The organism is Sphingomonas sp. Mn802worker (assembly GCF_000382485.1).
Classification (GTDB): Bacteria; Pseudomonadota; Alphaproteobacteria; order Sphingomonadales; family Sphingomonadaceae; genus Sphingomonas.
Map to the genome: position 1 here is coordinate 112,172 of NZ_AORY01000012.1, position 228,390 is coordinate 340,561.

Annotated in this window: 212 protein-coding genes, 4 tRNA genes and 3 pseudogenes (2 of these 219 only partly in view); 101 read left to right on the forward strand and 118 right to left on the reverse strand. The window is 65.4% G+C overall.

From position 1 onward, the window contains the following. The 4 genes in view from SMN802W_RS0110515 to hisI are tightly spaced (at most 32 nt apart) and all read right to left on the reverse strand, a layout consistent with a single transcriptional unit that may run on beyond the window. Window positions 1–1,201 carry the 5' portion of an acyl-CoA dehydrogenase C-terminal domain-containing protein gene (locus SMN802W_RS0110515; RefSeq protein ID WP_020424625.1) on the reverse strand. 602 nt of this gene lie to the left of the window's left edge, so the window shows 1,201 of its 1,803 coding nt (coding positions 1–1,201); it begins with the start codon at window positions 1,199–1,201; its stop codon lies off the left edge, out of view. Window position 1,202: 1 nt separating this feature from the next. Then, window positions 1,203–1,634, reverse strand: a complete 432-nt coding sequence (locus SMN802W_RS0110520) for a MerR family transcriptional regulator (protein ID WP_019516868.1) — start codon at window positions 1,632–1,634, stop codon at window positions 1,203–1,205. Between the two features lie 32 nt (window positions 1,635–1,666). Then, on the reverse strand, window positions 1,667–2,161 hold the full coding sequence (locus tag SMN802W_RS0110525) for a hypothetical protein (protein WP_019516869.1): 495 nt from the start codon (window positions 2,159–2,161) through the stop codon (window positions 1,667–1,669). Continuing rightward, window positions 2,158–2,514 (reverse strand): phosphoribosyl-AMP cyclohydrolase, encoded by a 357-nt coding sequence (gene hisI, locus SMN802W_RS0110530; RefSeq protein WP_019516870.1) that lies wholly within the window; start codon window positions 2,512–2,514, stop codon window positions 2,158–2,160. Before hisI ends, SMN802W_RS0110525 begins: the two co-directional genes overlap by 4 nt. A 119-nt stretch (window positions 2,515–2,633) precedes the next feature. Between hisI and purF the strand changes: the two genes are divergently transcribed. Continuing rightward, entirely contained in the window at window positions 2,634–4,091 is a 1,458-nt protein-coding gene (gene purF / locus SMN802W_RS0110535) for an amidophosphoribosyltransferase (protein ID WP_019516871.1), read from the forward strand. Between the two features lies 1 nt (window position 4,092). Then, entirely contained in the window at window positions 4,093–4,803 is a 711-nt protein-coding gene (locus SMN802W_RS0110540) for an SDR family NAD(P)-dependent oxidoreductase (protein WP_019516872.1), read from the forward strand. Window positions 4,804–4,806: 3 nt separating this feature from the next. On the opposite strand, the gene SMN802W_RS0110545 is transcribed toward SMN802W_RS0110540, so the two are convergent. Genes SMN802W_RS0110545 through SMN802W_RS0110555 form a run of 3 tightly spaced genes read right to left on the reverse strand, consistent with a single transcriptional unit; the run spans window position 4,807 to window position 8,342 of the window. Next, entirely contained in the window at window positions 4,807–6,030 is a 1,224-nt protein-coding gene (locus SMN802W_RS0110545) for an SAM-dependent methyltransferase (RefSeq protein ID WP_019516873.1), read from the reverse strand. A gap of 12 nt (window positions 6,031–6,042) precedes the next feature. Beyond that, window positions 6,043–7,395 (reverse strand): cryptochrome/photolyase family protein, encoded by a 1,353-nt coding sequence (locus SMN802W_RS0110550; RefSeq protein WP_019516874.1) that lies wholly within the window; start codon window positions 7,393–7,395, stop codon window positions 6,043–6,045. Next, entirely contained in the window at window positions 7,392–8,342 is a 951-nt protein-coding gene (locus SMN802W_RS0110555) for a histone deacetylase family protein (RefSeq protein WP_019516875.1), read from the reverse strand. Before SMN802W_RS0110555 ends, SMN802W_RS0110550 begins: the two co-directional genes overlap by 4 nt. 61 nt (window positions 8,343–8,403) lie before the next feature. Between SMN802W_RS0110555 and SMN802W_RS0110560 the strand changes: the two genes are divergently transcribed. From SMN802W_RS0110560 to SMN802W_RS0110590, 7 genes are all read left to right on the forward strand, one after another. Continuing rightward, entirely contained in the window at window positions 8,404–9,414 is a 1,011-nt protein-coding gene (locus tag SMN802W_RS0110560) for an alpha/beta hydrolase (protein WP_019516876.1), read from the forward strand. 64 nt (window positions 9,415–9,478) lie between these two features. Further along, window positions 9,479–9,958: an RNA pyrophosphohydrolase gene (locus SMN802W_RS0110565; protein ID WP_019516877.1), complete on the forward strand. Its 480-nt coding sequence runs from the start codon at window positions 9,479–9,481 to the stop codon at window positions 9,956–9,958. 73 nt (window positions 9,959–10,031) lie between these two features. Continuing rightward, entirely contained in the window at window positions 10,032–10,919 is an 888-nt protein-coding gene (locus SMN802W_RS0110570) for a DUF481 domain-containing protein (protein WP_037523937.1), read from the forward strand. Between the two features lie 59 nt (window positions 10,920–10,978). After that, window positions 10,979–12,184, forward strand: coding sequence for a hydrolase (locus tag SMN802W_RS0110575; protein WP_019516879.1), 1,206 nt, complete (start codon window positions 10,979–10,981; stop codon window positions 12,182–12,184). Further along, the gene (locus tag SMN802W_RS0110580; protein ID WP_019516880.1) at window positions 12,181–13,197 is read left to right on the forward strand and encodes an arginine N-succinyltransferase; all 1,017 of its coding nucleotides are present in this window, start codon (window positions 12,181–12,183) and stop codon (window positions 13,195–13,197) included. The genes SMN802W_RS0110575 and SMN802W_RS0110580 overlap by 4 nt, the downstream gene beginning before the upstream one ends. 2 nt (window positions 13,198–13,199) lie before the next feature. Next, complete coding sequence (locus SMN802W_RS0110585) at window positions 13,200–14,453, forward strand: N-succinylarginine dihydrolase (protein ID WP_019516881.1); 1,254 nt, start codon at window positions 13,200–13,202, stop codon at window positions 14,451–14,453. A 65-nt stretch (window positions 14,454–14,518) separates the two neighbouring features. Then, entirely contained in the window at window positions 14,519–14,737 is a 219-nt protein-coding gene (locus SMN802W_RS0110590; protein ID WP_026326010.1) for a hypothetical protein, read from the forward strand. 110 nt (window positions 14,738–14,847) lie between these two features. On the opposite strand, the gene SMN802W_RS0110595 is transcribed toward SMN802W_RS0110590, so the two are convergent. Next, window positions 14,848–14,924 (reverse strand) — tRNA-Arg (locus tag SMN802W_RS0110595). Between the two features lie 84 nt (window positions 14,925–15,008). Here SMN802W_RS0110595 and SMN802W_RS0110600 point away from each other — a divergent pair. Beyond that, entirely contained in the window at window positions 15,009–15,524 is a 516-nt protein-coding gene (locus SMN802W_RS0110600) for a hypothetical protein (protein ID WP_156818831.1), read from the forward strand. Window positions 15,525–15,528: 4 nt separating this feature from the next. On the opposite strand, the gene SMN802W_RS0110605 is transcribed toward SMN802W_RS0110600, so the two are convergent. The 3 genes from SMN802W_RS0110605 to hemB form a co-directional block, all read right to left on the reverse strand. Beyond that, on the reverse strand, window positions 15,529–17,727 hold the full coding sequence (locus SMN802W_RS0110605; protein WP_026326012.1) for a fused MFS/spermidine synthase: 2,199 nt from the start codon (window positions 17,725–17,727) through the stop codon (window positions 15,529–15,531). Window positions 17,728–17,803: 76 nt separating this feature from the next. Continuing rightward, window positions 17,804–18,343 carry a GNAT family N-acetyltransferase gene (locus SMN802W_RS0110610; RefSeq protein WP_037523940.1) on the reverse strand — a complete coding sequence of 180 codons (540 nt, stop codon included), beginning with the start codon at window positions 18,341–18,343 and terminating at the stop codon, window positions 17,804–17,806. Window positions 18,344–18,351: 8 nt separating this feature from the next. Beyond that, window positions 18,352–19,344, reverse strand: coding sequence for a porphobilinogen synthase (gene hemB / locus SMN802W_RS0110615; RefSeq protein ID WP_026326013.1), 993 nt, complete (start codon window positions 19,342–19,344; stop codon window positions 18,352–18,354). 95 nt (window positions 19,345–19,439) lie between these two features. On the opposite strand from hemB, the gene SMN802W_RS0110620 reads away from it, so the two are divergent. Further along, window positions 19,440–20,327 carry a diacylglycerol/lipid kinase family protein gene (locus SMN802W_RS0110620; protein ID WP_019516887.1) on the forward strand — a complete coding sequence of 296 codons (888 nt, stop codon included), beginning with the start codon at window positions 19,440–19,442 and terminating at the stop codon, window positions 20,325–20,327. 11 nt (window positions 20,328–20,338) lie between these two features. Here the strand turns inward: SMN802W_RS0110620 and SMN802W_RS0110625 are convergent, their stop codons facing one another. Continuing rightward, entirely contained in the window at window positions 20,339–21,799 is a 1,461-nt protein-coding gene (locus SMN802W_RS0110625) for an MATE family efflux transporter (protein WP_019516888.1), read from the reverse strand. 123 nt (window positions 21,800–21,922) lie between these two features. On the opposite strand from SMN802W_RS0110625, the gene SMN802W_RS0110630 reads away from it, so the two are divergent. Beyond that, window positions 21,923–22,666 carry an SIMPL domain-containing protein gene (locus SMN802W_RS0110630; RefSeq protein WP_019516889.1) on the forward strand — a complete coding sequence of 248 codons (744 nt, stop codon included), beginning with the start codon at window positions 21,923–21,925 and terminating at the stop codon, window positions 22,664–22,666. Window positions 22,667–22,706: 40 nt separating this feature from the next. Here the strand turns inward: SMN802W_RS0110630 and SMN802W_RS0110635 are convergent, their stop codons facing one another. From SMN802W_RS0110635 to SMN802W_RS0110655, 5 genes are read right to left on the reverse strand one after another with little or no spacing between them, the layout of a single operon-like run. Then, window positions 22,707–25,331 (reverse strand): valine--tRNA ligase, encoded by a 2,625-nt coding sequence (locus SMN802W_RS0110635; RefSeq protein WP_019516890.1) that lies wholly within the window; start codon window positions 25,329–25,331, stop codon window positions 22,707–22,709. A gap of 53 nt (window positions 25,332–25,384) precedes the next feature. Continuing rightward, window positions 25,385–27,427, reverse strand: a complete 2,043-nt coding sequence (locus SMN802W_RS0110640; protein WP_019516891.1) for a S9 family peptidase — start codon at window positions 27,425–27,427, stop codon at window positions 25,385–25,387. Between the two features lie 56 nt (window positions 27,428–27,483). Further along, window positions 27,484–28,035 carry a DUF2497 domain-containing protein gene (locus tag SMN802W_RS0110645; RefSeq protein WP_083925717.1) on the reverse strand — a complete coding sequence of 184 codons (552 nt, stop codon included), beginning with the start codon at window positions 28,033–28,035 and terminating at the stop codon, window positions 27,484–27,486. Window positions 28,036–28,076: 41 nt separating this feature from the next. Then, entirely contained in the window at window positions 28,077–29,588 is a 1,512-nt protein-coding gene (locus tag SMN802W_RS0110650; RefSeq protein WP_019516893.1) for a TolC family outer membrane protein, read from the reverse strand. Between the two features lie 10 nt (window positions 29,589–29,598). Continuing rightward, the gene (locus SMN802W_RS0110655; protein WP_019516894.1) at window positions 29,599–30,267 is read right to left on the reverse strand and encodes a protein-L-isoaspartate O-methyltransferase family protein; all 669 of its coding nucleotides are present in this window, start codon (window positions 30,265–30,267) and stop codon (window positions 29,599–29,601) included. A 146-nt stretch (window positions 30,268–30,413) separates the two neighbouring features. On the opposite strand from SMN802W_RS0110655, the gene SMN802W_RS0110660 reads away from it, so the two are divergent. Then, window positions 30,414–30,487 (forward strand) — tRNA-Cys (locus SMN802W_RS0110660). A gap of 4 nt (window positions 30,488–30,491) precedes the next feature. Here SMN802W_RS0110660 and SMN802W_RS0110665 read toward each other — a convergent pair. After that, window positions 30,492–30,899: a tyrosine-type recombinase/integrase gene (locus SMN802W_RS0110665; RefSeq protein ID WP_019516895.1), complete on the reverse strand. Its 408-nt coding sequence runs from the start codon at window positions 30,897–30,899 to the stop codon at window positions 30,492–30,494. A gap of 62 nt (window positions 30,900–30,961) precedes the next feature. Here SMN802W_RS0110665 and SMN802W_RS0110670 point away from each other — a divergent pair, with 62 nt between their 5' ends. The 4 genes from SMN802W_RS0110670 to SMN802W_RS18290 all read left to right on the forward strand — a co-directional run bounded on the left by SMN802W_RS0110670 (window position 30,962) and on the right by SMN802W_RS18290 (window position 32,564). Continuing rightward, window positions 30,962–31,348, forward strand: a complete 387-nt coding sequence (locus SMN802W_RS0110670; protein ID WP_156818832.1) for a hypothetical protein — start codon at window positions 30,962–30,964, stop codon at window positions 31,346–31,348. Beyond that, entirely contained in the window at window positions 31,345–31,941 is a 597-nt protein-coding gene (locus SMN802W_RS0110675; protein WP_019516897.1) for a hypothetical protein, read from the forward strand. Before SMN802W_RS0110670 ends, SMN802W_RS0110675 begins: the two co-directional genes overlap by 4 nt. Beyond that, on the forward strand, window positions 31,938–32,159 hold the full coding sequence (locus tag SMN802W_RS0110680; protein ID WP_019516898.1) for a hypothetical protein: 222 nt from the start codon (window positions 31,938–31,940) through the stop codon (window positions 32,157–32,159). The genes SMN802W_RS0110675 and SMN802W_RS0110680 overlap by 4 nt, the downstream gene beginning before the upstream one ends. A gap of 240 nt (window positions 32,160–32,399) precedes the next feature. Further along, window positions 32,400–32,564, forward strand: a complete 165-nt coding sequence (locus SMN802W_RS18290) for a hypothetical protein (RefSeq protein WP_156818833.1) — start codon at window positions 32,400–32,402, stop codon at window positions 32,562–32,564. 41 nt (window positions 32,565–32,605) lie between these two features. Here the strand turns inward: SMN802W_RS18290 and SMN802W_RS18295 are convergent, their stop codons facing one another. The 8 genes from SMN802W_RS18295 to mobV all read right to left on the reverse strand — a co-directional run bounded on the left by SMN802W_RS18295 (window position 32,606) and on the right by mobV (window position 43,361). Continuing rightward, a complete protein-coding gene (locus tag SMN802W_RS18295; RefSeq protein ID WP_156818834.1) occupies window positions 32,606–34,069 on the reverse strand; it encodes a nucleotidyltransferase domain-containing protein in 1,464 nt (487 codons plus the stop codon). Between the two features lie 276 nt (window positions 34,070–34,345). Beyond that, window positions 34,346–36,367, reverse strand: a complete 2,022-nt coding sequence (locus tag SMN802W_RS18300; protein WP_156818835.1) for a GAP1-N1 domain-containing protein — start codon at window positions 36,365–36,367, stop codon at window positions 34,346–34,348. Then, window positions 36,367–37,227 (reverse strand): TRAFAC clade GTPase domain-containing protein, encoded by an 861-nt coding sequence (locus SMN802W_RS0110705; protein ID WP_156818836.1) that lies wholly within the window; start codon window positions 37,225–37,227, stop codon window positions 36,367–36,369. Before SMN802W_RS0110705 ends, SMN802W_RS18300 begins: the two co-directional genes overlap by 1 nt. Then, the gene (locus SMN802W_RS18305) at window positions 37,224–38,144 is read right to left on the reverse strand and encodes a TRAFAC clade GTPase domain-containing protein (protein WP_156818837.1); all 921 of its coding nucleotides are present in this window, start codon (window positions 38,142–38,144) and stop codon (window positions 37,224–37,226) included. The genes SMN802W_RS0110705 and SMN802W_RS18305 overlap by 4 nt, the downstream gene beginning before the upstream one ends. A gap of 109 nt (window positions 38,145–38,253) precedes the next feature. After that, entirely contained in the window at window positions 38,254–39,348 is a 1,095-nt protein-coding gene (locus SMN802W_RS18310) for a GTPase-associated system all-helical protein GASH (RefSeq protein ID WP_156818838.1), read from the reverse strand. A 2-nt stretch (window positions 39,349–39,350) separates the two neighbouring features. Next, the gene (locus tag SMN802W_RS18315; protein WP_156818839.1) at window positions 39,351–39,560 is read right to left on the reverse strand and encodes a hypothetical protein; all 210 of its coding nucleotides are present in this window, start codon (window positions 39,558–39,560) and stop codon (window positions 39,351–39,353) included. Window positions 39,561–39,762: 202 nt separating this feature from the next. Further along, entirely contained in the window at window positions 39,763–41,598 is a 1,836-nt protein-coding gene (locus SMN802W_RS17945) for a patatin-like phospholipase family protein (protein ID WP_156818840.1), read from the reverse strand. Between the two features lie 449 nt (window positions 41,599–42,047). Next, window positions 42,048–43,361 carry a MobV family relaxase gene (mobV, locus tag SMN802W_RS17950; RefSeq protein WP_083925722.1) on the reverse strand — a complete coding sequence of 438 codons (1,314 nt, stop codon included), beginning with the start codon at window positions 43,359–43,361 and terminating at the stop codon, window positions 42,048–42,050. Between the two features lie 994 nt (window positions 43,362–44,355). Here mobV and SMN802W_RS0110745 point away from each other — a divergent pair. Both SMN802W_RS0110745 and SMN802W_RS16880 read left to right on the forward strand, forming a co-directional pair. Then, complete coding sequence (locus SMN802W_RS0110745; RefSeq protein ID WP_019516911.1) at window positions 44,356–45,012, forward strand: hypothetical protein; 657 nt, start codon at window positions 44,356–44,358, stop codon at window positions 45,010–45,012. A 68-nt stretch (window positions 45,013–45,080) separates the two neighbouring features. After that, window positions 45,081–45,335 carry a hypothetical protein gene (locus SMN802W_RS16880; RefSeq protein ID WP_019516912.1) on the forward strand — a complete coding sequence of 85 codons (255 nt, stop codon included), beginning with the start codon at window positions 45,081–45,083 and terminating at the stop codon, window positions 45,333–45,335. A gap of 16 nt (window positions 45,336–45,351) precedes the next feature. On the opposite strand, the gene SMN802W_RS0110755 is transcribed toward SMN802W_RS16880, so the two are convergent. Genes SMN802W_RS0110755 through SMN802W_RS0110790 form a run of 8 tightly spaced genes read right to left on the reverse strand, consistent with a single transcriptional unit; the run spans window position 45,352 to window position 52,817 of the window. Continuing rightward, a complete protein-coding gene (locus SMN802W_RS0110755) occupies window positions 45,352–46,485 on the reverse strand; it encodes an alcohol dehydrogenase catalytic domain-containing protein (RefSeq protein ID WP_026326016.1) in 1,134 nt (377 codons plus the stop codon). 53 nt (window positions 46,486–46,538) lie between these two features. Then, a complete protein-coding gene (locus SMN802W_RS0110760; RefSeq protein WP_019516914.1) occupies window positions 46,539–47,393 on the reverse strand; it encodes an isocitrate lyase/PEP mutase family protein in 855 nt (284 codons plus the stop codon). Continuing rightward, a complete protein-coding gene (gene leuD / locus SMN802W_RS0110765; protein WP_019516915.1) occupies window positions 47,390–47,989 on the reverse strand; it encodes a 3-isopropylmalate dehydratase small subunit in 600 nt (199 codons plus the stop codon). The genes SMN802W_RS0110760 and leuD (SMN802W_RS0110765) overlap by 4 nt, the downstream gene beginning before the upstream one ends. After that, window positions 47,986–49,362, reverse strand: a complete 1,377-nt coding sequence (gene leuC, locus SMN802W_RS0110770) for a 3-isopropylmalate dehydratase large subunit (RefSeq protein ID WP_019516916.1) — start codon at window positions 49,360–49,362, stop codon at window positions 47,986–47,988. Before leuC ends, leuD (SMN802W_RS0110765) begins: the two co-directional genes overlap by 4 nt. A gap of 2 nt (window positions 49,363–49,364) precedes the next feature. Further along, window positions 49,365–50,294 (reverse strand): polysaccharide deacetylase family protein, encoded by a 930-nt coding sequence (locus SMN802W_RS0110775; RefSeq protein ID WP_019516917.1) that lies wholly within the window; start codon window positions 50,292–50,294, stop codon window positions 49,365–49,367. Then, a complete protein-coding gene (locus SMN802W_RS0110780; RefSeq protein WP_019516918.1) occupies window positions 50,291–51,184 on the reverse strand; it encodes a polysaccharide deacetylase family protein in 894 nt (297 codons plus the stop codon). The genes SMN802W_RS0110775 and SMN802W_RS0110780 overlap by 4 nt, the downstream gene beginning before the upstream one ends. Then, window positions 51,184–51,864 (reverse strand): isochorismatase family protein, encoded by a 681-nt coding sequence (locus tag SMN802W_RS0110785; RefSeq protein WP_019516919.1) that lies wholly within the window; start codon window positions 51,862–51,864, stop codon window positions 51,184–51,186. Before SMN802W_RS0110785 ends, SMN802W_RS0110780 begins: the two co-directional genes overlap by 1 nt. Continuing rightward, window positions 51,861–52,817 carry a hydroxymethylglutaryl-CoA lyase gene (locus SMN802W_RS0110790; protein WP_019516920.1) on the reverse strand — a complete coding sequence of 319 codons (957 nt, stop codon included), beginning with the start codon at window positions 52,815–52,817 and terminating at the stop codon, window positions 51,861–51,863. Before SMN802W_RS0110790 ends, SMN802W_RS0110785 begins: the two co-directional genes overlap by 4 nt. 83 nt (window positions 52,818–52,900) lie before the next feature. Between SMN802W_RS0110790 and SMN802W_RS0110795 the strand changes: the two genes are divergently transcribed. The 6 genes from SMN802W_RS0110795 (at window position 52,901) to SMN802W_RS0110820 (ending at window position 58,799) form a co-directional block, all read left to right on the forward strand. Next, window positions 52,901–54,142 (forward strand): CaiB/BaiF CoA transferase family protein, encoded by a 1,242-nt coding sequence (locus SMN802W_RS0110795; protein ID WP_202951018.1) that lies wholly within the window; start codon window positions 52,901–52,903, stop codon window positions 54,140–54,142. Next, window positions 54,139–55,584: a 3-isopropylmalate dehydratase large subunit gene (locus SMN802W_RS0110800; RefSeq protein ID WP_019516922.1), complete on the forward strand. Its 1,446-nt coding sequence runs from the start codon at window positions 54,139–54,141 to the stop codon at window positions 55,582–55,584. Before SMN802W_RS0110795 ends, SMN802W_RS0110800 begins: the two co-directional genes overlap by 4 nt. Beyond that, the gene (gene leuD, locus SMN802W_RS0110805) at window positions 55,581–56,195 is read left to right on the forward strand and encodes a 3-isopropylmalate dehydratase small subunit (RefSeq protein ID WP_019516923.1); all 615 of its coding nucleotides are present in this window, start codon (window positions 55,581–55,583) and stop codon (window positions 56,193–56,195) included. Before SMN802W_RS0110800 ends, leuD (SMN802W_RS0110805) begins: the two co-directional genes overlap by 4 nt. A gap of 98 nt (window positions 56,196–56,293) precedes the next feature. Then, window positions 56,294–57,190 (forward strand): VOC family protein, encoded by an 897-nt coding sequence (locus SMN802W_RS0110810; protein ID WP_019516924.1) that lies wholly within the window; start codon window positions 56,294–56,296, stop codon window positions 57,188–57,190. A 28-nt stretch (window positions 57,191–57,218) separates the two neighbouring features. After that, on the forward strand, window positions 57,219–58,052 hold the full coding sequence (locus tag SMN802W_RS0110815; protein ID WP_019516925.1) for an alpha/beta hydrolase: 834 nt from the start codon (window positions 57,219–57,221) through the stop codon (window positions 58,050–58,052). Window positions 58,053–58,082: 30 nt separating this feature from the next. Further along, window positions 58,083–58,799: a hypothetical protein gene (locus SMN802W_RS0110820; protein ID WP_019516926.1), complete on the forward strand. Its 717-nt coding sequence runs from the start codon at window positions 58,083–58,085 to the stop codon at window positions 58,797–58,799. A gap of 43 nt (window positions 58,800–58,842) precedes the next feature. On the opposite strand, the gene SMN802W_RS0110825 is transcribed toward SMN802W_RS0110820, so the two are convergent. Genes SMN802W_RS0110825 through SMN802W_RS0110840 form a run of 4 tightly spaced genes read right to left on the reverse strand, consistent with a single transcriptional unit; the run spans window position 58,843 to window position 64,326 of the window. Further along, on the reverse strand, window positions 58,843–59,658 hold the full coding sequence (locus tag SMN802W_RS0110825) for a cupin domain-containing protein (protein WP_019516927.1): 816 nt from the start codon (window positions 59,656–59,658) through the stop codon (window positions 58,843–58,845). Beyond that, a complete protein-coding gene (locus SMN802W_RS0110830; RefSeq protein ID WP_019516928.1) occupies window positions 59,658–61,271 on the reverse strand; it encodes an FAD-binding protein in 1,614 nt (537 codons plus the stop codon). The genes SMN802W_RS0110825 and SMN802W_RS0110830 overlap by 1 nt, the downstream gene beginning before the upstream one ends. Then, entirely contained in the window at window positions 61,265–62,611 is a 1,347-nt protein-coding gene (locus tag SMN802W_RS0110835; protein WP_019516929.1) for an MFS transporter, read from the reverse strand. The genes SMN802W_RS0110830 and SMN802W_RS0110835 overlap by 7 nt, the downstream gene beginning before the upstream one ends. Continuing rightward, window positions 62,608–64,326: an alpha/beta fold hydrolase gene (locus SMN802W_RS0110840; RefSeq protein WP_156818842.1), complete on the reverse strand. Its 1,719-nt coding sequence runs from the start codon at window positions 64,324–64,326 to the stop codon at window positions 62,608–62,610. The genes SMN802W_RS0110835 and SMN802W_RS0110840 overlap by 4 nt, the downstream gene beginning before the upstream one ends. A gap of 127 nt (window positions 64,327–64,453) precedes the next feature. On the opposite strand from SMN802W_RS0110840, the gene SMN802W_RS0110845 reads away from it, so the two are divergent. Then, a complete protein-coding gene (locus SMN802W_RS0110845; RefSeq protein WP_156818843.1) occupies window positions 64,454–65,722 on the forward strand; it encodes an MFS transporter in 1,269 nt (422 codons plus the stop codon). 204 nt (window positions 65,723–65,926) lie between these two features. Beyond that, window positions 65,927–68,293: a TonB-dependent receptor gene (locus SMN802W_RS0110850; protein WP_238560187.1), complete on the forward strand. Its 2,367-nt coding sequence runs from the start codon at window positions 65,927–65,929 to the stop codon at window positions 68,291–68,293. 84 nt (window positions 68,294–68,377) lie between these two features. Here the strand turns inward: SMN802W_RS0110850 and SMN802W_RS0110855 are convergent, their stop codons facing one another. Next, window positions 68,378–69,301, reverse strand: a complete 924-nt coding sequence (locus SMN802W_RS0110855) for a LysR substrate-binding domain-containing protein (RefSeq protein ID WP_019516933.1) — start codon at window positions 69,299–69,301, stop codon at window positions 68,378–68,380. A gap of 11 nt (window positions 69,302–69,312) precedes the next feature. Here SMN802W_RS0110855 and SMN802W_RS16885 point away from each other — a divergent pair, with 11 nt between their 5' ends. From SMN802W_RS16885 to SMN802W_RS0110885, 6 genes are all read left to right on the forward strand, one after another. Continuing rightward, the gene (locus tag SMN802W_RS16885; protein ID WP_019516934.1) at window positions 69,313–69,651 is read left to right on the forward strand and encodes a hypothetical protein; all 339 of its coding nucleotides are present in this window, start codon (window positions 69,313–69,315) and stop codon (window positions 69,649–69,651) included. Window positions 69,652–69,662: 11 nt separating this feature from the next. Beyond that, window positions 69,663–70,805: a class I SAM-dependent methyltransferase gene (locus SMN802W_RS16890; protein ID WP_019516935.1), complete on the forward strand. Its 1,143-nt coding sequence runs from the start codon at window positions 69,663–69,665 to the stop codon at window positions 70,803–70,805. Window positions 70,806–70,820: 15 nt separating this feature from the next. Then, on the forward strand, window positions 70,821–71,402 hold the full coding sequence (locus tag SMN802W_RS0110870) for a hydrolase (RefSeq protein ID WP_019516936.1): 582 nt from the start codon (window positions 70,821–70,823) through the stop codon (window positions 71,400–71,402). A 184-nt stretch (window positions 71,403–71,586) separates the two neighbouring features. Beyond that, on the forward strand, window positions 71,587–72,354 hold the full coding sequence (locus SMN802W_RS16895) for a GntR family transcriptional regulator (RefSeq protein WP_202951019.1): 768 nt from the start codon (window positions 71,587–71,589) through the stop codon (window positions 72,352–72,354). A 118-nt stretch (window positions 72,355–72,472) separates the two neighbouring features. Then, window positions 72,473–73,489: a zinc-dependent alcohol dehydrogenase family protein gene (locus tag SMN802W_RS0110880; protein WP_026326017.1), complete on the forward strand. Its 1,017-nt coding sequence runs from the start codon at window positions 72,473–72,475 to the stop codon at window positions 73,487–73,489. Next, window positions 73,489–74,847: an MmgE/PrpD family protein gene (locus tag SMN802W_RS0110885; protein WP_019516939.1), complete on the forward strand. Its 1,359-nt coding sequence runs from the start codon at window positions 73,489–73,491 to the stop codon at window positions 74,845–74,847. The genes SMN802W_RS0110880 and SMN802W_RS0110885 overlap by 1 nt, the downstream gene beginning before the upstream one ends. A 24-nt stretch (window positions 74,848–74,871) precedes the next feature. Here the strand turns inward: SMN802W_RS0110885 and SMN802W_RS0110890 are convergent, their stop codons facing one another. Beyond that, window positions 74,872–75,708: an SDR family NAD(P)-dependent oxidoreductase gene (locus tag SMN802W_RS0110890; RefSeq protein WP_019516940.1), complete on the reverse strand. Its 837-nt coding sequence runs from the start codon at window positions 75,706–75,708 to the stop codon at window positions 74,872–74,874. Continuing rightward, complete coding sequence (locus tag SMN802W_RS0110895; protein ID WP_019516941.1) at window positions 75,705–76,019, reverse strand: hypothetical protein; 315 nt, start codon at window positions 76,017–76,019, stop codon at window positions 75,705–75,707. The genes SMN802W_RS0110890 and SMN802W_RS0110895 overlap by 4 nt, the downstream gene beginning before the upstream one ends. 83 nt (window positions 76,020–76,102) lie before the next feature. On the opposite strand from SMN802W_RS0110895, the gene SMN802W_RS0110900 reads away from it, so the two are divergent. From SMN802W_RS0110900 to SMN802W_RS0110940, 9 genes and pseudogenes are all read left to right on the forward strand, one after another. Continuing rightward, window positions 76,103–77,317 carry a class I SAM-dependent methyltransferase gene (locus SMN802W_RS0110900; protein WP_026326018.1) on the forward strand — a complete coding sequence of 405 codons (1,215 nt, stop codon included), beginning with the start codon at window positions 76,103–76,105 and terminating at the stop codon, window positions 77,315–77,317. Then, window positions 77,317–77,676 (forward strand): hypothetical protein, encoded by a 360-nt coding sequence (locus tag SMN802W_RS0110905; protein WP_019516943.1) that lies wholly within the window; start codon window positions 77,317–77,319, stop codon window positions 77,674–77,676. Before SMN802W_RS0110900 ends, SMN802W_RS0110905 begins: the two co-directional genes overlap by 1 nt. Continuing rightward, window positions 77,673–79,076 (forward strand): FAD-dependent oxidoreductase, encoded by a 1,404-nt coding sequence (locus SMN802W_RS16900; RefSeq protein WP_019516944.1) that lies wholly within the window; start codon window positions 77,673–77,675, stop codon window positions 79,074–79,076. The genes SMN802W_RS0110905 and SMN802W_RS16900 overlap by 4 nt, the downstream gene beginning before the upstream one ends. 82 nt (window positions 79,077–79,158) lie before the next feature. Next, the gene (locus tag SMN802W_RS0110915) at window positions 79,159–80,781 is read left to right on the forward strand and encodes an FAD-binding oxidoreductase (protein WP_156818846.1); all 1,623 of its coding nucleotides are present in this window, start codon (window positions 79,159–79,161) and stop codon (window positions 80,779–80,781) included. Beyond that, the gene (locus SMN802W_RS0110920; RefSeq protein ID WP_019516946.1) at window positions 80,778–81,797 is read left to right on the forward strand and encodes a zinc-binding dehydrogenase; all 1,020 of its coding nucleotides are present in this window, start codon (window positions 80,778–80,780) and stop codon (window positions 81,795–81,797) included. Before SMN802W_RS0110915 ends, SMN802W_RS0110920 begins: the two co-directional genes overlap by 4 nt. An 11-nt stretch (window positions 81,798–81,808) precedes the next feature. Then, window positions 81,809–83,893 (forward strand): hydantoinase/oxoprolinase family protein, encoded by a 2,085-nt coding sequence (locus tag SMN802W_RS0110925; RefSeq protein ID WP_019516947.1) that lies wholly within the window; start codon window positions 81,809–81,811, stop codon window positions 83,891–83,893. A gap of 10 nt (window positions 83,894–83,903) precedes the next feature. Next, window positions 83,904–85,780, forward strand: a pseudogene (locus SMN802W_RS16905) (hydantoinase B/oxoprolinase family protein). Window positions 85,781–85,797: 17 nt separating this feature from the next. Next, window positions 85,798–86,601, forward strand: coding sequence for an aspartate/glutamate racemase family protein (locus tag SMN802W_RS0110935; protein WP_019516948.1), 804 nt, complete (start codon window positions 85,798–85,800; stop codon window positions 86,599–86,601). A gap of 45 nt (window positions 86,602–86,646) precedes the next feature. Beyond that, the gene (locus tag SMN802W_RS0110940) at window positions 86,647–88,080 is read left to right on the forward strand and encodes an aldehyde dehydrogenase family protein (RefSeq protein WP_019516949.1); all 1,434 of its coding nucleotides are present in this window, start codon (window positions 86,647–86,649) and stop codon (window positions 88,078–88,080) included. Window positions 88,081–88,253: 173 nt separating this feature from the next. On the opposite strand, the gene SMN802W_RS0110945 is transcribed toward SMN802W_RS0110940, so the two are convergent. The 4 genes from SMN802W_RS0110945 to SMN802W_RS0110960 form a co-directional block, all read right to left on the reverse strand. Continuing rightward, window positions 88,254–89,774: an MDR family MFS transporter gene (locus SMN802W_RS0110945; RefSeq protein WP_019516950.1), complete on the reverse strand. Its 1,521-nt coding sequence runs from the start codon at window positions 89,772–89,774 to the stop codon at window positions 88,254–88,256. Window positions 89,775–89,806: 32 nt separating this feature from the next. Then, window positions 89,807–91,285 (reverse strand): OprO/OprP family phosphate-selective porin, encoded by a 1,479-nt coding sequence (locus SMN802W_RS0110950; RefSeq protein ID WP_162140013.1) that lies wholly within the window; start codon window positions 91,283–91,285, stop codon window positions 89,807–89,809. Window positions 91,286–91,348: 63 nt separating this feature from the next. Continuing rightward, window positions 91,349–92,680 (reverse strand): MFS transporter, encoded by a 1,332-nt coding sequence (locus SMN802W_RS0110955; RefSeq protein ID WP_083925726.1) that lies wholly within the window; start codon window positions 92,678–92,680, stop codon window positions 91,349–91,351. Then, a complete protein-coding gene (locus SMN802W_RS0110960; RefSeq protein ID WP_083925728.1) occupies window positions 92,677–93,495 on the reverse strand; it encodes a substrate-binding domain-containing protein in 819 nt (272 codons plus the stop codon). The genes SMN802W_RS0110955 and SMN802W_RS0110960 overlap by 4 nt, the downstream gene beginning before the upstream one ends. A gap of 229 nt (window positions 93,496–93,724) precedes the next feature. On the opposite strand from SMN802W_RS0110960, the gene SMN802W_RS16910 reads away from it, so the two are divergent. Next, entirely contained in the window at window positions 93,725–94,945 is a 1,221-nt protein-coding gene (locus SMN802W_RS16910) for a cation:dicarboxylate symporter family transporter (RefSeq protein WP_019516954.1), read from the forward strand. Here SMN802W_RS16910 and SMN802W_RS0110970 read toward each other — a convergent pair. Continuing rightward, window positions 94,916–95,818, reverse strand: coding sequence for a LysR family transcriptional regulator (locus SMN802W_RS0110970; RefSeq protein WP_019516955.1), 903 nt, complete (start codon window positions 95,816–95,818; stop codon window positions 94,916–94,918). The two genes, SMN802W_RS16910 and SMN802W_RS0110970, sit on opposite strands and share 30 nt — an antisense overlap. Before the next feature lie 127 nt (window positions 95,819–95,945). Then, a pseudogene (locus SMN802W_RS16915) lies at window positions 95,946–97,234 on the reverse strand (Hsp70 family protein). Window positions 97,235–97,278: 44 nt separating this feature from the next. Here SMN802W_RS16915 and SMN802W_RS16920 point away from each other — a divergent pair. Next, a complete protein-coding gene (locus SMN802W_RS16920; RefSeq protein WP_051083584.1) occupies window positions 97,279–98,385 on the forward strand; it encodes a glycosyltransferase in 1,107 nt (368 codons plus the stop codon). Here SMN802W_RS16920 and SMN802W_RS0110985 read toward each other — a convergent pair. The 7 genes from SMN802W_RS0110985 to SMN802W_RS0111015 all read right to left on the reverse strand — a co-directional run bounded on the left by SMN802W_RS0110985 (window position 98,275) and on the right by SMN802W_RS0111015 (window position 105,378). Beyond that, window positions 98,275–98,856 (reverse strand): SAM-dependent methyltransferase, encoded by a 582-nt coding sequence (locus SMN802W_RS0110985; RefSeq protein WP_019516957.1) that lies wholly within the window; start codon window positions 98,854–98,856, stop codon window positions 98,275–98,277. The two genes, SMN802W_RS16920 and SMN802W_RS0110985, sit on opposite strands and share 111 nt — an antisense overlap. Beyond that, on the reverse strand, window positions 98,846–99,586 hold the full coding sequence (locus SMN802W_RS17620; RefSeq protein ID WP_238560197.1) for a PIG-L deacetylase family protein: 741 nt from the start codon (window positions 99,584–99,586) through the stop codon (window positions 98,846–98,848). The genes SMN802W_RS0110985 and SMN802W_RS17620 overlap by 11 nt, the downstream gene beginning before the upstream one ends. Further along, a complete protein-coding gene (locus SMN802W_RS16930; protein WP_156818847.1) occupies window positions 99,586–100,725 on the reverse strand; it encodes an acyl-CoA dehydrogenase in 1,140 nt (379 codons plus the stop codon). The genes SMN802W_RS17620 and SMN802W_RS16930 overlap by 1 nt, the downstream gene beginning before the upstream one ends. Window positions 100,726–100,737: 12 nt before the next feature. Further along, the gene (locus tag SMN802W_RS0111000) at window positions 100,738–102,138 is read right to left on the reverse strand and encodes a PepSY domain-containing protein (protein ID WP_019516960.1); all 1,401 of its coding nucleotides are present in this window, start codon (window positions 102,136–102,138) and stop codon (window positions 100,738–100,740) included. Window positions 102,139–102,143: 5 nt separating this feature from the next. Beyond that, complete coding sequence (locus SMN802W_RS0111005) at window positions 102,144–104,336, reverse strand: TonB-dependent receptor (RefSeq protein WP_156818848.1); 2,193 nt, start codon at window positions 104,334–104,336, stop codon at window positions 102,144–102,146. Between the two features lie 77 nt (window positions 104,337–104,413). Further along, the gene (locus SMN802W_RS0111010; protein ID WP_019516962.1) at window positions 104,414–104,854 is read right to left on the reverse strand and encodes a hypothetical protein; all 441 of its coding nucleotides are present in this window, start codon (window positions 104,852–104,854) and stop codon (window positions 104,414–104,416) included. Window positions 104,855–104,937: 83 nt separating this feature from the next. Beyond that, window positions 104,938–105,378, reverse strand: coding sequence for an NUDIX domain-containing protein (locus SMN802W_RS0111015; RefSeq protein ID WP_019516963.1), 441 nt, complete (start codon window positions 105,376–105,378; stop codon window positions 104,938–104,940). Here SMN802W_RS0111015 and SMN802W_RS0111020 point away from each other — a divergent pair. Together SMN802W_RS0111020 and SMN802W_RS0111025 are read left to right on the forward strand one after the other, a co-directional pair. Further along, window positions 105,352–105,597: a Flp family type IVb pilin gene (locus SMN802W_RS0111020; RefSeq protein WP_238560189.1), complete on the forward strand. Its 246-nt coding sequence runs from the start codon at window positions 105,352–105,354 to the stop codon at window positions 105,595–105,597. The genes SMN802W_RS0111015 and SMN802W_RS0111020 overlap by 27 nt on opposite strands. Window positions 105,598–105,715: 118 nt before the next feature. Next, complete coding sequence (locus SMN802W_RS0111025; protein ID WP_019516965.1) at window positions 105,716–105,916, forward strand: Flp family type IVb pilin; 201 nt, start codon at window positions 105,716–105,718, stop codon at window positions 105,914–105,916. 82 nt (window positions 105,917–105,998) lie between these two features. On the opposite strand, the gene SMN802W_RS0111030 is transcribed toward SMN802W_RS0111025, so the two are convergent. Genes SMN802W_RS0111030 through SMN802W_RS18840 form a run of 4 tightly spaced genes read right to left on the reverse strand, consistent with a single transcriptional unit; the run spans window position 105,999 to window position 109,787 of the window. Further along, window positions 105,999–106,946 (reverse strand): acetyl-CoA carboxylase carboxyltransferase subunit alpha, encoded by a 948-nt coding sequence (locus SMN802W_RS0111030; RefSeq protein ID WP_019516966.1) that lies wholly within the window; start codon window positions 106,944–106,946, stop codon window positions 105,999–106,001. 9 nt (window positions 106,947–106,955) lie between these two features. Beyond that, window positions 106,956–107,891 (reverse strand): tyrosine recombinase, encoded by a 936-nt coding sequence (locus SMN802W_RS0111035; protein WP_019516967.1) that lies wholly within the window; start codon window positions 107,889–107,891, stop codon window positions 106,956–106,958. Continuing rightward, the gene (locus SMN802W_RS0111040; RefSeq protein WP_019516968.1) at window positions 107,888–109,663 is read right to left on the reverse strand and encodes a hypothetical protein; all 1,776 of its coding nucleotides are present in this window, start codon (window positions 109,661–109,663) and stop codon (window positions 107,888–107,890) included. Before SMN802W_RS0111040 ends, SMN802W_RS0111035 begins: the two co-directional genes overlap by 4 nt. Further along, window positions 109,653–109,787, reverse strand: a complete 135-nt coding sequence (locus tag SMN802W_RS18840) for a hypothetical protein (protein ID WP_019516969.1) — start codon at window positions 109,785–109,787, stop codon at window positions 109,653–109,655. The genes SMN802W_RS0111040 and SMN802W_RS18840 overlap by 11 nt, the downstream gene beginning before the upstream one ends. Before the next feature lie 85 nt (window positions 109,788–109,872). Here SMN802W_RS18840 and SMN802W_RS0111050 point away from each other — a divergent pair, with 85 nt between their 5' ends. From SMN802W_RS0111050 to SMN802W_RS0111060, 3 genes are read left to right on the forward strand one after another with little or no spacing between them, the layout of a single operon-like run. Then, on the forward strand, window positions 109,873–110,412 hold the full coding sequence (locus tag SMN802W_RS0111050; RefSeq protein WP_026326022.1) for a shikimate kinase: 540 nt from the start codon (window positions 109,873–109,875) through the stop codon (window positions 110,410–110,412). Further along, window positions 110,409–111,509 carry a 3-dehydroquinate synthase gene (aroB, locus tag SMN802W_RS0111055; RefSeq protein WP_019516971.1) on the forward strand — a complete coding sequence of 367 codons (1,101 nt, stop codon included), beginning with the start codon at window positions 110,409–110,411 and terminating at the stop codon, window positions 111,507–111,509. Before SMN802W_RS0111050 ends, aroB begins: the two co-directional genes overlap by 4 nt. A gap of 60 nt (window positions 111,510–111,569) precedes the next feature. After that, window positions 111,570–112,391 (forward strand): alpha/beta fold hydrolase, encoded by an 822-nt coding sequence (locus SMN802W_RS0111060; RefSeq protein ID WP_019516972.1) that lies wholly within the window; start codon window positions 111,570–111,572, stop codon window positions 112,389–112,391. Between the two features lie 36 nt (window positions 112,392–112,427). Here SMN802W_RS0111060 and SMN802W_RS0111065 read toward each other — a convergent pair whose 3' ends face one another. Beyond that, window positions 112,428–112,742, reverse strand: a complete 315-nt coding sequence (locus tag SMN802W_RS0111065) for an FtsB family cell division protein (protein ID WP_026326023.1) — start codon at window positions 112,740–112,742, stop codon at window positions 112,428–112,430. Between the two features lie 43 nt (window positions 112,743–112,785). Continuing rightward, the gene (gene eno, locus SMN802W_RS0111070; RefSeq protein ID WP_019516974.1) at window positions 112,786–114,066 is read right to left on the reverse strand and encodes a phosphopyruvate hydratase; all 1,281 of its coding nucleotides are present in this window, start codon (window positions 114,064–114,066) and stop codon (window positions 112,786–112,788) included. Window positions 114,067–114,182: 116 nt separating this feature from the next. Between eno and SMN802W_RS0111075 the strand changes: the two genes are divergently transcribed. From SMN802W_RS0111075 to SMN802W_RS0111095, 4 genes are all read left to right on the forward strand, one after another. Beyond that, on the forward strand, window positions 114,183–114,710 hold the full coding sequence (locus tag SMN802W_RS0111075) for a hypothetical protein (protein WP_019516975.1): 528 nt from the start codon (window positions 114,183–114,185) through the stop codon (window positions 114,708–114,710). A 52-nt stretch (window positions 114,711–114,762) separates the two neighbouring features. Then, window positions 114,763–115,098, forward strand: a complete 336-nt coding sequence (locus tag SMN802W_RS0111080; RefSeq protein ID WP_026326025.1) for a phage holin family protein — start codon at window positions 114,763–114,765, stop codon at window positions 115,096–115,098. Between the two features lie 344 nt (window positions 115,099–115,442). Then, a complete protein-coding gene (locus tag SMN802W_RS16935) occupies window positions 115,443–115,919 on the forward strand; it encodes a hypothetical protein (RefSeq protein WP_019516978.1) in 477 nt (158 codons plus the stop codon). A 39-nt stretch (window positions 115,920–115,958) separates the two neighbouring features. Next, the gene (locus SMN802W_RS0111095; RefSeq protein ID WP_019516979.1) at window positions 115,959–116,183 is read left to right on the forward strand and encodes a DUF4170 domain-containing protein; all 225 of its coding nucleotides are present in this window, start codon (window positions 115,959–115,961) and stop codon (window positions 116,181–116,183) included. Window positions 116,184–116,396: 213 nt separating this feature from the next. Here SMN802W_RS0111095 and greA read toward each other — a convergent pair whose 3' ends face one another. The 3 genes from greA to carA all read right to left on the reverse strand — a co-directional run bounded on the left by greA (window position 116,397) and on the right by carA (window position 121,844). Further along, window positions 116,397–116,873, reverse strand: coding sequence for a transcription elongation factor GreA (gene greA / locus SMN802W_RS0111100; RefSeq protein ID WP_019516980.1), 477 nt, complete (start codon window positions 116,871–116,873; stop codon window positions 116,397–116,399). 77 nt (window positions 116,874–116,950) lie between these two features. After that, entirely contained in the window at window positions 116,951–120,304 is a 3,354-nt protein-coding gene (gene carB, locus SMN802W_RS0111105) for a carbamoyl-phosphate synthase large subunit (protein ID WP_019516981.1), read from the reverse strand. Window positions 120,305–120,653: 349 nt separating this feature from the next. Next, window positions 120,654–121,844: a glutamine-hydrolyzing carbamoyl-phosphate synthase small subunit gene (gene carA / locus SMN802W_RS0111110; protein ID WP_019516982.1), complete on the reverse strand. Its 1,191-nt coding sequence runs from the start codon at window positions 121,842–121,844 to the stop codon at window positions 120,654–120,656. A 127-nt stretch (window positions 121,845–121,971) separates the two neighbouring features. Here carA and SMN802W_RS0111115 point away from each other — a divergent pair, with 127 nt between their 5' ends. Beyond that, on the forward strand, window positions 121,972–122,439 hold the full coding sequence (locus SMN802W_RS0111115; RefSeq protein ID WP_019516983.1) for a GatB/YqeY domain-containing protein: 468 nt from the start codon (window positions 121,972–121,974) through the stop codon (window positions 122,437–122,439). 35 nt (window positions 122,440–122,474) lie between these two features. Here the strand turns inward: SMN802W_RS0111115 and serB are convergent, their stop codons facing one another. Beyond that, window positions 122,475–123,353, reverse strand: a complete 879-nt coding sequence (serB, locus tag SMN802W_RS0111120; protein ID WP_026326026.1) for a phosphoserine phosphatase SerB — start codon at window positions 123,351–123,353, stop codon at window positions 122,475–122,477. Between the two features lies 1 nt (window position 123,354). Between serB and miaA the strand changes: the two genes are divergently transcribed. The 6 genes from miaA (at window position 123,355) to SMN802W_RS0111150 (ending at window position 129,327) form a co-directional block, all read left to right on the forward strand. After that, entirely contained in the window at window positions 123,355–124,263 is a 909-nt protein-coding gene (gene miaA / locus SMN802W_RS0111125) for a tRNA (adenosine(37)-N6)-dimethylallyltransferase MiaA (protein WP_019516985.1), read from the forward strand. A gap of 81 nt (window positions 124,264–124,344) precedes the next feature. Then, the gene (gene ilvB, locus SMN802W_RS0111130) at window positions 124,345–126,105 is read left to right on the forward strand and encodes a biosynthetic-type acetolactate synthase large subunit (RefSeq protein ID WP_026326027.1); all 1,761 of its coding nucleotides are present in this window, start codon (window positions 124,345–124,347) and stop codon (window positions 126,103–126,105) included. A gap of 55 nt (window positions 126,106–126,160) precedes the next feature. Then, a complete protein-coding gene (gene ilvN, locus SMN802W_RS0111135; protein WP_019516987.1) occupies window positions 126,161–126,676 on the forward strand; it encodes an acetolactate synthase small subunit in 516 nt (171 codons plus the stop codon). Window positions 126,677–126,678: 2 nt separating this feature from the next. Further along, entirely contained in the window at window positions 126,679–127,752 is a 1,074-nt protein-coding gene (ilvC, locus tag SMN802W_RS0111140; RefSeq protein WP_443208871.1) for a ketol-acid reductoisomerase, read from the forward strand. Between the two features lie 78 nt (window positions 127,753–127,830). Then, on the forward strand, window positions 127,831–128,613 hold the full coding sequence (locus tag SMN802W_RS0111145; protein WP_019516989.1) for a hypothetical protein: 783 nt from the start codon (window positions 127,831–127,833) through the stop codon (window positions 128,611–128,613). 93 nt (window positions 128,614–128,706) lie between these two features. Beyond that, the gene (locus SMN802W_RS0111150) at window positions 128,707–129,327 is read left to right on the forward strand and encodes a YceI family protein (protein WP_019516990.1); all 621 of its coding nucleotides are present in this window, start codon (window positions 128,707–128,709) and stop codon (window positions 129,325–129,327) included. A gap of 35 nt (window positions 129,328–129,362) precedes the next feature. On the opposite strand, the gene SMN802W_RS0111155 is transcribed toward SMN802W_RS0111150, so the two are convergent. Continuing rightward, window positions 129,363–129,752, reverse strand: coding sequence for a BLUF domain-containing protein (locus tag SMN802W_RS0111155; RefSeq protein WP_019516991.1), 390 nt, complete (start codon window positions 129,750–129,752; stop codon window positions 129,363–129,365). A 289-nt stretch (window positions 129,753–130,041) separates the two neighbouring features. On the opposite strand from SMN802W_RS0111155, the gene leuA reads away from it, so the two are divergent. Next, window positions 130,042–131,700, forward strand: coding sequence for a 2-isopropylmalate synthase (gene leuA, locus SMN802W_RS0111160; protein ID WP_019516992.1), 1,659 nt, complete (start codon window positions 130,042–130,044; stop codon window positions 131,698–131,700). Between the two features lie 45 nt (window positions 131,701–131,745). Here leuA and SMN802W_RS0111165 read toward each other — a convergent pair whose 3' ends face one another. The 6 genes from SMN802W_RS0111165 to SMN802W_RS0111190 form a co-directional block, all read right to left on the reverse strand. Further along, window positions 131,746–132,813 carry a catalase family protein gene (locus tag SMN802W_RS0111165; RefSeq protein WP_019516993.1) on the reverse strand — a complete coding sequence of 356 codons (1,068 nt, stop codon included), beginning with the start codon at window positions 132,811–132,813 and terminating at the stop codon, window positions 131,746–131,748. 57 nt (window positions 132,814–132,870) lie between these two features. Further along, window positions 132,871–133,671: an SDR family NAD(P)-dependent oxidoreductase gene (locus SMN802W_RS0111170; RefSeq protein ID WP_019516994.1), complete on the reverse strand. Its 801-nt coding sequence runs from the start codon at window positions 133,669–133,671 to the stop codon at window positions 132,871–132,873. A gap of 21 nt (window positions 133,672–133,692) precedes the next feature. Beyond that, complete coding sequence (locus SMN802W_RS0111175; RefSeq protein ID WP_019516995.1) at window positions 133,693–134,457, reverse strand: SDR family NAD(P)-dependent oxidoreductase; 765 nt, start codon at window positions 134,455–134,457, stop codon at window positions 133,693–133,695. A 17-nt stretch (window positions 134,458–134,474) separates the two neighbouring features. Next, window positions 134,475–135,458: a phosphotransferase family protein gene (locus SMN802W_RS0111180; protein WP_083925756.1), complete on the reverse strand. Its 984-nt coding sequence runs from the start codon at window positions 135,456–135,458 to the stop codon at window positions 134,475–134,477. 62 nt (window positions 135,459–135,520) lie between these two features. Further along, window positions 135,521–136,609, reverse strand: a complete 1,089-nt coding sequence (locus tag SMN802W_RS0111185; RefSeq protein WP_019516997.1) for a Zn-dependent alcohol dehydrogenase — start codon at window positions 136,607–136,609, stop codon at window positions 135,521–135,523. 83 nt (window positions 136,610–136,692) lie between these two features. After that, window positions 136,693–138,000: an acyl-CoA dehydrogenase family protein gene (locus tag SMN802W_RS0111190; RefSeq protein WP_019516998.1), complete on the reverse strand. Its 1,308-nt coding sequence runs from the start codon at window positions 137,998–138,000 to the stop codon at window positions 136,693–136,695. Window positions 138,001–138,157: 157 nt separating this feature from the next. On the opposite strand from SMN802W_RS0111190, the gene SMN802W_RS0111195 reads away from it, so the two are divergent. Further along, window positions 138,158–139,387 carry a TetR/AcrR family transcriptional regulator gene (locus SMN802W_RS0111195; protein WP_019516999.1) on the forward strand — a complete coding sequence of 410 codons (1,230 nt, stop codon included), beginning with the start codon at window positions 138,158–138,160 and terminating at the stop codon, window positions 139,385–139,387. A gap of 40 nt (window positions 139,388–139,427) precedes the next feature. Here SMN802W_RS0111195 and SMN802W_RS0111200 read toward each other — a convergent pair whose 3' ends face one another. From SMN802W_RS0111200 to SMN802W_RS0111225, 6 genes are all read right to left on the reverse strand, one after another. Continuing rightward, the gene (locus SMN802W_RS0111200; protein WP_083925732.1) at window positions 139,428–140,267 is read right to left on the reverse strand and encodes an AraC family transcriptional regulator; all 840 of its coding nucleotides are present in this window, start codon (window positions 140,265–140,267) and stop codon (window positions 139,428–139,430) included. Window positions 140,268–140,355: 88 nt separating this feature from the next. Next, window positions 140,356–141,645: a spinster family MFS transporter gene (locus SMN802W_RS0111205; protein WP_019517001.1), complete on the reverse strand. Its 1,290-nt coding sequence runs from the start codon at window positions 141,643–141,645 to the stop codon at window positions 140,356–140,358. Window positions 141,646–141,827: 182 nt separating this feature from the next. Beyond that, window positions 141,828–144,668: a TonB-dependent receptor gene (locus SMN802W_RS0111210; protein WP_019517002.1), complete on the reverse strand. Its 2,841-nt coding sequence runs from the start codon at window positions 144,666–144,668 to the stop codon at window positions 141,828–141,830. A 136-nt stretch (window positions 144,669–144,804) separates the two neighbouring features. Then, window positions 144,805–145,869 (reverse strand): acyl-CoA dehydrogenase family protein, encoded by a 1,065-nt coding sequence (locus tag SMN802W_RS0111215; RefSeq protein WP_019517003.1) that lies wholly within the window; start codon window positions 145,867–145,869, stop codon window positions 144,805–144,807. A 148-nt stretch (window positions 145,870–146,017) separates the two neighbouring features. Beyond that, window positions 146,018–147,238: an acyl-CoA dehydrogenase family protein gene (locus tag SMN802W_RS0111220; RefSeq protein ID WP_026326029.1), complete on the reverse strand. Its 1,221-nt coding sequence runs from the start codon at window positions 147,236–147,238 to the stop codon at window positions 146,018–146,020. 86 nt (window positions 147,239–147,324) lie between these two features. Continuing rightward, a complete protein-coding gene (locus tag SMN802W_RS0111225; protein ID WP_026326030.1) occupies window positions 147,325–148,110 on the reverse strand; it encodes an SDR family NAD(P)-dependent oxidoreductase in 786 nt (261 codons plus the stop codon). Window positions 148,111–148,182: 72 nt separating this feature from the next. Here SMN802W_RS0111225 and SMN802W_RS0111230 point away from each other — a divergent pair, with 72 nt between their 5' ends. The 6 genes from SMN802W_RS0111230 to dcd all read left to right on the forward strand — a co-directional run bounded on the left by SMN802W_RS0111230 (window position 148,183) and on the right by dcd (window position 154,062). Continuing rightward, entirely contained in the window at window positions 148,183–149,724 is a 1,542-nt protein-coding gene (locus tag SMN802W_RS0111230) for a class I adenylate-forming enzyme family protein (protein WP_026326031.1), read from the forward strand. Beyond that, the gene (locus SMN802W_RS0111235) at window positions 149,721–150,506 is read left to right on the forward strand and encodes a thioesterase family protein (RefSeq protein WP_019517007.1); all 786 of its coding nucleotides are present in this window, start codon (window positions 149,721–149,723) and stop codon (window positions 150,504–150,506) included. The genes SMN802W_RS0111230 and SMN802W_RS0111235 overlap by 4 nt, the downstream gene beginning before the upstream one ends. A 264-nt stretch (window positions 150,507–150,770) precedes the next feature. Next, a complete protein-coding gene (locus SMN802W_RS16940; RefSeq protein WP_162140019.1) occupies window positions 150,771–151,169 on the forward strand; it encodes a hypothetical protein in 399 nt (132 codons plus the stop codon). An 89-nt stretch (window positions 151,170–151,258) separates the two neighbouring features. Then, window positions 151,259–151,978 carry a response regulator gene (locus tag SMN802W_RS0111245; RefSeq protein ID WP_026326032.1) on the forward strand — a complete coding sequence of 240 codons (720 nt, stop codon included), beginning with the start codon at window positions 151,259–151,261 and terminating at the stop codon, window positions 151,976–151,978. A gap of 53 nt (window positions 151,979–152,031) precedes the next feature. Beyond that, window positions 152,032–153,321 (forward strand): sensor histidine kinase, encoded by a 1,290-nt coding sequence (locus tag SMN802W_RS0111250; protein WP_019517010.1) that lies wholly within the window; start codon window positions 152,032–152,034, stop codon window positions 153,319–153,321. A gap of 186 nt (window positions 153,322–153,507) precedes the next feature. After that, window positions 153,508–154,062, forward strand: a complete 555-nt coding sequence (gene dcd / locus SMN802W_RS0111255; protein WP_019517012.1) for a dCTP deaminase — start codon at window positions 153,508–153,510, stop codon at window positions 154,060–154,062. 85 nt (window positions 154,063–154,147) lie between these two features. On the opposite strand, the gene SMN802W_RS0111260 is transcribed toward dcd, so the two are convergent. The 5 genes from SMN802W_RS0111260 to SMN802W_RS0111280 form a co-directional block, all read right to left on the reverse strand. After that, on the reverse strand, window positions 154,148–154,489 hold the full coding sequence (locus SMN802W_RS0111260; protein ID WP_019517013.1) for a tetratricopeptide repeat protein: 342 nt from the start codon (window positions 154,487–154,489) through the stop codon (window positions 154,148–154,150). Window positions 154,490–154,761: 272 nt separating this feature from the next. Next, the gene (locus tag SMN802W_RS0111265; protein ID WP_037523888.1) at window positions 154,762–155,190 is read right to left on the reverse strand and encodes an ExbD/TolR family protein; all 429 of its coding nucleotides are present in this window, start codon (window positions 155,188–155,190) and stop codon (window positions 154,762–154,764) included. A gap of 24 nt (window positions 155,191–155,214) precedes the next feature. Next, window positions 155,215–155,688: an ExbD/TolR family protein gene (locus SMN802W_RS0111270; RefSeq protein ID WP_026326034.1), complete on the reverse strand. Its 474-nt coding sequence runs from the start codon at window positions 155,686–155,688 to the stop codon at window positions 155,215–155,217. Between the two features lie 89 nt (window positions 155,689–155,777). After that, on the reverse strand, window positions 155,778–156,572 hold the full coding sequence (locus SMN802W_RS0111275) for a MotA/TolQ/ExbB proton channel family protein (protein ID WP_019517016.1): 795 nt from the start codon (window positions 156,570–156,572) through the stop codon (window positions 155,778–155,780). Window positions 156,573–156,619: 47 nt separating this feature from the next. After that, window positions 156,620–157,297 carry an energy transducer TonB gene (locus SMN802W_RS0111280; RefSeq protein ID WP_019517017.1) on the reverse strand — a complete coding sequence of 226 codons (678 nt, stop codon included), beginning with the start codon at window positions 157,295–157,297 and terminating at the stop codon, window positions 156,620–156,622. A 224-nt stretch (window positions 157,298–157,521) separates the two neighbouring features. Here SMN802W_RS0111280 and SMN802W_RS16945 point away from each other — a divergent pair, with 224 nt between their 5' ends. Further along, window positions 157,522–158,421: a hypothetical protein gene (locus SMN802W_RS16945; RefSeq protein WP_238560191.1), complete on the forward strand. Its 900-nt coding sequence runs from the start codon at window positions 157,522–157,524 to the stop codon at window positions 158,419–158,421. On the opposite strand, the gene SMN802W_RS0111290 is transcribed toward SMN802W_RS16945, so the two are convergent. Continuing rightward, window positions 158,396–158,767, reverse strand: coding sequence for a dihydroneopterin aldolase (locus SMN802W_RS0111290; protein WP_019517019.1), 372 nt, complete (start codon window positions 158,765–158,767; stop codon window positions 158,396–158,398). The two genes, SMN802W_RS16945 and SMN802W_RS0111290, sit on opposite strands and share 26 nt — an antisense overlap. A gap of 141 nt (window positions 158,768–158,908) precedes the next feature. On the opposite strand from SMN802W_RS0111290, the gene SMN802W_RS0111295 reads away from it, so the two are divergent. The 4 genes from SMN802W_RS0111295 to SMN802W_RS0111310 are packed head-to-tail and all read left to right on the forward strand — an operon-like array spanning window position 158,909 to window position 161,832. After that, complete coding sequence (locus SMN802W_RS0111295) at window positions 158,909–159,415, forward strand: GNAT family N-acetyltransferase (RefSeq protein ID WP_019517020.1); 507 nt, start codon at window positions 158,909–158,911, stop codon at window positions 159,413–159,415. 55 nt (window positions 159,416–159,470) lie between these two features. Continuing rightward, window positions 159,471–160,040: a DUF1285 domain-containing protein gene (locus tag SMN802W_RS0111300; RefSeq protein ID WP_026326035.1), complete on the forward strand. Its 570-nt coding sequence runs from the start codon at window positions 159,471–159,473 to the stop codon at window positions 160,038–160,040. Between the two features lie 29 nt (window positions 160,041–160,069). Continuing rightward, window positions 160,070–160,645 carry a CoA pyrophosphatase gene (locus SMN802W_RS0111305; protein ID WP_156818850.1) on the forward strand — a complete coding sequence of 192 codons (576 nt, stop codon included), beginning with the start codon at window positions 160,070–160,072 and terminating at the stop codon, window positions 160,643–160,645. Further along, window positions 160,633–161,832, forward strand: coding sequence for a CCA tRNA nucleotidyltransferase (locus tag SMN802W_RS0111310; protein ID WP_019517023.1), 1,200 nt, complete (start codon window positions 160,633–160,635; stop codon window positions 161,830–161,832). Before SMN802W_RS0111305 ends, SMN802W_RS0111310 begins: the two co-directional genes overlap by 13 nt. On the opposite strand, the gene SMN802W_RS0111315 is transcribed toward SMN802W_RS0111310, so the two are convergent. Both SMN802W_RS0111315 and parC read right to left on the reverse strand, forming a co-directional pair. After that, window positions 161,829–163,400, reverse strand: coding sequence for an EAL domain-containing protein (locus tag SMN802W_RS0111315; protein ID WP_019517024.1), 1,572 nt, complete (start codon window positions 163,398–163,400; stop codon window positions 161,829–161,831). The genes SMN802W_RS0111310 and SMN802W_RS0111315 overlap by 4 nt on opposite strands. 183 nt (window positions 163,401–163,583) lie before the next feature. Further along, window positions 163,584–165,842 carry a DNA topoisomerase IV subunit A gene (parC, locus tag SMN802W_RS0111320; protein WP_019517025.1) on the reverse strand — a complete coding sequence of 753 codons (2,259 nt, stop codon included), beginning with the start codon at window positions 165,840–165,842 and terminating at the stop codon, window positions 163,584–163,586. A 109-nt stretch (window positions 165,843–165,951) separates the two neighbouring features. Between parC and SMN802W_RS0111325 the strand changes: the two genes are divergently transcribed. The 5 genes from SMN802W_RS0111325 to purQ all read left to right on the forward strand — a co-directional run bounded on the left by SMN802W_RS0111325 (window position 165,952) and on the right by purQ (window position 169,514). Further along, complete coding sequence (locus SMN802W_RS0111325; RefSeq protein WP_019517026.1) at window positions 165,952–166,701, forward strand: AcvB/VirJ family lysyl-phosphatidylglycerol hydrolase; 750 nt, start codon at window positions 165,952–165,954, stop codon at window positions 166,699–166,701. Further along, window positions 166,698–167,648, forward strand: coding sequence for an alpha/beta hydrolase (locus tag SMN802W_RS0111330; RefSeq protein ID WP_019517027.1), 951 nt, complete (start codon window positions 166,698–166,700; stop codon window positions 167,646–167,648). The genes SMN802W_RS0111325 and SMN802W_RS0111330 overlap by 4 nt, the downstream gene beginning before the upstream one ends. Before the next feature lie 130 nt (window positions 167,649–167,778). Beyond that, window positions 167,779–168,558, forward strand: coding sequence for a phosphoribosylaminoimidazolesuccinocarboxamide synthase (gene purC / locus SMN802W_RS0111335; protein WP_019517028.1), 780 nt, complete (start codon window positions 167,779–167,781; stop codon window positions 168,556–168,558). A gap of 63 nt (window positions 168,559–168,621) precedes the next feature. Continuing rightward, window positions 168,622–168,852, forward strand: a complete 231-nt coding sequence (gene purS / locus SMN802W_RS0111340; protein WP_019517029.1) for a phosphoribosylformylglycinamidine synthase subunit PurS — start codon at window positions 168,622–168,624, stop codon at window positions 168,850–168,852. Next, window positions 168,849–169,514, forward strand: a complete 666-nt coding sequence (gene purQ, locus SMN802W_RS0111345; protein ID WP_019517030.1) for a phosphoribosylformylglycinamidine synthase subunit PurQ — start codon at window positions 168,849–168,851, stop codon at window positions 169,512–169,514. The genes purS and purQ overlap by 4 nt, the downstream gene beginning before the upstream one ends. Before the next feature lie 31 nt (window positions 169,515–169,545). Here the strand turns inward: purQ and SMN802W_RS0111350 are convergent, their stop codons facing one another. Further along, complete coding sequence (locus SMN802W_RS0111350; RefSeq protein WP_019517031.1) at window positions 169,546–170,307, reverse strand: queuosine precursor transporter; 762 nt, start codon at window positions 170,305–170,307, stop codon at window positions 169,546–169,548. Window positions 170,308–170,366: 59 nt separating this feature from the next. On the opposite strand from SMN802W_RS0111350, the gene SMN802W_RS0111355 reads away from it, so the two are divergent. Continuing rightward, window positions 170,367–170,443, forward strand: a tRNA-Arg gene (locus SMN802W_RS0111355). Window positions 170,444–170,455: 12 nt separating this feature from the next. Here the strand turns inward: SMN802W_RS0111355 and SMN802W_RS0111360 are convergent. The 3 genes from SMN802W_RS0111360 to modA are packed head-to-tail and all read right to left on the reverse strand — an operon-like array spanning window position 170,456 to window position 172,483. Continuing rightward, a complete protein-coding gene (locus tag SMN802W_RS0111360; RefSeq protein ID WP_026326038.1) occupies window positions 170,456–171,052 on the reverse strand; it encodes an ATP-binding cassette domain-containing protein in 597 nt (198 codons plus the stop codon). Next, complete coding sequence (gene modB, locus SMN802W_RS0111365; RefSeq protein ID WP_019517033.1) at window positions 171,042–171,725, reverse strand: molybdate ABC transporter permease subunit; 684 nt, start codon at window positions 171,723–171,725, stop codon at window positions 171,042–171,044. Before modB ends, SMN802W_RS0111360 begins: the two co-directional genes overlap by 11 nt. Further along, window positions 171,722–172,483 (reverse strand): molybdate ABC transporter substrate-binding protein, encoded by a 762-nt coding sequence (gene modA, locus SMN802W_RS0111370; RefSeq protein ID WP_037523975.1) that lies wholly within the window; start codon window positions 172,481–172,483, stop codon window positions 171,722–171,724. The genes modB and modA overlap by 4 nt, the downstream gene beginning before the upstream one ends. Before the next feature lie 149 nt (window positions 172,484–172,632). Between modA and SMN802W_RS0111375 the strand changes: the two genes are divergently transcribed. Beyond that, entirely contained in the window at window positions 172,633–173,151 is a 519-nt protein-coding gene (locus SMN802W_RS0111375) for a hypothetical protein (protein ID WP_019517035.1), read from the forward strand. 21 nt (window positions 173,152–173,172) lie between these two features. Here the strand turns inward: SMN802W_RS0111375 and lepA are convergent, their stop codons facing one another. From lepA to pnuC, 3 genes are read right to left on the reverse strand one after another with little or no spacing between them, the layout of a single operon-like run. Continuing rightward, window positions 173,173–174,984 (reverse strand): translation elongation factor 4, encoded by a 1,812-nt coding sequence (lepA, locus tag SMN802W_RS0111380; protein ID WP_019517036.1) that lies wholly within the window; start codon window positions 174,982–174,984, stop codon window positions 173,173–173,175. A 60-nt stretch (window positions 174,985–175,044) separates the two neighbouring features. Beyond that, entirely contained in the window at window positions 175,045–175,557 is a 513-nt protein-coding gene (locus tag SMN802W_RS0111385; protein ID WP_019517037.1) for an AAA family ATPase, read from the reverse strand. Beyond that, window positions 175,557–176,135 carry a nicotinamide riboside transporter PnuC gene (gene pnuC / locus SMN802W_RS0111390; protein WP_019517038.1) on the reverse strand — a complete coding sequence of 193 codons (579 nt, stop codon included), beginning with the start codon at window positions 176,133–176,135 and terminating at the stop codon, window positions 175,557–175,559. Before pnuC ends, SMN802W_RS0111385 begins: the two co-directional genes overlap by 1 nt. Before the next feature lie 147 nt (window positions 176,136–176,282). Here pnuC and SMN802W_RS0111395 point away from each other — a divergent pair. Next, window positions 176,283–176,359 (forward strand) — tRNA-Pro (locus SMN802W_RS0111395). A gap of 91 nt (window positions 176,360–176,450) precedes the next feature. Here SMN802W_RS0111395 and SMN802W_RS0111400 read toward each other — a convergent pair. Continuing rightward, complete coding sequence (locus tag SMN802W_RS0111400) at window positions 176,451–177,104, reverse strand: epoxyqueuosine reductase QueH (RefSeq protein WP_019517039.1); 654 nt, start codon at window positions 177,102–177,104, stop codon at window positions 176,451–176,453. A 98-nt stretch (window positions 177,105–177,202) separates the two neighbouring features. Between SMN802W_RS0111400 and dinB the strand changes: the two genes are divergently transcribed. Further along, window positions 177,203–178,288: a DNA polymerase IV gene (dinB, locus tag SMN802W_RS0111405; RefSeq protein ID WP_019517040.1), complete on the forward strand. Its 1,086-nt coding sequence runs from the start codon at window positions 177,203–177,205 to the stop codon at window positions 178,286–178,288. A gap of 125 nt (window positions 178,289–178,413) precedes the next feature. Here dinB and glgX read toward each other — a convergent pair whose 3' ends face one another. The 14 genes from glgX to SMN802W_RS0111470 all read right to left on the reverse strand — a co-directional run bounded on the left by glgX (window position 178,414) and on the right by SMN802W_RS0111470 (window position 195,328). After that, entirely contained in the window at window positions 178,414–180,177 is a 1,764-nt protein-coding gene (gene glgX, locus SMN802W_RS0111410) for a glycogen debranching protein GlgX (RefSeq protein ID WP_037523891.1), read from the reverse strand. Beyond that, window positions 180,164–181,786 (reverse strand): alpha-D-glucose phosphate-specific phosphoglucomutase, encoded by a 1,623-nt coding sequence (locus SMN802W_RS0111415; protein ID WP_026326041.1) that lies wholly within the window; start codon window positions 181,784–181,786, stop codon window positions 180,164–180,166. Before SMN802W_RS0111415 ends, glgX begins: the two co-directional genes overlap by 14 nt. Continuing rightward, entirely contained in the window at window positions 181,783–183,231 is a 1,449-nt protein-coding gene (glgA, locus tag SMN802W_RS0111420; protein ID WP_019517043.1) for a glycogen synthase GlgA, read from the reverse strand. Before glgA ends, SMN802W_RS0111415 begins: the two co-directional genes overlap by 4 nt. 12 nt (window positions 183,232–183,243) lie before the next feature. After that, window positions 183,244–184,512: a glucose-1-phosphate adenylyltransferase gene (glgC, locus tag SMN802W_RS0111425; protein WP_019517044.1), complete on the reverse strand. Its 1,269-nt coding sequence runs from the start codon at window positions 184,510–184,512 to the stop codon at window positions 183,244–183,246. A 34-nt stretch (window positions 184,513–184,546) separates the two neighbouring features. Continuing rightward, window positions 184,547–186,712, reverse strand: a complete 2,166-nt coding sequence (gene glgB, locus SMN802W_RS0111430; protein ID WP_019517045.1) for a 1,4-alpha-glucan branching protein GlgB — start codon at window positions 186,710–186,712, stop codon at window positions 184,547–184,549. After that, on the reverse strand, window positions 186,709–189,144 hold the full coding sequence (locus SMN802W_RS0111435; RefSeq protein ID WP_019517046.1) for a glycogen/starch/alpha-glucan phosphorylase: 2,436 nt from the start codon (window positions 189,142–189,144) through the stop codon (window positions 186,709–186,711). Before SMN802W_RS0111435 ends, glgB begins: the two co-directional genes overlap by 4 nt. Before the next feature lie 90 nt (window positions 189,145–189,234). After that, on the reverse strand, window positions 189,235–189,591 hold the full coding sequence (locus SMN802W_RS0111440; protein WP_019517047.1) for a HesB/IscA family protein: 357 nt from the start codon (window positions 189,589–189,591) through the stop codon (window positions 189,235–189,237). A gap of 10 nt (window positions 189,592–189,601) precedes the next feature. After that, window positions 189,602–190,066 (reverse strand): SUF system Fe-S cluster assembly protein, encoded by a 465-nt coding sequence (locus SMN802W_RS0111445; protein WP_019517048.1) that lies wholly within the window; start codon window positions 190,064–190,066, stop codon window positions 189,602–189,604. After that, complete coding sequence (locus SMN802W_RS0111450) at window positions 190,063–191,274, reverse strand: cysteine desulfurase (protein WP_019517049.1); 1,212 nt, start codon at window positions 191,272–191,274, stop codon at window positions 190,063–190,065. Before SMN802W_RS0111450 ends, SMN802W_RS0111445 begins: the two co-directional genes overlap by 4 nt. 76 nt (window positions 191,275–191,350) lie before the next feature. Then, window positions 191,351–192,412, reverse strand: coding sequence for a SufD family Fe-S cluster assembly protein (locus SMN802W_RS0111455; protein ID WP_037523893.1), 1,062 nt, complete (start codon window positions 192,410–192,412; stop codon window positions 191,351–191,353). A 2-nt stretch (window positions 192,413–192,414) separates the two neighbouring features. Beyond that, a complete protein-coding gene (gene sufC, locus SMN802W_RS0111460; RefSeq protein ID WP_019517051.1) occupies window positions 192,415–193,170 on the reverse strand; it encodes a Fe-S cluster assembly ATPase SufC in 756 nt (251 codons plus the stop codon). Beyond that, window positions 193,157–193,408, reverse strand: coding sequence for a hypothetical protein (locus SMN802W_RS18325; RefSeq protein WP_156818851.1), 252 nt, complete (start codon window positions 193,406–193,408; stop codon window positions 193,157–193,159). Before SMN802W_RS18325 ends, sufC begins: the two co-directional genes overlap by 14 nt. Next, window positions 193,401–194,885 (reverse strand): Fe-S cluster assembly protein SufB, encoded by a 1,485-nt coding sequence (gene sufB, locus SMN802W_RS0111465; protein WP_019517052.1) that lies wholly within the window; start codon window positions 194,883–194,885, stop codon window positions 193,401–193,403. The genes SMN802W_RS18325 and sufB overlap by 8 nt, the downstream gene beginning before the upstream one ends. Beyond that, a complete protein-coding gene (locus SMN802W_RS0111470) occupies window positions 194,885–195,328 on the reverse strand; it encodes an SUF system Fe-S cluster assembly regulator (protein WP_019517053.1) in 444 nt (147 codons plus the stop codon). Before SMN802W_RS0111470 ends, sufB begins: the two co-directional genes overlap by 1 nt. 318 nt (window positions 195,329–195,646) lie before the next feature. Between SMN802W_RS0111470 and SMN802W_RS0111480 the strand changes: the two genes are divergently transcribed. Further along, entirely contained in the window at window positions 195,647–196,675 is a 1,029-nt protein-coding gene (locus tag SMN802W_RS0111480; RefSeq protein WP_019517055.1) for a quinone-dependent dihydroorotate dehydrogenase, read from the forward strand. Here SMN802W_RS0111480 and SMN802W_RS0111485 read toward each other — a convergent pair. After that, window positions 196,616–198,418 (reverse strand): gamma-glutamyltransferase family protein, encoded by a 1,803-nt coding sequence (locus tag SMN802W_RS0111485; RefSeq protein ID WP_037523895.1) that lies wholly within the window; start codon window positions 198,416–198,418, stop codon window positions 196,616–196,618. The genes SMN802W_RS0111480 and SMN802W_RS0111485 overlap by 60 nt on opposite strands. Window positions 198,419–198,634: 216 nt before the next feature. On the opposite strand from SMN802W_RS0111485, the gene SMN802W_RS0111490 reads away from it, so the two are divergent. After that, complete coding sequence (locus tag SMN802W_RS0111490) at window positions 198,635–200,368, forward strand: AMP-dependent synthetase/ligase (protein WP_051083615.1); 1,734 nt, start codon at window positions 198,635–198,637, stop codon at window positions 200,366–200,368. A gap of 49 nt (window positions 200,369–200,417) precedes the next feature. On the opposite strand, the gene SMN802W_RS0111495 is transcribed toward SMN802W_RS0111490, so the two are convergent. Next, a complete protein-coding gene (locus SMN802W_RS0111495; RefSeq protein WP_019517058.1) occupies window positions 200,418–203,366 on the reverse strand; it encodes a M16 family metallopeptidase in 2,949 nt (982 codons plus the stop codon). Window positions 203,367–203,590: 224 nt separating this feature from the next. On the opposite strand from SMN802W_RS0111495, the gene SMN802W_RS0111500 reads away from it, so the two are divergent. The 14 genes and pseudogenes from SMN802W_RS0111500 (at window position 203,591) to SMN802W_RS0111565 (ending at window position 216,294) form a co-directional block, all read left to right on the forward strand. Further along, window positions 203,591–204,445 (forward strand): aspartyl/asparaginyl beta-hydroxylase domain-containing protein, encoded by an 855-nt coding sequence (locus SMN802W_RS0111500; protein ID WP_019517059.1) that lies wholly within the window; start codon window positions 203,591–203,593, stop codon window positions 204,443–204,445. Between the two features lie 110 nt (window positions 204,446–204,555). Then, a complete protein-coding gene (locus tag SMN802W_RS0111505) occupies window positions 204,556–205,128 on the forward strand; it encodes a NifU family protein (RefSeq protein ID WP_026326045.1) in 573 nt (190 codons plus the stop codon). A gap of 42 nt (window positions 205,129–205,170) precedes the next feature. Then, the gene (locus SMN802W_RS0111510; RefSeq protein WP_019517061.1) at window positions 205,171–205,764 is read left to right on the forward strand and encodes a malonic semialdehyde reductase; all 594 of its coding nucleotides are present in this window, start codon (window positions 205,171–205,173) and stop codon (window positions 205,762–205,764) included. A gap of 60 nt (window positions 205,765–205,824) precedes the next feature. Continuing rightward, window positions 205,825–206,472 (forward strand): tRNA (adenosine(37)-N6)-threonylcarbamoyltransferase complex dimerization subunit type 1 TsaB, encoded by a 648-nt coding sequence (tsaB, locus tag SMN802W_RS0111515; RefSeq protein ID WP_019517062.1) that lies wholly within the window; start codon window positions 205,825–205,827, stop codon window positions 206,470–206,472. Continuing rightward, window positions 206,469–206,942 (forward strand): ribosomal protein S18-alanine N-acetyltransferase, encoded by a 474-nt coding sequence (gene rimI, locus SMN802W_RS0111520; protein ID WP_019517063.1) that lies wholly within the window; start codon window positions 206,469–206,471, stop codon window positions 206,940–206,942. Before tsaB ends, rimI begins: the two co-directional genes overlap by 4 nt. 58 nt (window positions 206,943–207,000) lie before the next feature. Then, window positions 207,001–207,423 (forward strand): Fur family transcriptional regulator, encoded by a 423-nt coding sequence (locus tag SMN802W_RS0111525; RefSeq protein ID WP_019517064.1) that lies wholly within the window; start codon window positions 207,001–207,003, stop codon window positions 207,421–207,423. A gap of 10 nt (window positions 207,424–207,433) precedes the next feature. Next, window positions 207,434–208,150, forward strand: coding sequence for a lysophospholipid acyltransferase family protein (locus tag SMN802W_RS0111530; protein ID WP_019517065.1), 717 nt, complete (start codon window positions 207,434–207,436; stop codon window positions 208,148–208,150). Window positions 208,151–208,185: 35 nt separating this feature from the next. Then, complete coding sequence (gene miaB, locus SMN802W_RS0111535; protein WP_019517066.1) at window positions 208,186–209,520, forward strand: tRNA (N6-isopentenyl adenosine(37)-C2)-methylthiotransferase MiaB; 1,335 nt, start codon at window positions 208,186–208,188, stop codon at window positions 209,518–209,520. Between the two features lie 82 nt (window positions 209,521–209,602). Beyond that, entirely contained in the window at window positions 209,603–210,604 is a 1,002-nt protein-coding gene (locus SMN802W_RS0111540) for a PhoH family protein (RefSeq protein ID WP_026326047.1), read from the forward strand. Then, complete coding sequence (ybeY, locus tag SMN802W_RS0111545; RefSeq protein ID WP_019517068.1) at window positions 210,601–211,113, forward strand: rRNA maturation RNase YbeY; 513 nt, start codon at window positions 210,601–210,603, stop codon at window positions 211,111–211,113. Before SMN802W_RS0111540 ends, ybeY begins: the two co-directional genes overlap by 4 nt. Window positions 211,114–211,123: 10 nt before the next feature. Continuing rightward, complete coding sequence (locus SMN802W_RS0111550; protein ID WP_019517069.1) at window positions 211,124–212,038, forward strand: hemolysin family protein; 915 nt, start codon at window positions 211,124–211,126, stop codon at window positions 212,036–212,038. A 147-nt stretch (window positions 212,039–212,185) separates the two neighbouring features. Further along, a pseudogene (gene katG / locus SMN802W_RS16950) lies at window positions 212,186–214,404 on the forward strand (catalase/peroxidase HPI). Window positions 214,405–214,687: 283 nt separating this feature from the next. Next, window positions 214,688–216,034 (forward strand): PQQ-dependent sugar dehydrogenase, encoded by a 1,347-nt coding sequence (locus SMN802W_RS0111560; RefSeq protein WP_019517070.1) that lies wholly within the window; start codon window positions 214,688–214,690, stop codon window positions 216,032–216,034. Window positions 216,035–216,063: 29 nt separating this feature from the next. Then, window positions 216,064–216,294 carry a hypothetical protein gene (locus SMN802W_RS0111565; RefSeq protein ID WP_156818853.1) on the forward strand — a complete coding sequence of 77 codons (231 nt, stop codon included), beginning with the start codon at window positions 216,064–216,066 and terminating at the stop codon, window positions 216,292–216,294. Window positions 216,295–216,554: 260 nt separating this feature from the next. Here SMN802W_RS0111565 and SMN802W_RS0111575 read toward each other — a convergent pair whose 3' ends face one another. Then, entirely contained in the window at window positions 216,555–216,857 is a 303-nt protein-coding gene (locus SMN802W_RS0111575; RefSeq protein ID WP_019517073.1) for a polyhydroxyalkanoic acid system family protein, read from the reverse strand. Further along, window positions 216,854–217,288 carry a VOC family protein gene (locus SMN802W_RS0111580; protein ID WP_019517074.1) on the reverse strand — a complete coding sequence of 145 codons (435 nt, stop codon included), beginning with the start codon at window positions 217,286–217,288 and terminating at the stop codon, window positions 216,854–216,856. Before SMN802W_RS0111580 ends, SMN802W_RS0111575 begins: the two co-directional genes overlap by 4 nt. A gap of 129 nt (window positions 217,289–217,417) precedes the next feature. On the opposite strand from SMN802W_RS0111580, the gene lnt reads away from it, so the two are divergent. Beyond that, window positions 217,418–218,959, forward strand: coding sequence for an apolipoprotein N-acyltransferase (lnt, locus tag SMN802W_RS0111585; RefSeq protein WP_019517075.1), 1,542 nt, complete (start codon window positions 217,418–217,420; stop codon window positions 218,957–218,959). A 48-nt stretch (window positions 218,960–219,007) separates the two neighbouring features. Then, window positions 219,008–220,225 (forward strand): methionine adenosyltransferase, encoded by a 1,218-nt coding sequence (metK, locus tag SMN802W_RS0111590; protein WP_019517076.1) that lies wholly within the window; start codon window positions 219,008–219,010, stop codon window positions 220,223–220,225. Between the two features lie 33 nt (window positions 220,226–220,258). On the opposite strand, the gene SMN802W_RS16955 is transcribed toward metK, so the two are convergent. Genes SMN802W_RS16955 through SMN802W_RS0111605 form a run of 3 tightly spaced genes read right to left on the reverse strand, consistent with a single transcriptional unit; the run spans window position 220,259 to window position 222,413 of the window. After that, on the reverse strand, window positions 220,259–220,876 hold the full coding sequence (locus tag SMN802W_RS16955; RefSeq protein ID WP_019517077.1) for a phosphatase PAP2 family protein: 618 nt from the start codon (window positions 220,874–220,876) through the stop codon (window positions 220,259–220,261). Further along, complete coding sequence (locus tag SMN802W_RS0111600) at window positions 220,873–221,706, reverse strand: formate/nitrite transporter family protein (RefSeq protein ID WP_019517078.1); 834 nt, start codon at window positions 221,704–221,706, stop codon at window positions 220,873–220,875. Before SMN802W_RS0111600 ends, SMN802W_RS16955 begins: the two co-directional genes overlap by 4 nt. 23 nt (window positions 221,707–221,729) lie before the next feature. Next, window positions 221,730–222,413 (reverse strand): hypothetical protein, encoded by a 684-nt coding sequence (locus SMN802W_RS0111605; protein WP_019517079.1) that lies wholly within the window; start codon window positions 222,411–222,413, stop codon window positions 221,730–221,732. 152 nt (window positions 222,414–222,565) lie between these two features. On the opposite strand from SMN802W_RS0111605, the gene trmB reads away from it, so the two are divergent. After that, window positions 222,566–223,246, forward strand: coding sequence for a tRNA (guanine(46)-N(7))-methyltransferase TrmB (trmB, locus tag SMN802W_RS0111610; RefSeq protein ID WP_019517080.1), 681 nt, complete (start codon window positions 222,566–222,568; stop codon window positions 223,244–223,246). A gap of 297 nt (window positions 223,247–223,543) precedes the next feature. Here the strand turns inward: trmB and SMN802W_RS17955 are convergent, their stop codons facing one another. From SMN802W_RS17955 to metF, 4 genes are all read right to left on the reverse strand, one after another. Continuing rightward, window positions 223,544–223,693 (reverse strand): DUF2256 domain-containing protein, encoded by a 150-nt coding sequence (locus SMN802W_RS17955; protein WP_019517082.1) that lies wholly within the window; start codon window positions 223,691–223,693, stop codon window positions 223,544–223,546. A 21-nt stretch (window positions 223,694–223,714) separates the two neighbouring features. Further along, window positions 223,715–226,387 carry a methionine synthase gene (metH, locus tag SMN802W_RS0111625; protein ID WP_019517083.1) on the reverse strand — a complete coding sequence of 891 codons (2,673 nt, stop codon included), beginning with the start codon at window positions 226,385–226,387 and terminating at the stop codon, window positions 223,715–223,717. Between the two features lie 69 nt (window positions 226,388–226,456). Beyond that, window positions 226,457–227,503, reverse strand: a complete 1,047-nt coding sequence (locus tag SMN802W_RS0111630; protein ID WP_019517084.1) for a homocysteine S-methyltransferase family protein — start codon at window positions 227,501–227,503, stop codon at window positions 226,457–226,459. Further along, a protein-coding gene (gene metF / locus SMN802W_RS0111635) for a methylenetetrahydrofolate reductase [NAD(P)H] (RefSeq protein WP_037523981.1) crosses the window boundary here: on the reverse strand, window positions 227,500–228,390 show its 3' portion. The gene runs 63 nt beyond the window's last position; the window shows 891 of its 954 coding nt (coding positions 64–954); its start codon lies beyond the right edge, outside the window; the stop codon is at window positions 227,500–227,502. Before metF ends, SMN802W_RS0111630 begins: the two co-directional genes overlap by 4 nt.

Below are 228,390 nucleotides of genomic sequence, written 5' to 3' on the forward strand. Positions count from 1 at the left end.
CGACGCCCTTGATGACTGGAGTCAGCAGCCCGATCAGGTCGCCGGCGAGCTGGCGCTCCTCCTCACTCTCCGCATTGTGCTCGAGATCGACCTGCAGCGCCCCCCACAGACACAGTGCACGCAAGCCCTCGATCCACGCCTTCGCATCCATCAGCATGCGACGCACATCCGGGTGGACGAACAGCGTGTCGGCCTTTTCGTTCGGCTCGGCCGGACCGGTCAGTGCGCGGCCTTGGCGGCGATCCTTCGCGTACTGCACCGCATTCTGGTACGCCGTCTCCGCGACGCCGAGACCCTGCAGGCCGACACCAAGGCGCGCCGCGTTCATCATGATGAACATCGCCGCCAAGCCCTTCATCTCCTCGCCGACCAGCCAGCCGGTCGCCCCGTCATAGTTCATGACGCAGGTGGCGTTGCCGTGGATGCCCATTTTGTGCTCGATCGAGCCGCACGACACCGCGTTGCGCTCACCCAACGAGCCGTCTTCATTGACCAGCACCTTGGGCACGACGAACAGCGAGATGCCCTTCGACGTGTCGGGCGCGCCCGGCGTCTTGGCGAGCACGAGGTGGATGATGTTGTCCGTCAGGTCGTGCTCACCCGCCGAGATGAAGATCTTCGTACCCGTGATCTGATAGCTGCCGTCCGCCTGCGGCTCGGCGCGCGTGCGGATCAGGCCCAGGTCAGTGCCGCACTGCGGCTCGGTCAGGTTCATGGTACCGCCCCACTCGCCCGAGATCATCCGCGGCAGGTACTTCTCCTGCTGCTCGGGGCTGCCCTTAACGACCAGCGCGGCGATCGCGCCGTGCGCGAGGCCGGGATACATCGCGAACGCCATATTGGCGCTGATCATATATTCCTGGAACGCGGTCGAGACGACGTGCGGCATCCCCTGTCCGCCGAACGCCTCCGGCGCGCTGAGCGTACCCCAGCCCGACTCGACGAACTTGTCGTAGGCGTCCTTGAAGCCCTTAGGCGTCGTGACCGACCCGTCCTCGTGGCGGGTGCAACCCTCCAGATCGCCTGACTGGTTAAGCGGGAATAGCACCTCGGCAACGAAGCGGCCGCCCTCTTCCAACACGGCATCAACCGTGTCGGGCGTCGCGGCGGCAAAGCCTGACACGTTGGCATAGCGGTCGAGGCCGACGACATGCTCCAGCACGAAGCGCGTGTCGCGGACGGGAGGCGTATATTGCGGCATGTCAGGCTTCCTTGGTCAGATCGGGTATCGGATGAGAGGTCTCGATCACCGCGACGAACTCCTCGAGCTCGAGGATCGCGGCGTCGATGTCGGTGCGCTGCGCCTGAAGCGTTGCGATGCGCTCGCGGCAGCGTTCGATCGTGATCGCACGCTGCGCCCGCCGGCCATCTCCCAGATCGTAAAGGTCGATCATCTGCCGTATGTCGGCCAAACTGAACCCGACGCGTTTCCCGCGCAGGATCCAGGCGAGCCGCGCACGGTCACGCTGCGAGTAGATGCGCGCAAGCCCACGTCGCTCGGGGCTGATCAACCCCTCGTCCTCGTAGAATCGCAACGCACGCGGCGTGATGCCGAACTCGGTCGACAGATCGGAGATGCTGAACTGCTCGCGATCATCGCGCGGCGGGACGACGGCATGGGCAACAGCGCTCATGCAACGAAAGGTACCTTCCCTTTACGTGAACGTCAACCGCCGCAAAGCGGCTTGCCGTCCGATCCCTCGACACGCGTTGCTTCGGACAGGCTGTCGCTCAATCGTGCAGCGGAGAGTGCGGCAAGCGTGGCACGCCCCTCGCACATCGTGTCGCACGCGGCCGGCAAGACGGCTGGGAACGCGATCGTATCGCCGTCGAGCGAGGCAACGAACTCGCATCCCCCACCCATCCGCACGTCAAGCTTCTCGCGTCCGCGCGCAATCCCGCGCCCGGCGCAACGTTGCTGCTCCCCTAGGTCGACCGAGACCCCGATACGGTACCGGCCCTCGCCTTGCGGAACCATGCATACCTTGTCCTCGCCGCTGCCGTAGACACCGGTCGGCACCACGCGCGCTGGATCCGACACCATCCCGTTCGCACGTGCAGCGCGTTCAAGCGCGGCACCAGCCCCGCTCGTCTGCTCCGCCGCTGGCTGCTGCCCGCACGCGCAAAGCAACACCGCGACCGCTAGCCCGACCAGCCTCATTCGATCCGCTCAAGCGTCTCGCCCGTGACACGGCGATAAAAACAGCTGGTCGCGCCGGTGTGACAGGCGGGACCCGCGGGCTCGACGATCAGCCACAATGCGTCCTGATCGCAATCGACGCGCATCTCGAGCACGCGCATGACATTGCCCGACGTCTCACCCTTCTTCCACAACCGTTCGCGGCTGCGCGACCAGAACGTCGCCTCGCCGCTCGCCTGCGTCGCGGCTAACGCCTCCGCGTTCATGTGCGCCACCATCAGCAGTGCGCCGGCAGGGTCGCTCACCACCGCGGTGACGAGCCCATTTGCGTCGAACCTGGGTTGAAAGGTGCTGCCCTGCTCTCGATCGTCCATCCGCGAGCGATAGCGGCGATCGATACCGGGCAACAGAGCGGCGGTGCAGGATGACATTTCCACGACACCCGCTATATGCGGCCCCGCACCCCGCGAGCCCCCTAACGCGAGCTTCAGCCATGCTGACCACAAACCCGTTCGACGACGACCATCTGCACGAAGAGTGCGGCATCTTCGGCGTGTCGCAGACCGAAGGGGCCGCCGCGCTGGTCGCACTTGGTCTCCACGCGCTCCAGCACCGCGGACAGGAAGCCGCCGGCATCACGACGTTCGATGGCGCGATGTTTCACACCCACCGCGCGATGGGTCATGTCGCGGGCAATTTCGACCGCGACGACGTGATCCGCTCGCTCCCGGGTGAGATCGCCTGCGGCCACGTCCGCTATTCGACCACCGGAGAGACCGCGCTGCGCAACGTGCAGCCGCTCTATGCCGAGCTGTCGTCGGGCGGGTTCGCGATCGCGCACAACGGCAATCTGTCCAATGCGATGAAGCTGCGACGCGAGCTGGTGCGACGCGGTTCGATCTTCCAGTCGACGTCGGATACCGAGACGATCATCCACCTGGTCGCGACTTCGAGCTATCGCACCCTGCTCGACCGCTTCATCGACGCGTTGAAGCAGATCGAAGGTGCCTACGCGCTGATCGTGATGACACCCGAGGGCATGATCGCCTGCCGCGACCCGCTTGGCATCCGCCCGCTGGTCATGGGCAAGCTCGACGACGCAATCATCTTCGCTTCCGAGTCGGTCGCGCTCGACGTCGTTGGGGCCGAGTTCGTGCGCGAGGTCGAACCCGGCGAGCTCGTCATCGTTCAGGGCAGCGAGATGCGCTCGGTTCACCCGTTCGCGCCACTATCGCCACGCCCGTGCATCTTCGAATGGGTCTATTTTTCGCGTCCCGACTCGATCGTCGACGACCAGTCGATCTACTCGGTGCGCAAGAACATCGGCGCGCAGCTGGCGATCGAGGCGCCGGTCGAGGCCGACCTCGTCATTCCGGTGCCCGATTCCGGCGTGCCCGCCGCAATCGGCTATGCGCAGGAGAGCGGAATACCGTTCGAGCTCGGCATCATCCGCTCGCACTATGTCGGGCGCACCTTCATCCAGCCGGGTGACAAGGTTCGCCACCTGGGCGTCAAGCTGAAGCACAACGCCAACCGCGCGCTGATCAAGGGCAAACGGGTCGTGCTGATCGACGATTCGATCGTGCGTGGCACGACCTCATTGAAGATCGTCCAGATGATGCGCGATGCCGGCGCGGCGGAGGTACACATGCGGATCGCCTCGCCCCCGACACGCCATTCCTGCTTCTACGGCGTCGACACCCCTGAGCGCGCCAAGCTGCTCGCCGCCAAGCACGATCTTGGCGGCATGACAGAGTTCATCCACGCCGACAGCCTCGCCTTCGTGTCGATCGACGGTCTGTACAAGGCCTTGGGCGAGACGCACCGCGCCGACATCCGTCCGAAATATTGCGATGCGTGCTTTACCGGCGATTACCCAACCAGCCTCACCGATCACGACGACACGACGGCGGTCGACCAATTCGCGCTTCTGGCAGAACGAGTGAACTGATTTGACCAAAGGACTGGAAGGCAAGCTCGCGCTGGTGACCGGCGCGAGTCGCGGTATCGGTGCGGCCACTGCGATCGCGCTGGCGGCAGAGGGGGCGCACGTCGTCATCACCGCGCGTACCGCGAAGGACTTGGAATCGGTCGAGGAGCGGATCTTCGACGCCGGCGGCTCGGCGACGATCGCACCGCTCGATCTGACGCAGACCGACTCGATCGCTCGGCTGGCGACGGCGGTGGCGGACCGCTGGGACGCGCTTGACGTAATGGTCCTGAACGCCGGGATGCTCGGGCAACTCGCCGCCGTCCCCGCGATTGATCCCAAGGAGCTGGCACAGGTCCTGACGCTCAACGTCTCGGCGCAGGTCGCGATGATCCAGGCGTTCGATCCGCTGCTGCGTCGCTCGGCCGGCGCCCGCGTCATTGGCGTCACGTCATCGGTCGGCGCGAAGCCGCGCGCCTACTGGGGCGCTTACGGCGCGTCGAAGGCCGCGTTCGACACCATGCTCGGTGCTTACGGTGACGAGATGGCCGAGATCAGCAAGGTGCGCATCGCGGTGCTCGACCCCGGCGCAACGCGAACGAGAATGCGGGCGCGCGCTTATCCGGGCGAAGACCCCGCTTCGGTCAAGCCGCCAGAGGTAGTTGCAGACCGGATCGTGCGTCTGACGATCGACGGCTTCCCCGCCGGCCACCGCGAGCGCGTCGACGCCTGACGTTCAACGCTTGACGAGGGTGACCTGCGCGACATCGATCCCGCCGCCGCGAAAGCCGCCCTCGCAATACATCAGGTAGAAGCGCCACAAACGTTGGAACCGCGCGTCGAAGCGCGGCGGCAGCCGACCTTCTTGCGCGGCGGAATCGAACGACACGCGCCAGCGTCGCAAGGTCTCTGCATAGTCCAGCCCAAAGGCGTGATGCTCTTGCCATTCGAGCCCGCTCGCCTCCGCCAAGCGGCGAAAGCGACTCTCGCAGATGAGAAGTCCGCCGGGAAAGACGTAGCGCTGAATGAAGTCGACGCTGCCGGCGTAGGCGTCGAACACGTCGTCAGCGATCGAGATGTACTGGATCGCGGCGCGCCCACCAGGTTTCAGTACGCGCGCGATCGTCTGAAGGTAGACCGGCCAATATGCCTGTCCGACAGCCTCGACCATCTCGATGCTGGCGACTGCGTCGTACGTGCCTGTCACGTCGCGATAGTCGGTCAGTGACACCGCGGCATCCGGCAGGGCGCGCGCGGCAACGTGATCGCGCTGTTCAGTCGATAGCGTCAATGCGTCGACATGCACGCCCGCCGCCGCAGCGGTCGCCGCGAACGACCCCCATCCGCAGCCGATCTCCAGCACCCGCTCACCCGCCTTTACACGCGTCCGATCGAGGATCGCGTCCAGTTTGCGCTGCTGCGCGTCGGCAAGCGACTCGCTGCCATCGGCGAAGATCGCGCTCGAATAGGTCAGCGTCTCGTCGAGCCACTCGCGATAGAAATCGTTGCCGAGGTCGTAATGCGCGGCGATGTTGCGCCTCGCTCCGCGGCGATCGTTGCGGCGGATGGCGTGGAACACGCGCGCAGCGATCTTTGCACCCCGCTTGGCACGCGCCGTGTCGCCCAGCGCGACACGATTGCGCATGAACAGATCGAAGATCGGCACCAGGTCAGGGCTCGACCAGTCGCCCGCCTCCCAGCCTTCGTACCAGCCGATTGAGCCCGCCGAGACGAGCCGCCACAGCGCACGCCAGCGATGCACCGCCACGATGGCGACAGGCCCTTCGCTGCGTCCGCCGAGCAGCCGTCGCGAACCGTCAGGCAGCTCCGCCTCGATCGCTCCGGCCTCCAGCCCGGCATCGACCCGGTCGAGGATGCGATGGAACAACGGCGCGATCACGCCGGACAGGCGCCAGTTGTGCGAGCGTGAGGCAGGGGATTGGCGAACGGGTGCGTCCATGGGACGCGGCGGTTATCGCAACCGCGCCGCCGCCGCCAGCGCGCGTTCGCGTGCCTCCCGATGCCCGATGATCTTCGACGGGTAATCGTTAGGCTTGCACCCGGCTTCCTCGGGATCGTGGATCGCGTCATCAGACACATCAGCCAGTTCCGGCACCCAGCGGCGGATGTAGTCGCCAGCGTCGAACTTCTCCGACTGGGTCAGCGGCGCCATAATGCGCGAGAACATGTTGGCGTCGATGCCGGTGCCCGCGACCCATTGCCAGTTGACCGAATTATTGCCGTAATCGGCGTCGACCAGACAATCCCAGAACCAGCGCTCTCCCTCGCGCCAGTCGATCAGCAGGTGTTTGATCAGGAAGCTCGCCGTGATCATGCGCAAACGGTTGTGCATCCACCCGCTGGCCCACAATTGCCGCATGCCGGCGTCAACGATCGGATAGCCGGTGTGGCCTTGCTGCCAGGCTTTCAGATCGGCCGCCGCTTCCTTGCCGGTGCGCCACTTAAGCTTGTCGTACTTGGGCCGGCCATTCTTCTCGGCGTAGTCGGGCAGGGCCATCACCACGCCGTCGGTGAAGTCTCGCCAGGCGAGCTCCTTCTGGAACTTGATCGCATCGTCGTGGTCGCTGACCATGTACCACAGCTCACGTGCCGAGATTTCGCCGAAATGAAGATGCGGCGACAGCATGGAGGTCCCCTCCTCCGCCGGCAGGTTGCGCATCGCTTCATAGTGATCGACCCGTTTGGTGAACGCTTTCGCCTTCTTCCGCGCCTCGTCCTCGCCCGGCGTGCCGTCGAAGTCTACCGACCAATCGGGTTTGGTCGGTAGCAGATCGAGCTCAGCAAGCTTCAGCGTGCTCGGCCAGTGATTGGGCGTGTCGATCTTCCGCGGCGCGGCGACCGGCTTCTCGGGCGGCATGAACGATTGCAGCGCCTTCCAGAACGACGAATAGATGCGAAACGGCTTGCCGCTGCCCGTGCGCACGTCCTCCACGCGGGTCAGATGATTCCCGTCGTGCAGGCACAGTCGGTCGCCGAGCATGTCCTCCGCCTTGCGCCACCACGGTTCGTAGTGACGCAGCGCGTGCACGCGCTCCGCCCCGCTTTCCTCCAGCACCTCCTGCAACACCTTGTCCGCGGCGCCTCGACGGATGATTAGTCTGCTGCCGTGATTCCGCAACGCGGCATCAAGCGAGGCGAGACTGGCATGCAGCCACCAGCGCTGCGCGCCGCCGATGAGCCAGTCCCCCGGCGTCTCGTCGTCAAGGATGTAGAGCGGGATCACCGCTCCATCAGCTGCAGCGGCGCGCAGCGCGGGCTGGTCGTGGAGGCGGAGGTCTTGGCGGTACCAGAGGATGCTCGTCACGCGTCGACTACGCCGGCTCCGCGTTCTTGTTCCGCGATCGCAACGGGCGGCTGGGTCAACAATCCGCCCAGTGTCATGATGACACGAACGTGGCGCGCGGCGATCGCCATCACGTCATCGCCGTAGCCGCCACCGACGGTGCAGGCGACCGGAAGCGCCCGCGCGGCGGAGAGCCGTGCGATCAATTGTTCGCGGCGCACCAACCCGTCCTCGCTCAGCGCCAACCGGCCGAGCCGATCGTCGACGAACGGATCGACGCCGCCCTGATACAGGATCAGATCGGGCCGGTGCGCGTCGAGAAAGCCGGACAATGTCGTATCGAGCGTGTCGAGATAGTCTTCGTCACCGATCCCGTCCGCCAGCGCGACGTCGAGCGTCGACTGCGCTTTGCGCGCAGGAAAGTTCTTTGCCGCGTGGATCGAGTAGGTCGTGATCTGGGGATGCCCGGCGGTCAACGCCGCGGTTCCGTCGCCCTGATGCACGTCGCAATCGACGATCGCGACGCGCTCCACTCTGCCTTCCTCGATCAAGCGATGCGCCGCGATCGCCAGGTCGTTGAAGACGCAATAGCCCGCGCCCGTATCGGCGAGCGCATGGTGGCTGCCGCCGGCGGTGTTGGCGGCAAACCCATGTTCAAGCGCGAGCAGTGCAGCGAGGTAGGTACCGCCCGGCACCATTGCGGCACGACGCGCCACGATGGCGGTGATCGGAAAGCCCGTCCGTCGCTCCTTCTCGCGCGGCACCTGCGCGGCGAGTACTTCCGCGACATAGTCGGGGTCGTGCACCGCCTCCAGCCAGGCGCGTGGCATAGCGACAGGTTCGTGCCAGCCGACGCGGTCGCCCTCTGCTTGCAGCAGATCGCGGATCGCGCCGTTCTTGCCCCAGCGATAGGTGCTGCGGGCGGGTGCTTCGGTGACGTAATCGGGATGGTGGACGACCGCGATCATCCCGCTAAGATAGGTTGCAAACAGCGACGCGCCACTCGGGCGTGCGCAGCAGGAGAGTTGCGTGACCGACACCATCATCGATCGCCCGGCAGATGCCGTCGCAGCCGAACCGTTCGTCCGACCCGACGTACGCGCCTTCCTCGCCTATCTGAACAGCGTGCCTGGTCCAAAGATGCACGAACGGACGCCGGGCGAGGCGCGTGCCGTGTTCCACGCGATGAAGGACATCGCCGATCCGCCCGTCGGCGTGCTGGCGACGATCAAGGACCTGTCGATCCCGGTCGAGGGCGGCAGCATCGCCGCCCGTCTGTTCGACCCCCGTGAGACGCGTGCGCCGGGGCCGGTCGTCGTCTTCTTCCACGGCGGCGGCTTCGTCATCGGCAACATCGACACGCACGCGAGCTTCACCGCGGAAATGGCACGGCAGCTCGACCTGCCGGTCGTATCGGTCGACTATCGCCTTGCGCCCGAGGCGAAATGGCCGGCAGCGCCCGACGACTGCGAGGCGGCGGCGCGCTGGGTCGCGTCCAATCCGGCGGAACTCGGCCGCATTGCGACTGCCCTGGTGTTGTCAGGAGATAGCGCGGGTGGCACGTTGACGATCACCACCGCCATCGCGCTGCGCAACCATCCCGCCGACGTGCCGGTGATCGTACAGGCGCCGATCTACCCGGCAGCCGACATGATGAAGGAATATCCCTCCTTCAACGACTTCGCCGACGGTTTCCTGCTGACCCGCGACGGCATGATGTGGTTCGGCGAGCATTACGCGCCGCAAGCCGATCACGTCAAAGCCTCGCCGATGAGCGGGTCGCTCGCCGGTTTGCCGCCCGCCGTGATCGTCACCGCCAGCCTCGATCCGATCCGCGATCAAGGACGCGCCTATGCCGCCGCGCTGATCCAGGCGGGCGTTCCCGTCACCTTCCGCGAGGCGCGTGGCAACATCCACGGGTTCGTCACGCTGCGACAGGCGGTGCCTTCAAGCGCGACCGACGTGGCCGGCTATCTGGCAGCGGTAAAGAGCGCGGTCGCCGAGGCGGAGGCGCAACGCTCGGCACAGCCGAAGAGCTGAACCGATGGCCGCGCCGTCGCACTGGCGGTAGAGTTGATGCGGAACGGCTGTTAGGGAAGCTGTCATGACCGATCCCTCCACGCTCCCCTATCGTCCGTGCGCCGGCGTCATGCTGATGAACCGCGACGGCCGTGTCTTCGTCGGCCAGCGGATCGACAGCACGCTGGAGGCTTGGCAGATGCCGCAGGGCGGGATCGATCCGGGTGAGGACGCGCACACGGCTGCGATCCGCGAACTGGGCGAAGAAACCGGCGTCACCCCCGACAAGGTGTCGCTGGTCGCAGAGGCCCGTGACGAGCTGTTCTACGACCTGCCACCCGAGCTGGTCGGCAAGGTGTGGAAGGGGAAGTACCGCGGACAGCGCCAGCGCTGGTTCCTGTTCCGCTTCGAAGGCGAGGACAGCGACATCCGCATCGATACCGCGCATCCCGAGTTTCGCGCCTGGCGCTGGGCCGAGCCCGCTGACCTGCCGCAGCTGATCGTTCCGTTCAAGCGCGCGCTCTACGAGCAGGTGCTCGCCGCCTTCGCCGATCATCTGAACTGACGGGCGGTTCGTCGACACGCGCGGACGCGTGGCGTTCAAGCCACCGCGCTTTTTGGTTAAAGTCACCTACCCGATGATCGTCGCCCTGCTCCTCTCGATCGCCGCCGCCGACGCGCCCGACCCGCTGGCTATTCCGCCGACGATCCGCGCGATGCTCGACGCTGCCATGGCGTCGGGCGACGAAAATGCGGTCAACACCATCGTCAAATACGCTCGCGTCGCCGATCCGGCCTCGGGCGACGCATCGCTCAAGCTGGCGAGCGAGTGGAAGGAGGTGCGCGCGCGCGAACGCAACGAACGGCTGCGCGAGGCCACCGCCTTCGAGCTCTGGACCGGGCGGATCGAGGCCGGCGGCTTCGCCTCGACCGGCAACACGCAGGTGACCGGGATCACCGGCACCGCCAACCTGCAACGCGAGAGCCTGAACTGGCGGCACAAGCTGCGCCTGCAGGCCGATTACCAGCGCAACGCCGGCGTCACCAGCCGCGAGCATTACCTCGCCGCCTATGAGCCCAACTACAAGATCGACGATCGGCTTTACCTGTACGGCAGCGCGCAGTTCGAAGCCGACCGCTTCTTCGGCTATAACCAGCGCTACTCGGCCTCGTCAGGTGCGGGCTACAACGCGCTGCGTTCTTCAGCGTTGACGCTCGACATCGAACTCGGGCCGGCGTTCCGCTACACCGACTTCACCGATGGTCGCCTGCAAAGTAGCCCCGCGCTGCGCGGCAGCATGGACCTCAACTGGAAGCTTTCGTCGGGCGTCACGGTCAAGCAGAATGCGTCCGCCTATGCCGAGCGGTTCAACAGCACGGTCAGCAGCAACACCGCGCTTGCTGCCAAGCTGATCGGGCCGCTGTCGGCGCAATTCTCCTACATGGTCCAGTACGAAAGCGCACCGCCCGAAGGCCGCGTCTCAACCGACACCACCAGTCGCGCATCGCTGGTCTACAGCTTCTAGCCGGGTAGGCCGCGACGCGAAGGTCGCAATTGTAACTTGATCGCGCTACGCTCCCGCTCGTGACGGAAAGCAACAAAACGGATCGCGCGTTGATCGATCGGCTGGATGCTACAGCGATGCTCGCGCGAACCTGCGCGTGGAGCGAGATCAACAGCGGAACGCGTAACCTGTCCGGGCTTGCGACGATCGCCGGCCTGCTCGCGGATGCTTTCTCGGTCTTGCCGGGATCGCTCTCGTTGGTCGACGGCGACGAGGCGGAGAATGTCGGCATAGACGGCGGCGTGACCCGACTGGCGCACGGACAGCATCTTCGCCTCACCGTGCGGCCCGAGGCACCGGTGCAGATGCTCTTAACCGGCCACATGGACACCGTCTATCCGGCCGGCCACGCCTTTCAATCGCTGACGTGGCGCGACGCCAACACGCTCAACGGGCCCGGCGTCGCCGACATGAAGGGCGGTCTGTCGGTCATGCTCGAAGCGTTACGCGTTGTCGAAGACGCGGGCACCCCATCGCTCGGCTACGAGGTGATCATCAACTCCGACGAAGAGACGGGGTCCTTCTCCTCTGCGCGGCTGATCGCGGACGCAGCCCGGGGCAAGCATGCCGCGCTCACCTACGAGCCCGCGCTGCCCGATGGGACGCTGGCGGGCGCGCGTGGCGGCACCGGCAATTTCTCGATCCTCGTACGTGGGTGTGCGGCGCATGCCGGGCGTAACCCGGAGGATGGCCGCAACGCCATCGTTGCGGCGAGTGAGATCGCGCTGCGGCTGCACGAGGCACGCTCGCCGCGCCTTTCGGTCAATCCCGCACGCGTGGACGGCGGCGGCCCGAACAACGTCGTCCCCGACTTGGCCGTGCTGCGCGTCAACTTCAGGCCAGGCGACGCTGGCGAGATCGAGCGCGCACGTCGCCTGATCGCGGACGTGACCGCCGCCGCCGCGACGCGGCATGACGTCCATGTCGAGGTGCACGGCAGCTTCAACCGCCCGCCCAAGCCGATCGACCACGCCGCCGCGCGCCTGTTCGCGCTGGTGAAGGACGCAGGATTGACGCTCGACCTCAACGTCGCCTGGCGCGACACCGGGGGGGTGTGCGACGGCAACAACATCGCCGCGGCAGGTGTGCCGGTGGTCGACACGATGGGGGTACGCGGGGGCGCGATCCACTCGAGCGACGAATTTCTGCTGGTCGACAGCCTGACCGAGCGCGCCGCCTTGTCCGCGCTGACCATCAAACGCATTGCCGAGGGGGCTCTTCTTTGACGTTCGTTGTCCGTGCCGCGACCGAGGCCGACCTGCCGCATCTGTATGAGATGGCAAAACTGACCGGCGGCGGTTTCACCAACCTGCCGCCCGACCGCAAGGCATTGTCCGCGAAGCTCTCCCGCAGTCGTGAGGCGTTCGCGCGCGACGGTGGAGCGATGCTTGACGAACTGTTCGTGCTGGTGCTGGAAAACACCGCCACGAAGGAGGTGCGCGGCACCTGTCAGCTGTTCACGATGGTGGGGCAGCAGCATCCGTTCTACAGTTATCGCATCGGCACGCTGACGCAGCATAGCCGCGAACTCGACCGGACGTTTCGTGCCGAGATGCTGACGCTCACCACCGATCTGGAAGGGTCCAGCGAGGTCGGCGGCCTGTTCCTGCACCCCGGCGAGCGTGCCGGCGGATTGGGCATGTTACTCGCCCGCGCGCGGTATCTGTTCATCGCCGCCCACCGCGCCCGCTTCGCGCCCCGCATCCTGGCGGAACTGCGCGGCATCATCGACGAAGCGGGCGGCTCGCCGTTTTGGGACGGTCTCGCCGGGCGCTTCTTTGGGATGAATTTTCAGGCCGCGGACGAGTTCAACGCGATCAACGGCCATCAATTCATCGCCGATCTGATGCCCAAACATCCGGTCTACACCGCGATGCTGTCGGAGCACGCACGCGCCGCGATCGGCCTGCCGCACCCAAGCGGACGCGCCGCGATGCGGATGCTCGAGAACGAGGGTTTCGCGTTCGAGAATTATGTCGACATCTTCGATGGCGGCCCGACGATGACCGCGCGGACCGATGCGGTGCGCAGCATTCGTGACGCTCAGGAAACTCGGGTGGCGGCGATCGACGGAGACGGCGGCGAGCAGGCGTTGGTCGCGACCGGACGGCTGGCCGATTTCCGCTGCGCCTACGGGGCGGTGCGCGAATGCGGCGACGGCGTGGTGCTGGCGCGATCATGTGCCGACGTGCTCGGGATCGCGGAAGATGCGACGATCAGCCACGTCGGACGGTTGTGACAATGCTGCACGAGATCAACTTCGACGGCATCATTGGCCCGACGCACAATTACGCCGGGTTGAGCCCGGGCAACCTCGCCGCCACCAGCAACGCCGGTGCGGTCGCGCATCCACGCGCCGCGGCGTTGCAAGGCATTGCCAAGATGCGTGCGAATCTGTCGCTTGGTCTGACGCAGGGCGTGTTGCTGCCGCATCGCCGGCCGGATCATCGCTGGCTCGCCTCGCTCCACACCGACTATACCGCAGCCGAGCCGCACCTGAAGGCGCGCGCGCTGTCGGCGTCATCAATGTGGGCGGCGAACGCCGCAACCGTGTCGCCCGCGCCCGATTGCGCCGATGGACGCTGTCACCTGAGCGTCGCCAACCTCGTCACCATGCCGCATCGCAGCCACGAATGGCCCGAAACGCTGGCGCAACTGCGCCTCGCCTTTGCGCACGATGCCTTTCGGGTCCACGCACCCGTGCCGTCACCATTCGGTGACGAGGGCGCTGCCAACCACATGCGCCTGTGCGCGTCGCATGGCGCTGCCGGGGTGGAGATCTTCGTCTACGGCGTCTCGGGCGGGCCCTTCCCTGCCCGTCAGCATCTCGAGGCAAGCCGCGCGGTCGCGCGTGGTCACGCGCTCGATCCAGCGCGCACGTTGTTCGTCGAGCAGTCGCGCGAGGCGATCGCCGCTGGCGCGTTTCACAACGACGTCGTCGCGGTCGCGAACGAACGCACCCTCTTCGCGCACGAACAGGCGTTCGCGGACCCTGACGGCTTCTACACGCAATTGCGCGCGATGATACCCGAGGTCGAAATCGTCGAGGTACCCGCGTCGGCGGTCAGCCTGTCCGATGCAATCGGCTCCTACCTGTTCAACGCGCAGCTAGTGAGCACACCCACGGGCGACCAGACTTTGATCGTGCCGCAGGAGGTGCGCGATCACTCGCGCACCTGGCAGTGGTTGCAGCAACATCTCGCGAGCAACGGTGCAATCCGCCGGGTCGAGGTTGTCGATGTGCGCGAATCGATGGCGAACGGCGGCGGCCCCGCCTGTCTTCGCCTCCGGGTCGTCTGCGATCCAACGACGATCGATCCACGCTTCCTCGTCGACGATGCGCGGCTCGACAGGATCGCCGACGTGGTGGCGCAGGATTGGCCAGAGACGATCGAGCCGGGGCAGATCGGCGACGCCGCCTTCATTCGGCAGAGCGAGCAGGCACGCGAAACGCTGCTGCGTGCGCTCGATCTTGTCGGGTTAATTGACAATTAACCTTTAACGATCCCGCCATAATGGCGGAAAACGGCGGCTGGCGCGGCTTTTGCGTAAACACAGGCATGTGGAGCCGCATCGCACGCCTGTTCGTCATCAAGACCAAGTTCGAGGCGTTCCTCGTCATCTATGGCCTCGGCACCGGTGCGGTCGAGCGCGGCATGCACTACCGTGCGCAATATCCCGGCACGCAGGGCTGGGTCTTGTTCGCCGCGTGCACGCTCGCCGTCTTCATGGCCGGCGCGAAGATCATCGAGGCAGTCGAGATCGGCATCAACGACTAGGCCATTGCAGCACGCAACCAGGCTCGACAAACACGAAAAAGCCGGGCCACTGCTGACCCGGCTTCGTCCATCCTGCGATGGTTTTTCCACCCACTCTTCGTTCGAAAGAGTGGCGCGCCCGGAACGATTCGAACGTCCGACCCTCAGATTCGTAGTCTGATGCTCTATCCAGCTGAGCTACGGGCGCCCTGTGGAGGCGCGCTGATACGAGGGCTTTTCTGATCGCGCAAGTGCGTTGCGCGCTTTTCGCAAAGAATTTATCGCAGGCCACATGCCGCATCGCTCCAACCGTCTGCTCCCGCTGCTCTGTGCGGCGCTCGTTCCTCTTGCGGGCTGCGCCGTGCCTGAGGGTCCCTACCCGTCGCTCGCCCCTCGGCCGGTGGAGAAGCTTGGGTTCGCCGAGCCGGCGCCGCCTGCTCCCGCGCCTGTGCGACCCGACCCGGCGCTCGATGCCCGTCTCGCCGACAATGCGCGCGAGCGAGCAGCCGCCGTCGCTGCGTTCGACATCGGTGCGAGCCGGGCCGAGCGACTGGCCCGCGCCGCGCGCGGCGCAAAGGCCGGTAGCGAGCCCTGGCTCGACGCGCAGACTGCACTGGCCGAGCTGGACACCTTGCGTGCCCGTCATCAGGACGCGCTGAGTGTGCTGGAAGATATGGCATCAATGCGCGCGCAGGCGCTGGAACCTGCCTATCCGGCGTTAGAGGCCGCATTGAAGACGGCGCGCGACACCAGCACCGCGCAAACGCGCCGGATCGACGCGATTGCGGGAAGCCTCGCGTCCGCCTGATCGATCAAAGGCGGAGCAGCGGCAGGATCGACCCGTAATCGTCCGTCCACGCCGCGAAGCCCACACGTGGACGAAGTGCCCGCCAGTGCGCATCGCGGCGCGTGACCGCCTCATAGACCGACCGATCGCGCGTCAGCATAACCCAGGAGGACTTGGTGGCATCCTCCTCGAACGGATCGGGCGTGTGGTTCAGCACCGCGGCATGCCAGCCGCCTGCCTTTGCCGCTGCCGCCACGACGGGCGCGAGATTGAGGTAGCGGTTGGAGACGTGCACCACGAGCACGCCGCGTGGGCTCAGCACGCGACCGTAGCCCGCGAACGCTTCCAGCGTCAGCAGGTGCATCGGCACGGCATCCGAGGAGAAGGCGTCGAGTGCGAGGATGTCGAGCGTGTTACTACGCTCGCGCGACAGGCTGAGACGCGCGTCGCCGACGACGATCTGCGCGTCGGGTGAGCAACGCCGCAGAAAGGTGAAATGACCGGTGCGCGCGATCTGCACCATCGTCGGATCGATTTCGTAGAAGCGCCAGCGCTGGCCCGGCCGATGATAACAGGCAAGCGTTCCCGCACCCAGGCCAACAACCCCGATGCGTGCCGTGTCGCCGTATAGCGCCGGCGCCAGCGTCATCACCCTCCCGACCCCCGACGTAGGAACGTAATAGGTCGTGGGTGTGCGTTCACGCGTCGGACTGCCGACCAATTGCACGCCGTGAATGGTCGTGCCGTGCACCAGCTTTCGCTGTCGCGCACCCTCAGCCAGCGTGTAGACGCCGAAGTAACTCCGCACGCGCGCACCAGGATCGAGCGAGAGCACCAGCGAGCGCGTACCACCGAACAGCAGCAGCCCGCAGACGAGGACGCTCAGATAGGCGGCGCGGCGACCGACCGACAGGATGCCGAAGACGGTAACCGCGACAAACGACGCACCCAGCCATCGCCCTTCGACAGCACTGCCGAGATCACGCGCGCTGAGGATCAGCAGGACCAGCAATATGCCCGCCATCGCCGCGATCAGCATCAGGCGATAGGCACGCGTGAACCACAAGCGCGCAATCTGTTGCGCCAGAAACGACTGCGGCATCAACGCGCCGGTCGCAACGAGCAAAATCGGATATTCCCACGTCCAATCAAAGACGATCGGCGCGATCAATCCGGCGAACACGCCGCCGAGCGCACCGCCGGTCGACATCGCGAGATAGAAGCTCGTCAAATGCTCGGGCGCCGGACGCAGGCGATACAGCTTGGTATGCAGCGCGACAGACGCGACGAAGAGCACGGCCGCCGCGACGAACACCGCCAGCAACGATGTGTTCGTGAACCCGCCCATCAACATGCCGCCGAACACGACCAAAGTGATGGGCGCGTAGCGCGTGATCGCGTCGGCTGCGGTCCGGCGCGCCGCAAATGCGACCGAGAAGCTCAGCAGGTAGAGCGACAGCGGCACGACCCACAACAGCGGCAACGCGAGCAGATCGGTGCTGATGAAGGTGCTCGTCGCCAGCATCAGCCCCGACGGCACGAAGCCGAGCGTCATCCACGTCAGCCAAGACCGCGGGTCCGGCGCACGCGTCCGTCCGGCGACGGGTCTGTCCTCCTGCTCGCGTCGTTCCGGCAGCGCCCGTACGCAGATAAGGACAAGGCCTACGAGCAGAACATACCCCGCGCTCCACAGCCAGCGCTGCGCCGTGACGGGCAGCAGCGGCTCGACCACGAGAGGAAAGGCAAGCAGCCCCACGAAGCTGCCGATATTGGACGCGGCGTAAAGCGCGTACGGGTCCTGCTGCGGCTGCGACAGCGCGAACCAGCGCTGGATCAACGGCGCCTGCGCCGACACCGCGAAGAACAATGGCCCGATCGAGACGATGAACAGGTACGGCACCCAGAGCGCCGGCTCGGCACCTGCAGGCATCACGCGGTCGGCGAGCCCGATCGGCAGGAAGATCGCGGCGGCGACTAGCACGCCCAAGTGGATCAGCCCCTGCGCGCGTGCGCGAACGCGTCCGAGCAGGTGCGCATAGGCATATCCACCTAGCAACAGCGCCTGGTACACCAGCATCGCCGAGTTCCACACCGCCGACGCACCACCCAGTCGCGGCAGTGCGATCCGCGCGATCATCGGTTGCACCAGAAAGAGCAGGAACGATCCTGTCAGGATGGTGGCAACGAACAGCCATCGTGTCCCCCGCGCATCGTCGGCGATCATCGGCACCACTCTGGCTTGGCGCGCAACTGACACGCGTGGGATCGATCAGCGACAGCCATTCTCACCATGGTTCCAGCTAGCCCAGCGCGGGTTGCTGGCGATCCAGCACGTAGATGACTGCGGGCGCGAGTGGATCGTCGGATGCGAACCTGGGATGGACGAAGTCGAGCGCCGGCCGGTGCGTCATGCCAAGCCGCTCCATCATGCCACGGCTCTTTGCGTTGCGCTGCGCCGTGATCGCGACGATGCGCGGCGCGGCCGTGTTCGCCCAACCCCAGTCGAGCAGCGCAGCCATCGCCTCCAGCGCATAACCCCGCCGCCAGTGCGCGCGCGCGATCATCCAGCCGCATTCCAGTTCCCCCGCGACGGGCGTGTCGTCACCGGCGATCTTCAGCCCGCAAAATCCCACCACCGCATCATCAACCCGGCGCACGACCGCGCGATAACCAAGGTCTGGACCGTAGGAGGCGTGGCGCGCCAGCGCAGCATCGGTCTGCTCCGCGGTGTTTACCGGTCCGAGATCGGCCATCGCGACCGGGTCCGCCCACATCGCATGAATCGCGGCGCGGTCAGCGGGCTGCGGCGGTCGCAGGATCAGGCGCTCAGTGAGGATCATGCGGCTCGTCAGCGCGCCAGCAGACGCGCGGCGTGCAGCGCGTGATAGGTCAGCACGCCCGAGCAACCCGCACGCTTGAACGCCAGCAGCGTCTCCAGCACCATCGCGTCACGGTCCGCCGCGCCCGCCGCGACAGCCGCCTCGATCATCGCATATTCGCCCGACACCTGATAAGCGAACACGGGCACCGCGAACGCGTCCTTCACCTCGCGGACGATGTCGAGATACGGCAGCCCCGGCTTCACCATCACGCTGTCCGCGCCTTCCGACAGGTCGAGCGCGACCTCGCGCAATGCCTCCTCGCGGTTGGCCGGGTTCATCTGGTAGGTCGTCTTGTCGCCCTTCAACAATCCGCGGCTACCGACCGCATCGCGGAACGGGCCATAGAAAGCCGAGGCGTATTTGGCGGCATAGGCCATGATCTGGACGTTGACGTGCCCCGCCTCCTCCAGCGCCTCGCGGATCAGCCCGACGCGGCCGTCCATCATGTCCGACGGCGCGATGATATCCGCGCCCGCCTCGGCCTGGTTGAGCGACTGACCGATCAGCAACTCGATCGTGCGGTCGTTCAGCACATATCCGGCATCGTCGACGATCCCGTCATGACCGTGCGCGGTGTAGGGATCGAGCGCGACGTCGGTCAGCACGCCGATATCGGGAACCGTCCGCTTGATCGCGCGGATCGCACGACACATCAGATTGTCGGGATTGAGCGCCTCGGCCCCGTCGTCGCTGCGCCGCTCCTTTTGCGTGTTGGGAAACAATGCCAGGCAGGTGATGCCGAGATCGCGTGCTTCCTTCGCCCGCGCAACGACCTGATCTACCGACCAGCGCGAGACCCCGGGCAACGTCGAGATCGGGTCCTCGACCGCGTCCCCGTCGGTCACGAACAGGGGCCAGATCAGGTCGGCCGCGGTCAGCACGTTCTCGGCGTGAAGTCGGCGGCTCCAACCGGTGGCACGGGTACGACGCAGGCGGAGCGCTGGGTAAGGAGCATGCATCGTCGCCATGTCGGCGATGCGCGCGGCGGGTGCAAGTATTTGACCTTGCCCGAGCGTTACGGAAGCGAAACCCACCCTGACGCGTTCGACACGGTATGACACAAAAGCGCATCACGTCCGCTGCCCTGATCGTGAACGCGAAATCGCGCCGGGGCCAGAAACTGTTTGCGCAAGCGTGCGAGGCGATGCGCGCCTTGCCCTTCCCGGTCGATGCACATGCGGTCGAGGACCCGGAAGATCTCGAAGCGACCGTTCACCGCGCATTGGCGAAAAAGCCCGACCTCGTGGTGCTGGGCGGCGGCGACGGCACGATCAGCGGGCTGGTCGACCTGCTGGTCGGCCAGGACGTGATCCTGGGTGTTCTGCCGCTCGGCACTGCCAACAGCTTCGCCCGCTCGCTCGGGCTCCCGCTCGACGTCGCGGGCGCGGTGCGCGTTTTTGGCGACGGTACCCCGCGCCGGATCGATCTTGGCATGATCGATGGTGATTATTACGCCAATTGCGCGGCGATGGGGATCAGCCCGCAGATCGCCGAAACCGTGCCGCACCTGCTCAAGCGCGTCGCCGGACGTGTCGGGTACCTCAGCTGGGCGACGCTGCAATTCTTTCGTTTCCACTCCTTCACGCTGATCATCGGCGAGGGTGCGGACGCAGCGCGGATCAAAGCGGTGGAGGTTCGTATCTCAAACGGTCCCTTCCACGGCGGCACCGATGTCGTCGAGGGGGCTGAGGTCGATTCGGGCGAGATCGTCGTGCAGGCGGTGAAAGGTCCGTTCAAGCGCAACCTGGTCAAGAACTGGGCCGCAGCATTCTTCGGTCACGAGGCGCGGCGCGAACACACCGTGTCCTTTACAGGCAAGAGCATCCGCATCGACACCGAACCGTCGGGCATGCCGATATCGATCGACGGCGAAGTGCTTGCGCACACGCCGGTTACGGCACGCATTGCGGCCGGCGCGATCGAGGTGATGGTGCCGCGCTGAGCCCGTTCGGGTCAGCTTGCAGGACGCATCACGCCACCGGGCTCGACATCGGCATGGCTGCGTTCTTCACAATGCTGCTCGGGCGCGAGTAGCGCACCCTTGCGCCAATCGCCGTGGCGATAATAAAGCGCTGCGAGCACTAACGTCGTCGCGGAACCGAGCGGAAAGCTCCACCACAAGGCGTCGACGCCAAGCGTCGGGCGCAACAGCACCGCGACACCCAGCCGCACCGGAAACATAGCGATGAACAGGATCGCGAGCGGTCCCCAAACCGCACCGTTCGCACGCACCACCCCAAACAGCACCATCGTCACGCCAAACAGCACGAAGCCCCAGGTCGAGACCAGGTTGACGTGCTCGGCAATCCCCAGCACCGACGAGTTTTCGGGCACGAACAGCGACAACAATGGCCGATCGAACAGCAACGCGACCACGATGATCGCGCCGGTGATCGCCAGATTGTAAAGCACGCCGCTTCGCGTGATCGCACCAACCCGGTCCCAACGTCCCGCGCCGATGTTCTGCGCCGCCATTGCGCTCACCGCCGCACCGATCGCCATCGCCGGCATCTGGATATAGGTCCACAGCTGCTGCGTGATGCCGTAGGCGGCCGTCGTGTCGACCCCGTTGCGATTGACCAGCCCGACCATCGCCAACCCGGCACTGGAGATCACGAGCATCTGTGCACCGATCGGCAGTCCCTTGCCGACGATCGTGCCGATTAGCCCGCGCTCGGGCAGGATGTAGCGGAGCTCGTCCCCGATCAGCCGCAACGGCAGACGACGTGCGTAGATGTAGCCGATCAGCACGACGCAGGCGACGACATTGGCAATTAGCGTCGCTGTCGCCGACCCTGCGATGCCAAGCTTGGGCGCGGGCCCAAGCCCGAGGATGAAGACCGGATTAAGTCCAGCGTCGAGCATCACCGACAATCCCATGAACCACAATGGCGTCAGAGAATCGCCGATGCCGCGCAGCCCCATGAACATCAGGACGAGGAGCATCGACGCTGGTAGTCCAAGGAAGATCACGCGCAAGTAAGCCAGCGCCTCGCCGTACGCGTCGCCGGGTGTCGCCAGCAGCGTCAGTATCTGCGGCGCGAAGATCCAGCCGAGCGCGCCCGTCACGACCGAACCGGCAAGCACCAGCCCGATCGCGGAGCCGAACGCGCGCCTTGCTGCATCGTGGTCGCGCCGCCCCCATGCCTGACCGACGATGATCGTCGCTGCCATGCCGAAGCCGAACACCATGCCGAACATCAGGAACATGATGATGTTGGCGTTGCTGGTCGCGGCGAGCGCATTCTCACCTAGGAAGCGCCCAACCCAGATCGTGTTGATCGATCCATTCAGCGACTGCAGCACGTTGGAGCCGAGCGTCGGCAATGCAAAGGCGAGCAGCGTCGCGCCGATCGGCCCGCGCGTCAGGTCGCGTTGCGTCCCGTGAATGGCTGAGGGAGAGGCTTCGTCCATGTCGCTGCCCTACCCTTGCCGACCCGATCCGTTCCGCACGGTGGCGCGAATATGCGTCAGCGTCCAGCCACTGCTTGGAAGCGTCACCCAGTCGCGCTAGCGTGTTCGCGAAGGGGACACGATATGCCGTTTGCCGCATCCTGGTTGACGATGCTCTTGCTGCTACAAAGCGGTAGCGGTGCTCCGCCAACGCCGCAGATCAGCGTCACCGGCAGCGGCAGTGTGTTTACTCCGCCCGATCTCGCGGTCGTCAGTTGGACCGTTCATGGCGAAGGACCGACCTCCGACGCCGCATTGACGCAGCTCAATGCCACACGCCGCGCGGTCGATGGCGGCGTGCGCTCGCTTACCGACGCGGTTCCGAAAGGCGGCAACGTCTCGATCCGCGCCGTTCGCGCGCGTGAATGCAACGACAACGATTACGATCCCCCGCGCCTCGACACCGGCGCGTGCGTCATCATCGGTTATGTCGCCGATCTGTCTTTGGAGTTGCGGACCGAGCAAGTCGCAAAGGTCGGGACGATCACGGGGTTGGTCGGTCGACTGGGTGCGCGCAACCCGCGTGTTTCATCGTTCCTGCTCGCCGACCCACGCGCGGCGCAGCGGCGAGCGATGGCAGCGGCGCTGACGGACGCGCGTACCCGCGCGGAGGCGATCGCGCAGGGCGCGCAGGTGAGACTCGGCGCGATCCTCTACGCCTCCGACAGCGGCGATCGTGACACGCCGGACGAGATCATGGTGACGGGGTCGCGATTGGCAGCTCCTGCACCCCCGCCGCCGCCCCCGCCGCCGATCGACGTCGCGGTCGCGCCGCGCCCGATCGAGACGCAGGCGAGTGCGCGCGTAACGTACCAGATCATCCCGTGAGCCTTAAGTGGCGGGGTGCCGGAGCGCCCCGCCATCAATATCAACCAAGCCGGGCGAGCGCCGCCGCGAACCGCTCCGCATCGGCAGACTTCTCGGCGTGATCGGCCTTGGCCTTTTCGACCGCCTCCGGCTTGGCGCGTTCGACGAAGCTCGCATTTCCAAGCCGGCTGGCAAGCGCATCGCGCTCCTTCTCCGCCGCGACGAGCGACTTGGTCAGCCGCGCGCGCTCGGCGTCCAGGTCGATCACGCCTTCGAGCGCGAGCGCGAACGTCTCAGCCCCCCACAGGATCGGCGCACGCGCTCCCTCCGCCTCGCCCGCCGTCACCGCGACACGCGCCAGTCGCTCGACATAGGGCACGATCTCGACCGGCACCGTGCTCGTGCCGGTATGGAGCGCGATCCGCGTGCCCGGCGGCACGTTCAGCTCGGCACGCGCGGCGCGCACCGCCTCGATCAGCTCGATCAGCCCCGACACCTGCGCGCCCGCCGCTGGCTCGAGCGCACGCGCATCCGCCATCGGCCAGTGCGCGACGATCAACTCATGCTTGCGGGGCGCCAGCGCATGCCACAACTCCTCGGTGATGAACGGCATGAATGGGTGGAGCAGCACCAGGATCTGGTCGAGCACCCAGCCTGCGACCGCCTTGGTCTCGTCGTCGATCGCGCCCTTGATGAGCTCGAGGTACCAGTCGCAGAACCGGCTCCAGGTGAACTGGTAAATCGCGTTCGCCGCCGCGTCGAACCGATAGTCGGCCAGCGCCAGGTCGACCGCCTGCACGGTCGCGACCGCCTCCGCCACGATCCACTTGTTGACCGCATTGGTCGCGACCGGCGGGTCGAGCGTGGTCGAGCCGCCGATGCCGTTCCCTTGCGCGAAGCGGCTGGCGTTCCACAGCTTGGTCGCGAAGTTGCGATATCCCTCGACCCGCTTCTCATCCATCTTGATGTCGCGACCCTGGCTTTCCATCGCCGCCATGAAGAAGCGCAGCGCATCAGCGCCATATTTGTCGATCAGGCCGAGCGGATCGACCGTATTGCCCTTCGACTTCGACATCTTCGCGCCGTCCGCCGCACGGACGAGGCCGTGCAGGTAGAGCGTGCGGAACGGCACATCGCCCATGAAGTGCATTCCCTGCATCATCATGCGCGCATCCCAGAAGAACAGAATGTCGAAGCCTGAGATCAGCACGTCATTGGGATAGCGCCCGGCAAGCGTGCGATCCCCGCCCTCCGGCCATCCAAGCGTCGCAAACGGCCACAGCGCGGAGGAGAACCACGTGTCGAGCACGTCGGGGTCTTGGCGTAGCTCGACCCCTTCGCCAGCCTGTGCCTGTGCGTCTTCCTGCGTTTCGGCGACATAGACGTCGCCATCCTCAGCGAACCACGCCGGTATGCGATGCCCCCACCACAATTGCCGCGAGACGCACCACGGCTGGATGTTCTCCATCCAGTTGAAGAAGGTCTTCTCCCACGTCTTCGGCACGATCTTGATACGGCCATCACGCACCGCCTCTATCGCCGGCTGCGCCAGCGTCTTCGCGTCGACATACCATTGGTCGGTCAGCCACGGCTCGATCACCTGACCCGAGCGATCGCCGTAGGGCGTCTGGATCACGCGGTCCTCGACGCGTTCCAGATACTCCTGCGCCTGTAACGCCTCGACGATCTCGCGCCGCGCCTCGAACCGGTCCATGCCGAGCAGGTAATCAGGCACGAGGCCATCAGCGGTCTGGGTGATCCGCGCCTGCGCATCAAGCATGTTGAGCATGTCGCGCGCCTCGATGCCGGCCCTGCGGCCGACCTCGAAATCGTTGAAGTCGTGGCCGGGCGTGATCTTCACCGCGCCCGATCCCAGCGCTGGGTCGGCGTGCTCGTCGGCGATGATCGGAATCGTGCGCCCGGTGATCGGCAGGCGGACGAACTTGCCGATCTTGTCGCGGTAACGCTCGTCGTCGGGGTGAACCGCGACCGCCATGTCGGCGAGCATCGTCTCCGGCCGCGTCGTCGCGACCGAAATGAACCCCATCCCGTCCTCGAGAGGATAGCGCAGGTGCCAGAACTTGCCCTGCGTTTCGCGCGTCTCGACCTCAAGGTCGCTGATCGCGGTGCCGAGGCCGGGGTCCCAGTTGACCAGCCGCTTGTCGCGGTAGAGCAGCCCTTCGCGGTGGAGCTCGACAAAGACCTTGAGCACGGCCTTTGAGAAGCCCCCGTCCATCGTGAACCGCTCGTTGGCCCAGTCCATCGAGCAACCGAGCCGGCGCAGCTGCTGCGTGATCTGCCCGCCGCTCTCCGCCTTCCAGTTCCACACCCGCTCGACGAACTGCTCGCGCGACAGGTCGGTGCGCTTTTCGCCCGCCGCGTTCATCTGCCGCTCGACCACCATCTGCGTCGCGATACCGGCATGATCGGTGCCGACGACCCACAGCGCATCCTTCCCCTTCAACCGCGCGTGGCGGGCGAGAATGTCCTGTAACGTATTGTCGAGCGCGTGGCCGATGTGGAGCGAGCCGGTCACGTTGGGCGGCGGGTTGACGATCGTCCACGGCTCCACGTTCGGCCGCTCGGGCCGGAACAAGCCCTTCTCTTCCCAATGGCGGTACCAGCGGGTCTCGATCGCGGCGGGGTCGAAGGTCTTGGCCAACGTGTTCTGGGGAAGTTCGCTCATGCGACTGCCCTTAGCCAACCGACCCCGCCGAAGTCACGTTTCAGTTGCGGTGTTCAGCGCTGCGCGCCGCCCTTGGTCCAGCGGTTCATCCAGCCGAGCACCTCACCATACCATTGCCGCGAGTTCTTGGGCTTCAGCACCCAATGGTTCTCGTTCGGGAACACCAACAGCCGCGACGGGATGCCACGACGCTGTAGCGCGGTGAAGGCGGCAATCCCCTGCGTATAGGGGATGCGGAAATCCTTCTCGCCCGTGATGACAAGCTGCGGCGTCTTCCACTTGGCGACGTAGTTGACCGGGTTCCAACGCTCGAACGCCTGCGGATCCTCGTAATACGCCTTGCTGCCGTGTTCCCACTCGTCGAACCACAGCTCCTCGGTTTCGTACGCCATCGCGCGTGCGTCGAATACGCCATCGTGCTGCACGATGCACTTGAACCGGTCGGGCCAGCGTCCCTCGATCCAGTTCATCATGTAACCGCCGTAGGATGCGCCGAGCGCGCAGGCATTGTTCGCGTCGAGCCACGGGTATTTCGCGGTTGCAGCGGCGAGGCCCTTCTGCAGGTCTTCGAGCGGCCAGCCGCCCCAGTTGTTGCTGATCGCATCGGTGAATGCCTGACCGTACCCAGTAGAGCCGTGAAAATCGACCGCGACCAGGCCGTAGCCTGCGCCGGCGAATACCGCCGGATTCCAGCGGTAGGACCAGCTGTTGTTGCTCGACCCTTGCGGCCCGCCGTGCACCATGAACGCGACCGGCACCTTGCCGCTGCTCCCGGACGGCTTGACCGCATAGCCCCAGACGGTGTCGTTGTTCGCGCCCTTGAAGCTGAAGCGGTCGACGCTCGGCATGTCGATGCCGGCAAGTTTGGCCGCGTTTACCTGTGTCAGTCGCTGCGGCGTACCGCCTGCGATGCGATAGAAATCGTCCGGCGAGGTCAGGCTGTTCATCGACACGACCGCTCCGCCCGCTCCGACCGCCACCCCGGAAACGTTGCCCGCCTGCGTCAACCGCGTCACCTGCCCGCTCGCCGCGTCGACGCGCCACAGCGGGTTCTCCTGCGTGTCCTCCGCGGTCACGTACAGGCTACGCGAATCGGGCGCCCAGGCGATCGACCCGATCGAGCGATCCCAGCGTTCGGTCAGCGAGACGGTGTTGCCGGTGGTAAGGTCGCGGACCGTCAGCACGTAGCGATCGGCCTCGAACCCCGGACGCCGCATCGCGAGATAGGCGAGCTTGCGCCCATCGGGCGAGACGCTCGGCTGCGTGTCGGTAGCCTTGTTGGCGGCGGTCAGGTTGGTCGGTGCCGCAGAGCCGTCCGCGGGCGCGGAAAAGATGTCGAGGTTGGTCGACAAGGGTTCAATCCGCCCCGCCTCGCGCAGCGCGAAGTAGACGGTGCGACCGTCCGGGCTCCAGCTGACTTCCTCGCCGCCACCGAACGGCTTCGACGGCGTGTCGCCGACCAGAGCCCCTTCGATCGCGACGCCGTTGCCCGGCGCGCCTGCGCTCGTCAGCGGAAGCACGAACAGCTGCGAGCGCGTCCCATCCGCCCACGTGTCCCAGTGCCGCACGAACAACTGATCGTAGGTGCGGCCTGATCCGGCGAGCGGGTCCTTCTTGACCATCGGCAGCTCAAGGCTCGGCGCGCCCGGCTTCCGATCGGCCCAGACGACCAGGCGATCACCAGTCGGTGCTACCTTGAAGCCGTTGAAGCCGCCCTTGAAGTTGGTCAGCCGTCGCGGCGTGCCGCCCGTGACCGGGACCGACCAGATCGCATCGTCGGCAGAGAAATAGACCGTCGCGCCGACCATCTGCGGATCGTTCTCGTCGAGCTTAGGGTCCGCCGCAAGCTTCTCGGGCGCCGCACTCGCCCTTGATAGGTCAAGCCGCCACAGGTTGTAATGGCCCCGATCGGCCGCGACATCCGCCTCACGCTGCGCCCAGACGAGCCAGCGCCCATCTTTCGACATGGTCGGTGCGCCGACCCGCGACAGCGAGATTACGTCGTCGATCGTCAATTGTCGCGCGGCAGCAGGCGCGGCAGCGATCGACAGGGCGGCGGTGGTGGCGAACAGCGTCGCCGCAATGATGCTCTTCATGCGGCCGGTTAAGCAGATCGTCGCGCGCGAAACAATCGCGCGAACGGTGCCGGGCGTTACTGCTGCCCGGCGGTAATCTTGGCGATCTCGCGCGCGACCAGTTGCTCGACGATCGCGGGCAGGTTGCGGTCGAGCCAGCTGGACACCATCGGGCGCAGCATTTCGCGCACCAGCCCCTCCAGCGTGCCGTCGCTCTCAGGCTCGGGCTTCACCAGCAGCCGCGACAGCGAGTCGAGCGCGCCGCGGGTCGCCTCGACCGTGGCGGCGGAAACATGGGCGGCCGAAGCGTGGGCGGTGTGCGGCTCGTGATGATCGGGCATGGGCGCCTGCATCGCGGCGGCATGCGGAGCCGCGCTCTGCGTGCGCGTCGGAGCAGCGGCCGGGCGTGCGTCGAACGTCGGGGTTGCTGCCGCAGGCGGAGCCGGTGGCGAGATCGGGTCGCTCAATTCGAGCACCTCGTCTTCATCCTCTTCGTCGCGGCTCATAGGCAGCGGCGCCGCGCGACCCTGACCGTTGCGGCGTTGACGCGGCGTACCGGCGTCGCCCTCTTCCGCGATGATGCGCTTGATCGAGGAAAGAATGTCCTCCATCGAAGGCTCCGCGCTCATGTCGCCCATCGTAACCCCGTTTGCCCGCCCTTCGGCTCCCGTCAGGGACGCCGCGTGTCCGCACCTGTGGTTAACCGCGTGCTTCTGTCAACATCGCTCTGCAACATCGGCTCGAGCGGACGCGTGACGACCGCATTCTGTGCCGGCACCAACTTCGTTGACGAAGCCGCGGTCGTACCCGCGATATCGGTGTCGAAGTCCGATATGCTGCCGCGGTAACGCGCGTAATTGACGCTGGGATCGTAGAGCGGTCCGCCTTCGAGCCCGAGATCGCGCGCCTCGGCCTCGCCCATCGCGGCGAGCAACGCAAAGCCCGCAACATACGCGTCGCGCCGCGCAGTCACGAGCGTGACTTGGCTGTTGAGCAATTCCTGTTCGGCGTTCAGAATGTCGAGGATGGTGCGCGTCCCGACGCTGTTCTCCGCGCGGACACCCTCCAGGCTCAGCTTGTTCGCCGCGACCGCCGCCTCGGCCGATGCGATCACCTCTTGCGAGGAGCGCCATACCGCGTAAGCCGAGCGCGTCTGCGCGATCACCTGCCGCTCGGCGAGCGTCGCCTGCTCAATCGCCTGCGAGCGAAGCTCCTGCGCCTGCCGGATCAGCGCCGCCGGGCGACCCGCCTGAAACAGCGGCAGGCTAAGCGACAGTCCCGCCGCGGTCGAGGTGCCCGACTGCGTTCCTTGGTAGCCCTGCCCCGAGCCGAGCGTGCCGAGATAGTTGGAGTAGTTCTGCCCCACGGTCACGCCGACCTGCGGCAGACGGCTCGCCCGCGCGACCTTGATGTCGTAATCGGTCGCATCGCGGCTGCGTCGCGCCGCGAGCAGCTGCGGATTGTCACTCAACGCGACCTCCACCGCCGCATCGGGCGTCGCCGGCAGATGCGGCAGCACCGGAGGCGCGGCAAGCGTGCCGGGCGCTTCGCCGACCAGGCTAACATAGCTTTCCCGGCTGGTGATCAGATTCGCCTGCGCGGTTTGCAATTGCGCACGCGCGAGGCTGAGACGTGCCTCGGATTGCGCCACATCGGTCCGGGTCAGATCGCCGACCTCGAACCGGTCGCGGCTCGCGCGCAGGTTGGTTTCCAGCACGCGCACGTTCTGCGCGTTCAGCCCGACGATCGCTTCGTCGCGCAGCACGTTGTTGTACGCGCTGACCACCGCGGTGAACAGTTGAGCCTCGGTTTGGCGCAGCGTCGACTGCCCTGCCTCGACGCGGATTTCCGCCGCGCGTACCGAGTTGCGCACCGCACCGCCCTGGTACAGCGGCACGGTAACCCCGATCGTGCCGTTCAGCGATCGCTCCGGTGAGGTGAAGCTGTTGCCACCCCGAATAAAATTCTCGTTCAACCCGCCCGACGTCGCGACTGTCGGCCGGCCCGCCGCGCGCGCGAGCGGCACGTTTTGATCCGCCGCGCGCTGTCCGGCGCGCTGTCCCGTCAGCGTCGGGTTGGTCTGGTACGCCTTGAGCAGCGCGTCCTGCAGCGTCTCGGCCGACGCAGTGGCGACACTGGTGCCGGCAAGGATCGTCCCGAACAGGAGAAAGGAAGCGCGCAAGAAGTGATCCTTAAAAGGTGAAGGAACGCGGTTTCGCAAACCCGGGCAGGCGGACGCTGTCATAGTCGGCGAACGGCAGGAGACCGATCACGTCGGCATCACGCGCCCCGGCAGCCAAGCGCGACACGCCGCGATCGACCAGCCCGGTCACCACGCGCCCGCGCTCGACCAATTGGGTGTAAAGCGTGGCAGGCACAGCCTCGACCGCGCCGTCGATCACCAGCACGTCATAGGGGGCGTCTGACGGGTGGCCGTGCTCCAGCGCTCCCTCGACCACGGACACGTTGGCGAAAGCGCGCAGATTGTCACGCGCCGCCGCGGCGAGCGCGGCTGTGCTCTCCACTGCCACCACCTCTCGAGCGATCTGCGCGATGATTGCGGCGGTATAGCCGGTCCCTGCGCCAATCAGAAGCACACGGTCGTCGCTGCGCAGCCGCGCCTCCACCAGCAACCGCGCGGTGGCGAGCGGCGTATTCGCACGCCGGCCCTCGCCCAGGTCGATCGTCGTGTCGCGGTAAGCGAGTGCCTCCATGCCTGCGGGGACGAACCGCTCGCGCGGCGTCTCCGAGATTGCGGCGACGACACGCGTGTCGATCACGCCGCTGGGGCGCAGCTGGCTGGCCACCATCGCCATGCGCATGGCTTCGAATTGGTCGGAATGGAGCGTCGTCGCGGTCATTGCGGTTCCTGTGCCATGGCTGTCATAGTAAGACAACACACTTCTTCAGTGACGCTATGTATCGGACCATCGGCCGCTCGCCAACTCTTGCAAGGCTTGACACGCGAACGCTGCCCTGCGCATTGGCGCGCCTCTCCCGACGTCGAGGCCCGATGGCGGAGTGGTGACGCAGAGGACTGCAAATCCTTGCACCCGGGTTCGATTCCCGGTCGGGCCTCCAAACGCTAAGCGGCTGATTTTGCGCTGCTAATTGCCACAACCGTCGCGACCTCAGAAGCACTTGGCATAGTCGGCGTGTGTAATCCCAGTGTAACCGCGCCAGGAAGCACCGCGTCGAGAGCCGTGATTGATGCGTCCACGTGATCGAATTGCATGTGGACGTAGCGCAGCACCATCGCGAGTGTCTTATGCCCGCTGATCTTCTGGATCGTTGGCAAATCAACGCCGGCACGCACCAGTTTGGTGATCGCTGTGCGGCGCATGGTGTGTGGTGTCACCTTGTCGGGATCGAGCTGTGCCCGAACGACGGCGCGGGCGAATGGACGGGCCATATTTGTGCGGTGTCCCGCCTTCGACTGCTTCTCGTTCAAGGTCGGGAACACCCAGCCGTCACGCCTATCCTTGTTTTCCATTGCGCGCTGACACGATCCCGCACACGGAGGTGCAAGGCGTCTGCAAATACGACGGCGGCCCTATGGAATGGTCGACCAGCCAGACCAGCCGCGTCGCCAGTGCGCGCCGCGACGTGCGCAGCAAGCGCCGGTTCGCTGGCGCTGGTGCAGAGGATGCACGCGCGTTCTATCAGGCACAACGCCGCTTGGTTGCCGCCGCTATGTGGCGCGACCGCAAGGTTGGACAGGCGATGAAAGTCACTGGCTACGACGCCGCGTTCGACAAGAGCGACCGGTTGGAGTGGGTAGCCGATGAAGCCGCCACGCGGGTATATGAGTATCCGTTCACCAACGCGGTTGAATTGCGCGCAGCCCTCGACTTCGCGGAGGAACGCGGCGCGGGCCATGCGGTGCTGTTGCCGCTGCTAACGGCTGGCGTTCGTCGCCTTGCCGGTGAGGTGCGCGCATGAGCCGCGTTGCACGGCGCGGCAATGTCCGCGCGATCCGCCCCGGCATCGCCATCCCCACCAGCACGGACGAGCATAAGCACACGTACCAAGACGCGATGATCGCCGCCATTTGGCAGAAGCAGGCGCACGACCTCGCACAGACGGCACCGAACAGCGACGCGCATCTGCTCGCGTTGCGGCTGGCGACGATGGACCGAAAGCTACCCCGCAACAACCTGCGCCTGATCGTCACGCCCGTTACGCCGCGGTCAGAGTGGTTCACCGAGGCACAGCACCGCGTCCATGTCGCCACCAAGGCGCAGGAGCTTGCGGCAAGCCGTTGGGCGCTGGCCTATTTGCTCGACAAGCAGGACGGCGGCACCCGGCACGATGCCGCCAACGTGGAACGCGAACGCGCGCAAGCCGAACTGGATCAGGCGATTGAGGACGCGTTGCGGACGCCTACAACCCGCAGGTGCGATGCCGCGGCAAAGCAACGCATGGTTGGCAGGCGCGAGTGGGCTGAGAAGTACCGCCCAGACTGGCAGGCGATGGTTGACGAGGACTTGGCCCGCTACGCCTCCAAGAGCCGCAAGGCGGAGGTGCGGGCATGACGCACCAGCAACAGGGGGCGACGATGGCCGCTCCCACCATCCGCTGCCTTGTCCACGCTGCCATGCAGGCGATTGAGCCGTGGTACGACTTCGGCCCCGCCGGCATCGACAGCGTGCAGCACGAGGTATCCGGCGAGGGACGCTACTTCTCACTTGATTGGTTCGGCCTGCACCTCACGGTATTCTATGGCCGCACGCCCAAGCGGGAGGGCTGCTGATATGGCGACCCGTACCAGCTTCGACCCGGCCGCGTGGTTTGCGATGTGGTCCGATCACGGCGGCGTCGCCATGATGATCGGGGATCGGTTGTGGGTCGGACGCACCCAGCCACTCGAACAGGAGTCCGTACAGACCCTCAATGCGATCAGGGCGCGTCTGCACGCTCCCGGCGCAACAATGGCGCTGGCGAGCCTCCTACGGGCTTCCTCGCCTATCCTTGACCACGGGGAGAGATGAACATGACCCGCCTCGCAATCGCGTTCGCTTACGTGCTCTCGTTCTTAGGGGTGGCGGTACTGCTGTTCTTGTCGTTCCGCGCCAGCCCCAGCCTTGCCTATACCGGCGTGCTGTTGTTCGCGTTGGAAAAGGCGATCAATCTCGCCCTCCCTAATGAGCATCAGTGACGCGATAGAACCAGGGAGCAGGAAAGCCATCGAAGTGACCGTCAGTCATCAAGCATGTCTTGATTGACGCTTACCGTATAGCCGGTGGATCGATCGAGAAACTCTGCATGACACCTTCTAAAGGGCCTTAAGACATCATTGATCGGAGCAGTTAATAACGTCGGCACTCTCGCAAAACTGAAATCATTGTATCTCCCATAGCGCTGCGTGATCCTCGACCGATCAGGACCTTTAATCTCGATTGAGATTTCTATTTTTTCGTCGTCTTCATTTCGGCCTGCCCACAGAGCAGCGAGTGCCGACAGAAGCGATGCTTCGAGCGGTTGAAAATTGGGATACCCCTTAGTCTCCACGGGCCTGTCTTCAGATCTGACATGAGTCCACGTTCTTACGTAAAGATTTGCGATCCTACTCTTCATCCGCGTGCGCCATTCGAAGGCTACGACAGAGATTGCCATCATTGTTTTTATTGTTGTTGGCTCAGAATGGTGGATGCGGGCATCTCGGGCCGAGTAACGGGTGACGCGGCCGAGGAGGTCAAATGTGTCGGCGTCGTAAGCTCGCACCTCAACCGAGTCCCACCCTCGCCCCAGCTTGACAGCGACTGTAACTGAGAAAGTGCACTCATCCGGCAAGGTCTTTCGCACGCAAGCCGACAGCAGGCCTTCTACTTTAGCAGGCTTCACATTGGGTGCTGCTCGGCTCGCCAAGTAGACAGTGATGTCAGCAGGCGTGGCTCGGAGCTGCTCCCCTATGGCATCAGCCGTAAGGCCATTCTGCCAAAGGTGCTGAGCCTCGTAACCGTCAGCGCTATCCAGCGTTGCCCGCTCATCCTCTTCAGCGATGGGCCACGGCCGCGGCAAACGGGTAAACGGCTTAGCAACCGGATCGCACGGCGTGTCTTGTCCCCTGAGCGGCTCAGCGTGGATCTTCTCACTAGCGTCGAACGGGATTTCGCGCTCACGCTCGACATCAAAGGCGTAGATTTGGCGGAAGCGAACGCCTGGCAGGCGCAAGTCCATGCTGTCGTGTAGCGATACCGCACGTGCTATCTTATTGAGACGCGAGCCGATGATTAGCGACCCTCGACTCCAGCGGTTGATTCCCCAAGACTCTCCGACCTGCTCGGCCTCTTCAAGCTTTTCGCGTTCGCCAACGGGCAGATTTCGGCGTTTTGTTTCTACGACGATGTCGATGTCGCCGATCGTGCCATCTTCTGACCCAGTATGAAGGCTTCCGAAAAGGTATATTTCCGCGATCCGCTGCGATCGCTCTGGATCCGAGTTGATCAGTCGAGCTTCAGCAATCAATTTGTCAAGGATCACGAGTCCTTGCTCAGCAGATATACGCTTCAAGACCTTTGTCGCTGTAAGCCGGTGCCCCTTTCTAGTGGCGATCCATTGATCCCTGTCATTAGTACGGCCGGCGTAGACCAGCCAGCCTTCGTGCTGCAGCTCGAGCAGCTTATTTGTGATGTCTGGCTCGTCAAGCTCGAGGGCGGGCATGGCCGAGATGGTCTCAAATCGTTCCCGTCGTAGAAGCTTGCGTAAGGCTACGGCGCGTACGCCACACACACGGCCATCGGTTTGTAGTCGCATGGAATGACAATGATCACACCATATGCTTACGGCAAGCTTTCAGTTGGCATCACTCCCACTTCATCAGGTTAGTCTCGAACGCACCATTTACATTCACTTACCAAGTGATATCCGCACGAGAATAAGCCGAAAAGCTGGAACTTTTCCGAATCTTAAGCGCGGCACAAAGCTCATGAGCACAACTTATTTGACTTTTTTTGATATGTATTCTCCTCTTGCCCGAAGCCCCTTGTCCTCGGAGTGCCGGATCGATTGTCGCACTTCTCGAAGGTATCGACGACCTCGACTGCTACGGGCCGCCTCTTCAATCAACGAATTTGCAAGCGCCCCATCGTCGGTCAGCCTTCCGAAGGTGTCCGGGTCAAGATGACCATCTACGAACATACGTACCGTGGTCTCTCGCAGACGGGAGCAATTGTCCCACTCAAACCAAGACCCCCAATCCAGACGCCGAGTCACCAGTCTTTCGATTTCCCAGGGCAATCGAGATTGTTGGAACGCACGGTACAGCCGTCCATAGCCAAACCGAAAAAGAAAAGCCTTTGAACGAGATCGACCCCCCAATGCCCGTGAGACCATAAAGGCAGCCAAAAAGTCATGATCAGGTTCAAGCAGGGAACCCCCAGCGCGGCTTAGGGCCAAGGCCCAAGGGTCTTCACCGTAGTCATTTGGAACAACATCCGGCTCGCTCATCCGGGCGAGTAGATGGACAGTTGAGAGTTTCGCTATTTTGCCCGAAGCAAGCGCGGAAGCTAGCTTGTTCGGCTGCCATGCTAACGTTTTAAGCCATTGCGACAGGACCCCTGTAGCCGCGTCCGCTACCTCTAAACCGGCGACGAGATCCGCCGGATCTGCCAAGTTGGCCAAAAGGGTGGCTGGCCCTGTTCTTCCGGCGGTCGCAAGCGCCAATGCGACTTGAGTTGCCGATCCCTCATGCACGCTGTTGGCTAATTCATCGCCAATACCGGCTATACGCCAGAAGTCTGCCACTTCCAGGACGTCCGGTCTAAATGCAACGATGGACGCCGCTATGGAAGGATAAGAGTTTAAAGCGCTAACAATCTCGACAGGCGTCATCGAGCCGAGTGCCTCTCTGCAGGCTAAACCCATTGGTCCATTGGCAGTCAAGTAGTCGAGAAAGCGATTTGGAACTCTGAGCCAGAGCTCGCGAGCTAAAGATCGGCCGAGGCGACGATCGTCAGTCGGCAGTACCTCATCGGAAGATTTTATAACAAATTCGAATACTAGATCATCTACGATCCCAATCTGCTCTATCGCACGCCTTGCTACGAGAGTTCGAATGTTTCTTGCGGATCTCTCGCCAAGCCCACCTAATTCGCCAAGCGCCTGAACAGCCTCAGTTAGCTTCGGCGCGGACGCGGCGAACAAAGCTGTATGAAGGCGGCAAAGAGGGGCCATCGCACGACGCCCGCCATCAACGTCCCCTCCGACACGGCGTAAAAACTCGCGTATATTAGTGGCGTCATTTCGAAACAAATCTTTGACAAGTGGCTCTAGTGCTTCTTGATAGAAGACCTCGCTTGGCAACACTGAACTTGGAAAGCGCGATCGCACATGCCGGTCAGAGATTTTCGCCATTTGAAGATCAAGCGGGACGCCCTTGGCGGAGCGATCCATGCCAGATAACGTGCAGAAACCAAACGCTCGTCGCAGACGAGGCCACTGCTGCATCCAAATTGCAACAACTAAGGTTTCGTCTTCATCACCATCTTCCGCCTCTACGAGGATCGGGCGGTCCGGTGCTCCGTAAATGGCGTTGACCACTTCAAGAGCGCGCTGAGACGTAGTTGGAGTCTCGACCGCAAGCCTTTGAGCGATTTCGATGTCAACACCGTATGCCGAACGTGCGAAAGTATCTGTCGGTCTCTGAAAGGCATCCAAGAGACCGGCAGTTGAAGTTAGCGCAGCTAGATCGGCATTATCGATCAGCAGAGAATGCGTCCATACACAACCCGGCCGTGACATCTCAGGAGCTGCCCAAGTTCGAGCAAGAACATACTTTCCTGCGTCATCGAGCCGATAGCCGGTAAGGTAACCGCTTGGTCCCGGCCTCACACCACTGCCAGAAAGATCGCTCATCACCAGCATGGTGCGTGAATCAACATTTTCCAGTTTCAATGAGCCTGCAATCAGACGATGACCGTCATTGTACCCATGCAGTGTCTGGTGGACGAAAAAACCCATTACTTCATCAACCACGCCAGAGGCAAAGTGATGTCTGAGGTTACCGCCGCATCTCGCACGATCTTGATGCGGTCTGAAGGGCGGTCGAGATCTCGCAGCGCGTCCGTTACAGCGAAATGCTGATCCTTCTCCGGGTCTTCGTAGTCACCACCTTGAGCACTGACTCCCCACACCTCCCAATCCCAAGGATCTCGGCCACTTTGAAGGTATTGAAATAAGAGGGGCAGCTTGGTCGACATGATTTCTGTCGGAGACAATTGCTCGCCTTCGACCTTGTCCCAAGCCGAAATCAGGATCGCGACACGTCTAGGACCAACGTTAAGTGTCTCAGACATAAGAAACTGAAGAAGTGCAACTAGCTTCACTTGGGTAGGTGAAAAATTCGGACTCCAATCGACTGGCTCGTTATCGATTATCGGTAATCCGGCATCCTGTGTCATCTTGTTGCGCTCGGCTACCCAAGCAGGTAGCTTGATTGTGTCGCCGTTAACTATCAAAACGATATCGCGGGCAGAAAGCGTTTTGCGGACGCTTTCATCAACCTCTCTCTTTTCCCACATGTCGCTGAAATCTTCTCCCGGGATATCAGGGAAAGAGATCTCGACTTCGCGCCCCTCGGCATTGCCAAGCGTCATTATAACGGTTCTAAGACCTGATGTCTGAGTGCGCTGTTGGATCTTACCGGAGCGCCAGAGCTTTGCCAAAGTGTTTAGGTGTTCATAGTTGCTGGTTTTCAAGCTGGTGAAATGCAAATTAGTGTTTGCGCCTGGTTCACGCACCATGTGCCACAATGCCGCAAGATAAGTCGTTTTGCCCGAAGCTGGGAGGCCAACGATTGAAATGTGCGCATCTTCGTTCATCCAAAAGATTCCTGATTTGGCGCAAGCAAATCCATCATCCGGCTGGATACACCTAGTCCGATTGCAGAAGCCGACGTTGAGTTGCAAGTCGGGCTCAACCAGTATCGCAGCAGATTATCAACCCCATCACCGCGCTTCAAACCCGAGACTGACTTTGGCGAAGCTGCAATAACGAACGGTTTAACTTCAGAGAGATGTGATGAATGCCGCTCGGCGATTGTCGCCACGATTTCCGCAAAATCGCGCCTAGTGCGTTCGGCGTTAGTGGTCCCCACCACTACATCGTTCTTGGTAAGAACTACCGCCAATCGACAGTGTTCGCGGATAGCACCTCCTTCAACGAGGGCTTCGATCAGTTGCGGGCTTACAGCCCTGACCTCGTGCCGATGCTCGGTCCCGGTCAGGTGCTCGCCATTTACCAGCAATGTTACTGTGTCGGCTCTCCGCAGCTCGATAAAGTCGTCAGCACGTGCAACATCGTCGGCAGCCCCCAAGTAATCCTCTCCCGATCTATCGCCGAGGAAAAGTGACACCACGTCTTGCCCTTCCGCCTTTAGGTCGAGGTGGAAAAAGGTAGCCTCGGCGCCCACAATGGTTCTTTCCATGTGCGGTAGTCCACGCCTCGACGCAGCTCGTGCATCATGGCAGACCTTTTCAAAACCTATCAGCGTAGTCGAACCGGCGAATCCGATGTCGCCGACGGGCCCTTCCTGCAGCAGATCATACACGCTCGCGATCAGGCTGGTCTTTCCCGCGTTGTTGGGGCCAACGAGGCCAACCACTCGGGACAGGAGACGACGTTGCAGAGCTGCAGCGTTCATCGTGTCGAGGGCCTCGCCAGAAGCCAGACTAATCATCCTGGTGGCCTCTTTAATGGAGGGCGCCTCTACTATCTCCTCAAAGTCATCGATCGTCATCGTCGCAAGATGAGGGCATTCTTCTAGTTCATATCCCTCTACACACCTTCCATTGTTAGCGTAGTCGCACTGCTCATTTGAGCAACTCTTCGGCTGGGACGCCATGGCGTCATGCGCCTACATTGAGGAAAAGGTATTCGCGGTAGAACAACTCGGCCATCCGCGCGGCCGGTATTGAGAGGTTTGCCTTCAGGCCGGTTAACCCCGTCCAGCCTGGCTGCCATGTGTCGTCAGAGCCAAGCTCAGCGCGCTTTTCTAAAGCGAAGTGAAGCGGCGTGGTCATTGCAGAGACAAATGCGCTTTCCGTTACCTTTTTTGCCCACTCGAGATCGACGGCGTTAACGGCGTCTTCTACGGTGCACTCCTCAGAACCAACGCCGGCTCGAGTAAGGAGCGCGCCGATTGAGGCAGGCCCTGGTGAAATCTGGGTCATCTCCCCTAGTTCGCTCGCAATGCGAAGCGGGCGCGCTTCTCGATCGATGTCCTTGAACGGCATGTCGAGATGGCGACTAAAGCCTCCTATAAGCCACCACAGGATCTGAAGCTCTTCTTCATCAAGCGCTAGGCGCCGTTGTAGGAGATTGATCGTCCTGTCATGTTCTCTAGCCAACGCGGCGATTGCGGCACCGGCAGAGTCGCGGAGGCGGGTTAACTCGCTTGACCAAAGTGCTGCGTCCATGACTTGCATCGCTTCTGCTGAAACAGAGAAGTCCAGTTTTTTGGTCGTGCTTTGAGAGGCTTTGGGGTCAGCTCGAACATGCTGACGCCCCGAGAGCGCGACAAGTGCCTTCTGGGCAAGGCCGACAAGATCCATTGGAAGTTCTGGCTTACGGGCCCCCGCAAAGGCTGCAGTAACCACGCCGATCGCTGCATCGACCTCACCAGCGAACATTCGGGAAAGTGCCGCTGCTGCCAAGACTTGCAGCTCTCGTCCTGAACCAGACGGGTCGAAAGAACTATCAGTTCCTCCAAGCATGGAGACGACTGTAGCGTGCGCTTCCGTTAAGTCTTCGCTCTTCAAGCCAGCAGCAGGAACGTTGGACGAGAACGCCAGACGGATACAGACCTCGACCGTCTTCAACGATGGCTTAGTCGACGTTGCAACCACCCCCTCCCACCGCAGATTCCTAGTCTCCCCAGAGTCCATGAAGCTGTCAGTATACCAGCGGGCAAAGTCGGGGCTCATCTCTGGTGGCGTCGCCATCGCTAGTTCTCCATTGTGGCGACCGCAGCCGCTAATTCGCCTAAAATCTTTCGACTACCCGCACGCGCGAGAGCACGTCTATAACGTTCGGGTTCGAGCAAGCGGATTTCTCCTTCCTCAAGCAAATCGAACCTCTGCGCAATTTCGCGTCGCTGACTGCTGCTCAGCAGCCAGAAGCGATGGATCAAGTCACGCAAATCGGGCTCGACCATCTCACTCTCCTCACCCTGCCCGTCGCGCACGCGTTTCCACGTGGCGCGCGCTCTCGACATGACATCGGATATGTCGTCCGGCGTTATCGCAGTGAGACGTTGCGAGGTCTGAGATCTCGTAGGACCGCCGTCGGCCCGATCGATTGTGCGCGACTTGGCCGCGGCAGCACGAGCCTCTTGAGCCGATGCATACGTGACCTCCTTAGCCATCCATCAGGTCCTTAAGCATCGTCTGCGCGAATACCACGGCTTCCGTGTTCAACCAATCAAGGAACACCGGATCATCAAAATCCGACTGGAGCTGGTCACTGCTGTCGAGACACAAAGCCTTCTGGACTGGGACTCTCTGACCATAAATTTGCCGTGCTTCTGGATTGGCGAACACCGGTATCGCAATGATGGACCGCCGGTCCTGGCTTGCAAGAGCCCGTTCATATTTCGTCATCCAAAGCGCGGCGGGATTAGCAGCATACTCGCTGTATATAGGCCTTCTTTCTACGAAGGCTCGCGGTCCGAGCTTGCTTCTAGCGTCGTATTCCATTCGATCGTCCGAGTCAGCGTCCATTGACACCGAGTCGGACACCTTGAAAGATCCACCTCGAAGCGATTGTAGAAGATATAGCCTTAAACGGGGCGGCGGTTGCTCAACAGAGCTTTTATTCCGACGTTTAAAAGATACGACCTCTTGGAAGCTGCGTTTTTTGACCACCTTCTCGGCCGCTACCTGTGCTCGTCGGGCTGCAATCTTATCAGCTGTTCGCTCAAGAAGGTCAGCGAGAAGACCGTTGACTAGGTCGCTCATGAGAGCGGCTCCATGAAGTTCAGTATGCGCCTGATTAAGCCCTGCATCAAACGCCTGACCTGCTTCAACGCGCCCGCACCCGAAGTCCAGAGTCCCAAGCGGACTTTGCAGCTCCACCACAGTTAAATCAGGAATGAAGTCCTGTATAATCGACTGGCTGCCGAAAACACCCGTTTCTATTACTGAACTCGCATGACTCAGAAAGTCGTGAAATGGAGACCACAGACGCGCTAGAGGAGCGAGGATATGGGTTCTTACGCGCGATAGTTTTGCTAACAGTGCATTAAAAGAACGACCCTCAATCTTGTCGTTATTCTGTACACCAGTTTCCTCTGTTTTCCCCCCCAGCGTGAATGCAAAAATCGGTATCGGAGAACCTTGCTGCTCCCTCTCAAGCGCACGCTTTTCAGCCGCAAACGCCCAGACAGGCAGGTTAGATATAAGACCTCCATCGACATAGATTGGGTCGTTATCCGCGGCTGCTCCCCGGACGTGGGCAGGCCTAAATACGAACGGGATCGCAGCAGATGCCGCCACGGCGTCGGCCACAACGACGTCCGGTGTGCTTTGATCAAATTGCACTAACGAGTTATTTCGAGCATCGGAGACTATTATCTTCAGCCCTGAACATTGTGGAATGATTGCTGGATCTATGTGAGAAAACCTGATGTATCGAGGCGGCTCGACTTCAATCCCAAGATTGATGTAGTGCTCCTTGAGACGATCACGCAGGATGTCGTTGAGCTTCTCACGCATTTGCTTTGTTGAGAGAAATCCACGTCCAAATAGCACTGGTATAGTTAGCAAAAGAGAGGGAGACAGCAACAAGCCAATAAGTAGTAGACTTGAATAACTAGACCTAACCTCTAATATCATAGAGCTGACTACTATAAGTATAGCTAGTCCCAAGCCCCATATAGCGGACTTCCGTAGAAGGTTGAACCACAACCATTTACGGGGTCCTAATAGATCGAGTGGCTTAAGCCCATAAGATTGTAGCAAGTCACTGTCGGAATACCGATCGAATAGTTCGTCAGCGGTGTACCCTATCGCAGTTAGCGCTGCGATGATTGCGCCGGCAGAGGCGCCTGCTGCACCGACGAGTTCGTAGCCGTTTTGCTCAAGTGCCTTCAATGCACCTATATGAGTAATTCCTTTCGCTCCGCCTCCCTCGAAAATCGCAAATGCAGGCTTGACTCGCTTTTGGACTCCCTCACTTTCTGCGATGCGATTCACCCCTAAGTTTCCTTGCGCCTTTGGTTACTACCACTCGACAATCGGAGCGGCAGAGAAACTGACGTTTGTCATTAGCGCGAAAAAGTTACATCAATCCAGCGTCGCCCGAGATCCGCAAAAGAATGCGGTATCGCGAAACTGTCTGTTGATGTCGGTATTCGACAGAGACGGCGTTGCAGTGTCAAAAGGTGTAGCCTGCCGCAAAGTCAGGTATGACGTGACGTTGGTCGCCGCCAATCAAGCTTTGAAGTCGGATGAGTAGCGTTAAGGCGTATGGCGCGCCACGGCGCCGGAGGGCGCCTCTGCGGTAGGCCTGGCAACGAAAACAGCGCTTTGGAAGCACAGCGCTGCTGTCGGTAGCGGTACACGGCTTAAAGGACTGATTGCAGCACGCTTACCTTCATCTGAAGTTAGTAGGGGAAAAATCAGGGGGAAGTATCTGACCACCTTCACCTCAATGCCGCACCCTGCCGCTGAATTTGGGCGTAATGTGCGATCATGTCGGGCCGCCTTTCATGGTCCGGCGGAGACACTGTTGCGGCGGCAACGGCGAGCGCATCTGCAGCCGCACAGGTCGCTGAAGCAACGGGAGAAAGTGCTTGGCCCTTCAGAGCCGCGATCTGTTCACGGAAATCGCGTGCCGCCCGGAACGTAGGAAAGAGCCGTTCCTGATGCTCTTGCAGCTTCGCGGCACGCTGGCGAACCGAGGCGAGCTCCGCTGCAACTGCCGATCGTTCAGCTTCGGCATCGCGGCGCGCAGCCATCATCGCCTCCCTTTCCAGCGCAAGAGCAGCAGTTTCGGCGCGCTGCTCATCCATGTCGTGCTGCAGCTCACGCTCCATCTGCGCCATAACTTCGAGGTGCTCACGCACGGACTCGCGATCAGCCGCCAAGCGGTGATCGTCGAACGCGACCGTTGCGGCATGATCCGCGATAGCCCTATCCAACTCCGTACGCTCGGCCGCAATTCTGCGGCGCTCAGCTGCCGTCTCAGCGATTGCCGACTGACGTTCAGAAACGAGCCGCTCTCGAACTTGTTCGATGTCGCGAAGCTGCGCGGTCATAGCAGCGTCGTGGGCTAGCTTGGCTGTGTCCAGCAGCCGCTGAGCGTTCTCCACCGCTGCTTCCTTCTCCGCCATTCGAGCGACAAAAACCGGCACGGGTTCGTGCTTGCGTCCGCTTCCTTTGATGCCGCGCATCAACCCGAACCGCGCCATGCCCTGACTGTATGCGTCTTGAGCCTCTTCGAAACTTCCTGGACCAGAGATCGTGCGCCCGACGAGCTTCCAACGCAGGACAGTGTCATCAGTGCAGCGCCGATCCGGCTTCTCCTCTAGAGGCAGGATGACGAGGTGCACGTGAGGTGTCTTCTCGTCTTCGTGAAGCACCATAGAGACCACGCGATGCGCGCCGTACTGCTTCAGCGCCCATTTTACCTGCGCTTTTGTCCACTCATGCAGTCGCTGATCGCGCTCGTCGGCTGTGCCCCGTTCAAAGAACTCAGCGGACGCCGTCAAGATCGCTTCATAGGCGATCACGCCGTTCTTACGCAGCTGACCTGGATCGATATTGGCGGCGCGTAGCTGGCGCTTCACATCCTGTTCGAGGTTGTTGGTGCCGATCAGATATGTCGGCGGCGGGGCGCCGGGTATCGCGTGAGGAAGCGGCTGAGTCCGAGCATTGTGAACGTTTGCAGCTCGGACAGCCTGCCAGTTCTTCAAGGGACCGTCATGGCGGAAGGTGATAATCGCGAACATCGACATCGTAGCGTCACCCGGCAGAGCGTAGTAAGCTAATTGTCACTCGATCACCGCAAAAACACAACTGTTTAAGCAAACACCCAGGACCTAGGGAGCCGGAAACGGCAACTTGCCTAAACGTACCTAAAGACTACCGCCGTCTCTTACATGGTTGTACCAGTTTTTGTATTTACGTAGCCTAGTAGCGAATTGCATCCATCTTGGTAGCACCCCCATATGGCCCACGGATGCGCCTGTATAATGGAAGCGTTATCGGATCCGGTCCGCTTGCCGGTTCCGTGACGTTAACGGCGGCATCATAGCAGTAGCCGTAGTCGCTAGTAGCGTGATGCCGCCCTACCCTGACCCTGCCGTAGTCGGCGGGACGCCGTCTTCTAGCCAAGCAGCGAGCGCGTTCGATCCATTCGAGCTCGTAGCCGCTGCAATGAGCACAACTTGGCTTATGGCTGCTTTGGTGCTGGTGGTCGTAGCCTACCTCCTCCTCACGCTGCCGCGCCGGTAAACGCGCCCCTCTCTACCGCTGTAATTCGTGTGTAATCACGACCGGAATTACACGGAACGTTCCGGCATCTTCTAGCCTCGGAACAGGTGCGGAACTCGGTGTTATCTCAGTGACTTAGGGCAGTCCCAAAGCATCCCGGTACGCTGCGCTCAGGGACTGCAAATCCTTGCACCCGGGTTCGATTCCCGGTCGGGCCTCCAATACGCTGTCTGCGCCGACCGAAAGTTTATTTCGGATGTCGGCGCCGCTGGCAAAAGCCCGCAAGCGGATAACAGCTTCCGACATCGGTTTGATGCAGGCTCGCAATGTGATCGGTATGTGCCTGAACTGCAGGTGAGGCTATACCCACGTCCGCTTAATAACGGGACAATTAGCCTGCGGGCGTCCTAACGCAAGGTCAGGTTGGCGACTCTCGACGTCGACCAACTCTCAAATTGACCGCCTCAGCACGCATGCAGCATCGCCACCACGACATCAGGTTGAGGAGGTCCGTTCGTGACGGTGGCATTGTTGACGTTTCTGCATCTTCTGGTGTTCGTCTACTGGCTGGGCGGCGATCTCGGCGCCTTCTACGTGTCCAACTTCATGACCGACCCGCGCCGCTCCGTACCCGAGCGGATGATGGCGTTGAAGATCCTCAACAACATCGACATGGCGCCACGCACCACGTTGATCCTCGCCTATCCGACCGGCCTCGCGCTCGCCTGGGCGAAGCACTGGGTCGACGTGCCGGGCTACATGCCGGTGATCGCGGCCGTGCTGTTCCTGTCGTGGCTGGCGCTCGCGTGGTTCGTACACCTGCGCCATGGCAGCGGCTCCGAACTGGCGCGCCGCCTTGACCTCGCGATACGGTACCTGTGCGTCGCCGCCTTCGCGGTTGCGGGGATCGCCGGCATTGTCGGGCTGCGCGACATTCCGCTGTTCATCGCGCTCAAGCTCTGCGTGCTCGCGGGATGCATCGCGCTTGGCCTGCTGGTGCGCAAGCAGATCGTGCCGCTGTTTGGCGCCATCAGAGAGATGAACGCGACCGGGCCGACCGCCGCCACCGATGCCGCGATCATCCGCGCCAACGGCAACGCGCGCATCTCCGTCCTGGCACTCTGGGTGCTCGTCATCGCCGCCGCGTTGCTGGGGATCGTCAAACCGACCTGAGCGTCACGACGGCGCTTGCCTCATTTGTTATATGTACATAACATTAGAGGGAGGCAGGGAGCGCACCGATGCGGCACGAGGTCAGCACGAGATCACCGAAGTGGGCGGCATCCCCTGGCAGAGGCTGCCGCACGGTCGACCCCGCGCTCATCGCCCGACTGGAAGCGACGGTTGATCGACGCACCGACACCGCGCTGACCGCGCAATTCGGCATCAGCTACAATACCTGGCGAAAGATGATCGCCGGTCAGCCGGTCCGCGCCTCGGTGCTCGACCGGCTTGAGGCGCGGCTGGAGCAGGACGACGCGTCGGCGAACCGCTGACGCGCTGCGCAGGCGATCAGGCGGCGTCGGGCACGATCACCTGACGTATCGCCTGCCCGTCGGCCAGTCCGTCTAGCAGTGTATTGATCTGCGACAGCGGACTGATCGAAGTGAGCAGTTTCTCAACCGGCAAGCGTCCCGCACGCCACATCGCGATGTAACGCGGAATGTCGCGCGCTGGGATTGACGACCCCATGTACGATCCGATCACCGTCTTGCCGTCCGCCACCAGCGACACTGCCGGGATCGTGAACGCCTCTGCCGGGTTCGGCAGCCCCACCGTCACAATGCGACCGCCGCGCCGCGCCGCGGCATAGGCGGTCTTCAGCACAGCCGCGCGGCCGACCGTCTCCACGACCAGATCAGCGCCGCCGTTCGGGAACAGCTCAGGGAGGCGGTGCGCCTCCTCGATGTCGAGCGCTTCCGCGCCGAGCTCGGTCGCGATCGCGCGCTTCTCCGCCGACGGGTCGATTGCGACCAGGGTGCCGGCGCCGCTCGCCCGCGCCGCCAGCAGGCTGGCGAGCCCCACCCCACCCAGCCCGTAGATCAGCACGTTCTCGCCCGGTCGCATCGCGGCGGAGTTGATGACCGCCCCCGCCCCCGTCAAAACCGCGCAACCGAACAGCGCGGCGATGTGCGCAGGAATATCGCGGTCGACCTTCACCGCGGAGCGGCGGTCGACGACGACATGGCTGGCGAAAGCCGACACGCCCAGATGGTGGTGCACCTCGTGCCCGCAAGCGTCATGCAGCCGCCGGGCGCCCGACAACAGCCGCCCCTCGCCGTTCGCCGCCGCGCCCGCCGCGCACATATACGGCTCGCCCCCCTTGCACCGGACGCACTCGCCGCATGACGGCAGGAAGGCGAGGATGACGCGATCGCCGACCGCGAACTGCATGTCGTCGCCTGGTCCCAGCGCCTCGACGATACCGGTCGCCTCATGCCCCAGCGCCATCGGCATCGGACGCGGGCGATCGCCATTTACCACCGACAGGTCGGAATGGCACAGCCCTGCGGCATCGATCCGCACCAGCAACTCACCCGCCTGCGGCGGATCGAGCGTCAGTGTCGCCAGCTCAAGCGGGCGATGTTCACCATAGGGGCGTGGATTGTCCCCGGTACGCGCGAGGACCGCGGCGGTGATCTTCATGGTCATCCGATCTTAATGCTCAGGTCAGAAAGGCTCGCGCGTCGCCAATCGCGTCAACGCGCCCACTTCTTCTCGAAATCCCACACTTCCTGAAATCCGATCAGGCCGCAGAAGGTCTTGAAGTCGAACATCAGCAGGTCGGCGGGCTCGCCATCACCCTCGTCGCGCAGCCGGGTGAAGGCGGTCTCGATCGCCGATGCCGCGATCAGGCTCGACAGCGACGGGTAGATCGCAAAGGCATAACCGACGTCGGCCAGCACGCTGCCGTTCAGCATCGGCGTCGAGCCGCCATTGGCCATGTTCGCCATCACCGGCTGCTCGAACGTGGCGCAGGCGAGCCGCATCTCCTCCTCGCTCTCCATCGCTTCAGGAAACAGCACGTCGGCCCCTGCCTTGGCATAGGCTTCCAGCCGGCGCAGCACCGCGTCCATGCCCTCGGCCTGGCGCGCGTCGGTGCGTGCGATGATCAGCATGTCGTCGCGAGTCTCGGCGGCGACGCGGATTTTTTGCACCATGTCCTCGACCGGGATCACGCGGCGGCCCGGCGTGTGGCCACACTTTTTGGGAAACTCCTGATCCTCGATCTGGATCGCGGAAATGCCCGCTGCCTCATAGCCGCGCACGGTATGCTGGACGTTCAACAGCCCGCCGAAGCCGGTGTCAGCATCGGCGATCAGCGCCGCCTTGCTGGTGCGCATGATCGTCGCGTGGCGATCGAGCATCTGCGTGTAGCTGACCAGCCCGGCGTCGGGTAGCCCATAGCCTGACGCGGTCAGCCAGTAGCCGGTGCCATAGACGATATCGAATCCGACGCGGTCGGCGATCACCGCGGTGATCATGTCGTGGATCCCGGGCACCACGAAGAACTGCTTGGTCGCGAGCTTGTCGCGCAGGCGGGTGTCAGTCACGTATCCATGTCCTCTTTTGTCCAGAGCCACGCGGCGCTCCGCCGTTGCCCTTGCTCGAACCGCGCTATGTCATCGCCGTGCAGTGCGAGGATGCGGCGCGTGTCGTTCCACCCGTTCAGCAATGCCTCGCGTCGGTCCTCGGCGATCTCGAACGTGAACAATCCCGACGGCGTCGCCACGGTCTGCGCGGTCAGATCGACGCGGATCACCGCATCGCGCACGGCCTCGCCGCGCAACTCCGCTACGATCGCGGCACCAAGCCGGATCGGCAGGATGCCGTTGCGGAAACAATTCCCGTAGAAGATTTCACCGAAACTCTCCGCGATCAGCACGCGAAAGCTCAAGTCGTCCAGCGCCCAAGGCGCCTGTTCGCGGCTCGATCCGCAGCCGAAATTTGGCCCGGCGATCAGAATCGGTCGCGTATTGTCGGTGTGGATCGGAAATTCAGGGTCGGTGCGCCGATCGGCAAAGGCATAGGCGCCCAATCCCTTCTTGGCGGTAATCAGCAGGAACCGCGCAGGGTAAATGATGTCGGTGTCGACATCAGCCTCTGGCAGCGACACCGCCTGCCCTTCGACGACCGACAGCGCCCTCATGTCACCACGTCCCGCACGTCGACGATCCTCCCGGCCAACGCGGCCGCCGCGACCATCGCCGGGCTCATCAGGTGCGTTCGCGCGCCGACACCCTGCCGTCCCTCGAAATTGCGGTTCGAGGTTGAGGCGCAGCGCGCACCCGGCGGCAGGCGGTCATCGTTCATCGCCACGCACAGCGAGCATCCGGGCTCCCGCCATTCAAAACCGGCGCGCAGGAAAATCTGGTCGAGCCCCTCCGCCTCTGCCGCCGCCTTGACCCGCATCGACCCCGGCACGACCATCGCGCGCACGCCGGGTGCGACTTGACCATGTTGAGCGATCGCGGCGGCGGCGCGCAGGTCATCCAGCCGCCCATTGGTGCAACTGCCGATAAACGCATGGTCGATCGCCAGTCCGACGATCGGCGCTCCCCGCTCTACCCCCATATAGCGCATTGCTTTCGACAACTGCTCGCCCGCGGGCAGGGTCGCGCCGACGGGCAGGACCTGATCCGGGCTGGTGCCGAAGGTGACATGCGGTGCGATCCGCTCGACCGCGATCGCGATCTCGCGGTCGAACGTCGCATCCGCGTCGCTGGACAGCGTGCGCCAATATGCCAGCGCTGCGCTCCAATCGTCGCCGGCGGGTGCCCGCGGTCGGTCGCGCAGATACGCGAATGTCGTCTCGTCCGGTGCGACGATCCCGGTGCGGGCTCCGGCTTCGATCGTCATGTTGCAAAGCGTCATGCGACCTTCCATCGACAAGGCCCGGACCGCCTCGCCGGCATATTCGACCGCGTAACCGGTCGCACCCGACGCGCCCACCGCCGCAATGAACGCGAGCGCCATGTCCTTCGCGCTCACCCCGCGCGGCAATCGCCCGGTGAAGCTGACGCGCATGGTCCGCGCTCTGGACTGCCACAGCGTCTGCGTCGCCATTACGGTGCTGCACTCCGACGCACCGATCCCGAACGCCAGCGCGCCGAACGCGCCGTGCGTGCTGGTATGGCTGTCCCCGCATACCAGCGTGATACCGGGCAGCGTGAAGCCCTGTTCCGGGCCGATCACATGGACGATCCCCTGATCGTCGCCGGCCAGCGGCAGATATTCGATCCCGAACGCGGCGCAATTGCGCTCCAGCAGCGCGACCTGCGCTGCCGCCTGATCGTCCTCGATCGGCGCATCGCGATCGTGGGTCGGCACGCTGTGATCGGCGACCGCCAGTTGCGTCACCGGACGGCGCACACGCAGATCGTCCTCGCGCAGCGCCTCGAAACTCTGCGGCGTCGACACTTCGTGCAACAGGTGGCGGTCGATGTAGAGCAGCGCCTTGTCGCCCGCCTCCGCCACGACATGCGCATCCCACAATTTGTCGTACAGCGTGCGCGCCATCATCGTCAGTCCAGCTGCGCGCCCGCCGCCGCCGCAATTTCGGCACCGGTCGCGAACGCGTTGCCGGGCTGCTCGGCCAGCCAGCCGATCAGCGCGTCGAACTCGTCCATCCGATACGGCAGCCCGGTGATGTACGGCGTCACGTTCAACGCCAGCATCCGCCCGCCTCCAGTCGCGGCCGCCTCGTCCCGCAACCAGGTGAAGGCATCGCGCATCTGCTCGCAGTAGCTCGCCATCGATTGCTGCTGTACGGTCAGGATCTGCCGGTCGGACAGTTCATGGTTCAGCGGCAGGTTGAGGATTGGCCCTCTACGCGTCGTCATGCGATACGGCAGGTCGTCGTTGACCCAGTCGCATTGATAGGCGAGCCCCGCCTCCGCGAGCAGCGCGGACGTGTTGAAAGATTGCGACCGCGCGATCGACAGCCAGCCGCCCGGCCGCGTTCCCGTCACGTGCTCGATCCCGTCCAGCGTTGCGGCGATCATCGCACGTTCCTCGTCCTCAGGCACGCCGGTCGCGATCGTCGCGTTCATGTCGGTCGCATGCGCGACGATCTCATGCCCACCCGCCACGATATCGCGCACCAGTGTCGGATACCGCGCCGCGATCGCGCTGTTCATTGCGACACTCGCCCGCGCGCCGACCCGTCCCAGTGCGTCTAGGAGGCGGTAGATGCCGACGCGGCTGCCGTAATCGCGCGAGGTATAGTGGCGGTAATCGGGATAGGCGGTCTGCATGTGCCCGGGCGCCAGGAACGGCTTGGCATCGGGCAGGATCGGGAACCATTCCAGATCGATGACAACCCAGGTCACGACCGTGCTGCCGTTCGGCCAGCTGATCGGCGGACGCTTGAACAGGTTGGACCAGCGATACAGATCGTGATCCATCCCCTCGCGGCGGTGCGGATAGTCGAAATAGGTCGGATCGAGCGTCATGCCTGCGCTCCTGCGCCGCGGGCGAGATAATGGTCGGCGATGTCACCCGACCGCGTGATCCAGGCACGACCATCGGCGGCGATATGGCGCAGCACCTCCTCGAACGCGCCGATCCGATGCGGCTGGCCGATCAGGTAGCTGTGCAGCGGGATGCACATAACAGTGCCGCTTTCCGCTCCTTCGGCGGCGAGCCGATCGTATTGCCGGATCAGCGTCTGCGCATATTCGCGCGGGCTCATGTTGTAGACGAAGAAGCCGTAATGGTCGTTGACCTCAAGGCTGTACGGCATCGAGATCAACCGCCCGCTCTTCGTCACAACCGGCATGGGCTGATCGTCGTGATACAGGTCGCAGGTATAGCTCATGCCGTATTCGGCGATCAGGTCGAGCGTGCGCGTCGTATGTGTCAGCGCCGGCGCCAGCCAGCCCTTGATCGTCTGCCCGGTCGCCTCGCGCACCGTGCGGATCGAATCCTCGATGATCAGGCGCTCCTGCGCCTCGTCCATCCCGTAGCTGTAGCGCGTGTTGTAGATGCCGTGTGAGAAGAACTCCCAGCCGAGCTGGTTGGCGTGCGCCACCACTTCGGGGATGTGCTGGCACAAGGCGACCGACAGCGAGACCGATCCCTTGAACCCGTGCTTTTCCATCAACTCGGCCATGCGCCAATGACCGACGCGGTTGGCGTAATCGCGGTGCGAATAACCGACCACGTCCGGGTGCGGCTTGGGCCAGCTCTTGCGATGCGGGTTGGCGGGCGGGGCCAGCTCGTAGAATTCGAGATTGGGCGACACCCATACCGCGACCGACTTTCCATCGGGCCATTCGATCTTCGGGCGCCCACGGTACGGTTGGTAATCGTACAGGCCGGGGTCCGCCGCATGCTCGTGCATCAGCGTGCCTCCAGCCAGTCGATCACCGTGTGCACCGGCTCGACATCGGCATATTTGATCGCGAGGTCGGTCAGGTTCGCGAAGTGGAAGCTCTCGTGCTTGTCGGCGCAAGTCTCGATCGGCACGATCGTGCGATATCCGCGCGACAATGCATCCACCGCGGTCGCGCGCACGCAGCCCGACGTGGAGCCGCCGGTCACGACCACGGTGTCGACGCCGTGGAAGACGAGCAATGATTGCAGCGGCGTCTCAAAAAAGGCGGACGGCATCCGCTTGTTGTAGACCGCATCCGCCGGATCGATCGCGCAACGGTCGTCAAAGGCGTGGCGGCGACTGCCGTATTTGATGTTCTGCAACGAATCGGGCGTGTCGGTGCGCGTGCCCCACACGCCGCAGTCCGACCCGTCCTCCGCATAAGCGACGCGCGTCCACACGACCGGCATCCCCTTTGCGCGGGCCAGGTTCGAGATCGTGTTGGTGTGCTCGATCTGCCGCGGATCGGTTTCGTACGCGGTCGCGAACTCGTCGATGCGGGTGTAGGCGCACTGGAAGTCGACGTTGACGATCGCCAGCTTGCTGCCGAACCCGAACTTGGCCCGACCGGGCTTGGCGATCGTTTCCTCGAACAACTGACGCGCGGTCTTGTTGTCGCAAACCATCTTTGTGCCGACGATTGTCACGCGCGTGCTCCTTCGTTGATCGAACGATTGCTGCTAGCGGGCCGGAAACCGAGCGGCAGGCCGGCAAGCGGGGTAAAGCCGTAAAGCGGCTCGTCGCCCAGCGCCGCCGCCACCTGTTCGCGCACCGCAAACAGTTTCTCCAGGTCGATGCCGGTGCGCACGCCCATCGCTTCGAACATGAACACCAGATCCTCGGTCACGATGTTGCCGCTCGCACCCGGCGCGAACGGGCAACCGCCGACCCCGCCCAGCGAACTGTCGAACGTAGTCAGCCCAACCTCGTAGGCCGCCAGCGCGTTGGCGAGGCCGAGTCCCCGCGTGTTGTGCAGGTGAATACCCGTCAGCGCGCCCCGACCGAGCGCCGACCATAGCGCGGCGATCATCGACTTGACCGCGGCGGGATCAGCATAGCCTGTCGTGTCCGCCAGCCCGACTTCGTCGCAGCCAGCCGCCATCAATGCCTCGGCCAGCGCCACCACCTTCACCTGCGGCACCTCGCCCTCGATCGTGCAACCGAACGCGGTCGACAGGCTTCCTTCAAAATGCGGCCGCCGCTCCGCCGGCAGATCGCGGATCAGCGCCGCAATGCTACGCGCCTCCTCGATCACCTGCGCGTGCGTACGGCGCAAATTGGCTAGGCTATGCGACTCGCTGCACGACAGCGGCAGCGTGATCTTATGCGCACCCGCTGCGATCGCGTTTTCCGCACCGCGCGCATTGGGCACCAGCGCTGCGACCGTAAGTCCGGGAATGCCGACCGCGTAGCGGACGATTTCCGCCGTGTCCGCCAGTTGAGGCAGCAGTTTCGGCGGTACGAAACTGCCGACCTCGATCTCGGACACGCCCGCTGCGACCGCGCCGTCGATCCACGCCTTTTTCGCCGCCGTGGGGATCGTCGCATCGATGCTCTGCAATCCGTCGCGCGGACCGACTTCGCTGATCAAAACGTCCATGGCGACATTCCTAGCTTGATCCCAATTGTATTGTCCATATATCAAATGTGCCTGACGGCGGGGCGTCGTTCGGGAGGGGCATGATGGTGGCAGACGATCTAAAGGGGCTCCCCCTCGCGGGGATCAAGGTTGTTGAATTCAGCCACATGGTAATGGGCCCGCTGACGGGCGCGGTGCTGGCCGACCTTGGGGCCGACGTGGTGAAGGTGGAGCCGATCGGCGGCGACAACACGCGTCGTCTGCTGGGTTCGGGTTCGGGTTATTTCCCGATGTTCAACCGCAACAAGCGCAGCATCTGCATCGACCTGAAAAGCGTTGCCGGGCGCGATGCCGCGATCCGCCTGGTGCGCGGGGCGGACGTGGTGATCGAGAATTATCGACCCGGCGCGCTCGACAAGCTTGGCCTTGGGGCGGAGGCATTGCGCAAGGTCAACCCCGACCTGATCTATTGTTCGACCAAGGGGTTCCTGACCGGCCCGTACGAGCATCGTTCGGCGCTTGATGAAGTCGCGCAGATGATGGGCGGTCTCGCCTACATGACCGGGCCGCCGGGTCGTCCGCTGCGTGCGGGCGCATCGGTGATCGACATCGCAGGCGGCATGTTCGGCGCGATCGGCATCCTTGCAACGCTGCTCGCGCGCACCAGGGGCGACGGCGGCGCATCGGTGCGCGCGTCGCTGTTCGAGACCACGGCCTTCATGGTCGGGCAGCATATGGCGCAGATGGCCGTCACCGGTCAGGCCGCCGCTCCGATGCCCAACCGCATCTCTGCCTGGGCGATCTATGACGTGTTCGAGACGCTCAATCCCGACGAGCTGCTATTCGTCGGCGTGGTCAGCGACGGGCAGTGGAAAAGCTTCACCGCCGCGTTCGATCTGGGCGAGGTCGGCCGCGACCCGCGCTTCGCGACCAACAATGAACGCGTGCTCGCCCGCGAAACGATCGTACCGGTCGTGCGCGCGATCATGGCGCAGCACAGCCGCGCCGAGCTGCTCGATCGCCTGGAGCGCGCGGGCGTCGCCTTCGCACCGATTGCCCGGCCGCAGGACCTGTTCGACGATCCGCACCTCAACGCCAGCGGCGGACTGGTCGACCTGACGCTCAACGATGGCCGCGCGATCCGCTTGCCCGCGCTGCCGCTGGAGATCGATGGTCGCATTCCGGGCGTCCGCCGCGACCTGCCGCATCCCGGTGAAGACGGCGAGGATGTCCTGCGTGACTTCGGTTTCGGCGCGACCGAGATCGCCGCCCTGCACGAAAGCGGTGCGATCGGTACTCTGGCTAAGTCTGTTCGCGATCTCGCCGGGCAAGAGCAGACCGCATGACGGCAGCGCCGCATGGCGGCGACGGCGGGACACCGCGCACGCTGGCCGGAATGATCTGGGACGCGCACGTCGTCTGCCCGTTGAGCGGCGATACCGCGCTGCTCGCGATTGATCGCTTGCTGCTGCACGAGCGCACCGGCGGGGTTGCGCTGCGCAGCCTGGACGAGGCCGGACGAAGCGTGCTGGCGCCGGCGCAAGTGTTCGCAACCATGGACCACATCGTCGATACCTTCCCCGGCCGTAGCGACGATACGCTGATGCCGACCGGCAAGGCGTTTTTGACGATCACACGCGACGGCGCGCGGCGGCACGGCATCACCCTGTTCGACCTGCACGATCCGCGTCAGGGCATCGTCCACGTCATCTCGCCCGAGCAGGGCATCGTGCTGCCCGGCGCAACGCTGACCTGTCCCGACAGCCACACCTGTACGCAGGGCGCGTTCGGCGCGCTCGCTTGGGGAATCGGCTCCAGCGAGGCGGAACATGCGCTGGCGACCATGACGCTCCGGGTCGAGCGGCCGCTGGACATGCGGATCACGATCACCGGACAACTTGGGCTTGGCGTGACCGCAAAGGATCTGGCGCTCCATATCGTCCGCCGGCTCGGCTCCGGCGGCGCGAAGCGGCACGTGGTCGAGTTCGCCGGTCCGGCGGTGACCGCGCTCAACATGGAAGCGCGCATGACCTTGTGCAACATGGCGACCGAGCTTGCCGCCTTCGGTGCGATCATCGCCCCCGATGACAAGACCTTCGCCTATCTGCGCGATTGTCCGTTCGCGCCCAAAGGCGCTGCGTGGGATGCCGCCGTCGCCGAGTGGCGCCTGCTCGCCAGCCAGGACGGCGCACCGTTCGCGGTCGAGCACGTGATCGACGCCGCCGAGGTCGCGCCGATGGTCACCTGGGGCACCAGCCCGCAGCACGGCGTTCCGCTCGATGCGGCAGTGCCGGTGTTCGAGGCGCTCGACGGCTCGGTGGGACGCAGCGACTATGACCGTGCGATCGCCTATATGGACGTGACGCCCGGGCGACCGGTTGAGGGGCTGCCGATCGATGCCGCCTTTATCGGCTCGTGCACCAACAGCCGGCTCTCCGACCTGCGCCGCGCCGCTGCGATCCTTGACGGGCGCACGGTCGCGCCCGGTATACGCGCGATCTGCGTACCCGGCTCGACGCAGGTGAAACAGGCCGCCGAACGCGAAGGGCTCGACGCGATCTTCCGATCCGCCGGGTTCGAGTGGCGCGAGGCGGGATGCTCGATGTGCTTCTTCGCCGGTGGCGAAAGCTTCGGCGCACAGGAGCGCGTGATCAGCTCGACCAACCGCAACTTCGAAAGCCGCCAGGGGCCAGGCACCCGCACGCACATCGCCTCGCCCGAAACGGTCGCCGCTTCCGCCATCGCCGGCGTGATCGCCGATCCGCGTAAACTGGAGCCGCTGGCATGACGCCGCTAGTACGCCTGACATCGATCGCGGCGCCGCTGCTGCGCGACAATGTCGATACTGACGCGATCATTCCGTCGCGCGAGATGAAGTCGGTGTCGAAGACGGGACTGGCCGACGGCCTGTTCGCCGGTTGGCGCTACCGGACGCCCGGTTCGCGCGATCCCGATCCGGCCTTCGTTCTCAACGCCTCGCGCTATGCGGGCGCGAAGATATTAGTGTCCGGCGCGAACTTTGGCTGCGGATCGAGCCGCGAACATGCCGTCTGGGCGCTGGCCGAATACGGCTTTCGCGTCGTGATCGCACCGTCGTTCAGCCCGATCTTTCAGGGAAATTGCGTGCGCAATGGCCTTGCGCCCGTCGTGCTGCCGAACGACGCGGTCACGGCGCTGGCGATGCTTGCAGAGGCCGGCACGCCGGTCGACGTCGACCTGTCGCGGATGACGGTCTCGGCCGGCGAAACGTCGTGGTCCTTCAGCCTTGAGGACGAGCCCCGCGTCATGCTGATGGAAGGGCTCGACGCGGTCGAGCTCACGCTCAAGAACCGCGCGGCGATCCAGGCTTTCCGCGCGGCCGATCGCACGGCGCGACCGTGGATCTATTTGGGCGAATAAGCCGCTACGTCGCACATGACGCTTGCAATATGTACTAATTGTATATCAAATCACAGCACGGTTGATCGTCGGTCGGCCTCGTCGGGGAGAGAAGGCGCGTGACGCTTCTGAAATGTGCGACCCACACGGTTTACGACGTAGCGGCAGCAGTTGATCGCTACACACGCGAACTCGACTATCAACTGGTCGATCAGGGAAGTGTGTCGCCAGAGCTCGCCGCGGCCTGGATGACGCCCGCAACTGCCGGGCGCGCCTATGCCGTGATGCAGCCGTCATCGGGCACGCCGGTGTTCCTGCGCTTCGTAGAGGGCGCGGTCGAACCCGACTACAAGCCGATCCGAACTCACGGCTGGGCCGCGATCGAGATCTGCGTGCAGGATGTGGAGGCGGTGAACACGCGCATGATCGCGTCGCCCCACTTCGACGTGATCGGTCAGCCCAAGCCGCTCGAAGGCTTCCCGACCGTCAAGCCTATGCAGGTGCGCGGGCCCGACCTTGAAACCGTCTATCTGACCGAGATCAAGACCGATGATCCCGGCAGCGGTTTGCCGGTGCCGAGATCGCTGGTCGACCGGCCCTTTATTCTCGTGCTCGCTTGCCCCGATCTGGAAGCGACAAGGGCGTGGACTCGCGACGTGCTGGGGCTTGAGGTGACCGATCCGGTGTCGATCCGTTATTCGATGATCCAGCTCGCCTTCGGCCTCAATGCCGAGGACAAGACGTCGCTGTGCCTCGCGCGTTGGAACGGTAAGACCTTTATCGAGCTCGATCAATATCCTGCTGCAGCTGCGCCCCGGACCGGGCACGACGGCGCCCTGCCGCCCGGCGTTTCGATCATGACGATGATGCATCCCGATTTCGATCGCTTCGCCGACCACTGGCTGACGCCGCCGCAGCGCCGTGACGGACCATTGTACGATGGACGCCGCACCGGGGTGCTGAAGACACCCGAGGGCGCGCTGATCGAGATCATCGAAGGCGACGCCATCGCCTGACCACGCGATCCGAAAAGGGTTCACCAGCATGACCGACGTTAAGCGCGCCTTCGCCGACCTGTCGCACGGACAGGTTCATTACCGCCACGCCGGCGCGGGCCGCCCGTTGCTGATGCTGCACGCCTCGCCGGGCAGCTCGCGGCAGCTGTTGGGCTTCATCACCGAATTTGCGCGCACGCACCGCGTCATCGCGCCGGATACCGCCGGCAACGGCGACAGCGTTCCGTTGTTCGACCGCGAACCGACGATCGTCGACCTGGCCGACGTCGGCACGCGCTTCCTTGATGCGATCCAGGTCGACCGCGTCGACCTGTACGGCTCGCACACCGGCGCGGCGATTGCGGCCGAGCTCGCCATTCTGGCGCCCGATCGCATCAACGCGGTGGTGCTCGACGGCGTCAGTCAAATGACGCCTGCAGAGCTCGAGGACGTGCTGGCGAACTACGCCTTCCCCTTCCCCGCCGACCGCGATGGCGCGTACCTCGCGCGCGTGTTCCAGTTCTGTCGCGACCAGTACCTCTTCTTCCCGTGGTACGATCGCACGCGCGGCGGACGGCGCGATAATGGGCTGGGCAGCGCGGCCGACATCCACGCCTGGGTGGTAGAGGTGCTGAAGGCGAACGAGACCTATCACCTGAACTACCGTGCCGCGTTCAAATGGGATGCGGAGGCGCGGCTGCCGCTGCTGACCCGCCCGACGCTGCTGATCGCGGGCGAGAACGATCCGCTGCTCGACAGCACGGCCGCGCTCGCCGCGTTTGTGCCCGATCAGCGCTACGTCGCGCTACCGCGCTTCGACGCGCCCGATTTCGCCGCCACGCGCGCGGCCGCGATCCGCGGCTTCCTCGCCGACCATGCCTGATTTTTCAACCCTTCACAGGAGAGAGCATCGATGAAGCACACCGTGATCATGGGGACGATCCTCTACACGTCCCGCAAACCCGGGCGCGAAGGTGAGGAGCGCGGTCGCGAGTTCTTCACTTTCACCAAGCACACCGATGGCAGCCGGACGATGCGTGCCTTGTGCGAGATCGAGGAGCCGGAGCCGACGGTGATGCGCGACATCGTCTACAGCCTCGATGCGAACGACATGCCGACCGACTGCTACGTCCGTTTGATGGTCGGCGATCAGTTCATGGGCGCCGGTCTGTTCCGCATCACCGACACGCATGTGGAGTGCGAAAGCTTCGGTCCGGCGATCGGTCGGGTGTCGCAAAAGGTGCCGTTCGGCGGCGACTTCGACGGGTTCGGCACGCACCCGATCGCGGGCGACGCCTATATCACTAAAAAGATGGACAAGACCAAGGGGCCGCATTCGCGCAAGTTCCGCACTTTCCTGCCATCACCCGACCACCGCGGCGCGACGCCGCCGATCATCGCGGAAACCAACCTGACGCTCGAATATGTCGGTGACGAGACGGTGACCGTGAAGGCGGGAACGTTCGATGCCTCGCACTACAAGTTCACCGATCCCGAGGCGACGATGGCGGGCGGTCACCCCGATTATCACGTCTGGGTAACGGCGGACGACGACGCGATCTTCCTGAAAGGCGGTGTCGATGGCTACATGATGACGTGGTATGAGCTGGTCGAACTGACCCGCCGCTGATCGCTTGGGCAAACCGGCGGCGCAGGACGCCGCCGGTCGAGACCTAGAACGCGCCGCCGCCGCTCCATGGCCTGGTCCAGCCGGCCGGCGTACCCTCGGGTATCTTGGGCGCATAAGGCTGGCCGATCGGCAACGGCAGCGGATCGGTCCAGGTCGTGCGGACATAGTTCGCGCCCGCACGCATGATCTGAAAGAACCCCGCTTCGGACACGTGCGGGCCGTGGACGATCTCTGCCGGGCGGTAGAAATAGGCGCCGGGACGAATCAATCCTTCGGGCGTCCACATCTCGCCCTGCAGCATGAACATTTCCTCGAAATGGTCATGGATCTCCGCCGGCATTTCGGGTCGGTCGGGGATGCCATGCGGCAATCCGATCAGCAGAAACGTGCGCGAGCTGTCGTTGGGGCCCAGCCGCAAGACCTTCCGCGCCAGCCGCAGGTGCGCGATATGCGCGACGCTCGGCGACATGTCCCACGCGAGTGTCGCCGGGTCGACGGCCAGCGCCTCCGACGCGCCGCTTGCACTGTTCGGGTCGCTACGGCCATAGCGGAAGACGAGCAGCGTCGCACCGCCCTCCGTTTCCCGCCCGCCCGCACTTTCCCCACGCGGCGTGAACCCGTAGCAATGGTACCGCTGCATCCTTCCGCCGACGCGGATGTCGCCGTCGAGCACGAGATATTCTTCGGCGCGGTCCTCGAGGCCGCGGTCGGCGGCGGCGTAGCCCGCGGGATAGCGGACGATGTACGTTTCCTCTCCATCGACGGGATCAACGTTCAGCCGCTTGATCTCGCTGCCGTCCGATTGCAGCTCCCAGTCGACGTTCTGGGTTTGCACGAATTCGATATACGAACGTGCCATCATGCTTCTCCCAGACCGAGTACGCCGGGATTGACGCGGTTGTGCGGATCGACCGTTCGTTTCACGCCGTGCAGCAGCGCCAGGGCCTCTGGCCGCAGCACCGATGCATAAGGATAGGTGCGGCCGATCTGGTTCGATTGCGCGCCGACCTGCGCGAACAGGTCGATCAACTCGGCCCGCACGCGCATCACCAGCTCGCGTGCCGCGGCGGCATCGGTCGGCTCGGTCAGCCGGGCGCGGGTATCCTCGCCGATCGATGCATGATGCATCGGCAACCAGGCATCGTGCCAGTTGAAGACGGGTTCGTAGCTGAAGACGTGGTTGCTGATGACCGTCAGCAGTCGCGACACGACGACGCCGTGGTCGTCGAGCGCGCGCTTGTGCCGCGCGAGCAGCGCCTCCGCCGCGTCGACCAGCGGCTTTGCATCGCGGTGCGCGACCTTCGCGTTCAGCGCGATCCAACGATCGCCGGTATGCCCGAGCACAGCATCAAGCGGCGAGAACGGATCGGCGCGACCGGCCTTCGGGATCGAATTCGGCAATTCACTGCCGCCGGCCTGCGCAACCAGTTGCCGTGCCAGCGCCATGTCACCTTCCACCGCGCCGCGCGTCCGGCCGGCGAGCACGAGGTGGAGCGAGAAGCAGCCCGCTTCGACAAAATCGCGCCCTGCCATCGCCAGCTGCGCGCCCGCCTTCAATCCACGCAGCAGCCCCTTTTCCTGCGCGACGACCTTCAGCAGTGTCTTGGCGTCACGAACGAAATCGCCCGGCGCGGCAAGTGCCTGACGCGTCTTGTCGGGGTCCATCATATAGCAATCTTCGGCCAGCTCGGCGCGGCCGACCTCGCACAAAGCCCGCACCGCGGCGTCGCGATCCTGAAAACCGAACGACAGGTAATCGGTATGGGCTGGCGCGCGGATCATCCGCAACGTCACCACCGCCTTGATCCCCAGCGCGCCGGCATCGTGGGTGAACAGCCCCGTCGTGTCGGGCCCGAAGGTGCGCGTGAAGCTGCGCGTCGCGGCGCGAACCGCCGTTTGACCGGTGTGCAGCACCGATCCGTCCGCCAGCACCAGCTGCATCCCCAGCACGATCTCCGCCGCGGTGCCGTAGCGCGCGGTGCCCAGGAACAGCGCGCCGTTCGACAGTCCGCCGCCGACGGTCGCACCACGCCCGGAGAAGGTGCCGAAGAACGGCAGACGCAGGCCCAGTGGACGCAACGCCTCGTAGATCTGCATCCAGGTCACGCCCGCTTCGACCGTCAGCAGCATGCTGTCGGTGTCGATGTCGATGATCCGGTTCATGCGGCGCAGGTCGACCGCGACGCCACCCTCGTCCGGCGAGACATAGCCTTGCACGTAGGTCAGCCCGCCGCCACGCGGCAGCAGCGGCAAGCCGGTCGGCGCGATCGCACGCACCGCCGCGCTCAACTCCTCGATTGAGCCGGGCCGTATTACCGCCGACACCAGCCCGCCCGCACCGTACAGGTCGGCGGAATACAGGCGCCGGTTCTCCTCGCCGAACAGGAGCCCTTCCTCACCAAGTAGGTCTCGCAACCGCTCGGTCAGGTTGTCGGTGGCGCTGCGTTCAATCACTGCATCCTGGGTCAACATGCTTGCCTTTCGCTATACGCCTGCACCGCGTCGCGGAACGCAGCCCGCCCGAACGCGAGCAGAACCGCGGCGCACAGGCCGAAGAAGAGGAAGACCAGGCCGAGCGCGTAGGAAATCCCGCCTGCCTGGTGGAAGATCGTGTCGGACAGAAAGCCGACGATGAAATTGCCAGCGGTCAGCGCGATCAGGCCGGAGCAGATGTTGTGCAACGCCATCACCTGTCCGCGCAGCTCATTGGGCGTGATCTGCGATATCCCGGAATAGACCGCCGAGATGTTCCAGTTCACAAACAACGCGTTCAGGCCGTAGAGCGCCAACGCGAGCGCCGCGGAGGGAACGACGCAGCCGAGCGCGCCAAATACCGCCATCGAGCATCCGCAGGTGATTGCCGCGATCATCGGCGCGTCGCGGTGACCGTGCTTCATCAACCACGCGATCACCCAGCCGCTGCTGAACGCGGCCAGCGTGCTGATCGGCAAACCGACCGCGCCGAGCGCATAGCCGGTCTTCGCCGCCGACCAGCCGTGCGCGCGGATGAACAGCGCCGGAAACCAGCCGACGATCGCGTATACGCAGACGAGGTTGAGCACGGTGCCGATCATCAGCGTCGCAAAGGCTTTGGGATGCGCGCGGAACAGCGCCATGATCGGACCTAGCGAAAAACCCTGTGCGACCGACACGACGCCATGGCGCTTGGGCTCACGAAACGAGACGAGCAGAACGAGCGCCAGAACGAGACCCGGCGCGCCGCACAGGATGAACACGACCTGCCACGCCGCCATGCCGTTGAACACCGGCACCAGTGCGATCAGCCGGTCGGCCCAAGACAGGAACAACCCCGACAGCGTAAAAGCGGCTGCGGTGCCAAGCGAGCTGCCCGTGACGAAGACGCCGTACGCCTTTGGCCGGATCTGCGGTGCGAAATAATCCGCGATCAGCGAGGTCGCCACCGGCACCAGCGCCGCTTCGCCGATCCCGACCAGCATCCGCGCGACGAACAGTTGATGGAACGTCGCCGCGAACGAGCAGCCGATTGTCGCGAAGCTCCACAACACCAGCCCGCCGATCAACACGGACACACGGTGCGACCGGTCGCACAACATGCCCAGCGGAAGCCCGAGCACGGAATAGCAGATGCTGAACGCCATGCCCTGCAACAGGCCGAATTGCGTGTCGTTGATCTTCAACGCCGCCTGCAACGGGGTGATCAGCAGGCCGATCGACACCCGGTCGAGGATCGCCAGCGCATAGGCGATCGTCAGGCACGCGACGACGTACCAGGCGTAATTGCGCCGCGGCCATGATGCTTCGGAGGCGTTGGACATGGTCGACGCGCTCATGCCGCACTGGCCTTGATGGAGATGTTTGCCGCCGAGCGGTCAACAGGCGCATCGAGGAACGCGCGTGCTTGCTCCGCTGCGGCAGCGATCTCAGGCGCCCGTTCGACCATGCGCGCGTGCGGCAGCGTTGCCGCCACCGCCGACGCGGCCGAATAGGCCGGATCGTCGTCACGCGTGAACACCAGCGTCGGACGGGGCTGCACCGGATATCGCGCGTCGCCGCGGCGCTTGATCGCGGCGCGGGTCGCATCGCCGTAGCGTTCTGGTTGCTTCAAAATGGCGAGCAATTCGGGGTGCAGCGCCTCCGCGTGCAACGTCGGCGACAGGGCGCGATGCGCCGTCGGCGCGTCATCGAACCACGGCCATTGCGCCTCGCCATCGCGCAGCATGTGCCAGATACGATGCAGGTGTGCGCCCGCCCGGTCGTGCTCGATTGCCGGGCAGATCGCGGCGGCGATCTCGGCCCGGCGCTCGTCATCCAACCCCAAGCAACCATCGAGCACGAGCGACCCTACGCGATCGGTCCGCGCGGCCGCGAAGGCGGCGGCGATCGGCGTCGCGAACCCGGTTGCCACCACGTCGACCCGCTCGTGCCCGAGACCGTCCAGCATAACGCCGATTGCCTCGACCAGCGCATCCACTGACGGAGCGGGCAGCGCATCCGAGTCGCCGTAGCCAGGCAGCTCGGGCACGATCGTCTCACGATCGACGAACGCTGCCTGCCATCGCCGCGCGTGCAGCGTCGTCGGCGCCTCCAGGATCAGCAGCGGTCGGCCGCCGCCGACGTTGCCGCGATGCACCAGCATCTGCCCATATGGCAGGTCGACGTAGCACGCTTTTCCATGCAGCTGACTAAGCGGTGCGACATCGGGACCGCCCGCCGCCGCCTCGGCGAGCCAGTCGTACCAGGCGCGATCATCGGCCGGCAGCCGTACGACGGTTAGCGCGCTGTTGGCATCGGCTGGCACGCGGTCGAGCGACGCATACAGCACATCGTCGGTCCGCGCTGCTATGACCGTGGGACACCGGACCGCCTGCAGCGCCGGCATCGGATCGTATCGCATCGCCGCGGCATAGGCGGATGAGTAGGACGGACCAGCCGACAACAGGTCGATCGCGTAGTCCGCGATCCACGCATCGCTGCGCGCGTCGATCGCCATTCGGTTTGGCGGTGTCTGGCTGAACCACGGGAACCAGCGCAGCATGTCACGCAGCCGCGTCCACTCCCGCGCCAGATATGCGCCGGCATCGTCCAACTCGAACGGGCGCATATAGGCGGCAATGAAGTCGGCATCGGGCGCGCGGAGCGGGATCGACAGACCGTCGAGGATCAGCCGCGACGGCTTGTTCGTGCGCGCGGCATAATCGAGCGCGATCTTCGCGCTGGTATGCGTCGCATAAAGCGGGGCGTACGACAGTCCCATCGCCTCCAAGGCCTGCTCCAGCGCCACGCCGAATTCGGCGATTGTTGGCACGGCATCCGGCAGCGGCGCCGAGCCGCCATAGCCCGGCGTGTCGAGTGCGAAGACGCGGAACTGCGCCGCGAGCCGCGTCATGGTCGCGATGTGCAGACGGGAGGAGCGCGGTGAATCGTGCAGCATGACCAGTGCCGGACCTGCACCTGCATAACGGTAGTGAACCAGCCGGCCATCTACCGTGACATAGCCCTTGCGCACGATGGGCATCGCGCCGGAAACGGCCGTGTTCGCTGTCATCAGCTCACATTTCTCCAGCTTGGCCGCCATTTGCCCGCCAGGGGGCTTGCATGGAACCATTTGATATATTCTTATAACGAATGCTGCGGCAACATGGCTGGCTTGTCCAGACCCGAGGAAAAAGATGATGAAAAATACAACGGCTTGGGAAGCGGGCAGCGACAGCATCGAGACGCGGCAGGGTTGGCTCGTCGTGATCGCGGCGATGATCGGCGTCGCGGTGGGACTAAGCCCGTTGCCGTTCTACACCATCGGCATGTTCGCGCCGGAGCTGTCGAAGGCGTTCGGCTGGAGCTTCGCCTCGATGATGGGCAGCATCGCGGTCCAGTCCGGCGTGGTCATGCTGGTCAGCCCGATCGTCGGCGTCATGATCGACCGTTACGGCGCCAGGCAGATCGCGATCGTGTCGCTGCTGCTGTTCGGCCTGTGTTTCATGAGCCTGTCGCTGAACAACGGATCGCTGATCGTCTTTTACGCGCAGTGGGTGGTGATGTCGGTGCTTGGCGCGGGCACGCTGTCGGCAACCTGGACGCGCGTCGTCAACGGCTGGTTCGACCGTAATCGCGGGCTTGCGCTCGGCGTCGCCAGCACGGGAACGGGGCTGACAGGGTTCCTCATCAAGCCATTTACCGCGTGGCTGATCCTGAGCTTTGGCTGGCGCACCGCGTTCGCGGTCATCGGCCTGCTGCCGATCGTGATCGGCGTTCCCGCCGTCCTTTGGCTCTTTCGCGAGCGTCAAACGGACGTGAACACGGGCGCCGAATCATCGGCGGAGCGCGCGACCGAATACGGCGTGACCCTGGCCGAGGCGCTGCGCGGACGGCGTTTCTGGATCCTGGTCGCGGCGTTCCTGATGATCGCCTTCGCGCTCACCGCGCCGACCCCGAACATGGAGAACATCCTCAAGACGTTTCATTTCGAACTGCCCGCGATCGGGCGCATCACCGCCAGCTTCGGGCTCGCCGTCATCGCAGGCCGCATTATCGGTGGCTGGCTGCTCGATCGCATCTGGGCGCCGCTATGCGCGCTTGGCGTACTGCTGATCCCCGCCATCGGATCCTGGCTGCTGACCGGCAGCACCGTCAGTACCACGCATGCTTATCTCGCGGTTCTGGCGATCGGGTTCGGTGCTGGGTTCGAGTTCGACCTGCTCGCTTACCTTATCAACCGCTATTTCGGGCAGCGGCATTACGGCGCGATCTACGGTTGCTTCTATACCGTGATCGCGCTCGGCGGCGGACTGGGTCCGGTCTTGTACGGCCTGAGCTTCGATCGGACCGGCAGCTACCACCTGGCCTTGCTGGGTGGCGCTGGCTGCCTGATCGCGGGTGGATTGCTGCTGCTGCTTCTTGGTCCCTACCCTAGCCAGTCGACGCGCCCTGCTGGATCAGTGTGAGCTTCTCACAACAGCCTGCCGAAATTTACGAATGCGCTTGACAGCCTCTCGCAAATATAATTGTACTATTGGCATAACAATATAACCAATAATGTCATTGTCGCAGGACCGGGAACAGGCATCATTCGGGTGGGGAGTCGTATCATGATGACGGGTTTATCCAGCAGGGTTTCTTTGATCGCGCTTGCGATCGCAGCGGGCTCGATGTCCTCAACCGCCAATGCGCAGGATGTACCGGCGCAACAGCAGGCTGGCTCAGACACGACTGCGGAGCCGGTCGCGACGGCAGCGGGCACGGCCGCTTCTCCGCAGGGCACGGCGCTCACCACGCAGTCCACGGCCGCTTCCGACGAACCGGCGGCACCGACGCCCAAGGCAGGTCAGGGCGCGCTTCAGGATATCGTCGTCACCGCGCAGCGCCGTCCGGAAAAAGTCCAGTCGATCCCGATCGCCGTGTCGGCATTCACGCCCGCCACGATCAAGGCGCTGAACCTGAACGACGCCATCTCGGTGTCCAAATACGTGCCGTCGATGATCTCGCAGCACAATGCGGGCCTCGCCACCGCCAACGGCTACTTCCTGCGCGGACTCGGCAATTCGCAATCTGCGGCGACGTTCGATCCGCCGGTCGGCACCTATGTCGACGACATCTACGTCGCGCGGCAGAACGCCAACAACTACGCGTATTTCGATACGGAGCGCGTTGAGGTGCTTCGCGGTCCGCAAGGTACGCTGTTCGGCCGCAACACGACCGGCGGCGCGGTGAACCTGATCATGCGCAAGCCGAGCGACAAGCTGGGCGCTAAGTTCGAGCTGACCGGCGGCTCGTTCAACCGCATCACCGCTAAGACCAGCATCGACCTGCCGGTGTCGGAGAAGATCCTGACCAAGGTCTCGGCTTTCTACGTCACCGATGACGGCTTCCTGAAGAACATCACGACCGGCGAGCGGTTGAACGGCGACAAGAGCTACGGCGTGCGCGGCGACATCCGACTGCTGCCGACCGACAATGTCACGATCGACCTGTCGGGTGAGTACACCAACAACCAGGGCACCTATTTCGGCGTCCGCGTGCTGCCGACACCCGATCCGAAGTTCCGCACGGCGACGACCCCGGTCTTCTACGAAGCGGCGATGAACATGCGAAAGGTCGATTGCGGCAAGGATCCCGTCACCACCTTGCTGACGACGCAGAACGGTCTGTGTCTGAACACCGACAATTACGCCGGTTCGGCGCACGTCAACTGGGACACCGATGGCGGTACGCTGGAGGCGATCGTCGGCTATCGCAAGCAGGACCAGGGCTATATCAATAATTATAGCTCCAGCACCGTCAACAAATATGCAGGCTTCATCCTCGCCGACAAGATCAGGAACAATCAGCACTCCGGAGAGCTGAAATGGTCTAGCTCGCTCCTTGACGGCCGATTGAAGTACGTCGCCGGCGTCTTCTACCTCAAGGAGAACAATGAGCTTCAGACCGCGGGCTTCTCCGGCGGTACCACGTCCTACGTGCTGGCGCGGGCGACCTCGAACGGCCTGACCTATGGCAACGACATTCACTTCAAGCAGGCCGTGGAAACCGCGGCCGGGTACGCGCAGGCCGATTGGGAGTTCGTGCCCAAGCTCACGCTGACCGCCGGCGCCCGCTACACATGGGAGCGCAAGGACATCGCGTTCTTCCTCTCCGACCGCTTCTTCAGCCCCGCCTACAACAGCAATCCGCTTGGTGCGGCCGGTTATTCGAGCGCGCAGGTCGCCGCGTCCGGCATTCCGCTCAGCCAGACGCAGAGACGCGTCACGCCGCGCTTCGCGCTGACCTACCAGGTCGATCCCAGCACGATCATCTACGCATCGGCCACCAACGGCTTCAAGTCGGGCGGCTGGAACGGGACCAACAACGTCCCCTTCCAGGTACTGCCGTTCCGTCCCGAGCGCACCTGGTCGTACGAGACGGGCTTCAAATCCGATCTCTTCAACCGCAAGCTGCGCGTGAACGGCACCGCATATCTGGCGATCACCAATGACCTTCAGGTGACCTCGGGCATCATCGTCCCACCGGCGACCACGATCTCGCAGCTGGCGCGCAACGCCGGCAAGCTGCGCAGCTACGGATTCGAGTTCGAGACGATCTTCGCGCCGACGACGCGGTTCAACATCTTCGCCAACGGCTCGATCGGAAAAGGCAGCTATCTGTCGACCGTGCTGACGCCGGGCGTGCCGACCACGTCGCAGATCACCCCCGACACGATCCCGCTACGCGTGCCGACGTTCCAGCTCGCGACGGGGGCCACCTACAAGGTGCCGGTCGAGGCGCTCGACGGCGATGTCGGGCTGACGGGCGCCTACCGTCACAATTCCTCCTACGCGATCGCGGCGCTGAACACCGCCTTCGCCCCGCAGGAGAATTTCGTCGACCTGAACCTTACCTACGACGCCAACGAAGGTACTTGGGGAGCGGCGTTCGGGGTAACCAACCTGACCAAGCAGGAAACGATCACCGCGAACTTCCTGTCGCTGTTCCCCGGCGATCCGCGCCGCTTCACCGGACGGCTGTGGTTCAAGTTCTGATCGACTGACGTCCACATCGAAGAAAAAAGGGCTGCCGAAAGGCAGCCCTTTTTTCTTCGTCGGCATACCTTCTGGCGCGCTAGGTCACCGCGTCTCGCCCGCTCGCGCAAGGTCGATCACCACGCCGGCGAAGTTGCAGGCGGCGATGTGCGGCGGACCAGCTCGGCGCGTGAACAGGAACGCGCCCCGGCTGGCGGCGAAATCGTGCTGCGGCAAGATCGCCAGCCGTCCTGCCTCCAGGTCGGACCGCAGCACGCCTTCACCCATCAGGCAGATGAACGGTTCACGCACCAGCAACCCGCGCGCCAGATCGCCCGCCTCGCATCGCAGCATGTACGGCGGTGGCGGCAGCCGATCGCGCGCGAACACCGCATGGATATGATCGAGCCGCGCGGAGTGACGCGGCACGATCCACGGATAGTCGAGCAGCGCTGCAAGGCGCAGGTCGGCGCGGCCGAGCAACGGGTGGTTCGCGCCGACGACCAGCACGTCCTGCTCGCGAAACAGCAACGTGCGTGACAGGCGATCGTCATCCACCCCGCCCTCCTCGGGCGCGCTCAGCACCAGATCAAGGCCGCCGCCGAGCAGTTCCGCCAGCAATGGCGCCGAGAAGCGCACGTCGACCGACACCATCGTCTCGGGCCAGCGATGCCGGAACCGCGCGATCGCCTCGCACAGCAGCCCCTGCGCCATGCTGGGGCTCGCGCCGACCGCGAGCTGCTGCTCGCCCGCCTTGGTCAGCGCCCGCAGTTCAGCAGCGGCGAGCTCATATTCCGCCAGGATCGTTCGCGCATGCTGGACCAGCACCTCGGTGTAGCGCGTCGGCCGCGCACCCGCCCGACCGCGCTCGAAGAGCCGTGTGGCGAACGCATCCTCCAGCACGCGAATGCTCTTGCTGATCGACGGCTGGCTGATCCGCAACACCGCGGCGGCGCCGGCGAACGACCCTGAATCGACGACCGCGACCAGATGGCGCAATTTGACCGGATCGAGGCGGGACAGATCCATAGCCATTTGTCATGCATAAATACCATAATGGCAATGGTCGCCGCCGCGCTGCGATGCGACATCATTGTTCATCAGCGCGGATCGCGCACATCGCAACGGGCGAGGTGATGGTGGAGGAAATCGGATCAACCGTGGCCGACCGCGCGCTGGCCGTCGCGACGGCCTTGTCCGCGGAGGTCGTCGTGCTGCGCGACCGGCTGGAGACGATCGAGCGACTGGCGGCACGACGCGGGCTGTTCACGACCGGCGAGATCGATAAATTCGTGCCAACACCGGATGAGGCGCGCGATTTGAAGGCGCGACGGCACGGCTTCATCCAACGCGTCTTCGGCGCGCTGCGTGATCGATAAAGGAGCCTGCGATGCAGACGATGCCGCACGACATGATGATCCGACCCCGCTTCGACGATGCGGTCCGCGAAGCCTATTGGGGCGAATTGCAGACATTCCTTGAAACCGACGTGCGGCCAGGCTTTCGCCGTCATTACGAGACTTCGGTCGAGCCGCAGCTTCGCGATGTCCTGCATCGATCGCCCGACCGTCACGAGATCGCGACCGCGATGCTCGGCTATCCCGCCAATCGCGCCTGGTATGTCGCGCGCACGACCGCTCAGCGCCAAGCGTTCGACGCGTCGCGCGCGATCGTCGACCAACAAGCCGACGAATTAAGCGCCCGCGCCAGGGCTCTCGGAAACGGGCACGCGGTGCTGGAGCTCGATGCGTCGCTGCCCTTTCCGCGCTACGTACAGGCGGAGCCGCACAACATGGCCGGTGGCTACGACGATAGCACCGGCAGCCACCCGCTCGCCGCCGGCGCGACCTACGACCGTGCGCTGGCGGTCCACCGCGTTGCGGCCATGGGTCCGCTGGTCGACGATGTCGGACATAGCATCGCCGCCATGCTGAAAACGGCGTTCCCCAATTTCGCGCCGCGCCGCATCCTTGAGCTTGGGTGCACCGTCGGACACACCCTGCTGCCGTTCAAACAGGCGTATCCGGCGGCCGAGGTCGTCGGCATCGACGTGTCCGGCCCCTGCCTCGCCTACGGTGCGGCGCGCGCTTCCTCGCTTGGAGTGGAAGTGACGTTCAGCGAGCGCAATGCCGAGCATACCGGCTATGCCGATGCCAGCTTCGACCTCGTCTTCTCGCGCATTCTGCTCCACGAGACATGCGAGGAGGCCGCGCGCGCCATCTTCGCCGAATGTCACCGCTTGCTGCGCCCCGGCGGCATCATGTTCCATTCCGATGCACCGCAATTCGACGAGCTCGACGCTTACGCACAATCGCTGCGTGACTGGGACATCCGCTGCAATGCCGAACCGTTCATGGACGGCTATTACGCGATGGTGCTGGAAGACGAGTTCGCCCGCGCGGGCTTCGCGCGCGACACCATGTTCCGCCTCTTCGCGCCCAGCCTGATCGTGCAGGCAGGCTATCGCGCAGAAGAAACGCGCACCAGCGGCGGACGCTACTTCCTTGCTGGCGCGCGCAAGGCGACGAACTGAAAAGGACCGTGCCCCGTGACCACGACCAGCTCCAACCTTTCCGACCACGCAGCGCTTGTCCTGATCGACCTCCAGGCCGGCATCTGCGCGCGAGAGACGAAGCCGCATACGGCATCCGAGGTCGTCCACCGCGCGGCAGATTTGGCAAACGCCTTTCGCAACAACGGTCGCCCTGTCGTACTCGTAACCGTAGGCTGGGCCGCCGACATGGCCGACGCTCCGCGTCAGCGCCACGCCGCGCCGATCCCCGCGCCGGCCGACCCGGACGCATTCACGGCGATCGTACCCGAACTTGGTGCGCAGCCAGGCGACCTGCACGTCCGCAAACACCAATGGGGCGCTTTCTACGGCACCGACCTTGATCTGCAATTGCGCCGCCACGGCATCGACCAGATCGTGCTGGCGGGCATCGTCACCAACATGGGAGTCGAATCAACCGCGCGATCGGCGTGGGAGCACGGTTATTCGATCCTGTTCGCCGAAGACGCGACCAGCAGCTTTTCGTCAGAGATGCACGATTTCGCCTTCGCCAACATCTTTCCGCGCCTGGGGCTCGTCACCGACACGGCCACGATCATCGCCGAACTTGCGGGATGAGCCACCCAACCCTGTGACGTGACTCAGCCGCAACGGCTCTGTCTGTCCGCGATCGAATCGACTGTCAAAGCATTAGTCCTACCAACGCCTTAGGGCCGGCTACTCTCTTGACGGTTGCGCCAAAAACTGGACTACCCACTGCGACGGCACTCCTTGGGAGATGCGCGAACGGAGTGGATGCAGCTTGATCGACCGCAATGCCGCCGTGCCGATCTATCACCAGATCTTTCTGCAACTGCGCGATCAGATCCTGAGCGGAGAGCGCCCGTTCGGCAGCGCGTTGCCGACCGAGCAGGAGCTTTCCGAGCAATTCGACGTGTCGCGCATCACCGCGCGACGCGTGTTGACCGAATTGAGCCAGCAGCACTTCGTCGAGCGCAAGCGGCGACTGGGCACGCGCGTGATCTTCCAATCGCCCGCCAAGGCGATGGAGGCGAACATCGATCAGGCGGTCGATTCGCTCTTGGCATTCGGGCGACGCACCACCGTCAAGGTGATCGAGGTCGCGGCCGAAATGCCCTCCCCGACCGTGGCGAGCGCGCTCGGCGTCGGGCTGAACCAGGAGGTCGTACGCGCGATCCGGACGCGCAGCATCGATGGCGTGCCGCTCGGCTATATCGTCAGCTACGTGCCCGCAGCGCTCGCCGGCATCGTCACTGCCGATGCACTCGCGAAAGCGCCGATCCTGAAGGTGCTGGAAGAAGGCGGCTACAAGGCCGAGCAGGCCGAGCAGACGATCAGCGCGACGCAATCCGACCCGACCATCTCGCAAGCGCTCGACATCGAACCCCGCGCCGCACTGCTGCGGATCAGCCGCACGGTATATAACGGCGCCCGCCATCCGTTCCTGCTCACCTTCGCGCATTACCGCGCGGACAAGTTCACGATCCGCCTCGACCTGCAGCATCTCAGCATAGCGGCGGTCCCGGTCCTCGCCCATAGCGGAGCCTGAACGCGATTCGCCGCACAAAGTCTTTGCCCCTCACGCTTTTGGTATATACACAATACAATTGGAACTAGACGCGGGGTCGCAAGTCGGCGTCGCGCAACCAACGGGCAGGAGCACGGGCGTGAAGGCATTTGTGATCGGCGAGCAGGACGGCGTCCAGGCACTGCGCGAGACGACCCGGCCCGATCCGGAACCCGCCTTTGGACAAGTCATCCTCGCGCCGCGTCTCGTCAGCCTCAACAATCGCGATCTTCAGATCATCCGTGGCAGCTACGGCGCGAAAAAGCCCGCAGACCGCATCCCGGTGTCCGAAGGTGTGGGTGAGATCGTCGCCGTCGGGGAGGGCGTCAGCGGGTTCGCGCCCGGCGACCGGGTCATCGCGCCACACTTTGTCAACTGGACGAGTGGTGACTTCGGCTATCACGCGTTCGGCCACGACTTGGGCGTGACGCATGACGGCTGGCTGGCCGAGCGTGTCGCCGTGCCCGCCGCCGCGCTGGTCCGCGTGCCGGCTGGACTTTCCGACCGCCAGGTCGCCGCCCTTCCCTCCGCCGCGCTGACCGCGTGGAACGCGGTGGTTGAGGTCGGCCGTGTCAAGGCGGGCGATGTGGTTCTTACGCTCGGTACCGGTGGCGTATCGACCTTCGCGTTGCAGATTGCGAAGGCGAATGGTGCGCGTGTCGCGACGACCTCGTCCAGCGACGAGAAGCTGGCACGCGCACGCGAACTGGGCGCGGACATCACGATCAACTATCGTACCCACGCCGACTGGGCGGCGGAGCTGATGAAGGCGACGAACAACGCCGGCGCCGACATCATCGTCGAGACCGGTGGCCCCGCGACGCTCAGCCAGTCGCTCGCCGCTGCCGCGGTCAACGGACGGATCGTCATTATCGGCGTGACCGCGGGTCAATCGGGCGAAGGCCTGCCTAATTACGGCACCATCATCGGCAAGAACCTCACGCTGCGCGGTATCGCAGAGGGCAGCCGTGAGATGCTCGCGCGGCTGCTGCGCGCGGTCGAGGCGAACAACATCGAGCCGGTCGTCGCGAAGACCTTCGCCTTTGCCGAGGCCGCCGACGCCTACGCGCATCTCGCCTCCGCCGATCACGTCGGCAAGGTGATGATCCAGTTCTGATGCTGCCGGCGTCGCGGCGGCTGGCCGATCACGCGCTTGCAACCGAGTGGGCCGACCTTCCGCCCGGCACGCAAACGGCAACGCTCGCCTTCCTGCACGACACGCTTGCGGTCGGGATTGCCGGGCGGAACGCACCAAACGCGGATGCGATCTTCGCCGCTGCCCGTGGATGGAGCGGTGACGGCGGCAGCGGCGTGGTGCTGGGTCGCGCCGGCGCACGCCTGACCGCGCCGCACGCCGCGTTCGTCAATGCATTCCAGATCCACGCGCAGGAATATGACTGCGTGCACGAACCCGCGGTCGCGCATCCGATGGCGAGCGTCGCCGCGGTCCTGCTCGCCGACGCCTGCCGCGCTCCGGTTGCGGGCACGGACTTCCTGTCGGCGATCGTCGGCGGGGTCGATGTGATCGCGAGTCTGGGGGTGGCCGCACGCGGACCGCTCAAGTTCTTCCGTCCGGCAACCGCGGGCATCTTCGGCTCGATCGCCGCGCTGTGCCGCCAGCGTCGACTGTCGCCCGAGGTGACCACACATGCGCTCGGCTACGGTCTCGCCTTCGCCAGCGGAACGATGCAGGCGCATGTCGAGGGAATGCCGACGCTGGCGGTCCAGGTTGCCGCCGCGGCCCGGTCCGCTGTTGAGGCGGTCGATCTGGCGATTGCAGGACTTGAGGGCCCGAGCGGCGCGATCGAAGGGCCGTTCGGCTATTGCGCGCTGTTCGAGAACGACGTCGACCTGCCGCCGTTGCTCGACCGGCTGGGCGAGGTCCGCCGGATCGAGGAAGTGAGCTGGAAACCGTTCCCGACCGGCCGCGCGGCGCATGGCGCGATCCTGGCGCTGCGGCTGTTGGTGGCGGAGAACGGGCTCACGCCCGATCAACTCGCGCGCTTCGTCTACCGCGCACCGCCGCTCATCCACCGGCTGGTAGGGCGTCGGCCCTACGCCGGGATGAGCGTCGCCTATGCACGGCTATGCTTCGCATGGATCGGCGCGGTGGTGCTGTCACGCGGAACGATCGGGCTCGGCGACTTCACGCCGGAGCGGTTGAGCGATCCGGCACTGCTTGCGCTGGCCGATCGCATCCATGTCGAAGTCGATGACAATACCGATCTCGCCGCCTTCGTGCCCGCGGTCGGCACCGCGACACTGTTGGATGGACGCACCTTGACTCATGCCGTCTCGCGGCAGTTCGGATCGCCCGATTGGCCGCTCAGCCGAGAGCAGCACCTGGAAAAGGCTTCGGCGTGCCTGACCTTCGGCGGCCTGGCGGCGGCGCACGCGCCGCTGATCGCGCTGATCTCCGATCTGGCGCAAGAGGACGACGTGGCGGCTGCGCTGACCTGCGTGCTGGAGGGGTAAGCGCCGCCGCCTGCGCGTGGACAATCAGTGCGGTTCCTCGCCGCCCGACACGTTGAGCGATTCGGCGGTGATGTAGCCGGCCTCGTCCGAACACAGAAACGCGACTGCCGCGGCGGTGTCGCGCGGCAAGCCCGGGCGTCCCATCGGAATGCGCGCGGCCATGTCCTGCATATATTGGTCGATTGACTTGCCCTGCCGCTTGGCAAAATACTCGTTCTGCCACGCGCCTAGTCCGGTCGTCACGTGGTTGGGGCAGACGTTGTTGACGGTGATGCCGTGCTCGCCGAGTTCCGTCGCGGCGGACCTTACCAATCCGACCAGCCCGTGCTTTGACGCGGTATAGGCCTGCATATTGGGAAAGCCGCTTTTCGCCGCCTGGCTGGCGATGTTGACGATGCGCCCGCCGCGTCCCTGCCGGACCATCCGCTGCGCCGCGGCCTGCACGCCCCAGAACGCACCGGTCAGATTGACGCCGATCACGGCGTTCCATTCTTCCTCGCTCACATCCAGCAACGGCTTGACGATGTAACCGATGCCGGCATTGTTGACCCAGATGTCGAGGCTGCCGTGCGTATCCATCGCATGATCGGCCAGCGCCTGCACCTCGTCACGCCGGCGCACGTCGCACGCCTGCGCCGAACATCGCACCCCCATCGCGGTGATCGTCGCCGCGATCTCGTCCATCTCGCGCGCTTGCCCGATCATCGCATCCGGCGTCGCTGCGTCACGTGACGAGCCGACGTCCGACAGGACAATGTTCGCACCCTCGGATGCGAGTTGCAGCGCGATCGCCTCACCAAGTCCAGCTTTTCGCCCCGATCCGGTGATGACCGCCGTCTTGCCGGACAGCCGACCGCTCACGCCTTGTCCTCGAGCTTGCGCGTGACGATGAACACGGGATCGGCCCATTCCTGGAACTCCGCCGCGATTCGGCCCATCGCATCGGTTCCGGTTTCCCGCCCGAACGCGTCCATGTCGGCGACGTCGATGATCTCGATATACTGAAAGGGACTCGCCCCGCCGCCCAGCGTGCCGGTCGCTGCGAACACCTCGAACGAGGCGACCGAGCCCAGAGCGTTCACCGTCGGCAGGTCGGTGGTGACCGCCCAGCGCTCGTAGTCCTCAGCGCTCTTGCCAGGCTTCAGGTTCAGCAGAACAATAATACGGGTCACGGCGCAATTCCCCCATTGCGATTGGGTTGGTCGATGGCATATTGTTATAGAGTTATATCAAAACTGGGAAGCGAGAAACGGCGATGGCAAGCAGCAACACTCCTTCTGCAAGCTACGAAGGCCCGCCCGACTACCGGGTGATCGGCCGTCACGGCGTTTTCCCGACGATGGGTCATGACGAAATCGAACGCGTCAATTTCCTCGCGCAGATGAACCGGCACCTTTCGACTCGCATCGTTCCGGGCGTGAAGGACGCGTTCGACCGGGAAGTCGCGCCCGCGTTCGAGAAGAAAACCGGCGCGGCGCTCGCCGACCGGCATGAGGCGCGCAAGGCGATGCTGGGGCATCCCGCCTTCCGTTTCTGGTCCGCGATTCGCCGCATGACGATGGAGCAGCGCCAGCAGGCCGGCCGTTGGACGACGATCCGCCAGCGCGAGGAACTGGCCGAGCGCGCGGCGGCGCTGACCGAGGGCGACGATCGGCTGGAACTCGACCCAACGCTGGCGATGCCGCGCTACGTCTCGGCGGTCGACCATCATTGCATGCCCGGCAGCTATCATCAGGAAGCCTTCGTCGGCGATGTCACCAACGGTGCCAATTACGACCACGGTAACTTCGTCACCACCGCCGGGCTGCTCGGCAAGTACGCCGACGGCGGCGGCCATGCGGTGGTCAAATGGGTCAAGCGCAACCTTCCCGACTTCACGCCGCACAAGATTTTGGAGATCGGCGGCACCGTTGGTCATTCCAGCCTGCCGATCGCGCAGGCATGGCCGGATGCGGAGATGACGATCGTCGATCTCGGCGCGCCGATGCTGCGCTACGGCCTCGCCCGCGCGAAGTCGCTCGGGGTCGACAACGTGCGCTTCGTGCAGGCGTCGGGAGAAGACCTGTCGCGCTTCCCGGACCAGAGCTTCGACTGGATCCAGACGACGATGTTCCTGCACGAGCTGTCGACAACGTCGCTGGCGAACATCCTGCGCGAGACACGACGCCTGCTGAAGCCGGGCGGGATCGTGCTGCACGTCGAACAACCGCAATATGCGCCGACCATGCCGCTGTTCGAGCAGGTGATGCGTGACTGGGACGCCTTCTACAACAACGAGCCGTTCTGGAGCCGAATGCACGAGCTCGACCTCGACGGCGCGATGGTCGAGGCCGGCTTTACCAGGGAACAGCTGATCCACGGTGGTGTCACCGCGGTGGTCGACAAGGACCTGTTCCCCGATGCCGCCGACGACGACACCGAGGATTACGGGCGCAAGGCCGCTTGGCACGTGATCGGGGCGCGCGTCTGATGAGCATCGCCGACGCCATCGCCGAGGCTGGCGCCAAACCCGCGGGCAAGCGCCCGTTCTTCCTCGATACCGAGATCGAGACCGTGCTCGCCATCACCATGGCGCTGGTCCAGGAAGTGTCGGTCAGCCGCCAGCGCGTCGACACGCTGGAACGACTGCTCGAGGACAAGGGTGTGCTCCGGCGCGAGGAGATCGAGACCTTCAACCCTGCACCACACGTCGCCGTGGAACGATCGCTCGCAACGCAGGAATATATCGCGCGCGTGCTGCGCATCATCCAGCAGCGGAACGAGGCCAACAAGGCGGTCGGCGATATCGCGTCCGAGGACGTGGCGGTCGAACTCGGGGGAGCGGATTGAGCGACTTCGACTGGACGGTGCCGGTGCTGGTCGCCGGCGCCGGTGCCTGCGGGTCGGTCGCCGCGCTCGCGGCCGCCGACGCCGGCGTCGGCGTGCTGGTGGTCGAGCGCGATGATCGCCCCGGCGGCTCGACCGGCATGTCGCAGGGGTTGGTCTGTGCGGCCGGCACACGCAGCCAGGCGGCGCACGGCGTCGCGGACGATGCCGCCACCTTCTTCGACGACATCATGGCAAAAGCGCGTGGCAAGACCGATCCGGTCATCGCCCGCACGCTCGCGATCAACAGTGCACCCGCGCTCGAATGGTTGATCGACCGCCACGCTTTGCCCTGGGAGCTGGAAACACGATTTCGTGCCTCTTACGGCAACACGCGGCCGCGGCTTCACGGCTGGCCGGGTCATAGCGGCCTGGACATGGTGCAACTGCTCCACGCCCGCATGGCCGATGCCGGCGTCGACGTGCTGTTCGACACCCGACTGGTGGAGATCGTCGCGGACGCCGATGGCCGGGTGCGCGGCGTCGCACTGGAACGACCCGATGGCGCAATCGAGCGCGTCGGGTGCGAGACGCTGATCCTTGCGTGCGGCGGCTATGGCGCGAACCGCGCAATGACCGACCGCTACGCGCCCGAGACACGGGCTCTCCGCTACAACGGCCATGAGGGCAGCGAAGGCGATGCGATCACGCTGGGCGAGAAGCTGGGCGCGGCGCTGGGCGACATGGGATCGTACCAGGGCTATGCGATGCTGACCGACCCGCAGGGCATCTCGGTACCCCCGCCGGTGCTGCTGGAAGGCGGATTGATCGTCAACGCGCACGGCGCGCGCTTCACCGACGAGACTGCCGACATCGCCGGCATGGTCCATCCGCTCACCGAGCAACCGGACGGCATCGGCTGGGTCATCTACGATGCGGCGATCGAGCAACGCTGCGCCGCGATCCCCGAGCTTGCGACCTTGATCGAGCTGCACGCCGCCAAATCGGCCGACACGCCGGAGGCGCTCGCCGCGCTGATCGGCGCCGATCCGTCGATGCTCACGGATGCGATCAAGCGTGCGCAGGGGGCGGGTGCCGGGAGTGCGCCCGATCCGCTCGGCCGCGACTGGACCGGCACGCAGCCGCCGTCCGCGCCGTTCCGCGCCTTGCGTGTGATCGGTGCGCTTTATCACACGCAAGGCGGCTTGCAGGTCGATGCAGAGGCACGCGTGCTGCGCCCCGACGGCAGCCGCCTCCCCAACCTGTTTGCCGGCGGCGGATCGGCGCGCTCGGTGTCCGGGCCGTCGTCGTGGGGCTATCTGCCTGCGATGGGCCTCACCACCGCGGTGACGCTCGGCTGGATCTCAGGGCGCGCCGCGGCAGCGCTCGCAGCCGGGCGCACGGAACAAAGCGTCGAAAGCTGAAACTTCGCAACAGACAGTGCTTGCCAGTCCAGATTTATATGTCATAGTTATATAACATATAACGACCAACGGATACGGGCTGATGGAGTTGGAAGTACGATGCGCGCCATTATCGGACGCCGCCGGCCTGCATGAAACGCTTTCCACGATCGTTGGTAGCGCACACGTCCACGACGACCTGACCGTCCGCGAGCTGCACAGCGAGGACGTCTGGACGCCCGTTTCCTCGACCGTCGCGCTGATCGTCGCGCCGGGCTCGACCGAGGAACTCGCCGCCGCGGTTCGGGCGACGGGTGAGGCCGGCTACTCAATCGCGCCGCGCGGCGCCGGGATGAGCTACACCGGCGGATACGTGCCTGCGCACGACCGCACCGTCTCGTTCGACATGCGTCGCATGAACCGCATCGTCCGCCTCAGTCGCGAAGACATGACGATCACGGTGGAGGCCGGCGCGACCTGGACCGCCGTCAACGACGAAGTGTCGAAGCATGGATTGCGGCTGCCGTTCTGGGGGCCGATGTCGGGCCTCTCCTCAACGATCGGCGGCGGCATATCGCAGCTGAACGCGATGTTCGGTGCCGGCCAGTACGGCACGTCGAGCGAAAGCGTGGTCGCATTGAAGGTGGTTCTCGCCACCGGCGAGGTGGTCCGCACCGGCGCGCGCGGACCGGGCGGCGACACACCGCATTACCGGCATTTCGGACCCGACCTGACAGGCCTGTTCTGCGGTGACTGCGGTACGCTTGGCGTGAAGGCGGAGGTGACGCTGCGGCTGATCACGGCGCCGAAGTTCGAGGATACCGCCTCCTTCTCGTTCCCGACCGGCGCCGCGCTGTTGAACGCGATGGCGGAGATCGCGCGCAGCGGCGTCGCGGCGGAAACCTGCGCCTTCGATCCGGGCTTGACGACGATCCGACTGAAGCGCGCCTCGCTCGCCGGCGATATCAAGACGCTCGGCGCCGTCGTCGCCAAGGAAAAGTCGTTCGGCAAGGGGCTGCTCGCCGCCGCGAAGATCGCGGTCGGCGGCCGCAACTTCGTCGCGCCAACCGACTATCCGCTGCATTTCGCCTGCGAAGGACGCTCAAAAGGCGCGGTCGATGCCGACATGGCCGAGGCACGTCGCATCTGCATTGCCGCGGGTGGTTCGGAAATCGAGAACACCATCGCCAAGGTGATCCGCGCGATGCCGTTCCCGCCGCTCAACTCGATGCTCGGGCCGACCGGAGAAGCGTGGGTGCCCGTCCACTGCGTCTGCTCGCTGTCGACTGCGCCCGCCATTCTGGCCGAAATCTACGAGGTCTACGAGCGTCGCCGGGCCGAGATGGAGGCGGCGGAAATCCATACCGGTTTCTTGTTCTCGACGATGGCATCGAACGCGATCGTGCTCGAACCGGTATTCTTCTGGCCGCAAGGCTGGCGCAAGGTGCACGAATCGGCAGTCGAGCCGTCGCACCTGTCGCGCCTGACGAAGCGTGGCAGCAATCCCGACGGCACCGCGCTTGTGGTCGAGCTCCGAAAGGAGTTGTTCGCGATCTTCGCGCGCTATGGCACCGGACATTTCCAGATCGGACGGACCTATCCTTATCGCGAGAGTCGCGACCCCGGATCGCGCGCGCTGCTCGATGCGGTAAAGGCGGTGGCCGATCCGCGCGGCATCCTGAACCCAGGCGTACTCGGCTTCCCGGTCGGCGAGAACGCTGCATGAGCGGCACCTATGGCGCCGTCCAGCTGCAGCGCTTTGCCGACACGTTCCGCGAGGGCGCGCGGATCGTCGACCTGGACCTGCGTCAGCCTCGACCGGGCGAGCTGCTTGTCCGCAACATGTACGCCGGCGTCAACGGCATCTTCGACACGCAGATCGCGCGCAACGCGGTCGATTACGTCTCGATCGCGCTGCCGACGCTGACCGGGGTCGAGGCGCTTGGGCAGGTAGAAGCGGTGGGTGACGGCGTTTCCGGCTTTGCGCCCGGCGACGCGGTGGTCACGACCCGCTTTCCCGGCGGCTACCGGCAATGGAACATCGCTCCTGCCGACTATTTCGTAAAGGTGCCCGACACCGCACCCGAGTGGCTGGCGCTTGCCTCCACCGGCGTGTCGGCCGCGATGGCACTGCAGCATATCGGCGCGGTTCAGGACGGGGAGACGGTTGCTGTCTCCGCGGCCGCAGGCGGGCTCGGTCACCTGATCGTCCAGTTGGCGGTCGCGCGCAAATGCCACGTCGTGGCCGTCTGCGGCGGCGAGAAGAAGAAGGCGTTCGTCCAGTCGCTCGGTGCGCACCGCGTGATCGACTACCGGACGGAGTCGGTGCCCAAGGTGCTGGCGGCCGAATACCCCGACAAGCTCGACGTCGCGATCGACACCGTCAGCGGCGAGATCTTTGACGCTTTCCTTGACAACGTGGCACCACACGGGCGCGTCGTCGTCGGCGGCGCGGCCGCCGATCTTGAAGGCCGGCCCGAGATCGTCACCCAGCCCCGCATCGCGCACAAGCTCTACTACAAGGGCGCATCGGTGCGCGGGTTCATGAACGGCCTGTTGACGAAATACTGGCCGTCCGCGCGCGAGCAGGTGTTCGCGATGTACAAGGACGGCACGCTCAAGGTGACGTTCGACGAACAGTCATTCGTTGGGCTCGACGCGGTCTACGACGCGGTCGAACGCCTGATTTCCGGACAATCAATGGGCAAGGTCATCGTCGACCTTCGCACCGCGCAATCGTGACAGGAGCATCAATGGCCTATCGTCTTGGCGTCGACGTCGGCGGCACCTTTACCGATTTCCTCCTGTTCGAGGAAAGCACCGGCGCATTTTGGCGGCACAAGACGCCGTCCACGCCGCACGACAGTTCCGAAGGCATCGTGCACGGACTCGATGCGATCTGCGAGAAGGCGAACATCTCGCCTGCAGACATCGATATCTTCCTGCACGGCACCACCGTCGCGACGAACGCCGTGCTTGAGGGCAAGGGCGCGCGCGTCGGCCTGATCGTGACCGAGGGCTACCGCCAGATCATGCAGATCGCACGTAGCTTCGTGCCAGGCGGGCTCGCCGGCTGGATCGTCTGGCCCAAGCCACAGCCGCTCGCCGCGCTGGAGGACACGTTCGAGATCAAGGGACGGATGGACGCGCGTGGCGCCGAGCTGCGCCCGATCGACGATGCAGACATTCGCGCGCAGCTCGAACGGCTGAAGGCGCAAGGCGTTGAGGCGCTGACCGTGTCGCTGATGAACGCCTATCTGAACGGCGCGCACGAACGCCGCGTCGGCGAACTGGCGGCGGAAATCCTGCCCGGTATCCCGTTTTCGCTCAGCCACGTCGTGCTGCCGGAGATGCAGGAATATGAGCGCACGCTGACCACGGTCGCGAACGCGGCGGTGCGCCCGGTTGTCGGCCGCTACGTCCGCAACCTGCGCGACAAGCTGCGTGGCGTCGGCATGGCGGGCAAGCTGTCGCTGCTGCGCTCCGACGGCGGGCTGATGACGTCGGAAAAGTCGGAGGAGCACCCCGTCTCGCTGCTGATGTCGGGTCCGGCCGGCGGCGTCACCGGCGCGATCTGGGTCGGCAAGAACGCTGGCATGAAGAACATCCTAACGCTGGATGTCGGTGGCACGTCCACCGACGTCGCGTTGATCGAGAATTTGGAGGCGCGCCGGGTCCGCACGACCGAGGTCGGCCACTTGGCGGTGCGCGCATCCGCGCTGGACGTGAAAACGGTCGGCGCGGGCGGCGGCTCGATCGCCTATGTGCCCGAGCTGACCGGCGCGCTGCGCGTCGGCCCGCAATCGGCCGGTGCGGTTCCCGGCCCCGTCGCCTACGGCAAGGGCGGCACGCTGCCGACCGTAACCGACGCCAATGTCGTGCTCGGCTATCTGCCCGAGGCGCTGCTGGGCGGCACGTTCAAGCTCGACCGCGCCGGATCGATCCGCGCCGTGCAGACGATCGCGGACGCGCTCAAGATCGACCTGTATGCCGCCGCGCGCGGCATCATCGACATCGTCAACGAGAACATGTTCGGCGCGCTGCGCATGATCTCGGTCCAGCAGGGCTACGACCCGCGCGATTTCGCGCTGATGGGCTTCGGTGGCGCAGGCCCGCTCCACGTCAACGCGGTCGCGCGATTGATGGGCAGCTGGCCGGCCGTGTCGCCGGTCAGCCCCGGTGTGCTGTGCGCGCTGGGCGATGCGACCACGCGGATGCGGACCGAAACCGCGCGTTCCTTCTCCACGGTCGCGTCACGCACCAGCGGCGAGGCGGTGAGCCAGCTGCTGCGCGAGATGGAGCAGCAGATCCGCGGCGAGCTGGAGGCCGAAGGCGTCGCCGCCGATCAGATCACGATCGGGTTCGAGGTCGACGTGCGCTACTCGGGGCAGGCGTTCGAGGTGCCGATGGACGTGACGCTCGCCGAACTGGAGGATGAAGGCATCGTAGCGCTCACCCGCCGCTTCGATGATGAACATCGCCGCCTGTTCACCTTCAACATGGATAGCGAGCATGAGATCGTGAACCTGCGCGCGGTCGCGCTGGGACAGGCGCTAGACCTGCCCGCCGCCAAGCTGCCGGTCGGCAATGGCGACCCCAGCGACGCGAAGCTGCGCGACCACGAATTGTACATGAACGGCCGCATGCAGCCGGCGGTCATCTACGACCGCGCAAGGCTGAAGGCGAACGACGTCGTGCACGGCCCCGCGATCGTCATCGAGATGGACTCGACTACCCTGGTCGAGGCGGATTGCATCGCGACCATCGACGCGGTCGGCAACATTCTCATCACCCTCGCCGCCGCCTCAAGCCCCGCTTCCTCTTCGAACGACGCGTAAGGATCAGCAGATGCGTGCACGGATCATCCAGTCGAACGAGACGCCTTTCGAGACAAAGGCGATCGACCCTGTCACCCTGGACATCATCGAGAATGCGCTGCGCAACGCGCGGGTCGAGATGGACGCGACGCTGGTGCGCACCGCGATGTCGCCCGGCATCCGCGAACAGGGCGACGCCTTTCCGCTGATCGCCGACCATCAGGGGCGCATGATCGTCGGCCAGTTCGGCTCCTACATCGGACCGTTCCTCGACGGCTTCTCGGGTACGGTCGAGGAAGGCGACCTGATCATGCTGTCCGATCCTTATTCGGTCGGCGGCGCGGTCAGCCACTGCAACGACTGGCTGGTGCTGATGCCGGTGTTCAAGGACGGACGCCTGATCGCTTACACCTCAATGTTCGGGCACCAGTCCGACATCGGCGGCATGGTCGCGGGATCGATGCCGATCGACGCCACCTCGATCTTCCAGGAAGGCGTGCGCATCCCGCCGGTCAAGCTCTATAAGCAAGGCGTCTACAACGAGGATGTGGTCCGCCTGATCATGCATCAGGTGCGCACGCCCGACTGGTGCAAGGCCGACCTGAACGCGCTGATCGCGTCGTGCCGCGTCGCCGCGCGCCGTGTGGTCGAAATGGCTGAGCGCTTCGGCGACGACGTATTCGTCTCGGCGTGCGAGGAACTGCTGGCACGCAACCACCGCGCGATGGGCCAGTTGATCGCCAACGCAATCGGCGAGGAAAAAGTCAGCTTTGAGGATTACATCTGCGACGACGGCATGGGTTACGGCCCGTACAAAATCCGTTGCACAATGTGGCGCGAGAACGGGCGCGTCGTGCTCGATTTCGACGGGACCGATCCGCAATCGGTCGCCTCGATCAACTTCTTCCTCAACGAAAACATGATGCGGATGTTTTTCGGCATCTACATGATCATGGTGTTTGACCCGCAAATCCTGTTCAACGACGGCTATTACGACCTGATCGATGTCCGGATCCCGGAAGGGTCGTTGCTGAAGCCGCGCTTCCCCGCCGCATTGTCGGGCCGCACCCACGCGCTCGGCCGCATGTTCGACATCCTCGGCGGGTTGCTCGGCCAGAAGACGCCCGAGTTCCTGACAGCGGCTGGCTTCTCGTCATCGCCGCACCTGTTCTATTCGGGCTTCGACAAGACCGGCGAATATTTCCAGCTGTTCCAGATCGGCTTCGGCGGCATTCCCGGACGGCCACTGGGTGACGGACCCGACGGCCACTCGCTGTTTCCCAACTTCACCAACGTGCCGAACGAGTTCCTCGAGCGGTACTTCCCGCTGGTGATCGAACGCTACGAGACCGTGGCAGATTCGGGCGGCGCGGGGCTGCACCGCGGCGGCAACGGCATCATCATGTCGTACCGCTTCCTCGAAGCCGGCAAGATCGCGATCCATGACGACCGCTGGTTCGTGCCGCCATGGGGCGTCAACGGCGGCCAGCCCGGCGCCCGCGCACGCAAGATCATCGCAAAGCCCGATGGCACGCAGCGCATCGTCGGCAACAAGGTCGAGGACGTCGAGGTTGAGGTCGACGACGTGCTCCACTTCATCACCTGGGGCGGGGCGGCTGGGGCGATCCGCTCGACCGCGATCCGGCGATCGTCGAGAAGGAGATCAGGCAGGGCCTCGTCACCGCGACGGGTGCCGCAGATTATGGCGTCGTGATCGCCGATGATGGCCAGGTGAACCAGGCCGCGACCGAAGCGCTCCGGGCGCAGATGCGCGCCGACCGTGGCGACACGCAGGTGTTCGACTTCGGCCCCGACATTGAGACGCTGCGCACACAATGCGAGCGCGACACCGGCCTGCCCGCACCTCGCCAGCGTTTGTGGGAGCCGCTCGCCGAGGCGGCTGAGTAAGCCGGGCGACCGCGCTCATGCACCTTGCGTTGCTCGGCACCGTCCCCGGGATCGGCGGGGGAGTACGACCGGAACTGCACACCGCACTTCCGGTCGGGACGCGGCTGACCGCATGGCGGTCTCACGTCGGTGTATTCCCCTCCACGCCGGTCGAGCGCGACATGCAGGCGATCGGGCACCTTGAGGCCGGGCTGCGTGCCGCCGCGGCAGGCGCCGACGCGGTCGTGATCGACAGCGTCGGCGACTACGGCCTTGACGCGCTCCGCGCCGCACTGGCGCTTCCCGCAGTCGGCGCTGGGGAAAGCGGCCTGCGCGCGGCCGCCGCAGTCGGACGTTTCGCGATCGTGACTGTCTGGCCTGCCTCGATGAACTTCGTACCCGAAGCGCTGCTATCGCGGTACGGACTGCGCGAGCGATGCCTCGGCATCCACAATGTCGGTATCGAGAACGTCATCGCCCGTGTGTCCGGTCCTGACGGCTACCTTGCCGAAGTTGATCGCGGCGCGCCGGCGATCGTCACTGCGGTGAACACCGCCGTGAACGCTGCGCGGCTTGAGGGAGCCGATGCCGTGATGCTCGGCTGCACCTGCATGTCGCCCATCGCCGCTACTGTCGCCGCCGCCTCTTGCATTCCTGTCATCAATCCGTTGGCCGAGGCCGTGTCGATCGCGGTCAGCCAAGCCGGCGCGCGCGCCACCGTCGGCGGTCAAATTCTGACCAACCGCGCCGCGCTGCTGACTCGCATGGTCGATGCGATAAAGGGCGCGGTTCAGGAGGATTGCCCCGTGTGCATCATCGGCGAGCATACCGCCACTCACTAACCAAGCACCACGCGTCGTGCCCTGCCCTACCTTCGTGAGACCAGCATGAGCATCTTGCAGACCACCTACCCGCTGTTTCTCAACAACCGTCCGGCCCAGCCCAACACCGACCTGGCCGTCACCGACAAATTCACCGGCGAAGTCGCCTTCCGCGTGGCGCAGGCCGACGCGGCGATGATCGACGAGGCGATCGCGGGTGCGGTGAAGGCGGCCCAGCCGATGGCGCGCATGGCGTCGTTCGAGCGGCAGGCCGTGCTGCAACATTGCGTCGATCGCTTTCGCGCGCGCGCCGACGAGCTTGCCTATGCGCTCTGCGTCGAGGCGGGCAAGCCGATCCGTGACAGCGAGGGCGAGGTATCGCGCCTGATCGACACGTTCCGCATCGCCGCGGAAGAGGCCGTGCGCATGACGGGCGAGGTACAGCCGCTCGACATCTCGGCCCGCGCGCGCGGCTACCAGGGCATGTGGAAGCGCGTGCCGATCGGACCGTGCAGCTTCATCTCGCCCTTTAACTTCCCGCTCAATCTTGCCGCACACAAGATCGCGCCCGCGCTCGCGGTCGGCTGTCCCTTCGTCATGAAGCCTGCCAGCCGAACGCCGCTCGGCGCGCTGATCATCGGCGATGTTCTCGCCGAAACGAACCTGCCGCCCGGCGCCTTCTCGATCCTGCCGGCGAGCCGCGACGGCGCAGACCTGTTCACCACCGACGACCGGCTGAAGCTGCTGAGCTTCACCGGCTCGCCGGATGTCGGCTGGGACCTGAAGGCGCGCGCAGGGAAGAAGAAGGTAACGCTGGAACTCGGCGGTAACGCGGCGGTGGTGATCGATCATGACGCCGACCTGGAGGATGCGGTCACGCGCGTGATCTTCGGCGCCTTCTACCAATCGGGACAAAGCTGCATCGGCGTGCAGCGCATCCTGATCCATGCCGACATCTACGACCGTGTGCGCGCCATGCTGGTCGAGCACACGTCAGCGCTCGTCTGCGGCGATCCGAAGGAGCGCGACACCTTCGTCGGCCCGATGATCTCGGAGGGCGAAGCGACACGGCTGGAGCAATGGATCGCTGAGGCGGTCGCCACCGGCGCGCGCCTGTTGTGCGGTGGCGAGCGTCGCGGTGCGATGCTCACGCCGACGCTGTTGGAGGATGTCGACCCCGCCGCGCAACTCAACGTTGACGAAGCGTTCGGCCCGGTCGCGTTCCTCCAGCGCTTCTCCTCGATCGATGAAGCGTTCGACATCGTCAACGACAGCCGCTTCGGCTTGCAGGCCGGTATCTTCACGCGCGACCTGTTCAAGGCGCTCGACGCATGGGACCGGCTCGATGTCGGCGGCGTCGTCATCAACGACGTTCCCAGTTACCGCGTCGACAACATGCCCTATGGCGGTGTCAAGGACTCCGGCCTAGGCCGCGAAGGCGTCCGCTTCGCGATGGAGGACATGACGGAAATCAGGAACCTCGTCATCAGGCGCAACTAGGGTCGGCTCCCATCGATGTGCGGGCGGCGGTCTCAAGGTGCCCCGCACAGCATCAGACCGATAGGTCATTACCTATGACGGCCTGACCACCAAAGCTGCACATCGTCAGTGATGCAGATCCACGCTCGATCAACTCCTTCGTGACGGTGGGTCAGGCCAGCGACTGACCCTGCTCATGGCGCTGACCGATGCCCGCTCATCGCCGCACCGGCATCGGGGTCGAAGCGCCGGTTCCACACCAGTGCCGACATCGAGATCACCGCAACGGTCACGAACGCGACCGAGAAGGTGTCGAGCGTCGGCACGCCCTTTCCTCCGATCGCGGTGCCGATCTCCAGGATCGTCGCCGCGGTGCAGATGCCGAGTGACAGCGTCAGTTGCTGGAACGTCGCGTAGAAGCTCGTCGCCGCGCTCATCCGCGTCGGCTCCACGTCGGCATAGGCGACCGCATTGTAGCCGGTGAACTGGAACGAGGTGAAGAAGCCCGAGAGCCCCAGCACCGCGACGATCACCGCGATCGGCCAGTCGGGGCGGAAGAAGGCGCAGGTCGCATAGCCGAGGCTGCTGGCGATGCCCGACACGATCAGGCTGTCGCGGAATCCCCAGCGCCTGAGCACGCGCGGCGCGAGCGCCTTCATCGCCAGCGCGCCGATCGCGCCTGCCATCGTGATCAAGCCCGTCGTCGCCGCCGACAGGCCGAAGCCGAGCTGGAACATCAACGGCAGCAGGAACGGCTGTGCACCCTGCGTGATCCGCGTCAGTGACCCCGCGATCACCGACAGGCGGAACGTCGGCACGCGCATCAGCGTGGGATCGAGGATCGGGTCCGCGACCCGCCTGGCGTGGCGGACGTACGCCAGCGCCAGCAGCACGCCCGCCGCCAGCAGCGCGATCGCGACCCTGCCCGTCCCCGGCCGACTCGACAGCTCGAACCCGAACAACAGGCAGCCGAGCGCCAGCCCCGATTGCACAAAGCCAAGCCGGTCGAACCGAACCCGCGCGTCGCCGCGCACGTCGGGCACCAGCAGCCACGCCCCGACCACGCCAGCCACGCCGATCGGCAGGTTGAGGTAGAAGATCCAGCGCCAGTCGAGCGTCGTGACGATCAATCCGCCGAGCGGCGGGCCGAGGATCGGCCCCGCGAGTGCCGGCATGACCAGCCACGACAACGCCTGCACCATGTCCTCCTTGGCGACGCTGCGAAGCAGCACGAGCCGCCCGACCGGCACCATCATCGCGCCGCCGATCCCCTGCACGAAGCGCGCCGCGACCAGCATCGCAAGGCTGTCGGACCGCGCGCACGCAACCGAGCCGAGCAGGAACACGATGATCGCCCCGCAGAAGATCGAGCGCGAGCCGAAGCGATCGGCCAGCGTCCCGCTCGCCGGAATGAATAGCGCCAGCGCGAGCAGATAGCTGGTCAGCGCCAGGCTGAGGCTGGTCGCGGGCGTACCCAGGTCACGCGCCATCGTCGGCAGCGCCACCGTCAGCACCGTGCCGTCGAGTTGCTGCATGAACAGCGCGGACGCGACCACCAGCGCGGTGACGCGGTACCCGCGCGCGGCGGCCGCCGGCATCGCAGCCGCCACCTCCGGCTGCTTCACCGATCCGGCGGTGATCGCCTCGACGCCTGGTGCCAGCCCGTCACCCACGTCCGCGCTCATCGACGCGAGATTACGCCGTCGCCACCGCATGCCTGTCCATCCGTTCGAAATTACCGACGCTCCTAGAACGCGACTTGAGCACGACCGATCAAACTTTGTCCGTGATCGGTGCCAATGCCTGCGGGCAACGGATTGGTCACCGTCCAATCGATCGCGTTCACCTGCAACCGGACAAAATTATTGAGGTACCAGTTGACGCCCAGCGTCGTCGCCGTGCCGCGCCCTGCGGTCGGGTTATCGCTGTAATCAAGCGCCTCGTAGCGCGCGGCAAGCTCGATCGCGCCGCTGCCGCCGCTGGTGAAGGGGTGCAACACCTTTGGCCGGCTCCATACGCCGCCGCGGCTGAGGTACGGCGGCGTTTCGCCGGTCAGGAACCAGCCGGCCGACCATGCCCACGCATCCTGGGTGGTGCTTGACCCGGCACGACCCTCCAGTGTGCGCCGACCATATTCGCCGTAGGTCCACAGCGAGCGGTGAAACGCGCCCAGCTCGAACCCGTAACCGTCACCGCGAACCGCCCCGGCGAACGTGCCGGGCGCGATCCGTAGTGCGTCGTTGTAGAATCCGCCGACCGCGATGCTGCGCGTCGGGCGCGTGACGTCGTCCGCCAGCGTCTCGTGAAATCCCCACGCACCGACGTGCAACAGCCACTCGCGGGTCTTGACCGGGTTCCAGTGCGCGCGCCCGGCGATCGTCAGCCCGTCACTCGCGTTGCCGGGATTGTTGATGTCATCGCCCGACACCTGCACCCCGACATGCCAGCCGTCGCCGTACACGCGTGCCGCCGCACCCAGCCCGAAAAAGCCGCGTACCGGAATGATGCCCGCGCCGACGACGTTGCGTTCCAGGAACGGCACCGAGATCGTCCCGCTCGATCCGTCGAGCCCGCGATCGTTCAGCCTGTTACCCAGCGCGAACTCCGCCTGTTGCCCCAGAAAGCGCGTCGTCCAGGCAAGATAGGCGGATTTGATCGCGACTTCGTTGTCGGCGAAATCTCCCTCGACCAAATATGATAGGTGCGTGCCGGCCGCACCTTCAATGCCGAGCCGCAGCGAGCGCGCCTGCGTCGCCGAAACGTTGCGTGCCGGCACTGCACTACCGCGCGTCGTGCCCAGATCGATCAGGATGCGCCCACGCGGACGAAAGGAGAAGCGGCCGTCCGCGCTGGTGAACTCGGGCGTGCCTTTCGACCAGTCGACGCTGCCGTTGCCCTGCTGCGCGCGCTCGATCCGTGCGAGCCGCGCGTCGAGTGACGGCGGGTGCGCGTCGGACGGCAGCGCCTGGCCGAGCGGCGCCGGCATTCGCCGCGGCGATCCGGTCTTTGTCGACGGCGCAGGCGCCGGCGCTGCCGCAGACTGAGCGACCTGAGTCGCCTCTACCGCCTTGCCCTCCTCGACCACGGCGAGCCGTGCTTCCAGCTTGGCGATCTGTGCCTGCTGCGCCTCGACCAGGCGGGTCAGTCTGGCGACATCGTCGTCGACTTGCGCGTAGGCAGGCACCGCCATGCTCGCGCCGAGGACAAGCGCCGCTGCTCGTAGCATCGACATGGATCCTTTGAAGAGACCGGCCGCCGCGCACCCGGCGAACGGCCGAGGGGGCCAGCGCTACGCGCGCTTGGCCAAGCGTGACCCAATCACCAGCGACAGCAGCGACAGCAAAGCGGCGGCGGCGCACCATGCGCCGGGAATCGCCTTGTCGCCCGTCGCGCCGATCAGCGCGGTGCTGATCGCCGGCGTGAAGCCGCCGAAGATCGCGGTCGCGAGGCTGTAGGCCAGGCTGAAGCCGACGGTGCGGACATGCGCCGGGATCACCTCGGTCAAATAGACGATGAACGCGCCGTTATACGTCGCATAGATCGCCGCCAGCAGCAGTTCGACCGTCAGCAGCCGCCCGAAGCTGGGCGCCGCCACCAGCCAGCTCATCAGCGGATAGGCCAGCACCGCACCCAGCACGGTCGCGGTGATCAGCAGCGGCATGCGCCCGACCCGGTCCGACAAAGCGCCCATGACCGGCAGCAGCACGAAATTGGTAAGGCCGACGCAGGCGGTGACGAACAGGCTCGCACCCGGCGTGAGCGACAGTACCTTGTTCCCGAACGTGGGGGTGTAAGCGGTGATCATGTAGAAGAAGACGGTGGTCATCACCGCCATCAGCGTACCCTGCAGCACGATGCCCCAATTGCCGCCGACGGTGCGCAGGATTGTGCCGAGCTTAGGATGCTCCTTGCGCTTCAGGAACACGTCCGTCTCCTCCATGTGACGGCGGATGACGAACAGGAACGGGATCATCACGCAACCGATGATGAACGGGATACGCCAGCCCCACGCCTGCATCGTATCGGCATCAAGGCTGGTCGACACCAGCAGCCCGATCAACGCGGCGAATACCACCGCCGCCTGCTGGCTGGCCGATTGCCACGAACAGAAGAAGCCTTTGCGGTTGGGCGGCGCGATCTCGTTCAGGTAGACCGACACCCCGCCCACCTCGACGCCCGCGGACAGACCCTGCACGAGTCGCCCCAGCAGGATGATGATAGGCGCGGCAACGCCGATCTGCGCGTAGGTCGGCGTGATCGCGATCGCGAGCGTGCCGAGCGCCATCAACCCGAGCGTTAGCAGCAGACCCTGCCGTCGCCCGTGACGATCGATATAGGCACCCAGCACCAGCGCGCCGACCGGCCGCATCAGGAAGCCGGCGCCGAACGTCATCAATGTCAGCATCAGCGAGGCGAACTCGCTGCCGGTCGGAAAGAACGCCTTCGCGATGTACGTGGCATAATAGCCGAACACCATGAAATCGAACATTTCGAGGAAGTTGCCGCTGGCGACGATGAAGATCGACTTCAACGCCGATCGCTTGCGCTCAGGGGAGATCGGCGCGGCGGCTGACGCTCCGATCGCCGATGAGACAGTGGGTGATGCATACGCCTGGGTCATGGCTTGGCCTTTTGCGCCGCGGGTTCCAGTCCGCTGTCGCGGATGATCGGAAAGGCCCGGGGGGAGGACAGATAGGCGATCAGCGCACGCGCCTCGCCCGGGTGGGTGGAATAGGAAACCATGCCGGCGGAGAAGGGCGTCACCTTCTGCAATGCGTCGGGCAGCAGGCCCACGATGCGGATGCCCTTGACCGGCTTCAACTCGCTCAATTGCTGGAAGCCGAGCTCGGCTTCGCCGCGCGCGACGATCGTACCCACCGGGGTGGCCGGGATCATCCGCCCCTTTGGACGGACCTCGTCCGCGATGCCCAACCGGTCGAGCATCGTCGACTGAATGTACACGCCGGACGCGCTGTCGGACCACGCGACCGATTTGGCGTGGAGCAGGGTCGCGCGCACCGCGTCGGTGGTCGAAATGTCGGGCACCGGCGCACCCGCGCGCACCGCCACCGCGATCTTCGACAATCCGAGATCGACCGCGCTGCCGCACGCGACGCGGCCCTGCTCGACCAGCTTGTCCAGCCCGCCGCGCGCGAGAATGACGACGTCAGCCTCCTCGTGTCGCGCCAGGCGGTTCGGGATCGCCTGCGGTGTGTCGCCCATCGACGGGCCATGTTCGGTCACGACCCGCACGCCGGTCTCGCGCTGATACTTCTTCGCCAGCGCCTTGAACGCGGCGGTGAACGCACCAGAGGTGACGACATGGACTTCGCGAACAGTCGCCTTTGCCTGCGTCTTGCGCGCCTCAAGGGGTGCAGCGACGACGCCGCCGAACAGCGACAGGCCGAACAGCAACGAGAAGCTGGCAGCCCTCATCCGCCCGCCTTTGATCCTGAGTACAGTTTCCATCACGCATTCCTCTCGTGTCGGGCCCGCTTGTCGGCGCGCTCTCATTCGCAAGTCAGACTTGAGCCTGATGGCTTCGCCGGGCACTAAGCATCGCCAGGAGCCCCGCGTTCAAATGCAATGATCGGTGCGCTAATTGCGCTGCGCGCATAACTGTTCTGCTCGGAGGTCTTTTCTGCACGCGTTCAAGCGTCTTCATGTGCAATTGCTGCTCGGCATCGTCGCCGGCACCGCGGTCGGCTATCTGGCGCCGACGTGGGGACGCGAGCTCGGACCGCTCGGGGTCGCGTTCGTCAAGGCGATGCGAATGATGGTGCCGCCGGTCCTGTTCTGCACCATCGTCGAGGGGATCGTGCGGCATGGCGCGGCGCGCGACACCGGCGCCACCCTGCTGCGCAGCCTGCTGGTCTTCCTCGCCATCACCGTAGCGGCGCTGGCACTAGGACTAGGCGTCGCATTGCTGCTGCATCCCGGACGCGGACTACCGCTGGCGCCCTACGCCGCCGCCGCGAGCGCGCTTGAACACCAGTTCGCCGGCCGATACGTCACCGGCCCCGGCGACTTCCTCGTGCGGATGGTGCCGGATACGTTGTTCTCCGCCTTCACCGCGGGCGACGTGTTGCCGATATTGTTCGTCGCAGCACTGGTCGGCTTCGGGCTGCTGCGCATCGGGGAGGCCGGTGCGCCGATCGTTCGCGCGATCGAGGCGCTGACACGCCTGCAGTTCGTCATCTTCGGCTTTCTGACCCGCGCTGCACCGGTCGGGGCGTTCGGCGCCATCGCCTATACGGTCGGCACCTACGGGCTCGTCTTCCTCGGTTCGCTCGGCCACCTCGCCGCCGCGCTTGCGCTCGCCTGCGCCTTGCTGGTCACGCTGCTACTTGCGCTGGTGCGCATGGTCACCGGCATCGGTCCGCTGCTGCTCTTGCGGACGTTCCGCGACGAGTTGCTCATCATCCTCGGCACCTCCTCGACCGAGGTCGTGCTGCCGCGCCTGATCGAGAAGCTGGAGGCGCTCGGCTGCCCGCGCAGCATCGTCGGACTGACGGTCCCACTCGGCTATTCGCTCAATCTCGCCGGCACCGCAGTCTATCTGGTGGTCGCCACCCTGTTCCTCGCCGACGCGCTCGGCCTGGCCCTGTCACCGCAGCGTCTGGCGACTTACCTGCTCGTCATGCTGGTCACGTCGAAGGCCGCCGCGGGCGTCACCGGCAGCGGTTTTTCCGCGCTGCTCCTCACGCTCGCGCTGCTGCCCGATGTGCCGGTCGGCGCGGCCGCGATGCTGATCGCGGTTGATCGCTTCCTGTCCGAGATACGCGCGTTGACCAGCGCCAGCGCCAACGTCTCCGCCTCGCTGCTGATCACGCGCTGGGCAGGCGCACTCGCGCCTTCACCGCTCGCCCCAGCCCGCCGCGAGTAGCGCCGTCAACCGCTCGGCGGCGGGCGACAGCGTGACCGAAGGACGGCGCAAGACACCGATCGTCCGCACGATCTCCGCCCCCTTGATCGCCCGCCAGACAAGGTCGCGCGCATCCGGCCCCTGGCACGCCAGCCGCGGCAGCACGGACGGGCCCAGCCCCGCATCCACCAGCGCCAGCGCAGAGGATAGCCGCGTCACCTCGTAGAACCATCTGAGCTCGACCCCTGCACGCGCCAGTCCAGCCTCAAGCAACGTGCGATTACCGCTGCCGCGGTGCACCGTCACCAGCCGCCGCCCGGCCAGGTCGCTCCACCGCGGCGCATCGATCGCCGCCAGCGGGTCATCGCGGCGACAGACCAGCCCGTAGGGATCGTCGGTCAGCGGCTCAAACGTCAGGTCGGCATCGAGCGATACGGGCAAGGTGATCGCCAGCTCGGCCTCGCCGGTGCGCACCGCCTGCGCACATTCGGTCGCTGACAGGTCGAGCAGGCGAACGCGGTAGTTGCGGTAATCCTGCGCAAACCGCTCAAGTGCGGCGGGCAGGAAGCGGACGGTCGCGCTCGGAATGCTTGCGATCGTCAGCCGACCGGCCTGTCGCTCGCCGAGCGCCATCGTGCTCAACAGCGAGCCGTCCATCTCGTCGAGCAGGCGGCGTAGCAGCGGCACGATCTCCTGCCCCGCCGGCGTCAGCCGCACGCTGCGCGTCGTGCGCTCGAGCAACTGGGTGCCGACCGTCGCCTCCAGCTTCTGCACCCGCCGGCTCAGCGCGGGCTGCGACAGGTGCAACTGCTCGGCCGCACGCAGGAAGCTCTTGCCATCGGCGATCGCCACCAACGCGCGCAGGTCGAGAAGCTCGCAGTTCAACAGGTTCATTTGCCCAAATACCATGGCCTGGTCAGCAATTCACACCGCTGCATCCAGATAGGTCGCCGCATCAACGATGTGATCTACCTGATGACATCTACACGCCCAAACTTACTTCTGCCTTGATCACCGGCCGTTAAATTGCCCAGCCCGATACGTCGTCCGACTGCGCGATCAGCGCCAGTCCGTGCGCGATCGAGGTCAGTTCGCCCCCCGCGTCGATCCGCTCTCGGCCGAAGCGCTGCTCGAACAATCGACGCACAGCGGGCACCAGCGAGGTGCCGCCGGTCAGGAAAACGCGGTCGACCGCGCTTGCGTCGACGCCAGCATCGGCCAGCGCCTCGTCGACCGCTTGCGCCATGCGCGAAACGTCGTCGGCAATCCACTGCTCGAAGTCGGCTCGCGCCACGTGCGCGGCGATGTCAAGCCCGCCGCCGGCGAAGCGAAACTCGGCGCTGTCGGCCGACGACAGCGCACGCTTCAATCGACCTACCGCGTCGTACAAGGGAAAGCCAAGCTCGTGCTCGATGATCGCGATCATGCGCCCGATCGCATCCGGGTCGACCGCGCTGCGCTGCAGCCGCTCCAGTTCTGCCAGCGTACGCCGGTTGCGCATCAGCGCGAGCTTCGACCAGTCGCCGAAATCGGCGAAATAGCCGCCCGGTATCTCGAGCAGCTTGTCGAATGAGCGATAAGCGCTGCCCTTGCCGAGCAGCGGCAGCACCAGCCGGTCGATGATGCGATAGTCGAAGCGGTCACCCGCGATACCGACGCCGGCATGACCGAGCGGCAGGCATCGGCGCGACTCGCCCGCACGCTCGATACGCACCACCGAAAAATCACTCGTGCCGCCACCGAAATCGGCCACCAGCAACGTCGCGGGTTCGCTGACGCGTGCGGCATAGCTGTATGCGGCCGCAAGCGGTTCGTAGACGTAGTGGATTTCCGCCCCCGCCCGGCGAACATCGCATCGTAGCGTTCACGCGCCAGCGCCGCATCGGGTCGCGCTCCCGCATATCGTACCGGCCGTCCGACAATCAGCCGATCAAGGTGTGCGAACGCTCCCTCCGCGCTCTCGGCAACCCGGTCGAGAAAAAACTGTCCCAGCTCTTCGAAACGATATCGCTTGTTGAAGACCGGGGCGCTGTCGAACGACGCACTCGCCGCCACCGATTTGAACGATTGCAGGAACCGGCTGCCGTCCGGATATTCCAAATACTCGCGGATCGCCGCAGGTCCGGCCTCCACCATCAACCCATCGGGTGCATCCTCGTCCTGCCAGAAGCACAAGGCGGATCGGAACACCTCGCTAGCCTGCACGCGGTCGAGTGGCAGCAGACGCGGCGGCTGCGCTCGATCCTCGACCATCGCCGCCACCGTGTTGGTGGTCCCGAAGTCCAGCCCTATGGCACGAAGGTTCGACATAGAGAGACGGTCCGTCAGAGAGTGGCGGGCTATGGCGGCAGCACATGCAGCGGACAAGCACCGACCTTGATCCACGTCTGTTGTCGGCAGACGCCCGTCGCTCTACGCCGATCGTCGATGCCAACATGTCGGCCATGAACGATCCCCTACCCCGCGTCGCTGTGGCGCTGCCGGCGAGGGACGAAGCCGCCTGCCTGCCCGTCTGCCTCGCAGCGCTCGACCAGGCAGCGGGTCGGTTCGGCGGCGCGGTGACGATCGTTGTGGTCGCCAACAATTGCGCCGACGCGACGTCGCGCGTGCTTGCCGACACGCAGCTGCGCCACGCGACGCTGCGGCCGCGTGCGGTGACGTTGCTTCCGCGCTTCCGCCATGCCGGCTGGGCGCGCCGGCTCGCCTTCGATGCCGCGGCCGACGCACTCAGCGCCGACACCGACGTGCTGATGTCGAGCGACGCCGACACCTGTGTCGCACCCGACTGGATCACGCGCACGGTTGCTTATCTCGACAGCGGCATGGATGCGGTTGCCGGGCGCGCGCTGACCCGTCGCGACGATCGCCGCGCACTCGGGCATGAGGCGATGCGCCGGCTCAACCTGCTCGGTCGCTATTACACCGCGCTGGATTGGCTGCGCGCCGATGCGTCGCCTGATCCATACGATCCATGGCCGCGGCACTTCTACGAAGGCGGCGCAAGCATCGCGTTGACGCTTCAAACCTATCGCCGCATCGGCGGCGCGCCGACGCCTGCCCTGGCGGAGGATCGCGCGTTGTTCGCCGCGGTTCGAGCGGCCGGCGGGCGCGTCCGCCACCCGCTCGACGTGCGTGTCTTCACCTCCAGCCGGCTCAATGGCCGCGCACCCGGCGGCATGGCCGACGCTTTCGCACGCTGGATCACGCAGGACCTGACCGCCCCGCTGCACGAGACCTACGCTGTTCCAGCCGCGCTCGATCCGATAGGCGCGACGGCAGACGACCAGCTCAGCTTCCTGACGCTACCCGACGCGGTCGCACGTGCTCGCGCCATGATCCGCGCGCGTCGTTTACGCCCGCCGCCACAAGTCGAGCCGATATTGCTCCCGCCGCTCGGCATGGACAACCTCGACACCGTTCCCCATCAGGCGTCGCAGCCCCTCGACGGCCTCGTCGCCTGACAGCGGATAGTCCGTCTCTCCGATCCAATGGACCAGCAGCAGGTCGCCGCCGCTGACCACATGCGCCGATAGGTAATTGGCCGCGCGCGAGAGATCAGCGCGATCCCAATAATAGATCACCTCGGACAGGACGACGAGGTCGAAGCAGCCCGGCGGCACATCACCGGGCACTTGCCGCTGCTCGATGCGAACCTGCGGCAGGTCCGCGCACCGCGCTTGCGCCGCCGCCAGCGCGGTTTGCGATACATCGACCGCAAGCAGGTCGTCGCAGCGCGCCGCCAGCCGCTGCGTCAGAACACCGTTCGCGCAGCCGATCTCCAATGCGGCAGCGTACCGCTCTCGTGGCAGGCTCGCCAGGCTGTGATCGTATTTGGCCCGCTCATAGTCACTCGTCTCGAAATGCCACGGGTCGCCCTGTTCGGCGAACAGGCCCTCGAACCAGTCAGCCCCGATCGATCGATCACGCCGCATCGCGTTCCTCCAACAGTATGGTGAAGCGCCGATCGACCAGCCGCCGCATGGCCCGCGGCAGGACAAAGCGGTCGCGGGCGCCGGTAATGCGCGCCCCCATCTGACTGCGGTGGCACGCGAGCGCGCGCCGCTCGATCCCGCGCCGGGCGCTTGATCGGATGACGAGCGGCCTGACGCGGGCGAGCCGCTCCGCCACATCGGCGCGGGTCCATCCCCACACGCAGTAGAACAACGGCGTCGTGCCAAGACGCTGCGCAACCGCGCAGGCCACCGCGGCAGCAGCCTGATGATCGCAGTGCGGATCATGGGCCCAGGTGGTCGTCACACGCGTCAGCCGCTCGCGCCGGCAATGCGCGACCAGCCGGTCGACCGTATGACCGAAGGCCACACTGTCGGCGGCATACGGCGCAGCATCGCGCCAGCCGAGCAGCATTGGGGTGGCTGTGGAACCAAGCACGCGCAATGCCGCACGCGCCTCGCCCGCGCGCAATGCCGCCACCCGCTTGGCGCTCCATCCGGGCGCACCGACGTGGCTGCCCGAACCATCGGTCAGGAATGCGACCGATAGCCGCGCGCTTGAAGCCGACAGTCCCGCGATCAGCCCGCCCGCACCCAGCGCCTCGTCATCGGGGTGCGGCGCAAGCACCAGCCAGCCGTCCCGTGCCGCCTGTGCGATCGACAGACGCCGCGCGCGCAGTAACGTGCGCCGCCAGCTCGCCTGACCCGGCATCACCACCACGGATCGTCGCCCCAGCGATCCGCCTCGATCCACGCCGCCGCTGCGCGGTCGCGGGCCTGATCGGGAACCGGCTGGCGCAGGTACAGCCCCAGGTCGCGCGTGATCCGGTCGACGCGACTGCCGGCAAAAAACGATGCCGTCCCGATCGCGCGCGCCGCTCCCTCCATCACGAGCAGACCTGCCTCCTCGACCACGCCGCGCGTCATCAGCACGTGGGCGATCGCATTCGGTGAGCCGTCTTCGGCGAGCTGCGACGCGCGGCCGACCCACGTTGCGGCAGAGCGCGTCGCGACGATCGCCGCGCCAATCCGCGCGCGCTGAATCGAATCGTTCGCCTTGCCCGTGGCGACCAGGTGATCGCGCCAGTGCCGAAGCAACGCCTCGACCGCACCCAATTGCACCGCGGTAAAGCGCCACGCGCCGGCGGAAAATCGCGGCTCGCGCTCGTAATCACCCGCTTCGCCGATCAATGCGTCTGAGCTGACGACCAAGCCGTTGAAATCAAGCGTCCCGCTGTTCGTGCCGCGCATGCCGCGCACCTGCCACGCGCTGTTGTCGACCCGCGCACCCGCTTCCGACACATCGGCGAGCACCATCTGCTTGGTGCCGTCCGGCCACCGTGCCGTGATCAGTGCCCGGTCGATGTGCCCCGCCCCCGTCGCGAAGCTTTTGGCGCCGGACAGACGATAGGTGCCCGGCCCCGTCTCCTCGACATTCATGCCGGGTGCGGGTTCGGTGTTCCACACGCCGTATACGCGCCCCGCCGCCAGATCGCGCGCCAGTGCGTCGCGTTGTGTCGCACCACCATAAGCGTGAACGAGCTGCACCGCGTTGACATGACCTTCGTAGATCCGACCCAGGCTCAGGTCTGCTCCACCGATCAGGCGCAACGTCGTGAGCAGATCGACGGCCGCCGCCGCACCGTCCAGCGTGACAAACGCCGAGGTCGCACCGAGGTCGATCAGCGTTCGCAGCCGCTCGGCCGGGAACTCCTCGTCGCCATTTGCATGATCCCACACGCGCACTACGTCTCGCAAACGCGCGACCAACGACGCTCCGTCGCCCTGTTCCACCTGCATCAGCAATCGCCTGCCCTCCCGCTTGCAGCCCAGCGCTTCAGTCGCAGGCACGGTTCCGGCTCTTCAGGCCAATCGCTGGGCAGGAAGCAATCGATCAAGCAGCAGGTTCAGCCCCGCCACGAGCAGCAGCGACGCACCGAACAACGGCAGCACGAGCCCCGCAACGACCAGCGCGATGATCAGACCGCGCGCGCGTGCGCCGGCGATCGGCGACGGCGCGCCGGTCGATCCGCGCGGTCGCCGCTTCCACCACATTGCCACCCCGCTGATCGTCAACACCCAGATCGCGATGCAGGGCACAAGCATCAGCAATTGATTGGGACGTCCGAAGTAATTGCCCATGTGCAACTGCACACCTAACTCGACCGCCTTTCCGACAATGCCGTAATCGGCATAGTCGACCTCCTGCCCGATCTGTCGCAGGCTGTAGCGATCGACATAGATCGTGTGCTGCCCCTGTGGCCGGTCGGGGTAGGTAATCGCGGCATACACGCCGTCCGGGCCAGCCGGCAGGTAAAGCCAGTAACCCCCGACGAGATGCCGCCGCGCCAACAAGCGCGTCACGCGGTCGATGCCGGCGATCGCAGCCGCATCGTGCGTCGCCGCCGGCGCTTCGTGGCCGGCATGCCCCTGATGCTGGTCTCCGCCATTCGATTGCGGCATTGGCGCTGCTTCGAGCGTCCACGGCACCTGTCCGAGCGCCGCCTTCATCGAGACGCTGTGCGGTGCATTGTGGGTGCGAAACGACGGCGGATAGCCGACGCCGGCCGCCGCACTCGCCCGCTGGAGCAGGTCGCCGCTCACCCCCGCCCATGGCAGCCCCGTCACGATCAGGAAGCCGATCAGCCCCATGCTCCACACCCCGACCGGGCCATGCAGCGCGCGCCAGAAGCGCCGGCCTCGAAGGTCGAAGCGCGGCCACAGCACGCCCGCCTTGCGCCACCGCCCCGACCCACGCGGCCACCACAGGATCGTGCCCGTCACGAGCAGCACCAACGCCCAGCACGCCGCCAGTTCGACTAGCCGATCACCCGCCGTGCCGATCATCAGCGATCCGTGCAGCCCGTCCGCGATCCCGACCAGCGTGCGCTCGTACACCAGGCTGCCGAGCACGCGTCCGCTTCCCGGATCGACGTGCACGCGCAGCGGCACGCCGTCGCTCGGCGTCACGTAGACCACCGCCGCGCGCGTGTTCGACGCCGGCACGTCGACCCGCGAAGCCGCGCCCGGATGCGCGCTCAGTGCCGCACGGACCATCTCCGAGACCGGAACACTGGTCGTATGTGGCGCGACCAGACGCAATTCGGGATAGATCGCATCATTCAACTCATCGTTGAACAGATAGATCGCGCCGGTCGCACTCAGCATCAGCAGGAACGGTGCGACGATCAACCCGGCCCAGAAATGCCAGCGCCACACCGCGCGGTGAAAGGCGGCCGTCCGCGTTCGCTCACTCACCAGCATGGCCGTCACAGCCGCGTCGCCAGCGCAAGCTCGAACGACCGCGGCGCCGCGATGTACACGTTGGTGCTCGGATAGCCCGAATATTCGCCGTAGAACGCATCGGTCAGGTTGCGCCCTCGCGCCGTCAACGTGACCCCGCGCGCGACCGGGACCGAGATGCTTGCGTCCAGCGTGGTGTGCCCGGCAACGCGGATCGTGTTCGCCGTGTCGGTGTAGAAATCGCTGGCGTGACGCAGGAAGCCACCGATCGTCACCTTGTCGGCGATCGTATAAAGCGCGGTCGCGTTCAGCGTCGTCGATGGCACGTTGATCGGCCGATTGCCGCGTCGGCTGACCGCTATGCCTGAGACGACCTCGCTCAACTCGTCATAGCGTGCGTCGGTATAGGATGCGCCGGCCGACAGGCGCAGCGACTTCGATGCGGAAAGCGCGGCGATCAACTCGATGCCCTGCGACGACTGGCGTCCGCCCTGGACCGCAAGCGAGGGATTGGCCGGATCGCGCGTGATGATGTCGCGCTGCTCAATGCGGTAGGCCGCGCCGGTGATGCTGATCCGCCCGCTCGCGGTGCCTGCCTTGAAGCCGCCCTCGTACGAGCGGCCGCTGGTCAGCTTGAAGCGGCTGTTTGCGATCGAGGCGAGCAGGATCGTCGACACCGGCGACACCGCGGTGGTATATTGCGCGTAGAGCGTGATCCCCGGCCACCCCTCCCACGTCGTGCCCGCCCGCCACGACACGGGATCGAAGCTCGGATCGTTGCGGTCGACCGCGCCGGTCACGTTCTGGATCGTCGCACGGCGCAGCGCGATGTGGTCCCAGCGGATGCCGCCGAGCAGCAGCCACTTCGGCGTCAGGTTCACCGCATCCTCCGCAAACACTGATGCCTGCCGCAGCTTCGACTCGAACGTCACGTTGCCGCTGGTGTAGATCGCGGGCGAGGTCGGCCGTGCGATCACCGCCGGATCGCGCACGTCGACCGCTGGCAATGCGCCAGCCGGCGCCTGCTGCCGCAGGCTGATGAAGTCGGTGTCGTTATACTCGGCACCAAGGCTGAAACGATTGCGCAGCCCGGCGATCGCGCCATCATGCCCGACAACCCCGCGCGCATTCCAGAAGCGATGATCGTGGCGGAAATCCTGATAGCTCTGGCGAAAACTTCCGTGTGGAAAGACAGCGTCCGACGCGACGAAGGTCTGCGTGTCGGCGAGCAGGAACGCACGGTCGGCGATGTAACCGGTCAGGTCGAGCGCTGCGGTCCAACCGTTACCGATCACCCAATCGATGCGCGACCGCCATGTCGTCTCGTCCGCGCCGGAATAGGCACCCAATGGATTGTAGTTGCGCCGCCTGAGCGGCCGGTCGGCGACCAGCCCGCTCGTACTCTCGACCGCAGCGCTTGGCCGCAGCGCGTAGCGAGCCGGGATGAGCGGCAGCCCTTGATAGGTGGCGTCGTAGCGATCCTCGAAATGATCGACCGCGACCAGCACCGACAGCGTCGTGCTCGGCCGCCACAGCGCGCTGGCGGTCAGCCCGGCGGAGAAGGTGTCGTTGTTGTCGACATCGTACAGGCTCCGCGAGCGTTGGTAGCTTGCATCCGCACGGACCGCGAGATCGCCCGTTACCGGCAGGTTGACCCCTGCGGCGGCGAATACGGTGTCAAAGCTGCCGACCGAAACCAGGCTGTCGAAATGCTCCTCGCCGAGCACGGGCTTGCGCGTCACCTTGTTGATCACGCCCGCGAGAGCCCCCTCGCCGTACAGGACCGACGCCGGGCCTTTCAGCACCTCGACGCGGTCGTAATGCCAGTTGTTGCTGTCACGCTGCACGACCGTCGAGGCGGCGATCCGTACCCCGTCCTGCAGGACCGAGACGGTGTTGCCCGCAAACCCGCGTAAAGAGACGACGGCCGGGTTTCCGGGCACGTTACCCGCCACCGCGCCGACCACGTCGTTGAACGTCTCGCGTGCGGTGCGCAGCCCGCGGACCTGTAATTCGTTCTGGTCCAGCACTTCGACGCTTGCCGGCGTTTCGCGGATCGTCAGCCCGAGCCTGCTGCTCGCCTGGACCGATTGATCGAGCTTGACGGGATCGCGCGCGCCCTCGACGACGATGTCACCGTCGCGCACTTGCGCTGCAACGGGCGCGGCAGGCAGCAGGCACGGCAATGCCGCACCCAGTCGTAAGATGAAAGTTGACATAAAACACCTGTGACCGGCGCAGCAGCCAGCCCGCGCCGTTGGAAAAGAAGCCGCGGATCAGCGCGACGCAACTCAGGTCACAGAAGTGTGGGAGGGCCTCTCAGCGGCGGACGCGACCGTGCCGGTTCCGTCCGGCCGGGCAGGACGATGCCGCTGATGCCCAGTGCCATGACAAAGGCGATCAGCGCGACGAGCAACAGCGGGTCGGTCGCCGCGATCGTCGCGGCGGCAAGCGCGGAGAAGACGCACGGCAGTTCCGCCTTCCCGTCCGAGTGTGACGGGCTGCGTTTGTCGGCCGCGTCGGCATGGATCATGTCCATGTGCACCAAGTCGTCCATCGTGGCCTCAACCGACTGGATCTGGGTCGAAGTGACCTGAGGGCACAAGGTGATCGTGGGCCAACCCGCTTCGTCGCTGACCATATAGCCACCTGGCACCGCCAGCTTCATCAGCAACGCCGCCGCGAAGATCAGCACGGCAAGGTGACGATGCACGAGAAGACGGCGGAACGCGCTCACCGCAATGGCCTAGCGGCGCGACAGCAGCGTGTCACCAGTTCCTCTCGCCCCCGACATCGGCGGCAGGGCGCCGGCCTACCGCCTCAGGACCGCGCGATCAGCGTTTCCAGCAGCGGTATGTCCAGCGGCGGCATCGGCAGGCGTCGCAGCGCCGCCGGTTGATCCCAGCACAGTGCACTGGCGTCGAGTCCCCGTGGAACACCCCGCCAACGCGTGCACCGGAACAGCAGCAGGATCATGCACCGTTTGGCGTCCGCATCGGTTGCGAAGCCGTGCGGCGTCAGGTCAGCCATCGCCACCCGGATATCGAGTTCCTCCAGCAACTCGCGGGCAAGCGCTTGATCCGGCGTCTCCCCTGCCTCGACCTTGCCGCCCGGAAACTCCCACAGACCGCCGTGCGCCTTACCCGCCGGTCGCTGCTGCATCAGCACGCGTCCGACGTCGTCGCAGAGGGCGGCCGCGACGACGATCAACGGCGAGCGGATCGGCGCCGGGTGTTGAGGAAGCGAATCGTTAAGGCTCATTCGCTAGTCTCCCCGTCGATGAAGCGCCGTCAAACCCTCCTTGGTGCAATCACGCGCCTGGTTCGGGCGCGTCGCGGCGCCACGGCGGTCGAATATGCACTGATCGCCGCGCTTATCGCGCTGGCCGCGCTCACCGCCATCGCGCAGGTGGCGTCGCAGACGACCGGGTTGTGGAGCGACGTCAACGGCCAGGTGAGCAGCGCGGTCGCAAACCCATGATTAAGCATCGCTATTAAACATTTCGCAATTGCTTCGCGCGTATCACGGCAACGCTGGCTACCGGACTTCGGAAAACCAGCCGGGTAACTGAAGTTTCGAAAAGTCATCGGAGATCGACATGCAGCAGATTCGCGCATTCCTGAAGAACAACAAGGGCGCCACCGCCATCGAATACGGCCTGATCGCAGCGCTGATCGCCGTCGCCGCCATCACCGCCATGTCCAACCTGGGTGGTTCGATCAAGAACACCTTCGCCACCGCTGGCGCACGTCTGGACACCGCGTCGGGCACGGCATCGACGGCTGGTACCGCCAAGTAACCTACCGGCAGGCATGCCAAAATGGAGGGCGGCGGAGCGATCCGCCGCCCTTATTCGTGCGTCTAGATGCGCACTTGGCGGGTCAGACGCGCCCCATCGCCAGGAACTTCGCCCGCCGCGCTTGCCGCAGCGCCGCAGCATCCAGCGGTGACAGCTCAGCCAGCGCCTGCTCGATCGCGTCACCCAAGTTAATGATCGCACGCGAAGCATCGCGGTGCGCGCCGCCCAACGGCTCGGGCACGATCGTGTCAGCGATACCCAGCGCGTGCAGATCCTGCGCGGTCACCTTCATCGCCTCCGCCGCGTCCGCCGCCTTGTCGGCCGTGCGCCACAGGATTGAGGCGCACCCTTCTGGCGAGATGACCGAATAGACCGCGTGCTCGAACATCAGCACCTTGTTGCCGCTCGCCAGCGCGACCGCGCCGCCCGAGCCGCCTTCACCCACGATCGCGGAAATTAACGGCACACCGAGCGACAGGCACGTCTCGGTCGATCGCGCGATCGCCTCGGCTTGTCCGCGCTCCTCGGCCTGGATGCCGGGGAACGCACCCGAGGTATCGACCAGCGTCACGACCGGCAGCGCGAACCGGTCGGCCAGTTCCATCAGCCGGATCGCCTTGCGATATCCTTCCGGCTTTCCCATTCCGAAATTGTGCCGCAGTCGCGTCGCGGTGTCGTAGCCCTTTTCGTGCCCGAGCACGAGCACGCGGCGTCCGCGGAACGTCGCGAAGCCGCCCAGGATCGCTTGGTCGTCACCAAACGCCCGATCGCCGGCGAGTGGCATATAGTCGCTGAACAGCCCGGCGACATAATCCTTGAAGTGCGGGCGTTCGGGATGCCGTGCGACCTGCGTCTTCTGCCACGGCGTCAGCTTGGCAAACGTGTCCTTCAGCAGCTTGTCCGACTTGGCCTGCAACCGCGACACTTCGGCGGCGATATCGACGCCGCCCTCCGCACCAGTATCGCGCAGTTCGTCGATGCGCGCCTGCAATTCGGCGATCGGCTTCTCGTAGTCGAGGAATTTGAGCATCGCGCGCGGTTAGGACGCGCGCGCGCCAGCGTCAACGAGCGCCTCGCGCAGCGGATGCCGCTCATTGACCAGTTCGACCAGTCGGCTCCGGTCGACATGCGTGTATATCTCGGTTGTCGCGATGTCGGCATGACCCAGCATCGACTGCAGCGCACGCAGGTCCGCGCCGCCCTCCAGCAGGTGGGTCGCAAAGGCATGGCGTAGCACGTGCGGGCTGATGCGGTCGGGCGCGATGCCCGCCTCTGCCGCGATCGCGCGAACGATCTGAAACAGGCGCACGCGCGAGAGATGCGTCTTGCCCGATGGAAACAGGAACGCCTGATCGGTCGGCACGTGCGCACGCCATGCCGCCACTGCCGCGCGCGCGCGATCGGACAAGGGGACCAGCCGCTCGCGCCCGCCTTTTCCGCGCAGGATCAGGAACGGCTTGTCCGCCTGCACCGCCCCGCGCGGCAGGCCGACCAGTTCGCTCGCTCGCAGCCCGGAGCCGTAGAGCAATTCCAGCAGCGCAGACAGCCGCAGGTCGGGCGCGAGCGCCGGCTCTCGTCGCAGCCGTTCGGCGACCGCGGCGAACAGCCGGTCAACGTCATCGTGCGACAGCGTACGCGGGAGTCCGCGCTCGCTGCCGGGGCGCGGCAGCGCGGGCGAAGGATCGTCGGTTCGATCGCCTTCTTCCACCAGAAACGCGAAGAAACGCCTGAGCGCCGCCGCCTTGCGTGCCACGCTCGCCCGCGACAAAGCGCTCCAGCTCGCTGCCAGCTCCCCCAATGCGGCGGCATCCGCGATCGCGAGCCGACCATCCAGCAGCCCGGACGCGAGCCGCAGATCGGTCCGGTACGCCGCCAATGTGTTGCGTGCCGCGCCGGCCTGCGCCGCCATCATCTCCAGGAACCGCTCGATCGCGTCGCGGTCGCTCACGCAGCCGGTCGGCGACGTCGCCGTCATAGTCGGGTCAATGCCTCGACCGCGATCATCCGCGCCTCGCCGGTCAATCCGACCGCACGCAGCGCACCGATGATGCGGTACAAGGCTGCGGGTGGCACGCCAGCCCAATCGTTCGTCTGCATGCCCGTCGCGGCGAGCAGCACGACGGTGCCCGACTGCCCTTCGGCTGCCGCACGGTCGAGCGCGCGGGTCCAGGCGTCGGTCGCGCCGATGCGGACATCGAGCGACTGCGCACCCGCTTCGACATCGCTCGCGCTCATGCGGCCAAGCCCCGCCATCGCGGCGAAGAACAGCTGCTTCTTGCGCGATGCGTTCGCCCCTTTCGGCGCGTAATCGTCGACGCTGCCCCATCCGCTGCCGGTCCGGTCCGGCTCGGCGATGTGCAGCATGGCCCAAGCATCGCTGCCCGCGGGCACATGGCCTTGCCAGCGCAGCGCCGTGCGATCGAGCCCGGCCGAGAGCATCGACGCGATCAGCTGATCCGCCTGCTCGACACCGTCGAACACGGTCAATCGACCAGCCGCACGCGCGGTCAGGATCAGCCGGGCATAACGCAGCTCGGGCGTCTCGGCCCCGCTCCACAATGCCGTCATCGCCTTCAACCGGGTTGCCCGATCGACGCCGACATACGCGTCCTGCAGATCGTTCGCGGCCTGCGCCAGCGGCGCGGGCGCCTCCTCCAGCTCGCGCGATGCGGCGAACAGATCGACCAGCGCAGCATTGGACAGGATGCCCATCGCCGCGCCGCGCTCGGCCGGCACGACACGATCGCTGAGCGGGATCGCGGGCGCGAGCGCACGCCAGCCACTCAGCTGCGAACCCACCGTCGCGTGCAATTCCTCGGGCACGACGACGCCGGTGGCGGTTGCCAGGCCCCAGCGCCACGCGTTCAACTGCGTAACCGCATCCCACTCGATCGTGATCGCCTGCCGGCTGTCGGCACCCGCACCGATCACCTTCTGCGTCAATTGCAGGTCGACACCGCTCGCGACCTTTAAACGGCGTAGCTTCTGCACCAGCGGTCGTGTCGGCTCACCGGTCATCCCGGCGCACATCGCCTGCGCCGCGATCCAGCCGGGCTCGCTCTGCGCAATGCGCGGGGACTGCGCCAGCGTGCACAGCCCGGCGGGATCGGCGTTGGCGAGTGCGGTCTGCATCCACACCTGCGCCAGCTTGGGCGTGACGTTGTCCGCATCGACCGACTGCGCCACTGCGCGCGCCGCGACCGACTCGCCCATCCGCAGCAGCAGCCACGCCCGCTCCGCCGCAAAATCCGCGCCATTGACATGCGCCGGCGTGTTCAGTTGTGAGGCGAGCAGGCGGCGCAGCGCGATCGACATCCAGCGCGACGGCAGCGGCGCGGACAATCGTCGCATCAGGACTTCGAGGTAGCGGCCGTCGGCACGACCGAACGCGTCCGCACCTACCCCGCCCTCGCCGGCACCGACCGGCCCGACCTGTTGCAGCGATCGGCGCGCGAACGCTGGCATTTCGTAGAGCGCAAGCTGCGCCGCATCGGGCGTCGGCGATGCTGTCGGCGTCGGGCTTGGCAGGACCAGCGACGGCAGCGCTGGCAACGCACTAGCGGTCGCGGCCGCACGCGGGGCCGTCACGGCATCGTTCGCCCTGCCAGATGTCGGGGTCGGCGCGGGTGCCGGCGACGGTGTCTGCCCGAACCCCGGCGGCAGCAGCGATTCCGGCCGCTCCTGCGCCAGCGCGGTCGCCGCGATCGCGACCGCAGCGGCCCCGATCAGCAGGTGCTTAATTGGCAAGGTTGCCGAGCTCGACCGGCTGCTCGATCTGCGTCACCGGCCGCTCGGTCGCGCGCCCGGCGAAGAAGAACAGCGCGCCCACGACCAGGACGATCAGCACCACGAGCGAGACGATGAAACGCATATCGGGACCTTAGCATGAACAGGTGACTTCACCGAGCGCTAGGTCTGGCGTCGGCGTCGAAGTGCGCTGTATAGCCCGCCGCATCATGTTGCATAGCCCGCCCGTGACCCCCGCCTGGACGGGGCGGCCGATCGTTCTGGTCGGGCTGATGGGCGTGGGCAAGTCGACGGTCGGGCGGCGACTTGCCAACCGGCTCAAGCTTCCGTTCGTCGATGCCGATCACGAGATTGAACATGCAGCAGGCATGACGATCGCGGACATCTTCGACCGCTTCGGCGAGAATTATTTCCGCGACGGCGAACGCCGTGTGATCGCGCGATTGATCGACGGCAAGCCGAAGGTGATCGCAACCGGGGGCGGTGCGTTCATCAACGACGAAACCCGCGCGCTGATCCTGTCTGACGCCTTGTCGGTCTGGCTCGACGCGCCCGTCGACGTGCTGGTCGACCGCGTCCGCCGCCGCGACACGCGGCCGCTGCTGCGTGGTCGCGACGCCGGCGCCGTGCTGCGCGATCTCGCCGCCAAGCGGACCCCGTTTTACAGCCTCGCGCACCTACGGGTGGCGAGCGCCGATGCGCCGCACGAGAATACCGTGCGCGCGATACTGGAGGCAATTGGTCGATGAAGGTGGTCCCGGTCGCGCTTGGCGAGCGCAGCTACGAAGTGCGGATCGGGAGCGGTCTGCTAGCGCGCGCGGGCGACGAGCTCGCGCCGCTCGTCGGCACGCGCCCAGTGGTGATCGTCGCCGACGAACATGTCGCGCCGCACTTGGCGACGCTGCGCCGATCGTTGCGCGCTTGCGGCATTGCCGCGCACGACATCGTGCTGCCGTCGGGAGAGGGCACGAAGAGCTGGGCCGTGCTCGAACGTCTGTGCGATGCGCTGCTTGAACATGGTGTAGAGCGGCAGGATCATGTGATCGCGCTCGGCGGCGGCGTCATCGGCGACCTCGTCGGCTTCGCGACCGCGATCCTGAAGCGCGGATGCCGCTTTGTGCAGATACCCACGACCCTCCTCGCGCAGGTCGACAGCTCGGTCGGCGGGAAGACCGGCATCAATGCGCGTGCGGGAAAGAACCTGATCGGCGCATTCCATCAACCCGCCCTCGTACTGATTGACCCCGATGTGCTTGACACGCTGCCCGTGCGGCAGGTGCGCGCCGGCTATGCCGAGGTCGTCAAATACGGCCTGATCGACGACGCCGACTTCTTCGCCTGGTGCGAGGCGAACGGGGCGGCGTTGCTTCAAGGCGACGCGGACGCACGCGCCTATGCGATCGCCCATGCCGTCGCCGCCAAGGCGCGGATCGTCGGCGAGGACGAGTTCGAGACGAAGGGCCGCCGCGCGTTGCTCAACCTCGGCCACACGTTCGGCCACGCGCTTGAGGCGGAGGCGGGCTTTTCCGACCGGCTGCTCCACGGCGAGGCGGTGGCGGCGGGCTGCGGGCTTGCCTTCGACTATTCGGCCACGATCGGGCTCTGCACGCGCGAGACGTCCGACCGTGTCGCGGCGCACTGGCGCGACAGCGGCCTGCCGGATGGGCTGTCCGCCTCAGGCATCACCGCGCCGGCCGCCCGGCTGGTCGACCATATGCGTCACGACAAGAAAATGGCGGCCGGCACGCTCCCGTTCCTGCTGGCGCGCGGAATAGGTCAAACGTTTCTCGACAAGACCGTGTCGCTCGATCGGGTGGAGCATTTCCTCGACAACGGTGCACGTTGACAGGAACAGTGCTCCCTCGCCCACGTTGATCCGGCGCACAAACCGCCGGAGTTCAACCACATGCCCTATGTCAAGACACGCGACGGCACCGACATCTACGTCAAGGACTGGGGCTCCGGCCGCCCGGTCGTGCTGATTCATGGCTGGCCGCTATCGTCTGACAGCTGGGACCCGCAGATGATGGCGCTCGCCGACGCCGGTTTTCGCGTCATCGCCTATGATCGTCGCGGCTTCGGTCGGTCGGGCCAGCCGTGGTCGGGCTACGATTACGACACCCTGACCGACGATCTGGCCGACGTCATGAAGGCGACCGGCGCGGAAAGCGACGCCAGCATCGTCGGCTTCTCGATGGGCGGTGGCGAAGTCGCACGCTACATGAGCCGCCACGAAGGTCGCGGCGTCGTCTCGGCCGGGCTGATCTCGTCGGTCGTGCCGTACATGCTCAAGACCGACGACAATCCCGACGGCACGCCAGAGGAGAAGTTGCAGGAGATCGCCGATGGCATCAAAAAGGATCGCCCGGCCTTTTTCCAGTCGTTCTTCAAGGACTTCTTCGGCGAGGGTTACCTGACCAGCCCGGTCAGCAGCGCGACGATCGATTGGGCGTGGCGTCTAGCGATGCAGGCGGGATTGAAACCCACGCTAGCCTGCGCGGAAAGCTTCGGACACACCGACTTTCGGCCCGACCTGCCCGCCTTCCGCGTGCCGACGCTGGTGCTGCACGGCACGTCGGACAAGACGGTGCCGATCGACACGGCCGGCCGCGCTGCCGCAGCCGCGATCGCGAACAGTCAGCTGGTCGAATATGACGGCGCGCCACATGGCCTCTTCGCGACCGAGGGCGATCGGCTGACGCAGGACTTGCTGACCTTCCTGCGTTGACACTGTCGGCGGAGCTGCGCGTCGCGGCTCCGCCGATTACTTCAAGGGGACGATCACCTCGTCCGGGTGTGCGACATTCAATTCCTTGCGCACCAGCTCGTCGACCAGGTCGGGATTGGCGTGGCGGGGATCAAGCAGCGCGACACGGTTGCGCAGCATTGTTCGACGCGCATCCAGCACCGCATATTGCCGCTCGCGCGCGGCAATCTGCTGCTTGTAGTCGCCAAGCGCGAAGACACCGTTCGATCCGGTTACCGCATAAGCGCCGAAGAACCCCATCACCGACAGGGCGGCGGCGGGAACCGCGGCACGGCGGAGGAGGACAGACGGAGGTGTCGGCTTGCGGCGCATCGCGCGACAAAATCGCGCAGATGCGCCCTGCTTGCAAGACGCTTCAGCGCGTGCGGAGCACGTCGCGACCCGCGTAATGCGCGACCTTGTCCAGTTCCTCTTCAATGCGGATCAGCTGATTGTACTTGGCGAGCCGATCCGACCGCGCCAGGCTGCCGGTCTTGATCTGCCCGCAATTGGTCGCAACCGCGAGGTCGGCGATCGTCGCGTCCTCGGTCTCGCCCGAACGATGGCTCATCACCGCGGTGTAGCCCGCGCGCTCGGCGATGCGGATCGCCTCGAGCGTCTCCGACAGCGTCCCGATCTGATTGACCTTCACGAGCAACGAGTTGGCGAGTCCGCGGCCGATCCCGTCGCGCAACCGCTTCGGGTTGGTGACGAACAGGTCGTCGCCGACCAGCTGCACCTTGCCACCGACCGCGTCGGTCAACGCCTTCCAACCTTCGAAATCGTCCTCGGCCATGCCGTCCTCGATCGACAGGATCGGGTAGCGTGCGACGAGATTGGCGAGGTATTCTGCCATCGCACCGGGTTCGAGCGTCAGGTTCTCGCCCGAGATGACGTATTTGCCGTCCTTGAAGAACTCGGTCGCCGCGCAGTCGAGCGCCAGCATCACGTCGTCACCCGGCGTGTAGCCGGCCTTCTCGATGCTCACCATGATGAAGTCGAGCGCATCGGTCGTGCTGGCAAGGTTGGGCGCGAAGCCACCCTCGTCGCCCACCGCGGTCGCCAGCCCCTTGTCGTGCAGGCCCTTCTTCAGCGTGTGGAAGATTTCCGAGCCGCACCGCACCGCCTCGCTGAGCGACGGCGCACCGACCGGCATGATCATGAACTCCTGGAAATCGATCGGATTGTCGGCGTGCTCGCCGCCGTTGATGATGTTCATCATCGGTACCGGCAGTACATGCGCCGCGACGCCGCCGACATAACGGTAGAGCGGCAGCCCGCGCGCATCCGCTGCTGCCTTTGCGACAGCCAGGCTGACCCCAAGGATCGCGTTGGCGCCCAGCCGCCCCTTGTTCTCGCTGCCGTCGAGCGCGATCATCGCGTGGTCGATCTCGAGCTGGTCCTCGGCGTCCATGCCGACGATCTCGCCTGCGATCTCCTCGTTCACCGCGGTGACCGCCTGATCGACGCCCTTTCCGCCCCACTTCGCCTTGTCGCCGTCGCGCCGCTCGACCGCCTCGTGCGCGCCGGTCGACGCGCCCGAGGGAACGGCCGCGCGGCCGAAGCTTCCGTCCTCCAGCAGCACATCGACCTCCACCGTCGGATTACCGCGGCTGTCCACGATCTGGCGTGCGTGTATGTCGATGATTGCGGTCACGTAACGATCCCCTTAGCTTTTCCGGCAAAGCAATGTCGTGGCCGGCTGTAGCGAGCGGCGTGTGAAGCCGCAACGCGAGGGAACCGGCGGCGATGCACGGGGTTCACGACAAAACCATGAAGGATTTGATCACGATGGCCGACCCGATCGATCGCAGCGAATTGTCCCCGATGACGAGCGCCGACATCGAGCCCGCTGACAGCAATGCCTCGGCCCAGCCAGTGGCCTCATCGAAGGGTGATGCTGGCGCAACGTTGTCGGCCACGGCCACTGAAACACAGGATACACTCAAGCAAGGTGCGTCGAACCTGCGTGGTCAGGCGACCGACCGCGTGCGCCTGCTCGCTGAAGACGGCAAGTCGAAGGCGACCGATGCACTCGGTCAGCTGACCCAGATCCTGAACGATGCGGCGGCGCAGGTCGATGACAAGATCGGGACGCAGTACGGCCAATATGCACGCAACGCTGCCGATCAGGTGCAGTCATTCGGTGCCAAGCTTGACGAGACCACCGTCGACGAAATCTTCGACGAAGCGCGTGAGCTGGTAAAGAAGAGCCCAGGCGTCGCTGTCGGCATTGCCGCAGCGCTGGGCTTCGTCGTGGCGCGTCTGGTGTCCGCCGGTGTCGAGCAGCGCGGCGCCTGACTCCATGAACGATCCCAGCAACGTGACGCCGATCAGGCGCGCGGCCGGTGCGATGCAAGGGCGTGTTGCACCGGAAGCAAGTTTGACGACTCTTGTGTCGCAGCTGGCCGGTGATGCGAAAGACTTGGCGAGCGCAGAACTAGCCTTGCAAAAGGCGAAGGTCGGCGAGGCGATCGGCCGCTACAAAAACGCGATCGTCTTCTTCGCAGCGGCTGCCGTGCTCGCACTCGCGGCGTTGATTGCGCTGCTCGTCGGAATGATCGACACGCTCGCGACGTTGATCGGCCCAGGTTTCGCCACGCTGGTGGTCGTCGGGGTTACGCTGCTGATCGCGGCAACACTCGGGATCGTCGGCAAGAACCGCTTCTCACCCAAGGTCCAGGCGTGAGCAGTCCTGCCGATGTTGCCGCCGCGGAGGCGCGTGCTGTAGAGGCGCGAGCACGGCTCAACGGAACGGTAGAGCAGCTACAGGGGGAGCTTGCACCGCGCAAACTCGCCCGCACCGCTGTCGCCGGTGTCAGTGACGGGGCGCAGAGCGCCGCCCGCGCGTCGATCAAGACCGCGATGCAGCGTCCTGGTGCGGTCACCGGAGGAGTTGCCGCAGTGGTTCTCTTCCTCTGCCGCAAGCCGCTCGCCCGCGCCCTCGGTCTCGCCAAGCGCCCACCATCGCCCGCAACACCCCTTCATCTAAAGCGCCCCCGCTAATCATCTACGTTCGAAAGGAACGACGACATGACCGAGCATCATCACGCACACGATCACAGCACGTTGCGCGACGGACTGGACAGCGCCAAGGCGGCGGTGAGCGATGCGGCTCAAACCACGCGTGAGAAGGCGCGCGAAGTCGCACATCAAACGGCACATGCAGCCGAAGCCAATCCGCTCGCGATCGTCGCCGGCGGCGTGGCGCTGGGTGCGCTGATCGGTGCGGTCGTCCCCCGGAGCGCCAAGGAGAAGGAACTGCTTGCGCCGGTCGGGAAGCGGCTCGGCGCGACCGCCCTGGCCGCCTTTTCTGCCGCAAAGGAAAGCGGCAAGAGCGAGCTGCAGAACATCGGGCTGACAAAGGGCGGAGCCAAGGAACAGGTGAAGACACTGCTGCAAAATGTAGCCGGTGCCGCCGCTACTGCAGGCAAGGCAGCAGCATCAGCCGGCAAGGACGAGCTGCGTCACGCCGGTGACAAGCCGGTCGCCGGCTCAACGCCCGCCTGACCCTTCACCTTTATCGCCGAGGACGCTAGAGGAGCGCGCATGAGCAAGCTTCATCTCGTCTTCGGCGGTCGCGTCAGCGATCCGCGCACGCTGGAATTCAACGATCTCGCCTCGATCGACGTCGTGGGCGTCTACCCGGATTACGCCAGCGCCGAGAAGGCCTGGCGCGGCGCGGCACAGCGCACGGTCGACGATGCCGAGATGAAGTATGTCGTGGTGCACCTACACCGTCTGTTCGAGCCAACTCTGACCGCCGAGGCCTAAGCCTGCTCCGGTGACATGGCTAAAGGAAAGTCGGTTGCCGAGCATAGCCGGACGGCCAAGTTTGCGATGTTCGGCGACGTGAAGCTAACAGGCCGCCTGTAACAGAGGTGCCTGTTAGAGGCGTCAACGAGCCAACAAACAGGCGCTAGTGTCGTCAGCGGTGCGTCTCATCACCCCGGCTGCAACGATGTCAGCCAAGGCGATGCCCCTGGGTCAGATGAATTCGATCTTCGACACCAGATAATAGCGGTCGCCCGACGGGACGGTGACTTCGACCTCATCATCGACGCTCCGTCCGATCAACGCACGACCAAGCGGCGAATTGTAGCTGATGCGGCCACCCTTCGCGTCGGCCTCGGTCTGGCCGACGATCTGATAGCGGATCGGCTTGTCGTCCTCGTCAAGCAGTGTCACGGTTGCGCCGAATACGATCTTGTCACCCGACAGATCACGCGGATCGATGATCTGCGCGCGGCTGAGCTTGTCCTCGATATCCGCGATCGATGCCTCAATCTGCCCCTGGCGTTCCTTTGCGGCGTGATACTCGGCGTTTTCTGAAAGATCGCCGTGCGCACGCGCTTCCTCGATCGCGTCGACGATCTGCGGGCGCTCGGTTTTCAGACGCTTCAGGTCCGCATTCAGCTTCTCATAGCCTTCCTGCAGCATCGGCATCTTTTCAACGGTTGCCATGCGTCACTTCCTTCAAACGCCCCCGAGCGGCCTCCCCTGCAAAGGCCGCACGCACGATCACACTGTATGTCCGAGGTTCAGTTGTGCGATTGCGAATAATAGGATTGCAACGGTCGCACTTCAAGCGCCCCGCGCTCGCCGGCACGCGCGCCTGCCGCGATGGCTTTCGCCGCCTCGATGCTGGCCGATGCGGTTGTGAAATACGGAATGCGGCCGTTTACCGCGCTGGCGCGGATCGGCTGCGAATCCTTCAGGCTCTGCCACCCTTCGGTCGTGTTGATGATCAAGGCGATGCCGCCATCCTTGATCCGGTCGACGATATGTGGACGACCCTGCGCGACCTTGTTCACCAGTTCGACCGGCAATCCGGCGCGCGACAGATAATCCGCCGTGCCGCCCGTCGCGATGATCGCGAAGCCCGCGTCCACCAGCTGCCTTGCCGCAGGCACGATCAGCGGCTTGTCGCCATCCTTGACACTCACGAACACGGCGCCCGTGGTCGGCAGCACCGTACCCGCACCAAGCTGCGCCTTCGCAAATGCAGTGGTGAAATCTCGGTCGATCCCCATCACCTCACCGGTCGACTTCATTTCCGGGCTGAGCACGGGATCGATTCCGGGAAAGCGGTTGAACGGGAACACCGCTTCCTTGACCGCGAAGTAATCGATGTCGCGATCGATCGGCGGCAGATCGCGCAGCTTCTCGCCCGCCATCACGCGCGCGGCGATCTTCGCGATCGGCGCGCCGATCGCCTTGGCGACGAACGGCACGGTGCGGCTGGCGCGCGGGTTGACCTCGATGAGGTAGACCTGACCATCCTTGACCGCGAACTGGATGTTCATCAGCCCGACGACACCCAGCCCGCGAGCGAGCGCCTCGGTCTGGCGCTCGATCTCGGCGATGATCTCGGCCGACAGGCTGTACGGTGGGATCGAGCACGCGCTGTCGCCCGAGTGGACGCCCGCTTCCTCGATATGCTGCAGCACGCCCGCGACCACGACATCGTCGCCGTCGCAGATCGCATCGACATCGACCTCTACCGCGTCGCGCAGATATTGATCGATCAGCACCGGCGAGTCGCCCGACACTTGAACCGCGGTAAGGATGTAATCGTCGAGTTGCTGGTCGCTGTCGACGATCTCCATCGCGCGTCCGCCCAGCACGTAGCTCGGCCGCATCAGCACGGGATAGCCGATCCGGTGCGCGACCGCGATCGCCTCGTCGCGGCTGCGCGCAATCCCATTCGAGGGTTGCAACAGCTTGAGTTTGTTGACGAGTGCCGCGAAGCGCTCACGATCTTCGGCGAGGTCGATCGCGTCGGGCGCGGTGCCGAGGATCGGGATGCCTGCCGCCTCCAGCGCGCGCGCGAGGTTGAGCGGCGTCTGCCCGCCGAACTGCACGATCACACCCACCAATTCTCCACGCGACTGTTCGACGTGGAGAATTTCGAGCACATCCTCGGCGGTCAGCGGCTCGAAATAGAGCCGGTCGGAGGTGTCGTAGTCGGTGCTCACCGTCTCCGGGTTGCAATTGACCATGATCGTCTCGAACCCGGCGTCCGCCAGCGCGAAACAGGCGTGACAGCAACAATAGTCGAATTCGATCCCCTGCCCGATCCGGTTGGGTCCGCCGCCAAGGATCACGATCTTGCGCCGGTCGGACGGCATCGCCTCGTTCTCGGGCTCGCCGAACGACGGCGCCTCATAGGTCGAGTACATGTACGGCGTCTTCGCGTCGAACTCGGCCGCGCAGGTGTCGATCCGCTTGAACACCGGCCGAACGCCCAGCTTCACGCGGTGCGCGCGCACCTCGTCCTCGGTCACGCCGCCGGTCATCGCCTTGACCGCCTCATGGATCAATCCCGACCCGCGCGCGATCCCGCGGCTCATCCCGCGCAGATTGGCCGATTGCAGCGCCAGCCAGGCGAGCCGCTTGTCGCTGAACCCCATCGATTTCAGCCGGCGCATACCCGCCGCATCGATCGGCAGGCCGTTTTCCATCACTTCCGTCTCGGCAGCGACGATCTCGGCGATCCGCTCGAGGAACCACGGATCGTACTTGGCGATCGCGTGGACCTCGGCGACGGTGAAGCCTTCGCGAAGCGCCTGTGCTGCGACAAGCAGCCGGTCGGGCGAGGCGACCGCAAGCGCCGCCTCGATCTCCGCGCGCGGCGCGCCGATCAGGCGATCGACGTTGTTGAAGCCCGACAGCCCGGTTTCCAGCCCGCGCAGCGCCTTCTGCATCGACTCGTGGATGTTGCGACCGATCGCCATCACTTCGCCGACCGACTTCATCGCGGTCGACAGCACGGCCTCCGCGCCCTTGAACTTCTCGAACGCGAAGCGCGGGATCTTCGTCACGACATAGTCGATGGTGGGTTCGAACGCCGCCGGGGTAGCGCCCGTAATGTCGTTTTCGATCTCATCGAGCGTGTAGCCGACCGCTAGCTTCGCCGCGACCTTGGCGATCGGAAAGCCGGTCGCCTTCGACGCCAGCGCAGACGATCGCGACACGCGCGGGTTCATCTCGATCACGATCAGGCGGCCGTCCTTCGGGTTGACCGCGAACTGGACGTTAGAGCCGCCCGTCTCCACCCCGATCTCGCGCAGCACCGCGACGCTGGCGTTGCGCATGATCTGATATTCCTTGTCGGTCAGCGTCAGCGCGGGCGCGACCGTGATCGAATCGCCGGTGTGCACCCCCATCGGGTCAACGTTTTCGATCGAGCAGATGATGATGCAATTGTCCGCGCGGTCGCGGACCACCTCCATCTCATATTCCTTCCAGCCGAGCAGCGATTCCTCGATCAGCACCTCGGTCGTCGGCGAGGCGTCGAGGCCCTTGCGCACGATGTCGAGGAACTCCTCACGGTTGTACGCGACGCCGCCACCGGTGCCGCCCAGAGTGAAGCTCGGCCGGATAATCGCGGGCAGCCCCACCTTCTCCAGCCCTGCGAGTGCCTCGGCCTCGGTATGCGCAATCGCGGAGCGCGCGCTCTCCAGCCCGATCTTGTCCATCGCATCGCGGAATTTCAGCCGGTCCTCCGCCTTGTCGATCGCATCGGCATCAGCCCCGATCATCTGCACGCCGAACTTCTCGAACGTGCCATCGCGGAACAGCGCGAGCGCAGTGTTGAGCGCGGTCTGCCCGCCCATCGTCGGCAGCACCGCATCGGGGCGCTCCTTCTCGATGATCCTGGCGACGACCTCGGGCGTGATCGGCTCGACGTAGGTCGCGCCGTCGCTGCCGACCAGATCGGGATCGGTCATGATCGTCGCCGGGTTCGAATTGACGAGGACGATGCGATAGCCCTCCTCGCGCAGCGCCTTGATCGCCTGCGTGCCCGAATAATCGAACTCGCACGCCTGACCGATGACGATCGGCCCCGCGCCGATGACGAGGATGGTGGAGATGTCGGTGCGTTTGGGCATTAATATCTCTTGTGAAGGAGGCGGTCGTGCATCGCCAGCTGCCGTCTAATGGCTCGCGACAATTTGCCGAGGCTTCTCAGTCGTGGTGTTCGATCGATATAATTGGCCAGTCGTCGCAAGCGATCGTTGTTAAGCAGTTGCGGCACGGCAAGCCGGAAAGCTTTTGGCGTCCTTTGATCAACCTCAACAAAGACGATGCCGTAATGTTCAGCGATCCGCTTCAAGCCCGAGCGAGCGAGGTGAGGTCCGAATCTAAGCGGCGGAATTGACCTTCGATTGACCCTAATATCACGTGCAAACTCGAAACGTCGAAACCGATATTCGGGTCGCCAAGGCTTTCGATTAGCGGTCAACGCAAAGAACCTACAAACCGTTCAAAAAGGTAAAAGCTGTCCTGCGGCCCCGGGCTCGCCTCGGGATGATACTGCACTGAGAACGCCGGCCTATCGGTCAACTCAAGCCCTGCGTTGCTGCCGTCAAACAGCGACACGTGCGTTTCGCGCGCGTTCGCCGGCAGGCTGTCGCGTTCGACCGCAAAGCCGTGGTTCATGCTGGTGATCTCGACCTGCTCGGTCGCACCATCGGCATCGACGCGCTTGACCGGGTGGTTGGCGCCGCGGTGGCCTTGGAACATCTTGGTCGTGCGCGCGCCGACCGCGAGCGCGAGCAACTGGTGACCGAGGCAGATGCCGAACAGCGGCTTGTTCGTCTCGAGCAGTTGGCGGATCACCGGCACCGCATACTCGGCCGTAGCGGCGGGGTCGCCGGGACCATTCGACAGGAAGATGCCGTCGGGCGCGAGCGCCATCACCTGCTCGAACGTCGCGGTCGCAGGCAGGACGCTGACCTTGGCCCCTGCGTGAACAAGGTTGCGGAAGATGTTGTGCTTGCTGCCGTAATCGATCGCCACGACGTGCGGGCGCGCCTCGCCTTCCGCGCCACCATAGCCGAAGCCGAGCCGCCACGGACCGCCCTCGCGCGTTTGGCCCCAGGCGTAATGCGTCTCGGTCGACACGGCCTTGGCAAGGTCCATGCCCTCGAGCCCGGGCCACACGCGTGCCATCTCCAGCAGCGCGTCGAGGTCGAACTCGCCCGCCGCCGAGTGCGCGACGACGCCGTTCGGCGCACCGCCGGCGCGGATGCGCTTCGTCAGCGCACGCGTGTCGATCCCCGACAGGCCGATCCGCGCGTGGCGGCGCATCCAGCCGTCGAGGTTCTCGACCGCGCGGAAGTTCGACGGCGCGGTCACGTCCTCGCGCACGATCATGCCGAGCGCGTGCGGCGCGTCGGCCTCGATATCGTCGGGGTTGGCGCCGACGTTGCCGATGTGCGGAAAGGTGAAGGTGATGATCTGCCCGGCGAACGACGGGTCGGTCATGATCTCCTGATACCCGGTCATCGCGGTGTGGAAGCACACCTCGCCCACCGCAGCGCCTTCCGCACCGAAGCCGCGACCCCAGACGACCTCGCCCGAGGCGAGCACGAGGACACCGGTCGCCCCTTCCGGTTTAGGCGCGTGCAAAGGCTTGGCGTCGGCCATGATCGGCGGGCACTCCGTGTCAAAATCTGCGATGTCGCTAAGCCCCGCCCGCTAGTGCCACCGTCTCCGTTCGTCAACCAATCCCAGCCCCTCGCCTCCGCCGCGCACCCGCGCTATCGCAGCCGCCATGATCAGAGACGACATCAAGCAAGCCCAGATCGCCGCCATGAAGTCGGGCGACAAGGAAGCCCGCGCCGCAATCGGCCTCATCCAGGCCGCGGTAAAGAACCGCGACATCGAGGCGCGCACCAGCGGCGCGCCCGAACCCGGCACGCCGGCCGACGACGCACTGGTCGTCGAGGTGCTGCAGAAGATGGTCAAGCAGCGCCGCGAATCGATCGACATGTATCGCAAGGGCGGACGCGAAGAACTGGCGGCGAGCGAGGAAGCCGAGGTCGCGGTGATCGAACGTTTCCTCCCCCAGCAGATGAGCGAGGACGAGACCCTCACAGCGATTGAGACGATCAAGGCCGAGCTAGGTGCCGGTGGCATGAAGGACATGGGCCGCGTCATGGCCGAGCTTAAAGCGCGTCACGCCGCCAACCTAGACATGAGCAAGGCCAGCGGGCTGGTGAAGGCCGCACTGGCGGGCTGATCGGGTGATGACCGGCTGAGCGGCGATCGCCCCGCTCAGTCGACCCACTCGGCGCGTGGTATCCCCTGCGCCCATAGCAACGCGGAGAGATCGTTATGGTCGATCCGCGCGCCCGCGGCCGCGGCCACGACCGGCTTGGCGTGAAAGGCGATGCCGAGCCCGGCGACCTCGATCATCGTAAGATCATTAGCACCATCTCCCACGGCAAGCGTCGCCCACTCGCCTAGGTCCAGCTCCGCGCGGTAATCGAGCAGCGTCGCCTTCTTGGTCGCAGCGCCGACGATCGGGCGCGCCACCGTTCCGGTCAGCTCTCCGTGCTCAATCTCCAGCACGTTGGCGATCGCGCGATTAAAGCCGATTTCGGCCGCGACCGGCTCGGCGAAGCGAGTGAAACCGCCCGACACCAGCACTGCGGTTGCGCCGCGCGCGCGCATGGTCCGCACCAACGTCCGCGCACCCGGCATCAGCGTGACCCGCTCGGCGCGGCAGCGGTCGATCGCCGTCTCGTCCAGCCCGCGTAGCAGCGCCACACGCGCGTCGAGCGCCGCCTCGAAGTCGAGCTCGCCGCGCATCGCGCGTTCGGTGATCTCGGCAATCTGCGGCTTGATACCGGCATAGCCGGCCAATTCGTCGATACACTCGACCGTGATCATGGTCGAATCCATGTCGGCGACGAGCAGCTGCTTGGCGCGTCCCTCGACCGGCTGCACGACGACATCGACGTGGTCAAACACACCCTCCAAAGCGGCGCGTGCAGCCTCAGGCGCTGACCCGAACGTCACGTCTGCCGCGTCACCCTCGTCGATCCAGGCGACCGTCGTCGGCGTGCACCCCGCCGCCGCCAGCCGGTCGCGCGCGTCCGCCAGCGTGTTGGGCGCGAGCCGCCCCGCTGCTATCAGCGTTGCTGTGAACATCGTGTCGTCCCCTACCCCGCGGCCCAGGGTCGCGCTCATCGCAGGGCCGACCGCGAGCGGCAAGTCCGCGCAGGCGATCGAACTGGCGGAACAGATCGGCGGCACGGTGGTCAACGCCGACGCGAGCCAGGTCTACCGCGACCTGCGCGTGCTGAGTGCGCGGCCGTCGCCCGAGGACGAGGTGCGCGTGCCGCACCGACTGTTCGGCTACGTCGATGGCGCGGAAGCGTGTTCCGCGGCGCGCTGGGCGAAGGACGCGGCGACCGCAATCGACGAGGTCCACGCGGTCGGCGGCGTGCCCGTGCTGGTCGGCGGAACGGGGCTCTACCTGCGCACCCTGCTCGACGGCATCGCACCTGTTCCTGCCATCGACCCTGAAGTGCGGGCGACCGTGCGCGCGCTACCGGTCGCCGACGCGCACGCCGCACTGGCGCAGGAGGACCCCTCCGCTGCCGCACGCCTGGCCCCCGCCGATACCACGCGGGTTGCGCGGGCGCTGGAGGTCGTGCGCTCGACCAGCCGGCCGCTGTCGCATTGGCAGCAGCAGCGTCGCGGCGGGATCGGCGACCGCATCGCGCTCTCGGCAACCGTGCTGCTGCCGGAGCGAGAAGAACTGTTCGCGCGCTGCGATCGGCGGCTTGAGACGATGTTCGACGACGGCGCCATTGAGGAAGTCGCCACGCTGATCGGCCGCCCCGACCTACCCGAAGACGCGCCGGTGCGACGCGCGATCGGCGTGCCGGAGATCGCCGCGATGCTTGGCGGCATCATCAGCCGCGAGGAGGCCATGGCGCGTACGCAACTCGCCACCCGGCACTATGCCAAGCGGCAATATACGTGGTTTCGCAACCAGCCCCCTTCTTCATGGCTACGTACTGAAATGCCTAGTTTGCAATTTTATTTCGTTTAACTTGGTTGACGCGCAACTTTACATAGCATAGCGCGCCGCCACACCGCGAGCACCTGCTCGCGTCGGTAAAGGAGTGACGTGGTGGTTGAGCGAAGCGGAGCGGACATCCTGGTCGAGGCGCTGGTCGATCTCGGCGTGGAAGTCGTGTTCGGCTATCCCGGCGGGGCGGTCCTGCCGATCTACGACGCGCTGTTCCGATCGCAGAAGATCAAGCACATCCTCGTCCGCCACGAACAGGCAGCGACCCACGCCGCGGAGGGCTATGCGCGCTCGACCGGCAAGCCCGGCGTCGTGCTCGTCACCTCTGGACCCGGCGCGACCAACGCGATCACCGGCATCACCGACGCGATGCTCGATTCGATTCCCATGGTCGTCATCACGGGTCAGGTGCCGTCGCACCTGATCGGCTCGGACGCGTTCCAGGAGGCCGACACCGTCGGCATCACGCGCCATTGCACCAAGCACAATTACCTCGTGAAAGACCCGGCAAAGCTTGGGCCCACGATCCACGAGGCGTTCCATATCGCCACCTCGGGCCGCCCCGGCCCCGTCGTGATCGACATCCCCAAGGACGTGCAGGTCGCGACCGCCGGCTACAGCAAGCCCGGTCCGATCCAGCACAAAACCTATCGCCCCGCCTTGAAGGCCGATCGCGCCGCAATTGAGCAGGCGGTCGACATGATCGCCGCCGCCGAGCGTCCGGTGCTCTACACCGGCGGCGGGGTCATCAACTCCGGGCCGGCGGCGGCGCAGCTGCTGGTCGAGCTGGCGCGGATCACCGGCGCGCCGGTCACCTCGACGCTGATGGGGCTGGGCGCTTTCCCAGCTTCGTCGCCGCAATTCCTGGGAATGCTGGGGATGCACGGCACCTATGAGGCGAACTGGGCGATGAACCAGGCCGACCTGATCGTGAACATCGGCGCGCGCTTCGATGATCGCGTCACCGGCCGGCTTGATGCCTTCGCGCCCAACAGCCGCAAGATCCATGTCGACATCGATCGGTCGAGCATCAACAAGACGGTGCGGATTGACCTCGCGATCGTCGCCGACGCAGGGCGCGCGATGGAGGACATGATCCGGGTGTGGAAATCACGCCAGTACGCCAAGCCTGACCTGTCGGCGTGGTGGAACCGGATCGCCGAATGGCGCGCCAAGGACAGCCTCGCCTACCCCGAGGACGAGCCGAACGGTTTCTGCGGCGAGATCATGCCGCAACGCGCAGTCCGCGCCTTGTGGGAAGCGACGCACGCACGTCAGCCGATCATCACGACCGAGGTCGGGCAGCACCAAATGTGGGCAGCGCAATATTTCGGCTTCGAACTACCCAACAAATGGCTGACCAGCGGTGGTCTCGGCACGATGGGCTATGGCCTCCCCGCCGCCATCGGCGCCCAACTCGGCAATCCGGGTGCACTCGTCATCGACATCGCGGGCGAGGCATCGATCCAGATGAACATTCAGGAACTCGCCACCGCGACGCAATACCGCCTGCCGGTGAAGGTCTTCATCCTCAACAACGAATATATGGGGATGGTGCGCCAGTGGCAGGAACTGACTTATGAGAGCCGCTACGCCGAAAGCTATTCCGACTCCCTGCCCGACTTCGTCCGGCTGGCGGAGGCATATGGGTGGAAGGGCATCCGCATCGAAGCGCCCGATCAGCTGGGCGACGGGATCGCCGAGATGCTCGCGCATGAAGGACCGGTGATGGTCGATTGTCGCGTGGCGAAGCTCGCCAATTGCTTCCCGATGATCCCGTCGGGTGCCGCGCACACCGACATGATCCTGCAGGCGAACGAGGTATCGGGCACGATGGACGACGAAGCGCGCGCGCTCGTCTGATCCCGCCTCCGCCCACCATCGCTTCCTCCCGCCACGGGAGCGCAGAAGGACCATCATGCACATTCGCGAAGAAGCGGCCGAGCGGCACACGCTGGCGGTCATCGTCGACAACGAACCCGGCATCCTGGCGCGCATCGCCGGGCTGTTCACTGCGCGCGGCTACAATATCGAGAGCCTGACCGTCAGCGAGGTAACCGCGGACAAGGCGGTCAGCCGAATCACGATCGTCACCAGCGCCAGTCCAGCGACGCTGGAACAGATCGTCGCGCAGCTCGATCGGCTGATCCCCGTCCACCGCGTCCACGATCTGACTGCCGAGGGTGATCACGTCGAGCGCGAGCTCGCGCTGGTGAAGGTTCGCGGCACCGGCGATCACCGGATCGAGGCGCTGCGCCTCGCCGACGTCTACCGCGCGCGCGTCGTCGACGCGACGACCTCATCGTTCGTGTTCGAGGTGACCGGCGGGGTCGAGAAGATCGACAAGTTCGTCGAGCTGATGGGCGAGGTCGGCTTGGTCGAGGTCGCGCGCACCGGCGTGGTCGCGATTTCACGCGGCAAGGACGCCGCCTGACCATTTCCCGCGGTGCTCGGCCCGAGCAGCGCTTTCACGATCAAAGGGAGTTTATCATGCGTGTCTATTACGATCAGGACGCCGACCTGAACCTCGTCACGGGCAAGAAGATCGCGATCGTCGGCTATGGCAGCCAGGGCCACGCGCACGCGCAGAACCTGCGCGATTCGGGCGTCAAGGACGTGGCGATCGCGCTGCGCGAGGGCTCGGCGACCGCGAAGAAGGCGCAGGACGCCGGCTTCACCGTGATGAGCAACAAGGACGCCGCCGCCTGGGCCGACCTCGTCATGATCCTCGCCCCCGACGAGCATCAGGCCGGCATCTGGGAGAACGACCTGAAGGGCAACATGCGCGCCGGCTCCGCGATCGCGTTCGCGCACGGGCTGAACATCCACTTCGGCCTGATCGAGGCGCCTGCCGACATCGACGTCATCATGATCGCGCCCAAGGGTCCAGGCCACACCGTCCGCTCCGAATATGTTCGTGGCGGCGGCGTTCCCTGCCTGATCGCGGTCGAGCAGGACGCGAGCGGCAACGCGCATGACCTCGCCCTCGCCTACGCCTCGGCGGTCGGCGGCGGTCGCTCGGGCATCATCGAGACGAACTTCAAGGAGGAATGCGAGACCGACCTGTTCGGCGAGCAGGCGGTGTTGTGCGGCGGCATCACCCACCTGATCCAGGCGGGGTTCGAGACGCTGGTCGAGGCGGGCTACGCGCCGGAGATGGCCTATTTCGAGTGCCTGCACGAGACCAAGCTGATCGTCGACCTGCTGTACGAGGGCGGGATCGCCAACATGCGCTACTCGATCTCGAACACCGCCGAGTACGGCGACATCACGACCGGCCCGCGCATCATCACCGACGAGACCAAGGCTGAGATGAAGCGCGTCCTCGCCGACATCCAGGCGGGTCGCTTCGTCAAGAACTTCGTCCTCGACAACCGCGCCGGTCAGCCCGAACTAAAGGCTGCGCGCAAGGCCGCCGCCGCGCACCCGATCGAAAAGGTCGGTGCCGAACTGCGCGCGATGATGCCGTGGATCGGCGCGAACAAGCTGGTCGACAAGGCGAAGAACTGAGCCGACCCGAACCCTGATGGAAAAAGCCGCCGCGGCCCCGTTGCCGCGGCGGATGCGCGGGCGTAGGGGCGACCGGTCATGAGCGCGGCGTCGTACCGGTCATTGTCGTACGACGCGCGTGCGTCGCGTGGCGGTCGCGCCGCGTCCTGGGCGCTCGCGCTCGGCATCGCCGCCGCGATCATCCTCGCGCTGCTCGGGCTGGGCGGATACCGGCGGACCGAGCCCGGCGACGGACGACGGCTGACGACCTTCAACGTAACCCCGCTCGGTTCCTCGGAAGCGAGCAAGCGCACGGTCACGCGCACCCGCGCCGCGGCGCCGACCGCTGCCTCACCGCAACCACGCACGGTCACCCAGCCGCGGGAGGCCCCGATCGTGCCGCCCCCGCCCGTCGCGCTCCACCTGCCCGGCGTGCTCGTGCTCAGCCAGTCGGACTACGCCGCCTCGAACATCGGCAAGATCAAAGGCACCGCGGGCGCGGGCAACGGCACGCAGGTCGCGTCTGCCGGTGACGAAGGGGGCGACCCCAGCATCGGTACCGGACCGGGGGGCGAACCGATGTACGCCGCCGAATGGTACCGCCGGCCGACCCGCGCGGAGATGGCGACCTATATCCCTGCCGGTAAACTTGGCTGGGGCGTGATCGCGTGCCGCACGATCGCGCGCTACCACGTCGACGATTGTCGCGAGCTGGGCGAGACGCCGGGCTCGCGGATCGCCGGCGCGGTACGGCAGGCGGCGTGGCAGTTCCTGATCCGCCCCCCGCGCAAGGGCGGTCAGCCGCTGCTGGGTGTCTGGGTGCGCATCAGGTACGATATCCTGCCGCAAGGGTCGAAGGAACTCGAGGACGACGCCGGCTGAGCGAGCGAAACTGATCGTTTCGGCCGCGCCATGTTCCCTTGAAGCCGCGGTTGTGGTTGGATCACGCCCGTCAACAGGGAGTTTCACACGACCATGCGCATCCGTCACCTCGCCGCCGCCACGCTGGCGCTCGTCTCCGTTCCCGCCATCGCGCAGATCGCGACCACGCCGCAGCAGCCCGGACAGCCGATCGCGTCGCGCGTTCCCGCCGGCACCTATCAGGTCGACCCCGCGCACACGCAGGTCAGCTGGCAGGTCAACCACATGGGCTTCTCGATGCTCGAGGGGCAGTTCGGCGCGAGCACAGGCTCGATCACGATCGATCCGAAGAAGCCGGCGGCGACCAAGGTCGACGTGACCTTCAACATCGACGATCTCTCGGTCACCGCAGCGCCCTTCGCCAAGCACCTGAAGTCCGGCGACTTCTTCAACGCCGCCCAATACCCGACGGCGCGCTTCGTCTCGACCCGCATCGTGCCGAAGGGCGCGAACAGCGCGACCATGACCGGCAATCTGACGATCAAGGATCAGACCAGGCCGGTCACGCTCGACGTCACCTTCGTCGGCGCGGGCGACAATCCGATGAGCAAGAAACTCAACCTCGGCTTTACCGCCAAGGGGCAGATCAAGCGTAGCGACTTCGGCGTCGGCGCCTACGCACCTGTCGTCTCGGACACCGTCAATCTGACGATTCACGCGGCCTTCACGGCCTGAATAGGGCGGGCGGGCCGACACTGCCCGCCCCGCTTTTACGCCGCGCGGCGCAGCTTGATGAAGCTGTCGAACGTCGCGCGGACATTCGCGCTCGTGTTGGCCAGCAGTTGGTCGACGCGGGCGCAGAACTGATCCCCTTCCTCGCCGACGCGCCGCTCGGCCATCGCCCATTCGCCGAACTCTCGCGCGTCGACCTCGCGACGCGACAGGATCACGAGCGCGTGGTGTCGCGGGTCCTGCCTGATCCGCTCATAGGCGCTCTCGACGGCCTCGCGCGGCCCCTCCAGCGCCTGCAGGAAACGCACCCCGTCCGAGTAGAGCAGCCCGGTGATCCCGTCGCGACGATTGTTCAGGCGTGAGGTCGCAAGGATGGCGGACAGGTCCGCGCGCTGCGCGACCGATGAGATATAAACGAGTTGCAGCATGGCACGGGCTCCTTGCGACCGGCCTATTCGGCAGAAGTTGCCGGGAGATGAAGGGCTTGACCTCGATCAGGCACTTAGTTCGCGCCATTTGGCGGGGGACCGATGGAGCGCCCGCCCGACCGCGAGGGGTGGACAGTGCCGCAAACACCCGCCAAGACGTCGCCCAGATGAGCACCCGCGGCCTCCTTCTTCGACTTACGCGCCCTTAGGCGCGTTCTCGACCGTGCGCGGGTAACCGCGCCACCCGCGCCTAAGGGCCAGCCGACACTCCCCAGCAGAGAGCCGAGCCATGTTGCGCGATCCATCGACCAAATACCGTCCCTTTCCGACCATCGACCTGCCCGACCGCCAATGGCCGTCGAAAACGATCAGCCAAGCGCCGCGCTGGCTTTCGACCGACCTGCGCGACGGCAATCAGGCGCTAATCGACCCGATGGACGCGGAAAAGAAGACGCGCTTCTTCGACCTGCTGGTCAAGGTGGGTCTGAAGGAGATCGAGGTCGGCTTCCCAAGCGCCGGCGCGACCGAGTTCGACTTCATCTCGGGTCTGGTCCGGTCGGGCCGCGTGCCCGATGACGTGACGTTGCAGGTGCTCACACAGTCACGCCGCGACCTTATCGAGACGAGCTTCCGCAGCCTGGAAGGCGCCCCCCGCGCGATCGTCCACCTCTATAATGCGGTCAGCCCGGCATGGCGCCGTATCGTTTTCGGTATGTCGCGCGCAGAGGTACGGCAGATCGCGGTCGACGGCGCGACGATCCTGCGCGACGAGGCAGCGAAGCGGCCGGGTACCGACTGGCAGTTCGAGTACAGCCCCGAAACCTTCTCGACGGCCGAACTCGACTTCTCGGTCGAGGTGTGCGCCGCGGTCATGGAGGTGCTGCGCCCTTCCCCTGAACGACCGATCATCTTCAACCTGCCCGCGACCGTCGAGTGCGCGACGCCCAATGTCTATGCCGACCAGATCGAGTGGTTCGCTCGGCATATCCCCAACCGCGAAGCAGTGGTGATCTCGCTCCACACGCACAATGACCGCGGCACGGGCGTCGCGGCGGCCGAGCTTGGCATGATGGCAGGCGCCGATCGTGTCGAGGGTTGCCTGCTCGGCAATGGCGAGCGGACCGGCAATTGCGACCTCGTGACCGTCGCGCTCAACATGTACACGCAAGGCGTCGACCCGCGTCTCGACCTGTCGGACATCGATGGCATCGTGAAGACGGTCGATTATTGCACCAACCTGCCGGTCCATCCGCGCACGCCGTACGCCGGCGATCTGGTCTTCACCGCTTTCTCGGGCTCGCATCAGGACGCGATCAAGAAGGGATTTGCCGCACAGGCTACCCGCAATGACGACCTCTGGGAGGTGCCGTACCTGCCGATCGACCCCGCCGACCTCGGGCGCAGCTACGAAGCGGTGATCCGGGTCAACTCGCAATCGGGCAAGGGCGGTGTCGCCTGGGTGATCGAACAGGACAAGGGCCTGCGCCTGCCCAAGCGGTTGCAGGCCGATTTCAGCCGCCACGTCCAGGCGCTCGCCGACGAGACCAGCCGGGAGTTGAACGCGATCGACATATGGGGTCGGTTCGAGGCAACCTACCTGCCCGGCGGGAGTGACCGCTTCGTGCTGCGCGATTACGAAGAGACAGGCGCGTCTGGCGACCGATTGTTCGTCGGGCGCATGACCGTCGATGGCGAGGAGCAATCAATTTCTGGCCGCGGTAACGGGCTGATCTCGGGCGTCATCGCCGCGCTGGCGGAGACAACGGGTCCCGACCTAGACGTGATCGACTATGCCGAACATGCAATCGGACACGGTGCGACCGCGCAGGCGGTGGCATATCTCGAATGCCGCGCCGCCGACGGCCGCACATTGTGGGGCGTCGGCATCGACAGCGACATTGCGACGGCAAGCGTCCGTGCGGTGCTGTCGGCGGCGAACCGCGCCTGAGCCGGAAGGGTCGCGCCCCCGCTCAGGCGCGATCCGAGGCTTTCGTTACGCCGGCTCGCGGATCGGGCAGCCGTTGGCGCGGGCGCGGAAATCGGCGCTGTGCTTGTACACGTCCTTACGCGACCGGTTGATGTTGCCGAGCGGCCGGTGCGCGGCGAGCCCGGTCCAGATGCTGAAGCGCAGTTCCTCGTTCACGCGTCGGACGCGCGCCTCGTCCCAGCTGTCCTGCGCCTTGGTGCGGATCGTCGCGACGGTGACGGAGGGCGCGTCCTCTTCGGTCCACTCCACCGTCGGGTCCTCGATCGGCTGCTTGTCGGTGTCGCGTTGCAACTGGACGCGGAACTCCCACTCACCGGCGATGTCGCGCAACTCCTGCTGCAAGGTCTCGCGGATCGCGTCGGGACAACCCGATGCGTCGATAATGGCACCGGTCCGCTCCTTCAGCGCCGGCGCGACCGGCACCAGCTTGAACTTCGCGACATAGTCGCCGTAGCGGAACGGCGTGGCGCTGTAATAGGTCTCGCCGATCGGATCGACGTTGGGCGCGCCGCCAAGCGAGCGGATCGCGGCGCTCTCGACACCCACGGCGGTCAGAGCGGTGTTGATACCGCGCAGCACGCTCGACAAGGCGATCTTCGCGCCTTCCGCCTTGTCGGTCGTGCGCGCGAGCAGCTTCAGGTTGCCCAGGAACTTGTCGGCATCCTTCGCCTGAAAGACCGGACCATTCACCATCACGAAGTCCTGCGCGCGACCTTCGGCGTCCGGCAAACGTTCACCGTCAACGTCCATCACCTTGATCGCAAGGCCGCGCGGCAGCGAGATCGCATCGCTCAGGATGTCGCCGGGATTGGTCGAAAAGCGCATGAACACCGGGTGCTCGCCCGGCGTCGCGAACAGTCCCTGCGCGAGCTCGGCAGGCAGGTCCGCGTGCACCGTCAGCGTCCCCTCGACGATCGCGTGCGCCTTCGCATGCACCGAACGGACCGCATGACCGTAATCCTCGTGCGTCGTCTCGAGAATAATGTCGAACTGCTCGTTGAGCCGGTCAACCGTCTCGGCCTCGTCAGGCTTCACATTTTCAAGATCGGGCGAATAGCGGATCGGGTCGGCCATGGGTAAACCTTTGCTTGTTCACCCATTCAAACCGACCGGCTGGTGCCGCGTTCCAAATCAGACGGCGGTGCGACCGTATTCCTGCTTTGTCACCGGGTGGCTCGATGACAAGCCGCCGTCGACCGCGATCGCCTGCCCGTTGACGTAGCTGGCGTCGTCGCTGGCGAGGAACAGCGCGACCTTGGCGAGCTCCTCGGGCTGGGCTCCCCGACGCAGCGGGTTGAGCCGGCCCAGCCGATCCTGCTTGCCCGCGTCGCGCGCATAGTCGAACGTCGGCTTGGTCATGCCGGTCTCGGTCAGGCCGGGGCAGATCGCGTTGACGCGGACGTTTGCGCCCGACAATTGCTGCGCCGACACCATCGCCAGGTTGATGACGCCCGCCTTCGATGCCGAATAGGCCGGCGACCCCGCACCCGATCGGATGCCCGCCACGCTGGCCGTCAGGATGATGGCACCCCCACCTCGCTCTGCGATCCTTGCTCCGGCATGCTTTACCGCCAGAAACGGCCCGATCAGGTTCACGCGCAGCACCTCGGTGATGAGCGCCACGTCGGTGTCGAAGATGTTCGCCATCCCGCCCGAGATACCCGCGTTAGCGAACATGACGTCCAACCCGCCAAACGCATCGCACGCCAGCGCGACGGTACGGATCACGTCCTGCTCGTTACCCGCATCCATGCGGATCGCCTCGGCGATGCCGCCGGCCTCGCGGATCAGCCGCGCGGTGTCCTCCGCCCCCTCGCTCAGGTCGGCGACGACGACGCGCGCGCCTTCCGCGGCGAACAGCGTCGCGGCGGCGCGACCGATGCCCGAGCCCGCACCGGTAACGATGATCGATTTGTCGGTGAAGCGTGCCATGCCTTTACCCCCTGTCGCGGATCAGATCGTGACGCCGCCGTCGATCACCATCGTCTGACCGGTCATGAACGCGCTCGCCGCGCTGGCCAGATAGACGACCGCACCCGCAATCTCTTCGGGCTCACCGATGCGGCGCAGCGGCGTGGTCGCGTTGCGCTCGGCAACCTTTGCCTCGTCGTCCCACAATGCCTTGGCGAAGTCGGTCTTGATCAGGCCCGGCGCGATGCAGTTTACGCGGATGTTGTCCGGGCCATATTCGTGCGCGAGGTTGCGGGCGAGCTGCATGTCCGCCGCCTTGCTGATGCAATAAGCGCCGATCACGGTCGAACCGCGCAAGCCCCCGATCGAGGACACGATGACGATCGAGCCGTCCCTTCGCTCCCGCATCTCGGGCACCACCATGCTGATCAGCCAGTGATTGGAAATAATGTTGTTATCGAGGATCTTGCGGAACTGATCGTCGGGGATGCCGGCCTGCGGGCCGTAATAGGGGTTCGACGCCGCGTTGCAGACCAGCACGTCGATCCGCCCGAACCCGCGGCGGGTCTCATCGACCAGATGCTGCAAGGCTGCCTTGTCGGAGATGTTGGCAGCGACCGCGATCGCCGTGCCTTCGCCAAAGCCCGCATTGATCTCGGCCGCGACCGCGTCGCACGCGTCCTGCTTGCGGCTGGAGATGACGACCTTCGCACCCTGCGCGGCGCAGGCGATGGCCGACGCCTTGCCGATCCCGCGCGAGGAACCGGTGATGAGCACGACCTTGCCGGTCAGATCGAACAGCGACATCGATGTCTCCTCCTGAGTCAGGCGCCCGCCCTGCGAGCGAAGGTCAGCGCCGCGTCGGCGAGCATCGGAACGCGCGCGCTCATCTCCTCGGCGCGCGCGCTGGACGCAGTGCCGATCAGGAAACGCTTCTTGATCCCCTGCACGATGCTGGCGAGGCGAAAGAGGTTGAAGGCAAAATACCAGTCTAGTTGCGGCAGGCCGTCGCGCCCGGTGCGCGCGCAGTACCGCTCGACCATCTCCTCCAGCGTCGGGATGCCGGTGTCGGGACCGGTCAGCCCCTGCACGCCCGACCGCCCCTCGGGTTCGGTCACCCAACTCATCAGATAATAAGTCAGGTCGGCCGTCGGGTCACCAAGCGTGCATAGCTCCCAGTCGAGCACCGCGACGACCCGGCCGTCGCTGCCGGGCGCGAACTTCATGTTGTCGACGCGGTAGTCGCCGTGAACGATCGACGTACGCGTCTGCCTAGGGATCGTGCGCGGAAGGAAATCGATCAGCGCTTCCATCGCGGGCATGTGCTCGGTTTCGGCCCCACGATATTGCTTGGTCCAGCGTCCGACCTGACGCTCAAAATAATTGCCGGGGCGACCGAAGTCGCCGAGGCCGATCTTCTCGTAATCGGTGTTGTGCAGATCGGCGAGCGTGTCGATCATCGCATGGTAATGCTCGCGCCGCTGCGCCGGCGAGAGATCGGGCATCCCGCCGTCCCAGATCGTCCGCCCCTCGACCATCTCCATCACGTAGAAGGCCGAGCCGATCACCCCCGCATCCTCGCACAAGCCGTATTGGCGCGGCACGGGAAAGCCGGTCGGGTGCAGTGCGGCCATGACACGGTATTCACGGTCGACCTGATGCGCACTCGGCAACAGGTCACCCATCGGCTTTCGCCTCAGTACATAGCTCGCCGTCGGCGTGGTCAGCTTGTAGGTCGGATTTGATTGCCCGCCCGAGAACTTGGCATAGTCGAGCGGTCCCTTGAACCCGGGAACGTTGGCGCGCATCCACGCCGACAGCCGCTCGGTGTCGAGCCGGTCGCGGTCGGCGATGTCGGTCTGCAACTCGCTCACTGATCGAACACGATCACACTGCGGGTCGTGTCGCCCTTGCGCAATTCGTCGAAGGCGCGATTGATCTGGGCGAGCGGCAGGCGATCGGCGATGATCGCGTCAAGGTCGAGCTGCCCGCGCAGGTAGAAGTCGACCAGCCGGGGTATGTCGACCGGAAAGCGGTTGTACCCCATGAACCCGCCCTGCAGCCGCTTGCCCGACAACAGGTCCATCGCCGACAGCCCCACCTTCTCGCCAAGCGGCATCATGCCGAGGATCGTCGCGGTGCCGCCGCGACGCAGCACACCCACAGTCGTGGCGGCGGATTGCGGCCGGCCGACCGCCTCGATCGCGTGGTGGACGCCGCCCTTGGTGATCTCCACTACCTCGGCGACTGCGGTGTCGCTCAGAGGATCGAGCGTATGGGTGGCGCCAAGCTTCTCGGCCACCGCCCGCTTCTCGGGTACGGGATCGAGCGCGATGATCTTGCCCGCGCCCGCGATTTTCGCGGCATTCACCGCGGCGAGGCCGATCCCGCCGCACCCCACCACGCAGACCGTTTCGCCCGGCGACACATCGGTCGCATTGAACACCGCGCCTGCGCCGGTCGTCACCGCGCAACCGATCAGTGCGGCGCGGTCGAGCGGCATGTCGCGGTCGATCGCCACGCAGGCATGCTCATGCACCAGCATCATCTCGGCATAGGCCGACAAATTTAGCATCTGCTGCACCGTACCGCCGTTCGCCAGTCGCAATCGCGGCTCGTCGCGCGACGACCGCCGCGTCTCACCCGACACGCACAGGTACATGCGCCCGGTGATGCAAAATTCGCAGTGACCGCAGAACGCCGACAGGCAGGTCACGACATGATCGCCCGGCTTCACGGTGCGAACCTCCTCGCCGACCGCCTCGACCACGCCCGCCGCCTCGTGGCCAGGGATGGCAGGCAGCGGGTGCGGATAGGCCCCGTCGACGAAGTGCAGGTCGGAGCGGCATACCCCGCAGGCGAGCGTGCGGATCAGCACCTCGTGCGCGCGGGGCTTGGCGACGTCGACGTCCTCGATTTGGAGCGGGGACTTGGTTTCGAACAGAACGGCGGCTTTCACGGCTCACCCTCTCCTGTGACGCGCCGGCCTGCTACCGGTCGCAGATACGTGCCCGCGCCACATCGACGCGGGCGCTTCAAGCTTCACCGGCTGACGCCGACGTCGCCGCTTGAGAAAGCGGGTGCGGCGTCGTTCGACGGGCGATCGATCTTCCACTCGGCGTATTTGCCGAACTCGTTGCGCGCGATCGAGCGAGCATGGACCTCGTCGGGGCCATCGGCCAGCCGCAAGGTACGCTGGTTCGCCCAGGCGTGCGCCAAGCCGAAATCATCCGACACGCCGGCGCCGCCGTGCGCCTGTACCGCGTCGTCAAGGATCTTGAGCGCCATGCTCGGCGCCTGCACCTTGATCATCGCGATATCGAGTTGCGCGGCCTTGTTGCCCGCCTTGTCCATCGTGTCAGCGGCCTTGAGGCACAATAGCCGCGTCATTTCGATATCGATCCGCGCGCGCGCGATCCGTTCTTCCCACACGCTGTGATCTGCGATCCGCTTGCCGAACGCGACACGGCTGACCAGCCGCTTGGCCATCGCTTCGATCCCCGTCTCCGCGACCCCGATCGTACGCATGCAATGGTGGATGCGACCCGGCCCAAGCCGTCCCTGCGCGATCTCGAACCCGCGCCCCTCCCCCAGCAGCACGTTCTCGACCGGTACCCGCACATCGGTCAGCACGACCTCGCCGTGCCCGTGCGGTGCATGGTCGTAGCCGTAGACCGACAACATCCGCTCGATCCTGACACCCGGCGTATCCATCGGCACGAGTATCTGGCTTTGCTGCTGATGCCGTGATCCCTCGAAGCTTGTCTTTCCCATCAGGATCGCGATCTTGCAGCGTGGGTCGCCGACGCCCGACGACCACCATTTGCGGCCGTTGATGACGTAATGATCGCCGTCGCGCTCGATCCGCGTCTCGATGTTGGTCGCGTCGGACGATGCGACCTGCGGCTCCGTCATCAGGAAAACCGAACGGATTACGCCGTTCATCAGCGGGCGAAGCCAGCGCTCCTTATGCTCCAGCGTGCCGTAGCGGTGCAGCACTTCCATGTTGCCGGTGTCGGGCGCTGAGCAGTTGAAGCATTCGCTCGCCCAGCCGATCTTGCCCATCTCCTCGGCGCACAGCGCATATTCGAGGTTGGTCAGTTGCGTTCCCTCGAACTCGAACGTTTCGTCGACGTGGGTCTGCCCCGAATGCGGCGGCATGAAGAAATTCCAAAGCCCCGCGGCCTTGGCCTTTGCCTTCACCTCCTCGATCACCGGAATGACTTTCCAGCGCTCGCCCTGGTGCGACTGCTGGTGATATTCGTGATTGCGCGGCGCGATCTCGGCGTCGATGAACGCCTTCACGCGGTCGCGAAAATAGGTCTCGCGCTCGCTCAGGGTGAAATCCATCTTGTCCCTCCGCCTGTCTGCCGTTTGACGCGGGCTTAGGCCATACCGTTTGTTCGGTAAAGCGCCGCGACCATCTAATCGCACCTGCGTAGGCTTCGCTGGCGCGCGCGTGCACAAAGGGACTGGTTCTTCGAAAAGCTTTTGCTACAGTCCGACGATGGGGGACACCCGAGCAGACGAAGCCACCAGCACACGGCGTTTCCGCGAGAAGCGCGACGCGATCCTGGCCGCCGCCGCCGAGGCGATCAACGAGCAAAGCGCGAAGGGCATGACCTTCGCCGATGTCGCGCGACGCGTCGGGCTGAACACGACCAGCGTGACCTACTATTTCAAGCGCAAGGAGGACCTCGCCGCCGCCGCGTTCGAACATACGCTCGACTATCTGTTGCGGATGCTCGACGAGGCGACGGAGGCCGACACGCCTGCCGAGCGGATTGAGGCGTACCTGAAACTTAACATGGCCCGGCTTGCGCGGATCGAACGCGGCGAGGAGAAGCCGTTCGCCGTCCTTTCCGACCTGCGCGCGACCGAGGACCCGGTGCGCACAAGATTGATGGCGGGATGGCGTGAGGTGTTCAGGCGCACGCGCGCGCTCTGGGGCCAGCCGACCGGGCGCACGCACACCGATCTGGCAAGCGCCCGCGCACATGTCCTGCTGGAAAACACGTTCTGGATGCCGGTGTGGTTGCCGCGTTACGACGTCGACCAATGGCCGCGCGCGTGCGATCGCCTGATCGACATCTTTCGCCACGGCGTCGCCGTACCCGCCGCGCAATGGACGCCGCGTCCGGTTGCGCTCGGTCACGACGATCCGATGCCCGGGCGCGAGGCGTTCCTGCTCGCGGCGACGCGCCTGATCAACGAACTCGGCTACCGCGGGGCCAGCGTGCAGCGGATCGCGTCGGAGCTGAACGTGACCAAGGGCAGCTTCTACCATCACCTAGACGCGAAGGACGATCTGGTCGCGGCCTGCTATCGCCGCAGTTTCGATACGATCGCCGCGGCGCAGCGCCAGGCCGACGAGCGCGGCGGGACGCAATGGCAGCGCCTGTGCGACACGGTTGCGGGCTTACTCGACGTCCAATTCTCCGAGCACGGCTCGCTGTTGCGGACGACCGCGTTGAGCGGCCTGCCCTATGACACGCGCGACGCGATGGTGGAACGCTCCAACCGAATCGCACGCCGGTTCGCGGGCACGATCTCTGACGGGATGACCGAGGGCACGATCCGCTCGGTCGACAGCCTGATCGCCGCGCAGGCGACGATGGCCTTGCTCAACGCAGCCTTCGACATGCGCAAATGGGCGTGGTCGATGCCGCGCGACCGGGCGATCGCCTTCTATGCGTCGACGCTGATGTTCGGCATGTTCGACGACCGCGTGCTGTAGCGGCCACCCGAAGCCTTGCACCACCATTGCACGATCCGCTTCAGACGAGCGGACCCAGCACCTTTTGTCGGACCCGCAGCGCGATCTGATTGAGCGGACCCCGGCGTCGCGCGAAATCACGCACCGAACAGCCGAGAAACAGGTGGCTGTCGCGCAGGAAGTGCGAACGATCGTAATAGCCGCTCGCCTTCAATGCCGCCGGGCCGCGATCGGGATCGATCAGCATCGCGGTCAACGCCCGCACGAACCGCGTCCGGCGCAGCATCAGCTTGGGGGTGAACCCGAACGATTGCCGCGTCATGGTTGCAAGCGAACGCGGGCTGGTGTCCAGCATGTCGGCGATCACATCGATCCGCGTCTCACGACCTTCCTCGAGTATCGCGAAGAGCTTGCCAATGCGCGGGTCGACCGGCGGTCGCCGGTGCAGGCGCGCCTCAAGCCAGCGCTCGAACACCACATCGGGGCGGTCGCTATGTTCCAGCGCATCGTGCAGTTGCGCAGCACCGCTGTCGAGCTGGGACAGCGCCGCGACGCGGTTGGAATAGCGCGACACGTTGCCGCCGAACAATTGTGCCCAGCCAAGCGGCTTCAAACCGACGCCGACCATCGTGCCGCCCTGTGCCGACAGATGCCCGGCGCAACTGGTCGGGCCGACGAACGCCGCGCCCGGCATCGGATCGAACGTCCGCGCACCCATTCGAAGCGACCAGGCCGGCGTTTCATGCAACGTGACCTGGATCGACGCCACGCCGGGCAGGAAGACGTCCTGCAGCGTCAGGCCGGGCGGCAGCGCCGCGTGATATAGATGATAGCCGGTGACGAACGGCGACAATGCCGCGCTTGGTCGCCAATATTGAACCGGTAGAACTGCTTCGCTCATCGCAACCGCCCCCCAGCAGTGATGAACTGGTCTGCTATCATGACCTTTTCAGAAATGAAATAAGCGATTGGAGGCGATCTTGGTCACTTCATGTCGGCTGCCGCTTCAGGAGCACTCCTGCGCGCCAATAGGCGAGGATCGCGACGGGCGTCAGCAAGGCGACGGACAACATCGCCCAACGCAGTGACTGCGCACCATAGGCCGGAGCAAGCATGTCGCTCACCCGCCCGACAAGGAAGGGACCCAATCCAAGCCCGACCAGATTAATCACCAACAACGTCAACGCAGCCCAGACGCTACGCAACCGGATCGGCGCAAGGTGCTGGATCAGCGCAAAGGATGGGCCCAGATAGGCGCCCGCAAACAACGCCGCAATGAAGTAGCTGGCGAGCGCCAGGCGGGGATCGTCGACGAAGTAGAAACCGACCGCGAACGGAAATGCGACCACCTTGAACGCAGCCACCACCCAGCTCTGCGCGTGGAGACCATATCGCTTCGCCGCGCGGTCCGCGGCCACACCGCCGAGCAACGCGGAGGTCGACCCGATGATCGCGGCGGGCAGCGCGACGTATCGCGATACGTCGAGCATCGACATGCCGAGCGATCGCTGCATGTAGCTCGGCCCCCATCCCGTCAGCGCATATCCGATCAACGAGGTAAGCGTCACCGCCACCACGAGGTGGAGCGCGGCGCGGTCGCGCCACATCGCAGCGGTCCCCTCCCACAGTGACGGCATCGCAGCCGGCGCGTCCATCGCACGTTGCGCATCGGACAGGCCGCGGCGCGGCTCGGCGAGGAACAGCCAGACGACGAACGCGAGGATGACACCGGGCAAGCCGACGACCATCATGGCCACGCGCCAATTATACGCGTGTGCGACGATGCCGCCGATCATCATGCCCAAACCGCCGCCCAGCAGCACGCCGAGCGAGTAGATCGCCATCGCCGAAGCCCGTTTCTCCGGCGGGTACAGATCGGCGATGATCGAATGGCTCGGCGGCCCGGCACCCGCCTCGCCGACGCCGACGCCGATACGCGCGAACATCAACTGCGTGAAATTCTGCGCCATACCGGACAGCGCAGTCATGACGCTCCATATGCCCAGGCTCACGGCGATGATGCGGCGGCGACTGGTGCGATCCGCCAGTCGTGCGATCGGGATGCCGAGCGTTGCGTAGAAGATCGCAAACACCAGCCCCGACAATAATCCAAGCTGCGTGTCAGACAGCTTCAAGTCGAGCTTGATCGCCTCCAGCAGAATGGCAAGTATCTGCCGGTCCATGAAACTGAAGAAGTATGTCAGCGTTAGCAGCGCGAGGGTAACACCGCGTCGCTTCAATGCCAGCGTATCTGCGATCTCGGGCCGATTCAGTTCCACCGCGCTGCTCCCCGTCCATCTGTCAGCAGGCTAGCGGGTCAGGTCACATCGATCCAGTAACGAAGCCGGATGAAACGAATAAATACAATCACATAGGATATGCTCGTCTCATCATGCGCCAACTCAAAAGGGCGCCGTGCAGGACCTGCACGACGCACCCTTTGCAGAGATTAGCCGGCGCGTTAGAAGCGGCCGCGTAACGTCACACCATATGTTCTCGGCTCGGCAAGAAACTGGGAGAACAACTGCCGCCCGCCGGGATAGACCGGGTCCTGGAAGCTCGCCGTGCTCGCCCCCTGCTGGAACGGTGAATTGAAGGCGACCTGCGCATAATTCTTGTTGAGCAGGTTCTGCGCCCACAATTCGATCGATATCCGCTGCTTGGGTGCGCGCACACCGACGCGTGCGTTGACCAGCGCGAACCCATCCTGCTCCTTTTGCGGGAAGAGGTCGGACCCGGTGTTATAATCGCTGCTAAGGCGCGTATCGCCGTAGAATAGCATCGACCACCCGCTGCTGCCGATCTCGGGTGTCCAGGCGGCCGACGCGGTCACGACCACTTGCGGCGCGTTCGACAGATTGTCGCCGGGCAGCTTGCGCAGCGCCGGGTTCAGCGGAGCGCCGCTGTTCGACCCGACCAGATTGTCGCGATACTTGGTGTCGGCATAGGTCAGGCCCGCGGTGAAGCGGAAGTCGCGTGCCGGCACCAGCGTGGCCTCGAGTTCGACGCCTTGCGATACGACGCCGTATCCGACGTTGTCACGCGCGCAGGCTCCGGTCGACGCGGCCGCCGCGTTGTAATTTGATGCGCCGGTGAAGATGTTCTGATCGCGGTCTCCCCCGTTCAGGCTGCTCGAACAACCGTTGACGTTCTGCACGATGAAGACGGTGCCGTCGAAGGTGTTGAGCTGGAAGCTGCTAAACTCCTGCCGGAACCCGGCGATCGACAGCGAGAACGGACCGGTCGCGTATTTGGCGCCGATCTCATAGGCGTTGACCTTCTCCGGATCGAACTGAAGGTTGCTGACCAGCGCCTGCGCGCCGCCAAGCGAGGCGAAGGTCGTCGTGATCTGCCCGTTCGACACCTGCAACGGCGCCTTGAGTGCGGAGCGATCAAAGTTGAAGCCACCCGCCTTGTAGCCGCGCGAATAGCTGCCGTAGATCAGCAGGTCGTCGATCGGTTTCCATGACAGGATCGCAGTGCCGGTCAGCTGGTCTTCCGAGCGACGATCGCGGATGCTGACGCCGTTCAGCTCCGCAGTCGAATTGCCCTGGCAGCCTAGCCCGATCAGCGCCTGCGCCAGCGCACGTCTGGTCGCAAGCGCCGGCGTTGCTGCGATCTGCGCTGCGGTGATGTTCGCCTCGTCGGTCAACGTCTGCTGCAAGGCGACGCAGCCGGTGTTATCGTTGCCGAAAGTGGCGGCGAAGCGTTTCCGCTCGGTCGTGTAGCGCAGGCCAAGCGTCAGATCGATATTCGAGGTGACGTGGATGATGTTGTGCGTGAACGCCGCGAAGCTGTTCATGTTCTGGCGATAGCGATCGACCGTCGATCCGCGATCGTTGATTCCATCGAGCGTGACGAAGCCGTTGGCGACGTCCGCGCCGCCAACCGCCGCCAGTGTCGCCGGTCCGACGCCCGGCGCGACGCATCCTGTGCTGTTGGGCGCGTAGAGTGCGGCCAAGCCACCGCCCGAGATGATGCGACACGTCGCAAAACGACCGTATTGCGAGCCGAAGCGCAGGTTGCTGCGGCCGCTGAACTTTTCATCGATGTAGAATCCGCCGATCAGCCAGTCGAGCCGGTCGTTGAACAGGCTGCCGTTCAGCCGCACTTCCTGCGTGAAGGTCTTGAACCCACGCCGGTTGTTGCCGTCGGGAGCGTTGTAGAGGATGTCGACGGTGCCATAATCGGTGTCGCTACCCTGCGCATTGTAATAATCGCGATAGGCGGTGATCGACGTGAGATTCGTATCACCGAACTTCCAGTCGAGTTGCCCCGAAAAGCCATAATCCTGTGTCGTGCCAGCGTAGCTGCGCCCGCGGGAGACCGAGACGTTCCTGCTATACCCCTGGTTGAGCGCGCCGAGATTCTGGCCCAGGTCGCGCAACACGTTGACGATGTTGTTGCCGGTCGAAAGCCCGGTCGTCAGCGGTGTCGCGGGATTGTTGAGATTGCCGATATACGGGTTGACGGTACGATCGACGTAAGTCGCGGCGCAACAGGCCTCCTTACGCTTGGTGTAATCGCCGATCAGTCGAAGCGAGATGTCGCTGGTCGGCTCGAACAGCAATTGTCCACGGATGAAATAGCGATCGCGATCGTTGATACGCGTGCCGTTGGTTCGATCACGGTAGAAACCGTCCCGGGTCACATAAACACCGTCGAGGCGTGCGGCGAGCTTGTCACCCGCGATCGGTCCGGTCACACCCCCGGCCAAGCGCACAAAATTATAATTGCCGTACGTCGCCTCGCCATTCGCGCCAAAGGTGAAGGCCGGCTTGACGCTGACGATGCTGATCAGGCCGGCGGATGAGTTACGCCCGCCGAGCGTGCCTTGCGGCCCGCGCAGCACCTCAATCCGGTCGATCTCGCCCAGTTCGTTGAGGCCGATACCGGCGCGGGATCGATAGACACCATCCACGAATACCACCACCGAGCTTTCCAGCCCCGGATTGTCGCCGACCGTTCCGATGCCGCGGATGCGTGGCGAGCCATTGGCCTCCGATCCGGTCGACGAGACGAGCAGCGATGGCGCGAGCTGATTGAGCTGGCGAATGTCGTTCGCGCCGGACAAGGCCAGGCTGTCGGCGTTCACCGCCGAGATCGCGACCGGCACGTCGGCGAGCGCCTGCGCGCGCCCCTGCGCAGTGACGACGATGTCGGCAGGGGTGGAATCGACATTGTCGGTGGTCTGCACCGGCGCTGCCTCCGCCGCCCCGGCAGGGGTGGTCTGGGCGCCCGCCTGTCCCGCCACGACAATGGCGGCAGCCGCGCACGCCGACAAAAGCACATGCTTCGTCATCTGATCCTCTCCCGTCGGTCAGCACTATTGCGCGCCGTACCGTACATTCGAGTAGATCGGATTCGGTCGGTCAGATCAAGTCAGTGTAACTGCTCTACCGTAACAAATTGCGTACCGATTGCTTGATCCAGGCGAATCAATAACCATTGAGCCGGGCAAAACGGTCGCGATGGTACGCAGCATTTCCCCACATCGCCTCAAGCACCGCCGCACGCTTCATATATAGACCGGCGTCATATTCGTCGGTCATGCCGACACCGCCGAACAATTGCACCATCTCGCGACTGACCAGACGCAGCGTCTCGCCCGCGGTCGCCTTGGCAAGGCTGACCGCCTGATCCACGTCCGACCGACCGGCATCGATCGCCTCCAGCGCACCCTCTACGGTCGAGCGCATCAGCTCGATCTCGGTCAACATCTTCGCCATGCGGTGCTGGAGCGCCTGAAAAGTCGAGAGCACCTGACCGAACTGAACCCGCTGCTTCAGATAATCGAGTGTCTGGTGGAACGCGCTGTCCGCCATGCCAAGCATTTCGGCGGCCGTCACCGCCGCCGCATAATCCGCCATCTTTGCCGTCAACGCTGTACCGCCCAGTCGCTCGGCCGGCGCACCGTCGAAACGCACCTCGGCATGGCTGCGACTGTCGGCCATGCGACGCGGCGATACGGTCACGTCCTCGCCCTTTTCGACCAAATACAGCCCGTCCTGCGTCGCGACGACGAAGACATCGGCGCCGTCCCCTTCCGCAACGAACGCCTTGCTGCCGGTCAGCCTGCCGTCTGCGACGGCGGAGCGCACCGACAAATCGTGAATGGCACCCTCGTCGATCGCGAGCGTGGCGATCGCCTCGCCGCTGGCCAGCCGTGGCAACCATTGCTGCTTGGCCGCCTCCGATGCGCCCAGCACGATCGCACTCGCCGCGACCGCGGTCGATGACAGCGGCGACACCGCCAGGTTGCGCCCCAATTGCTCGACCACCAGGCCAAGCGACAGATAGCCAAACGCCGAGCCGCCATATTCCTCCGAAATAACGATCCCCGCCCAACCCATTTGACCGATCACACCCCAAGCCTCGGCATCGAAGCCGGTCGCGGGTGCGGCCTCGCGCAACTTGCGGAAAGCGGTGACCGGGCTCTCGTTGTTGGCCCACTCGCGCGCCATGTCGCGCAACATCACCTGTTCGTCGTTCAAAGCGGCCATGTGTCGTTCCTCGGAATGTGGGCGCGGTGATGATGATGTGAGCGGCGAGTTAAGCCGGGGAGGTGACAAGGCGTTCTGGTGCGCCTGCCCCCTCGACCCGGCCCTCTCCGGACGCAAACGGTACGATGCCGCCGCGCCTACCTCGTGATTACTGGTGGTCGAGCATGCCCAGGATGCGCTTGGCGATGACGTTGTTCTGGATCTCCGACGAACCACCATAGATCGACACCGCCTTGCCCCACAGCCAGGATCGCGTCTGTGTCAGCTCTTCCTCGCTGAAGCCCTCGCCTTCCCAGCCAAGCCCCTGCATGCCCATAATTTCGATGTTGAGTTCGGCGCGGTCCTGCGTGATGCGCGCGCCGACGTTCTTCATGATCGATGTCGCCGCCGATGGCCCGGCGTTGCCCTTCGCTTCCAAGGCGGCGCGGCGCAGCGTGAGGGCAAAGGCGCGCTGGTCCATTTCGTGCTTGACGATGCGGGTGCGCAGGTCGGCATCGGCGAGGCGGCCTTCGGCATCGACCCCGCGATACTTCCTGGCGATGTCGGGCACGCTCTTGCCCGCATTCATCCGGCTGCCGGAACCGCTGCCGCCCGACAGCGAACTTCGCTCATGCTGGAGCAGGCGCGTTCCGATCGTCCAGCCCTGTCCCTCTTGTCCGACGAGGTTTTCCTTCGGCACGCGGACGTTGGTGAAGAAGGTCTCACAGAAGGGCGATTGACCGCTGATCAGCCGTATCGGCTTCGTCTCGACTCCTTCGGCATCCATGTCGATCAACAGGAAGCTGATCCCCGCGTGCTTCTGCGTCTTGTCGGTGCGCACCAGGGCGAAGCATTTGTCGGCCCACTGCCCGCCCGACGTCCAGGTCTTCTGCCCGTTAACGAGGTAGTGATCGCCCATATCCTCGGCAAAGGTCTGCAATGAGGCGAGGTCCGACCCCGCACCCGGCTCAGAATAACCCTGACACCAGCGCACCTCACCGCGGACAATTCCGGGAATGTGCTGCCGCTTCTGCTCCTCGGTGCCGTATTCGAGCAAGGTCGGCCCGAACATCATCACGCCCATGCCGCCGATCGGGTTGTACGCGCCCGCACGCGCGAGTTCCTCCTGAACGATGCGCGCCTGCGCGCGGTCGAGCCCACCGCCGCCATATTCCTTCGGCCAAGAGGGAACGCCCCAACCCTTTGCGCCCATCGCCTCACGCCATTGCCGCTGATCGGGGGTCTCGTCGCCGGGTCCCTCGATCGCCGACATCGCATTGTCGGTGCCGCGCAACGAGGCCGGGAAATTAGCCCCGATCCAGTCGCGCGCTTCCTGGCGGAAGTCGCCGCCTGCGGCATCCGGGCGGGTCTGTTCGGCGGCAGTCGCCATCGCGTCAGTCTCCACGTTCTGAATAAACGGTATGGCTGCTCATGGCATAATCACGGCGCGCTGCAAAGGACGAAGCGTCTCGCTGCTCAGTTCTCGCGCCCCGGCCGGCGGCTCATCCCGACATCCAGGTGCGCACCGGCGTCGACGAGCATCACCTCGCCGGTGACCGCCCGCATCGCCGGGTCGAGCAGCGCTTCGATCGGCGCGGCGACTTCATCGGGGCCGGTCGCCAACGCCATCGGCGTTGCCGCCGCGACCTTCGCGTTCAGGCGCGCGAACCCTTCCTCGCCCAGCCGCTGCTCGTACCATCCGGTCGCGACATAGCCCGGCGCGACCGCGTTGACTCGGATCGTGGGCGCGAGAATACGCGCGAGGCTCTTCGTCATGGTGATTAGCGCGCCTTTGGAAGCGGCGTAGGCGACGGATGAGCCGATCCCGAACACGCCGGCGACGCTTGCGACGTTCACCACAGCGCTCATCGGACTTGCGCGCAACATGGGCGCGGACACGCGGATCATCTGAAACGCCGCCACCACGTTCAGCTGGTAGATATCGAGGAAGTCCGCAGCGTCGAGCGCGTCGAGATCCTCATGCAGGGCGAATTTGGTACGACCGGCATTGTTGACCAGAAAATCGACCCGGCCGAACGCATCGTTCGCCGCCGTAACAAGCCGGCGGCAGGCTTCATCATCCGCGATATCAGCCTGAACCGCGATCGCACCATGCCCTGCTTCGACCGCAAGCGCCTCCGCCTCCGCCTGGCTTGAGGCGTAGTTGATGACGCATGATACGCCCCGCGCCGCCAGCCGGCGAACGGTCGCCGCGCCGATGCCGGTTCCGCCGCCCGTCACGATCGCCACTGCACCCTTCATTGCGCCCGACTCCATGTCTTTTCGAAGAATGCGTATGGCATTCCCGCGGCGCTTCGCATAGCGGATGCGGATATGAGCGCTGAGCACGACATCGCCGCCCTGCTCGCCGAGGATTTCGGCACATTGAGCGATCTGATCCGCGTCCATGCGGAACAACGCCCCGACAAGCTGGCAATCGCCGACGACGTAACGAGGATCAGCTACCTTGAGCTCGATCGGATGATGGATCGCGTCGCGGCCGCGCTCCAGCGCGACGGCACGGTTGCCGGGCAAGCGGTAGCCTCGGTCGCCCATCCCAGCGTCGCACAGGCGATCGTCTTTCTCGGCGCACTTCGCGCCGGATCGATGGCGGCGCCGATCCAGCCCTCGGCGACACCCGAGCAAATCACGGCGATGATCGCGGACTGCGGCGCCGCGATCGTCTTCCTCGATACCGCCGCGGCGGAAGCGCTGCATGGTCAGTCGCTCGCGGCTCAGGTCGTGTTGCTCGACGACCTGGCGGCGTGGCTCGGCGCGGAAGCCGCAATGCCGAAGCCGGTCACGGTGCAGCCGAGCGACGGCTTCAACATCATCTATTCGTCAGGCACGACCGGCACGCCGAAGGGCATTGTGCAGAGCCACGCAATGCGATGGCAGCATCTGTCGCGCAACACGGCGGCCGGGTTCGACCAGGCGGTGACGCTGATCGCGACGCCGCTTTATTCCAACACGACGCTGGTCAGCTTCCTGCCGACGCTCGGCTGGGGCGGCAGCGTCGTTCTGATGGAGAAGTTCGAGGCGCACGCCTACCTCGAACTCGCCGAGCAATACCGGGCGACGCACACCATGCTGGTGCCGGTGCAATACCAGCGGATCATGGCGCTGCCCGACTTCGACCGGTTCGACCTGTCGGCGTTTCGCTTCAAGACCTGCACCTCCGCTCCCTTCGCTGCGGCGTTGAAGCGTGACGTGGTGGCGCGCTGGCCAGGGCTGCTGATCGAATATTACGGCATGACCGAAGGCGGCGCGAGCTGTGCGCTGAACGCGACCGAGTATCCCGACAAGCTGCACACCGTCGGTCGCCCGCTGCCCGGACATGAGATCAGGCTGATCGATGATGACGGGATTGAGGTCGCTTCCGGTGAGATGGGTGAGGTCGTCGGACGATCAGGCGCGATGATGAACGGTTATCATGGGCGCGAACAGGCAACGGCTGACGCCACGTGGTTCTCGCCCGACGGCGATCGCTTCATCCGTCACGGCGATATCGGACGCTTCGACAACGACGGCTTCCTGATCCTCACCGATCGCAAGAAGGACATGATCATCTCGGGTGGGTTCAACATCTTCCCGTCCGACATCGAAGCGTTGCTGGTCGAGCATCCGGAAGTCGCCGACTGCACGGTGGTGGGTGTCGCATCCGAGCAATGGGGCGAGACACCGGTCGGCTTCTACGTGCCGCGCGGTGACGCGGCGCAAGGTGCGGACGAGGTGCTGGCGGCGATCAACGCGAAGCTGGGCAGGACGCAGCGCTTGTCGGCGCTGTACCGCACCGACGAGCTTCCACGCAGCGCGATCGGCAAGGTGTTGAAACGTGAGCTGCGCGATCGCCTCGTCGCCGGAGAGTTCGCATGACCACGCTCAAGCAGGTGCTAGACGCGCTGGAGCCTACCGCCGACGCGATGGCATGGCGCGGAACGATCCCGGACGGCTGGTTGCAGGGACGCACCGCTTATGGTGGATTGTCCGCGGCGATCGCGCTTCACTGCGCGATGCAGTCCGAGCCCGATCTTCCTGCGCTGCGATCGGCGCAGGTCAGTTTCGTCGGACCGCTTTCCGGGGCGATCCTGATCACCACGCACAAGCTGCGCCGGGGCAAGAACGCTGCCTTCATCCAAGCCGATGTCGAGAGCGAAGCCGGCCTGGGCTTGCGCTGCACCTTCGTGTTCATGCGCGCCATCGAGAGCGAGGTCGACTACCAGATCACCACTGTGCCCGACTTCCCTCGCCCCGGCGTCGAGGACGCGACCTTCAAGGGGCATCCACGCGTACCTTTCACGCAGAATTTCGAATTCCTCGATCAGCGCGAGGCCTCGAACCTGAAGCCTGCCGAATGGCTACGCTGGACGCGGCTGAACGAGCGCGACGGGATCGATCCGATGGTCGAGTTGATCGCGATCGGTGATTGCCTGCCGCCCGCTGCGCTACGCCTGCTCGGCCGTAACGTGCCGATGAGCTCGATGACGTGGATCCTGAACGTGCTTGGCCCGACGCCGGCGACGCAGGACGGCTGGTGGCTGTTGCGCTCAAACGCCGATTACGCGCGGGCCGGATCATCGTCGCAAGCGATGGGCATCTGGAACGCGCACGGCGAGATGGTGGCGGAGCAGATGCAATCGGTTGCGCTGTTCGGCTGAACGACTCTCCGAGACATTTCGCGACAAAAGCAGCAGGCTGCGACAAACAAACGCGACATCGGTGCCTTAGCCGATTGACACAGGTCGGGATCGTCCGCCCGTGTTCGAGGGATCATCGATGAAAAAGCATGTTCTCGCCGCCGCTCTGGGCGTGACGATGCTGGCAGGTGGCGCAGGCGTCGCTGCCGCGGCCAGGCGGCGAGCGCGAGCGACGTTAGGCCGGCTTCAGCTTTACCCCCGCAAGTTATGCGCGGCGCCGGCCTGATGCGTGCCGACGCGAATGGGGACGGCGTGGTGACGCGCGACGAGGTGATTGCGGATGCCGATCGTCGCTTCGCTACAATGGACACCGACGGTGACGGCAAATTGAGCCGTGATGAAAGCCGCGCCGCGCGACCGCATCGTCGCGTATATGGCGAGCGCGGCGAACAGGCGCCCTCCGATCCGTTGGGCGACAGGTTCAGCGGCGGCGAGGACGCGCGACCACCGATGACGCGAGAGGCCTTTCGCGACCGTGCGCTGAGGATGTTCGACCGCGCGGACACCAACCATGACGGGCGCATCGATGCACGCGAAATGGAAGCGATGCGCCTGCTGCGACGCGCACGCATGGCAGACGGCGATCGCCCGCGCGTGACATCGCCGAGTGACGAACAACAGTGAGCGTGCCAGCCGGATGTTCTTATCCGAACGTCCGCGCTGGTGGTCACAACCTTTCACAGATGCGGTGAAACATGTCAGACGCCGACATCATGGCCGACATTCCCCATCTGCTGCTGGTCGACGATGAGCGTTCGATCCGCGAGCCGCTTGCGCAATACCTGACCAAGCAGGGCTTCCGTGTCACCCAGGTCGGCGAGGCGGAAGCGGCGCGCGCGCGACTCGCGGCCTATGCGATCGATCTCGTTATCCTCGACATCATGATGCCGGGTGAGGACGGACTGTCGCTCTGCCGCCATATCCGAGAAACGAGTGAAACGCCGGTTATCCTGCTGACCGCCCGCAGCGAGGAAACCGATCGCATCGTCGGACTGGAGATGGGCGCCGACGATTATGTGGTGAAACCGTTCTCGCCACGCGAACTCGCCGCCCGGATCAAGGTGGTGCTGCGGCGGACCGCCGCGGGCGGTACGCGCCAGCACGCACCCGACGCGGGTGCCTATGCCTTCGCCGGCTGGGTGCTGAAAACGGGCGAGCGCGCGTTGGTCGACCGCGAGGGCGTGTCGGTGGCGCTGTCGACCGGCGAGTACAATCTCCTGCTCGCGCTCGTGCAGCGCCCGCGACAGGTGCTGACCCGCGATCAATTGCTTGACCTGACGCAAGGGCGCGAGGCCGCAGCGTTCGACCGCGCGATCGACAATCAGGTCAGCCGGCTGCGCAAGAAGATCGAGCCCGACCCGCGTAATCCCGAGTTGATCAAGACGGTGTGGGGCGGCGGCTACGCTCTTTCAGCGGAAGTCACCCGACTTTGACCGTCGCGACGGCGCGGTGGCGGCCGGGCTGCCCGCGGAGCTTGGCAGGGCAGATGGCCTTGCTCGTCGCGGTCGCCCTGTTCGTCGCGCAGGCGATCAACTTCACGCTGGTGCTGCGCGATCGTGCCAACTTCCGTCTCGCGCAGGCGACCCGCCCTGTCGCGACGCGCATCGCCGACGCGCTCGAGCGCGAGCAAGCCGGGCGCGTGCTCAGCCCCGATCGAGGCCGGGTGCGACGCGTCCGGGCCGACCCAATCCCACCGGACCTACCCCGGCATGCCGAGGTCTCGAGCGCGTTGCGTGACCAGCTGAAGGATCTGGGCGTCTCAGCCGGGCGGATCGACACCGGCCTGCAACCGGCACCGCTCCACCCCGACGATCGTGACGTTCGCCTCGGCCGCGACGGACAAAGCCTGTTGATCGCAGTGGAACAGCCCGGCCGCGGCTGGTTGTCGATCGTTGCACCGTGGCCGGGCGGCGGCGGCTACATCTTCTGGCGATTGTTCGCACAGACGCTGATCCTCTACGCCATCATGCTCGCCGCGGTGTTGTGGATCGCGCGACGTATCTCCCGACCGTTGCGGGTACTCGCGTCTGCCGCGCACGATTTCGATCCCAGCATCGCTCCGGTCGCGATCGTCGAGGATGGTCCCGCCGACGTGCGTGCGGTTACCGCGGCGTTCAACGGCCTTCGCCTGCGCGTCACCGCGATGCTCGACGAGAAGGATCGCATGCTGGGCGCGATCGGTCACGATCTGCGCACGCCGCTGGCGGCCCTTCGTGTCCGTATCGAGTCAGTCGAGGACGAGCAGGATCGCGCGCGCATGGCCGACACGATCGCGGAGATGAACCGCACACTTGACGACATCCTGTCGCTCGCGCGGTTGGGGCGGCCGAGCGAGCCGGTGACCGAAGTCGATCTTGCCGCCCTGGTCGATGCGGTAGTGGAGGATTTCCGCGACCTGGGCGCGAACGTCGCCTTCGAGGAAGCCGATCGGCTGCGTATCCGCCTGCGCCCATCGCTCATCCGACGCGCGATCAGGAACCTAATCGAAAACGCGATCAAATACGCCGATGGTGCAGAAGTGACGCTGCGGCCGGCGATCGATACGGTCGTGCTTTCAGTCGCGGATCACGGCCCGGGCATACCAGCGGACCGCCTGGCGGATGTGCTCGCCCCCTTCACGCGTCTTGAGACATCACGGAACCGCGAAACCGGTGGCATCGGGCTGGGGCTCGCACTTGCACGCGCGATTGTTGAGGAAGCCGGCGGCAGGATCGCGCTCAGCAATCGCGATGGTGGAGGTCTTTGCGCGGAAATCATGCTTCCCCGCGGGCGGTAGGCCACCGCGCGAATTCGGAATGCATTCAGTACACAGCTTCACGTGCTCCTGTTGTGCCGCACTCGCCAGGCAGCCCGGATGATGCTTGCAGCAGTCGAACCGCGCTCAATGTCACAATCACCTTCGATCGCGCTTGCGTCCGTCATGATCTCACGCGACAGCATGCCCGTTCAGGGAGGAGCCTAGATGTCCGTCCAATCAGATCGCTGGATCCGCGAGCGCGCGAACGCGGACGGCATGATCGAGCCGTTCGTCGAAGCGCAGCGGCGCGACGGATGCATCAGCTACGGGCTGTCGTCCTACGGCTATGACGCGCGCGTGGCGGATGAGTTCAAGATTTTCACCAATGTCGACAACGCCTTGGTCGATCCGAAGGAGTTCGCCCCGAACAGCTTCGTCGACCGCAAGACAGACGTCTGCATCATTCCGCCGAACAGCTTCGCGCTTGCACGCACCGTCGAGTATTTCCGCGTACCTCGCGACGTGCTGGTCATCTGTCTCGGCAAGTCGACCTACGCACGCTGCGGCATCATCGTCAACGTGACCCCGCTGGAGCCGGGCTGGGAGGGCCATGTCACGTTGGAATTCTCCAACACGACGCCGCTTCCCGCCAAGGTCTACGCCAACGAAGGCGCGTGCCAGTTCCTGTTCCTCAAAGGCAACGAGCCGTGCGAGGTCAGCTATGCCGACCGTGCCGGAAAATACATGGGCCAACGCGGCGTCACGCTACCGCGCCTGTAAGGCTCGTTCCGCTCGAACGATCGCGCAGAGCGTGATGGGGTCGGCGCCCAGGTTAATCGCCTCACATCGATTATGGCAAACCCGGCTAGCGTGCCGCGATGGCCGTGCCGAGCCGCGCCAATCCGCGCTCGGCCACTTCGTGCGACGAGGTCGTTCCGCCATCGGCCAGATTGAGCGACACCGGAGCGGACCTGAGCACGTCGTCGTACAGCGCCCGTGCCCGAGCGGTCCGGGTCGTGCGCGCATATACCGCAGCGAGGTTCAACAAGACCTCAGGACGACGCGGAAAGATGGCCCGCTCTGCATCCAGCGTCGTTTCCGCCTGCGCCAGATTACCGGCGGCAATGGCGGTGTAGCCCGTCCGGTCCTTTGCCAACGCGGGCGTTGCAGACAAGGTCGCAACTAAAAGGAGCAAACCGGTGCGCATACCACTCTCCGCTTGTTTCATTTTTGTGACACATGGATGTCACTCTTAAGACAGTGGAGCAAGTGGCTTCACGGAAGATCCGGCGTCAATGTGTATTAGCTTGGAAGCGTGGCTTTCGTGAGCTCCGCTCTCAGGCGAGGAGCAACATGCTAAAACGTATGTCTGTCCAAACCCATGTGCAGTGGCTTCAAGTAAGAAGGTACCAAAAGAAAAAGCGGGCACTCCGTGTGGAGTACCCGCCCTTCAAGGTCACTTGATCACGCCCAACGCGATCAGAAGTCCTTGTAATATTGCTCGTTGCCGACGAAGCCGAGCTTGGTCACCGCGGACCGCTTGATGATGGCGAGCGCGTTGTCGACCACCTCATAGCGCGAATTGCGGTCGGGCTGGAACTGCAGTTCCGGCTCCGGGGTCATCGCGGCTGACGTATCGAGATATTGCCGCAACGTGGTGTCGTTGACGGCTGCGCCGTTCCACGTGATCGTACCGGCCGCGTCAATCGCGATCTTGTTCTTGATCGGGTCCACCGGCGGCTTGACCGCGTTGGGATCGTTCACCGGCAGGTCAACCTTCACCGCATGCGTCGGGACGGGCAGCGTGATGATGAACATGATGAGTAGGACGAGCATGACGTCGATCAACGGCGTCGTGTTCATCTCCATCATGGGTTCGCCGTCATCGCTCCCAGCACTCATTGCCATAACTGCTACTCCTCTGGCTGGGTGTCAGGCGCCGGCGCCGACGCCGGGCTGCGAGATGAAGCCGACGCGTGCGAAACCCGCCTGCTGCATGTTGAAGATGGCGCCACCGATGCAATGCCACGGCGTATCCACGTCACCACGGATGTGCGCCTCCGGCAGCTCGAGGCCAGGTGCGTTGACACCACCCTGGCGCGCGATCTCCGTCTTCAACTTGGCGACGGCGCGATCAAGCAGCTCCTGCTGCGTGACGGGCGCGACGCCCCAATAAACCTTGCAGGCGCCGGACGCGTCCGAGGTGATCGACAGCGACACGTTCTCCGGCTTGGTCGTGGTCGGATCGAACCGGACGTTCGGCAACTTCACCTTGACCGTCTGAATCGCGACCGGAACCGCAATCAGAAAGATGATCAGCAGCACCAGCATGACGTCCACGAGGGGCGTCGTGTTGATGTCCGAAAGAGGTTTTTCGGTGGAATCACCACCTACGCTCATCGCCATATGTCAGGCTTTCCTATTCTCCGTCCGACCGGGCACCGACCCGCCGGACAAGCGGAGGACCACGCCGGGCGCGGTCCCCGCCCTTGTTCTTACGCGCGGGTCTGCACGCCACCCGCCTGGCCGGCGGTGGCCGTAGCGCCGGCGGGCTTCACCGGTGCCTTCGCGGCGGCGGCATTGCCGATCGACGGACGGACCTTGCCGTTTGAGGCAAGGAAGCCGAGCACGTCGTTCGAGAAGGCCGACAGGTCCTCCGCGATCGACTTGTTGCGGCGCTGCAGCCAGTTGTAGGCGAGCACGGCCGGAACCGCGACGACCAGGCCAAGCGCGGTCATGATCAGCGCCTCACCCACGGGGCCTGCGACCTTGTCGATCGAGGGATCGCCCGACGCACCGATCTTGATCAGCGCACGGTAGATGCCGACGACGGTACCGAACAGACCGATGAACGGCGCGGTCGCACCAACGGTCGCAAGGAACGCCAGACCGCCACCCAGCTTGGAGTTGATCGCGGCTTCCGAACGCGCAAGCGAACCGTGCAGCCAGTCATGCGCCTCGACCGGATCGGTCAGCTGCGCGTGCTGGTCCTGTGCGGCCAGGCCGTCGTCGACGAGCTGCTTGTAGGCCGAGTTCTTCTCGAGCTTCGCCGAGCCTTCGCGCAGCGAGTTCGACGACCAGAAACCCTGCCGCATACGCTTGGCTTGATTGATGATCTTCTGCTGCTCGAACAGCTTCGAAAACAGGATGTAGAACGACACAACCGACATCAGCACCAGGATGCTGAACACCGACTGCGAGATGATGCCGCCCTCACGCAGCGCCTGCTGGAGTCCGAACTGGTTTTCTGCGGCTGCGGTTCCACCCGCGGCCAGGATGTTGATGATCATGCGGTGGTATTCCCTCTAAAAAGCTTGGCTCGAAAGTCGTGAAACGATCAATCGCGCGGCAAAACCCAACGTACCGGCAGCGTGTAGCTCGACGTGATCGCTGACCCGGACGCGTCGAGCGCTGGCGAGAACCGCACGCGGCTCTTGGCGATACGACACGTTGCCTGATCGAGCGCCGACGAGTTGCTCGACGTGGTGATCGAGCAGTCCGTCACACGCCCGTCGGTTCCGACGGTCAACTTCGCGACCACGCGACCTTCCTCTTCGGCACGGATGGCCGAGGGAGGATAATTGTCCGCGCCGAAATACTGACCCGGATTACCCTTTAGACCGGCAGCCTTGCTGACCGCAGGCGGTGCCGGCGGAGCAGGAGCCGGCGCGGGCGGCGCGGGCGGAGCCACGACCGGCGTCGGGTTGTAAACCGGCGGCGGGTTCGGCGTCGTGTTGATCACGACCGGCGGCGGGTTCGGGTTACGAACGATCGGCGGCGGCGAGACGACCGGCGGCGGCGACATCGGAATGTCGGGCGGCGGGGGGGGCGGCTCATCCGGCGGCGGGGGCGGCGGTTCTTCCACGTCAAACGTGTTCAGCTTTTCGACCTGCTTCTTCACGAAGTTGGTCGCTAGGCCGGTCACGAAGGCGTAGCCGAGAGCGATGTGGACCAACGCCACGATCACCAGGGCGGTGACCTTGCTCCCGCTCATCTTCTGGTCAGAATAGGCCATTCAGCAACGAAACTCCCTCATCCTGCGGCCCTGTTGGGCGGTTGGACAAACCCAACCGTCGAAAATACCCCACGACACCCCCCTGTCGGGAAGGCCGTAGCGTCACGGTTACTATCGCGGCACCTGAATGGACGCAAACGCTTTGTCGGGCGCAACAAACGTACAAGCGTGTGACGACAGAAAAATTTCTATTTCGTTCATCTTGAAGGGCGTACCATGAAGCCATGTCTGCCCTTAAGCTATTCAACATCCTCGCCCTTCCACTCGCGCTGACGCCAGTGTCGCCGCTCCGGGCGCAGGTGCCCTCAACCAGCTTTTCTGCCAACGTTGTCGGGGCCTCATCGGGCAGCCAGCCATCCTACCCCGATTTTGCCGACTTGGTCGTCGACAGCCCCTTGATCATCGACGCCACAGTTCGCTCGGCCGCGCGAATCAAGGGCGTCGAAGCCGTAGGGATCGCACCCGACGCCGCGCGCTTCTACGTCGAGGCGGATGTCGGCACGCTGGTGCGCGCCGCGGGCGCGATTCCGGCAAGGATTGGATGGCTGGTCGACGTACCGCTGGACGCCCGCGGACGTCCACCGTCGCTCAAGAAGCAGCGCGTGCTCGCATTCGCCCGGCCGGTCGCCGGACGCCCGGACCAGGTCCAATTGGTCGCGAAGGACGCGCAACGGCCTTGGTCGCCGGCCGCCGAAGCCCTGACCCGCCGGATCGCAACCGAGGCGGCCAGCCCCGATGCGCCGCCGATTCTGACAGGGGTGAAAAGCGCATTCTACGTGCCCGGAACCCTGCCGGGTGAAGGCGAGACGCAGATTTTCCTGCTGACGAAGAACGATCGGCCTGCTGCGATTTCGGTGCTGCGTCGCCCCGGCGAGCAGCCGCGATGGTCGATCGCGCTCAGCGAGGTGATCGACGAGAACGCAACCGCGCCCGCGCGCGATACCTTGCTATGGTACCGCCTCGCCTGCTTTCTACCCCGCACGCTCCCCAATGCGGCAACGACCGCATTGGATGAAGCAGATGTCGTTCACGCGCGCGAAGATTATGCCTTTGTCATCCAGCAACTTGGCGCCTGCCATAGCAACGCGGCCGGCGCGATCAGCGGCGATGGCGCACCAGCGTGATGCCGATCGCCTCGCCCGCTTCCGCGATGGCGAGCTTGACGATCTTCACCTTCACGCGCTTGACGCGTCGATCCTGCAAGAACAGGGTCTCGCAGATGTGGTCGGCCACCGCCTCGATCAGCGTGAAATGACCTTCGTGCTCGAGCGCGGTCGTCGCGGCGTGTTTCAGGTCGAGGTAATTCTTCGACGCGGTGAGCGGCGTGTCCGGCGAAAAATGCGCCGGGGCGTCAAGCAATACCGTCAGCGAAATCCGCAACGGCTGCGGCAGGTGCGTTTCCTCGGAGTAGATGCCGGTCAGCACCGGCACCTCAAGATCGTGGACCTCGAGTTCTAGCGTGTCATCCATACGTGCGCCGTTAGCCAAGGTGATCCGGCGACGCCAGCATTCGACTGCATGTATCAGTGGCCCAGCCATCGCTTGCGTCGCGGGCGCGCTTCGCTAAGGGGCGCGGCGATCCCCGTGTCGGTGGGGCGTTGGGAATGGCGAATGATTGATCTGGTGCCGATCGGCGAGGTGGATGATGCCGCGATCGAGCGGCTGCTCGACGACGCGTTCGACAGCGAACGCCATGGCCGCACCGCCTATCTGCTTCGCGCGGGCACGGCGTCAATCCCGACGTTTAGTTTCGCGGCGATCGAGGATGGTGCGCTGGTCGGCAGCATTCAGTGCTGGCCGATATGGTTCGTCCCCGACCGATCGGACATGCGCGCGGTCCCAATGATCCTTGTCGGACCGGTTGCGGTCACCCCTTCCCGTCAGCAGGACGGGATCGGACGCCGGCTGATGGGCGCAGCGCTGGATGCGGCGCAGAACGACGCCGCGATGATGCTGATCGGCGATCCGGAATATTACGGGCGCTTCTTCAACTTCTCGGCTGAGCACACGGCGCTGTGGCGGCTTCCAGGACCGGTGGAGCGGCGGCGGCTGCTGGCGCGCGGTGCGACGGTCCCCACCGGTGCCGGCGAAGTCGGAGCCCGTTGCACTGTCGCCTAATCGGTTCGACGCCTTTACCGCGACGGTCGGCGACCCTAACTGAACGACCATGCCGATGGCGCCGCCTCCAGACTTCCACACGTTGACCATGGCCGACATCGCACGCCTGGCGGACAGCGATCGTCTGCCTCCGGTCGAGCGATGGCACCCGGCGCATTGCGGCGACAGCGAAATGCGGATCGCGCGCGACGGGACGTGGTTCCATCAGGGCTCGCCGATCGGTCGCGCCGCGATGGTCCGCGCATTCAGCCGTATCCTCCGGCGTGAGACAGACGGCGGCTACGTGCTGGTCACACCGGTCGAGAAGCTGGACATCGCCGTCGAGGATGCCCCGTTCGTCGCGGTTGAACTGAAGGTCGGGGGTGCGGGTGAGGATCAGATGCTCGGGTTCCGGCTCAACACCGGCGATGTGGTGATTGCGTCGGCCGAGCACCCGCTGCGTTTTGAGGAACGCGATGACGGGCCGCACCCATATGTTCATGTTCGCGGCCGGCTTGAGGCGCTGATCTCGCGTGCGATCTACTATGATCTGGCAGAGATCGCGCTCGCAGGTGGCGATGATGCGGCAGGAGTGTGGAGCGGCGGGTGCTTCTTTCCCCTCGGCACGGCCGACGCCACGTTGTGATCGGAGAGGTCGTTCGATCGTCGCTTGCCTTGAAGCTGACGCATGCGCTGGCATCCCCGCACAACGTTACCGTGTTGTCGGGAGACAGCGACCATCTGCCGACGCACGCGACGCTGACGGCCGCCGCGGTGCTGATCCCGGTGACTGATCGCGCGCGGCCGGGCGTAATCCTGACGCGCCGCAACGATACCTTGCGCAAGCATCCCGGGCAGGTCGCCTTCCCAGGCGGCCGGATCGACCCCGGCGAAGACGCGATCGCCGCTGCACTACGCGAGGCGGAAGAGGAGATCGCGCTGCCACGCTCGAGCGTCGACGTGATCGGCGTAACCGATCTGTACCGCACCGGCACCGGCTATTCGATTACGCCGGTTTTGGGCGTCGTTCCGCCCGACCTGCCGCTGCACCCGAACGAGGGCGAGGTGGCGAGCGTATTCGAGGTGCCGCTCGACTTTCTGCTCGACGCGGCGAACCATCGGCATCGCACCGTCGACGTGCAGGGGGTGAGCCGCAGTTTCTGGGAGATGACGTGGGAGGATCAGCGAGTCTGGGGCGCAACCGCGGGCATGATCGTCAATCTGGCACGGCGGCTGCGATGGACGGCCTGACCGACACGATCCTGCCCAATGCCGCCTGGCGCGCCCGAGCGGGGCTGGAGCATCTGGCGACCGTATTGGGGAGCGAGCGCGAAGAAGCGCGCTTCGTCGGCGGCGTGGTGCGTGACACGTTGCTGGGGCTCGACGCACATGACCTCGACCTGGCAACGGTTCACCCGCCCGACGAGATCGTGCAGCGGCTGGATGCGGCCGGCATTAAGGCGGTGCCGACCGGAATCGCGCACGGCACGGTGACGGCGGTGTCGGCCGGGACGGTGGTCGAGGTCACGACGTTGCGCCGCGATGTGTCGACCGATGGGCGCCACGCGGTCGTTGCTTATACCGATAGCTGGCGCAAGGATGCCGGGCGTCGCGATTTTACGATCAACGCGCTTTACGCCGATCCTGGCAACGGCGCGGTCTACGATTACTACGGTGGCTTGGCGGACTTGGCCGCGGGCCGCGTCCGCTTCATCGGCGATCCTTATCGGCGCATCGCCGAGGATCATCTTCGCATCCTGCGTTTCTTCCGCTTCCACGCGCGCTTCGGTGATCGAATCGACGAGCAGGGGCTCGACGCGTGCGTCGCGCGCGCAAATGACCTGATGGCGCTCAGCCGCGAGCGGATTGCCGCGGAACTGCTCAAGCTGCTGGTCGCGCGATCGGCGGTGCCGGTAATTGCGCTGATGCACGATCGCGGCATCTTCCGCCCCATCCTGCCCGAGATCGATGCGGCCGGTGTCGCGCGGTTGCACGAACTGGCCGAACGCGAGGTGGGCGCTGGCGTCGCGCCCGATGCAATCCGCAGGCTCGCCGCGCTGGTGCCGGCTGACACGGCCGAGAGCGTCGGGGCGCGAATGAAGTTGAGCAGTGCCGATCGCAAGCGGCTCACCCTCGCCGGCGCCGGGATCGGGAGCGAGGGCGCGCGTGGGCTCGCTTATCGCCACGATGTCGGGATCGCTCTAGACCGGCTGCTGTTGGCGGGTGCCGACGTGTCGCCGCTTCTTGACTGGGTTGCGCCGTGTCTGCCGGTCGGTGGCGGCGAACTGGTCGCGCGCGGATTGAGCAAGGGCCCACTCGTCGCGCAGACGCTCAAACGGGTCGAGGCACGCTGGATCGCAGAGGGTTTCCCCGACCGCGTGCGCACCGCCGTCATCGCCGATGAGGAAACCGCTGCGACCCTCGCCAGCGCGCGCTAGCGATTGCGCGTCAGCAGGAAACCGTAAGCATCGTCGGGTTCGAGCGGATGAGCGAACGCATAGCCCTGCCCCGACTGACATCCGAGCGCCGCCAGCGTTTGCGCGATGTCGTGCGTCTCGATCCCCTCTGCCACCGTCGACATGTTGAGCGCCTGCGACAGGCTGAGGATTGCACGCACGATCGCGATCTTGTCGCGGTCGGCAAGCATACCGGTGATGAAGCTGCGATCGATCTTGAGCACATCGATCGGCAGTTTCTGCAACGAGGCCAGGTTGGAGAAGCCGGTGCCGAAATCGTCCATCGCGATCGTCAGGCCGAGCGATTTCAGCGCGGTCAGCATGCGCGCCATACGCGCGGGTTCGGCGACGAGCGCACTTTCGGTCAACTCCAGCTTCAGGCGGTCGCCCGTCATGCCGGCGGCGGCGAGCGCGTGTTCGACCACGTCGGGTACCGAGTCGCGCTGAAGCTGGATCGGCGAAACGTTGACGCCGACCCGGATACCGTGGCTCGCGTCGCCGCGACGATCCCATTCGGCGAGGGTCGCCAGTGCCGAGTCGATCGCCCAGCGGCCCAGCGGGACGATCAATCCCGATTCCTCTGCCACCCGGATGAAATCGGTCGGCTGGTGCTGCACGCCCTGCTCATCGGTCCACCGCGCCAACGCTTCGAAGCTTTCGACCCGACCGGTGGCCAGGTCGCAGATCGGCTGGTAGCGCAGCGTCAGATCGCCGTTGTCGATCGCGCGGCGTAGCGCGGTTTCCATCGCGAACTCGGCGCGCGCAGAATCGAGCGCGCGGGTTTGATAGGCCTCGGCCTTCTTGCTCGCCTTCGACTTCTTCATCGCGACCTGCGCGTGGCGGATCACGTCCTCTGCATGCTCCACCCGCGCGTCGCCGAACGCGATACCGATCGCCGAGGTGACGCGAATCTCATATTCACTCAGCCGAAACGGCGTCGATAGCGCAGCCTGCAATCGCTTCGCGACATGCTGCGCCTCGTCGTCGCGTTCGTCGATCGCGAGCAGGATGCCGAATTCGTCACCCCCGGTGCGCGCCAGCACATCGCGTGCGCGCAAGGCGCCCTTGATCCTCCGCGCCACCGTGATGAGCAATTCGTCGCCCGCCATGCTACCCAGGCAGGCATTGATGCGGCTGAACCGCTCGAGATCGACCATCAGCACCGCCCAACGCGCCGCGCTGTTCGCGATCGTCGTCTCCAGCGCGTCGGTGAAGCCACCACGGTTCGGCAGCCCGGTCAGCGAGTCAGTCGCCATTTCTCGGCGAAGCGTCTCCTCGGTACGGACCTCGGCGGTCTGATCAACCAAGGACACGATGCATACCGGTTCGCTGCGCAGCGCGATGCGGGACAGGCAGACGCGGAAGTGCCGACGCTCCACCTCGCCGCCGCTATGCCATTCATGCTCGGCGCTTTCCGCGTCGCTTAGCAGGAAGTCGCGGATGACGGGGTCAAGGCTGGTGTCGGCCTCGACCTGCGCACGCTTGAATGCCCGGTTCGACGCCTCATGAACGACCTGCGTGCCTCGCAGCGACACCATCAGCAACGGCATGGGGACGAGTTCCAGCGACCCTTCCGCGGCCGAAAGCCCCGGCGGTATTAGGTGGAGCACGCCGCCGCGCGCGACGGAAGACAGACTGCGAGCCATCACGGCCACCAGTAAACCGCAAGCATTAAGACCGGCTTACGCGCCGACGGGCGCAACCTTACCTCTTCGATCCGTCACCGGACCCGCTCAGAAACGATTGTCGCGCGGGAACCCATTGGGTGGCATCCGCCCGGCGGCGCCCCGCGCCGTGCGCCACGCATTCAGATCGGCCTCGGTCCGCGTCCGCTTCGTTTCCCCGCGCATCGTCCAGCTCAGACCGTGTGCAAAGACAAAGGTTTTCGCATCCGCCAACCCACCGTCGCGGTAGCGCTGCAATTGCACCCCCTGCCCGCGCGACATCGCGGGTAGCTCGGCCAGCGGGAACACGAGCAACTTTCGGTTATCGCCGATCACCGCGACATAATCGTCTTCGACCGCGACCGCTCGCACCACCGACAAGCGCGCGCCAGAGCGCGGCGTCATGACGTTCTTGCCCTTGCGCGTTTCCGCTACTGTGTCCGTCGTTTGTACGACGAAGCCACGTCCATCGGTTGCCGCTAGCAGCAGCCGCTCGGCACCGCGTGCGGCGAACAGCGCCACGACGGCGACACTGCCGTCGAGATCGATCGTCGCTCGCACCGGTTCGCCGAACCCGCGTCCGCCCGGCAATCTGTCGGCAGCGAGCGTATAGAAGCGCCCGTTGGCGGCGGCAAGCAACAGCTTGTCGGTCGTCTGCGCGTGAAAGGCGAAGGCGGGTCCATCGCCTTCCTTGAACTTCATCGTCTCCGGCGCGGAAAGGTCGACATGACCCTTCATCGCGCGGATCCAGCCGCGCTCCGACAGGATCACGGTGATCGGCTCACGCTCGATCATCGCCTCCAACGGAATGTCGCGTGTCGGTGCTGCTTCCTCGATCGCGGTGCGACGCTTACCGAGCGGTGTGTCAGGACCGTAGCGCGCGCGAACCCGCCCGAAGTCGCGCTTCAGCCGCGTACGCTGCCGCGCCTCGCTGCCGAGCAGCAACGTCAGGTCGGCCTGCTCCTTCTCGAGACTGGCCTGCTCGCGCTTGAGCTCCATCTCTTCGAGTCGACGCAGGCTGCGCAAGCGCATGTTGAGGATCGCCTCTGCCTGACGATCGGTCAGCGCGAACTCCGCGATCATCACCGCCTTCGGCTCGTCCTCGGTGCGGATGATCTCGATCATGCGATCGAGGTTGAGGAAGGCGACGATGTAGCCACCAACCAGCTCGAGCCGATCGGCGATTTTCCCCAGCCGGTGCTCGGTCCGGCGGCGCAGCACGACGAACTGATGCTCGACCCAGGCGGCGAGCGCATCGCGCAGCGACATGACGCGGGGGGTGCGCTCTTTGTCGAGCACGTTCAGATTGAGCGGCACGCGCGTTTCCAGGTCGGACAGGCGGAACAGCCCGTCCATCAGCACCTGCGCATCGACCGTGCGGCTGCGCGGTTCCAGCACCAGGCGGACCTCGGCATCGCTCTCGTCGCGCACGTCGGCGAGGATCGGCAGCTTCTTGTCGTTGATCAGGACTGCGATCTGCTCGATCAACTTGCCCTTCTGCACGCCATACGGGATCTCGCTGACGACGATCTGCCAGGTGCCACCCTTTTCCCGTTCCACGCTCCAGCGCGCACGCACGCGAAATGCGCCGCGCCCGGTGACATAGGCCTCGGTAATCGCCGCCTGACTGTCGACGACCAGCCCGCCGGTTGGGAAGTCGGGGCCCTTGACCAATGCCAGCACCGCGGCATGGCCGGCCTCGGGCGTGTCGACCAGCATGATCGCCGCATCGAGCAGCTCGGCCGCGTTATGCGGTGGGATCGCGGTCGCCATGCCGACCGCGATCCCCGCGGCGCCGTTGGCGAGCAGGTTCGGGAAGGCGCCGGGGAACAGCTCCGGCTCCTGTTCCTCACCGTTATAGGTCGGACGAAACTCGACCGCATCCTCGTCGAGCCCATCCATCAGATCGATCGCGACCTGCGTCAGCCGCGCTTCGGTGTAGCGATAAGCGGCCGCGTTATCGCCGTCGATGTTGCCGAAATTGCCCTGCCCGTCGACCAGCGGATAACGAAGCGCGAAATCCTGCGCCAGCCGCACCATCGCGTCATAGACCGACTGGTCGCCGTGCGGATGATATTTGCCGATCACGTCGCCGACAACGCGCGCGCATTTCTTGTATCCGGCCGCAGGATCGAGCCGTAACAGCCTCATCGCCCACAACAAACGGCGGTGGACAGGCTTCAACCCGTCGCGGACATCCGGCAGCGAACGCGCGGTGATCGTCGACAACGCGTAAACGAGGTAGCGTTCGGACAAAGCGCTATCGAACGGCGCGTCGAGCACGCCGATGGGGGGATCGTCAGGAAGGTCGGTGATCTTGGTCGGCATCGTGTCCGATCCGTCTATCAGCCCGATCGCACCGCGTTAAGAGGCGTAGCGCTTGGGCTGGGCGTCAAACGCACGCTATAGCGCTGGTTCGTCAGCTTCGGGAACAACCGTGCCGTCTTCCACCTTACGCCGCCTGCGCCGCGGCGTCATCGTTACCGGCGTCGTCTCCGCCATCATCTGCGTGTTCGTCGGGCTCGCGGGGTACTTCAACCGCGATCCGTACGAGCTCTATCCGGCCAAGGGACGCGCGCTGCCGATCGCCGCGGTGAATTTCTCGGGCGACATGGGCGTTCGCTTCCTGCTCGGCGCGTCGACGATGCGCGGACTGACCGAGCACGGCGTCACCACGATGGCGGTGGTCACCCCGACGCTGTTCCGCCACCGCCGCACCCGCGCGGAAATCGACGCGATCGTGACGGATGGCATCCGCACCGCGCTCGAGCGGACGGGTGCGCAGCGGATCGTAGTCATCGGGCAATCCTACGGCGCCGACATCGTGCAGACCGGCCTCGCCCACCTGCCGGCCGATCTTCGCGCCCGTGTCGCGGCGATCATCCTGATCCTGCCGGGCGAAACCGTGTTCTTCCGTGCCGATCCGAGCAGCATCGAATATCACGGCACGCCGGATGCGTATGGGATCGAGACGGCGCGCACGCTCACCTGGGCACCGCTCACCTGCATCTACGGCGTCGAGGAGGGCGACAGCCTGTGCCCGCATCTTCGGATATCGGGCGCCCGCCTCATCGGCATGCCCGGCGGCCACAACGTCCGCCATGACGAGGCCGGGCTGCTGCGCCATGTTCTCCATGCAATCGCACAGGTGATGCCCGCGCATGCGCGTGGCAGATTGACGTCATGAGCTCGCGCCATCTGCTCGCCCTTACCATCGTCGCAGCCTTGCCGGGAAGCACGCTGATCATGCCATCACCGATCGACGCGGCGGTACCCGCTGCCTTCAAGCCGCTGACCTGGGACGATCTCATCAAGCGTCCTCGTCCAAAACCCGACGCAACGATCAGCTACGGCAGCGATACGATGCAAAAGGTCGACGTGTGGCTGCCGCGCGGCAAGGGTCCGTTCCCGACCGTGCTGATGGTCCATGGCGGATGCTGGACCACCGGCATCGCCGATCGCACGCTGATGAACTGGGTCGCCGACGACCTGCGTCGTTCGGGCGTGGCGGTGTGGAACATCGACTATCGCGGCGTCGATCGCGCGGGTGGCGGCTATCCCGGAACCTTCAGCGATGCTGCCAAGGCTGCCGACCAACTCCTTGTGTCAGCGGCCAAGTTCAATCTCGACATCAAGCGGATCGTCGCTGTCGGGCATTCCGCCGGTGGGCATCTCGCCTTGTGGCTGGCGGCGCGCGGCAAGCTTCCGGCCGACAGTCCGTTACGCATGCCGCACCCGCTCCACATCGATCATGTCACGAGCCTGGGCGGGCTGCCCGATCTCGAAGCGACGGCAACCAGTCCGGACAATGGCTGCGGCACCGCGGTGGTGGCGAAGCTGGTTGGTCAAGGACGCGCCGATCCTTACGCCGACACGTCGGTGACGCGCCTGCTGCCGCTCGGCGTCGCGCAGGAGTTGGTCAACGGTCGTGAGGACCGCATCATCCCGTATCGGATGGCGACCGATTACGTCGCGCGGGCGACCGCGGCGGGCGACCGGGTGTCGCTGCACACGGTGCCGAACACCGGCCATGTCGAACTCGTGATGCCCGACACTGCGGCATGGCGCGAAACGAAGCGGCTGCTGCTCGGACAATTGCGCGTGCCTGATCGCCAGCTCGACACCGCGCGCTGATCGCCGCATCGCAGCACAGGCTCTTTTCGTGCGAACGGCTTTGGCCTATAGCGCGACGCATCATCGCCCCGGCTGCGCGACAACAGGTTTCGCGCTCCCGGGGCGTCCTTATTTCGTGAAAGGGCGATCGATGGCGCGCAGGCGGCAGATCTACGAAGGCAAGGCGAAGATCCTGTACGAGGGTCCCGAGCCCGGCACGCTGATCCAATATTTCAAGGATGACGCCACCGCCTTCAACGCACAGAAGAAGGGCACGATCAACGGCAAGGGCGTGCTGAACAACCGGATCAGCGAGCACATCTACACGCTGCTGGGCCATATCGGCGTGCCGACGCACTTCATTCGCCGCCTCAACATGCGCGAGCAACTCATCCGTCAGGTCGAGATCGTACCGGTCGAGGTGATGGTCCGCAACGTCGCGGCGGGATCGCTGTCGAAGCGGCTCGGCATTGAGGAAGGCGTGCAGTTGCCACGCACGATCATTGAGTACGCCTACAAGTCGGACGAACTCGGCGATCCGATGATCACCGATGAGCACATCGCCGCTTTCGGCTGGGCAAGCCAGGAGGAAATGCACGACATCGCCGACCTGGCGATCCGCGTGAACGATTTCCTGTGCGGGCTGTTCGCCGGCGTCGGCATCCGCCTGATCGACTTCAAGCTCGAATTCGGGCGCATCTGGGACAACGACTACAGCCGGATCATCCTGGCGGACGAGATCAGCCCCGATTGCTGCCGTCTGTGGGACATGGAAAGCGACGAGAAGCTCGACAAGGACCGCTTCCGCCGCGATCTGGGCGGCGAGGTGGAGGCTTATCAGGAGGTCGCCAGGCGGCTCGGCCTGTTGCCTGAAGGTAGCGAGAACGCCGTGCTCGACCTCGAAACGCATCGCAAGAAGCGCGGCAAGTAAGCGGTCGGCATGGGCGCGCGAACACCTTGCCCGATCCCGACCGGCACGGCATAGGCGGCGCCCATGAAGCTCACCATCCACGTCACGCTGAAATCCGGCGTCCTTGATCCCCAGGGTAAGGCGATCGAGCACGCGCTCTCCGGCCTCGGTTTCGCAGGCGTGCACGGCGCGCGTGTCGGCAAGCTGATCGAGCTGGAAGTCGATGACGGCACCAGCGACGCGGATGTGGATGCGATGTGCCGCAAGCTGCTCGCCAACACCGTTATCGAGAACTACCGGATCCAGCGCGCATGAAGACCGCCGTGGTCGTCTTCCCCGGCTCGAACTGCGACCGCGACATCGCCGTCGCGCTCGAGCAGGTGACGGGCACCAGGCCGGTCATGGTGTGGCACCGCGATACCAGCCTGCCCGACGATGTTACGCTGGTAGCGGTGCCGGGGGGCTTCTCCTACGGCGATTACCTCCGCTCGGGTGCGATCGCCGCGCGATCACCGATCATGCGTGACGTGGTGGAACGCGCGGACAAGGGACTGCCGGTGCTCGGCATCTGCAACGGCTTTCAGGTGCTGACCGAGGCAGGATTGCTGCCGGGCGCGTTGATGCGCAACGCCGGGCTCGATTTCATCTGTCGTGACGTCGCGCTGACTGCTGGTGAGACCCGCTCGCTCTTTACCGGCGGCTATTCGGCCGGTGAGACGGTGCGCGTGCCCGTCGCGCACCACGACGGCAATTACGTCGCCGATCCAGAGACGCTCGACCGGTTGGAGGGTGAGGGTCAGGTTGCGTTTCGCTATGCCGAGCCGGTCAACGGCAGCGCACGCGATATCGCCGGCCTGGTCAATGCCAGCGGCAACGTGCTCGGCATGATGCCGCATCCCGAACGCCGCATTGAACCCGCGCATGGCGGCACCGATGGGCGTCGCCTGTTCGAGGGCCTGCTCGACCGCGTCGCCTGACGCCTCGGCCGCAAAGACCCGGCCAGGAGGATCACACGCGCGCGCGAAACGGAGAGAAGTCGGTTCGCTGATCGAAAACATCGACGCCCTCGGCGCGCTTCAATCCGCCGACGACCGCGTAGGTGACGGGGGTCAGCAGCACCTCCCATGCCACCTTCAGCGCCCATTGCGTGAACAGCACCATGACGACCAGCCGACTGGTCCAGCCCGCCGCGCCCAAAAAGGCGAGCGGATAGAAGATCAGGCTGTCCACGCCCTGCCCGGCAATTGTCGACCCGATCGTCCGCATCCACAGGTGCCGCCCACCGCTCCACACCTTCATCCGCGCGAGCACGTACGAGTTGACGAACTCGCCCGCCCAGAACGCGCACATGCTGGCGAAGACGATCCTCGGCACCTGCCCGAACACGGTCTCATAGGCCGCCTGGTTGGTCCAGTCGGGCGCGGGCGGCAGCGCGACGACGACCCAGGCCATTCCCGCCATGAATACGGTTGCGGCAAAGCCCGCCCAAATGACGCGGCGTGCGCGCGCATAGCCGTAGACCTCGGTCAACACGTCGCCAATCACGTAGCTGACGGGAAAAAACAGAATGCCGGCGCCGAACGGCCACTCCCCGACGATTGGAAACCTGACGACCGCGACCTTCCCGGCCCCGAGCACGTTCGAGAGCAGCAGGATCGCGACGAACGCCGCCATCACGAAATCGTAGAAGCGCAGCGGCCATCCGGCGAGCGCATCGGCATCCACGATCGCTAGCGGACCTTCGACGGTGATCGGAGCAGGCTCGGACATGCAAACTTTATACGTCGCGGTTTCGCGCGGGCGCAATCCGCGCTACTCCCCACCCACGCGCGCCCGTAGCTCAGTTGGATAGAGCACGAGCCTTCTAAGCTTGGGGCCGCTGGTTCGAATCCAGCCGGGCGCGCCACATCATGCCGCATCAGAGATGGACGATGCGGTCGCCCAGTCGCTCGGCCTCCTCACGGTCGTGAGTCACCAGCAGCGTTGGCAGCGTGGTGGCGCGGCGTAGCGACTGTATTGCCGTCATCGCCGCGGCACGTCGACCTGCGTCAAGCGAGGCGAGCGGTTCGTCGAGCAGCAGAAAGTCGGGTTCGCTCAACAACGCGCGACCGATCGCGACCCGCTTGGCCTCCCCGCCCGACAACGTGCGCGGCCAGCGGTCGAGCAGGTCGCCGAGGTCGAGCATCGCCGCCACCTCTGACAGGCGAGCGTCGCTGCTTGCGCCGTAAAGAAGATTGGCACGTACACGCTTGTGCGGAAATAGTCGCGCGTTTTGAAAGACATAACCGACGTTCCGTCGAGCGGATGGCAGGTTCACCGCCTTTACCGCATCGAACAACGTCTTTCCGGCCACCCGCACGTGGCCGCGCTCGGGCGTGAGCAAGCCCGCGATCATGTCGAGCACACTCGTCTTGCCCGAGCCGGAGGGCCCGAACAGGATCGTGACCCCTCCCGCCACCTCGAAGCTGGCCGACACACGCCCACCCCGGCCGGTGACGTCTACATCAAAGCACATGCGTGCCTCTGCCGGCACGCCGCACCAGTGCCTCGGACACGATCAGCGCGCCCAGCGACAATGCGACCGAGATCGTCGCGAGCCGCCACACCTGCTGTTCGCCGTCGGGCTGCTGCAGCGCGGCGTAGATCGCGAGCGGCAGCGTCTGCGTCTCACCCGGCACGTTGCTGACGAAGGTGACGGTGGCGCCGAACTCGCCGATCGAACGCGCGAATCCCAGCACGGCGGCGGCGAGCACGCCCGGCAGGGCGAGCGGCAGCGTCACGGTCGTGTACGCACGCCAGCGCGACGCACCGAGCGTCAGCGCCGCCTGCTCAAGCCTCCGGTCGACCGCCTCGATCGAAAGGCGCATCGCACGCACCATCAGCGGCAACGCCATCACCGCCGCCGCGATCGTCGCCCCGGTCCAGCGGAACAGCACGCTGATGCCGAACCAGCGCTCGAGCAGGCTGCCGACCGGCCCATTGGGCGCAAAGGCGAGCAGCAACAGCCAGCCGGTCACCACCGGCGGCACGACGAGCGGCAGGTGCGTGATGCCGTCCAACACGATCTTGCCAGGGAAGTGCCACCGCGCGAGCACCCACGCGGTCACAAAGGCGATCGGCAGACAGGCGATCGTCGCCGTCCCGCCGATCAGCAGCGACAGGCGAACGATCTCACTCGTGTCGCTCACCGCGCGGAGAACCCCCTGCGTTCGAGAATGGCTCGGCCGGCGGGTGAGAGAAGGAAGCGTCGGAACGCCTCACCGTCACGGTTTCGCGAACGCGCGAGTCGCGCGACCGGGTAGACGATCGGCGCGTGACTGCGTGGCGGAAAGACGCCAACGACGCGTACGCGTGCCGAAGCGCGCGCGTCGGTCGCGTAGACGATGCCGAACGGCGCCACGCCGCGCTCGACCAGCGCAAGCGCCGCGCGGACGTTCTCCGCGCGAACGACGTGCGGCGCGATCGCATTCCACGCCCCCATCCGGCGGAGCGCCTGCTCACCATATCGACCTGCCGGCACGGCGGCGGGATCGGCCATCGCCACCGGGCCACGTGCGAGCACGCGCGCGAGCGCTGGTCCTCGCAAGCCGCCAAATAGCACCGCCCCCGCCCCCGTCGGAGCGACCACGACCAATTGCCCGCGTGCCACAACCGCACGGGTCCCCGCAGCGATCAGGCCGCGCCGTTGAAGTTCGTCCATCCACTCAACGTCGGCGGACACGAACAGGTCGGCGGGCGCGCCTGCCTCCACCTGCCGCGCGAGCGCCGACGACGCCGCGAAGGCGAGCACCGGCCGCCTATGGCCACCGCTCGCCCACGCGGTCGCCGCATCGTTCATCGCCTCCTGCATACTGGCCGCGGCGAGCACGATCGGCGCGCGCTCCTGCGCGGTCGCGGCTGGCGCCGCCAGCAAGGCGAGCAGCAACAGGATGGTACGACGGATCATGCCCGCCGCTGTATCGTGCCGAATACCGCGGCGCCACCCACCCTGCGCCGCGTCAGGTCCAAGCCAATTCGGACTGGGCCACGCAACGCCCGCGTTTGACACCCGTCCCGCGCGCATGAGCGAGCGAAACTGAACGTCGGGCGACACCCGTGCTCAGTCGCGCCGTCAAGCCGGGCAGCACCGATGCGCTGCACGGCTGGATAAAAGGGATGACGGATGTCGCAGCGGCAGCGGACGGGTTCGCGGGAGCGGTCCGTTTGAAGCAGAGCAAGGCGTTGCAACACCTGCTCATCCGCTTTGGCGCGCGCGCCTCCCTTGAGCAATTTCGCGAGAGCCAAGGCTTTGGCGCGTTGCAGAGGCGCGGCGCGGTACTGGCCAGTGGGCTCGATCAGGTCGAGGATAGTAACCGCGTCACGATCGAGCTGCCGAGCGATGCCAGCGCATCGCCGTGGAAGGGCCTCGTCGTGACCTGGCTGTCGGTGCTGCCGGTGTTGCGCCTGGTCAGCACGCCGGCGCGCGAGGTGCTGCCGTTCCTAGCGCCGCCGCTACAGGTCGTCGTTTCCTCGATCGTGCTGACGGCACTGCTGCAATGGCTGATCCTGCCGCGGGTACAACGTGCCGCTCGGGCGTGGATGCTGAAGAACGAGGCGGGAAAGCTGCGAACGTGATTGCGGCTTCCCACGCTAGGCTTAGCCCTCGTCACCCATGCGGAGCGCAGCGATGAAGGCTTCTTGCGGAATCTGCACTGAGCCATACTCACGCATCTTGAGCTTGCCCTTTTTCTGCTTGTCCAGCAGCTTGCGCTTGCGTGTTGCGTCGCCGCCGTAGCATTTCGCGGTCACGTCCTTGCGCATCGCGCTGATCGTCTCGCGCGCGACCACCTTGCCGCCGATCGCTGCCTGGATCGGGATCTTGAACAAGTGGCGTGGGATCAATTCCTTCAGCCGCTCGCACATGCCACGCCCGCGCGTCTCGGCGGTGCCCCGGTGGACGATCATGCTGAGCGCATCGACCGGCTCCTCGTTGACGAGGATACTCATCTTGACGAGATCGCCCTCGCGGTAGCCGATCTGGTGATAGTCGAAGCTGGCATAGCCCTTCGACAACGATTTCAGCCGATCGTAGAAATCGAACACCACTTCGTTCAGCGGCAGCTCGTAGGTCGCCTGCGCGCGCCCGCCGACATAGGTCAGGTTCTTCTGGATGCCGCGCCGGTCCTGACACAGCTTGAGGATGCTGCCGAGATATTCGTCGGGGACGTAGATCGTCGCCTCGATCCACGGCTCGCTGATCGTCGCGATTTTATTTGGGTCGGGCATGTCGGCGGGGTTGTGCAGCTCGACGGAACCGGCACCGTGCGTCAGCTCGATTTCGTACACCACGCTCGGCGCGGTAGTGATGAGATCCAAGTCATATTCGCGCATCAACCGTTCCTGGATGATCTCCAGGTGGAGCAGTCCCAGGAAGCCGCAGCGGAAGCCGAATCCGAGCGCCGCCGATGTCTCCATCTCAAAGCTGAACGATGCGTCGTTCAGCCGCAGCTTGCTGATTGATTCGCGCAGCTTCTCGAAGTCGTTGGCGTCGAGCGGGAACAGCCCGCAGAACACCACCGGCTGCACTTCCTTGAAACCTTCCAGCGGCTCGGCGGTCGGTTTCTTCGCGTCGGTCAGCGTGTCGCCGACGCGCGCCTGCGCCACGTCCTTGATCTGCGCGGTGATGAAGCCGATCTCGCCCGGACCCAAATCGGTCAACTGCTCGATCTTAGGCCGGAAGCAGCCGACGCGGTCGACCAGATGCTGCGTGCCCGCCTGCATGAAGGTGACCTGCTGCCCCTTCTTCAACGTGCCGTCGATCACGCGGATCAGGATCACGACGCCAAGGTACGGATCGTACCACGAATCGACCAGCATCGCCTTCAGCGGTGCGTTGGCGTCACCCTTCGGCGCCGGAATCTTGGTGACGACCGCCTCCAGGATGTCGGCGATGCCGATGCCGGACTTCGCGCTCGCCAGCACGGCTTCGGACGCGTCGAGGCCAATCACGTCCTCGATCTCGGCGCGCACCTTTTCGGGCTCGGCGGCGGGCAGGTCAATCTTGTTGATGACGGGCACGATCTCATGATTGTGCTCGATCGACTGATAGACGTTGGCGAGCGTCTGCGCCTCGACGCCCTGCGCCGCATCGACGACGAGCAGCGCGCCTTCGCATGCGGCGAGGCTGCGCGACACTTCATAGGCAAAGTCGACGTGGCCCGGCGTGTCCATCAGGTTGAGCGTGTAGGTCTCGCCGTCTTTCGCCTTGTAGGCGAGACGCACGGTCTGCGCCTTGATGGTGATGCCGCGCTCACGCTCGATATCCATGTTGTCGAGCACCTGCTCGCTCATCTCGCGGTCGGAGAGGCCGCCGGTCGCCTGGATCAGCCGGTCGGCGAGCGTGGATTTGCCGTGATCGATGTGCGCGATGATCGAAAAATTACGGATGTGCGAGAGCGGGGTAGCCATGATCCGCGCGCGTTAGCAGGCGCGGGGCAAAAGCCAAAGCGCCGTGCGCGGGCGAGAACGTCAGCCCGCCGCGCGGATCGCCGCCAGCGCCGACAGGTAGCGCGCACTCCCCTGCCCCGACACCAATGCCCAGCGCACACCCCGGCGCTCCAGCTCAAGGCGCGACAGGTCGAAGAAGCGTTGCCGCTCCGCCGCCGTGCCGAACATGCGGGTGCCGTCGGCTTCCCACGGCAAATCGATGTCGAACAGCAGATAGAGGTCCGCGGTATTGGTCCACGCGTCAAACCATGGATCACGCCGCCCGAACAGCATGTCCGCCCACACCGCTGTCATCAGCGGATCGGTGTCGAGGATCACCGGCTGATCGCCCGATGCGACCGCTGCGCGCGTTTTGGCATCGTGCCCGCGCGCGATCGCGACCAGATCCGCCATGGTCAGGTCGGTACCGTGCTGCTCGCAATAGGCGCGCCCGAACTCCGCGACGCACTGCGTGTCGAAATGCCGCGCGAGCCGCGGCGCCATCGTCGACTTGCCGGTGCTCTCGGGTCCGTGCAGGCAGATCGTGCGTAGCATCAGCCGGTGGCCCGTTGTGCTGTGGCCCGCTCGGCGCGGCGCCAGTCGATAAGTCCCCATACCGACAAGGCAAGGTAAAGCAGGTAGAGCGCGGCGAACAAATACAGGCCTTTCGCCAGATAAAGTGGCACCGAGGCGACATCGACCGCGATCCACACCCACCAATGCTCGATACGGCGGCGCGCCATCAGGATCTGGGCGGCAACGCTCGCGCCCGCGATCAGCGCGTCCCACACTGGATAGGAAGCATCGGTGAAGCGATGAACGAGTGTCGCCCAGGTGAGCGATGCGATCAGCGTTCCAGCTGTCCAGCGCAGACGCTCGGACGCCGACATATGCGTGACCGGCACGTCGCCCGCGAAGTCGGTGCTGCGCGACCAGTTCAACCAACCATAGACGTTCGCGACGACAAAGAAGGCCTGCAGCAGCGTGTCGCTGTACAGCCGCGCCTCGAACACCACGACGCCGAGCAGCGTAACCGAGGCGATGCCGCACGAGAAAGTCCACACGCTGCGCCGCGCCGCCAGTGCGACGCAGGCAAGCCCCAGCATTGTCGCAATCCATTCGGTGGCGCCCATGTCGCCTGTTAGCGCAGGTGCCCGCGCGCCGTCACGATCACACGTGATCGGCTGCCGCGCAAAATAGCATCAGCAGCCGCTTGCAGCCGTCGATTTCGCTGATATAAGCCGCCGCCTGCCCCCGACCTGGTCGGGCTGGCACATGGTCGGGGAATAGCTCAGCCTGGTAGAGCACTGCCTTCGGGAGGCAGGGGCCGGAGGTTCGAATCCTCTTTCCCCGACCAACTTTTCCGCTTTTCAATTCTAAGATTTGAAGCGCATCCGTTAGCCCGGGCGCCGCTCGACGGGCGAATGATACCTCATGATCGATCAGCCTTACGGCTCCACGCCGTAATATAGCTCGCCGATCCGAATCTCATCGCGTCCCTGACTGACTCGGTGTGCGTTGCTGTCGCGCAGCGAGTACACGCAGCCGCAATATTCCTGCTGGTAGAAGCGTTCGCGCTTGGAAATCTCGATCATCCGCGCGGCACCGCCGCCCTTGCGCCAGTTGAACGTCCAGTAATTGATACCCGGATAGTGGGACGCCGCGCGCTCACCCGAGCCGTTGATCTGGTTCATGTCCTTCCAGCGCGAGATACCGAGCGACGAGGTGATGACCGGAAAGCCGTGCTCGTGCGCGTAGAGCGCGGTGCGCTCGAACCGCATGTCGAAACACATCGTGCAGCGCGCGCCCCGCTCGGGCTCCCACTCCATCCCCTTGGCGCGCTTGAACCAGTTGACCGTGTCGTAGTCGGCATCGACGAACGGCACGCCGTGATCCTCGGCAAAGCGGATGTTCTCCTCCTTGCGGAGCAGATACTCTTCCTTCGGATGGATGTTGGGATTGTAGAAGAAGATCGTATAATCGATCCCGCTCGCGGTCATCGCCTCCATCACCTCGCCCGAACACGGCGCGCAGCATGAGTGGAGCAGCACTTTCTTCTCGCCGTTCGGCGGCACGAGGACGGGACGTTGAAGCTCGGTCATGCGAGGTGCCTTAGCGGATTGCGTCCGTGACGAAAACAGCGCCGCCGACGCGAACGAAACGGGTACACGGATGCGAACACGGACGTTATAGCGGTCATGTGACCGGCGACGTCATCCGCAAGATCATCCACGTCGACATGGACGCCTTCTATGCGTCGGTCGAGCAGCGGGACGATCCGTCCTTGCGCGGACGGCCGCTCGCAGTCGGCGGGTCGAGCCTGCGCGGCGTCGTGGCGGCGGCGAGCTATGAGGCGCGCGTGTTCGGCGTACGCTCGGCGATGCCGTCGTCAGTGGCACGGCGACGCTGCCCGGAGCTGCTGTTCGTCAAACCACGGTTCGAAGTGTACGCCGCGGTCAGCCGACAGATTCATGCGATCTTCGCCGATTACACCGCCGCGATCGAACCGCTCAGCCTCGACGAAGCCTATCTGGATGTGACGATCGATCGCCACGGACTCGGCTCGGCGAAGGCGATCGCCGAGGACATTCGCGCACGGATCAAGGCCGTGACGGGGCTCACTGCCTCGGCCGGGGTCAGCTACAACAAGTTCATCGCTAAGCTTGCCTCGGACCAGAACAAGCCCGACGGCCTGTGCGTGGTTCCCCCGAGCAAGGGCGCGGCGTTCGTCGCGAGCCTTCCCGTCAAGCGCTTCCACGGGGTCGGCCCGGTCACCGCGGCGAAGATGTCGCGACTGGGGATCGAGACCGGGGCCGACCTGCGCGACCGCCCGATCGAGTTCCTGCGTGCGCATTTCGGCAGCTACGCCGAGTACCTGCACCGTGCCGCGCGCGGCATCGACGATCGCCCGGTGCGGTCCAGCCGGGCGAGCAAATCGATCGGAGCGGAGCGGACGTTCGAGCGAAACCTGTTCACGCCCGAAGAGATCGACGCCGCGCTGGCCCATGTCGCCGCCACCGCCTGGGCGCGGGCGGAGCGCAAGCAGGCGCGCGGACGCACCGTGACGCTCAAGCTGCGCGACAGCAGCTTCCACACCATCACCCGCGCGCGCTCGCTCGCCGATCCGGTGGCGAGCGAGGCGGAGATGCTGGCGATCGGACGGCTGCTGATCGCGCCCGAGCTACCGGTCGCAGGCGGAATCAGACTGCTAGGCCTGACATTGTCGGGGATCGTGCGCGGGCATGAAGAGGTGCAGCCGGGATTGCCGCTGGTCGCGGCGGAATAGCGCGAGCTGTTCCGCCGCGACCAGCGCGGCCGGCCGCGCGCACGGGCCGACCGACGACACCGGCTTTGCCCGTGTCGCCTGCGGGCGAAGGTGATCTTACCGGCTTCAGCGCTCGATCGATCGCCTCAAGCCGGGATGATCGTGACGGAGCGAGCCTCGCGATCGATCCGCACAGTGACCTCGCCGACGATCATCTCGAATCCGGCGCAACCGTCCCAATCGGCCTGCCCCATCGCGCCGCCATATACTCGCTGCCAGCGCACGTCGTGACGGATCGCCGGATCACCCAGCACGGCCACGCAACGGCGTTGTCGCGACCGCTCGGCGACATAATCCTCCAAGTCGCGGTCACGCGCGGGCCAATCGAGCCAGGTCAGTGCGTTGTCCTGCGCGTAAGCGTTGTTGTTGCCGGCCTGCGTGCGGCCGAACTCGTCGCCTGCGGTCAGCATGATCGTGCCGCGGCTGGCGAAAAGCGTGGCGAGCAGCGCGCGCTGGTCGGCGTGGCGACGCTCGGTCACGGATGCGTCGTCGCTCTCGCCCTCAACCCCGTTACTCCACGACACATCGTGGGCGTGCCCGTCGCGATTGCCTTCGCCATTGTTCTCGTTGTGGCGTTCCGCATAGCCCACGGTGTCGGCAAGCGTGAAGCCGTCGTGCGCGGCGACGAAGTTGATGCTTCGTGTGATCTGATCGCCGAACACGTCGCTGGAACCGGAGAGCCGCATGGCCAGCGCGCCATTGCTGCCGTCGCCGCGCCAGAAACGGCGCACGTCGTCGCGGAAGCGGTCGTTCCACTCGAGCCAATGGTGCGGAAACGCGCCGAGTTGATAGCCGCCCGGTCCGATGTCCCATGGTTCCGCGATCAACACCCGGTCGGCGAGAAGCGGATCGGCCGCGATCTCGGCAAAGATCGGGGCCTCGGCATCGAAACCTGGTCCGCGCGCCATGACGGGGGCGAGATCGAAGCGGAAGCCGTCGACGCCGCAGGTCGCGACGAAGTGGCGCATCGCGGCCAGCGTCAGATCGCGGACCGATGCTCGCGCGAAATCGAGCGTGTTGCCGGTTCCGGCGTCGTTGATAATACCGCCCAGATCATCGCGTGCGTAGGCCGCATCATCGAGCCCGCGCAGCGACAGCGTCGGGCCGAGTTCGTCGCTCTCGCCACTATGGTTGAACACCAGATCAAGGATCACGCCGATCCCGTGTCGCCTTAGCGTCGCCACCGTTTCGCGCAGTTCGGCAACGCCGCCGGGCGCCACGCGCGGGTCCAACGCCATGGGCACGACTGGATTATATCCCCAGGTATTGCGCAGCCCGAGTGGCGCGAGATGACGCTCGTCGATCCAGGCGACGACCGGCATCAACTCGACGGCGTCAACACCAAGCTTCATCAGATGCGCGAGCACCGCGGGATGCGCCAACGCGGCGATCGTGCCGCGCTGTTCCTCGGGCACATCGGGGTGCCGCATCGTGAAGCTGCGCACGTTAACCTCGTAGATCAACCCGCCGTGGCGGAACACCGGCGGATCGGGCGCGGTCATGGCGTGCGACGTGACTTGGGCCTTGGGCACCAGCGCGGCGGTGTCGAAGCCGCGCTGCGCCAGTCGCGGATCGTAGCGGAAGGGACCGTCGAGCGTGGTCGCATAGGGATCGACCAACAGTTTGCTGGGGTCGTGAGGCGGCGGTCCATCGGCGCGAAAGCCGTAGCGTGCGCCCTCCCCTAGCCCCGCGACCTCGACGTGCCAGATCGCACCGGCACGCGTCATCACGACTCGACGTTCCACCTCACCGTCGAACAGGCACAGCCAGACCGTCGCCGCCGCGGGGGCGCGTACCGCGAAACTGGTTCCGCCCGGCCCGATTCGGGCGCCGAGTTCAGGTGATAACATCGGGCGCGGCTCGGCCAGTATGGCGACGAATGCCGGCGAGATCGTCCGCCGCCTGCGCGATCTCGGCCAGCATCGCGCCGGTATCCGCGTCGAGGTTGCCGGTCGCTGGCTCGTAGCGTTCCAGATAGACGCGCAGCGTCGCGCCGCTCGTCCCCGTGCCCGACAGGCGGAACACAGCGCGGCTGCCGCCCTCGAACAGGATCCGCACGCCCTGGTTGGCGCTGATCGAGCCGTCGGTCGGGTCGGTATAGGCGAAATCGTCCGCCTGCGCGATCGTCAGCGCACCGAGCGCGGTGCCCGGCAGCGACTGCAGTCGATCGCGCAGGTCGCACATCAACGCATCGGCGGCGACGCTGTCGACGCCCTCATAATCGTGGCGGGCATAATAGTTGCGCCCGAAGCGCGCCCAATGGTCGCGCGCGAGTGCGTCGACGCTCTTGCCGGTCACCGCCAGGATGTTCAGCCACAGCAGCACCGCCCACAGCCCGTCCTTTTCGCGAACATGGTTGCTGCCGGTGCCCGCACTCTCCTCGCCGCAGATCGTTGCCATGCCGGCATCGAGCAGATTGCCGAAGAACTTCCATCCGGTCGGCGTTTCGTACGCCGGAATGCCCAGCGCGGCCGCCACGCAATCGGCGGCGGCGCTGGTCGGCATCGAGCGTGCGATACCCTTCAACCCGCCCGCGTAGCCGGGTGCGAGATGCGCGTTGGCTGCGAGCATCGCGAGGCTGTCCGACGGCGTCACGAACCGCCCGCGCCCGATGATGAGGTTGCGATCGCCATCGCCGTCCGAGGCAGCGCCGAAGTCGGGCGCCTCCGGCCCCATCATCGTGTCGTAAAGCGCGCGCGCGTGGACGAGATTGGGGTCGGGATGATGACCGCCAAAATCCGGCAGCGGCGTTCCATTCCTGACCGTGCCGGGCGCGAAGCCAAGTCGGCCCTCAAGGATCTCGGTTGCGTAGGGACCGGTCACCGCGCTCATCGCGTCGAACGCCATCGTCAACTTGGCCGTTCGGATCGCGTCGAAGTCGAACAGCGTTTCCATCAGGTCGGCATAGTCGGAGACGGGGTCGACCACCTCGACAGACATGCCGCCCACCTGCACCACGCCGATCGTGTCGAGATCGATGTCGGCGGCCTCCTCCATGTACCAGGTGTCGATCGCCTTGGTGCGTGCGTAGATCGCGTCGGTGATCGCGTCGGGCGCTGGGCCTCCGTTCGCGACATTGTACTTGATACCGAAATCCTCGTCCGGCCCGCCGGGATTATGGCTCGCCGACAGGATCAGGCCGCCGAGCGCACCGCGGCGGCGGATCAGGTGCGACGCAGCCGGGGTCGAGAGGATGCCGCCCTGCCCCACCACCACGCGCGCGAAGGTCGCCGCAGCCGCCATGCGGATCGCAATCTGAATGACTTCTCGGTTGAGGAAGCGACCGTCGCCGCCGATCACCAGCGTCGCCCCGGCACGCTCGCGCTCGATCACGTCGAATATCGACTGAATAAAGTTCTCCGCGTAGTTCGGCTGCTGAAACACGCGCACCTTCTTGCGCAAGCCCGAAGTGCCAGGCCTCTGGTCGGAATACGGGATCGTCGGAACGGCACGGATCATGTGTTGAGAAGCTTCCGGTAGACTTGGGCGTAGCGTAGCCCGCTACGCTCCCATGAAAAGTCGCTGCGCATTCCGCGCTTCTGCATCGTCGTCCACGCTGCTCGATCGGCGTAGAGGCGGACGGCGCGCGCGATCGCGGCGGTAAGCGTGTCGCGTGAGACGCCCGCGAACTGGAAACCCGTCGCGACCCCGGCAGCCAGCGCGGCCTCGTTCGCGTCGATGATCGTGTCGTTCAGGCCGCCGGTGCGCGCGACGACGGGCACGCAACCGTAGGCGAGCCCGTAGAGCTGCGTCAGCCCGCACGGCTCGAACCGCGATGGGATCAGGATCGCGTCGGCTCCTCCCTGCAACAGGTGCGACACGGCTTCGTCATAGCCGATCATCACGCCGATGCGACCGGGATGGCGATCGGCGGCGAGACGGAACGCTTCCTCCAGCACGACGTCACCCGAGCCGAGCAGTGCGAGCCGCGCGCCCTTCGCGACGAGATCGTCGACGCACTCAGCAAGCACGTCCATCCCCTTCTGCCATGTCAGCCGGCTGACCACGGTAAAGATCGGACCATCGTCCGGCTCAAGCGCAAAGCGGGTTTCCACTGCGCGCTTGTTGGCCTCACGCCTGCCAAGCGTCCGCTCCGTGTATCGCGCCGACAGGGCCGCGTCGCTTGCGGGATCCCAGATGGCAGGATCGATGCCGTTGACGATGCCCGAGACACGATCCCGCCGTGCGGCGACCAGCCCTTCCAGCCCCATCCCGAACTCAGGCGTCAGTATTTCCTGCGCGTAAGACGGGCTGACCGTGGTGATCGCATCGGCGGCCTGCATCCCGCCTTTCAGATAACCGACGCCGCCGAAGAACTCGACACCGTCGAGCGTGAAGAGGTCGTCGGGCAGTCCCAGCCACGGTAGGATGCCGGGATCGAACCAGCCCGAGAACGCCATGTTGTGGATCGTGACGATCGAACGCGCTACCGTGGCGGATACCGGGGCGTGGCGCAGGTAGACGGGCGCGAGCGCAGCTTGCCAATCGTGCGCGTGGACGATGTCGAAGGTGTAGCCGGTCACGCCGCCGGAACCGAGATCGGCCGCGGCACGCGCGAGCGCGGCGAAGCGTCGCCAATTGTCGTGCCAATCCTTGCCGCCCGCATCGGTGTAGATGTTGCCGTCGCGCGCCAACAGTCCGGGTGCGTCGAGCACGAACAACGGATAGCCATCGATCTTGCCCGCGAGCAGCCGCGCTGTCGTGCCCAACAACGCCGGCCAGCGGTGAACGACACGCAGCTTACCCGCGCTCGCCAGTACCTGAGGATAGCCCGGGATCAGCGTGGTCAGCTCGACCCCGTGCCCGGCGAGCGCGCCCGGCAGTGCACCGACCACATCGGCCAGCCCACCGGTCTTGACCAGCGGATAGACCTCGGATGCGACGGAGAGGACGCGGATCGTCACGGCTTGATCACCTCACCCGAGCCGATCGATCATCGGCTGAGTAATCAGGCAGATGCCCTTGTCGGTGCGGCGAAAGCGGTGCGCATCGGCGACCGGGTCCTCGCCCACCACCAGCCCGTCAGGGATGTGGACGCCGCGATCGATCACCACGCGGCTCAGTCGCGCACCGCGTCCGATATGCGTGTAGGGCAGCACGACCGCTTCATCGAGGCAAGAATAGCTGTGCGCGCGCACGCCGGTCGAGAGCAGCGAGCGCTGGATCGTCGAGCCCGACACGATGCAATCGCCCGCGATCAGGCTCGACACCGCCGAGCCGCGCCGCCCGTCGTGATCGTGAACGAACTTCGCGGGAGGCGTGATCTCCGAATAGGTCCACAGCGGCCAGCTGCGATCGTAGAGGTCGAGCTGCGGCACGACATCGGTCAGGTCGATGTTCGCTTCCCAATAGGCGTCGACGGTGCCGACATCGCGCCAGTAGGCGGCGGGTTCCTCGGCGGTGCGGACGCAGCTGTCGCCGAAACGGTGCGCCTGCGCGCTGCCGTGCTTGACCAGATAGGGGATCAAATCCTTTCCGAAATCACGACTTGAGCCCGGTGTGTCGGCATCACGGCGCAACTCGTCGATCAGCAACCGCGTCGAAAAGACGTAGATACCCAGGCTGGCGAGCGCGACATCGGGCTGGCCGGGGATCGACGGCGGATCGGCCGGCTTCTCGACGAAATCGACGATCCGGTCCTGCGCATCGACATGCATCACGCCGAAACCGACTGCCTCCATCCGCGGCACCTCCATGCACGCGACGGTCACGTCGGCGCCGCTGCTGTGATGCTGCTGGAGCATCACCTCGTAATCCATCTTGTAGATGTGGTCGCCCGCCAGGATGACCATGAACTCCGGCGCGTAGCTCTCGATGATGTCGATGTTCTGGTACACCGCATCGGCGGTCCCCTCGTACCACTGAAACTCGCTGATGCGCTGCGATGCAGGCAGGATGTCGAAGCTTTCATTGCGTTCGGGTCGCAGGAAGTTCCAGCCGCGTTGCAGGTGCCGGATCAGGCTGTGCGCCTTGTACTGCGTCGCAACGCCGATGCGGCGTATCCCTGAGTTGATCGCGTTGGACAGCGCGAAGTCGATGATCCGGCTCTTGCCGCCGAAATAGACCGCGGGCTTGGCGCGCGTGTCGGTCAGCTCGGCCAGGCGGCTGCCGCGCCCGCCCGCCAGCACATAGGCCATCGCGTCGCGTGCCAGCGGGTGGCTGCGTCGGTGATCGTGCTGCATCATCCCGTCTCTCCCGTTTCCGTGGTCGCGTGCGGCGTCATCCTACCTGTTCAAGCATGATCGTCGCGAGCGGCGGCAGCGTGACGTTGGCGATGCCATCCTTCGCGACCACGCCACCGAGGTTGCCGAGCCCCGAGCCCCAATAATCGTGCGCGTCGGAATTCAGGATTTCACGCCAGCGCCCGTTTGCGGGCAACGGCACCGGGTAGGGCATCCGCGCGACGGGGGTCATGTTGGCGATCACCGCGATCGTTGGCGCATCCGGCGCCTTGCGCAGCCAGACAAACACCGAGTTCTCCGCGTCATCGGCGATCACCCACTCGAACCCCTCCGCCTCGCAATCGCGAGCGTAGAGCGCAGGCTTGGTGCGGTAGAGCGCGTTCAGGTCGCGCACCAGCTTGCGCACCCCGTCGTGCGCCGACGATTTCAGCAGGTGCCAGTCGAGCGCGCGCTCCTCGCTCCATTCGCGGCGCTGCGCGAACTCCTGCCCCATGAACAGCAGCTTCTTGCCGGGATAGCCCCACATCATCGCGTAATAGGCGCGCAAATTGGCGAACTGCTGCCAATCGTCACCCGACATCTTGGTCAGGAGCGATCCCTTGCCGTGGACGACCTCGTCGTGGCTGATCGGCAGAATGAAATTCTCGCTGAAGGCGTACATCAGCCCGAAGGTGAGCTCGTCGTGATGGTGCGGCCGGTGCACGGGCTCACGCGCCATGTACTGCAGCGTGTCGTGCATCCAGCCCATGTTCCACTTGAACCCGAACCCGAGGTTCTCGCGCGCGCCCTCGTCATACGCAGGGTGGCTGACACCCGGCCAGCTGGTCGATTCCTCCGCGATCGTGAAGGTGCCGGGGTGTTCGGCATAGAGCGCGCGGTTGACGCCGCGCAGGAAGTCGACCGCCTCCCAATTCTCGCGCCCGCCGGCCTGGTTGGGCACCCACTCGCCCGATTTGCGGCTGTAGTCGCGGTAAAGCATCGAGGCGACCGCATCGACCCGCAACGCGTCGACGTGATAGCGCTCGCCCCAGAACAATGCGTTGTTGGTCAGGAACGACGCCACCTCGCGCCGGCCGTAATTGTAGATCGCGGTGTTCCAGTCGGGGTGGAAGCCGAGCCGGGGGTCCTCATGCTCATAGAGCGCGGTGCCATCGAAACGCGCCAGGCCGTGCGCGTCGGTCGGGAAATGCGCCGGCACCCAGTCTAGGATCACACCCAGTCCGGCGCGGTGCGCACCGTCGACGAAGCGCGCGAATCCTTCGTGATCGCCGAACCGTGCCGACGGCGCATAAAGGCCGGTCGCCTGATAACCCCAGCTGGGATCATAGGGATATTCGCCGATCGGCATGAACTCGATGTGGGTAAAACCCATTGAGACGACGTAGGGGATCAGCCGGTCGGCAAGCGCGTCCCAAGTCAGGAACCAGCCGTGCTCGTCACGCTCCCACGATCCGGCGTGGACCTCGTAGATGCTGATCGGCACGCGCCGCGCGTCGACCTTCGCCCACGCTTCTCGGTGCGCGTCGTCGCCCCATTCGTGCGTCGGCGGCGCAGTGGTGATCGAGGCGGTGGCAGGGCGCAGCTCGGCGGCAAAGGCGAACGGATCGGCCTTGAGCGGCTGCGTCACGCCATTCGCTGCGACAATCTCGTACTTGTAGGCGCGCCCGGCACACAGATCGGGGACAAAGATTTCCCACACGCCCGCGTCGGCGCGCCGGCGCATGACATGGCGCGCACCGTTCCAGTTGTTGAAGTCACCGACAACGCTGACGCGCTGCGCATTGGGGGCCCAGACGGCGAAGTGGATGCCGCTCGCACCCTCGTGATCGATCAGGTGCGCGCCAAGCTTGTCGTACAGCCGTTGGTGCTTGCCCTCGGCCATCAGCAGGTCGTCAACGGGGCCAAGCACGGGACCGTAGCTGTACGGATCGCCGACCCACCAATGGCCCCCCGCTCCGCTCGCACGGTAGCGCAGCGGCTGCGGCTCACCTTCGATCCGCCCCTCGAACAGTCCGCGATCGTCGACACGCGCAAGCCCGCCGAGCAGTTCACCGCCAAGCGAATGCGCCACGACGCGATCGGCCCCCGGGATCCACGTCCGCGCGAACGTGCCTTCCGGTCCGGCGCGCGCGCCGAGCATTGAAAAGGGATCGTCGTGCCGTCCTTCAAGCAGCGCGGCGATCGCGTCCTCGGGCGGGGTCACATCACGCCCCAGATGTTGCGGGCATATTCCGCGATGGTGCGGTCGGACGAGAACCAGCCCATGTTGGCGACGTTGAGCACGGCAGCGCGCCCCCAGGCGTCGCGGTCGCGCCAGCGGGCGTCAACCTCGCGCTGCGCGGCGGCATAAGCATCGAAATCGCCCGCGACCATGAACCAGTCATGGTCGTACAACCCCTGCATCAAATCGCGGTAGCGGTTCGGATCGTCAGGCGAGAACACGCCGGAGGCGATTGCATTGATCGCCTGAGACAACTCGTGCGACCCTTCGATCAGGCTGCGCGGGTCATAGCCACCGCTGCGCTTCGCCGCGACCTCGTCCGCGGTCATGCCGAAGATCACGATATTGTCCGCCCCGACATGGTCCCTGATCTCGACGTTCGCGCCGTCGAGCGTCCCGATCGTCAGCGCGCCGTTCAGCGCGAACTTCATGTTGCCCGTGCCCGACGCCTCCATGCCGGCGGTCGAAATCTGCTCGGACAAATCGGCGGCGGGCACCATTCGCTCGGCCAAGCTGACGTTGTAATTGGGCACGAACGCGACCTTCAGCAGTCCGCCGATCGCCGGGTCGGCGTTGATGCGGCGCGCGACGTCGTTGGCCAGTTTGATGACGAGCTTGGCATTATGGTAGCTCGACGCCGCCTTGCCCGCGAACAACTTGACGCGCGGCGTCCAGTCGCGATCGGGATGCGAGCGGATCTGATCGTAGAGTGCCACCGTCTCGATCAGGTTGAGCAACTGGCGCTTGTACTCATGGATGCGCTTGATCTGCACGTCGAAGATCGCGTCGGGATCGAGCCGCAGCCCCATGTCGGTGCGCAGATGCTGGGCGAGCGCGACCTTGTTGGCCCGCTTCACCGCGGCGAAACGCTCGCGGAAAGCGGCGTCTTCGGCGAACGGGGCGAGGTCGGACAACGCCCTCGCGTCGTCGAGGAAGCGGTCGCCTATGCCCTCGCGGATCAGCGCGGTGAGCGCAGGATTGCACTCCTGCAACCAACGCCTGGGCGTGATACCGTTGGTCTTGTTGTTGATCCGCGTCGGGTAGAGCCGGTGAAGATCGGCGAATACCGTCTGCTTCATCAAGTCGGTGTGGAGCGCGGCAACGCCGTTGACGCTGTGCGAGCCGGCGAAGGCGAGATTGGCCATCCGCACCCGCCGCTCGCCGCCCTCGTCGATCAGGCTGATCGCGGCGATCACGCGGTCGTCGATGCCGTCGGTCGCGCGGGCCTCTCGCAACAGGCGCGCGTTGATGGCGTAGACAAGCTGCATGTGACGCGGCAGCATCCGCTCGAACAGCGGCAACGGCCAGCTTTCCAGCGCCTCTGGCAAAAGCGTGTGGTTGGTGTAGCCGAACGTGGAGCGGGTCACGTCCCATGCCTCGTCGAAGCCGAGTTCGTGGTGGTCGATCAGCAGCCGCATCAGCTCGGCGACCGACACTGCCGGATGCGTGTCGTTGAGCTGGATCGCCGCTTTGTCCGAAAGAGTACGGACGTCGCCGAAATATTGGACGTGGCGCCTCACGATGTCTTGGATCGAGGCGGAGGAGAAGAAATACTCCTGCCGGAGCCGAAGCTCCTGCCCCGCCGCCGTGCTGTCGTTGGGGTAGAGGACGCGAGTCAGCGTTTCGGCGCGCAACTGGTCGGCCAGCGCTCCCTGGAAGTCACCGGCGTTGAAGGCATCGAGCTTGATCGGATCGAAGGCGCGCGCGGTCCATAGCCTGAGCGTATTGACCCGGCGACCACGCCAGCCGACCATCGGCGTGTCGACCGCGACCGCCTCGACCGCCTCGGCGGGGTGCCAGTGGACCGCACCTTGCTCGTTGCCGGTCACCTCGCCGCCGAAGCCGATGAAATACGCGCTCTCGCGCCGCTCGAACTCCCACGGGTTGCCATGGGCGAGCCAGGTTTCGGGCAGCTCCATCTGCCAGCCATTGTCGATCCGCTGCCGGAACATGCCGTTGACGTAGCGGATACCGTATCCGTAGCCGGGCAGATCGAGCGTCGCCATGCTCTCCATGAAGCAGGCCGCGAGTCGTCCCAACCCGCCATTGCCCAGCGCGGCATCGGGTTCGATCTCCTCCAACTCGGCCAAGCTGATGCCAAGTTCCGCCAGCGCCTCGGCGACCTCGCCGGTTTTCATCAGGTTGGACAGCGTGTCGCGAAGCAGTCGCCCGATCAAAAACTCAAGGCTGAGATAATAGACCCGCTTCGCACCCGCCGCGTGCGCTTCTCGCGTCGAATCCATCCAGCGTTCGATGATCTCGTTACGCACGGTCAGGATCGTCGCGGCGAGCCAGTCGTGCGGCCGTGCGGCATGCTCGTCCTTGCCGATGCGGTGGACCAACGTGTCGAGGATGGCTGACGCCAGCGACCCGCGCTCGGACAATGGCGCGGCGGCGACGGTTGCGACGTTCAAGCAAGGACCCCCGAATGATGCTCCGGCACAGGATTAGGAGGCTTGCCGCCCTCTTGTCACCTGCCGTCGCGTCATTGGCGAGAAATCAGCTCAGACGGTGAAGCTTTCGCCACACCCGCACGCGCCCTTGGCATTGGGATTGTTGAACACGAAGCCGGCGGTGAAATCGTCCTCGACCCAGTCCATCGTCGAGCCGATCAGATACAGGATCGAGCCGCCGTCGACCCAGAGCGTGCCGCCGGGCGTCTCGATCTTCTCGTCAAACGGCTTCGCCTCGGTGACGTAATCGACCGAATAGGCGAGACCCGAGCAACCACGACGCGGAGTCGACAGCTTGACGCCGATCGCATCGGCGGGTGCGCGCGCCATCAACGCGGCGATGCGCGCTTCGGCGGTCGCCGTCAGGTTGAGCGCGGCGGGACGGGCGCGGGTCTTGGTGTCGGTCATCGCGACCTCCTCACAACATGCCGAGTTCGAGCTTGGCGTCGTCCGACATCTTCTCCGGATCCCACGGCGGATCCCAGACGAGGTTCACGTCGGCGAAGGCGATGCCGGGCACAGCCGCAACCCGCATCTCGACCTCGGCGGGCATCGACTCGGCGACCGGGCAATGCGGCGTGGTCAGCGTCATGGTGACGATCGCCTGCCCCTCGTCCGTCACCTCGACGCCGTAGATCAGGCCGAGGTCGTAGATATTGACGGGGATTTCGGGGTCGAAAATGTCCTTCAACGCGTCGATCACGCCTTCGTACAGCGCGCCGCCGGGCTCGCCGGGCTTGTCGCCCGCAGGCTTCTGCTGAAGGAAGCCGGTCAGGTAATCGCGCTCGCGAGGGCTGTCGGCCGCATCCTCGACGCGCGCGCGCGGAGGCGCGGTCACCGCGGCGACCTCCTGTACCTCGATCTTGTCGGAGCCTTCGCTCATCCAAAAATCCTTTTTACCCGTTCCATGCCGGCGACCAGCGCCTTAACGTCCTTGGGTCCGTTATAGACACCGAAGCTGACACGCGCGGTCGCCTCGACGCCTAGGCTGGCCATCAGTGGCTGCGCGCAGTGATGCCCGGCGCGGATCGCGACCCGGCTTTCGTCCAAGATGGTGCCGATGTCGTGCGGATGCACCCCCTCCATCGCGAACGACACGATTCCGGCCGAGTCGGCAGGACCGAACACGCGCACCGAATTGAGGTGCGACAGTGCCGCGCGCGTGTCGGCGACCAGCGCCGCCTCGTGCGCGTGGATACGCTTAAGGCCAATCGTGGAAACGTAGTCGATCGCGGCGTGCAGGCCCAGCGCGCCGACGATGTGCGGCGTTCCCGCCTCGAATCGTGTCGGCGCGGGCGCGTAGGTCGATCGCTCGAACGAGACGCGGTCGATCATCGACCCACCGCCCTGGTACGGCGTCATCGCCTCAAGCAGCTCCGCCCTGCCCCACAGCACGCCGATGCCGGTCGGGCCGTAGAGCTTGTGGCCGGAGAAGACGTAGAAGTCGCAGCCGATCGCGGCGACATCGACCGCCATCCGCGGCACCGCCTGACACCCGTCGATCAGTATCTTCGCACCGACCGAATGCGCGATCTCGCTTGCCTTCGTCGCGTCCAGCACCGAGCCGAGGACGTTGGAGACGTGCGCGAGCGCGACGAACTTGTGCTCACGCGTGATCTTCGCCGCCATCGCATCGAGGTCGATACGGTGATCCTCCGTCAGCGGGACCACGTCGATCGCGGCACCGGCGCGCTCGGCCGCGATCTGCCACGGCACGATGTTGCTGTGGTGCTCGAGCTGTGACAGCAGGATGCGGTCGCCCGCCTTTAGTTGTTGCGCGACCCAGGAATGCGCGACGAGGTTGATCCCCTCGGTCGCGCCGCGAACGAAGACGATCTCGTCTGACGAGCCACCGATGAACGATGCAACACGATTTCGCGCCGCCTCATAGGCGAGCGTCATGTCGGCGCTACGCTGGTACACGCCGCGGTGGACGGTGGCATAGGTCGTGTCGTAGCCACGCGTAATCGCGTCGATCACCGCCTGCGGCTTCTGCGACGTGGCGGCGGTGTCGAGATAGGCCCAGCCGTCGGGGATTGCGGGGAAGTCGGCGACCGTATCGAGCGGGCGCTCCTGCGTGGTCGTGGTCATGCCGGCACCTGCTGGAAAGTCACAAAATCACATCCTCTTGCGCGCGCGACCACCATCAAGGACGCCGGTGCCTGCCTCACAGCGCAGCGTCGAGCCACGCATCCGCGTCCGCCTCGAAAGCGGCGCGGACCGCCTCGTTGCCGATCCGCTCGAGCACGTCCGCGACGAAGGCGTGGGTCAGGATCGCCTGCGCGCGGCCGCGCGGAATACCGCGGCTCTGCATGTAGAACAGCGCGCGCGGGTCGAGTTCGCCGACCGTCGCGCCGTGCGCGCATTTCACGTCGTCGGCGAAGATCTCGAGCTCGGGCTTCAGGTTGACGGTCGCGGTGCGGTGCAGCAGCAGGCCGCGCAGGCTCTGCTCGCCGTCGGTCTTCTGCGCATGCCGCGCGACCTCGACCGCGGCGGCGAGGCTGGCGCGGCTCTGGTCGGCCGCGACCGCGCGCCACACCTGCCGCGACGCGCCGTTCGGCTGCGCGTGGTTGACGCGGACGGCACATTCCTGCGCTTGGCTTTCGCTTGTCAGCAGCGCACCGCCGTATTCGACGAAGGCGCCCTCGCCCATCAGGTTGAGTTGCGCGTCGATGCGGCTGCCCTGCCCGCCCACACCGAGGAAGGTGGTAAGGAGGCTCGCCGCCTCACCGATGTCGGCTTCCTCGCGCAGTGACACGAAGCCCGCGGGCTGAAGCAGCCGAACGCTGCGCATCAGCCGCGCGCCGCGGCCGAGCGTGGTCCGGGTGTAACGGTTGGCCCAGCCGGCCCCGACGAACGTCTCGACCACCTCGCCGACCGCGTCATCAGCAAGCACGATCTCGGCCCCAAGGTGATTTTCCGCACGCGTCGCGACGTGGACGATCTGCACCGGTTCAGCGGCAGCTTGCGCATCCAGGCGGAGCGACCAGCCGGCGCGCGCATGACGGCCGAGCGCGTGGTCGCTACCAGCGACGTCGCCGAGCGTCACGGCGCCGAGCGTCGACGCTACCTCATCCAGCACGCCGTCGACGAACATCAACCGCGCACCGGGCAAGTCGAGGAAGTCGTGCTCTACCTGAGCGATGGGCGCGAGCGCCGCCGCGGCGGAGAGCGCGCCGAGGTCAGCCCAGCGCCACGCCTCTGCGCGGGTCGAGGGGAGTTCGAGCATGCTCACGCCGTCGCCTCGGCCTCGATCCCGGCGTAGCCCTCGCGTTCCAGCTGGTGCGCGAGTTCGGCCCCGCCGGTGCGCGTAATGCGACCGTCGGCAAGGACGTGGACAACGTCTGGCTTCACGTAATCAAGCAGCCGCTGATAATGGGTGATGAGCAGCACCGACTTGTCGGGTGCGCGCATGATGCGGTTGATGCCGTCGCCGACGATGCGCAGCGCGTCGATGTCGAGCCCGCTGTCGGTCTCGTCGAGGATCGCGAACTTCGGGCTGATGATGCCCATCTGCACCATCTCATTGCGCTTCTTCTCGCCGCCCGAGAAGCCGACGTTGACCGGACGCTTGAGCATCTCCGCATCCATCTCCAGCCGCGCAGCTTCCGCGCGCGCGAGCTTCAGGAACTCCGCGCCCGACAGCGGTTTCTCATCACGCTGGCCACGCTGCGCGTTCAAGCTCTCGCGCAGAAACTGCACGTTCGACACGCCGGGAATTTCCACCGGATATTGGAAGCCAAGGAACACACCCGCCGCGGCGCGCTCGTGCGGCTCCATCTCGAGCAGGTCGTGGCCATCGAAGGTGATCGAGCCTTCGGTCACCTCGTAGCCGGGGCGGCCGCCGAGGACATAGCCGAGCGTCGACTTCCCCGCGCCGTTCGGCCCCATGATCGCGTGGATCTCACCCGCGTTGACGCTGAGCGACAGGCCCTTGAGTATCGGCTTGCCGTCGATCTCGGCACATAGGTTTTCAATCTTGAGCATTTGAGCTTTCTTCGAGGCTTTGCAGCTGTTCAAGGTCGCCACCGTAGCGACGATAAATAGCGCAGAGTTCTATCATGTCGGCCGCGGTCACGGCGGTGGGATCGATAGTCAAGACGACCTGCGTCCCACGTCCACGCACGTCTTGAATGCATGCGATGCGTCCGAGCCAGTCGAAGTGCGCCTTCTCATCACCTTCCGACCAGTATCGAGTTTGGTCAAAGAAGAACGGGCTATCCAACCGAACCCTCCAAACTGATCCCGAGCAGCTTCTGCGCCTCAACCGCAAACTCCATCGGGAGCTGCTGGAGCACCTCGCGCGCGAAGCCGTTGACGATCAGCGCGACCGCCGCTTCCTGGTCCAACCCGCGGCTCATCGCGTAGAAGAGCTGGTCCTCGCTGATCTTCGAGGTTGTCGCCTCGTGCTCGATCTGCGCCGAGGGGTTGCGCACCTCGATGTAGGGGATGGTGTGCGCGCCGCACTGGTCGCCAAGCAGCAAGCTATCGCACTGGGTGAAGTTGCGCACGCCCTCCGCGGTCGGCGCCACGCGAACGAGCCCGCGATAGGTGTTGTCGCTACGACCCGCGCTGATCCCCTTCGACACGATGGTCGAGCGGCTGCCCTTGCCGAGATGGATCATCTTGGTGCCGGTGTCGGCCTGCTGGCGGTTGTTGGTAACCGCGACCGAATAGAACTCACCGACGCTGTTCTCGCCCGCAAGCACGCACGACGGATATTTCCACGTGACGGCCGAGCCGGTTTCGACCTGCGTCCACGACACCTTGCTGTTACGACCCTGGCACAGCGCGCGCTTGGTAACGAAATTGTAGATACCGCCGACGCCGTTCTCGTCGCCGGGATACCAGTTCTGAACGGTCGAATATTTGATCTCGGCATCGTCGAGCGCGACCAGCTCGACCACCGCGGCGTGCAGCTGGTTCTCGTCGCGCATTGGCGCAGTGCAGCCCTCCAGATACGATACGTAGCTGCCCTTGTCGGCGACGATCAGGGTGCGCTCAAACTGGCCGGTATTTTCCGCGTTGATGCGGAAATAGGTCGACAGCTCCATCGGGCAACGGACGCCCTCGGGGATGTAGACGAACGTACCGTCTGAGAAGACCGCGGAATTGAGCGTCGCGAAGTAGTTATCATGCTGCGGCACGACCTTGCCGAGCCACTTGCGCACCAGATCGGGATATTCGCGGATCGCCTCGGAGATCGAGCGGAAGATGACGCCCGCGGCCTCCAGCTCCTTGCGGAACGTGGTCGCGACCGACACCGAGTCGAAAACCGCGTCGACCGCGACCCGGCGCTTGGGCTCGCCGTTCTCGTCACGCTCCTCGACGCCCGCCAGCATCTTCTGCTCGGCGATCGGAATGCCGAGCTTCTCGTACACGCGCAGGATCTCGGGATCGACCTCGTCAAGGCTGCCGAGCTTGGGCTTCGCCTTCGGCTCGGCGTAGTAATAGGCGTCTTGATAGTCGATCGGCGCGATGTTGAGCTTTGACCAGTCGGGCGTCTCCATCTCGAGCCAGCGCGCATACGCCTTTAGCCGCCAGTCGAGCATCCACTGCGGCTCGTCCTTCTTGGCGGAAATGTAGCGAACGGTGTCCTCGCTCAGCCCCTTGGGCGCGAAGTCCTGCTCGATATCGGAGGAGAAGCCCCATTCGTACGTCTTCGAGACGGCCGCATAGGCTTCGGCGTTCTTGGTGGCCATTATGCCAGAACCTTTGTGGGAGTTTGTGGAGCGGCGGGCTGCACCGCCAATTGCGCGAGCGTGACGCCCGCGAGCGCCGACCGGACCGCATCGTTGACCGCATTCCAGTGCGGCTTGACGCGGCAGTTGCCCGACAGATTGCAGTCGTGATCGCCCGCGTCGACGCAGGCGGTCATGGCGATCGGGCCCTCAACCGCCTCAACGATGTCGGCGATCGTGATTGCCGATGGCGGCCGCGACAGGCGAAAGCCACCACCGGTGCCGCGCACGCTGTCGATCAGGCCGGCGGCGGACAAGCGGCTGACGAGCTTCTGCGCCGTCGGCAGCGGCACGCCGGTTTCCTCCGCCAGCATCGTCGCGTTCAGCCGCGCCACGCCGCCGCAATGCCGCGCCGCCGCAGTAAGCAGCACGACGGCATAGTCGGTAAGCGATGACAGGCGCATGTTGCGAGCGGTTCTCAAATCGGATCAGATCGTTCCGATTGGCAGATGGCGCGCTGGGTCGCGGAAATCAAGCACGTGCTGCATCGCCGAAAGGTCGATCAGCGCAATCGACTGCATGAGCCACGAAAAAAGGCCCGACGGGAGCGCCGGGCCTGAGTGCAAGAGCTTCGCGGAACGAAGCCCCTCGGGTCGCATGCACCTTCGAGCACGCGGCGGGCCGGATGTATTGGAAGGAAGCGTCAGCGTCCCATGCGATCCTTACAAATGGAGCGCGAATCGAGATTTGCTCAGCCGTGCACGATCGGCGAAGAGCATGGTATGCCCAATACCACGCGCTTGCTCCACCTGCTCGATCCCGAACGCGCGCATGTCGCCGCGGTGCGTCTGCTCGCCGGATGGGCGGCAGCGGATGCGCCGATGCGCCCGCGCGTGTCGCACCTGCCGGTGCGCGTCGCCGGGCTCGACTTCGCCAATCCGCTCGGGCTCGCCGCCGGCGTCGACAAGGATGCGCGCGCGATCCCCGGCTGGTTCGCGCTCGGCTTCGGCATGGTGGAGGTCGGCACGCTGACCCCGCTGGCGCAGAGCGGCAATCCGAAGCCGCGACTGTTCCGGCTGGCGGAAGACGGCGCAGTCATCAATCGCATGGGATTCAACAACGGCGGTCAGACGGCAGGGATCGCACGGGCGGCGGCGGCGAAGCGCACCGGCGTGCTGGGCATCAACGTCGGCGCGAACAAGGATACGACCGACCGCGTCGCGGACTACGTCACCGGTGTCACGGCGGCGGCGCGCGTCGCGGACTATGTCACGATCAACATCAGCTCGCCCAACACGCCCGGTCTGCGCGACCTTCAGGAGGGCGCGGCGCTTCGGGATCTGCTTGCTGCCTGCCGATCCGCCAAGGGGAAAACGCCGCTGTTCCTCAAGGTCGCGCCCGATCTGACCCATGCACAGATCGATAACATCGCGCGCGACGCGATCGACGGGGGTGTCGAGGCGCTCATCATGGGCAACACGACGATCTCCCGCCCCGCGCTCGCCTCCCGGCACAAGAACGAGACGGGCGGGCTGTCGGGCGCACCGTTGCGGACACTCGCACGCGAGCGGCTGAGCGATTTTCGCCGCGCGACCGGCGGCGCGTTGCCGCTCGTTGCGGTCGGCGGCATCGATACCGGAGCGGAGGCCTATGCCCGCATCCGCGCCGGCGCGAGCCTGGTGCAGGTCTATTCGGCAATGGTCTATGGCGGGCCGGGGCTGCCCGCACGCATCCTGCGCGAGCTCGACGCGCTACTGCGCCGCAACGGTTTCGCGTGCGTGGCCGACGCGATCGGGGCGGATGGCGACTGACCTGATGCGCGGCGCTGGCACCGCCTCCACCACCACCTTGCCTTCGCGCCGAGAGTCATAGCCGCCATCATAGCGTCCGCCACCGCGCACGATCATCGCGTGAACGCCGGAGTCCTCGCCCTGCCCCGGTTTGAGCGCGATGCCGCGAGCGGCGAGCCCGGCAAGCACCTGCGGCGCGAACTTGGTCACCTCGCCCTGGTATGCATCGCCGCGCGCGACAAGGTTCGGCTGCGCGAGCGCCGCCTGCGCCGGCAGGTTCCAGTCGATCGCGGCAACCAGCGACTTGGCGACATAGGCGAGAATCGCATTGCCGCCGGCCGATCCGATCGCACCGGCGAAACGGTTGTCACGGTCGAGCATGACAAGCGGCGTCATCGACGAGCGCGGGCGCTTACCCGGCGCCACCGCGTTCACCGCCGCGCGGCCGGTCGCGTCGCGCGGGCTGAACGAGAAATCGGTCATTTGGTTGTTGAGAAAGAAGCCGTCGACCATCCGCCCCGAGCCGAAGATCGACTCCACCGTGGTCGTGATCGAGACGACGTTGCCCGCACCGTCACCAACGATGAAGTGCGAGGTGCCCGCGGGCTCGTGCGTCGCGTCCGGGCCGGTCAGGGGAGCGCCCGGCGGGGAGCCTGCGACCGGTGCAGGACCAGCACGCCGCCCGATCAGCCGCGATCGGCTGTCGAGATAGGCCGGGTCGATCATTCCCGCGACCGGCACGCGTACAAAGGCGGGATCGGCGACATAGCGATCGCGGTCGGCGTACATCAGCCGGCTCGCCTCCGCGAACAGGTACCAGGCCTGCGGATCGTTCGGGCCACGTTTCGCGATATCGGTCCGCTCGAGTAGGCCGAGCAGCTCGATCAGCCCGACCCCGCTAGCGGGCGGCGGGGCAGCACAGACGCGGTAGACGCGCCACGCACCGCACACCGGCGTCCGCGCGATCGGCCGATAAGCGGCGAGATCGGCCTCGGTCATCGTGCCGGGCAACGGCGCGGCCTGCACCCGCGCAACGATGCGGCGCGCCGTCTCGCCGCGGTACAGCGCCGCCGGTCCCTCGGCCGCGAAGCGCGTCAGAAACTCGGCATAGGCCGGGTTGCGCAGCCGGTCGCCCGCCTGAAGCAACCCGCCACCCGGTCGCGCGAAGTAATGCTGCACATCCGGTGCCGACAGTTCGGCGTAGCTGCCCGCCAGCATGTGCGCGAGCCTGGGCGAGACGATGAAGCCGTCGCGTGCGGTCCGCTCCGCGTCGCTGAACAGCGTGCGCCACGGAAGCGCGCCGTGCAGCCGGTGCGCCTCGGCCAACATCGCGACCGCACCGGGGACGCCGGTGGCGCGGCCTGACAGCACCGCGCGCGCGAACGGCAGCGGCTGACGCGTGTCGGGATCGAGGAACATGTCCGCGCTCGCGCCCGCCGGTGCGACCTCGCGCCCGTCATAAACGATCACGTCGCGCTTGCCTGCATCGTAATAGGTCATGAACGCGCCACCGCCGATTCCCGAGCTCTGCGGCTCGACCAGCGACAGCATCGCCTGCACCGCGATCGCCGCGTCGACTGCGCTGCCCCCACGGCGCAACACCGCCATGCCGGCATCAACCGCGAGCGGGTTGGCCGCGACGACGAAGCCGGGCGTCCGCGGCGCCGCGGCGCTCGGCAACGGTGGTGGCGGATCGCCCGCCGGCATCGCCGTGCACGAGGCGAGCAGGAGGGCGGCAACGGCGGCGAGCAAAGGGGTACGCATGGCGCTGGATTACGCACTGACCGCCACTTCGTCCACGCGGCGGCGCACACCACCGCGCAACTATTCGCCACGGCGCGCACCTCGTGCGCGTATGCGCCTCCCCTAGCGTCGCCTCCGACCTGCCCCTAGAGCGTGGCCGCAATACGGGCCGATCAGGCCGCAACCGGGAGGATCACCGTGACGCGCAGGCTCGAACATTTCCCCAATCTGGTCGCGATGTTCTTCGCTCGCGCGGCCGAGCAGGGCGACGCGCCGTTCCTGTGGGCGAAGCGCGACGGCGCGTGGCAGCCGACGACGTGGCGCGATGCCGCCGAAAAGGTCGCGCGCCTTGCCGCCGCGCTGACCGCGATCGGGGTGGAGCGGGGCGACCGGGTGATGCTGGTTAGCGAGAACCGCCCCGAATGGTGCCTGTCCGATCTCGCCATCATGGCGGCGGGCGCGATCACGGTGCCGACCTACACCACCAATACCGAGCGCGATCACACCCACATCATCGAGAATTCGGGCGCGAAGGCGGTGATCGTCTCGACCGACAAGCTCGCCAAGACGCTGATGCCCGCAATCCTGCGCTCGATCCAGCCGCAGATCCTGATCGGGATCGACCCCGTCCGGCTCGGCCAGACGCCGTTCGACGTTTACGACTGGCAGACGCTGATCGACCGGCATCCCGCGAGCGTCGACGACGCGCGCGCGAAGGCCGACTTCGCGCGCGGCGATCCCGCCTGCATCATCTACACCAGCGGCACCGGCGGCGCACCGCGCGGGGTGGTGCAGCACCACGGCGCGATCCTGCACAACGTCAAGGCCTGCTGCGACGTGATCTCGGAGGATCTCGGCTGGGGTGACGAGGTGTTCCTCTCGTTCCTGCCGCTCAGTCATGCCTACGAGCATACCGGCGGACAGTTCGTGCCGATCGGGCTTGGCGGGCAGATCTACTATGCCGAGGGGATCGAGAAGCTCGCCGCCAACATGGAGGAGACCCGCCCGACGATCATGTTCGTCGTGCCGCGCCTGTTCGAGGTATTGCGCACCCGCATCTCTAAGACGATCGAGAAGCAGGGCGGCGTTTCCGCCAAGCTGCTCGCCGCCGCACTGGACGTCGGCACGAAACGGTATGCGGACAAACTGCGGCTGGCCGATCGACCGAAGGCGTTGCTGGTCGATGCGCTGTTCAAGCGCAAGATCGCGAAGAAGTTCGGCGGCCGGATGAAGGCAATGATCTCCGGCGGTGCGCCGTTGACGCCCGAGGTCGGCATCTTCTTCCAATCGCTCGGCGTCACATTCCTCCAGGGCTACGGCCAGACCGAGGCAGCGCCTGTCATCTCGTGCAACCGGCCCAGCGCGGGGGTCACGATGGACAGCGTCGGGCCGCCGCTGCCCGACACGGAGGTACGCATCGCCGAGGACGGCGAGATCCTGGTGCGCGGCGAGCTCGTCATGCACGGTTACTGGCGCAACGATGCCGAGACCGCGCGCGTGCTCAACGACGGCTGGCTCCACACCGGCGACATCGGTGAGATCGACGAAGGCGGGCGGATCAGGATCACCGATCGCAAGAAGGACCTGATCATCAACGACAAGGGCGACAATGTCGCCCCGCAAAAGGTCGAGGGGATGCTTACCCTCCAGCCCGAGATCGCGCAGGCGATGATCGCGGGCGACCGCAAGCCGCACATGGTCGCGGTGCTGGTGCCTGATGCGGAATGGAGCGCCGAGTGGACGGCGAGAACCGGCAAGACGAAGCACGATCCCGAGTACCGGGCCGCGCTACAGGCTGCGGTCGACCGCACCAATCGCGACCTGTCGGTGATCGAGCGCGTCCGCCGCTGGATCGTCGCCGACGAGCCGTTCGGGATCGAGAACGAGCAACTGACGCCGAGCCTGAAGATCAGGCGTCACGTGCTGCGCCAGATCTACGGAGAGCGGCTGGAGGCGCTGTACCGCGGCTAAGCGCGGTGGGATGCTCCGGCCGGTGCCTGCCCCACCCGGAGCGCCTGCGCTATTTTGTGGCCGGGGTACTCGCGATGGCAGCCTTCTTCGGCATCACCGCCAGCGTCCAGTCCTTCGACGGCAAAAGGTATTTCGCCGCGGTCGCCTGAAGCAGTGGGGGGGTAATGCTCGTCATGTCGGTGACGATGCTCTGCGTCGCCTCGACCCGCTTGGGATCATAGCTTCCGCCCTGCATCTGCATCAGCCAGAACTGGTTCCCCGACGAGGCACGCGACATATATTGCAGCATCGGCACGATCGTGCGCTTGAGCTCATCGGGACCGATCGGGGTCGACACCAGTTCGGCCGCGATCTGGCGCGAGAGCTGGAAGAACAGCGGCACCTTGTCGGGCGCGACCTGCCCCAGCGCGATCAGCCGCCCGCCGCCGGGCAGCCCGGTCGGCCACTGGCTCTGCGCGCTGGGCGAGTAGCTCGCCCCAGCGACCGAGCGCAGCCGCTCGAACAGCCGGTCGGAGAAGACCGCGGCGAGCACGTCGAGCCGACGCGCCTCGGCATGGTCGGCCGATCCGCCGCCGGTCGGCCACGCGATCACCGCCGCCGCCTGCGTGTCCGCGCCGTCATGCGTCAGCTGCACCGGCGTCGCGTTGTGCGCGGGGAAGCGCACCAGGGCAGCGCTGGTGGCAGCAGGCGTGCGGAGTTTCAGCGCGCCGAAGCTCTTGGCGATCGCGGCGACCGCCTCGTCCGCCTTTACATCGCCGAACACGTCGACCTCGATCGGCCCGGTCGCGAGCAGCGGCTCGAACAACTTGCGGAAGTCGGGGGCGTTCAGCGCCTCGATCTGCCCAAGCGTCGGCGTGCCCCAGCGCGGGTCGCCGTCACGCAGCAGGCGTTCCAGATCGCGCGACAGCACGCCGTCGGGTGACGACGACAGCCCAGCATAGCCCGCGAGTGCGGCGGCGCGCGCGCGTGCGACCGGTTGCGGATCCCACCCCGGCGCGGCGAGCTTCGCCGCCATCAGCGTCAGATTGTCGGAATAATCGCCCGGCGTCGTGATCGCGCTCAGCGTAAAGGCATCGTCGCCGATGTCGAAGTCGAGCCCCATGCGGCGTCCGGCGGTCAGCTGGTCGAGGTCGCCCTGGCGCAGCTTGCCGATACCGCTCGCCACCAGCGCGTTGTCGCCCGCCCAGGCGACGGTCGGCTTGTCGCCGGGCAGGGCGAGATTGCCGCGCCCGAAACGCACGCGCAGATAGACGCGCCCGGTCTCCGACGAATTCGGGTATAGCAGCGCGCGGACGCCGTTCGAAAAGGTCACCTGCTCGATACCGGGATCGGCTGTCACCGTGGCGCGGGTCACGACCTTCCCCGGCGTGCCGAGTTTCGGCACCTTGGAGAAGTCGACCGCCGCCTGCTGGCTGCGCTTGCCCGCGAGCTTCGACACGTCGGCCTTGAGCGCGGCGGCGAGCTTCGCGGCGGCGCCCGCATCGGGCGTGCGCGTGTTGAGCATGGCGCGCGTCGCATCGCCCTTGAACAGCCGGTTTGTCGATTCGAGCATCGCGGCGGGCGTGAAGAACCCCTTCGCGCGCGCGTCCTGCAATATCTTGTACGAAGTCTCAGGCCCCGCGACCGTCTCGCGGATGTCGAGCGCGCCGACCATGTCGTCGGCCTGCTTGGTCCCCGCTTCGACGCGCGCGGTGGCGACGTCGTTCTTCATCGCGGCATCGAACTCGGTCAGCTCGCGGTCGACCTCGGCTTGCGTCGGCGCGGTCGCCATCGCGTCGGCGATCACCGCGCGCACGTCCTTGAGCGCTGCCTCCCAATCGTCGCCCAAGGGCACGATGTTGGTGAAGGTGCCGTTGGCCGATCGCGACACGTCATCAAGGCTGACCGAGGCTTGCAGGAAGCTGCCCCCTGCCCGCGCCCGCGTCTCCAGCCGGCGGTTGATGACGCGCAGCGCGACGAAATCGACCAGCCGCTTCTGATTGAAGATGATCGTGTCGTCGCGGTATTCCCACGGGCGCAGCACCGCGGTCGCGACGATCGGCGGCAGCGACGGCTCGACGACGGTTCTGGTCGGGGGCGCGCTGGGGTCGGGCTTGCCGAAACTGGGTGCGGGAACGGCAGGCCCGTGCCCGGTCCAGCTCGCGAAATTCTTGACGATCAGCGTCGCGGCCGTGGCGGGATCGATGTCGCCCGACAGGATCACCACCGTGTTCTCAGGCCGGTACCAGCGATCGTGGAACGCCTGCACCGCCGCCGGCGTCGCCGCCTCCAGCGTCTTGATCGTGCCGATCGGCGAGCGGTTGGCAAGCGGCTGCCCCGCGAAGAAGGTTTCGCGCAGCGCGTCGCCGTAGCGGACCTGCGGCCCCGGCGCCTCACGCTGTTCGGCGAGGACGGCCGGACGCTCGGCGGCGAGGCCCTGCGCGGTGATCGCGGGTTCCTGCATCATGCCCGCGAAAATCTTGAGGCTCTCGTCGAGGTTTACCTGCGTCGCGCCGGGCAGGTCGAGCTTGTAGACCGTCTGCGTCGGCGTGGTCGACGCGTTCGAATCAGAGCCGAAGGTCGCGCCGAAACGCTGCCAAACGCGCTTCGCCTCGCCGTCGGGCACGTATTTGGAGCCACGGAACGACAGATGCTCGATCAGGTGCGCGAAGCCCTGTTCGTCATCCTTCTCGTACAGCGATCCCGCGTCGATGCGGACACGGACCGCGACCTGCCCCGGCGGGACGCCGTTCTTGCGCACCGCGTAGCGCAGGCCGTTCGGCAGGCGGCCGAAATACCACGCCGGATCGGGCGGGATGTCCGATCCCTTGAACAGCCATGGCGCGGTATCGACCTTGACCGAGGCCGGATCGACCGGCGTGGCGTCGGGCGTCGACGGCTTTACGGCTGGAGCAGGCTTGCCGTTCCCGACGCGCTGACCGGCGGCGGCCGGTACCAGCGCGGTGGCGAGGAGAAAGGCGACGAGCGGCTTGGACAGCGCGCGTGCGGAAGAAACCATATGCGGTTACTTGTAGGGCTGCCGGTGCGCCACTGCAACGTTCGCGCGCAACGCCGCTCTCCCGTCCTTTGCCTGGCAACACACCGTTACGCGCGTACGCCGAACGGCCAATGATCGCCGCGACCCTGCCATCATTTCGTCGTCTTGGCTGCCTAATCGCCTGATTCCCGGCCCAACATCATCTAGTAACGCCGGAACGGGTGACGAGGAGACGAAAGCACGCGATGATTGCAGAAGAGGTCGCACGGTCGGTCACCTGGCGCAGCGACACGCCGACAACGACGACTGTTACCAACCCTGCACCGAACATCATTTCCGGCGCACCGGCCGCAGGCGCTGCGATGCAGGCCGAGCGCAACCGGCCGCTCATCATCCGCGTCGGCAAGCATCTGCGCGGGATGTTCGACTGGCTGATCGCGGGATCGTCGCTGGTCCCGAACGACCCGGTGCTCGACGTGCGCGACTTCGCCTGGTCGCAGGGCTTGCGCGATCGCTGGACGGCGATCCGCGACGAGGCGATCGGCGTCGCGCTCGTTGGCCACGCCGCGCCCAGCCTCGCCACGATCTCGCCCGACCATCGCTCGATCGCCGAGGTGGACAAATGGCGCTCGTTCTTCCTCTGGGGCTATGGCTACCCGATCGACGACAATCTGGCGCGCTGTCCTGAGACCAAGGCGGTGATCGAGGCGATTCCGGGGCTGAACTCCGCCTTTTTCTCGATCCTGGCGCCGGGGACGCATATTCCGGCACATCGCGGCGTGACCAAGGGGCTGATCACCTGTCACCTGGGGTTGATCGTGCCGCGCGACGGCGACGTCCGCATGCGCGTCGACCAGCGCGTGGTCCGCTGGTGCGAGGGGCAGACCCTGGTCTTTGACGACACCTACGATCATGAAGTGTGGAACGACACGGCGAGCACGCGGGTCGTGCTGCTGCTGCAGGTCGAACGCCCGCTCAGGCAGCCGGGCAAGTGGTTCGCCGACCTGTTCCTCGGCTTCGTCAAGCGCAGCGCGTTCGTGCAGGAAGCGCGCGACAACGTCGCCAGGTGGAACGCGGCGGTGAAGCAGCTCGACGTTTGAGCGACACGCTCACGGCCTCAAGGCATGGCCAAGGTGCACGACGCACGCTGAAACGATCGCTTTCGTGCCCGCGGCTTGATCCGGCCGGTCGCGTGCGCCACATCGCCGCCATGCTGATCGAAACAGAAGCCACGCCGAATCCGGCGACCCTGAAGTTCCTGCCTGGGCGTGTCGTCATGGACGCCGGCACGCGCGATTTCGCCACGCCCGAGGAAGCCGAGGCAAGCCCGCTGGCGCAAGCGCTGTTCGATCTGGGCGACGTGACCGGCGTGTTCTTCGGGCGCGATTTCGTGTCGGTGACCGCGGCGCCGGGTGTCGCCTGGGGGACGCTCAAGCCCGACGTACTCGGCATCCTGATGGATCATTTCGCGGCGCAGATGCCGCTGTTCCGCCCCGCCTCCGCCGGCTTTTCGGTTCCGGCAGAAGAGGAAGCATTCGCCGACGATCCGGCCGACGCCGACATCGTTGCGCAAATCAAGGACCTGATCGACACGCGCGTTCGCCCGGCGGTGGCGAATGACGGCGGCGACATCGTCTATCGCGGCTTCGACAAGGGCAAGGTGTATCTGCGCATGCAGGGCGCCTGCGCCGGCTGCCCGTCCTCCAGCGCGACACTCAAGAACGGCATCGAGCAGTTGCTGCGCTATTACGTGCCCGAGGTGAGCGAGGTTCGCGCGGTCTGATCGCCGTTACCCCCCTCCTTCATCCACGCCCCGGAGCCTTCCATGTCTCATCCTCTGAACGATGCCGCGCTCGACCAGCTCTTCCGCACCGCACGCAGCTACAACGGCTACACCGACCAGCCGGTCACCGAGGATGATTGCCGCGCGATCTGGGAACTGGCGAAGATGGGTCCGACCTCCGCCAACCAGCTGCCGGCGCGGCTGGTGTGGTGCACCTCCGACGCGGCAAAGGCGAAGCTCGCCGCCTGCTGCTCCGAGGCGAACAAGCCTAAGGTGCTCGGCGCACCCGTCACCGTCATCGTCGGCATGGACACCGATTTTCATGAACACCTGCCCAAACTGTTCCCGCACACCGATGCGAAAAGCTGGTTCGACGGCAATCGCGAGCTGCGCGAGGCGTCGGCATTCCGCAACTCGTCGTTGCAGGGCGCGTATCTGCTGATCGCGGCGCGCGCGCTCGGGTTCGATACCGGGGCGATGTCCGGTTTCGACGGCGGCGCGCTCGACAAGGCGTTCTTCGCAGGCCAGCCGGCGGTGCGCACCAACTTCATCATGACGATCGGTCACGGCGACGCGTCGTCGATCTTCGATCGCAGCCCGCGCCCCACATTCGAGAAGTTCAACACGGTTGCATGAAGCGGCGCGGGCGGCGAAAGCCTGCGCCATGTTTCCGTGCCTTTCACTCCGGTCGCTGCCGTGAGCCACGCTGACCGCCTGCTCGTGATCGATACCGCGACCGCCGCCTGCTCGGTCGCACTGTTCGAAGGCGAGACGTTGCTTGCACGCCAGCACCACGTGGTCGGGCGCGGCCATGCCGAGCGGCTGTTGCCGATGATCGCGGATCTGCCCGATGGTGGACGCGCGCAGCACATCCTGGTCGATGTCGGACCGGGCAGCTTCACCGGCATCCGCGTTGGGATCGCGGCGGCACGCGCGCTGGCGCTCGGCTGGGGTGGGGAGGCGCGTGGCTATAGCGCGCTCGCATTGATCGCTGCTGCGGCGCTGGCGAAAGGCGACATGTCCGAACTTGCCGTCATCACCGAAGGCGGGCACGGTGAGGTCTTCATGCAGGCGTTCGCCGCTCCCTTCCTTGCGCTGGACGAGGTGCAGTCGCTGCGCCCCGAAGCCGCGCTCGGCGCGCTCGGCGCGCTCGGCGGACGCCTGGCGATCGGCAGCGGCACGCGTTGGCTCGCGGACATCGATCTCGATTTTCCGATCGTTGAAGCGTGGCCTGACGCCGCCCACGCCTTGCTGTTGCCGCCCGACTACCGCAGCCTCTCGCCTGCGCCGCTCTACGGCCGCGCACCCGATGCCAAGATCCCGGCGCCCAAGGTAGCGCGGTGAGCACCCAGCTCCGCATGGTCGAACTCGCCAACGGCCGCGTCAGTGACGCCGACGCGGTGGATCGCGTCATGCAGGCGGCGTTCGACCCGCGCTACGGTGAGGCGTGGACGCGTGCGCAATGCGTCGGCATCCTGACCATGCCGGGCGTGTGGCTGACACTTGCGAAAGCTGAGGGCGAGGTGGTCGGCTTCGCGCTGGTTCGCGCCATCATCGACGAGGCCGAGCTGCTGCTGATCGCGGTCGACCCGGCGCACCGTCGGCGCGGCGTGGCAGGTGCCCTGATGCGATCGCTGCTGGCGGAGTGTCGCGGACGCGGGGTCAAGCGTATCCATCTCGAGGTTCGCGCGAACAATGCGGCGCTGGCACTCTACACCGGGGCCGGCTTCACCAAGGCGGGCGAGCGGCGCGACTATTACCGCGCGAAATCGGGCGAAGCATTCGACGCGCACACCTATGCGCGTGACCTCTAGCCCTTTTGCGAGTCGCTAGCGCTTTTCGCAACAAGCCTTAGCCTTTAAGAGCCGCCTCATGCCTCGCAACATCGATCTCGAAGCCCTCTGCCATCAAAAGGGCCTGCGCATCACCGAGCAGCGCCGCGTCATCGCGCGCGTCCTGTCCGAAGCCGACGACCATCCCGACGTGGAAAAGGTGTACGAGCGCGCATCCAAGATCGACTCCGGCATCTCGATCGCGACCGTCTACCGCACCGTGCGCCTGTTCGAGGAGGCCGGCATCCTCGACCGCCACGATTTCGGAGACGGTCGCGCGCGCTACGAACCCAGTCCCGAGGCGCACCATGATCATCTGATCGACGTCGAAACCGGCAAGGTGATCGAGTTCGTCGATCCCGAACTGGAGCAGTTGCAAAAGGCGATCGCGGAGAAGCTCGGATTCCGCTTGGTCGATCACCGGATGGAATTGTACGGCGTCAGCCTCAGCCGCAAGGACTAGGCGGGTTCGCATGGCCGGCGGGGTTCGCACCGCGGCGCGGCTGACGACGCTGATCGTCGCGCTCCTGCTCGCGTTGCTGTTGCATGCACTGTGGCGGCTGGTGCGCGCGCCCTCGCCTTGGCCGCGGCGGTTCCTCGGCACCGTGGCAAGGATCGTCGGCGCTCGCGTGCGCGTCATCGGACGGCCGCTCACGCGCGACGTGGTCGTGCTCGCCAATCACCTGAGCTGGATCGACATACTGCTGCTTGCCGGCGCCAACGGCAGCGCGTTCGTCGCCAAATCGGAGTTGCGCGGCGCGCCGCTGATCGGCTGGCTGTGTACACTCAACCACACGATCTTCGTCGCCCGCGGCGACCGGATGAACGTAGCGGCGCAGGTGGCGCAACTGCGTGATGCGTTGCGCCGTCCTTGGCCGGTGACGATCTTCCCCGAAGGCACGACCGGCGACGGTGTGACGCTGCTGCCGTTCAAGGCGGCGCTGCTCGGCGCGCTCGACCCCGCACCCGCCGGGCTGATGATCCAGCCGGTTCGGATCGACTACGGCGCAGCGACGGCGGAACTCGCCTGGGTCGGCGATGAGCCCGGCGTGGATCACGCGCGCCGCGTACTCGCGCGCGCCGGCCGCTTCACCGCGACGCTTCACTTCCTCGAACCCTTCGCTCCAAACGGCAATCGCAAGGCGATCGCGGCCGAGGCACGCGCGCGGATCGTCGCCGCCGTCCGGTAGCAGGGCAAGTGTAGCGATTACCGGCACTTTGCCCTATGGGCGCACGCATGAAGTCGCCCCCGAAAACCTTTCACGTCAAGTCGTTCGGCTGCCAGATGAACGTCTACGACGGCGAGCGCATGGCCGAACTGATGGCGGCCGATGGCCTGACCGCGACCGACGACGCGAACGCCGCCGACCTCGTCGTGCTCAACACCTGCCACATCCGCGAAAAGGCGACCGAGAAGGTCTATTCGGACATCGGCCGCATCAGGAAGCATGCCGGCAAGGACGGGCGCGCGCCGATGATCGCGGTCGCGGGCTGCGTGGCGCAGGCCGAAGGGGCCGAGATCGTCCGCCGCGCCAAGGTCGACGTGGTGGTCGGACCGCAGGCGTACCACAACCTGCCGCGCCTCGTCGCCGATGCGGCCTCCGGCACCGCCGCGCTCGACACCGACATGCCGCTCGCGTCCAAGTTCGGCGCGCTGCCCGCCAGGCGGAAGGTGGGCCCGAGCGCCTTCCTGACCGTGCAGGAGGGGTGCGACAAGTTCTGCACTTACTGCGTGGTCCCTTACACGCGCGGCGCCGAGGTCAGCCGCTCGTTCGCGCACGTGCTGGATGAGGCAAGGGCGCTGGTCGACGCCGGCGCGCGCGAGGTCACACTGCTGGGACAGAACGTCAATGCGTGGGAGGACGTGGACGGGCGCGGCCTGCACGACCTGATCCGCGCGATGGACCGCATTCCTGGCCTGTCGCGCATCCGCTACACCACCAGCCACCCCAACGACATGCGCCAGGGCCTGATCGACGCGCACCGCGACGTGGAAAGCCTGATGCCGTTCCTCCATCTGCCGGTGCAGGCGGGATCGGACCGCGTGCTCAAGGTCATGAACCGCAGCCACACGCGCGACAGCTACCTGCGCCTGCTCGACCGCATCCGCGCCGCGCGCCGCGACATCGCGTTGTCGGGCGACTTCATCGTCGGCTTTCCGGGCGAAACCGAGGCAGAGTTTGCCGAGACGCTGAGCCTGGTCAACGCGGTCGGCTACGCGCAGGCGTTCTCGTTCAAGTACAGCCCCCGCCCCGGCACGCCCGCCGCCGACATGGCCGGACAGGTCGCGCCGGAGGTGATGGACGATCGCCTGCAACGATTGCAGGCCGCGCTCAATCGCGATCAGGCCGCGTTCAACGCGCAGGCGGTCGGACGCACGTGCCGCGTGCTGGTGGAGCGGCGCGGCAAGCTGCCCGGCCAGTGGCTCGGCAAGTCGCCGTGGCTGCAATCGGTTCACCTGCTCGGTGACTACGCGATCGGCGACCTGATCGACGTCGTGCTGACGCAGGCTGGCCCGAACTCCTTGACCGGCGAGGCCCAAGTGGCGGTCGCGGCCTAAGCGAATTCTCGTGCGCGGCTTTCAGGGCAGTTGCGCGCGCGCCCGCGAGTGCTCACCTTGTGCGGGTAAGTGAAAGGACCGCATGAGTCGCAAGCCTGCTCCCGCCCAGATGGGTGAACGTGCCCGCGTCGAACTTTTGTTCGACAAGCCGCAACTGCTGGTACAGCTGTTCGGCCAATATGATCAGCATCTGGTCGCGCTGGAGAACCGGCTGGGGGTCTATATTACCGCGCGCGGCAACCGCGTCGGTCTGGAGGGCACCGCCGAGCAGGTCGCGCTCGCACGCGACGTGCTGAACGACCTGTACCAGCGGATCCAGCGCGGCGAGGAGGTCGATACCGGCCTAGTCGACGCATCGATCGCGATGGCGGCTGAACCGGTGCTGAGTGGCATCATCCGCGCCGACGCCGGGCAAGGCGCGCCCTCCGTGATGATCCGCACGCGCAAGAAGACGATCGTCCCGCGCACACCGGCGCAGGCGCATTACATGCGCGAGCTGACCACGCACGACATGATCTTCGCGCTCGGCCCCGCGGGCACCGGCAAGACCTATATCGCGGTCGCGCAGGCGGTGGCGCAGTTGATCACCGGCAGCGTCCAGCGGTTGATCCTGTCGCGCCCCGCGGTCGAGGCGGGCGAGAAGCTCGGCTTCCTGCCCGGCGACATGAAGGAGAAGGTCGATCCCTATCTTCGCCCGTTGTACGACGCGCTTCACGACTGCCTGCCGGCCGAGCAGGTCGAGCGGCGGATCGCGAGCGGGGAGATCGAGATCGCGCCAATCGCGTTCATGCGCGGCCGTACGCTCGCCGACGCGTTCGTGATCCTCGACGAAGCGCAGAACACCACGCCCGCGCAGATGAAGATGTTCCTGACCCGCTTCGGGCAGAACAGCCGCATGGTGATCTGCGGCGATCCGAACCAGACCGATCTGCCCGGCGGCGTCCGTGCCAGCGGGCTGGCCGACGCCACGCAGCGGTTGGACGGGGTCGAGGGAATCTCGCTGTGCCGCTTCAGCGCCGCCGACGTCGTGCGCCACCCGATCGTCGGGCGCATCGTCGAGGCGTACGAAGGGGTCGAGGGATGATCCATGTCGAGCTGACCTGCGAGCAACCGTGGGACGGCATCGCCGACTGGGAGGCGCTGACGCTCGCCGCCGCGCGTGCGGCCGTGTCGCGCACGCCGCACGGCGAACTGCTGACCACACCGGCGCACGTCGAGGTGAGCGTCCGGCTGACCAGCGATGACGAGGTCCACGCGCTCAACCGCCAGTATCGCGGCAAGGACAAGCCGACCAACGTGCTGTCGTTTCCGATGGTGCAGCCCGACCTGATCGCAACCGTGACGCAGAACAGCGACGATGGCGAGGTGCTGCTGGGCGACATCGTGCTCGCGCACGGCGTCTGCGTGAGCGAGGCGGCAGAGCGCGGCATTTCGGTCGAGCAGCACCTGTCGCACCTGATGGTGCACGGCACGCTTCATCTGCTAGGCTATGATCACGGCACCGATGAAGAGGGCGACGCGATGGAGGAAATCGAACGCGCGGCGCTCTCCGATCTCGGCATCGCCGATCCGTATCTGATCCGAGAGGAATGACGCAGCCACCATGGCCGAGGACCGAAGTAGCGCCGCGCACGGCGGCGACTCCAATGAACAGAATATCTGGAGCGGGTTGCGCAACCTGATCTTCGGCGAACAGCGCGAAGAAACGCTGCGCGATCAGCTCGAAGAGGTGATCGACCGGCATGAGGGCGATCCCAGCCCTGACGCGAAGGGCGACCTGACCCCGCTCGAACGGCAGATGGTGCGCAACCTGCTCCACTTCGGAGAGCGCGATGCGGGCGACGTCGGCGTGCCGCGCGCAGACATCGTCGCGGTCGAGGAACGCACCACCTTCGACCATCTGGTGCAGGTGTTCGCCGAGGCTGGCGTCAGCCGCCTGCCCGTCTATCGCGAGAACCTCGATACGATCATCGGCATGGTCCACATCAAGGACGTGTTCAACATCCTGGCGCGCTCGGCCGACAAGCCCGCGGACATCGCGGCGCTGATCCGCCAGCCGCTCTACGTCCCGATGTCGCGCGGCGCGCTCGACCTGCTCGCCGACATGCGCCAGACGCGCGTCCATCTGGCGGTCGTGCTCGACGAATATTCGGGCACCGAAGGCCTCGTAACGATCGAGGACTTGATCGAGGAGATCGTCGGCGAGATCGAGGACGAGCATGATGAGGCGCCTGCCCCGCTGCTGGTGCCGATCGACGGCGGCGCGTGGGACGCCGACGCGCGTGTCGAACTGGAGGACGTCGCCGAGGCGATCGATCCGCGGCTTGCCGAGGTCGAGAATGACGTCGACACGATCGGTGGGCTGACTGCAGTGCTTGCCGGGCATGTGCCGGTGGTGGGCGACTGCCTCGACCATCCGAGCGGCTGGAAGATCGAGGTGATCGACGCCGACGAACGCCGCGTCAATCGCGTCCGCCTCCACCCGCCGGTGACGCCGCCGGACAGTGACGATGACTGATCGAGCGTGACGATCAATCCAGGCGTGATTTCGTGTTTCCCCGATCAATCGTCACACGCTAGACACGCGCATCGACTATCCCAAGCCACGCTTCCGCGATGAGCGGAGCCAAGTGGCCTGAATGCGCCGACGAGGAGCCAGAAGAACATGGACGCGATTACCGAAGGCAGCCCGATCAACGATCCCGACAAGCAGCCTGCCGCGATGCGTTCGCTGCTGGGTCGCACCGCGCGCGACTGGTGGCCCGACACACTGCCGCTTGAGATCCTGCAGACCGATGGTCAGCCCGCCAACCCGATGGGCGCGGAGTTCAACTATCGTGAGGCGTTCAAGACGCTCGACTATGCCGCAGTAAAGGCAGACCTGACCGCGCTGATGACCGAGAGCCAGCCGTGGTGGCCGGCCGATTACGGTCACTATGGTCCGTTCTTCATCCGCATGGCGTGGCACTCGGCCGGCACCTATCGCACCGGCGACGGTCGCGGTGGTTCGTCGTCGGGCGCACAGCGGTTCGCGCCGCTCAATTCGTGGCCGGATAACGGCAACCTCGACAAGGCACGTCGCCTGCTCTGGCCGATCAAGCAGAAGTATGGCCGTGCCTTGAGCTGGGCCGACCTGTTCATCCTGACCGGCAACGTCGCGATCGAGTCGATGGGGGGCCGACCTTCGGCTTCTCGGGCGGGCGCGAGGATGTGTTCGAGCCACTCAAGGACATCTATTGGGGCACCGAGGAAGAGTGGCTCGGCCAGACGCGCATCGACGAGGAAGCGGGCCTGGCGCTCGAGAGTCCGCTTGCCGCGATCCAGCACGGTCTGATCTACGTCAATCCTGAGGGTCCGGGCGGCAAGCCCAACCCGATGGGCTCGGCGCGCGACATGCGTGAGACGTTCGCGCGCATGGGCATGAACGATGAGGAAACCGCCGCGCTGACCGCGGGCGGCCACACCTTCGGCAAGGCGCACGGCAACGGCGACGCGTCCAAGGTCGGCAAGGAGCCGGAGGGTTCGGACATCGCGGCGCAGGGTCTCGGCTGGACCAGCACCCACGGCACCGGCATGGGTGACGACACGATCACCTCTGGGATCGAGGGCGCGTGGACGCCGACGCCGATCACCTGGGACATGACCTACTTCGACATGCTCCTGGATCACGACTATGAGCTGACGAAGAGCCCGGCGGGTGCGAATCAATACCATCCGGTCGGCGATCCCGAGGACACGCTTGCCCCGTCGGCGCACGTCGAGGGCAAGAAGGTCCCGACGATGATGACCTCGGCCGATATGGCGCTGCGCGAGGACCCCGCCTACCGCGCGGTGATGGAGAAGTTCCGCGCCGATCCGGCCTACTTCGCTGATGCATGGGCGCGTGCGTGGTTCAAGCTGACCCACCGCGACATGGGTCCGAAGCAGCGCTACATCGGCCCGGAAGTGCCCGCGGAAGAGCTGATCTGGCAGGATCCGATTCCGAAAGCCGATTACGCGACCATCGACCAGTTCGACGTCGCCTCGCTCAAGCAGGCGATCGCTAACTCGGGTCTGGAGATCAGCGAGCTGGTCACCACTGCTTGGGCGTCCGCCTCGACCTACCGCAAGTCGGATCATCGCGGCGGCGCCAACGGTGCGCGCATCCGCTTTGCGCCGCAGAAGGACTGGGACGTCAACGAGCCCGAGCAGCTCGCCCGCGTCCTCTCGGTCTATGAAGGGCTGAAGACCGAGTTCGACGGCAAGGGTGAGAAGAAGGTGTCGATCGCCGATTTGATCGTTCTCGGCGGCAACGTCGGGATCGAGGCGGCGGCGAAGGCGGCGGGCAAGTCGATCGAGGTGCCGTTCACCCCGGGCCGCACCGACGCACTGGAGGAGCAGACCGACACGGCGAGCTTCGACGTGCTGGAACCCAAGGCCGACGCGTTCCGCAACTACCTGCAGGTGCGCTTCACCGTGCCGACCGAGGAGTTGATGGTCGACAAGGCACAGCTGCTCGGCCTGTCGACGCCCGAGATGGCGGTGCTGGTCGGCGGGCTGCGCGTGCTCGGCACCAACCACTCGAACGCGAAGCAGCACGGCGTCTTCACCGATCGTCCGGGGCAGCTGACCAACGACTTCTTCGTCAACCTGCTCGACATGAAGACGGCGTGGAAGCAGGTCGATGAGAAGAGCGACCAGGAATATGTCGGCACCGACCGCCTGACCCACGAGCACAAGTGGACCGCGTCGCGCACCGACCTGATCTTCGGCTCGAACTCGCAGCTGCGTGCGGTGGCCGAGGTCTACGCAATGGATGATGCGGGCGACACGTTCGTCAGCGACTTCGTGGCGGCATGGACCAAGGTGATGAACGCGGATCGCTACGATCTGCTCACCGCCTGACGCATAACCGTTCGCTTGTGCGGCTGGGCGCTGCCCGGTAGCGCCGCGGACAACGGCTCGGTGGGGGGCGGAACGCGGGCTGCGTTCCGCCCCCTGCCCTTGGGATCGGCGGAACAAGCCCTTCGGGTCGCAACCCAAGACGCTGAACCGCCGAGGGCCGCCGGCATGCCCCCCATGCCGGCGGTCCACCTCATTTTCATGGTCCCAGGACCGCGCTCGAGTCTCACGAGCCCGACTCCACAAGCATCGTGCATCGTAATACGATCGCGCGTACATGGGTGCCATGCTCAAGCATGTGCTCGCCGTCTTCGGCCTGATCGCCCTTATTGCGGTCGCAACCCTGATCTATCTCGCCTGGCCCGACAAGGCGCGGCTGGACGTCAACGCAGTGGCGGGCGGTCGCCCCGACATCACCGCACCGCGTGAGCAGGTGATTCCGACCGTCGGCACCGCCGATCCGATCGGCTGGAAGAACGGGGAGCGTCCGACGGTCCCCGCCGGACTGACGGTTCAACCGTTCGCGACTGGCCTGTCCCATCCGCGCTGGCTCTATCGCCTGCCTAACGGCGACGTGCTGGTGGCCGAGACCAACTCGCCGCCTCGCGAGGGTGGAGGCATTCAAGGCTGGGTGATGAAGCACCTGCTCGGCAAGGTCGGCGCGGGCGTTCCCTCGGCCAACCGCATCACCCTGCTGCGCGACGCGGATGGTGACGGCGTGGCGGAGCTGAAGACGGTATTCATGACCGGTCTCAACTCACCCTCGGGGATGACGCTGTTCGACGGTCAGCTCTACGTTGCCAACACCGACTCGCTGGTGCGCGTGCCGTACACCAGCGGTCAGACGAAGATCACTGCCAAGCCTGAGCTCGTCGTGCGCTATCCGGGCGGCGGCAATCACTGGGCGCGCAACGTCATCGCGTCGGAGGATGGCCGCACCCTGTACCTGTCGGTCGGCTCGTCGACGAACATCGCCGACAACGGGCTCGATCAGGAGCACAATCGCGCAGTGATCCTGCAAGTGTATCCGAAGGAGAAGACGTTCCGCATCTACGCCGCGGGCCTGCGCAATGCGAACGGCATGGCGCTCAACCCCGACACGCGCGCGCTATGGACCGTCGTCAACGAGCGCGACATGCTCGGCTCCGACCTGGCGCCCGATTACCTGACTGCCGTGGAGTTCGGCGATCACTTCGGCTGGCCGTGGTATTATTGGGGCGGCTATCCCGACACGCGGGTCGAGCCGAAGAACCAGGAATTGCAGCAATATTCCAAGCGCCCCGACTATGCGCTCGGACCGCATGTCGCGGCACTCGGCCTATCCTTTGCGAATGAGACGCGTCTGGGTGACCGCTTCGCACGTGGCGCCTTCATCGGTGAGCACGGATCGTGGAACCGCAAGCCACTGTCAGGCTACAAGGTCGTGTTCGTGCCGTTCACGCCGCAAGGCTGGCCGGTAAAGGGCGCCAAGCCGATCGACGTCATGACCGGCTTCGTCACGCCGGACGGCGAGGCACACGGGCGTCCGGTCGACGTGAAGTCGGATGCGCACGGCGGCCTGCTGGTCGCAGACGATGTCGGCAACACGATCTGGCGGGTCAGTGCGCCGCAGCCGATCGCGCGCGCACGCTGATCGACTGTTCGGCGACGGTGGCGAGCGACGTGGTCGCGGCGCTGCGTCGGGGCGCCGACGCCGTGCTCTTCATCGGAACTACTGTCGCCGTCGCCAAGGCGACGCAATATGCGGCGGTCGATCAGCTAGGCGCGTCGCTAGGCTTTGCCACCGCCTCGCTGATCGGTGTCGTACCGATCGTCTTTTGCGCTGCGTTGATCAAGCGTCGCTTGGACCTGCGCAAACGCCTTCGTGACGATCAAGGTCAATCAATCAGGTAATCGTCTAGAACGGCAGCAAGCTCATGGCACGATGCGCAGCTCGAGTGCGCGCACCTCATGATCGTCAGCCGGATCGACTCGAGCACATCGCGGTGAAGCATCACCAGCGCGGCAGTCTCAAGGCTTGGCTCGACCGTAGAAATAGCCGGCGCATCAAGCACCGGAACCATGATGTTACGCATACGATAGACAACCCCTTCTCGAACAAAGCGGGTCAGCCTAACCTTCGTTGCGCGTAGCTCCGTTGTGGAGGCAATCTTCTACTCGAGCAGCTTCGGGCCTTCCTTCTGCAGCTTGGCACGCAACTGGTCGCCGAACATGGCGAGGAAGCCGGGCAGCTCGAACGAGGCGTGCACGTTGCTGTCGCCGACGTCGAGCCGCACCGCAACGCGCTGTCCCATTCCTTCCGCCACGAAGTTGAGCGTGTCGCCGCTCCACTGATGCTCGGCGACATGACCCCCGGGGATGAAGCCGGCGAGTTTCCCGAACCCGCCTTCGATCCGCTGCTTGGCGGCAGCCTTGCCCAGCCGGTGCGGCAGGTCGACTTCGATCGGCTGGGTCATGCGGATACCTCCTCGGTCGCGAACAGCATGGCGTCATCGGCGAACGCCTTAAACTCCAGCGCGTTGCCCGACAGATCGCGGAAGAACATTGTGGCCTGTTCCCCGACCTGTCCCTTGAAGCGAACGTGCGGTTCGATGTCGAACGTGACGCCGGCCGCCGCGACGCGGTCGGCGAGCGCGTGCCAGTCGGTCATCGTCAGCACGACGCCGAAATGCGGCACCGGCACGTGGTGGCCATCCACCGCATTTTCGACCGCGACCGGCTTCGCTGCGGGATCGAGGTGCGCGACGATCTGATGCCCCATCAGGTCGAAATCGATCCACTCGGCGCTTGATCGACCCTCATCGCAGCCGAGCACGCCCGCGTAGAAGGCGCGCGCGGCGGCAAGGTCGTGGACCGGAAAGGCAAGGTGGAACGGCCTGAGTGTCATGCCCGTATGATACGGCGTCTCGTGGCGAGCGCTACCCGTTTGTTGCACGCACGTCGCGCTTGTGCGCTCGACCGCGCTCGCTCAAACAGCCGCGAGCCGTGGGTCCTGCGGCGATCCAAGGAAGCCGGCTTGTCTCACCTGTTCACCCGCTACCCCGCGCTCACCGCGTTGATTCTCGGCGCGGTGGCGGCGTGCGGGTTCGCGCCGCTGCAACTATGGCCGCTGACGCTCGGCTGTTTCGCCGTGTGGATGTGGCTGGTGCACGACGCGCCGACGTGGAAGGCGGCGTTGTGGCGCGGCTGGGTGTTCGGTGTCGGACACTTCACGATCAACGACAACTGGTTCCAGCACGCCTTTGATTTCCAGGACAAGATGCCGCCGGTGCTCGGTTACGTCGCGCCGCTCGCACTCGCGCTTTACCTCGCGGTGTTCCCGATGGTCGCGGCCGGGATCGCTTGGCGAGTGCGTGTCCGGCGCATCGATTTCGGCTGGGTACTGCTGTTCGCCGCGACATGGAGCGCGACCGAGTGGGTAAGAAGCTGGCTATTCACCGGCTACGCCTGGGACCCGCTTGGCGTCATCTGGGTACCGGTGCAGCCTGTTGCGATGCTGTCGCGGTGGGTCGGCACCTATGGACTGTCCGATCTGACGATCGCGCTTGCGGGATCGATGCTCGTTTTACCACGCCGCGCGCGCCTTGCGGCGAGTGGCGGCGTGATCGCGGCGCTGCTCGTGGCACAGGCGCTGAGCTATCGCGAGGCTCCGGCGCCGCTTGGCCCCACCACCGCGCGCCTCGTCGTCGTCCAGCCCAACGTCGCGCAGGACGAACGCGGCGAGAGCGACGGCGAGATGATGCTGCGACGGCTGTCCGCGCTATCGGGACGCCCCGGCACTGCGCCGCGGCTGGTGCTGTGGCCCGAAGGCGTCGTGCGCGACTTCGTCGAGGATGGCTATCCGCTCTGGGTCTACGGCAATCGCAGCCCCTACGTGATACGCGAGCGGATGGCGGCGTTGCTCGGCCCGCGCGACCTGCTGCTGATCGGTGGCACCGCGCTCAACTTCAAGTCCGATGGCGACATCGCGTCGGGTTACAACTCAGTCTTCGCGATCACGCCCGACGCACGCATCGCGGTGCGCTACGACAAGGCGCATCTGGTGCCCTACGGCGAGTACCTGCCAATGCCGTGGCTGCTCAAACCGCTCGGCCTTGCGCGGCTAGTGCCGGGTGACGTCGACTTTCTGCCCGGCCCCGGCCCGCGCACGCTCGACACGGCCGCCTTCGGCGCAATCGGGGTGCAGATTTGCTACGAGATTATCTTCTCAGGGCAAGTGATCGACCCCAAGCATCGTCCAAGGCTGTTGTTCAATCCGTCGAACGACGCCTGGTTCGGACGCTGGGGACCGCCGCAGCATCTGGCGCAGGCACGAATGCGCGCGATCGAGGAAGGGCTGCCGATCGTGCGCGCGACCCCGAACGGCATCTCGGCGGTGATCGCCGCCGATGGTGCGCTGCTCGCAACTGTTCCGCACATGAAGGCTGGCGCGATCGAGGCGGCGCTGCCGGCACCGGCGGCTCCGACGCTGTTCTCGCACGTCGGCAACTGGATGGCGGCGGTCGTCGCCGCGCTGCTGATCGCCGCGGCCCTTGTCCTGCGTCGTCGTGCGCGATAGGAGGTGACTTAAAGCTATCTTTATATCGTTATCTGTTGCGGAGCTATCATGCGCCAGTCGTTCCTGTTCACCTCTGAGTCCGTGTCCGAGGGCCACCCCGACAAGGTCGCCGACCAGATTTCCGACGCGATCGTCGATCTGTTCCTGTCAAAGGATCCGCAGGCGCGCGTCGCGTGCGAAACGCTGACCACGACCAACAAGGTCGTGCTGGCGGGCGAAATCCGCGGCAAGGGCGTGTATGAGAACGACGCCTGGGCGCCCGGCATCGAGGAAGAGATCGAGCGCACCGTGCGCGAGACGGTCCGCCGCATCGGCTACGAGCAGGACGGCTTCCACTGGCAGACGTTCGACTTCTCGAACAACCTTCATGGCCAGTCGGTGCACATCGCGCAGGGCGTCGATGAAAGCGGCAACAAGGACGAGGGCGCGGGCGACCAAGGCATCATGTTCGGCTACGCCACCGACGAAACGCCGGGCCTGATGCCGGCCACGCTGTATTACAGCCACAAGATTCTTGAGCGCATGGCCGCCGACCGCCATTCCGGCGCCGCTCCGTTCCTTGAACCCGATGCGAAGAGCCAGGTCACGCTGCATTACGAGAACGGCGTGCCGGTCAAGGCGACCGCGCTGGTCGTCTCCACGCAGCACAAGCAGGGCTATTGCGAGATCGGCGACCATGCCGACGCGACAAAATATGCCGAGCTGCGTGATTACGTGAAGGGCGTGTTCACCGATGTGCTGCCCGAGGGGTTCGTCTCCGACGACACCGCGCTCTACATCAATCCGACCGGCACGTTCGAGATCGGCGGTCCCGATGGCGACGCCGGGCTGACGGGTCGCAAGATCATCGTCGACACCTATGGCGGTGCGGCCCCGCATGGCGGCGGCGCGTTCAGCGGCAAGGACCCGACCAAGGTCGACCGCTCGGCCGCCTATGTCGCGCGCTACCTTGCCAAGAACGTTGTTGCGGCGGGTCTGGCGAAGCGCTGCACGATCCAGCTTTCCTACGCGATTGGTATCGCCGAGCCGCTGTCGGTCTATGTCGACCTGCACGGCACCGGCAAGGTCGATGAGGCAGCATTGGAGCAGGCGCTGCCCAAGCTCGTCCGACTGACCCCGAAGGGCATCCGCGAGCATCTGAAGCTCAACGCGCCGATCTATTCGAAGACCGCCGCCTATGGTCATTTCGGGCGCGAGCCCGAGGGCAACACCTTTACCTGGGAGAAAACCGATTTGGTCGACCAGCTAAAGGCTGCTGTCGCCTGATCTGATCTGGTCCGAACGTCGAATGGTCCTCCGCTACGCAGATGTGGCGGAGGGCTTTTTCTTGGCTCGCTCGCGCTTGGCTACTACGCGCGTAAGACGATCGAGCACGTGGCCGGCTGCGCGTTCCGACACCCATCCAACCGCTGCGCCGCTAAGTACGTCGGTCAGGTAATGGGCACCGCGCGGCACCTGCGTCGCTCCGGCTACCGTTGCGAGGATGCGCGCGGATGTGCCGAGCGCGGGCAGTTCGTGCGCGACGGCCTGAGCAACAGCGATCGCGCCGGCGGTGTGACCCGAGGGGAAGGCGTTTTCCGCACCATCGTCGGTGCCGCTACCGGGCTTGATTTCGGGCTCTTCGTCCACCGCGTTCGGGCGCAGGCGGTCGACGCTGCTCTTCAGCACCGTCTTGGCTGCATTGGCGAAGAGGTGCGCCGTCAGCATCCGTGCGCCCATGCGCGCCACGCGCGCGTTGCCCGCAGCCACTCCCGCGACCATCGTGGCCCCGCTCAGCAGCATCAGCGGCCGCTCGTCGGCCAGCTTCGCCAGCGGGGTGAGCGTACGGACCAGCACACTATCCTGAAGGGCAAGCACCGGCTGGATCAGGCGATGCTCCGCCTTGGCGACCCGGTCCAGCGCCCAGGCGCCGCTCAATGTCCGACTCCCTGGTCGGGCATCTCGGGCCTGACCTGACCATGCGCGAGAACCGCGAACAGCCCTGCCCCGCCAACCAGATTGCCGAACACCGCCGGCACGATCTTCGTCAACAGCGCGCCGGCTGCGTCGATCCGCCCACTCCACAGCAGCGTGAACGCCTCGGCCGAGCCCACCACCGCGTGGCTCAGGCCGGTCGCGCCGACGACATAGGTAACCGCAAAGATGACGAGGAACGACTGCTCGCGCGCGTTAGGCAGCATCCACGCGATCGACGCAATCATGAAGCCGGCGGGGATCGCGGTCCAGAATGTCGCCATAGCATCGTGCTTCAGGATCGCTTCCGACACGCTCACCATGGCATCACGCAACGACGCATCGACCAACGGCAGGTGGGTCAACGCAAGCGTGGTCAGCGCTGTACCGGCAAGGTTGGCGACGATGACGAGCAACCAGAGCCGCAACGTTCGCTTCAGCTTCCACAGCGACGGCCGTGTCACCAAAGGCAGCATCGCGGTGATCGTCGATTCGGTAAAGAACTGCATTCGCCCGAGGATCACGATCACGAACCCGATCGGATAACCGAGCGAGACGATCAACGTGCGCCACGGTGTCTCGCCGATATGGCTCTCGATCGCGCCCTCGGCCAGGAGCGAAGCGTTGATCGCGAACCCGGCGGCGAGCCCCGACCAGAGCAGCGAGGCGGCAGGCCGGGCGACCTCCTCTTCGCCTTCCTCGCGCACCGCACGATGGAGTTCCTTGGCGTCGGCCGCCTTAAGTTCCTCAATGTCCTCGTCGTCGCTGCGCGTCGGCGCGTGTTGCTGTGACATCGCTGTTGAACCAGCGACAGGGTTCAGGGTTGCACCGCTGCCGTATAGGCGCCGAACGGCTCGGTCATCAGCACGCGGTCGCCGCGCAGCACCTGCACACCGCCGCCACCGCGGAGCGGATCGGTCGAGACGAAGACGCGGTAGGTGTAGCCGTTGTTGGTGAAGTGGTAGACGTTACGCGCACCGCGATGCTCTAACAACTGGCCGTTCGCGATCGTCAGCGACGCGTGGGTGTCACGACCGCCCCATGGCTGCTCGATTTCGGCCAGCCGCGCGTCGTCATTGTAACTGCGGTAGAGATAGCCCCGCGTGGGCGTCGCGGTGATCTGAACCGAGCGGCGTGGCGTGACGCCCAGCACGCGCGTTTGCGGCGCAAAGCGGCAGTTGGTGATCTGCTGCCCCCATTTGACCGACGTGACCGCGGGCGTCGTCGCGCCCGGTTCGACGATCGCGGGATTGAGCGCGTGGACCCAGCCGAGCTGCTCGCCGCCACCACCGGTCAGCGGATAATAGATCTGGTTCATGCCAGGGTCGCCGCGGCCCAGCGTCGCGTCGTTGCCGGTCGCAGCAAGGCCGGGCTTGGCGAGGGCCCACAATCGTACCCGACGACCGTTGGTGGGCGCGGAGAGGACCAGAACGTGATCGCGGTTGGTGGCGTCGCACACGAACGCCGCCGCACTCCATCTGCTGCCCGGAGCGGCGAACATCGAGATCGAACGCGTAGAGGCATCTTGCGCGCTAACCCCGCCAGCGATCGTGGCAACTCCGACCGCTGACACCACGGCAAACATCGCTGCCACTGCCCGCCGCATGTTTCTCTCCGTTCCGTTTTCGCGCGGCAGCGGTTAGGCGCGCGCAGATGAACGATCCCACAACGATCCGCCGGCTCTACGGACGCCGGCAAGGCCATGTGCTGCGCGCGGGACAAGCCGCGCTGGTCGACGACATGCTGCCGCGCGTCGCGGTGCCGACCGATGGCGCGCTGACCGCCGAGCGGCTGTTCGGCGACAAGCGACCCTTGCAGGTTGAGATCGGCTTCGGCGCGGGCGAGCATCTCGCCGAGCAGGCAAAGGCGGCACCCGGCACTGGCTTCATCGGATGCGAGCCGTTCCTGAACGGCGTCGTCGGTGCGCTCGGCCATATTCGCGACGAAGATCTCGACAACGTCCGCGTCCATATGGGCGACGCGCTCGAGGTGATGGAGCGGCTGCCCGACGCCAGTCTCAACCGCGTCTACCTGCTCCACCCCGACCCATGGCCCAAGGCGCGCCATGCCAAGCGTCGGATGATGAACCACGGTCCGATGGACCTGATCGCGGCGAAGCTGAAGCCCGGCGCGGAGTTCCGGCTCGGCACCGATGACGAGATCTATTGCAGATGGGCGATGATGATCATGGACCAGCGCCGCGACTTCGTCTGGCAGGCACGAAGCCCGCGCGACTTTCTCGATCGCCCGGAAGACTGGCCCGAGACACGCTACGAACGCAAGGCACGCCGCTACGGACACGAGGTTTGGTATTTCCGCTACCTGCGGGTGTGATCGTCCAAGCCTAAGCAACGCAGGCTACTCGGGTGAGCGGCCAGCGCGCCGCTCACCCCCTTCGCAACGCCGGTCCGACCGGCGACATCCTCCTGCGCGCATTATTATGGCTTGCGGCTAAGGCGACCGCCTAGACCAACGCGAGGCCAAAAAAAAGGCCGGGAATACCCGACCTGTAAAAGTTTTTAGGAGAGGATGCCTGAAAGGCCTGATCCTTGTGCATCGCAGCAGCAGACTGCGCAAGTGCAATGTCATCGTTGTCAGCATGCAAAATCTGCAATTGCATGCAATTTATTGCTAATTCCTCGCAGTCGCAGCGATCCGGCGGCAGCGGTCGGAGCAATAGACGACATTGTCCCAGTCGCGCTCCCACTTCTTTCGCCATGCGAACGGCCGCTCGCACGTCGGGCACGTCTTGGTCGGCAGGTTGAGCTTCTTGTGCGCCATCCTACGCCGAACGCGCGACGCTCAATCAAGGTTCGGGCGCAACAGCCGCGTCGCGCGTTCGCGGTCGACGCCGAGCCGCGCGGCATAATCGTCCAGCTGATCCTCACCGATCCGTGCGACGCCGAAATACTCCGCCTGCGGGTGACCGAAATAGAACCCGCTGACCGCCGCCGTCGGCAGCATCGCGAAACTCTCGGTCAACTCCAGCCCGACATTCGCCTCGGCGTCGAGCAGGTCGAACAGCGTGCGCTTGAGCGAGTGTTCGGGACACGCCGGGTAGCCCGGGGCCGGGCGGATGCCGCGATATTGCTCGCGCACCAGCGCATCGTTGGTCAACTGCTCGTCGGGCGCGTAGCCCCACAAATCGGTACGGACGTGCTGGTGCAGCCGCTCGGCAAAAGCCTCCGCCAGCCGGTCGGCCAGCGCTTTCAGCAGAATGTCATTGTAGTCGTCGTGCGCGGCCTTGTACGCCGCCAGATGCGGCTCGATGCCGTGAATACCGACCGCAAACCCGCCGATCCAGTCGCCCGTGGGATCGATGAAGTCGGCGAGGCACATGTTTGCACGCCCTTCGCGCTTGGCGATCTGCTGACGCAGGAATGGTAGGCGAGTGGAATGCTCGTCGCGACGGTCGAGGTTCGGCACGCTGAACCCCGGAGGGATCGTGCCACCGTCAGGGCTGCGATGCGCCTCGACGTGGCGATCGTGCACCCACACATCGTCGTCGTGCCGGTGACACGGCCAGAGCCCGGCGACGCCACGCGCGATCAGCCACTTCTCCGCGACGATGCGGTCGAGCATCGCGCGTGCGTCCTCGTACAGCCCTGTCGCGCTCTCGCCGACGACCTCGTCCGACAGGATCGCCGGGTAAGTGCCGGCGAGTTCCCAAGCGCGGAAGAACGGCGTCCAGTCGATATAGCCGACCAGATCGGCAACATCCCAATCGTCGAACACATGAACGCCCGGCTGCTTCACCGCTGGCGCCTTCAACGCCAGATCGGCTGCGAACCCGCGCCGACGCGCCTCGGCGAGCGGCAGCAGCGCATTCTGCCCCTTGCCCTCACGCGCGTCCCGCACCGCCTGGTAATCGACCGCGACCTGCGTGACATAGGGGTCGCGCTGCGTGTCGGAGACGAGCGTCGTCGCGACACCGACCGCACGGCTCGCGTCGAGCACATGGACCACCGGCCCCTTGTACGCCGGCGCGATACGCAGCGCTGTGTGCACCTTGCTCGTCGTCGCGCCACCGATCAGCAGCGGCATCGTCATCTCGGCGCGCTGCATCTCCTCGGCGACGGTCACCATCTCATCGAGGCTTGGCGTGATGAGACCAGACAGGCCGATCATGTCGGCGTCGTTCTCGTTGGCAGCCTCAAGGATCTTCGACCATGGCACCATCACGCCCAGGTCGACCACCTCAAACCCGTTGCACTGCAGCACGACGCCAACGATGTTCTTGCCGATATCGTGGACGTCGCCCTTGACGGTAGCCATGACGACGCGCCCCTTGCCCTTTGCGCCGGGCTCCTTCGACGCCTCGATGAACGGCAGCAGGTGCGCGACCGCCTTTTTCATCACGCGCGCCGACTTCACCACTTGCGGCAGGAACATCTTGCCCGATCCGAACAGGTCGCCGACGACGTTCATCCCGTCCATCAGCGGCCCCTCGATCAACTCGATCGGGCGCGCGAACTGTTGGCGGCATTCTTCGGTGTCGTCGACGACGTGCGCGTCGATGCCCTTCACCAGCGCATATTCCAGCCGCTTCGTGACCGGCAGGCTGCGCCACTCCGCCGCCTGCTTCTCCGCAACCGCGTCGGTGCCGCGGTAGCGCTCGGCGAGCGCGACCAGCCGGTCGCCCGCGTCCGCGTCGCGGTTTAGCACCACGTCCTCGCATGCCTGCCGCAGCTCGGGATCGATCGTGTCGTAGACGTCGAGCTGCCCCGCGTTGACGATCGCCATGTCCATCCCCGCAGGGATCGCGTGATAGAGGAACACCGAGTGCATCGCGCGGCGCACCGGCTCGTTGCCGCGGAAACTGAAGCTCAGGTTCGACAGCCCGCCCGAGATATGGACGTGCGGGCAGCGCGCCTTGATCTCACGCGTAGCCTCGATGAAATCGACGCCGTAATTGTTGTGCTCCTCGATCCCGGTCGCTACCGCGAACACGTTGGGGTCGAAGATGATGTCCTCGGGCGGAAAGCCGATGTCGGTCAGCAGCTTGTAGGCGCGTTCGCAGATCTCGACCTTGCGGTCGCGAGTATCCGCTTGGCCCGTCTCATCGAACGCCATCACGACCGCGGCGGCGCCGTAGTTCATGCACAGCCGCGCGTGGTGCAGGAACGCTGCCTCGCCCTCCTTCATGCTGATCGAGTTGACGATCGGTTTGCCCGACACGCACTTCAACCCGGCCTCGATCACCTCCCACTTCGACGAGTCGATCATGATCGGCACGCGCGCGATATCGGGCTCGGCGGCGATCAGCTTCAGAAACGTGGTCATCGCCTCGACCGCGTCGAGCAGACCCTCGTCCATGTTGACGTCGACCACCTGCGCGCCATTCTCGACCTGGCTACGCGCGACCTCGACCGCGCGGGTGTAGTCGCCCGCCATGATCATCTTCTTGAACGCCGCCGACCCGGTGACGTTGGTGCGCTCGCCGACATTGACGAAATTGGCCGAGGTGTTGGTCATGACGTTCCTGTCACCCCCGCGTTCACGGGGCATGAGTCTGTGGCTTGAGTTTGCAGCGTAATCGCGCGATCACGCCGCCATGAAGAACGGCTCCAGCCCGGCGAGCCGGGTGCGCACCGCCGGGACCGGCACGATGCGGGGGGCGAGCCCGCGCACGCCCTCGGCGATCGCGGCGATATGCGCCGGCGTCGAGCCGCAGCAGCCGCCGAGCACGTTGACCTGGCCCGCTTCCGCCCACTGCCCGACCAGCCCCGCGGTCGTCGCGGGCGCCTCGTCGTACGCGCCCAATTCATTGGGCAGTCCGGCGTTGGGGTAGACCATGATCAGCGTGTCGCAGATCTCCGACAGCGTCTTCACGTGCGGGCGAAGCTGTTCCGCGCCGAAGGAGCAATTGAGGCCGATCGTCAGCGGCCGCGCGTGGCGCACCGCGTGCCAGAACGCCTCCACCGTATGCCCCGACAGATTACGCCCCGACAGGTCGGTCAGCGTCATCGACAGCATGATCGGAAGGTCGCGCCCGAGCGCCGCCCCGGCCTCAAGCGCCGCCATCACGCCTGCCTTGGCGTTCAATGTATCGAACACCGTCTCAATCAGCACGAAATCGGCGCCACCTTCGACCAGCGCGTCGATCTGCTCGCGGTAGACTTGCTTCAGGTAATCGAAGTCGATCTCGCGGTAGCCGGGATCGTTGACGTCGGGCGACAGCGACAACGTCTTGTTGGTCGGCCCGACCGCGCCGGCAACGAAGCGGGGGCGACCGTCACGCGCCTGGAACTCGTCAGCGATCCCGCGCGCCAGCCTTGCGCTCTCGACGTTGATCTCGCGCACAAGCCCCTCGGCGCCGTAATCGGCCTGGCTGATGCGGTTCGCGGAGAAAGTGTTGGTCTCGGCGATGTCCGCACCCGCCTCGAAATAGGCGCGGTGGATCGCGGCGGGCACCTCGGGCTTTGTCAGCGCGAGGATGTCGTTGTTGCCCTTTTGGTCATGGCCGAGCGACAGCGTGCCGGCATAGTCGGCTTCTGACAGCTTCCAGTTCTGAATCTCGGTCCCAAATGCACCGTCGGTGATGAGGATGCGCTTCGCCGCCTCGGCATTGAAGACATCGCGCACGCTCATGCCGCCACCTTCGCCTGCACCGCGCCGCCAGCACGCACGCCCAGCAGATGACAGATCGCGAAGCTCAGCTCTGCCTTGTTCATCGTGTAGAAGTGGAATTGCTTGACCCCGCCAGCGTACAGCTTGCGGCACAATTCAGCCGCGACCGTCGCCGCGACGAGCTGCCGTGCCGCCGGACGATCGTCCAGCCCCTCTAACAACCGCGTCAGCCATGCCGGAACGTCCGTCTGGCACATCGCCGCCATCCGCATCACGCCCGCGACGCTCGCGATCGGCATGATGCCGGGCACGATCTCGGCGGTAATCCCCGCCGCCGCCGCCGCATCGCGGTAGCGGAAGAAGGTGTCGGGCTCGAAGAAGAATTGCGTGATCGCGCGGTTCGCGCCGGCATCGATCTTGCGTTTTAAGTTGTCGAGGTCGGCCGCAGCGTCGCTCGAGTCGGGATGGCATTCAGGGTAGGCCGCGACCGATATCTCGAACGGGTGAAGCCGCCGCAGCCCCGCGACCAGTGCGGCCGCATTCTCATATCCGCCCGGATGCGGCGCGTAGCCTTCCGCGCCCGCGGGCGCGTCACCGCGCAGCGCGACGATGTGGCGCACGCCCGCCGCCCAATATTCCTGCGCGATCCCGTCCAGTTCCTCGCGCGTCGCCTCGACACAGGTCAGGTGCGCCGCCGCCGGCACGTCGGTCTCGCGCGCGATGCGCGCCACAGTGGCGTGCGTGCGGTCGCGCGTCGATCCGCCGGCGCCGTAGGTGACCGACAGGAAGCGGGGTGCAAGCGGCTGCAGCATCGCGATCGACTGCCACAGGTTTTCCTCCGCCTTGTCGGTTTTAGGCGGCGAAAATTCGAAGCTCACATCAACGTCACCACCGACATCGGCGTAGAG

Coding starts and splice junctions, on each gene's coding strand:
- SMN802W_RS0110520 (WP_019516868.1), bottom strand. CDS start 1,634: ATGAGCGCTGTTGCCCATGCCGTCGTCCCGCCGCGCGATGATCGCGAG.
- SMN802W_RS0110525 (WP_019516869.1), bottom strand. CDS start 2,161: ATGAGGCTGGTCGGGCTAGCGGTCGCGGTGTTGCTTTGCGCGTGCGGG.
- hisI (WP_019516870.1), bottom strand. CDS start 2,514: ATGGACGATCGAGAGCAGGGCAGCACCTTTCAACCCAGGTTCGACGCA.
- purF (WP_019516871.1), top strand. CDS start 2,634: ATGCTGACCACAAACCCGTTCGACGACGACCATCTGCACGAAGAGTGC.
- SMN802W_RS0110545 (WP_019516873.1), bottom strand. CDS start 6,030: ATGGACGCACCCGTTCGCCAATCCCCTGCCTCACGCTCGCACAACTGG.
- SMN802W_RS0110555 (WP_019516875.1), bottom strand. CDS start 8,342: ATGATCGCGGTCGTCCACCATCCCGATTACGTCACCGAAGCACCCGCC.
- SMN802W_RS0110565 (WP_019516877.1), top strand. CDS start 9,479: ATGACCGATCCCTCCACGCTCCCCTATCGTCCGTGCGCCGGCGTCATG.
- SMN802W_RS0110570 (WP_037523937.1), top strand. CDS start 10,032: ATGATCGTCGCCCTGCTCCTCTCGATCGCCGCCGCCGACGCGCCCGAC.
- SMN802W_RS0110585 (WP_019516881.1), top strand. CDS start 13,200: ATGCTGCACGAGATCAACTTCGACGGCATCATTGGCCCGACGCACAAT.
- SMN802W_RS0110590 (WP_026326010.1), top strand. CDS start 14,519: ATGTGGAGCCGCATCGCACGCCTGTTCGTCATCAAGACCAAGTTCGAG.
- SMN802W_RS0110600 (WP_156818831.1), top strand. CDS start 15,009: ATGCCGCATCGCTCCAACCGTCTGCTCCCGCTGCTCTGTGCGGCGCTC.
- SMN802W_RS0110605 (WP_026326012.1), bottom strand. CDS start 17,727: ATGATCGCCGACGATGCGCGGGGGACACGATGGCTGTTCGTTGCCACC.
- SMN802W_RS0110610 (WP_037523940.1), bottom strand. CDS start 18,343: ATGATCCTCACTGAGCGCCTGATCCTGCGACCGCCGCAGCCCGCTGAC.
- hemB (WP_026326013.1), bottom strand. CDS start 19,344: ATGCATGCTCCTTACCCAGCGCTCCGCCTGCGTCGTACCCGTGCCACC.
- SMN802W_RS0110620 (WP_019516887.1), top strand. CDS start 19,440: ATGACACAAAAGCGCATCACGTCCGCTGCCCTGATCGTGAACGCGAAA.
- SMN802W_RS0110625 (WP_019516888.1), bottom strand. CDS start 21,799: ATGGACGAAGCCTCTCCCTCAGCCATTCACGGGACGCAACGCGACCTG.
- SMN802W_RS0110630 (WP_019516889.1), top strand. CDS start 21,923: ATGCCGTTTGCCGCATCCTGGTTGACGATGCTCTTGCTGCTACAAAGC.
- SMN802W_RS0110635 (WP_019516890.1), bottom strand. CDS start 25,331: ATGAGCGAACTTCCCCAGAACACGTTGGCCAAGACCTTCGACCCCGCC.
- SMN802W_RS0110640 (WP_019516891.1), bottom strand. CDS start 27,427: ATGAAGAGCATCATTGCGGCGACGCTGTTCGCCACCACCGCCGCCCTG.
- SMN802W_RS0110645 (WP_083925717.1), bottom strand. CDS start 28,035: ATGAGCGCGGAGCCTTCGATGGAGGACATTCTTTCCTCGATCAAGCGC.
- SMN802W_RS0110655 (WP_019516894.1), bottom strand. CDS start 30,267: ATGACCGCGACGACGCTCCATTCCGACCAATTCGAAGCCATGCGCATG.
- SMN802W_RS0110665 (WP_019516895.1), bottom strand. CDS start 30,899: ATGGAAAACAAGGATAGGCGTGACGGCTGGGTGTTCCCGACCTTGAAC.
- SMN802W_RS0110670 (WP_156818832.1), top strand. CDS start 30,962: ATGGAATGGTCGACCAGCCAGACCAGCCGCGTCGCCAGTGCGCGCCGC.
- SMN802W_RS0110675 (WP_019516897.1), top strand. CDS start 31,345: ATGAGCCGCGTTGCACGGCGCGGCAATGTCCGCGCGATCCGCCCCGGC.
- SMN802W_RS0110680 (WP_019516898.1), top strand. CDS start 31,938: ATGACGCACCAGCAACAGGGGGCGACGATGGCCGCTCCCACCATCCGC.
- SMN802W_RS18290 (WP_156818833.1), top strand. CDS start 32,400: ATGACCCGCCTCGCAATCGCGTTCGCTTACGTGCTCTCGTTCTTAGGG.
- SMN802W_RS18295 (WP_156818834.1), bottom strand. CDS start 34,069: ATGCCCGCCCTCGAGCTTGACGAGCCAGACATCACAAATAAGCTGCTC.
- SMN802W_RS18300 (WP_156818835.1), bottom strand. CDS start 36,367: ATGGGTTTTTTCGTCCACCAGACACTGCATGGGTACAATGACGGTCAT.
- SMN802W_RS0110705 (WP_156818836.1), bottom strand. CDS start 37,227: ATGAACGAAGATGCGCACATTTCAATCGTTGGCCTCCCAGCTTCGGGC.
- SMN802W_RS18305 (WP_156818837.1), bottom strand. CDS start 38,144: ATGACGATCGATGACTTTGAGGAGATAGTAGAGGCGCCCTCCATTAAA.
- SMN802W_RS18310 (WP_156818838.1), bottom strand. CDS start 39,348: ATGGCGACGCCACCAGAGATGAGCCCCGACTTTGCCCGCTGGTATACT.
- SMN802W_RS18315 (WP_156818839.1), bottom strand. CDS start 39,560: ATGGTCGAGCCCGATTTGCGTGACTTGATCCATCGCTTCTGGCTGCTG.
- mobV (WP_083925722.1), bottom strand. CDS start 43,361: ATGTCGATGTTCGCGATTATCACCTTCCGCCATGACGGTCCCTTGAAG.
- SMN802W_RS16880 (WP_019516912.1), top strand. CDS start 45,081: ATGCGGCACGAGGTCAGCACGAGATCACCGAAGTGGGCGGCATCCCCT.
- SMN802W_RS0110755 (WP_026326016.1), bottom strand. CDS start 46,485: ATGAAGATCACCGCCGCGGTCCTCGCGCGTACCGGGGACAATCCACGC.
- leuD (WP_019516915.1), bottom strand. CDS start 47,989: ATGAGGGCGCTGTCGGTCGTCGAAGGGCAGGCGGTGTCGCTGCCAGAG.
- leuC (WP_019516916.1), bottom strand. CDS start 49,362: ATGATGGCGCGCACGCTGTACGACAAATTGTGGGATGCGCATGTCGTG.
- SMN802W_RS0110775 (WP_019516917.1), bottom strand. CDS start 50,294: ATGACGCTCGATCCGACCTATTTCGACTATCCGCACCGCCGCGAGGGG.
- SMN802W_RS0110780 (WP_019516918.1), bottom strand. CDS start 51,184: ATGCACGAGCATGCGGCGGACCCCGGCCTGTACGATTACCAACCGTAC.
- SMN802W_RS0110790 (WP_019516920.1), bottom strand. CDS start 52,817: ATGGACGTTTTGATCAGCGAAGTCGGTCCGCGCGACGGATTGCAGAGC.
- SMN802W_RS0110795 (WP_202951018.1), top strand. CDS start 52,901: ATGGTGGCAGACGATCTAAAGGGGCTCCCCCTCGCGGGGATCAAGGTT.
- SMN802W_RS0110800 (WP_019516922.1), top strand. CDS start 54,139: ATGACGGCAGCGCCGCATGGCGGCGACGGCGGGACACCGCGCACGCTG.
- leuD (WP_019516923.1), top strand. CDS start 55,581: ATGACGCCGCTAGTACGCCTGACATCGATCGCGGCGCCGCTGCTGCGC.
- SMN802W_RS0110815 (WP_019516925.1), top strand. CDS start 57,219: ATGACCGACGTTAAGCGCGCCTTCGCCGACCTGTCGCACGGACAGGTT.
- SMN802W_RS0110820 (WP_019516926.1), top strand. CDS start 58,083: ATGAAGCACACCGTGATCATGGGGACGATCCTCTACACGTCCCGCAAA.
- SMN802W_RS0110825 (WP_019516927.1), bottom strand. CDS start 59,658: ATGGCACGTTCGTATATCGAATTCGTGCAAACCCAGAACGTCGACTGG.
- SMN802W_RS0110830 (WP_019516928.1), bottom strand. CDS start 61,271: ATGTTGACCCAGGATGCAGTGATTGAACGCAGCGCCACCGACAACCTG.
- SMN802W_RS0110835 (WP_019516929.1), bottom strand. CDS start 62,611: ATGAGCGCGTCGACCATGTCCAACGCCTCCGAAGCATCATGGCCGCGG.
- SMN802W_RS0110840 (WP_156818842.1), bottom strand. CDS start 64,326: ATGACAGCGAACACGGCCGTTTCCGGCGCGATGCCCATCGTGCGCAAG.
- SMN802W_RS0110845 (WP_156818843.1), top strand. CDS start 64,454: ATGAAAAATACAACGGCTTGGGAAGCGGGCAGCGACAGCATCGAGACG.
- SMN802W_RS0110850 (WP_238560187.1), top strand. CDS start 65,927: ATGTCCTCAACCGCCAATGCGCAGGATGTACCGGCGCAACAGCAGGCT.
- SMN802W_RS0110855 (WP_019516933.1), bottom strand. CDS start 69,301: ATGGATCTGTCCCGCCTCGATCCGGTCAAATTGCGCCATCTGGTCGCG.
- SMN802W_RS16885 (WP_019516934.1), top strand. CDS start 69,313: ATGCATAAATACCATAATGGCAATGGTCGCCGCCGCGCTGCGATGCGA.
- SMN802W_RS16890 (WP_019516935.1), top strand. CDS start 69,663: ATGCAGACGATGCCGCACGACATGATGATCCGACCCCGCTTCGACGAT.
- SMN802W_RS0110885 (WP_019516939.1), top strand. CDS start 73,489: ATGCTGCCGGCGTCGCGGCGGCTGGCCGATCACGCGCTTGCAACCGAG.
- SMN802W_RS0110900 (WP_026326018.1), top strand. CDS start 76,103: ATGGCAAGCAGCAACACTCCTTCTGCAAGCTACGAAGGCCCGCCCGAC.
- SMN802W_RS0110905 (WP_019516943.1), top strand. CDS start 77,317: ATGAGCATCGCCGACGCCATCGCCGAGGCTGGCGCCAAACCCGCGGGC.
- SMN802W_RS0110915 (WP_156818846.1), top strand. CDS start 79,159: ATGGAGTTGGAAGTACGATGCGCGCCATTATCGGACGCCGCCGGCCTG.
- SMN802W_RS0110920 (WP_019516946.1), top strand. CDS start 80,778: ATGAGCGGCACCTATGGCGCCGTCCAGCTGCAGCGCTTTGCCGACACG.
- SMN802W_RS0110925 (WP_019516947.1), top strand. CDS start 81,809: ATGGCCTATCGTCTTGGCGTCGACGTCGGCGGCACCTTTACCGATTTC.
- SMN802W_RS0110935 (WP_019516948.1), top strand. CDS start 85,798: ATGCACCTTGCGTTGCTCGGCACCGTCCCCGGGATCGGCGGGGGAGTA.
- SMN802W_RS0110940 (WP_019516949.1), top strand. CDS start 86,647: ATGAGCATCTTGCAGACCACCTACCCGCTGTTTCTCAACAACCGTCCG.
- SMN802W_RS0110945 (WP_019516950.1), bottom strand. CDS start 89,774: ATGCGGTGGCGACGGCGTAATCTCGCGTCGATGAGCGCGGACGTGGGT.
- SMN802W_RS0110950 (WP_162140013.1), bottom strand. CDS start 91,285: ATGCTACGAGCAGCGGCGCTTGTCCTCGGCGCGAGCATGGCGGTGCCT.
- SMN802W_RS0110955 (WP_083925726.1), bottom strand. CDS start 92,680: ATGACCCAGGCGTATGCATCACCCACTGTCTCATCGGCGATCGGAGCG.
- SMN802W_RS0110960 (WP_083925728.1), bottom strand. CDS start 93,495: ATGAGGGCTGCCAGCTTCTCGTTGCTGTTCGGCCTGTCGCTGTTCGGC.
- SMN802W_RS0110970 (WP_019516955.1), bottom strand. CDS start 95,818: ATGAACCTGTTGAACTGCGAGCTTCTCGACCTGCGCGCGTTGGTGGCG.
- SMN802W_RS16920 (WP_051083584.1), top strand. CDS start 97,279: ATGCAGCGGACAAGCACCGACCTTGATCCACGTCTGTTGTCGGCAGAC.
- SMN802W_RS0110985 (WP_019516957.1), bottom strand. CDS start 98,856: ATGCGGCGTGATCGATCGATCGGGGCTGACTGGTTCGAGGGCCTGTTC.
- SMN802W_RS17620 (WP_238560197.1), bottom strand. CDS start 99,586: ATGCCGGGTCAGGCGAGCTGGCGGCGCACGTTACTGCGCGCGCGGCGT.
- SMN802W_RS0111000 (WP_019516960.1), bottom strand. CDS start 102,138: ATGCTGGTGAGTGAGCGAACGCGGACGGCCGCCTTTCACCGCGCGGTG.
- SMN802W_RS0111005 (WP_156818848.1), bottom strand. CDS start 104,336: ATGTCAACTTTCATCTTACGACTGGGTGCGGCATTGCCGTGCCTGCTG.
- SMN802W_RS0111015 (WP_019516963.1), bottom strand. CDS start 105,378: ATGAGCCTTAACGATTCGCTTCCTCAACACCCGGCGCCGATCCGCTCG.
- SMN802W_RS0111025 (WP_019516965.1), top strand. CDS start 105,716: ATGCAGCAGATTCGCGCATTCCTGAAGAACAACAAGGGCGCCACCGCC.
- SMN802W_RS0111030 (WP_019516966.1), bottom strand. CDS start 106,946: ATGCTCAAATTCCTCGACTACGAGAAGCCGATCGCCGAATTGCAGGCG.
- SMN802W_RS0111035 (WP_019516967.1), bottom strand. CDS start 107,891: ATGACGGCGACGTCGCCGACCGGCTGCGTGAGCGACCGCGACGCGATC.
- SMN802W_RS18840 (WP_019516969.1), bottom strand. CDS start 109,787: ATGCGTTTCATCGTCTCGCTCGTGGTGCTGATCGTCCTGGTCGTGGGC.
- SMN802W_RS0111050 (WP_026326022.1), top strand. CDS start 109,873: ATGTTGCATAGCCCGCCCGTGACCCCCGCCTGGACGGGGCGGCCGATC.
- aroB (WP_019516971.1), top strand. CDS start 110,409: ATGAAGGTGGTCCCGGTCGCGCTTGGCGAGCGCAGCTACGAAGTGCGG.
- SMN802W_RS0111060 (WP_019516972.1), top strand. CDS start 111,570: ATGCCCTATGTCAAGACACGCGACGGCACCGACATCTACGTCAAGGAC.
- SMN802W_RS0111065 (WP_026326023.1), bottom strand. CDS start 112,742: ATGCGCCGCAAGCCGACACCTCCGTCTGTCCTCCTCCGCCGTGCCGCG.
- SMN802W_RS0111075 (WP_019516975.1), top strand. CDS start 114,183: ATGAAGGATTTGATCACGATGGCCGACCCGATCGATCGCAGCGAATTG.
- SMN802W_RS0111080 (WP_026326025.1), top strand. CDS start 114,763: ATGCAAGGGCGTGTTGCACCGGAAGCAAGTTTGACGACTCTTGTGTCG.
- SMN802W_RS16935 (WP_019516978.1), top strand. CDS start 115,443: ATGACCGAGCATCATCACGCACACGATCACAGCACGTTGCGCGACGGA.
- SMN802W_RS0111095 (WP_019516979.1), top strand. CDS start 115,959: ATGAGCAAGCTTCATCTCGTCTTCGGCGGTCGCGTCAGCGATCCGCGC.
- greA (WP_019516980.1), bottom strand. CDS start 116,873: ATGGCAACCGTTGAAAAGATGCCGATGCTGCAGGAAGGCTATGAGAAG.
- carB (WP_019516981.1), bottom strand. CDS start 120,304: ATGCCCAAACGCACCGACATCTCCACCATCCTCGTCATCGGCGCGGGG.
- carA (WP_019516982.1), bottom strand. CDS start 121,844: ATGGCCGACGCCAAGCCTTTGCACGCGCCTAAACCGGAAGGGGCGACC.
- SMN802W_RS0111115 (WP_019516983.1), top strand. CDS start 121,972: ATGATCAGAGACGACATCAAGCAAGCCCAGATCGCCGCCATGAAGTCG.
- serB (WP_026326026.1), bottom strand. CDS start 123,353: ATGTTCACAGCAACGCTGATAGCAGCGGGGCGGCTCGCGCCCAACACG.
- ilvN (WP_019516987.1), top strand. CDS start 126,161: ATGCACATTCGCGAAGAAGCGGCCGAGCGGCACACGCTGGCGGTCATC.
- SMN802W_RS0111145 (WP_019516989.1), top strand. CDS start 127,831: ATGAGCGCGGCGTCGTACCGGTCATTGTCGTACGACGCGCGTGCGTCG.
- SMN802W_RS0111150 (WP_019516990.1), top strand. CDS start 128,707: ATGCGCATCCGTCACCTCGCCGCCGCCACGCTGGCGCTCGTCTCCGTT.
- SMN802W_RS0111155 (WP_019516991.1), bottom strand. CDS start 129,752: ATGCTGCAACTCGTTTATATCTCATCGGTCGCGCAGCGCGCGGACCTG.
- leuA (WP_019516992.1), top strand. CDS start 130,042: ATGTTGCGCGATCCATCGACCAAATACCGTCCCTTTCCGACCATCGAC.
- SMN802W_RS0111165 (WP_019516993.1), bottom strand. CDS start 132,813: ATGGCCGACCCGATCCGCTATTCGCCCGATCTTGAAAATGTGAAGCCT.
- SMN802W_RS0111170 (WP_019516994.1), bottom strand. CDS start 133,671: ATGGCACGCTTCACCGACAAATCGATCATCGTTACCGGTGCGGGCTCG.
- SMN802W_RS0111175 (WP_019516995.1), bottom strand. CDS start 134,457: ATGTCGCTGTTCGATCTGACCGGCAAGGTCGTGCTCATCACCGGTTCC.
- SMN802W_RS0111180 (WP_083925756.1), bottom strand. CDS start 135,458: ATGCGCGCCAACGTTCCCGGGTTCAAGGGACCGCTCGACTATGCCAAG.
- SMN802W_RS0111190 (WP_019516998.1), bottom strand. CDS start 138,000: ATGGATTTCACCCTGAGCGAGCGCGAGACCTATTTTCGCGACCGCGTG.
- SMN802W_RS0111195 (WP_019516999.1), top strand. CDS start 138,158: ATGGGGGACACCCGAGCAGACGAAGCCACCAGCACACGGCGTTTCCGC.
- SMN802W_RS0111200 (WP_083925732.1), bottom strand. CDS start 140,267: ATGAGCGAAGCAGTTCTACCGGTTCAATATTGGCGACCAAGCGCGGCA.
- SMN802W_RS0111210 (WP_019517002.1), bottom strand. CDS start 144,668: ATGACGAAGCATGTGCTTTTGTCGGCGTGCGCGGCTGCCGCCATTGTC.
- SMN802W_RS0111215 (WP_019517003.1), bottom strand. CDS start 145,869: ATGGCCGCTTTGAACGACGAACAGGTGATGTTGCGCGACATGGCGCGC.
- SMN802W_RS0111220 (WP_026326029.1), bottom strand. CDS start 147,238: ATGGCGACTGCCGCCGAACAGACCCGCCCGGATGCCGCAGGCGGCGAC.
- SMN802W_RS0111225 (WP_026326030.1), bottom strand. CDS start 148,110: ATGAAGGGTGCAGTGGCGATCGTGACGGGCGGCGGAACCGGCATCGGC.
- SMN802W_RS0111230 (WP_026326031.1), top strand. CDS start 148,183: ATGAGCGCTGAGCACGACATCGCCGCCCTGCTCGCCGAGGATTTCGGC.
- SMN802W_RS0111235 (WP_019517007.1), top strand. CDS start 149,721: ATGACCACGCTCAAGCAGGTGCTAGACGCGCTGGAGCCTACCGCCGAC.
- SMN802W_RS16940 (WP_162140019.1), top strand. CDS start 150,771: ATGCGTGCCGACGCGAATGGGGACGGCGTGGTGACGCGCGACGAGGTG.
- SMN802W_RS0111245 (WP_026326032.1), top strand. CDS start 151,259: ATGGCCGACATTCCCCATCTGCTGCTGGTCGACGATGAGCGTTCGATC.
- SMN802W_RS0111250 (WP_019517010.1), top strand. CDS start 152,032: ATGGCCTTGCTCGTCGCGGTCGCCCTGTTCGTCGCGCAGGCGATCAAC.
- dcd (WP_019517012.1), top strand. CDS start 153,508: ATGTCCGTCCAATCAGATCGCTGGATCCGCGAGCGCGCGAACGCGGAC.
- SMN802W_RS0111260 (WP_019517013.1), bottom strand. CDS start 154,489: ATGCGCACCGGTTTGCTCCTTTTAGTTGCGACCTTGTCTGCAACGCCC.
- SMN802W_RS0111265 (WP_037523888.1), bottom strand. CDS start 155,190: ATGGCAATGAGTGCTGGGAGCGATGACGGCGAACCCATGATGGAGATG.
- SMN802W_RS0111270 (WP_026326034.1), bottom strand. CDS start 155,688: ATGGCGATGAGCGTAGGTGGTGATTCCACCGAAAAACCTCTTTCGGAC.
- SMN802W_RS0111275 (WP_019517016.1), bottom strand. CDS start 156,572: ATGATCATCAACATCCTGGCCGCGGGTGGAACCGCAGCCGCAGAAAAC.
- SMN802W_RS0111280 (WP_019517017.1), bottom strand. CDS start 157,297: ATGGCCTATTCTGACCAGAAGATGAGCGGGAGCAAGGTCACCGCCCTG.
- SMN802W_RS16945 (WP_238560191.1), top strand. CDS start 157,522: ATGTCTGCCCTTAAGCTATTCAACATCCTCGCCCTTCCACTCGCGCTG.
- SMN802W_RS0111290 (WP_019517019.1), bottom strand. CDS start 158,767: ATGGATGACACGCTAGAACTCGAGGTCCACGATCTTGAGGTGCCGGTG.
- SMN802W_RS0111295 (WP_019517020.1), top strand. CDS start 158,909: ATGATTGATCTGGTGCCGATCGGCGAGGTGGATGATGCCGCGATCGAG.
- SMN802W_RS0111300 (WP_026326035.1), top strand. CDS start 159,471: ATGGCGCCGCCTCCAGACTTCCACACGTTGACCATGGCCGACATCGCA.
- SMN802W_RS0111310 (WP_019517023.1), top strand. CDS start 160,633: ATGGACGGCCTGACCGACACGATCCTGCCCAATGCCGCCTGGCGCGCC.
- SMN802W_RS0111315 (WP_019517024.1), bottom strand. CDS start 163,400: ATGCCGTTGCTGATGGTGTCGCTGCGAGGCACGCAGGTCGTTCATGAG.
- parC (WP_019517025.1), bottom strand. CDS start 165,842: ATGCCGACCAAGATCACCGACCTTCCTGACGATCCCCCCATCGGCGTG.
- SMN802W_RS0111330 (WP_019517027.1), top strand. CDS start 166,698: ATGAGCTCGCGCCATCTGCTCGCCCTTACCATCGTCGCAGCCTTGCCG.
- purC (WP_019517028.1), top strand. CDS start 167,779: ATGGCGCGCAGGCGGCAGATCTACGAAGGCAAGGCGAAGATCCTGTAC.
- purS (WP_019517029.1), top strand. CDS start 168,622: ATGAAGCTCACCATCCACGTCACGCTGAAATCCGGCGTCCTTGATCCC.
- purQ (WP_019517030.1), top strand. CDS start 168,849: ATGAAGACCGCCGTGGTCGTCTTCCCCGGCTCGAACTGCGACCGCGAC.
- SMN802W_RS0111350 (WP_019517031.1), bottom strand. CDS start 170,307: ATGTCCGAGCCTGCTCCGATCACCGTCGAAGGTCCGCTAGCGATCGTG.
- SMN802W_RS0111360 (WP_026326038.1), bottom strand. CDS start 171,052: ATGTGCTTTGATGTAGACGTCACCGGCCGGGGTGGGCGTGTGTCGGCC.
- modA (WP_037523975.1), bottom strand. CDS start 172,483: ATGATCCGTCGTACCATCCTGTTGCTGCTCGCCTTGCTGGCGGCGCCA.
- lepA (WP_019517036.1), bottom strand. CDS start 174,984: ATGGCTACCCCGCTCTCGCACATCCGTAATTTTTCGATCATCGCGCAC.
- SMN802W_RS0111385 (WP_019517037.1), bottom strand. CDS start 175,557: ATGCTACGCACGATCTGCCTGCACGGACCCGAGAGCACCGGCAAGTCG.
- pnuC (WP_019517038.1), bottom strand. CDS start 176,135: ATGGGCGCCACCGAATGGATTGCGACAATGCTGGGGCTTGCCTGCGTC.
- SMN802W_RS0111400 (WP_019517039.1), bottom strand. CDS start 177,104: ATGACCGAGCTTCAACGTCCCGTCCTCGTGCCGCCGAACGGCGAGAAG.
- glgX (WP_037523891.1), bottom strand. CDS start 180,177: ATGTTATCACCTGAACTCGGCGCCCGAATCGGGCCGGGCGGAACCAGT.
- SMN802W_RS0111415 (WP_026326041.1), bottom strand. CDS start 181,786: ATGATCCGTGCCGTTCCGACGATCCCGTATTCCGACCAGAGGCCTGGC.
- glgC (WP_019517044.1), bottom strand. CDS start 184,512: ATGATGCAGCACGATCACCGACGCAGCCACCCGCTGGCACGCGACGCG.
- SMN802W_RS0111440 (WP_019517047.1), bottom strand. CDS start 189,591: ATGACCGACACCAAGACCCGCGCCCGTCCCGCCGCGCTCAACCTGACG.
- SMN802W_RS0111445 (WP_019517048.1), bottom strand. CDS start 190,066: ATGAGCGAAGGCTCCGACAAGATCGAGGTACAGGAGGTCGCCGCGGTG.
- SMN802W_RS0111450 (WP_019517049.1), bottom strand. CDS start 191,274: ATGACCACGACCACGCAGGAGCGCCCGCTCGATACGGTCGCCGACTTC.
- SMN802W_RS0111455 (WP_037523893.1), bottom strand. CDS start 192,412: ATGCTCGAACTCCCCTCGACCCGCGCAGAGGCGTGGCGCTGGGCTGAC.
- sufC (WP_019517051.1), bottom strand. CDS start 193,170: ATGCTCAAGATTGAAAACCTATGTGCCGAGATCGACGGCAAGCCGATA.
- sufB (WP_019517052.1), bottom strand. CDS start 194,885: ATGGCCACCAAGAACGCCGAAGCCTATGCGGCCGTCTCGAAGACGTAC.
- SMN802W_RS0111470 (WP_019517053.1), bottom strand. CDS start 195,328: ATGCGCCTGTCATCGCTTACCGACTATGCCGTCGTGCTGCTTACTGCG.
- SMN802W_RS0111480 (WP_019517055.1), top strand. CDS start 195,647: ATGCCCAATACCACGCGCTTGCTCCACCTGCTCGATCCCGAACGCGCG.
- SMN802W_RS0111485 (WP_037523895.1), bottom strand. CDS start 198,418: ATGCGTACCCCTTTGCTCGCCGCCGTTGCCGCCCTCCTGCTCGCCTCG.
- SMN802W_RS0111490 (WP_051083615.1), top strand. CDS start 198,635: ATGTTCTTCGCTCGCGCGGCCGAGCAGGGCGACGCGCCGTTCCTGTGG.
- SMN802W_RS0111495 (WP_019517058.1), bottom strand. CDS start 203,366: ATGGTTTCTTCCGCACGCGCGCTGTCCAAGCCGCTCGTCGCCTTTCTC.
- SMN802W_RS0111500 (WP_019517059.1), top strand. CDS start 203,591: ATGATTGCAGAAGAGGTCGCACGGTCGGTCACCTGGCGCAGCGACACG.
- SMN802W_RS0111505 (WP_026326045.1), top strand. CDS start 204,556: ATGCTGATCGAAACAGAAGCCACGCCGAATCCGGCGACCCTGAAGTTC.
- SMN802W_RS0111510 (WP_019517061.1), top strand. CDS start 205,171: ATGTCTCATCCTCTGAACGATGCCGCGCTCGACCAGCTCTTCCGCACC.
- SMN802W_RS0111525 (WP_019517064.1), top strand. CDS start 207,001: ATGCCTCGCAACATCGATCTCGAAGCCCTCTGCCATCAAAAGGGCCTG.
- SMN802W_RS0111530 (WP_019517065.1), top strand. CDS start 207,434: ATGGCCGGCGGGGTTCGCACCGCGGCGCGGCTGACGACGCTGATCGTC.
- miaB (WP_019517066.1), top strand. CDS start 208,186: ATGGGCGCACGCATGAAGTCGCCCCCGAAAACCTTTCACGTCAAGTCG.
- SMN802W_RS0111540 (WP_026326047.1), top strand. CDS start 209,603: ATGAGTCGCAAGCCTGCTCCCGCCCAGATGGGTGAACGTGCCCGCGTC.
- ybeY (WP_019517068.1), top strand. CDS start 210,601: ATGATCCATGTCGAGCTGACCTGCGAGCAACCGTGGGACGGCATCGCC.
- SMN802W_RS0111550 (WP_019517069.1), top strand. CDS start 211,124: ATGGCCGAGGACCGAAGTAGCGCCGCGCACGGCGGCGACTCCAATGAA.
- SMN802W_RS0111560 (WP_019517070.1), top strand. CDS start 214,688: ATGCTCAAGCATGTGCTCGCCGTCTTCGGCCTGATCGCCCTTATTGCG.
- SMN802W_RS0111575 (WP_019517073.1), bottom strand. CDS start 216,857: ATGACCCAGCCGATCGAAGTCGACCTGCCGCACCGGCTGGGCAAGGCT.
- SMN802W_RS0111580 (WP_019517074.1), bottom strand. CDS start 217,288: ATGACACTCAGGCCGTTCCACCTTGCCTTTCCGGTCCACGACCTTGCC.
- metK (WP_019517076.1), top strand. CDS start 219,008: ATGCGCCAGTCGTTCCTGTTCACCTCTGAGTCCGTGTCCGAGGGCCAC.
- SMN802W_RS0111600 (WP_019517078.1), bottom strand. CDS start 221,706: ATGTCACAGCAACACGCGCCGACGCGCAGCGACGACGAGGACATTGAG.
- SMN802W_RS0111605 (WP_019517079.1), bottom strand. CDS start 222,413: ATGTTCGCCGCTCCGGGCAGCAGATGGAGTGCGGCGGCGTTCGTGTGC.
- trmB (WP_019517080.1), top strand. CDS start 222,566: ATGAACGATCCCACAACGATCCGCCGGCTCTACGGACGCCGGCAAGGC.
- SMN802W_RS17955 (WP_019517082.1), bottom strand. CDS start 223,693: ATGGCGCACAAGAAGCTCAACCTGCCGACCAAGACGTGCCCGACGTGC.
- metH (WP_019517083.1), bottom strand. CDS start 226,387: ATGACCAACACCTCGGCCAATTTCGTCAATGTCGGCGAGCGCACCAAC.
- SMN802W_RS0111630 (WP_019517084.1), bottom strand. CDS start 227,503: ATGAGCGTGCGCGATGTCTTCAATGCCGAGGCGGCGAAGCGCATCCTC.